The organism is Shewanella sp. ISS20 (assembly GCF_056522965.1).
This window is the reverse complement of the sequence record NZ_JAWRZK010000001.1, coordinates 922,236-1,152,921: the sequence shown is the minus strand read 5'-3', so window position 1 is coordinate 1,152,921 and position 230,686 is coordinate 922,236. Positions and strand designations below refer to the sequence as shown.

General features: G+C 44.2%; 181 protein-coding genes, 20 tRNA genes and 4 pseudogenes (2 of these 205 only partly in view). 129 read left to right on the top strand and 76 right to left on the bottom strand.

Annotated elements, in window-relative coordinates:
- The 7 genes in view from dcd to AC1HDP_RS05205 are tightly spaced (at most 46 nt apart) and all read left to right on the top strand, a layout consistent with a single transcriptional unit that may run on beyond the window.
- Positions 1–514: the 3' portion of a dCTP deaminase gene (gene dcd, locus AC1HDP_RS05235; RefSeq protein WP_140934097.1), read on the top strand. The gene continues 68 nt to the left of window position 1, outside the view; only the last 514 of its 582 coding nucleotides appear in the window; the start codon falls outside the window, past its left edge; its stop codon occupies positions 512–514.
- Positions 515–516: 2 nt separating this feature from the next.
- On the top strand, positions 517–1,308 hold the full coding sequence (gene pabC, locus AC1HDP_RS05230) for an aminodeoxychorismate lyase (protein ID WP_479637928.1): 792 nt from the start codon (positions 517–519) through the stop codon (positions 1,306–1,308).
- Positions 1,302–2,309, top strand: a complete 1,008-nt coding sequence (gene mltG / locus AC1HDP_RS05225; protein ID WP_479637927.1) for an endolytic transglycosylase MltG — start codon at positions 1,302–1,304, stop codon at positions 2,307–2,309. Before pabC ends, mltG begins: the two co-directional genes overlap by 7 nt.
- Positions 2,306–2,935, top strand: a complete 630-nt coding sequence (gene tmk, locus AC1HDP_RS05220) for a dTMP kinase (RefSeq protein ID WP_479637926.1) — start codon at positions 2,306–2,308, stop codon at positions 2,933–2,935. The genes mltG and tmk overlap by 4 nt, the downstream gene beginning before the upstream one ends.
- Positions 2,929–3,852, top strand: coding sequence for a DNA polymerase III subunit delta' (holB, locus tag AC1HDP_RS05215; protein WP_479637925.1), 924 nt, complete (start codon positions 2,929–2,931; stop codon positions 3,850–3,852). The genes tmk and holB overlap by 7 nt, the downstream gene beginning before the upstream one ends.
- A gap of 8 nt (positions 3,853–3,860) precedes the next feature.
- Positions 3,861–4,187 carry a PilZ domain-containing protein gene (locus tag AC1HDP_RS05210; protein ID WP_140932806.1) on the top strand — a complete coding sequence of 109 codons (327 nt, stop codon included), beginning with the start codon at positions 3,861–3,863 and terminating at the stop codon, positions 4,185–4,187.
- A 46-nt stretch (positions 4,188–4,233) separates the two neighbouring features.
- The gene (locus tag AC1HDP_RS05205; protein ID WP_479637924.1) at positions 4,234–5,022 is read left to right on the top strand and encodes a TatD family hydrolase; all 789 of its coding nucleotides are present in this window, start codon (positions 4,234–4,236) and stop codon (positions 5,020–5,022) included.
- A 231-nt stretch (positions 5,023–5,253) separates the two neighbouring features.
- Here AC1HDP_RS05205 and rsmF read toward each other — a convergent pair whose 3' ends face one another.
- Positions 5,254–6,690: a 16S rRNA (cytosine(1407)-C(5))-methyltransferase RsmF gene (gene rsmF / locus AC1HDP_RS05200; RefSeq protein WP_479637923.1), complete on the bottom strand. Its 1,437-nt coding sequence runs from the start codon at positions 6,688–6,690 to the stop codon at positions 5,254–5,256.
- A 68-nt stretch (positions 6,691–6,758) separates the two neighbouring features.
- Between rsmF and AC1HDP_RS05195 the strand changes: the two genes are divergently transcribed.
- Entirely contained in the window at positions 6,759–7,985 is a 1,227-nt protein-coding gene (locus AC1HDP_RS05195) for a nucleoside recognition domain-containing protein (protein WP_479637922.1), read from the top strand.
- A gap of 49 nt (positions 7,986–8,034) precedes the next feature.
- Here the strand turns inward: AC1HDP_RS05195 and AC1HDP_RS05190 are convergent, their stop codons facing one another.
- Positions 8,035–8,868 carry a glycoside hydrolase family 16 protein gene (locus AC1HDP_RS05190; protein ID WP_479637921.1) on the bottom strand — a complete coding sequence of 278 codons (834 nt, stop codon included), beginning with the start codon at positions 8,866–8,868 and terminating at the stop codon, positions 8,035–8,037.
- Between the two features lie 582 nt (positions 8,869–9,450).
- Between AC1HDP_RS05190 and AC1HDP_RS05185 the strand changes: the two are divergent.
- Positions 9,451–10,689: pseudogene (locus AC1HDP_RS05185) on the top strand (transposase domain-containing protein).
- Between the two features lie 42 nt (positions 10,690–10,731).
- Here AC1HDP_RS05185 and AC1HDP_RS05180 read toward each other — a convergent pair.
- From AC1HDP_RS05180 to AC1HDP_RS05170, 3 genes are read right to left on the bottom strand one after another with little or no spacing between them, the layout of a single operon-like run.
- The gene (locus AC1HDP_RS05180) at positions 10,732–13,389 is read right to left on the bottom strand and encodes a PqiB family protein (RefSeq protein WP_479637920.1); all 2,658 of its coding nucleotides are present in this window, start codon (positions 13,387–13,389) and stop codon (positions 10,732–10,734) included.
- Positions 13,358–13,999, bottom strand: a complete 642-nt coding sequence (locus AC1HDP_RS05175; protein ID WP_168195187.1) for a paraquat-inducible protein A — start codon at positions 13,997–13,999, stop codon at positions 13,358–13,360. Before AC1HDP_RS05175 ends, AC1HDP_RS05180 begins: the two co-directional genes overlap by 32 nt.
- Entirely contained in the window at positions 13,992–14,591 is a 600-nt protein-coding gene (locus AC1HDP_RS05170; RefSeq protein ID WP_479639828.1) for a paraquat-inducible protein A, read from the bottom strand. Before AC1HDP_RS05170 ends, AC1HDP_RS05175 begins: the two co-directional genes overlap by 8 nt.
- A gap of 224 nt (positions 14,592–14,815) precedes the next feature.
- On the opposite strand from AC1HDP_RS05170, the gene AC1HDP_RS05165 reads away from it, so the two are divergent.
- The 15 genes from AC1HDP_RS05165 (at position 14,816) to AC1HDP_RS05095 (ending at position 37,180) form a co-directional block, all read left to right on the top strand.
- The gene (locus AC1HDP_RS05165; protein WP_479637919.1) at positions 14,816–15,115 is read left to right on the top strand and encodes a YebG family protein; all 300 of its coding nucleotides are present in this window, start codon (positions 14,816–14,818) and stop codon (positions 15,113–15,115) included.
- A gap of 41 nt (positions 15,116–15,156) precedes the next feature.
- The gene (locus tag AC1HDP_RS05160) at positions 15,157–15,624 is read left to right on the top strand and encodes a GAF domain-containing protein (protein ID WP_479637918.1); all 468 of its coding nucleotides are present in this window, start codon (positions 15,157–15,159) and stop codon (positions 15,622–15,624) included.
- 271 nt (positions 15,625–15,895) lie between these two features.
- The gene (proQ, locus tag AC1HDP_RS05155) at positions 15,896–16,525 is read left to right on the top strand and encodes an RNA chaperone ProQ (RefSeq protein ID WP_140934095.1); all 630 of its coding nucleotides are present in this window, start codon (positions 15,896–15,898) and stop codon (positions 16,523–16,525) included.
- 25 nt (positions 16,526–16,550) lie between these two features.
- Entirely contained in the window at positions 16,551–18,599 is a 2,049-nt protein-coding gene (gene prc / locus AC1HDP_RS05150) for a carboxy terminal-processing peptidase (RefSeq protein WP_168195186.1), read from the top strand.
- Between the two features lie 68 nt (positions 18,600–18,667).
- Complete coding sequence (gene pepN / locus AC1HDP_RS05145) at positions 18,668–21,220, top strand: aminopeptidase N (RefSeq protein ID WP_479637917.1); 2,553 nt, start codon at positions 18,668–18,670, stop codon at positions 21,218–21,220.
- Positions 21,221–21,246: 26 nt separating this feature from the next.
- Positions 21,247–21,462, top strand: a complete 216-nt coding sequence (locus tag AC1HDP_RS05140) for a DUF2835 family protein (protein WP_240778707.1) — start codon at positions 21,247–21,249, stop codon at positions 21,460–21,462.
- Between the two features lie 601 nt (positions 21,463–22,063).
- Complete coding sequence (locus AC1HDP_RS05135; RefSeq protein WP_479637916.1) at positions 22,064–24,103, top strand: DUF1302 domain-containing protein; 2,040 nt, start codon at positions 22,064–22,066, stop codon at positions 24,101–24,103.
- 13 nt (positions 24,104–24,116) lie between these two features.
- Positions 24,117–25,481, top strand: coding sequence for a DUF1329 domain-containing protein (locus tag AC1HDP_RS05130; RefSeq protein WP_479637915.1), 1,365 nt, complete (start codon positions 24,117–24,119; stop codon positions 25,479–25,481).
- 48 nt (positions 25,482–25,529) lie between these two features.
- Positions 25,530–26,567 carry a WD40/YVTN/BNR-like repeat-containing protein gene (locus AC1HDP_RS05125; RefSeq protein WP_479637914.1) on the top strand — a complete coding sequence of 346 codons (1,038 nt, stop codon included), beginning with the start codon at positions 25,530–25,532 and terminating at the stop codon, positions 26,565–26,567.
- A 41-nt stretch (positions 26,568–26,608) separates the two neighbouring features.
- Positions 26,609–28,927 (top strand): efflux RND transporter permease subunit, encoded by a 2,319-nt coding sequence (locus AC1HDP_RS05120; RefSeq protein WP_479637913.1) that lies wholly within the window; start codon positions 26,609–26,611, stop codon positions 28,925–28,927.
- A gap of 259 nt (positions 28,928–29,186) precedes the next feature.
- A complete protein-coding gene (locus AC1HDP_RS05115; protein ID WP_479637912.1) occupies positions 29,187–34,028 on the top strand; it encodes an NAD-glutamate dehydrogenase in 4,842 nt (1,613 codons plus the stop codon).
- Between the two features lie 64 nt (positions 34,029–34,092).
- The gene (pyrD, locus tag AC1HDP_RS05110) at positions 34,093–35,115 is read left to right on the top strand and encodes a quinone-dependent dihydroorotate dehydrogenase (protein WP_479637911.1); all 1,023 of its coding nucleotides are present in this window, start codon (positions 34,093–34,095) and stop codon (positions 35,113–35,115) included.
- A 187-nt stretch (positions 35,116–35,302) separates the two neighbouring features.
- Positions 35,303–35,848, top strand: coding sequence for a cell division protein ZapC domain-containing protein (locus AC1HDP_RS05105; RefSeq protein ID WP_479637910.1), 546 nt, complete (start codon positions 35,303–35,305; stop codon positions 35,846–35,848).
- A gap of 124 nt (positions 35,849–35,972) precedes the next feature.
- Complete coding sequence (locus AC1HDP_RS05100; RefSeq protein ID WP_479637909.1) at positions 35,973–36,422, top strand: YaiI/YqxD family protein; 450 nt, start codon at positions 35,973–35,975, stop codon at positions 36,420–36,422.
- Positions 36,423–36,589: 167 nt separating this feature from the next.
- The gene (locus tag AC1HDP_RS05095) at positions 36,590–37,180 is read left to right on the top strand and encodes a HupE/UreJ family protein (protein WP_479637908.1); all 591 of its coding nucleotides are present in this window, start codon (positions 36,590–36,592) and stop codon (positions 37,178–37,180) included.
- 56 nt (positions 37,181–37,236) lie between these two features.
- On the opposite strand, the gene AC1HDP_RS05090 is transcribed toward AC1HDP_RS05095, so the two are convergent.
- The 6 genes from AC1HDP_RS05090 to AC1HDP_RS05065 form a co-directional block, all read right to left on the bottom strand.
- Positions 37,237–38,232 (bottom strand): sensor histidine kinase, encoded by a 996-nt coding sequence (locus AC1HDP_RS05090; protein ID WP_479637907.1) that lies wholly within the window; start codon positions 38,230–38,232, stop codon positions 37,237–37,239.
- A 239-nt stretch (positions 38,233–38,471) separates the two neighbouring features.
- Entirely contained in the window at positions 38,472–39,365 is an 894-nt protein-coding gene (atcC, locus tag AC1HDP_RS05085) for a cold adaptation protein AtcC (RefSeq protein WP_479637906.1), read from the bottom strand.
- Positions 39,366–39,373: 8 nt separating this feature from the next.
- Entirely contained in the window at positions 39,374–40,129 is a 756-nt protein-coding gene (gene atcB, locus AC1HDP_RS05080; RefSeq protein ID WP_140932782.1) for a cold adaptation protein AtcB, read from the bottom strand.
- Complete coding sequence (gene atcA, locus AC1HDP_RS05075; RefSeq protein ID WP_479637905.1) at positions 40,129–40,632, bottom strand: cold adaptation protein AtcA; 504 nt, start codon at positions 40,630–40,632, stop codon at positions 40,129–40,131. The genes atcB and atcA overlap by 1 nt, the downstream gene beginning before the upstream one ends.
- A gap of 79 nt (positions 40,633–40,711) precedes the next feature.
- Entirely contained in the window at positions 40,712–40,993 is a 282-nt protein-coding gene (gene atcJ / locus AC1HDP_RS05070) for a cold adaptation protein ActJcold adaptation protein ActJ (protein WP_140932780.1), read from the bottom strand.
- Positions 40,994–41,564: 571 nt separating this feature from the next.
- Positions 41,565–42,944: a lytic polysaccharide monooxygenase gene (locus tag AC1HDP_RS05065; RefSeq protein ID WP_479637904.1), complete on the bottom strand. Its 1,380-nt coding sequence runs from the start codon at positions 42,942–42,944 to the stop codon at positions 41,565–41,567.
- A gap of 477 nt (positions 42,945–43,421) precedes the next feature.
- Here AC1HDP_RS05065 and AC1HDP_RS05060 point away from each other — a divergent pair, with 477 nt between their 5' ends.
- From AC1HDP_RS05060 to AC1HDP_RS05030, 7 genes and pseudogenes are all read left to right on the top strand, one after another.
- On the top strand, positions 43,422–44,363 hold the full coding sequence (locus AC1HDP_RS05060) for an IS30 family transposase (RefSeq protein ID WP_479637903.1): 942 nt from the start codon (positions 43,422–43,424) through the stop codon (positions 44,361–44,363).
- A gap of 42 nt (positions 44,364–44,405) precedes the next feature.
- Positions 44,406–44,582 carry a hypothetical protein gene (locus AC1HDP_RS05055; RefSeq protein ID WP_479637902.1) on the top strand — a complete coding sequence of 59 codons (177 nt, stop codon included), beginning with the start codon at positions 44,406–44,408 and terminating at the stop codon, positions 44,580–44,582.
- Positions 44,583–45,140, top strand: a pseudogene (locus AC1HDP_RS05050) (EAL domain-containing protein).
- 59 nt (positions 45,141–45,199) lie between these two features.
- Positions 45,200–45,601, top strand: coding sequence for a DUF4156 domain-containing protein (locus AC1HDP_RS05045; protein ID WP_479637901.1), 402 nt, complete (start codon positions 45,200–45,202; stop codon positions 45,599–45,601).
- A gap of 419 nt (positions 45,602–46,020) precedes the next feature.
- Complete coding sequence (locus tag AC1HDP_RS05040; protein WP_479639827.1) at positions 46,021–48,291, top strand: acyl-CoA dehydrogenase; 2,271 nt, start codon at positions 46,021–46,023, stop codon at positions 48,289–48,291.
- A 39-nt stretch (positions 48,292–48,330) separates the two neighbouring features.
- Positions 48,331–49,188, top strand: coding sequence for a CLCA_X family protein (locus AC1HDP_RS05035; RefSeq protein ID WP_479637900.1), 858 nt, complete (start codon positions 48,331–48,333; stop codon positions 49,186–49,188).
- A gap of 160 nt (positions 49,189–49,348) precedes the next feature.
- Entirely contained in the window at positions 49,349–50,347 is a 999-nt protein-coding gene (locus AC1HDP_RS05030; RefSeq protein WP_479637899.1) for a Tim44 domain-containing protein, read from the top strand.
- Positions 50,348–50,471: 124 nt separating this feature from the next.
- Here AC1HDP_RS05030 and AC1HDP_RS05025 read toward each other — a convergent pair whose 3' ends face one another.
- The 4 genes from AC1HDP_RS05025 to AC1HDP_RS05010 form a co-directional block, all read right to left on the bottom strand.
- Positions 50,472–51,791 (bottom strand): cation:proton antiporter, encoded by a 1,320-nt coding sequence (locus tag AC1HDP_RS05025; protein WP_479637898.1) that lies wholly within the window; start codon positions 51,789–51,791, stop codon positions 50,472–50,474.
- A 110-nt stretch (positions 51,792–51,901) separates the two neighbouring features.
- On the bottom strand, positions 51,902–52,543 hold the full coding sequence (locus AC1HDP_RS05020; protein ID WP_479637897.1) for a response regulator transcription factor: 642 nt from the start codon (positions 52,541–52,543) through the stop codon (positions 51,902–51,904).
- Positions 52,540–54,360 carry a sensor histidine kinase gene (locus AC1HDP_RS05015; RefSeq protein WP_479637896.1) on the bottom strand — a complete coding sequence of 607 codons (1,821 nt, stop codon included), beginning with the start codon at positions 54,358–54,360 and terminating at the stop codon, positions 52,540–52,542. Before AC1HDP_RS05015 ends, AC1HDP_RS05020 begins: the two co-directional genes overlap by 4 nt.
- Positions 54,361–54,509: 149 nt before the next feature.
- Positions 54,510–55,625, bottom strand: a complete 1,116-nt coding sequence (locus AC1HDP_RS05010) for an FAD:protein FMN transferase (RefSeq protein WP_479637895.1) — start codon at positions 55,623–55,625, stop codon at positions 54,510–54,512.
- Positions 55,626–55,817: 192 nt separating this feature from the next.
- Here AC1HDP_RS05010 and AC1HDP_RS05005 point away from each other — a divergent pair, with 192 nt between their 5' ends.
- The 3 genes from AC1HDP_RS05005 to AC1HDP_RS04995 all read left to right on the top strand — a co-directional run bounded on the left by AC1HDP_RS05005 (position 55,818) and on the right by AC1HDP_RS04995 (position 59,047).
- Positions 55,818–57,155 (top strand): FMN-binding protein, encoded by a 1,338-nt coding sequence (locus tag AC1HDP_RS05005; protein WP_479637894.1) that lies wholly within the window; start codon positions 55,818–55,820, stop codon positions 57,153–57,155.
- Positions 57,156–57,197: 42 nt separating this feature from the next.
- On the top strand, positions 57,198–58,232 hold the full coding sequence (locus AC1HDP_RS05000) for a porin (protein WP_479637893.1): 1,035 nt from the start codon (positions 57,198–57,200) through the stop codon (positions 58,230–58,232).
- A gap of 194 nt (positions 58,233–58,426) precedes the next feature.
- Complete coding sequence (locus AC1HDP_RS04995; RefSeq protein WP_479637892.1) at positions 58,427–59,047, top strand: 2OG-Fe(II) oxygenase; 621 nt, start codon at positions 58,427–58,429, stop codon at positions 59,045–59,047.
- A 63-nt stretch (positions 59,048–59,110) separates the two neighbouring features.
- On the opposite strand, the gene AC1HDP_RS04990 is transcribed toward AC1HDP_RS04995, so the two are convergent.
- From AC1HDP_RS04990 to aptA, 3 genes are read right to left on the bottom strand one after another with little or no spacing between them, the layout of a single operon-like run.
- Entirely contained in the window at positions 59,111–59,485 is a 375-nt protein-coding gene (locus tag AC1HDP_RS04990) for a cupin domain-containing protein (RefSeq protein WP_479637891.1), read from the bottom strand.
- Positions 59,486–59,544: 59 nt separating this feature from the next.
- A complete protein-coding gene (locus AC1HDP_RS04985; protein ID WP_479637890.1) occupies positions 59,545–61,026 on the bottom strand; it encodes a CoA-acylating methylmalonate-semialdehyde dehydrogenase in 1,482 nt (493 codons plus the stop codon).
- A gap of 30 nt (positions 61,027–61,056) precedes the next feature.
- The gene (gene aptA / locus AC1HDP_RS04980; protein ID WP_479637889.1) at positions 61,057–62,394 is read right to left on the bottom strand and encodes an omega-aminotransferase AptA; all 1,338 of its coding nucleotides are present in this window, start codon (positions 62,392–62,394) and stop codon (positions 61,057–61,059) included.
- Between the two features lie 216 nt (positions 62,395–62,610).
- On the opposite strand from aptA, the gene AC1HDP_RS04975 reads away from it, so the two are divergent.
- Positions 62,611–64,107, top strand: a complete 1,497-nt coding sequence (locus tag AC1HDP_RS04975) for an aldehyde dehydrogenase (RefSeq protein WP_479637888.1) — start codon at positions 62,611–62,613, stop codon at positions 64,105–64,107.
- Between the two features lie 81 nt (positions 64,108–64,188).
- On the opposite strand, the gene AC1HDP_RS04970 is transcribed toward AC1HDP_RS04975, so the two are convergent.
- Positions 64,189–65,499: an NAD(P)/FAD-dependent oxidoreductase gene (locus AC1HDP_RS04970; RefSeq protein ID WP_479637887.1), complete on the bottom strand. Its 1,311-nt coding sequence runs from the start codon at positions 65,497–65,499 to the stop codon at positions 64,189–64,191.
- Between the two features lie 212 nt (positions 65,500–65,711).
- On the opposite strand from AC1HDP_RS04970, the gene AC1HDP_RS04965 reads away from it, so the two are divergent.
- The 11 genes from AC1HDP_RS04965 (at position 65,712) to AC1HDP_RS04915 (ending at position 78,243) form a co-directional block, all read left to right on the top strand.
- Complete coding sequence (locus AC1HDP_RS04965; RefSeq protein WP_479637886.1) at positions 65,712–66,260, top strand: cupin domain-containing protein; 549 nt, start codon at positions 65,712–65,714, stop codon at positions 66,258–66,260.
- Between the two features lie 410 nt (positions 66,261–66,670).
- Positions 66,671–67,441 (top strand): gamma-glutamyl-gamma-aminobutyrate hydrolase family protein, encoded by a 771-nt coding sequence (locus AC1HDP_RS04960; RefSeq protein WP_479637885.1) that lies wholly within the window; start codon positions 66,671–66,673, stop codon positions 67,439–67,441.
- The gene (locus AC1HDP_RS04955) at positions 67,438–68,793 is read left to right on the top strand and encodes a glutamine synthetase family protein (RefSeq protein WP_140932760.1); all 1,356 of its coding nucleotides are present in this window, start codon (positions 67,438–67,440) and stop codon (positions 68,791–68,793) included. Before AC1HDP_RS04960 ends, AC1HDP_RS04955 begins: the two co-directional genes overlap by 4 nt.
- A gap of 319 nt (positions 68,794–69,112) precedes the next feature.
- Entirely contained in the window at positions 69,113–70,213 is a 1,101-nt protein-coding gene (locus tag AC1HDP_RS04950; protein ID WP_479637884.1) for a polyamine ABC transporter substrate-binding protein, read from the top strand.
- 145 nt (positions 70,214–70,358) lie between these two features.
- Entirely contained in the window at positions 70,359–71,489 is a 1,131-nt protein-coding gene (potA, locus tag AC1HDP_RS04945; protein WP_140932758.1) for a polyamine ABC transporter ATP-binding protein, read from the top strand.
- Positions 71,486–72,382, top strand: coding sequence for an ABC transporter permease subunit (locus AC1HDP_RS04940; RefSeq protein ID WP_479637883.1), 897 nt, complete (start codon positions 71,486–71,488; stop codon positions 72,380–72,382). The genes potA and AC1HDP_RS04940 overlap by 4 nt, the downstream gene beginning before the upstream one ends.
- Positions 72,382–73,194 (top strand): ABC transporter permease subunit, encoded by an 813-nt coding sequence (locus AC1HDP_RS04935; RefSeq protein ID WP_479637882.1) that lies wholly within the window; start codon positions 72,382–72,384, stop codon positions 73,192–73,194. Before AC1HDP_RS04940 ends, AC1HDP_RS04935 begins: the two co-directional genes overlap by 1 nt.
- Before the next feature lie 197 nt (positions 73,195–73,391).
- Complete coding sequence (locus AC1HDP_RS04930) at positions 73,392–74,678, top strand: NAD(P)/FAD-dependent oxidoreductase (protein ID WP_479637881.1); 1,287 nt, start codon at positions 73,392–73,394, stop codon at positions 74,676–74,678.
- A 26-nt stretch (positions 74,679–74,704) separates the two neighbouring features.
- Positions 74,705–76,147, top strand: a complete 1,443-nt coding sequence (gene gabD / locus AC1HDP_RS04925) for an NADP-dependent succinate-semialdehyde dehydrogenase (protein ID WP_479637880.1) — start codon at positions 74,705–74,707, stop codon at positions 76,145–76,147.
- A 21-nt stretch (positions 76,148–76,168) separates the two neighbouring features.
- Positions 76,169–77,440 (top strand): 4-aminobutyrate--2-oxoglutarate transaminase, encoded by a 1,272-nt coding sequence (gene gabT, locus AC1HDP_RS04920; RefSeq protein ID WP_479637879.1) that lies wholly within the window; start codon positions 76,169–76,171, stop codon positions 77,438–77,440.
- Positions 77,441–77,733: 293 nt separating this feature from the next.
- Entirely contained in the window at positions 77,734–78,243 is a 510-nt protein-coding gene (locus tag AC1HDP_RS04915) for a hypothetical protein (RefSeq protein ID WP_479637878.1), read from the top strand.
- A gap of 55 nt (positions 78,244–78,298) precedes the next feature.
- On the opposite strand, the gene AC1HDP_RS04910 is transcribed toward AC1HDP_RS04915, so the two are convergent.
- Entirely contained in the window at positions 78,299–79,900 is a 1,602-nt protein-coding gene (locus AC1HDP_RS04910; RefSeq protein ID WP_479637877.1) for an ABC-F family ATPase, read from the bottom strand.
- Between the two features lie 237 nt (positions 79,901–80,137).
- Between AC1HDP_RS04910 and AC1HDP_RS04905 the strand changes: the two genes are divergently transcribed.
- A complete protein-coding gene (locus AC1HDP_RS04905) occupies positions 80,138–80,707 on the top strand; it encodes a VF530 family protein (protein ID WP_479637876.1) in 570 nt (189 codons plus the stop codon).
- Positions 80,708–81,187: 480 nt separating this feature from the next.
- On the opposite strand, the gene AC1HDP_RS04900 is transcribed toward AC1HDP_RS04905, so the two are convergent.
- From AC1HDP_RS04900 to AC1HDP_RS04860, 9 genes are all read right to left on the bottom strand, one after another.
- Positions 81,188–81,264 (bottom strand) — tRNA-Met (locus tag AC1HDP_RS04900).
- A gap of 39 nt (positions 81,265–81,303) precedes the next feature.
- Positions 81,304–81,380: transfer RNA gene (locus AC1HDP_RS04895), tRNA-Met, on the bottom strand.
- 39 nt (positions 81,381–81,419) lie between these two features.
- Positions 81,420–81,496 (bottom strand) — tRNA-Met (locus AC1HDP_RS04890).
- Positions 81,497–81,535: 39 nt separating this feature from the next.
- A tRNA-Met gene (locus AC1HDP_RS04885) sits at positions 81,536–81,612 on the bottom strand.
- A 39-nt stretch (positions 81,613–81,651) separates the two neighbouring features.
- Positions 81,652–81,728, bottom strand: a tRNA-Met gene (locus AC1HDP_RS04880).
- 39 nt (positions 81,729–81,767) lie between these two features.
- Positions 81,768–81,844, bottom strand: a tRNA-Met gene (locus AC1HDP_RS04875).
- Positions 81,845–81,882: 38 nt separating this feature from the next.
- Positions 81,883–81,959: transfer RNA gene (locus AC1HDP_RS04870), tRNA-Met, on the bottom strand.
- 38 nt (positions 81,960–81,997) lie between these two features.
- Positions 81,998–82,074: transfer RNA gene (locus AC1HDP_RS04865), tRNA-Met, on the bottom strand.
- Positions 82,075–82,112: 38 nt separating this feature from the next.
- Positions 82,113–82,189, bottom strand: a tRNA-Met gene (locus AC1HDP_RS04860).
- A 410-nt stretch (positions 82,190–82,599) separates the two neighbouring features.
- On the opposite strand from AC1HDP_RS04860, the gene rlmKL reads away from it, so the two are divergent.
- The 5 genes from rlmKL (at position 82,600) to rmf (ending at position 89,253) form a co-directional block, all read left to right on the top strand.
- Positions 82,600–84,732 (top strand): bifunctional 23S rRNA (guanine(2069)-N(7))-methyltransferase RlmK/23S rRNA (guanine(2445)-N(2))-methyltransferase RlmL, encoded by a 2,133-nt coding sequence (gene rlmKL / locus AC1HDP_RS04855; protein ID WP_479639826.1) that lies wholly within the window; start codon positions 82,600–82,602, stop codon positions 84,730–84,732.
- Positions 84,725–84,952, top strand: a complete 228-nt coding sequence (locus AC1HDP_RS04850) for a glutaredoxin family protein (RefSeq protein WP_479637875.1) — start codon at positions 84,725–84,727, stop codon at positions 84,950–84,952. The genes rlmKL and AC1HDP_RS04850 overlap by 8 nt, the downstream gene beginning before the upstream one ends.
- Before the next feature lies 1 nt (position 84,953).
- Entirely contained in the window at positions 84,954–86,891 is a 1,938-nt protein-coding gene (locus AC1HDP_RS04845; RefSeq protein ID WP_479637874.1) for an ABC transporter ATP-binding protein, read from the top strand.
- 29 nt (positions 86,892–86,920) lie between these two features.
- Positions 86,921–88,819 carry a DUF3466 family protein gene (locus tag AC1HDP_RS04840; protein ID WP_479637873.1) on the top strand — a complete coding sequence of 633 codons (1,899 nt, stop codon included), beginning with the start codon at positions 86,921–86,923 and terminating at the stop codon, positions 88,817–88,819.
- 257 nt (positions 88,820–89,076) lie between these two features.
- The gene (gene rmf / locus AC1HDP_RS04835; protein ID WP_140932745.1) at positions 89,077–89,253 is read left to right on the top strand and encodes a ribosome modulation factor; all 177 of its coding nucleotides are present in this window, start codon (positions 89,077–89,079) and stop codon (positions 89,251–89,253) included.
- Between the two features lie 64 nt (positions 89,254–89,317).
- On the opposite strand, the gene fabA is transcribed toward rmf, so the two are convergent.
- Both fabA and AC1HDP_RS04825 read right to left on the bottom strand, forming a co-directional pair.
- On the bottom strand, positions 89,318–89,833 hold the full coding sequence (fabA, locus tag AC1HDP_RS04830) for a bifunctional 3-hydroxydecanoyl-ACP dehydratase/trans-2-decenoyl-ACP isomerase (RefSeq protein ID WP_479637872.1): 516 nt from the start codon (positions 89,831–89,833) through the stop codon (positions 89,318–89,320).
- A gap of 71 nt (positions 89,834–89,904) precedes the next feature.
- A complete protein-coding gene (locus AC1HDP_RS04825) occupies positions 89,905–91,497 on the bottom strand; it encodes a S16 family serine protease (protein WP_479637871.1) in 1,593 nt (530 codons plus the stop codon).
- Positions 91,498–91,715: 218 nt separating this feature from the next.
- Between AC1HDP_RS04825 and AC1HDP_RS04820 the strand changes: the two genes are divergently transcribed.
- The 5 genes from AC1HDP_RS04820 (at position 91,716) to AC1HDP_RS04800 (ending at position 94,170) form a co-directional block, all read left to right on the top strand.
- Positions 91,716–91,806: transfer RNA gene (locus AC1HDP_RS04820), tRNA-Ser, on the top strand.
- Between the two features lie 539 nt (positions 91,807–92,345).
- A tRNA-Ser gene (locus AC1HDP_RS04815) sits at positions 92,346–92,436 on the top strand.
- A 330-nt stretch (positions 92,437–92,766) separates the two neighbouring features.
- Positions 92,767–92,857, top strand: a tRNA-Ser gene (locus AC1HDP_RS04810).
- 333 nt (positions 92,858–93,190) lie between these two features.
- A complete protein-coding gene (locus tag AC1HDP_RS04805; RefSeq protein WP_479637870.1) occupies positions 93,191–93,865 on the top strand; it encodes a hypothetical protein in 675 nt (224 codons plus the stop codon).
- A gap of 35 nt (positions 93,866–93,900) precedes the next feature.
- Positions 93,901–94,170, top strand: a complete 270-nt coding sequence (locus AC1HDP_RS04800; RefSeq protein ID WP_479637869.1) for a helix-hairpin-helix domain-containing protein — start codon at positions 93,901–93,903, stop codon at positions 94,168–94,170.
- A 280-nt stretch (positions 94,171–94,450) separates the two neighbouring features.
- On the opposite strand, the gene AC1HDP_RS04795 is transcribed toward AC1HDP_RS04800, so the two are convergent.
- The 3 genes and pseudogenes from AC1HDP_RS04795 to AC1HDP_RS04785 form a co-directional block, all read right to left on the bottom strand.
- Positions 94,451–95,653: an IS256-like element ISSod4 family transposase gene (locus tag AC1HDP_RS04795; RefSeq protein WP_479637868.1), complete on the bottom strand. Its 1,203-nt coding sequence runs from the start codon at positions 95,651–95,653 to the stop codon at positions 94,451–94,453.
- 52 nt (positions 95,654–95,705) lie between these two features.
- Positions 95,706–96,632 (bottom strand): methyl-accepting chemotaxis protein, encoded by a 927-nt coding sequence (locus AC1HDP_RS04790; RefSeq protein ID WP_479637867.1) that lies wholly within the window; start codon positions 96,630–96,632, stop codon positions 95,706–95,708.
- A 14-nt stretch (positions 96,633–96,646) separates the two neighbouring features.
- Positions 96,647–97,824 (bottom strand): annotated as a pseudogene (locus AC1HDP_RS04785) (IS3 family transposase).
- Positions 97,825–98,119: 295 nt separating this feature from the next.
- Here AC1HDP_RS04785 and AC1HDP_RS04780 point away from each other — a divergent pair.
- The 9 genes from AC1HDP_RS04780 (at position 98,120) to AC1HDP_RS04740 (ending at position 102,591) form a co-directional block, all read left to right on the top strand.
- Positions 98,120–98,210 (top strand) — tRNA-Ser (locus AC1HDP_RS04780).
- Positions 98,211–98,536: 326 nt separating this feature from the next.
- The gene (gene uvrY, locus AC1HDP_RS04775; protein ID WP_140932738.1) at positions 98,537–99,181 is read left to right on the top strand and encodes a UvrY/SirA/GacA family response regulator transcription factor; all 645 of its coding nucleotides are present in this window, start codon (positions 98,537–98,539) and stop codon (positions 99,179–99,181) included.
- 17 nt (positions 99,182–99,198) lie between these two features.
- Positions 99,199–101,031: an excinuclease ABC subunit UvrC gene (gene uvrC, locus AC1HDP_RS04770; RefSeq protein ID WP_479637866.1), complete on the top strand. Its 1,833-nt coding sequence runs from the start codon at positions 99,199–99,201 to the stop codon at positions 101,029–101,031.
- A gap of 46 nt (positions 101,032–101,077) precedes the next feature.
- On the top strand, positions 101,078–101,626 hold the full coding sequence (pgsA, locus tag AC1HDP_RS04765; protein ID WP_140934091.1) for a CDP-diacylglycerol--glycerol-3-phosphate 3-phosphatidyltransferase: 549 nt from the start codon (positions 101,078–101,080) through the stop codon (positions 101,624–101,626).
- A 321-nt stretch (positions 101,627–101,947) separates the two neighbouring features.
- Positions 101,948–102,023 (top strand) — tRNA-Gly (locus AC1HDP_RS04760).
- Between the two features lie 24 nt (positions 102,024–102,047).
- Positions 102,048–102,121 (top strand) — tRNA-Cys (locus tag AC1HDP_RS04755).
- Positions 102,122–102,163: 42 nt separating this feature from the next.
- Positions 102,164–102,249 (top strand) — tRNA-Leu (locus tag AC1HDP_RS04750).
- An 85-nt stretch (positions 102,250–102,334) separates the two neighbouring features.
- A tRNA-Leu gene (locus tag AC1HDP_RS04745) sits at positions 102,335–102,420 on the top strand.
- 85 nt (positions 102,421–102,505) lie between these two features.
- Positions 102,506–102,591: transfer RNA gene (locus AC1HDP_RS04740), tRNA-Leu, on the top strand.
- Positions 102,592–102,874: 283 nt separating this feature from the next.
- Here AC1HDP_RS04740 and AC1HDP_RS04735 read toward each other — a convergent pair.
- A complete protein-coding gene (locus tag AC1HDP_RS04735) occupies positions 102,875–103,150 on the bottom strand; it encodes an HU family DNA-binding protein (protein WP_479639825.1) in 276 nt (91 codons plus the stop codon).
- Between the two features lie 298 nt (positions 103,151–103,448).
- Here AC1HDP_RS04735 and AC1HDP_RS04730 point away from each other — a divergent pair, with 298 nt between their 5' ends.
- The 3 genes from AC1HDP_RS04730 to rplY all read left to right on the top strand — a co-directional run bounded on the left by AC1HDP_RS04730 (position 103,449) and on the right by rplY (position 106,014).
- The gene (locus tag AC1HDP_RS04730; protein ID WP_479637865.1) at positions 103,449–104,870 is read left to right on the top strand and encodes a L,D-transpeptidase family protein; all 1,422 of its coding nucleotides are present in this window, start codon (positions 103,449–103,451) and stop codon (positions 104,868–104,870) included.
- A 190-nt stretch (positions 104,871–105,060) separates the two neighbouring features.
- Positions 105,061–105,609 carry a peptidoglycan L,D-endopeptidase MepK gene (gene mepK / locus AC1HDP_RS04725; protein WP_479637864.1) on the top strand — a complete coding sequence of 183 codons (549 nt, stop codon included), beginning with the start codon at positions 105,061–105,063 and terminating at the stop codon, positions 105,607–105,609.
- A gap of 117 nt (positions 105,610–105,726) precedes the next feature.
- On the top strand, positions 105,727–106,014 hold the full coding sequence (gene rplY / locus AC1HDP_RS04720; protein WP_140932734.1) for a 50S ribosomal protein L25: 288 nt from the start codon (positions 105,727–105,729) through the stop codon (positions 106,012–106,014).
- A gap of 135 nt (positions 106,015–106,149) precedes the next feature.
- Here the strand turns inward: rplY and tamB are convergent, their stop codons facing one another.
- Both tamB and AC1HDP_RS04710 read right to left on the bottom strand, forming a co-directional pair.
- Complete coding sequence (gene tamB, locus AC1HDP_RS04715; protein ID WP_479637863.1) at positions 106,150–110,139, bottom strand: autotransporter assembly complex protein TamB; 3,990 nt, start codon at positions 110,137–110,139, stop codon at positions 106,150–106,152.
- Positions 110,136–111,980 (bottom strand): autotransporter assembly complex protein TamA, encoded by a 1,845-nt coding sequence (locus tag AC1HDP_RS04710; protein WP_479637862.1) that lies wholly within the window; start codon positions 111,978–111,980, stop codon positions 110,136–110,138. Before AC1HDP_RS04710 ends, tamB begins: the two co-directional genes overlap by 4 nt.
- Positions 111,981–112,132: 152 nt before the next feature.
- Here AC1HDP_RS04710 and AC1HDP_RS04705 point away from each other — a divergent pair, with 152 nt between their 5' ends.
- The 11 genes from AC1HDP_RS04705 to AC1HDP_RS04655 all read left to right on the top strand — a co-directional run bounded on the left by AC1HDP_RS04705 (position 112,133) and on the right by AC1HDP_RS04655 (position 124,337).
- Positions 112,133–113,155, top strand: coding sequence for an isoaspartyl peptidase/L-asparaginase family protein (locus AC1HDP_RS04705; RefSeq protein WP_479639824.1), 1,023 nt, complete (start codon positions 112,133–112,135; stop codon positions 113,153–113,155).
- A gap of 193 nt (positions 113,156–113,348) precedes the next feature.
- Positions 113,349–117,221 (top strand): ATP-dependent RNA helicase HrpA, encoded by a 3,873-nt coding sequence (hrpA, locus tag AC1HDP_RS04700; protein ID WP_479637861.1) that lies wholly within the window; start codon positions 113,349–113,351, stop codon positions 117,219–117,221.
- A gap of 806 nt (positions 117,222–118,027) precedes the next feature.
- Positions 118,028–118,351: a c-type cytochrome gene (locus AC1HDP_RS04695; RefSeq protein ID WP_479637860.1), complete on the top strand. Its 324-nt coding sequence runs from the start codon at positions 118,028–118,030 to the stop codon at positions 118,349–118,351.
- Positions 118,352–118,353: 2 nt separating this feature from the next.
- Complete coding sequence (locus AC1HDP_RS04690; protein ID WP_140932730.1) at positions 118,354–119,580, top strand: molybdopterin-dependent oxidoreductase; 1,227 nt, start codon at positions 118,354–118,356, stop codon at positions 119,578–119,580.
- Complete coding sequence (locus AC1HDP_RS04685) at positions 119,580–119,972, top strand: cytochrome C (RefSeq protein WP_479637859.1); 393 nt, start codon at positions 119,580–119,582, stop codon at positions 119,970–119,972. The genes AC1HDP_RS04690 and AC1HDP_RS04685 overlap by 1 nt, the downstream gene beginning before the upstream one ends.
- Positions 119,972–120,481, top strand: coding sequence for a c-type cytochrome (locus AC1HDP_RS04680; RefSeq protein ID WP_479637858.1), 510 nt, complete (start codon positions 119,972–119,974; stop codon positions 120,479–120,481). Before AC1HDP_RS04685 ends, AC1HDP_RS04680 begins: the two co-directional genes overlap by 1 nt.
- Positions 120,482–120,755: 274 nt before the next feature.
- Positions 120,756–121,130 (top strand): MmcQ/YjbR family DNA-binding protein, encoded by a 375-nt coding sequence (locus AC1HDP_RS04675; RefSeq protein ID WP_479637857.1) that lies wholly within the window; start codon positions 120,756–120,758, stop codon positions 121,128–121,130.
- A gap of 205 nt (positions 121,131–121,335) precedes the next feature.
- Complete coding sequence (locus AC1HDP_RS04670) at positions 121,336–122,109, top strand: class I SAM-dependent methyltransferase (RefSeq protein WP_479637856.1); 774 nt, start codon at positions 121,336–121,338, stop codon at positions 122,107–122,109.
- Between the two features lie 511 nt (positions 122,110–122,620).
- Complete coding sequence (ansB, locus tag AC1HDP_RS04665; protein WP_479637855.1) at positions 122,621–123,679, top strand: L-asparaginase 2; 1,059 nt, start codon at positions 122,621–122,623, stop codon at positions 123,677–123,679.
- A gap of 236 nt (positions 123,680–123,915) precedes the next feature.
- Positions 123,916–124,161: a hypothetical protein gene (locus tag AC1HDP_RS04660; RefSeq protein ID WP_479637854.1), complete on the top strand. Its 246-nt coding sequence runs from the start codon at positions 123,916–123,918 to the stop codon at positions 124,159–124,161.
- Positions 124,158–124,337 (top strand): hypothetical protein, encoded by a 180-nt coding sequence (locus tag AC1HDP_RS04655; RefSeq protein WP_479637853.1) that lies wholly within the window; start codon positions 124,158–124,160, stop codon positions 124,335–124,337. Before AC1HDP_RS04660 ends, AC1HDP_RS04655 begins: the two co-directional genes overlap by 4 nt.
- A 225-nt stretch (positions 124,338–124,562) precedes the next feature.
- Here AC1HDP_RS04655 and AC1HDP_RS04650 read toward each other — a convergent pair whose 3' ends face one another.
- The 10 genes from AC1HDP_RS04650 to rmuC form a co-directional block, all read right to left on the bottom strand.
- Positions 124,563–124,811 (bottom strand): DUF3297 family protein, encoded by a 249-nt coding sequence (locus AC1HDP_RS04650; protein ID WP_140932723.1) that lies wholly within the window; start codon positions 124,809–124,811, stop codon positions 124,563–124,565.
- A 299-nt stretch (positions 124,812–125,110) separates the two neighbouring features.
- The gene (locus AC1HDP_RS04645; RefSeq protein WP_140932722.1) at positions 125,111–126,118 is read right to left on the bottom strand and encodes a D-alanine--D-alanine ligase; all 1,008 of its coding nucleotides are present in this window, start codon (positions 126,116–126,118) and stop codon (positions 125,111–125,113) included.
- A gap of 82 nt (positions 126,119–126,200) precedes the next feature.
- A complete protein-coding gene (gene recD, locus AC1HDP_RS04640; RefSeq protein WP_479637852.1) occupies positions 126,201–128,096 on the bottom strand; it encodes an exodeoxyribonuclease V subunit alpha in 1,896 nt (631 codons plus the stop codon).
- Positions 128,093–131,824, bottom strand: coding sequence for an exodeoxyribonuclease V subunit beta (gene recB, locus AC1HDP_RS04635; RefSeq protein ID WP_479637851.1), 3,732 nt, complete (start codon positions 131,822–131,824; stop codon positions 128,093–128,095). The genes recD and recB overlap by 4 nt, the downstream gene beginning before the upstream one ends.
- Complete coding sequence (gene recC, locus AC1HDP_RS04630) at positions 131,821–135,300, bottom strand: exodeoxyribonuclease V subunit gamma (protein WP_479637850.1); 3,480 nt, start codon at positions 135,298–135,300, stop codon at positions 131,821–131,823. The genes recB and recC overlap by 4 nt, the downstream gene beginning before the upstream one ends.
- A 123-nt stretch (positions 135,301–135,423) precedes the next feature.
- Positions 135,424–137,505, bottom strand: a complete 2,082-nt coding sequence (locus AC1HDP_RS04625; protein ID WP_479637849.1) for a transglutaminase TgpA family protein — start codon at positions 137,503–137,505, stop codon at positions 135,424–135,426.
- Entirely contained in the window at positions 137,498–138,523 is a 1,026-nt protein-coding gene (locus tag AC1HDP_RS04620; protein ID WP_479637848.1) for a DUF58 domain-containing protein, read from the bottom strand. The genes AC1HDP_RS04625 and AC1HDP_RS04620 overlap by 8 nt, the downstream gene beginning before the upstream one ends.
- A 92-nt stretch (positions 138,524–138,615) precedes the next feature.
- On the bottom strand, positions 138,616–139,524 hold the full coding sequence (locus AC1HDP_RS04615; RefSeq protein ID WP_479637847.1) for an AAA family ATPase: 909 nt from the start codon (positions 139,522–139,524) through the stop codon (positions 138,616–138,618).
- Between the two features lie 53 nt (positions 139,525–139,577).
- A complete protein-coding gene (locus AC1HDP_RS04610) occupies positions 139,578–141,482 on the bottom strand; it encodes a transglycosylase SLT domain-containing protein (RefSeq protein WP_479637846.1) in 1,905 nt (634 codons plus the stop codon).
- Between the two features lie 24 nt (positions 141,483–141,506).
- On the bottom strand, positions 141,507–142,988 hold the full coding sequence (gene rmuC, locus AC1HDP_RS04605; RefSeq protein ID WP_479637845.1) for a DNA recombination protein RmuC: 1,482 nt from the start codon (positions 142,986–142,988) through the stop codon (positions 141,507–141,509).
- Positions 142,989–143,174: 186 nt separating this feature from the next.
- On the opposite strand from rmuC, the gene msrP reads away from it, so the two are divergent.
- Both msrP and msrQ read left to right on the top strand, forming a co-directional pair.
- On the top strand, positions 143,175–144,203 hold the full coding sequence (gene msrP / locus AC1HDP_RS04600; protein ID WP_479637844.1) for a protein-methionine-sulfoxide reductase catalytic subunit MsrP: 1,029 nt from the start codon (positions 143,175–143,177) through the stop codon (positions 144,201–144,203).
- Positions 144,203–144,811 (top strand): protein-methionine-sulfoxide reductase heme-binding subunit MsrQ, encoded by a 609-nt coding sequence (msrQ, locus tag AC1HDP_RS04595; RefSeq protein WP_479637843.1) that lies wholly within the window; start codon positions 144,203–144,205, stop codon positions 144,809–144,811. Before msrP ends, msrQ begins: the two co-directional genes overlap by 1 nt.
- Before the next feature lie 371 nt (positions 144,812–145,182).
- On the opposite strand, the gene AC1HDP_RS04590 is transcribed toward msrQ, so the two are convergent.
- The gene (locus AC1HDP_RS04590) at positions 145,183–145,497 is read right to left on the bottom strand and encodes a hypothetical protein (protein ID WP_479637842.1); all 315 of its coding nucleotides are present in this window, start codon (positions 145,495–145,497) and stop codon (positions 145,183–145,185) included.
- Positions 145,498–145,732: 235 nt separating this feature from the next.
- Here AC1HDP_RS04590 and AC1HDP_RS04585 point away from each other — a divergent pair, with 235 nt between their 5' ends.
- From AC1HDP_RS04585 to AC1HDP_RS04575, 3 genes are read left to right on the top strand one after another with little or no spacing between them, the layout of a single operon-like run.
- The gene (locus tag AC1HDP_RS04585; RefSeq protein WP_479637841.1) at positions 145,733–146,218 is read left to right on the top strand and encodes a putative 4-hydroxy-4-methyl-2-oxoglutarate aldolase; all 486 of its coding nucleotides are present in this window, start codon (positions 145,733–145,735) and stop codon (positions 146,216–146,218) included.
- Between the two features lie 46 nt (positions 146,219–146,264).
- Positions 146,265–148,142 carry an AsmA family protein gene (locus AC1HDP_RS04580; RefSeq protein ID WP_479637840.1) on the top strand — a complete coding sequence of 626 codons (1,878 nt, stop codon included), beginning with the start codon at positions 146,265–146,267 and terminating at the stop codon, positions 148,140–148,142.
- Complete coding sequence (locus AC1HDP_RS04575) at positions 148,142–148,648, top strand: BsuPI-related putative proteinase inhibitor (protein ID WP_479637839.1); 507 nt, start codon at positions 148,142–148,144, stop codon at positions 148,646–148,648. The genes AC1HDP_RS04580 and AC1HDP_RS04575 overlap by 1 nt, the downstream gene beginning before the upstream one ends.
- A gap of 107 nt (positions 148,649–148,755) precedes the next feature.
- On the opposite strand, the gene AC1HDP_RS04570 is transcribed toward AC1HDP_RS04575, so the two are convergent.
- Positions 148,756–150,312 carry a lytic transglycosylase gene (locus tag AC1HDP_RS04570; RefSeq protein WP_479637838.1) on the bottom strand — a complete coding sequence of 519 codons (1,557 nt, stop codon included), beginning with the start codon at positions 150,310–150,312 and terminating at the stop codon, positions 148,756–148,758.
- Between the two features lie 97 nt (positions 150,313–150,409).
- Positions 150,410–151,174: a hydroxyacylglutathione hydrolase gene (gene gloB, locus AC1HDP_RS04565; protein WP_479637837.1), complete on the bottom strand. Its 765-nt coding sequence runs from the start codon at positions 151,172–151,174 to the stop codon at positions 150,410–150,412.
- Between the two features lie 150 nt (positions 151,175–151,324).
- Between gloB and AC1HDP_RS04560 the strand changes: the two genes are divergently transcribed.
- The 4 genes and pseudogenes from AC1HDP_RS04560 to AC1HDP_RS04545 form a co-directional block, all read left to right on the top strand.
- Positions 151,325–152,044: a methyltransferase domain-containing protein gene (locus tag AC1HDP_RS04560; RefSeq protein WP_479637836.1), complete on the top strand. Its 720-nt coding sequence runs from the start codon at positions 151,325–151,327 to the stop codon at positions 152,042–152,044.
- Between the two features lie 73 nt (positions 152,045–152,117).
- On the top strand, positions 152,118–153,011 hold the full coding sequence (locus tag AC1HDP_RS04555) for a LysR substrate-binding domain-containing protein (protein WP_479637835.1): 894 nt from the start codon (positions 152,118–152,120) through the stop codon (positions 153,009–153,011).
- 132 nt (positions 153,012–153,143) lie between these two features.
- Positions 153,144–153,650: a GNAT family N-acetyltransferase gene (locus tag AC1HDP_RS04550; protein ID WP_479637834.1), complete on the top strand. Its 507-nt coding sequence runs from the start codon at positions 153,144–153,146 to the stop codon at positions 153,648–153,650.
- A 99-nt stretch (positions 153,651–153,749) separates the two neighbouring features.
- Positions 153,750–153,926 (top strand): annotated as a pseudogene (locus AC1HDP_RS04545) (S8 family serine peptidase); the annotation flags it as partial.
- A gap of 86 nt (positions 153,927–154,012) precedes the next feature.
- Here AC1HDP_RS04545 and asnS read toward each other — a convergent pair.
- The 3 genes from asnS to pabB form a co-directional block, all read right to left on the bottom strand.
- A complete protein-coding gene (asnS, locus tag AC1HDP_RS04540; protein WP_479637833.1) occupies positions 154,013–155,413 on the bottom strand; it encodes an asparagine--tRNA ligase in 1,401 nt (466 codons plus the stop codon).
- Positions 155,414–155,692: 279 nt separating this feature from the next.
- Positions 155,693–156,280 carry a CoA pyrophosphatase gene (locus AC1HDP_RS04535; RefSeq protein WP_479637832.1) on the bottom strand — a complete coding sequence of 196 codons (588 nt, stop codon included), beginning with the start codon at positions 156,278–156,280 and terminating at the stop codon, positions 155,693–155,695.
- Between the two features lie 109 nt (positions 156,281–156,389).
- The gene (gene pabB / locus AC1HDP_RS04530; RefSeq protein WP_479637831.1) at positions 156,390–157,859 is read right to left on the bottom strand and encodes an aminodeoxychorismate synthase component I; all 1,470 of its coding nucleotides are present in this window, start codon (positions 157,857–157,859) and stop codon (positions 156,390–156,392) included.
- Positions 157,860–157,966: 107 nt separating this feature from the next.
- Here pabB and AC1HDP_RS04525 point away from each other — a divergent pair, with 107 nt between their 5' ends.
- From AC1HDP_RS04525 to AC1HDP_RS04505, 5 genes are all read left to right on the top strand, one after another.
- Entirely contained in the window at positions 157,967–159,496 is a 1,530-nt protein-coding gene (locus AC1HDP_RS04525) for a fumarate hydratase (RefSeq protein WP_140932697.1), read from the top strand.
- 153 nt (positions 159,497–159,649) lie between these two features.
- Positions 159,650–161,701, top strand: coding sequence for a S9 family peptidase (locus AC1HDP_RS04520; protein WP_479637830.1), 2,052 nt, complete (start codon positions 159,650–159,652; stop codon positions 161,699–161,701).
- A 49-nt stretch (positions 161,702–161,750) separates the two neighbouring features.
- Entirely contained in the window at positions 161,751–162,320 is a 570-nt protein-coding gene (locus tag AC1HDP_RS04515; protein ID WP_479637829.1) for an N-acetyltransferase family protein, read from the top strand.
- A gap of 136 nt (positions 162,321–162,456) precedes the next feature.
- A complete protein-coding gene (locus tag AC1HDP_RS04510; RefSeq protein WP_479637828.1) occupies positions 162,457–163,365 on the top strand; it encodes a GGDEF domain-containing protein in 909 nt (302 codons plus the stop codon).
- A 255-nt stretch (positions 163,366–163,620) separates the two neighbouring features.
- Positions 163,621–164,253 (top strand): YchE family NAAT transporter, encoded by a 633-nt coding sequence (locus AC1HDP_RS04505; protein WP_140932693.1) that lies wholly within the window; start codon positions 163,621–163,623, stop codon positions 164,251–164,253.
- Positions 164,254–164,383: 130 nt separating this feature from the next.
- On the opposite strand, the gene AC1HDP_RS04500 is transcribed toward AC1HDP_RS04505, so the two are convergent.
- The 3 genes from AC1HDP_RS04500 to AC1HDP_RS04490 all read right to left on the bottom strand — a co-directional run bounded on the left by AC1HDP_RS04500 (position 164,384) and on the right by AC1HDP_RS04490 (position 167,597).
- The gene (locus AC1HDP_RS04500) at positions 164,384–165,706 is read right to left on the bottom strand and encodes an anti-phage deoxyguanosine triphosphatase (protein ID WP_479637827.1); all 1,323 of its coding nucleotides are present in this window, start codon (positions 165,704–165,706) and stop codon (positions 164,384–164,386) included.
- A gap of 7 nt (positions 165,707–165,713) precedes the next feature.
- Positions 165,714–166,301 carry a 5'-deoxynucleotidase gene (gene yfbR, locus AC1HDP_RS04495; protein WP_479637826.1) on the bottom strand — a complete coding sequence of 196 codons (588 nt, stop codon included), beginning with the start codon at positions 166,299–166,301 and terminating at the stop codon, positions 165,714–165,716.
- 81 nt (positions 166,302–166,382) lie between these two features.
- Entirely contained in the window at positions 166,383–167,597 is a 1,215-nt protein-coding gene (locus tag AC1HDP_RS04490; RefSeq protein WP_479637825.1) for a pyridoxal phosphate-dependent aminotransferase, read from the bottom strand.
- Positions 167,598–168,195: 598 nt separating this feature from the next.
- On the opposite strand from AC1HDP_RS04490, the gene AC1HDP_RS04485 reads away from it, so the two are divergent.
- On the top strand, positions 168,196–169,578 hold the full coding sequence (locus AC1HDP_RS04485; protein WP_140932689.1) for a Na+/H+ antiporter NhaC family protein: 1,383 nt from the start codon (positions 168,196–168,198) through the stop codon (positions 169,576–169,578).
- Between the two features lie 687 nt (positions 169,579–170,265).
- Here AC1HDP_RS04485 and efp read toward each other — a convergent pair.
- The 6 genes from efp to AC1HDP_RS04455 all read right to left on the bottom strand — a co-directional run bounded on the left by efp (position 170,266) and on the right by AC1HDP_RS04455 (position 174,284).
- The gene (gene efp, locus AC1HDP_RS04480; protein WP_140932688.1) at positions 170,266–170,829 is read right to left on the bottom strand and encodes an elongation factor P; all 564 of its coding nucleotides are present in this window, start codon (positions 170,827–170,829) and stop codon (positions 170,266–170,268) included.
- Between the two features lie 45 nt (positions 170,830–170,874).
- A complete protein-coding gene (gene earP / locus AC1HDP_RS04475) occupies positions 170,875–172,068 on the bottom strand; it encodes an elongation factor P maturation arginine rhamnosyltransferase EarP (protein ID WP_479637824.1) in 1,194 nt (397 codons plus the stop codon).
- A gap of 87 nt (positions 172,069–172,155) precedes the next feature.
- Positions 172,156–172,683: a flavodoxin FldA gene (gene fldA / locus AC1HDP_RS04470; RefSeq protein ID WP_140932686.1), complete on the bottom strand. Its 528-nt coding sequence runs from the start codon at positions 172,681–172,683 to the stop codon at positions 172,156–172,158.
- Between the two features lie 56 nt (positions 172,684–172,739).
- A complete protein-coding gene (ybfE, locus tag AC1HDP_RS04465) occupies positions 172,740–173,012 on the bottom strand; it encodes a LexA regulated protein (RefSeq protein ID WP_479637823.1) in 273 nt (90 codons plus the stop codon).
- Between the two features lie 12 nt (positions 173,013–173,024).
- Positions 173,025–173,246 (bottom strand): DUF2788 domain-containing protein, encoded by a 222-nt coding sequence (locus AC1HDP_RS04460; protein ID WP_140932684.1) that lies wholly within the window; start codon positions 173,244–173,246, stop codon positions 173,025–173,027.
- A 261-nt stretch (positions 173,247–173,507) separates the two neighbouring features.
- The gene (locus AC1HDP_RS04455) at positions 173,508–174,284 is read right to left on the bottom strand and encodes an alpha/beta fold hydrolase (protein ID WP_479637822.1); all 777 of its coding nucleotides are present in this window, start codon (positions 174,282–174,284) and stop codon (positions 173,508–173,510) included.
- Between the two features lie 242 nt (positions 174,285–174,526).
- Here AC1HDP_RS04455 and seqA point away from each other — a divergent pair, with 242 nt between their 5' ends.
- Both seqA and pgm read left to right on the top strand, forming a co-directional pair.
- A complete protein-coding gene (gene seqA, locus AC1HDP_RS04450; RefSeq protein ID WP_479637821.1) occupies positions 174,527–175,093 on the top strand; it encodes a replication initiation negative regulator SeqA in 567 nt (188 codons plus the stop codon).
- Positions 175,094–175,102: 9 nt separating this feature from the next.
- Complete coding sequence (gene pgm, locus AC1HDP_RS04445) at positions 175,103–176,773, top strand: phosphoglucomutase (alpha-D-glucose-1,6-bisphosphate-dependent) (protein WP_479637820.1); 1,671 nt, start codon at positions 175,103–175,105, stop codon at positions 176,771–176,773.
- Positions 176,774–176,934: 161 nt separating this feature from the next.
- On the opposite strand, the gene msrA is transcribed toward pgm, so the two are convergent.
- Positions 176,935–177,417 carry a peptide-methionine (S)-S-oxide reductase MsrA gene (msrA, locus tag AC1HDP_RS04440; RefSeq protein WP_479637819.1) on the bottom strand — a complete coding sequence of 161 codons (483 nt, stop codon included), beginning with the start codon at positions 177,415–177,417 and terminating at the stop codon, positions 176,935–176,937.
- A gap of 234 nt (positions 177,418–177,651) precedes the next feature.
- On the opposite strand from msrA, the gene astE reads away from it, so the two are divergent.
- The 10 genes from astE (at position 177,652) to AC1HDP_RS04390 (ending at position 187,231) form a co-directional block, all read left to right on the top strand.
- Positions 177,652–178,698 carry a succinylglutamate desuccinylase gene (astE, locus tag AC1HDP_RS04435; protein WP_479637818.1) on the top strand — a complete coding sequence of 349 codons (1,047 nt, stop codon included), beginning with the start codon at positions 177,652–177,654 and terminating at the stop codon, positions 178,696–178,698.
- Positions 178,699–178,846: 148 nt separating this feature from the next.
- On the top strand, positions 178,847–180,031 hold the full coding sequence (locus AC1HDP_RS04430; protein WP_479637817.1) for a thiamine pyrophosphate-dependent dehydrogenase E1 component subunit alpha: 1,185 nt from the start codon (positions 178,847–178,849) through the stop codon (positions 180,029–180,031).
- Positions 180,032–180,033: 2 nt separating this feature from the next.
- Positions 180,034–181,011, top strand: coding sequence for an alpha-ketoacid dehydrogenase subunit beta (locus AC1HDP_RS04425; RefSeq protein WP_479637816.1), 978 nt, complete (start codon positions 180,034–180,036; stop codon positions 181,009–181,011).
- Positions 181,012–181,021: 10 nt separating this feature from the next.
- Positions 181,022–182,776, top strand: a complete 1,755-nt coding sequence (locus tag AC1HDP_RS04420) for a dihydrolipoyllysine-residue acetyltransferase (protein ID WP_479637815.1) — start codon at positions 181,022–181,024, stop codon at positions 182,774–182,776.
- Positions 182,777–182,930: 154 nt separating this feature from the next.
- Positions 182,931–183,998, top strand: coding sequence for a quinolinate synthase NadA (nadA, locus tag AC1HDP_RS04415; protein ID WP_479637814.1), 1,068 nt, complete (start codon positions 182,931–182,933; stop codon positions 183,996–183,998).
- A 284-nt stretch (positions 183,999–184,282) separates the two neighbouring features.
- Positions 184,283–184,370: transfer RNA gene (locus AC1HDP_RS04410), tRNA-Ser, on the top strand.
- Positions 184,371–184,480: 110 nt separating this feature from the next.
- A tRNA-Ser gene (locus AC1HDP_RS04405) sits at positions 184,481–184,568 on the top strand.
- A gap of 268 nt (positions 184,569–184,836) precedes the next feature.
- Positions 184,837–185,055 carry a DUF6500 family protein gene (locus AC1HDP_RS04400; protein ID WP_140932675.1) on the top strand — a complete coding sequence of 73 codons (219 nt, stop codon included), beginning with the start codon at positions 184,837–184,839 and terminating at the stop codon, positions 185,053–185,055.
- Between the two features lie 321 nt (positions 185,056–185,376).
- Positions 185,377–186,309 (top strand): glycoside hydrolase family 16 protein, encoded by a 933-nt coding sequence (locus AC1HDP_RS04395; protein ID WP_479637813.1) that lies wholly within the window; start codon positions 185,377–185,379, stop codon positions 186,307–186,309.
- A 280-nt stretch (positions 186,310–186,589) separates the two neighbouring features.
- Entirely contained in the window at positions 186,590–187,231 is a 642-nt protein-coding gene (locus AC1HDP_RS04390) for a type II secretion system protein (RefSeq protein WP_479637812.1), read from the top strand.
- A gap of 83 nt (positions 187,232–187,314) precedes the next feature.
- On the opposite strand, the gene cls is transcribed toward AC1HDP_RS04390, so the two are convergent.
- Complete coding sequence (gene cls / locus AC1HDP_RS04385; RefSeq protein WP_479637811.1) at positions 187,315–188,784, bottom strand: cardiolipin synthase; 1,470 nt, start codon at positions 188,782–188,784, stop codon at positions 187,315–187,317.
- A 394-nt stretch (positions 188,785–189,178) separates the two neighbouring features.
- On the opposite strand from cls, the gene AC1HDP_RS04380 reads away from it, so the two are divergent.
- The 8 genes from AC1HDP_RS04380 to AC1HDP_RS04345 all read left to right on the top strand — a co-directional run bounded on the left by AC1HDP_RS04380 (position 189,179) and on the right by AC1HDP_RS04345 (position 197,355).
- Complete coding sequence (locus tag AC1HDP_RS04380) at positions 189,179–189,715, top strand: RNA methyltransferase (protein WP_479637810.1); 537 nt, start codon at positions 189,179–189,181, stop codon at positions 189,713–189,715.
- Between the two features lie 477 nt (positions 189,716–190,192).
- A complete protein-coding gene (locus tag AC1HDP_RS04375; RefSeq protein ID WP_479637809.1) occupies positions 190,193–191,161 on the top strand; it encodes a tryptophan 2,3-dioxygenase in 969 nt (322 codons plus the stop codon).
- 61 nt (positions 191,162–191,222) lie between these two features.
- On the top strand, positions 191,223–192,542 hold the full coding sequence (locus AC1HDP_RS04370; protein ID WP_479637808.1) for a kynureninase: 1,320 nt from the start codon (positions 191,223–191,225) through the stop codon (positions 192,540–192,542).
- A gap of 90 nt (positions 192,543–192,632) precedes the next feature.
- Entirely contained in the window at positions 192,633–193,520 is an 888-nt protein-coding gene (locus AC1HDP_RS04365; protein ID WP_479637807.1) for an endonuclease/exonuclease/phosphatase family protein, read from the top strand.
- Positions 193,521–193,736: 216 nt separating this feature from the next.
- Positions 193,737–195,536: a DUF885 domain-containing protein gene (locus AC1HDP_RS04360; RefSeq protein WP_479637806.1), complete on the top strand. Its 1,800-nt coding sequence runs from the start codon at positions 193,737–193,739 to the stop codon at positions 195,534–195,536.
- Positions 195,537–195,619: 83 nt separating this feature from the next.
- A complete protein-coding gene (locus AC1HDP_RS04355; RefSeq protein ID WP_479637805.1) occupies positions 195,620–196,747 on the top strand; it encodes a M14 family metallopeptidase in 1,128 nt (375 codons plus the stop codon).
- A gap of 12 nt (positions 196,748–196,759) precedes the next feature.
- Complete coding sequence (locus AC1HDP_RS04350; RefSeq protein WP_479637804.1) at positions 196,760–197,077, top strand: zinc ribbon domain-containing protein; 318 nt, start codon at positions 196,760–196,762, stop codon at positions 197,075–197,077.
- Positions 197,074–197,355, top strand: coding sequence for a YeaC family protein (locus tag AC1HDP_RS04345; RefSeq protein WP_479637803.1), 282 nt, complete (start codon positions 197,074–197,076; stop codon positions 197,353–197,355). The genes AC1HDP_RS04350 and AC1HDP_RS04345 overlap by 4 nt, the downstream gene beginning before the upstream one ends.
- Before the next feature lie 149 nt (positions 197,356–197,504).
- On the opposite strand, the gene ansA is transcribed toward AC1HDP_RS04345, so the two are convergent.
- Positions 197,505–198,515, bottom strand: a complete 1,011-nt coding sequence (ansA, locus tag AC1HDP_RS04340; protein ID WP_479637802.1) for an asparaginase — start codon at positions 198,513–198,515, stop codon at positions 197,505–197,507.
- 305 nt (positions 198,516–198,820) lie between these two features.
- Complete coding sequence (sppA, locus tag AC1HDP_RS04335; protein ID WP_479637801.1) at positions 198,821–200,671, bottom strand: signal peptide peptidase SppA; 1,851 nt, start codon at positions 200,669–200,671, stop codon at positions 198,821–198,823.
- 162 nt (positions 200,672–200,833) lie between these two features.
- Here sppA and AC1HDP_RS04330 point away from each other — a divergent pair, with 162 nt between their 5' ends.
- Together AC1HDP_RS04330 and AC1HDP_RS04325 are read left to right on the top strand one after the other, a co-directional pair.
- Positions 200,834–202,852, top strand: a complete 2,019-nt coding sequence (locus AC1HDP_RS04330) for an oxidoreductase (RefSeq protein ID WP_479637800.1) — start codon at positions 200,834–200,836, stop codon at positions 202,850–202,852.
- Positions 202,853–203,366: 514 nt separating this feature from the next.
- Positions 203,367–204,770 carry an endonuclease/exonuclease/phosphatase family protein gene (locus tag AC1HDP_RS04325; RefSeq protein ID WP_479637799.1) on the top strand — a complete coding sequence of 468 codons (1,404 nt, stop codon included), beginning with the start codon at positions 203,367–203,369 and terminating at the stop codon, positions 204,768–204,770.
- A 131-nt stretch (positions 204,771–204,901) separates the two neighbouring features.
- Here AC1HDP_RS04325 and AC1HDP_RS04320 read toward each other — a convergent pair whose 3' ends face one another.
- The 6 genes from AC1HDP_RS04320 to ubiG all read right to left on the bottom strand — a co-directional run bounded on the left by AC1HDP_RS04320 (position 204,902) and on the right by ubiG (position 210,984).
- Positions 204,902–205,243, bottom strand: coding sequence for a PBPRA1643 family SWIM/SEC-C metal-binding motif protein (locus AC1HDP_RS04320; protein ID WP_479637798.1), 342 nt, complete (start codon positions 205,241–205,243; stop codon positions 204,902–204,904).
- Between the two features lie 106 nt (positions 205,244–205,349).
- On the bottom strand, positions 205,350–205,751 hold the full coding sequence (gene yfaE, locus AC1HDP_RS04315) for a class I ribonucleotide reductase maintenance protein YfaE (protein WP_479637797.1): 402 nt from the start codon (positions 205,749–205,751) through the stop codon (positions 205,350–205,352).
- Positions 205,720–206,850 carry a class Ia ribonucleoside-diphosphate reductase subunit beta gene (gene nrdB / locus AC1HDP_RS04310; protein ID WP_479637796.1) on the bottom strand — a complete coding sequence of 377 codons (1,131 nt, stop codon included), beginning with the start codon at positions 206,848–206,850 and terminating at the stop codon, positions 205,720–205,722. Before nrdB ends, yfaE begins: the two co-directional genes overlap by 32 nt.
- 51 nt (positions 206,851–206,901) lie before the next feature.
- Positions 206,902–209,190, bottom strand: a complete 2,289-nt coding sequence (nrdA, locus tag AC1HDP_RS04305) for a class 1a ribonucleoside-diphosphate reductase subunit alpha (protein ID WP_479637795.1) — start codon at positions 209,188–209,190, stop codon at positions 206,902–206,904.
- A gap of 379 nt (positions 209,191–209,569) precedes the next feature.
- A complete protein-coding gene (locus tag AC1HDP_RS04300; RefSeq protein ID WP_479639823.1) occupies positions 209,570–210,274 on the bottom strand; it encodes an HAD family hydrolase in 705 nt (234 codons plus the stop codon).
- Positions 210,275–210,276: 2 nt separating this feature from the next.
- A complete protein-coding gene (gene ubiG / locus AC1HDP_RS04295) occupies positions 210,277–210,984 on the bottom strand; it encodes a bifunctional 2-polyprenyl-6-hydroxyphenol methylase/3-demethylubiquinol 3-O-methyltransferase UbiG (protein WP_479637794.1) in 708 nt (235 codons plus the stop codon).
- A gap of 321 nt (positions 210,985–211,305) precedes the next feature.
- Here ubiG and gyrA point away from each other — a divergent pair, with 321 nt between their 5' ends.
- A complete protein-coding gene (gyrA, locus tag AC1HDP_RS04290; protein WP_479637793.1) occupies positions 211,306–213,993 on the top strand; it encodes a DNA gyrase subunit A in 2,688 nt (895 codons plus the stop codon).
- 92 nt (positions 213,994–214,085) lie between these two features.
- Positions 214,086–215,177 carry a 3-phosphoserine/phosphohydroxythreonine transaminase gene (gene serC, locus AC1HDP_RS04285; protein WP_479637792.1) on the top strand — a complete coding sequence of 364 codons (1,092 nt, stop codon included), beginning with the start codon at positions 214,086–214,088 and terminating at the stop codon, positions 215,175–215,177.
- Positions 215,178–215,420: 243 nt separating this feature from the next.
- On the opposite strand, the gene AC1HDP_RS04280 is transcribed toward serC, so the two are convergent.
- A complete protein-coding gene (locus AC1HDP_RS04280) occupies positions 215,421–216,611 on the bottom strand; it encodes an amino acid aminotransferase (protein ID WP_479637791.1) in 1,191 nt (396 codons plus the stop codon).
- A 367-nt stretch (positions 216,612–216,978) separates the two neighbouring features.
- Between AC1HDP_RS04280 and aroA the strand changes: the two genes are divergently transcribed.
- The 9 genes from aroA to AC1HDP_RS04235 all read left to right on the top strand — a co-directional run bounded on the left by aroA (position 216,979) and on the right by AC1HDP_RS04235 (position 226,262).
- Positions 216,979–218,262 carry a 3-phosphoshikimate 1-carboxyvinyltransferase gene (aroA, locus tag AC1HDP_RS04275; protein WP_479637790.1) on the top strand — a complete coding sequence of 428 codons (1,284 nt, stop codon included), beginning with the start codon at positions 216,979–216,981 and terminating at the stop codon, positions 218,260–218,262.
- 193 nt (positions 218,263–218,455) lie between these two features.
- A complete protein-coding gene (gene cmk, locus AC1HDP_RS04270) occupies positions 218,456–219,151 on the top strand; it encodes a (d)CMP kinase (protein ID WP_140932651.1) in 696 nt (231 codons plus the stop codon).
- A 100-nt stretch (positions 219,152–219,251) separates the two neighbouring features.
- Positions 219,252–220,919 (top strand): 30S ribosomal protein S1, encoded by a 1,668-nt coding sequence (gene rpsA, locus AC1HDP_RS04265; protein WP_140932650.1) that lies wholly within the window; start codon positions 219,252–219,254, stop codon positions 220,917–220,919.
- Positions 220,920–220,991: 72 nt separating this feature from the next.
- Positions 220,992–221,279: an integration host factor subunit beta gene (ihfB, locus tag AC1HDP_RS04260; protein ID WP_140932649.1), complete on the top strand. Its 288-nt coding sequence runs from the start codon at positions 220,992–220,994 to the stop codon at positions 221,277–221,279.
- Positions 221,280–221,400: 121 nt separating this feature from the next.
- On the top strand, positions 221,401–221,715 hold the full coding sequence (locus AC1HDP_RS04255) for a LapA family protein (RefSeq protein WP_479637789.1): 315 nt from the start codon (positions 221,401–221,403) through the stop codon (positions 221,713–221,715).
- Between the two features lies 1 nt (position 221,716).
- On the top strand, positions 221,717–222,877 hold the full coding sequence (gene lapB / locus AC1HDP_RS04250) for a lipopolysaccharide assembly protein LapB (protein WP_479637788.1): 1,161 nt from the start codon (positions 221,717–221,719) through the stop codon (positions 222,875–222,877).
- A 26-nt stretch (positions 222,878–222,903) separates the two neighbouring features.
- Positions 222,904–223,605 carry an orotidine-5'-phosphate decarboxylase gene (gene pyrF / locus AC1HDP_RS04245; protein ID WP_479637787.1) on the top strand — a complete coding sequence of 234 codons (702 nt, stop codon included), beginning with the start codon at positions 222,904–222,906 and terminating at the stop codon, positions 223,603–223,605.
- Between the two features lie 91 nt (positions 223,606–223,696).
- Positions 223,697–224,242, top strand: coding sequence for a DUF2058 domain-containing protein (locus AC1HDP_RS04240; RefSeq protein ID WP_479637786.1), 546 nt, complete (start codon positions 223,697–223,699; stop codon positions 224,240–224,242).
- A 274-nt stretch (positions 224,243–224,516) separates the two neighbouring features.
- A complete protein-coding gene (locus AC1HDP_RS04235) occupies positions 224,517–226,262 on the top strand; it encodes an acyl-CoA dehydrogenase family protein (RefSeq protein WP_479637785.1) in 1,746 nt (581 codons plus the stop codon).
- A gap of 78 nt (positions 226,263–226,340) precedes the next feature.
- On the opposite strand, the gene dacB is transcribed toward AC1HDP_RS04235, so the two are convergent.
- Positions 226,341–227,855, bottom strand: a complete 1,515-nt coding sequence (gene dacB / locus AC1HDP_RS04230) for a D-alanyl-D-alanine carboxypeptidase/D-alanyl-D-alanine endopeptidase (RefSeq protein ID WP_479637784.1) — start codon at positions 227,853–227,855, stop codon at positions 226,341–226,343.
- Entirely contained in the window at positions 227,852–228,037 is a 186-nt protein-coding gene (locus tag AC1HDP_RS04225) for a hypothetical protein (protein WP_140932642.1), read from the bottom strand. The genes dacB and AC1HDP_RS04225 overlap by 4 nt, the downstream gene beginning before the upstream one ends.
- Positions 228,038–228,329: 292 nt before the next feature.
- On the opposite strand from AC1HDP_RS04225, the gene pssA reads away from it, so the two are divergent.
- Positions 228,330–229,643: a CDP-diacylglycerol--serine O-phosphatidyltransferase gene (gene pssA, locus AC1HDP_RS04220; protein ID WP_479639822.1), complete on the top strand. Its 1,314-nt coding sequence runs from the start codon at positions 228,330–228,332 to the stop codon at positions 229,641–229,643.
- 297 nt (positions 229,644–229,940) lie between these two features.
- Here the strand turns inward: pssA and fadE are convergent, their stop codons facing one another.
- A protein-coding gene (fadE, locus tag AC1HDP_RS04215; protein WP_479637783.1) for an acyl-CoA dehydrogenase FadE crosses the window boundary here: on the bottom strand, positions 229,941–230,686 show its 3' portion. The gene runs 1,702 nt beyond the window's last position; 746 of the gene's 2,448 nt are visible here — the last part of the coding sequence; the start codon falls outside the window, past its right edge; it ends in the stop codon at positions 229,941–229,943.

Here is a 230,686-nt window from a genome sequence, read left to right as displayed (position 1 = left end):
TGCAGCGGATGCAATAAGTGGCGTCAGTGTGGATGTGCGCCTTGGTCATTCGTTTCGAGTATTTAACGCTCATAACGCGCCTTTTATTGATTTAAGTGGTCCGCGCGCTGAGGTTCAGCAAGCTATGGATAGAGTCATGAGCGATCCCATTGATATTGCTCCTGATGCTGCTTTTTTCTTACACCCTGGAGAATTGGCTTTAGCTGTGACTCATGAAAGTGTGACATTGCCTGCGGATATTCTTGGTTGGCTGGATGGTCGTTCATCGTTAGCTCGTTTAGGTTTAATGGTGCATGTGACTGCGCATCGTATTGATCCCGGTTGGTCTGGCAAGATAGTGTTGGAATTCTTTAATTCAGGTAAATTGCCGTTGGCGTTACGCCCTAACATGGTGATAGGTGCGCTTAATTTTGAGCGTTTGAATCATGCTGTGGCTCGTCCTTATAATCAGCGCACCAATGCTAAATATAAAGATCAGCAAGATGCTGTCGCCAGCAGGATCAGTCAGGATTAATCATGCTTGAGGATAAGCCTGTAGAGTCCATCATGGCCGATCGTGCATTGGCCTATGGTGATGGTTTATTTGCAACCATGCGGGTTCTGCACGGGCGAATTTTATGGTTAGCGCAACACTTAGCCCGCTTATCTGATGGGGCTGAACGTTTAGGGTTTACCTTAACCTTTAGTGATGATATTCGTGCGCAGCTTATCCATTTAGCGCAGCAGCCTAGTGGATGCGTAAAGCTACATGTGAGTCGTGGTATCGGTGGGCGCGGTTACCAAGCAAGCGCTCATCCTAATCCCATTATCAGGATGAGTTTTCATCTCCTTCCTGAACATTATGACGCGTGGCAAGCAAACGGCATTCGTCTTAGTACTAGCCGTGTGCGTTTAGGTCGTCAGCCATTGTTAGCAGGCATTAAACACTTAAACCGTTTAGAACAAGTCTTGATCAAGCAAGAGCGACTGCCTGCTAGTGTGGATGATTATTTAGTTTTTGATGACCAAGAGCATTTAATCGAAACCTCCATAGGTAATATTTTCTTAGTGATTAACGGCAAGGTGTGTTGCCCGAGTCACGGTCATGCTGGTGTTGCTGGCGTGGCGCGCAGCCAAGTCATGTTGGCGTTGCTTAATATGGGCTTTGCGCTTGAAACTCGGCCCATCAGGCGTGCAGAGTTACAGTTAGCTGAGCATGTATTTACCACCAATAGTCTTTTCGGTATTGTCGATATTATTCAAATCGATCAACTTAATTTTTGCCGCTTTGAGGCAACTCAACGGCTCAGACAACAGATCTTATGCTAAAAAAAATAATGATAGGTATTTTGGCGGGCACGTTATCGCTGACATTGATAGGGCTTATTGGTAGTTACTGGGCTTATAACCAAGTGCATCAATATTTAGCTCAGACGCTGATAGTTAAGGCCCCGCAAGAGCTAGTGGTTAGCGCTGGCAGTAATTTAACCAGTTTAGATAATGAACTGCGCACTAATGGGTTACTGCGCGGCGCAACGTGGCCGATTAAAGTCGCAGTGAGACTCGATCCCGCGTTAGCTTTAGTAAAATCAGGCGTTTATGAAATCACGCCAGACATGCGTTTAAGTCAACTCATTACTAAATTAAACCGTGGTGAGCAAAAGCGCTTTAGTGTGAGCTTAATTGATGGCCAAGCGTTGAAACAGTGGCAGCAAACTTTAGCTGAGAGTCGCCTAACGGTAGGCGAATCACCATTCCAGGCGGTATTAACTAAGGCCAAGGATACTCGTAGTCCTGAAGGCTTATTTTATCCAGATACTTATCACTACAGTGCTGGCGATAATGCCGAAGTAATTTTGGAGCAAAGTTATCATAAGATGCAGCAAGTGTTAGACAACGCTTGGGCTAATCGTGACGCCGATTTACCGTTAACTTCGCCTTATGAATTGCTGACGTTGGCCTCCATTATCGAAAAAGAAACGGCTAAGGCCAGTGAGCGCGAGTGGATAGCTGCGGTATTTGCTAACCGTTTAAAATTAGGGATGCGTTTACAAACCGATCCTACGGTGATTTATGGCATGGGTGATAACTATCAGGGCAATATTACTCGCAAAGACTTACGAGAAAAAACCGCCTATAACACCTATCGCATTAATGGTTTACCACCAACGCCAATTGCCGCACCGAGTGAAGCGTCCTTATTGGCCGCCGCTAATCCTGCGGATGTCGACTATTTATATTTCGTGTCTCGTAATGATGGCAGTCATGTGTTTTCTAAAACCTTGGCTGAACATAACCGAGCTGTTAACGAATTCCAGAGAAAGAAATGAACCAAACTGCCGCAAAATTTGTCGTGATTGAAGGATTAGAAGGCGCAGGTAAAACCAGCGCCATCGCTTTAGTGAAAGACGTGATTACCCAGATTGCTGGTCAAGAGCCAGTATGTACCCGTGAGCCTGGTGGCACGCCGCTGGCTGAAAAAATGCGCGAGTTGGTGAAAGAGACTCACCCAAACGATCCCTTATGTGATGAAGCCGAATGCTTATTGCTGTATGCTGCGCGCGCGCAATTAATTGCCAATGTCATACGCCCTGCGTTAGCACAAGGTCAATGGGTGCTGGGGGATAGACATAATTTATCATCCCTGGCTTATCAAGGCGGTGGTCGCGGTTTAATGCCGTTAGTTAAGGCCATTAGCGATGTCACTTTAGGTGATTTTCGCCCTGATTTAACCCTATATCTTGATATCGACCCAGAACTCGGTTTAGCGCGTGCCGCTAAACGTGGCGCGTTAGATAGAATCGAGCAGCAGGCCATAGCCTTTTTTCAGCGGGCTCGCGCTACTTATCTTGAATTAGCCGCAGCAGACCCAAGTATAATAGTGATTGATGCCAGTCAAGAGATAGCCTCAGTGCATAAAGATATTCGCTGCGCATTAGAGCAGCATTTATGCTAACGCCAATGTTGCCTTGGTGTCAGCCAGCGTTGGTATCGTTAAGTGCTGCGAAACAACAAGGCAAGTTACCGCATGCGTTGCTGTTAGGACTTGATGCCGGCTTTGGTGCTGAAGAGTTAATGCGTCACATTGCGCAAATGGCGTTGTGCACTAATGTACAAGCGTCAGGGGCCTGCGGACAATGCAAAAGCTGTCAGTTACAACTGGCCGGTAATCATCCTGATTTTTATGAAATTTATGCCGATGGCAATCAGATTAAAGTCGATCAGATTCGAGGATTATGTCAAAGCCTAACGCAAACGGCGCAGCAAGCAGGTTTTCGGGTCGCGATTATTTTTGCTTGCGAGCGTATGAATACCGCGGCTGCCAATGCTTTGCTTAAAACCTTAGAAGAGCCAGGTGCGCAGACATTGTTACTGCTGCAAACCAATCGTATTGGTCAGCTATTGCCAACAATTCGCAGTCGTTGTCAGCTCGTTTTGGTGCAAGAGCCTAATCGTCAGCAAGTGCGTGATTGGTTATCTGAAAATATGACGCTTGATAGCGATCCTTGCTGGTGTTTGCCCATAGTTGGCGGGCCGCTAGCATTAGCACAAGCGCTAACCGATGGTCGTTACCAGCAATTGCTGAGTTTGCGCCAAGGCTGGCAGCAAGCACTGTCACACGGGCATATCAATGCGACTTTGCAAGGCATCATAGATAAGCATATGCTGGATGCTATTGGGGTCTTATATTTGGTGATACGCCAAAGCTTACTTAAAAACCAACAACTGACTCTGGTACAACGCGCAGCGCTTGCTGAACTTGCAGGCCGATTAATGCGCATTAATCAGCAACTATTGTCTATGCCGACCATTAATTCATTCGCCTTATGCCAAGACTTTGTCCTAGAATACAAGAAGGTAATGGATTACTAGGAGCAAGCATGCTCGATTTGTCAGCGAATTTTGAATCGCGAGAACAAGCTTATAAGGCATATATGCCTTTTATTAAACCCATGGGTTTGTTTTTCGAAACAAAAGTGATTTATGGTTTAGGTGATAGGCTGACAGTCAGTTATCGTTTACCAGGCAACCCTCAAATCTACGAAAGCCCTGGCGTGGTGGTATGGATTAATCCGATTGGCGCTTCGGGCGGGCGTCCTACTGGTGTGGGAATTAAACTTCTGCATAATGCCGAAATGCATAAACATAATTTTGATACTTTATTATCAATCGACCTTGGCAGTAGCCAATTGACCTCAACCATGTAGCTCAGTAGACTTGCGGCCGTCCCTTTACGTTATATTAGGTATTGCTGTGCTTATCGATTCCCATTGCCATTTAGATCGCCTGAAAACGGCTCCTGATCAGGCAAGTCTTGCTAAATTACTTAACGATGCCAAAGCCCGTGGCGTTGATTATTTTCTTTGTGTCAATGTTCGCCAACAAGGCTTTGAACAAATGTGTCAACGAGTTCAAGACTTTGACAATGTATTCTTATCTTGTGGTGTCCATCCTTTAGATGTTAAAGATGGATTAGATGTCGCTACTATGATGCCTAATGCACTATTACCTAAAGTTGTGGCCATAGGTGAGACTGGCTTAGATTACTTTTATGCCGATGATACTAAAGCCATACAACAGCAATGTTTTGAGCAACAAGTTGCGTTAGCGGTGGAAGTGAATAAGCCCTTGATTATCCACACTCGTGACGCAAGAGCTGACACTTTAGCGATTTTACGGCAAGGTAATGCTGATAAAGTCGGTGGGGTATTGCATTGCTTCACAGAAGATTGGGACATGGCGAAAGCGGCGTTAGATCTAGGTTTTTATATTTCAGTCTCTGGCATAGTGACATTCAAAAATGCCGGTGATTTACGTACGGTTATTCGTAAAATCCCTAAAGATAGATTGTTGGTTGAAACCGATTCTCCTTATTTAGCCCCAGTGCCACATCGTGGCCAAGAAAATCAGCCTGCCTTTGTGCGTGATGTTGCTGAGTTTGTGGCTGAATTAAGAGGGGAGTCTTATCAAGAGTTGGCGGCAAATACCACCAACAACTTCTTCAATTTATTCTCTCAAGCGGCAAAGTTAGTCGGTCGCTAAAAGCGAAATATCTTTACACACTCCAGATTACCCAAAAAGCACATAAAAAAAGGCCCAAAACTATTCCGGTTGTTTCGGGCCTAGGGGAACGGCTCATTCGGAGCCTTGCGCTATCGGTACTAAACGAATGTCTTCATCAAGAATAACTTGAGTGTAGTCATCAATTTTGATAGTGACAAATATAAGTGGAAAATATCGTCACTAAAATAATTCTCCAATTTATCGACCAATTTAGCTGATTATGTTAGCAAGAATAGTCACCTTATCTTTGACTAATTCTCGCGGCAATTGATTTTTAAGCTTGGTTTTAATCATTTTGCCTAAGCCTAAGGGGCGACTGTCAAAGCATACAATGATTTCACCCTGCGGACCCTTGCTATCAATCACATCAAAATGGACGTCACGACCCATTAAATATTGCTGAGCTTGCTCGGCGTTAATATTAATAATTCGGCTTAAGTCGTTTGCTAAGGTCATCACTGCTTCATATCTTGGCTTATAGCCAGATTTAATGGCATCGGCGAATTTAATACCCATACGCTGAAAACGCATTTTACCAATAAAGTCTTCAGCGCCTTCTGGAAACAACCAAAACTCGTCATCGCGCATCCATAGGCTATCTTGCTTGGATAGTCTAATACCTAATTGTTGGCTAAAGTATTGGCAAAGTGGCTCAAAGGCTTTGGCATTAATAGGCGTAAATGGAAAGTTCTTTTGACGTTTGGGTTCAGGTAATACGCGCTCGACGCTGATTTTTTTACGGATTTTAGCGACAAAAAAACCTTCACTGTCGTAAATTTGCGGCCAAACGTGTAAAAAGCCTTCTTCTGTTAAGGCTTTATCCGCGCCATCAAATAAATCAATTAACGAAACAAACTCAACCGCATCGGGATATTTTTGCTTAAGTAAGTGACAAACATCCTGATTTTCATGGCGATTAAGAGTGCAGGTTGAATATACTAATTCTGCACCGGGTTTTAGGGCCAAAAATGCCGATTCTATTAATGCCAATTGAGTCTCAGCAATCGCCATCACATCTGCTAAATCCCAGTTTTTTAATGCGTCGGGATCTTTGCGAATGGTGCCTTCACCGCCACAAGGCGCATCAATCAATACCGCATCAAAGTGCTCAAATAAATATTCACCAAATACTCGGCCATCAAAGTGAGTAAGTAAGGCATTCGACACGCCCATGCGGGTGATATTGGCTGCTAATACTTTCACGCGGCTAGATGAATACTCGTTGGCTACCAAGATACCCTCATTGGCCATTAACGCGGCTAACTGGGTCGTCTTTGAGCCTGGGGCTGCTGCCATATCTAGTACTTTGGCGTGATTTTCAATAGCTAGTTTGAGCGCCGTCGGTGGCAACATTGAGCTGGCTTCTTGGATATAAAACCAACCCGCCTGATGTTCAATTGAATTGCCTAAGGCATCATCATCTTGGCCAGTTATCCAAAATCCGGTTTCACACCAAGGTATGGGTTCAAATTGCCAGCCTTTTGCCTGCATATGCGTGATAAAATCATCACAGTCTATTTTTAGACTATTGACGCGAATTGCTCGTCTAAGCGGCCGATCACAGTAATCAATAAGCTCATCTAAGGTAAGATGGGGTGGAAGATGAGCCGAAATGTGATTGATAAAATTCTGATTTAATTGAACCATAAGTTAATTTATAAAAAAATGCTGGCGTGATTATATCATGCTCTATTGGCTTTGCTGGGGATTTGATAGTGTTAAACCGATTATGGTTATTTTTCTTTACGGTTTCGGCTATGGCCATTGTGTGGCAGCTTTTTCAAGGTCAATACCAGGTCTTGGCCAATGTCACCGAAGCCATGTTTAAGAGCGCTGAACTCGCCGCCACCATTTGCTTAGGATTAGTGGGCATCTTGTCATTTTGGATGGGCATGATGCGAATAGGCGAGAAAGGGGGCATGACAGCTGCCATTGCCAAAGTCACTGAACCCTTATTAGGGAAATTAATGCCAGAAGTGCCAAAAGGTCATCCTGCCTTTGGCAGTGTGACCATGAATCTGACGGCGAACTTTTTAGGGTTAGACAATGCCGCGACGCCTTTAGGCCTAAAGGCGATGGAAGACTTACAAAGTCTTAATCCAACCAAACATATTGCCACTAATGCGCAAATACTTTTTTTAGTACTAAATACTTCATCCATTACCTTAGTACCAGTAAGCGTATTTTTATATCGCGCTCAACAAGGCGCGGCCAATCCTGCCGATATATTTCTACCCATTTTATTAGCCACGACTTGTTCAACCTTGGTGGGTGTCTTAACGGTGGCAATTGTTCAGCGCTTACCATTATTGACAGGTATGGCATTAATGTACGCTGGACTGTTATTTGCCAGCGGTGGCGCAGCGGTTGCTTATTTGCTCACGTTAAGTGCCGACGCTTTAGGTACTGCGTCGTCTATTTTAGGTAGTGGCGTGTTAGTTGGGCTTATTTTTGCGTTTGTTTTAGTTGGGGCGTGGCGCAAAGTCGCGATTTATGATGAATTTGTTGAAGGTGCCAAATTAGGTTTTAATCAAGCGGTAGCGCTAATTCCTTACTTACTCGCCATGTTATTGGCAATTGCATTGCTACGCGCATCTGGCGTATTAGAGTTATTTCTACAGGGCTTAACTGTGGTCGTGTCTGGGCTTGGTATGGATACGCGTTTTATTGATGCTATGCCAACGGCTATAATGAAACCATTAAGCGGCTCTGGTGCTCGCGCTATGATGCTCGAAACTATGCAGCAATATGGGGTGGATTCTTTTGCTGGGCGGTTGGCGGCAATTATCCAAGGCAGTACAGAAACCACATTTTATGTGTTAGCGGTATATTTTGGTGCTGTCGGGATCCGTAATGGCCGCCACGCATTAAGCTGTGGTTTAATAGCCGATGCTGCAGGCATTACGGCGGCGATAATTGTGTGCTATTGGTTTTATGGCTAGCGAGTTTAATGGGGTTAATTCGGCGGCTATACCGAGTCATCCGTTTGAGTTACAGCGGCATAATTTTGATCCAATCAATGACTAGCACCTGAGGCTTCTGAGGTAAGCTTCCCGTCCACGCCATATGGCGCAGGCCAATGTTAAGTTCGCTTGGGCTCGATGGTATTTGTCCTTCAAAGCCACCTTGGCGTACGCCATCAATGAAGTATTCGATTTTTTCTGGATACCAATCCAGTTGATATTCATGAAACTTTCCATCGCGATGGGAAATGGCTTGGGCTTTACTATTCATGATTGGCTGGTTGATGGCGCGCTGCGCCACGTCAGAAGTGAGTTTGGCGCGATTCCATACATTCATACGTGCATCGGTGACATCCGCAGCAATTGCAGATGACGATTGCAGGTTTTTACCTTGTCTTTGCATGCCATAGACCTCATCAAGACTTGTGATCTCTAAATCAATTTCATCCAATAATTGTCCTTGTTCGGAATAAGTAAAAATAAAGCTGGCAACACCTTCCAGTACCATATTTTTGGCGCGAATGGTTATACGTTGCCCTGGACTTAAGTGGTTAATGATCAACATTTGAAATGGCCAAGTCATATCAGGTTCAGGCAAATTATCGGCGGCATTGACATGCAGGTAGGCATAACCATCACCAGGAATAATATCAGACCACTCATTAACCTCAGCCAATTGCGCTCGATAGCGCCATTCTATGCCTTGATGCTTGGGTTGCCCTACTTGATTAAAATCTTCAAATACTTGCATGCTTGATGACTTATTCACAGGGTCAATATTCTCATTGATGTTGGCGGTTGCACCAACATCACTGTTAAGGCCAGCCATAAGTACTAATCCCGCTAGTGTTGATAAGTGCACGTTACTGCTCCAGCCAAGGTTGATGTTTTCAAAATCTAATCGTTAAGAGTCTGTTTCACTATAGGCGTAACTCATCAACGGTAGGATCTTTCCGCTAAAGGCCGATACCCATATTTGTTCGTGTAAAAAGTTTGTGTCAATTTATTGATGTCGGCGCAACATCTGTGTAACGCGCTTGTGTGGGTGCAACTTGATTTGAAATTATCAGAGCTGGTATGCCTTATGGAACCGTGATTAGGTTTTACATCGGGTCTCGCTACACGCCACACATACCTATAACGGTCAATAAACTATCTATGCGGTGGACTCACAGCATGCCCCTTGGATTAATAATGGCACTGCGGCATGGGCGACTGCGACTTATAATGGCACCATAGTGAATGTACGCGGTGCTCATCGAGTGCAGTATGGAAGTAATCCTTGGGTTGATTGTTCCAACGGTTGCTATTAATAACGGCATTACAATGTAATAGATGACAAAAAAGCCTGCAAATTGCGTAATGCCGATCAGTTAAGACAGATTGCTTGACGATCTCACTGAAAGGATCAAAATCCGATGACCCCATGTCATCGGATTTTTTTATGCAACTTTCAGACGCTTTGGCGCGTACTCATATCAATCGCCATACCGAATTCACCTGTCTGGCCGATGTGCTTGAGCCTGATTTAATTCAGTCGTGCCTTGATTCACATGGTGTTGCCAGTTTACGGCGACGTAAGTTACTTATGGATGCCATGATTTGGGCGGTGATTGGTATGGCTCTGTTCAGAGGCGAGTCCGTCCGCTCTCTCATCAATAAGCTTGCTATCGTCTTACCTCAAGAGGTGGATTACGTGGCTCGCAGTGCTGTCACGCAAGCGGCCGGGCTCTGACGTTGTTCAGGATGTGTTTAAGCGAAGTGCCAAAACCTGGCATGAGAGAGCAGAGCATCCTCATTGGTGTGGACTCAACCTCTACGGTGTCGTGTGGCGAACACCTGATAGTGAGCAAAGCAACCAGGCCTTTGCCAAAACCGCCAACGCTGCTGGTGATGCTGGCTATCCTCAAATTCGTATGGTTTGCATGATGGAATTAAGCAGCCACTTGGTATTGAACAGCGCCTTTGACTCTGTTTGACAGAGGCTTCTATTCCTTGGGGCTTTTGCACGCCTGGCAACAGGCTCAACCTAACAGCCACTGGCTGCTGCTGTTGAAGAAAGGCACACAATATGAAGTGGCACGCTCTTTAGGAAAACACGACCAACTGGTGCAGTTAACCACCACAGCTCAAGCCAGAAAGAAGTGGCCTATTGCCTGACAATATTGAAGCTCGCTTACTGACGAAGACGGTAAAAGGTAAGTTGGTTTCCATTTTGACCTGATTAACTGACCCCTTGCGTTATCCGGGGGCCGAAATAGCGGATTTATATGCCCATCGATGGGAGATAGCAGTGGGCTATCGGGAGATGAAGCAACACCTGCTGGAGAGTCGCTTTACGTTACGCAGTCAATTGCTAGAGCTGGTTATCCAAGAATTGTGGGGGGTACTGTTGGCCTATAACCTCATCAGGTACAAGATGGTGTTGATGGCTAAAAGCTTACCGTCGTTACATCCGAACCAATTAAGCTTTAGAGATGCGTCGAGTTATATCATTTTAAAATTAACTCAGCTGCCATCTCAAACGCCAGGGAATGTTCCGAGAGATGTCTTGGACATAGTGCGTAATGCGATGCAGTTCAAGCTCGATGGGAAACGGGATAGAGCCTATCCATGTGCGTTAAAAATGAGTAAAAACAAGTATCCCATTAAGCCTAAGAAAATTGCCGTTCACACTAAGTGAACGGCATTATGCAAATTGCAGGCTTTTATTTTCGATAATGGCTTAGTGTTGGCTAGGTTGCCAGCTTGACCATTGTGGCTCGGCTTTATCGTACAAAGGTAAACTATCACCGGATTGCAGTTGATTTTGGGTTTGGGTCGATTGTTCAGTCGCCAATGCTATGCCGCCAGCAATGAGCGATTCAAGGGATGATGTGGCAATTTGTGCCCCTGAAAACAAGCCAACATCCATGTTAAAACCTGATATGTCATAAAAGCGACTACTGCGATTAACCATGGAGCGATAGGCTTCATTGATTTCAATAAAGATATTGACGCTTTGACCATTATTGGCCAGTTCAAATCCTGCCACTTTGCCGACAGCAACACCGCGATAAAAAATACCGGTGCCTTGGTTAATGGAACCGAGATGATTACGCACTAAGGTCAGCCTAAGTGAATCTTCTGGGGTATTGCCATAAATTTGGCCTTGTATTTTACCTTTAAAATGCTGGCTGAGCTTAGCATCGTTACCTAGGGTCACGCTGATATAAGCGCCAGTAATTAAGGTTTCTGGCGCTTTAATGCCACGCAGTGAAATTTGCGCATCCACTATGACATATTGGCTATTGTGGCTTTTAAATTGTTTTGCATATTTACCATCAAGATAAACACTTGCCTCAATGGTTTGTAAGTCTTGGCTTAAATTCACTTGGTCGACTGCGCCAATCCGATAACCTTGATAGCGCACCTCCGCACCAGCTTTTAAGCGCACATCGGCAGGGAAGGTGATAGCGATTAACTCTGCTTGCGCTAACGCTAAATCTTGATTTTGATAAAGAGTTAATACTTTATTGAGTCTAGGTTGCTTGAGGCGGCCTAAGGAAAGGCTGCCTTCGACTAACCCGCTTAATGGTGCTACATCGACATTTATGCCTTGTAAATTAGCCGCCACCGCAATGGCGCTATTTTGCCAAAATACACTGCGCTCATCGATAAGATCACTAAACTGCTTATCTATGCCAAGGTTAATAGTAAATGAATCATCCGCTTGCCACGTCACCGCAGTAACCTCACCTATGGTCATTTTTTTATAGAAGACTTTACTACCAGCGCTTAGGCCTGCGGCATTGGTGGCGATTAATTTTACGCTTGTTTGCTGCGCGCTTTGCTTAGCTTTTTCGGCCACGGCAACACTCGGATATAGCTTGATATGGGCGCCAGAGGCTAAAGGCTTAGCCTTGACTGACACCAATTCTAACGCGCCAGTCAGTGCGTTACTCATATCGCCGGTATCAACTTGAATACCACTAAGTGAGGCAGTCACAGCCACTAATGGCCGCGGCACTAAGTAACTCGCTTGAGTAAACAATGCTTGATATTGCGCTTGCACTTGTACGCGGTAATTAACTTGACTAAAGTCGCGACTGAGCTCTACGCCCGTGACAGCACCGATAGTGAAGTTTTTATATTGCAGCGGCGCGCCAATGTTAATATTAAGATTGGACGGACTGGTAGCAGCTAATTCAAACTGCTTATCTTGAGCAAGCTCTGGCGCATTGGCCAATAAGGGAAAATGTAGCTGCGTGTTGTGCTTGGCCGGATTTTTTTGATGTTCAGATTGAGCTACGCTGCCACTGCTTGGAATTAATATAATATTATCGCCAGTAAGCAAACGTGATGCATGTTTAATCCCTGAGAGTGATACTTCGGCGCCCGCTAAATAAAATTGACTGTCTGGCCCTAATAGGTGCTGATAATCAGTAAAAATGCGGGCGTGCAATTTAATGCCATCTTTAACTAACTCACGCCCTGTGATATCACCAACAGCCAGTCCTAAATATTGAATAATTGTGCCGTTATGTACTTGATCTGCTTGGGCTATATCTAAGGTAAACTCTTGACCGCCACGGGCCTTATCTTCATTAGGATAAAGCGTAAAGGTCTGTTTGTCTGAAACTTCATCTAATTCACCAGTGCTGAAACTAATGCCTCCCGCTAAGATTGCGGCAATGCTTTCACTTTGCACCTTAAGTCCTGTGAGTGATGCATCAACACTAATACCTGAGACATTCCAAAAACGTGAGTCGGTTCTTACAAGGTCTGCATATTTTTCTTTGACAAAAATGGTAAATGCTATTTTCTCAGCGTCGACTAAGCGGTAGTTAACCACGCTGCCCACAGGAATTTGGCGATAAAACACTGAAGAACCCACATCAAGGGATCCTAATTTATCGGCCACTAAGTGGATAATTTTGCCTTCTTTACCTGGTAATATCGGCGGCGCTTCGGCCACCGCGGTAAATTCAGTGCTGGCTTTGCCTTTTCCTGGAAGGATGGCAATGTAGTTGCCCGAAAATAAGGTGTCTAAACCTTCGATGCCGGTAATAGAAGCTTTAGGGGTCACTAACCAAAAATCGGTATGTTCAGTTAAAAATGCTTCTGATCGTGAATCCATTAATATCTTTACTTCAACGCCTTGCAGGTTTTTATCTATGGCGATATCAGTTACTTTGCCGACAGTTAGACCTTCATAACGAACTAAAGTTTTACCGACATCTATGCCAGTCGCGTTCGGGAAATGCACCTGAATTTCAATCCCAGATTGACGTATGCTTTGTACGCCAAGCCAAGTGGCTAGCGCTAAGGCCACTAATGGCAATAACCAAATGGGAGAGAACAGCTTCTTTTTAACTATTTTCGGTGGTTGCACTTGCTTCATTGTGTATATCCAGTCGATCCCAGAGTAAACGCGTGTCTAAAACCTTGGCAGAAAGTTGGGTTAGCAAAATAACTAATGCAAACGCAGTCGCCGCAGGGCCAGGTTGCGCATCCAGTAGTTGTCCCATATTGACCAAGGCAACGGTAAGTGAAATAACAAAAAGGTCTAGCATCGACCATCGACCTATCCATTCAATAATATGAAATCCTTTCATCAATAATGTTTTAGGTAACGGTAATCTAAAAGTGATGGCGCTCAGGTAAATAGCAAGACCAATAATCTTGAGCCAAGGAACCGCAATACTGGCTGTGAAAACTATGATGGCAATTGGCCATAAATCTTGATGTACTAAATGACGAATGCCAGTAAAAATGGTGTCGTAGGCTATACGTCCCTGATTAGTCACTATGGTAATAGGGTAGATATTGGCCGGCACTAATAAAATGGCCGCAGTAATCAACAAGGCCCAGCTTTGTTGCAGGCTTGAATAGCGCCTAAAACTAAGTTCAGCACCACAGCGCTGGCAATTACCATTGCTAATACGATTACTTTTCTTACACACAGGGCATAAGCACAGTTCAATATCTTGGCCTTGGAGCTGTTTACTCATCGAGATAACTCCACATATGCTCAAGATCATATTCACGCATCAAAAATAATACTGAAAGAAACAACATGGTAAAACAAAAGGTGCCTAAATCGAAATGAATGTCAGCAAAATCAGACAATTGAAATGCAGTCACTAAAAAGCTGATAACATAAATTTCTAACATGCTTAATTGCGATAGTAAGCTTTGCTGCTGCAATAAGCATTTAAGTAACCATTTACCAATACGGGTATTAAGGGCGAATTTGACAATAAGGATTTGCAATAAAATCGATAAAATTAATAAGCCAGGGCCGACCACTGCGGCCACTAATACGGCCAAGCCTACAATAGGAAATCCTTGGGAAGCGACAGCAAGAGCGCCTTCGATAACAGTCGTAGTACGATAAGATCCTAAAAACTGTAAATCTAATACTGGCAGTATATTAGCAGGAGCAAACAGAATAATCGCCGTCAAGCATAGGGCAAGCATGCCATTAATCGAGCAGTAAGGGGTATGGTACAGCGCTGTGTGACACCGCGGGCATAAAGCTCTCACTCCCGAAGGCAGCGCTCGCTTTTGCACGGCTAAATCACATGAACCACATAACACCATGGCATCAGAGTGACGCCGTATGTAATGACGGCTTCGGTGGTGGTTCGCAGATTCAGGCTTATCCATAGGCTTAAATACTTCATTTCCTGAGATAACAACACAGTTAAGTGGTGAATTATGTCAGGATTTTGGCCATTTGGGTTAAAAAAATTCGGCAGATGATTGAATCATAATCATCACTATGAGAAGCTAATGACTGTATAAATAAACAGTGAGGTTGTTTCATGGCGGTGATTACGCAATTTGTCGTGGTAAGAGAAGGGGTAGAGAAGATGACATTCACATCGAAAAAAGAAGCCGATGCTTTTGATAAGATGCTGGATATCACTGAGCTGCTCAATCGCTTTATCGACAAGGCAGAGCTTGGTTTAAGCGAAGAAGTGACTGAAAAATTATCCTTCTACTTGGCTACCAATAAGGATGAGGTCAATGGCATACTCAAGGGCATTAATCCGGTAGAAACTAAGGTAACACCTAAAACTAAAGCTAAAACGGCGAAGGTGGTTGCTGAGTCTAATTCATAAGAGTTAAGTACATAACTCGTTACATATTTACAAGGCGTACTATGGAATCGATTTGTTATAACCAGTTAAATCGTCAGCTCACAGCGATATTGGATGGCGAGCCCGATGTTATTGCCTGCTTGGCCAATATGTCGGCCTTGTTAAATGAGTCACTGCCTGGAATTAACTGGGTGGGTTTCTATCTGCGCCAAGGGGATGAATTAGTATTAGGTCCATTTCAAGGTAAAGTCGCTTGTACCCGTGTTCCTTGGGGCAAAGGTGTATGCGGCACAGCTGCAGCATTTGATAGTGTGCAACGGGTAGCCAATGTACATGAGTTTAGTGGGCATATTAGCTGCGATAGCGCCAGTAATGCCGAAATTGTGCTGCCAATTCATTATCAACAACAAGTTTTTGCGGTACTTGATATTGATAGCCCTGAGTTTGAGCGATTTAGTGAGCTTGATCAGCTAGGGTTGACATTATTAGTCGAAACTTTGGAGCAACATCTGAATATTTCGCCTATTTGATGAATCTATGACCGCTTTGATGTAAAACAGGGTCGCTTTCGCTGGCATCCGCTTTATAATAGGCAGCAGCAGTAGCGGTAAAAATTGAAAGTTTTAGTTTGTTGCCGCTCAATGAATCATTTGGGCTTGAGTCTTGCCGCTTTTATGGGTTAACTTGAGTTCAAGTAATTGATATTGAATGTATGGCGTTTGGCTTTTAGCCTAACATAAGATGAACAACCCAGTCGCGTTATGCGAATTTGGGGTCCTTAATAAAATCGTGGAAGTAATGATGGAATCAACAGATAAGTTGACCGACACCAATGCCATTTTGGCGTATTTATATGAAACATTTCCTTTGTGCTTTATCGCCGAGGGTGAAGCTAAGCCTCTAAAAATCGGATTGTTTCAAGATTTGGCAGAAAGGTTGGCTGATGATTCTAAAGTCAGTAAAACACAGTTAAGGGCGGCTCTAAGACGCTATACTAGTAGCTGGCGTTACCTGAAAGCAATCAAGTTAGGTGCGGTGCGTGTCGATTTAGATGGCAATGCTTGTGGTGAGTTAGAGCAAGAGCATATTGATCATGCTCAAGCCACTTTAAAAGAAAGCCAAGATCGTGCTAAAGAAAAGCGTTTAGCTCAAGCTAAAGCTAAAAAGGAAGAAGCTAAGCCTGCGCGTAAGCCTCGCCCTAAAACAGTTAAGCCTGTTGTTAGCAAGCCAAAAACTGAGCGTCCAGTGAAGGTTGAAAAGCCATTCGTACCAGCCCAGTTAAGCGAATTAAAGCCAAAACAACGCGTTAATGTCAAATTAGGAATGGTCCCTGTTGCAGGTGTTATCATCGACATTAATAAACAGGATGTACAAGTTCAGCTGGATTCAGGAATGACCATTAAGGTTCGTTCTGAGCACGTCTCGCTGTAACCTATAGCTAAGGAGTAACTTGTTGATGCGAAAAATGTCACTAGCCGTGTCGATAGCCACTGCGTTAATTGGTTTTTCGGCTTGGGCTATTCCCCCAGTAATTCAAGTCAGCGAGTTACCCGAGCTCCAGCAAGAGCCACAACATAAAGTGGCGAGTAAACGAGTTACGGATCTTTACAGTCGCTCTCATTATCACCGTTTTCAACTGGATAATGCTTTTTCTGAGCAAATCTTTAACCGTTACTTAAAGCAACTCGACTTCGGTCAAAATGTGTTGCTACAAAGCGATGTGGACAAGTTTAGTCCTTACGCGCAACAATTCGATGATATGTTAATGTCGGGTGATTTGGCCCCTGCATTCAACATGTACTCAATCACACAGCAACGTCGTTATGAGCGTTTTGTGTATGCCTTATCATTACTCGACACTGAAATGAAATTTGATGTTGCGGGTGATACTTATCTTTACGATCGTGAAGATGCGCCTTGGGCAAAAACTCAAGCAGAGTTAGATGAGCAATGGCGTCAACGCGTTAAATATGACGCGCTCAATCTTAAGCTCACTGGCAAGAATTGGCCTGAAATCGTCGACATTCTGTCGAAGCGTTACAACAATGCCATCAAACGTTTATCACAAACTCAAAGTGAAGATGTCTTCCAAGGGTTAATGAATGCTTTTTCACGTGCTGTAGAACCTCATACTAGCTATTTATCACCTCGCAACGCAGAGCGTTTCCAAATGGAAATGAACTTAAGCCTTGAAGGTATTGGCGCCGTGTTACAAATGACTGATGATTATACTGTGATTAAGTCATTAGTCGCGGGTGGCCCTGCGGCTAGCAGCGCTAAGTTAGCGCCAGAAGATAAAATCGTGGGTGTTGGCCAAGAAGGTGAAGAAATAGTTGATGTTATTGGCTGGCGTTTAGATGATGTAGTTGAACTAATTAAAGGTCCTAAGGGCTCAAAAGTTAAGTTACAAATCCTGCCGCAAAAAGGCGGCTCAAATGCAAAGACCTATGAAATTACCTTAGTTCGTGACAAGGTGCGATTAGAAGATAGAGCCGCATCGTCTGAAGTCATCGTGCCGAAAGATGGCGCTTATGCTAATCGTAAAATTGGTGTCATTGCTATTCCTGGCTTTTACATGAATTTATCGCAAGATGTTGCCAAAGAACTGCAAAAATTAACGGCAGACAAAGTCGAAGGTATCATCATAGATTTGCGTGGTAATGGCGGCGGAGCATTAACCGAAGCAACCTTACTGACTGGGTTATTTATTGATATGGGCCCTGTGGTTCAAATCCGTGATGCCAGTGGTCAAGTCACACCTAACCAAGATACCGATGGTAAGACCTATTATGATGGTCCACTGACAGTCATGGTTGATCGCTATAGTGCCTCTGCTTCTGAGATTTTTGCTGCCGCGTTACAAGATTATGGCCGCGCTTTAATTGTGGGCGAATCCACTTTTGGTAAAGGCACAGTGCAGCAGCATAAGAGCCTAGGCCGAATTTACGATTTGTATGAAAAGCCAGTGGGTCATGTGCAGTACACCATAGCTAAATTTTATCGCATTAATGGCGGTAGTACTCAGCTTAAGGGCGTAACCCCAAACATTGCGTTCCCTTCTGCGTTAGAACCCGGTGAGTTTGGTGAAGCGGAAGAAGATAATGCCTTGCCTTGGGATAGTGTGCCGGTCGCACAATATTCAAGTGTGGATTTAGTGCCACCAACATTGGTGACAGCGTTAGATGTTAAGCATCAACAACGAATTGCCAAAGATCCTGAGTTTGCCTATATCTATGCGGACATTGCTGACTTTAAATTGCATCACAATGAAAAAACTGTATCTTTAGTGGAGAGTGAGCGAATTGCTTCCCGTGAAAAAGACGAGCAAAAAAGCTTAGATAGAACCAATGCTCGCCGCAAGTTACAAGGGCTAGCACCTTTAGCTAGCATGGACGATGACAAAGAGGATGCGGCAGAATTACCCGATCCATTCCTTGATGAAACCGTCTTTATTACCTTAGACATGGTTGATGCCGAGAGCTTAACTAAGCAGGCGAGCAAATAAATATTTTTACAGTCAAAAACGCGCTAAAGGCGCGTTTTTTTATGGTTTAAAAGTTAATAGGGATACTTATGTCTCAAGTACAAGCAAAATACCTCAAAGATTATCAATCACCTGATTTCACCATTTCTCATCTTGAGTTAGATATTAAGCTTGATGGCGCCAATACCTTAGTTACAGCAACGAGTGAGATCACTCGATTGAATCCTCAGGCTAGTGAATTAGTGTTAGAGGGCGAGGGGTTAAGCCTCATTGAAGTGACTTGTAACGGTGACGCCATTGCCTATCAGCAAGACAAAAACCAATTGCGAATTAGTACCAACTTAGCCCAATTTAGCTTATGTGTGGTGACCAAGCTCGATCCCGGTAGCAACTCTAGCCTTGAAGGTTTGTATTTATCCGATGGCGCTTATTGCACTCAGTGTGAAGCCGAAGGTTTTAGACGTATTACTTATTTCCTTGACCGCCCAGATGTCCTAGCTACTTACAATGTCCGCATTGAGGCGGCATTAAGCTTACCTTTCTTGCTCAGTAACGGTAACTTACTCGAAAAAGGCTTAGTGGGGACAGACCGTCACTTTGCTAAATGGCAAGACCCATTTCCTAAACCGAGTTATTTGTTTGCTTTAGTTGCGGGCGATTTCGATCAATTGACTGATAACTTTATTACTCAATCTGGTCGCAATGTTGCATTGCAGGTGTTTGTTGATAAAGGTAATTTAAATAAGGCCCATCATGCGATGGCATCCCTTAAAAAGTCGATGGCTTGGGATGAGAGTCGCTTTAATCTAGAGTATGACCTTGATATTTACATGATAGTTGCCGTTGATTTTTTCAACATGGGCGCGATGGAAAACAAGGGCCTCAATATTTTCAATACCAAGTATGTGTTGGCCGATGAAAGTTCTGCGACCGATGCTGATTATCACGGAATTGAGTCGGTAGTTGGACACGAATACTTCCATAATTGGACGGGTAACCGTGTCACTTGTCGTGATTGGTTCCAATTAAGCCTAAAAGAAGGCTTAACTGTATTTAGGGATCAAGAATTTAGCTCAGATGTTGGCAGTCGTCCGGTTAATCGTATTCAGGCCATCCGCGTTATCAAAAACCAGCAATTTGCAGAAGATGCAGGCCCAATGTCGCACCCTATTCGCCCAGAGTCTGTGATTGAAATGAATAACTTCTACACAGTCACTGTTTATAATAAAGGTGCTGAAGTTATTCGCATGATGCACACCTTGTTAGGTGAAGCGAATTTCCAAGCCGGAATGGCCTTATATTTTAAGCGCCATGATGGCCAAGCAGTAACTTGCGATGATTTTGTCGCGGCTATGAGTGATGCCTCGAACATTGATTTAGGCCAATTTAGTGCCTGGTATCGTCAAGCGGGTACGCCATTACTGCAAGTCACCGATGAGTTTGATGCTAAGCAACAGGAATATCGTTTGACTATCAAACAATCGATTCCTAATCAGCCTAATGCTGAAATACTGCATATCCCATTTTCTCTGGAATTACTTGATGGCGCGGGTCAATCGTTAGTCAATCAAGTATTAGATGTGAAACAATCTCAGCAAACCTTCGTGTTTTCAGGCATAAAATCCTTACCTGTGGCTTCATTACTGCAAGATTTATCGGCGCCTGTACGTCTTGATTATCAGTATACCAATAGCCAACTGGCGCATTTAATGCGCCATGCAAGTAGTCAAGTGGCGCGCTGGGATGCGTCAGTGACTATGTTAAGCCGCACCATTTGGGAAAACGTGGCTTGCCTTGAAAGAGGTGAGAGCATGAATTTGGCATCACAAGTGTGTGATGCCTTTAGAGGTCTTATTTTAGATGACACACTAGATCCCGCACTATTGGCTGAAATCTTAAGTTTTCCATCACTTAACGTCTTAATAGAACAAGTGAATAAGGTGAATTTAGAGCATTTAATTGCTGCTCGTTTTTATGTGTTAGAACAGCTTATTTTAGCTTTAGAAGATGAGTTATTGGCATGCTGGCGTGCCGCAAGTTTTGGCAGTACTGCAGCGATGCGAGCGTTAAAAAATGCCTGTCTAGTAAATTTGGCGCAATTTAGCGAACAAGCGGATGCATGCGTATTGACCCAATACCAACAAGCCAGTTCAATGACAGATGCATTAGGCGCGTTAACGGCGGCAAATCTTGGTGCGCTTGAGTGTCGCCATGAGTTAATGGCTGACTTTGAACATAAATGGTTATCGACACCGTTAGTGATGGATAAGTGGTTTATGCTGCAAGCCACTAACCCAGCTACGACAGTGGTAACTGAGTTACGCGCTTTGCTTAAGCATCCAGCATTTAGCATTAATAACCCTAATCGCGTGCGTTCATTAATAGGGGCTTTTGCCGCTGCTAACACTGAACACTTTCATGCTGCCGATGGCAGCGGTTATCAGTTTTTGACTGAGCAACTAGCGGTACTTGATAAAATTAATCCACAGACGGCGGCGCGCATGATCACACCGTTAATTCAGTTCTCACGTTTCGATGATGAAAGGCAGCAAAGCATTAAGGCCTGTTTAGTGCAATTATCACAATTGCCTGATCTATCCCGTGATTTGTTCGAGAAAATTTCTCGGACGTTAGCCTCTTAACTGAGTAATAGCTAATGGATGAGCGCTTGTTTCGTTTCAGTATGCAATTTAACTATGCTGAGTATTTACCTTTCTATCGCGGCGATATAGATAGAATTGAAGTTCGTAGTTATCAAGGACAGGTACTATGGATTCATCCTCGGCATTTTAGGCGCTTTGTAACGGCTTCTGGCCTTAAAGGCAACTTTGAATTGCAATTGGATCAAGACGGGCGCTTACTGAGCCTAACTAAATTGTCTTAACTAATTGTAACAGTAGCAAATTATGGTAAACGGCAGAGATTATTGACCAAGATCTGCCGCCTTCGCTAAGACTTCCTTTAAGATTATCTTGCTAATCTTCACCAGTGGCTTATGCCAATTTTAAATTGTCACTCCTTGCAAACTCAAATACATTCATGATTTGTTAATAATTATGTACTTATCGGCAAGAATGTAGCCCAAAAGCTGCTTAAGATCTTACACCTAGCACTTAGTTGCGAGTTTTAACAGCTTAGGCTAAACACTTAAAATTATTAATTAATTAGAGTAATTGCTTCAAACGACTGATTTAGTGTTGATTCGCGCTTGAATCTAGTAAGTTTTTCATTAATCCATTATTAATTAATAGGTTAGCTTGTGGTTGTGTCTGGCGTAACAGCCATGCGACTAATTATTCAAATCCTTTTTATAATTTCATCCTCTAAATAGATGATAAGTCCTCAATTCGCTTTGTAATTTTTACTTTAATGACCTTGCTCATATCACAAAAAACCTGTAACAATGATGTTATCTGCAAGCTAGCATAATGTTGGTTTTCAAATTCCTATAACAAAGAGTCGAGCAGGTTATGGAGATACGCGAGATGAGAATAATGAAGGGTGGATTTAGTAAAACTGTGCTGGCATTGGGGATAGCGTCAGCTTTGGCAGCAGGGGTCAGTAGTCAGGCCAATGCTTTTGCTTTTAATTGGGGCGAGGTGGAAGGCACCTTTGACTCAACTTGGACAGTAGGTGCTAGTTGGCGAGTTGAAGACAGAAACTGGGATCTGATTGGTAAGGTCAATCAGCCACAGTTTAAGTGGGATGGCTATTCTGCCTTCGGTAATACCATTTATTCATCTCAGCAAATTTGGGCTCAATCAGGCTCTTACTCCAGTAACAACGATCTCAGTAACCTTCTTTATGCTCAAGGCGATACCACCTCCGAAATTGCTAAAGGCTTGCACGAACTTTCTCTTAAATATAAAAACTACGGATTATTTGTCCGTGGCATGTATTTTTATGATAACAAGACAGAGCAAGGGGATTATGGTTATTCGAATCCATTGACAGGTAAAGAATTTGACCCTTGTGAAGATAAACAAGCGTCAGAAGTAATTTGTCGAGATATTCGTTTACTTGACGCCTTCGTTTATGGTGATTTTGATTTCAATGATGGCCAAAATCCTTTATCAGTGCGAGTCGGTAATCAAGTCGTGTCATGGGGCGAAAGCACGTTAATTGCCCATGGTATCAGTGAAATTAACCCTGTAGATTTAAATATCCTCAACGCGCCAGGCGCTGAACTGAAAGAAGCGTTCCGCCCTCAAGGTATGCTGTGGGCCTCATTAGGCTTGACCGATAATTTATCTGTCGAGGCTTTCTACCAGTATGAGTGGAAACCAATTTGGGTTCCGCCTCCTGGTTCGTTTTTCTCTACCACAGATTTTGCGGGCTTTGGTGGTTATTCACAAAATGCTCAGCTTGGCTTTAATGCCAATCCTGATACCGACCTTGATTTTCTGATTAGCGAATATAATAAACTGGGCGCCATGGTAGCGTCTGGCCAAACTATTCCAACTCAGCAATTGGTGGCCATGGCATTGGCTTATCCAACCAAAGCAACTTTAGTGTATGACGAGCAAGAAGCGTCTGATGATGGACAATTTGGTGTCAAACTTGGCTATTACGCACCGCAGTTAGCTGAAACTGAATTTGGTCTGTATTACATGAATTATCACAGTCGCAGACCACTCATTAGTGGTACAGCGTCTAACTTTACGACAGGTGCTTTACTGCAAGATTTAGCGGTTATTGGACGTGAAGCCGGTAATATCGATCGCAATACGCTGTTAGGATTACAGTCGTTCTCCAAAGCGCAAGTTGTGTATCCAGAAGATATTAAACTTTATGGCCTTAGTTTCAACACATTAGTAGGTGATACTGCGGTGGCGGGTGAAATTGCTCACCGCCAAGATGAGCCACTGCAAATTGATGACGTTGAATTGTTATTCGCCGCTATGCCGCAGCAACTAGCTAATGCAGGTTTACGCCCTGATTTAGATGGTATTTCTCAGTACCGTGTGGTTGACCCTGGTGCCTATGCTGAAGGTTATATTCTGCGTGATACCACGCAAGTGCAGATGACCTTTACCCATTTATTTGGTCCAGCGTTATGGACCGATAACTTAACGGCATTAGCAGAAGTGGGTGGGGTGTGGATCCATGATATGCCTCATCATGATGTGTTACGCCTCAATGGCCCTGGCACCGGTCGCTCAGGTGGTAATCCGAACATGCCTGGCATTATTCAAGCCTTGCATAATGGCCCTGAAACTAACCCATTTCCGACCGCGCATGCGTGGGGATATCGCTTAGTGGGTAAGGCTGACTTCTTTAACGTCTTTTCTGGTGTGAATCTCGCGGCGCGCACCATTTTCTCTCATGATGTCAATGGTATCACTCCCGACCCTATGTTCTTGTTTACTGAAGGTAAAAAGGCGGTTGGTATGGGTCTTAACTTTGATTATCAAAACAAGTGGAGTGCGGATGTTTCGTATAACGCATTCTTTGGTGGCGTTGGTACCACCAACTTGTTAGAAGACAGAGACTATGTCTCGTTTAACGTTAAATACTCTATCTAAAGGGACAATAATAATGAAAAGAGTAACCCTGTTATCTGTTGGGATTTTAGCGGCACTTGGGATGTCTGCAGCTCAAGCTAAAGTGTCAGAAGCGGATGCTGCCAAGTTAAGTAAAGAATTAACACCTATGGGGGCCGAGCGTGCTGGTAATGCTGATGGCTCTATTCCTGCCTGGGATGGCGGTATTAGTAAACCGATTGCGGGTTATAACAAAGGCGATCATCATCCAGACCCTTATGCCAACGATAGCATTCTTTATACCGTGACGAATGCTAATAAAGATCAGTATAAAAATTTACTGACCCCAGGTGAACTCAAGATGCTTGAGCTCTATCCTGACACTTTTAAGATGAATGTATACCCAACACACCGTAGCGCAGCCTATCCACAATATGTGTATGACGCGACTTTAGCCAACGCGGTAGGGGCTGAACTTATCAGTGGTGGCAATGGCCTCAGTGGCGCAGCCATTGGCGTGCCATTTCCAATTCCAGCCAATGGTTTAGAAGTCATTTGGAACCATATTTTGCGCTATCGCGGCGTTGATGCTACTACTGAGCGAAATCAAGCTGCGCCAACTAAGGACGGCGATTTCTCTTTGGTTGAATTAAGTGAAGAGCTGAGTTTCCAATACTCACGCCCAGAAATGACGGCGCAAAAACTAGCTGAAAGCAACACTTTGTTTTACTTCAAACAAGTTGTGACTCAACCTGCGCGCTTAGCAGGTACTGCATTGCTTGTAAAAGAAACCATGGATCAAGAAGCTCTGCCGCGTCAGGCCTGGACTTATAACACAGGTCAGCGCCGCGTTCGTAAAGCACCCAACGTATCGTTTGATACCCCAGGCACAGTGTCTGATGGTTTACGTACCACAGATGATTACGACATGTTTAACGGCTCACCGTCGCGCTATAACTGGGAATTAGTGGGTAAGAAAGAGATTTTAATCCCTTATAACGATTACAAACTGCACTCAGATAAGCTCAAGTACAAGGATATTCTGACTCCAGGTCATATTAATCCTGAGTATGTGAGATGGGAAAAACACCGCGTTTGGGAAGTGAAAGCCACGCTTAAAGACGGCATGCGTCATGTCTATAAGACTCGGGTGTTCTATATCGATGAAGACTCATGGCAAGTATCTGCTACCGATATGTACGATAACCGTGATGAATTATATCGCGTTGCCTTTGCCCATGGTCTGAACTATTACGAAGTGCCTACTCATTGGAGTACCTTAGAAGTCTTCCATGATCTGCAAACTCGTCGTTATCTCGCCATTGGTTTAGATAACGAAGGTGATATGTATGACTTTGGTGTCACTCTTACTGAAGCTAACTTTACTCCAGATGCGTTACGCCGCTCAGGCATCCGTTAATTCTTAATTAGTTGGGGGCATTTGCCCCCATTTTCACAGGAAGTATGTATGTCGTATCACACGCTTCGCACGAGTCTCTCCCTCGGTAGTTTGTTTATCTGGTTATCCACTACAAGTTTGACCAGTGTTGCTCTTGAGAGTGAATTCGGCTCTACACTGCGATCTCAGCTTCAGCCCTTAGCACCCACATCCTTATTACTTGATATCGAAAAAGTTGGAAACTCACTGGTTGCCGTCGGTGAACGCGGCCATGTACTGGTATTTAATGACTCTTGGCAACAAGCCCCCACGCCAACCCAAAGCTTACTGACTAAAGTGTGTTTCATTTCTGACACCCATGGCTGGGCGGTTGGACATGATGCCACCATTATCCATACCCAAGATGGTGGCAAAACTTGGCAAGTCCAGCGCCAATCGCCAAAACAAGAAATACCGTTACTGGATGTGTTATTTTTTAATGAAACGCAAGGTGTTGCTATTGGCGCTTACGGACTGTTTTACCGCACAGAAGATGGGGGTAAAACTTGGGTGAATGAATTTCATCAAGAGTTATTGCTAGTAGAAGACAGAGACTATTTAGCTGAGTTAAAAGCGTCAGATGCTAATGCGTACGATCAAGAAATCATGTTTATGTTGCCTCATTTCAATCGCATTATTCAGTTATCTGATAATCGTTTGCTGCTTGTGGGAGAGCGAGGTTTAGTGGCAGTGAGTTCTGATTTAGGTAAAACCTTTACACCGCTGGAACTTGGCTATGAAGGTTCTATGTTTGCCGTGGTTGAGCATGGCAATCAAATATGGGTAGCCGGACTGCGCGGCAATATGTTCCGAGCAGATATGAGTTTAGCCAATTGGCAAACTGTTGAATTACCAATTACTTCTAGTATTAATGGTCTAATTAGTGATGATAAAGGCGGTTTATATATCATGGCTAATGCGGGTAATAGGGTGTATTTGGACGCAAATTTTAAGCCTCAGTTATTGACTGGTCGCCAAGGCGAAAGCTTAATTGATATGGCAAGTGATCGCCAAGGACAATGGTGGACTGTCGGTAGCGGTGGAGTGGTTAAGACTGCTGCTAATTAGTGTGCGCGCATGGATAAAATAATAATAATAGGGCCTTAACTATGTTAGATAAATTGGTCAATGGCATAGAGTCATTTGTGTTTAGAAATCGGACTGCTGTCATCTTGATGTTTGCTGTGATCACCCTATTTTTAGGCTATCAAGCGACACAACTCAAAATGGACGCGGCATTTGTCAAAAATATCCCGCTAAAACACCCTTATATGCAGACCTATTTGGAACACCAAAAGGATTTTGGTGGTGCCAATGGCATCATGGTCGCCGTGGCGGACCGTAAGGGATCAATCTTTAATCCAGTGTTTTTTGATACCTTAAAACAGGTACATGATCAGCTGTTATTTATACCCGGCGTTGACCGTGCGCAGGTGAAATCTCTATTTTCACCCTCTACACGTTTTACTGAAGTGGTGGAAGATGGGTTTGCTGGAGGGCCGGTTATTCCAGCAGACTATGTCAATGATACTCAAGGACTTGAGATAGTTCGTAACAATATTGAAAAGGCGGGCATTGTTGGTCGCATGATAGCCAAAGATTACAGTGCGGCCATGGTGACGGTGCAATTGATGGAGTTTGACCCTGATACAGGTAAACCCTTAGATACCTTAGCCTTTGCCGCTAAGCTCGAAACTGAGCTCCGAGCCAAGTTTGAAAACCAAGATATTAGTATTCATATCATAGGTTTTTCTAAGATGGCCGGGGATGTAGCCGATGGCGCAAAAGGGGTATTGTTGTTTTTCTTGATAGCCATTGCTATTACAGCCTTGATGGTATGGTTTTTTTGCCGCTCGATGACCTTAACTCTTCTGCCCTTGTTCTGTAGTTTAATTGCCGTGATTTGGCAGTTAGGTTTATTGACTGTGATTGGATTTGGGCTTGATCCCATGTCGATTCTGGTGCCTTTTTTAGTGTTTGCTATTGGCGTGAGTCACGGGGTGCAAATTATTAACGTGGTACGCAGCAAAGTTGATGAAGGCTTTAGTACTAAAATTGCTGCCACCTTAGCTTTTCGTACGTTATTAATCCCTGGCGGCGTGGCGTTGCTGTCTGATACCGTTGGCTTTGTAACCTTATTAGTCATAGATATCGGTATTATCCGTGAATTAGCGATTTCAGCATCTTTAGGTGTTGGCGTGATTATTTTCACTAACTTAATGTTATTGCCATTGCTGATATCCTTGTTTGATTTGTTACCATCGTCTGCCAGCCATAATATTGAAAAAACCGCCAGGTCCCAGGCTCTCTGGTATAAGATGTCAATTTTCGCCACTCCTAAAGTGGGTGTGGCGGTTGTGCTTGCCACCATTGCCTTATTCTGGTTTGGGCTCGATTACTCAAACCGCATGAAAATTGGTGATTTGCACGCTGGTGCGCCGGCGCTGCATCAAGATTCCCGTTATAACCTAGATACCTTGTTTATTACTGATCATTTTAGTGTGACGACTGATGTAATGACTGTGATAGTTGAAGCCTTTCCAGAGGCTTGTACTTACCATGAAGTATTAAATCAAATCGATGAATTTCAGTGGCTTGCTGCCAATACTCCTGGGGTTGATTCCACCGCCTCATTGGCAAGTGTTGCCAAACAAGTCAATGGTGGTTTCAACGAAGGCAATGCTAAATGGCAGGTATTACCGCGCACCACGGCAAGCTTAGTGCAGGCTGTCGGACAAATTCCATCAACCACAGGATTACTTAATAGTGATTGTTCAGTGATGCCTATCTATCTTTTTTTGGATGATCATAAAGCTGAAACTATTGAGGTAGTTGTCGCTAAAGTAAAAGCCCTTGCGGCGCAAATGAATAATGACAAATTGACATTTCGTTTAGCATCAGGCCCTGTGGGCGTGATGGCAGCGACTAACGAAGCCGTGTCTGAAGCGCAAATTCCTATGATGGTTTATGTGTATCTCGCCGTATTCATTTTATGTTTGCTGAGCTTTAAATCATTAAAGGCCACAATAGTGGTGATGTTACCGTTATTTGTCGTATCAACCTTAGCTCAGGCATTGATGACGTTATTAGATATTGGCTTAACGGTCAGTACCTTACCTGTTATTGCGCTAGGTGTTGGTATAGGTGTCGATTATGGCATTTATATTTTATCTACTATGGCATCTAAGTTAAGAGCCGGTATGCCTGTCAGACAAGCTTATTATGAAGCCTTATTAGAGCGGGGCAGTGCAGTCATTTTCACCGGTTTAACCTTAGCCATAGGCGTGAGTACTTGGGTATTTTCAGCGCTCAAGTTCCAGATGGATATGGGGATCATGTTGACCTTCATGTTCGTGTTTAACATGCTCGGTGCCATTATTGTGTTACCGGCGCTAGCCTCATTGTTCTGGCGAAAACAATCATCTTGATGTAAAAAAGGAGCTTCGGCTCCTTTTTTGTTGTTGAATAGTTATTTATTAAATGTGCTAACAATTGCATTCATACATTTTAACCAAGTCCTAAACTAGTAATTGACAGGATCTACCACTAAAATTTACCTCGAAATACAAAGGATTTAGTAATACACTCGAGCGCTGACTCCGGTCACATTTTTTCGTTGCCGGCGCCAAAAACGAAGCATCCATATAATGATAAAGCGCTGCCATAGACGCTTAAGGATTCAGCAACATGGCTCTGAAAGATGCAATGCCTTCAGTACTACTGGAAAATGTAGTCAGTCTTATCCACTCAAAAGTACCTCAAACTCAAGCCAAGCAAGTAGAACAACTGGCTATTTGCTTATATTCAAACATGTCAAAAGATGATTTGAATATGCGAAATGACAGTGACCTGTATGGTGCTGTGCTCAGTTTGTGGAATGCCCTTAATAAAACGACTCTAGGTCAAACACATATAAGAGTGTTTAACCCAAGCCAAGCTAAGCATGGTTGGCAATCAGCTCACTCGATCATTGAAGTGATTACTCCCGATATGCCTTTCTTAATCGATTCTGTGGGGATGATGCTCAATCGTTTAGGAATTACTGCTCATATTATGCTGCATACACCGCTGGCGATAGAACGCGCTAATGATGCGGTTTCTCATATTGGGTTTATCACTGAAAGCCGCCATGACGCAGAAAAAGTGGCAGTATTTACCATAGAAATTGATCGTCAAAATAATGGTAAAGAAATCAAAGCACTGGAACAAGAAATTCATTCAGTGCTTGCTGATGTCGCAGCTTCTGTCAATGATTGGCAAGCGATGTCAGACGTATTGGCTATTACCATCAAGGAATTGCCACAGTTACCTTTCCCTGGCCCACAGCAGGAACTCACTGAAGCAATTAACTTCCTTGAGTACCTCAAAAATCATCACTTCACTTTACTTGGCTATCGCCAATACACCTTAAAACGGGTCAAAGGTGATGTTGAATTAATACCGAATGTGGATACAGGTCTTGGCTTGATGAAAAAGCCTGGTAAAGATCAGCCTGAGCAAGGCTTATTATTATCTACTTTATCAGATACCGCCCGTCGTGAAGCGTTAGATAGCAGCTTACTGATTTTAACTAAGAGCAGCGCTAAGAGTCGAGTTCACCGCCCAGCCTACGTTGATTACGTAGGGGTTAAGCGTTTTGATAAGCAAGGCAATGTGATAGGTGAAGATAGATTCTTAGGTTTATACGCCTCGACCTTATATAACCGAAGCCCTAGGGAAATCCCTATGCTCGCGGATAAAGTGCTGCGAGTGATGAGTAAATCGGGCTTAGCACAACGGTCTCATGATTATAAAGCCTTGTTAAATATCTTAGAAAATTTACCGCGCGATGAGTTAATTCAAGCCAGTGTTGATGAATTATCGCACCTCGCACACGGCGTTCTGCAAATGCAGGACCGCGATAAGCTTAAATTATTTGTGCGTAAAGATGGCTTTGGTCGTTTCTTCTCGTGCATGGTGTATGTCTCGAAAGATAGATATAACACCAAGCTTAGAGAAGATACTCAGCGAATTTTAGCCAAACACTTTACAAGTTCTGACCCGGTAGAATTTACTACCTACTTTTCTGAGTCAACCTTAGCTAGAACGCACTATATCGTTAAAGTTGATAATAACAATGTGGATGTTGATGTGTCAGCGATTGAAAATAATCTCATAGAAGCCGCTAAATCGTGGGAAGATAAACTTTATATCGCGCTGAATACCGCCTTAGGTGATGATGCCGGTAATCGCCTTAATAAAAACTATTTAAATGCTTTTTCACGTTCTTATAAAGAAGATGTATTACCGAGTGCTGCTGTGGTCGATATGCAGCAACTTGAGTTATTAGATGATGGCCATAAACTCGGCATGTTATTTTATCAGCCGCAAGAGTCGGCATTAAATGATAATAAAGTTCGCTTAAAGTTATTCCATAAAGATGAGCCCATTCATTTATCTGACGTTCTACCAATGTTGGAAAACTTTGGCTTGAGAGTCATTAATGAACGCCCTTATGAAGTCAAAACTACTGATGGTCAAACCTTCTGGATTTTAGACTTCTTAATGACTATTCAAAGTGGTCGTACGGATAATTTGGTTGATAGTCAGGATAGATTCCAGCAAGCGTTAAGCTCTGTATGGAATAAAGGGCTTGAAGATGATGGCTTTAACCGTCTGCTATTAGCCTCTGGCTTATCTGGTCGCGAAGTTTCTGTGGTACGCGCCTATGCAAAGTATATGCGCCAAATCGATGCGACTTTCTCGCAGTCTTATATCGAATCAACTTTTAGCCGTTACCCAGATATTGCCGAATTACTGCTAAGCATGTTTGCTCGTAAATTTAATCCTAAACTTAAAACCCGCAGTTTAGACAAGCTATCTGAGCAGATCGAAAAACGTCTTGATGAAGTTTCTAGTCTGGATGATGACCGCATTATTCGTCGTTATTTAGATTTGATTCATGCCACGTTGCGTACCAACTTCTATCAAGTGAAGGACGGTGAGGTTAAGCCATATATTTCATTCAAATTTGCGCCTGAGCAAATTCCTGAAATGCCAAAACCACTGCCAAAATTTGAAATCTTCGTCTATTCACCACGATTTGAAGGGGTGCATTTACGCGGTGGTAAAGTTGCCCGTGGTGGTTTGCGTTGGTCTGATCGCCGTGAAGACTTTAGAACCGAAGTCTTAGGCTTAGTGAAAGCTCAGCAAGTTAAAAATACTGTGATTGTGCCTGTTGGCGCCAAAGGTGGCTTTGTATGTAAACAAATGCCGTTGGATGCTGATAGGGACGTTACGCTGGCTGAAGGTCAAGCCTGTTACCGATTATTTATCCGTGGTTTATTAGATATCACAGATAATATTTTAAACGGTGACATAGTGCCGCCAAAAGATGTGGTGCGTCATGATAGTGACGATGCTTATTTAGTTGTCGCAGCAGATAAAGGCACCGCGACCTTCTCTGATATCGCTAATGCTATTTCGCTGGAATATAACTTCTGGTTAGGCGATGCGTTTGCCTCCGGTGGCTCTAACGGTTATGACCATAAGAAAATGGGCATTACTGCTAAAGGTGGCTGGGAATCGGTTAAACGCCATTTCCGCGAAATTGGTATTGATTGTCAAACCACTGATTTTACCTGTATTGGTATCGGCGATATGGCTGGAGATGTGTTTGGTAACGGCATGCTGTTATCAGAGCATATCTGCCTAGTGGCCGCCTTCAATCATATGCACATCTTTATTGACCCTATGCCTAATACGGCAAAAAGCTTTAAAGAAAGAGAGCGTTTATTCAACTTACCGCGCTCAAGCTGGAGTGATTACAATAGCGAACTGATTTCTAAAGGTGGTGGGATTTTCTTACGAAGCGCCAAAGCGATTAGCTTAACGCCTGAAATTCAGCAGTTGCTGGCTACTCAAAAAACCACTATGACGCCGACTGAGTTAATCAAAGAACTGTTAACCTCTAAAGTTGATTTGATTTGGAATGGTGGTATTGGCACTTATATTAAATCATCGAGTGAAACCAATGCTGATGTTGGCGATCGTGCTAACGATACCTTGCGTATTAATGGTGCTCAGGTCAATGCCAAGATCATTGGTGAGGGTGGTAACTTAGGTTGTACGCAACTGGGCCGTATTGAATACGCGAGCAAGGGCGGACGCCTAAACACTGACTTCGTGGATAACGTGGGTGGTGTTGATTGCTCAGATAATGAAGTTAATATCAAGATCTTACTCAATGCCTTGGTCGCCGATGGTGAGTTAACTCTGAAGCAACGTAACCGCTTGCTTGAAGAGATGACTGAAGAAGTGGGTGAAATTGTATTAAACGATTGTCGCTCACAAACTCGCACTATTTCTGTGACGCAAGTGCATGGTGCTGATCAGCTTAAGGAGCAAATTCGATTCATTCAATATCTTGAGAAAGAAGGCAAGCTCGATAGAGCGTTGGAATTCTTACCGAGTGAAGATGAATTGGCCGAGCGTTTAGCTAAGAATTTGCCTTTGACTCGTCCTGAATTATCAGTGCTCGTAGCGTACGGCAAGATGGTTCTTAAGCAACAATTGGTGACGCCTGAAATTACTGATGACAGTTTCTTGAGTAAGTTATTAATTGCTTATTTCCCGAAAAAGCTGCAACAGACATACAGCGAACGTATGGCGCAGCACCCATTACGCGGGGAAATTATTGCCACAAGTCTTGCTAATGAATTAGTCAATGATATGGGCTTTAATTTTGTGCAACGTATGCAAGATGAGACAGGCGCCTCAGTTGCCGATGCCGCTATTTGTTACACTATTGCCCGTGAAGTCTTTGGTCTTGAAGAACTAACTCAAAACATCGCAGCACTAAATAGTGTCATTCCTGCGATTGTTAAAGGTGAGATGCTGTTCCAATTGCGTCGCAATATGCGCCGAGCGTGTCGTTGGTTCCTACGCCATCGTAACCGCTCTATGAGCATAGAGCAGAATATTGCCTTCTACCGTCCGGTATTTGTTGAGTTGACGAGCAATGTCAATAAATACATGGTGACTGCAGAAATTGAAGCCTTGGAACAAGAAAAGAATGCCTTATTGCGTGAGGGCGTCACTGAGCCAGTGGCAAACCTTATGGCTAAAATGAGTACATTATTTTCGTCACTAGACATTGCTCAAATTGCTCAAAATGAAAATAAGCCAGTGGCATTAGTCTCTGAAACTTACTTCAAACTGGGTGCACAGTTAGAACTGCATTGGTTCTTAGAACAAATCAGTGCTCAACCTGTGGCTAACCATTGGCAAGCATTGGCTAGGGCCTCTTTCCGTGAAGAACTTGATTGGCAGCAAAGATCGTTAGCTTCAGTAGTACTGGGAAGTTGTACTGATGTTTGCGAGGCTGATACGATTATTCGGCAGTGGATTGAACAAAATCAAGGTTTACTGGAGCGTTGGTTCCACATGCTTGCTGATTTTAAAACGACACGAACCCATGAATTCGCGAAGTTTTCAGTGGCATTAAGAGAACTGAACTTACTCATCCTTCATTGTGAAGGGCAAAAGTAAACTCATAATAATCAATCTAAAGCCCTGGCATCCGCCGGGGCTTTTTTTAGGTCTAGGAGAAGTCATGTTTTATAAATTAGCGCAAAAAATCATGTTCCAAATGGATCCGGAACGTGCTCATCATTTGGCGATGACGAGTTTGCGTACTACCGTTAACTCGCCACTCGATGCTTTGTACCGTCAGCACATTGCACCAGCGCCAGTTACCTGTATGGGTATTACTTTTAGCAATCCAGTAGGATTAGCGGCAGGTATGGACAAAGATGGTGAGGCCATCGATGCTTTTGCTGCAATGGGCTTTGGTCATATTGAAGTTGGCACTGTGACTCCACGACCGCAACCAGGTAATGATTTACCGCGATTGTTCCGCTTAAAGCCTGCTAAAGGCATTATTAACCGCATGGGATTTAATAATAAAGGGGTTGATCATCTAGTCGAAAACTTAAAAGCCAAGAAATCTAATATCGTCGTTGGGGTTAATATTGGTAAAAATAAAGATACTCCAGTCGAGCAGGGTAAGGATGATTATCTGATTTGTATGGAAAGAGTGTATCAATACTCTGACTATATTGCGGTCAATATTTCATCTCCTAATACTCCGGGGCTTCGCACTTTACAGTATGGTGAGTTATTAGATGAACTACTCTCAGCTTTAAAAGATAAACAAATAGAATTAAGCAAAAAATTTAATAAATATGTACCAATTGCTTTAAAGATCGCTCCCGATCTATCGGATGAAGAGATCGCGAAGATCGCTGAATCTTTGATCAAAAACAAATTTGATGGCGCGATTGCGACCAATACCACTTTAACTCGTGATGGTGTGAGTGGCTTACTTAATGCCGATGAAACCGGTGGTTTATCGGGCAAACCATTAACGGAATTAGCGACAAAAGTGATTGCCAAATTACATAACCATTTGAGTGGACATATGCCTATCATAGGCGTTGGTGGTATTAACTCAGGCAAAGATGGCATGGATAAAATTAATGCAGGTGCCAGTTTAGTACAAATTTACTCAGGCTTTATCTATCAAGGACCGCAGTTAATTAACGATATTACAGAACAGTATTTAAAGAATAAGTAATATAAGTCTAATTATTGCTCACAGTGATAATGATCCTAACCAGATCGTTGTTATTGCTTGATAAGCTAACAACGATCTTTTTATAAGGTTGATCATCAATAACAGTTTGACAATTTTATTTTGATATTGCTTAAAAAGCATACTATTATTTGTCGAAATATAAACAACATAAGATATAGGTTACGTTATGTTATTCTTGCCGCAACAGGATTGGCTTTGGGGATATAACGATCAATACCAAGTTCTAAGTGCTCATTTAGGTGCCGAAATGGAATTTTTGACACCTTACACTATCAAGCAATTGATCCCTGATGCTAAATACCTGCAGCCATTTACTATGGCGCAAGCCAGATATTACATTGAATTAATCGATAGCATGAAACGTCAGTTATCACTCACTGATGCACTTATTGTGCAAATTTGTTTGAATGGGACTGCCGCTAAATATCTGTTAACTCCGCAAATGCCTAAATCATGGTTTTTTAATGCAAGTCAGCAATGCGTATTTTCTGATGTTGGTAAAGTCGTTGAGTTAGTCACTACAACTAATATACGAGCTAAAGTATTAATCGTGGATACCAGTTTACAGGCCGCCTCTGTCATGCTGCTTGATGAATCTTGTGAATTATCTGAGCAGAAGGTGTTACACCGATTTGATGTTATTAAAGTGATGCATAATCGCCTTCATCCCATGATGGTTGAAATGCGTTATTGTGATATTTATGCCGCTTAAGTTGGCGTAATTATCAGCTTGCTAGTGGTGTTTATTTTGGTGCGTGAACTTAGCTGGTTATCAGGTTTACATAAGCGCATGTATCTTTAATAATAACGGCCTTAACTATGAAAAGGTGGTCGTTATGACAATTTGGGTTGATGCCGATGCTTGCCCGGTAGTGATTAAAGAGATGCTGTACCGCGCTGCTGAACGGTCGCAAATCAATACGTATTTTGTTGCCAACCAAATGCTAAAAATTCCTCCCAGTCGTTTCTTACATACTATCCGTGTCGCCAGTGGGTTTGATGTGGCGGATAATGAAATCGTTAAATTATGTGAACCTCAGGACTTGGTGATTACCAGTGATATCCCACTTGCCGCCGACGTTATTGCCAAACAAGCGCTTGCTTTAAGCCCGCGCGGTGAATTATTTACACCGGACAATATTGGTGAGCGCCTTAATCTGCGCGATTTCTTCGATACTCTGCGCGCTAGTGGCATTCAAAGCGGTGGACCCGATGCCATCAATCAAAAAGACAAGCAAGCTTTTGCCGGCCAGTTAGATAAATATCTTCATCAGCACGCAAATTAACCAGAATCTAATAGCAAGGTGTATTTATGGTTAATGCTGTTAATGCATTGATTTTATATGTGTGTGATTTGTAGAAAACCTTGATGGAGATCAACTTGTTTAAGAGTGAAGGGAGTATGGTGGAGGTATAAACTTTGTTCTTAAATAACAGTGATATGGGGTGAACTATGCTCATAACCTCGACCAAGAAAGTTCTTAGTACTTTATTATTATTGGCGCTGATCCCGCTCACTTATTTAACCGTAGTGACCGATGGTTGGCAATTTGTTGCTCATAGTACGTCCATATCCTCTACTGTTATTGCCACAATATTGATGATGCTAGCTGTGGGAATTTGGTCGGCGCAGCTTGGCGGGCGGGCGCTTTGGTTTGTACCTCTAACCTTTACTGGCCTTATGGTCATAGGCACCTTCCTCTCTTATACCCATTTATCACTGGCGATGGCCAATGCTGGGATCTTGTTATCAGTGGTGGTCATGGGCATTTTAATTTGCGATGGTACGAGGTTTTCTACCTTAGTGGCAGCCGGCATAGTAGGCTTCTTTGCATTGAGTCATGGTTATAGTTATGGCCGGGTCTTGGCTAATAGCGGTGAACTTGAGTTTTACCTTGCAGGCATAGTATTAACGGGTCTTATTCTTAATCTTAGCGGTGAACTATCTGCACAATTCTTTAAGCAAAAGTCGTCCAAGCATATTCGGGTGCGAGTCGGTGGCATTATTTTGCTTGCTGGCATCATCTTAATCATGAGTTATTAATTGAGAGGTTGCCTAGGTTATCACCATCCAAAACTTTGATAGCTTAGTCGGGTGATTTAAGACACTTGCTGTCTAACTAATGTAAAATCGCGCGCATGAGTTTCTAGGCTTGGAATTTTAATAATAAATTTCGAGCCTTGATACGGCTGACTTTCGCAGCGTATGGTGCAGTGAATCGACATGAGTGCACCATGAACTATGGCTAAGCCCAATCCAGACCCTCCTAAACCTTGTTTGGTGGTAAAGAAAGGGGTAAATATTTGCGATTTAATCTCATCTGTCATACCTAAGCCATTATCTTGGCAAATAATAGTTAACTGTTGTTCTTCATCGATACTAACGGCCAGCAAGATATTACCGAGCGTGCCATCATCAAACGCGTGTCTCGACGCATTAAGAAGTAAGTTATTGATGATGTTATACAATATCGTTGGGCTTAAGCTGAACCAAACTTGCTGATCACAATCGACATTAATGCTATGCATACCAATTTGTGGACGCATATCGCTGACAATTTGCTCAATATGACTGGCAATATGAATGCGTTCGGCATGCAGAGTGTCATGATTATGACTGACAGTATGAAAGTTCTTTATCAAATCATTTAACCGCAACAAATTGTTATGCATTAAGGCCAAAGATTGTTTATTTTCACTTATGTAGTCAGTAATTTCATTGAGGTTGTGTTCATTAGTTGTGATGATTTTTTCTAAATGTTCAAGAGCGTCTTGGCAATGAGTCACAGTAATTAGACTTGTCCCTAAAGGAGTATTAATTTCATGTACTGCTTTATCTATGATGCTGATTAATGATGGTTGAGGCAAAGGTGGTTGCTGTATAGGCAATGAATGACTCTTATCCGGCATCAACTGATTAATGTTAGCTGCCTCTTTTTTAGTCGAGCTGCGCATGCATAAGTACTGAATGCTCACAAGTAACAATAAAATAACGACTAAACCGTCTATAGGCCATGCTAACCCAATCCATAACAAGGCTGCAGATATCTCGATGATGAGCAGTAGCGCAAGGCGGTAGAATAAACGGTTAGGCATGCAGACTAATCCTTAGTGTTAATATACACATCCATGAAGTTTGAAATCTTGTTTTATGCTAGGCGAGCAAATACCTATTAAGTTTAGACTAAGGTGATGGTTTAGATGAACAATCCGGCGATTTAGTTGTGGTTGACGGTTTCACCGTAAATAACTGACGCGGGTGAATGCAAAACAGAAAGATAAATGATTAGTGTCTAGAAGCATCAGCCTAGTGCTAACTAGGCTGATGATAAGCGTTAGAATTGCAAATAGACCGGCCAACCTAACAGCCCATGCAATCCTTCTTTATACTCAAACCGCTCGAGTTTTTCTGGACTAGCATCCGCTAATAATAGCGTTCGATAATGCTGTGCAAATTGCAGGGTGCGCAAAATTCCGGCATTGAAATGCTTACCTAAATCAGCCTTGATAATGGCAACCGATTCAGCAGGTAACAAGGCTAAGGCTTTGTCGGTAGCCACTTGAATATAATCTTCAGCAAACCATGCTGGATTAAGTTCAATTTGGCCAATTTTGCGTTTAAGGTCTTCTCTGACTTTGATATCACCAAAGCAAATACGGTATAACACAGCTTCTGCTAATACGCCTTCAAGATTTAAACACTCTAACGGGTCATAGCTGCCAATATGGTAAAAATGCTGACGTAAAACCGCAATGGCTTGCTGCCTTTGATGATCGCTCAGCGCATCTTGATAACTTTGCCAACCTTGCCATTCGTCACTATCGGGTGGGCAAGAAACTTGTTCCATCAGATTTTTGTCGACGTCGCCATAGATGGATTTACTATTTTGTTTAAACTGGCTTACAACCGTTAGCATGCTCCAACCTTTCTGGAAGGATTTCACCACGCCATCATTTTGTTGCAGCAAGTTCAAAGCTCGAGACTCATTGCGCTCGGTCAGCGCTATTAGGCCAAGGCTCACGACGCCAATTACGTCAAATGCTGCTTGTTCTAACAAATGCATTTTGTATTTGTTATAGAACTTGTCGGCCAATTTTAGGCTCATCAACATAGCCTTGGCTTTGATTTTCGCTAACTCTTCATCTGACAGTAATTGTGCGTCTCGGCCGTAGGCGATAACTTTAGATAAAAATGGCCCTTGATTAGGATCGCGTAATACCAGTTGCATACTAATCCTTAATCTAAAAAGCTGAACATATCGTCAACTTCAGCGAATTCGTCGGTCACCTGGTTTTTCTCTTTCGCTTGTAAAACCAATTCACTGACAAATTTGTTGATGATATTTTGCCAGCTAGAACTTTCATTGCGCAGTAAGTTCTTAATGGCTTTTTCAACATCTGGCGCAAGCTCGCGGATAAGTGCGAGTAAGCTGCGCGGATCATCGATGCTTAGGCTAAAAGCTTCTTCGGATTCCGAACGGTCTGAGTAACCTACGGTTTCACCATCATCTTCATCATCAAATACATCAATAATTGGTGCGTCATCATCACTGCTTGGCGCTAAAACCAGCTCAATGAACGGAATCGATAGATAGAATAGCCCCGCAGGATCTTCAGCGATGCACTCTAAAATAGCTGTTTGTTTTTCTTCACTTTCTTGAATGCGGATCAAGTATGTTAAAAAATCAAACGTATGTTGGATCAGTTCTTCAGCATTGGACTTAATTTGCTCTTCCCAATACAAAGGTTGCTGACACACTATGTCACGAATCTGTTCTGGGCTCATCAATTCCGACATGATAGATGGGCATGAAATATCATGATGACTATTGATTTGCGTCAGTGTAACAATATCCATATTTTCAATGACTTCGACTAATTGCTCGTCATTCATGGTATTGGCAATAATCTCAAATCGCTTGCTAGCTTGTCTTGGCTCGACATCAGCAAGTTCTTTGATCTCGGCGACGGTAATTGCAATCAGACTATTCATTAACGCTCCTCATCATCATAGAAATCGTAATAACCTTCTTCATCACGCTCGTTGTAATCGTCATCATCATCATCGTCATGATCATCAGCGACAGGCGCAGGTGCTGCTACTTTTGGTTCATGAGCCAATAAATACAGCACAGCGCAGCTTTCAACTAATAAACTGACGCTATAGTCTTTAACCGCTAACACTAAAGGTAAGTCAACGTTATTAAAGGCAATACTGGTTTTAAACTCATCCCAAGTCGGCAAAATGCTGTGTTCAATCCAGTAAGCCCATTGCAATTTAGCTTCGGCTGGAAATTTCACTTGATTGAACAAGGCGACCGGTAAATATTCTGGTACAGAATCTAACATAGCTGGATCAGCTAATAATATCTGCTTAATTTGCTTCGAAAATTGAGCCAGTGCTTCAGGGGTTTCTGGATCGCTATACGATTCAATGTTGTCGTATGCGTTATCTTTAAGCTCGTTAACACGAGCCATATTTAATGTAGTTGCCATAACAAACTCAGGTGAAGTTATCTAAATGCAAGATGACTTAAATAAGCCAACTTGTGTTAAGCCAAGTGGTCAATCAAGGTTAATAAAAACCGTCCCAGATCTCACGCATGGCCGCGCTTGGGTCAGTGACAATGACGTTATTGAAATCGCGAATAAAGGCGCTGCGTTGCTTAGGATCTGACAGCACATCATAGGCTTTCTGTACGCGGTGCAAAGCCGCTACTGCCAGTTGCTTTTCATCTTCACTGGCACTGATGAGTTTATCTGGATGGTATTTATTGGAGAGCCGTTTATAGGCTTTTTTAATGTCATCGTCTTTGGCAGAGGGTTTGATCCCCAATACGCTAAAGTGGTTGATCATAGTGATACCTGTAGGCAAGTAGTAAAAGTTGCGTTGCTCGTAGTTAGAACGACGGGGTTAACACTTAGATCGGCGATGATTAATCATGCCGATCACTCAAGGTGCTATTGAACGTCATGCTATTGCGAGTATTGGCGTTGCTGCCTGATTGTCTAATCGAGAGTTAACACTCTTATGTGCGACTAGTGTTCAGCGCAGTAAGCAAGGCCACTAGCATGTAACGCAACCGAGTGATAATACCAGATAAGCGCTGATTGCCGCAAACTTAAGCCGGATATGTTTGGCACTAATCCTTGGTGTTAACAACCTATAGATTAAAACGGAACACTTAAAAATGCTGATGTAAAAGAGCCATTTGATGTTGGCGATTATGCGCTTGGTGCGTATGACATGGTGGGTAAAGCTCAGTGATGAATCTGTAGGTGTTCTCATTCGAACTGTGTTGCTAGGCGAGGGGGAATGGGGAGTAAAACGAGTTGCTTGATATAGAACTCGCTGGTTTTGAATAAACTTAGCAGAATACAAGTTAACGCCTGTATTCCTGCTAAGTGCGAGTTAAGTGAGTGGGGGGTTATTTAACCGCGCGCCACACCCCCCATTCGCCGGTAGTGCCAGGCTCTTCGCCTTTAGTCCACCAATGGGCTTGCCACAGTACTTGATTGTGGATCACTTGTTGGCCTTCAGAGTAAGTCGCTTCCACATTCCACTCGTCACTTGTGACTGGAGGAAGTGGTGGCAAAGGCGGAGTAGTTCCGTTGATTTCACGCCATACACCCCATTCACCGGTAGTGCCTGGTTCATCGCCTTTAGTCCACCAATGGGCTTGCCAATGTTTACCTAAATGAATGGCAGTATCACCATCGTTATAGGTGGTATCTTTATTCCAGTTATCACCTGGTTGTGGCGGCGTTGGTGGATCAATTGGCGGCTCAGCATGGACGATACTTAAGGCATAACTTGCTTTGCTGTCGTTATTCCATACCTTGTTAGCATAAGGCTGCTGGCGGTCGTACATATAGTGCTGCATTTCTGCATGCCAAATGCCGATAAACCACTTGTTTTTGTGCTTATCGTTGACTTGTAGGGCTAATAATTCCGGCCAGTTATCTTGATTGTTGGCAGTAATTAATAAGCGCTCTTCTAGTTGCTCTTGGCCATTATTATTAAAGCCACGGAAACTCACATAATCATCAACATTTGGCGTTGGGAAACCTTGTGGCAAGTAATAACCTAGCTCATTGAATGTTGGATCTTCTGGGTCGACAATATCGCCACCGTTACCATCAGTACCATTGGCACTAAAGTTAATATCACTACAATTATAGAAGCCTTCTCCGGCTGGGTCATCACGCTGCCAACGAGTGTATAAAATAGCGTCGCCTTTACGATCTGCAGGTAAAGTCACCTTGATGCGATATTTACGATCATCGCTAACCGCCACATTGCCTTCGGTGTCGACCAGTTCTAAATCATCCCACGTCAATGCTTGGCTTGGGTCGTAATCAGGTTTAGTTAAATAAAATTCCCAAAATGACGGGTTGTGGGGCGCAGAAGCATGGAAGGTCAATAAAATTTGATTATTGCTATCAAGCTTAATCTTAGTTTTTTGCCATTCGCTTGAAGGATTGCTCATACCCAATTTAGCGCTAGCACCAGCAGAGCACAGCTCGCCATTAGGTACTTGACGTTTAACCGCTTCAATATCACGATAATCTTTGGTTAACGCAGCAAATTCATTGATTTGCACAAAAGGGTACGTTCCTGAGATGTCATAAGCCGCTTTACAGGCTTGGTTAGGAATGTCTTGGCCATTATTTGACCAGTGGCCGCCGTTTTCCGAACATATGACTTGGCGCGCCGCAGGAAACTCAACCCAGCCATGGGCTGACACTTGCGAATGAAAAGACGCACTCAGCATTGTTATGCTTGAGATTAATAATAGTTTTTTCAAGAATTTACCTTTAAATATCTTAAATCAAAATTTGAGACTACTAATATAATATTTCATTTTGATGTCATGCAAATTTATTGATTTAAATCAATAAATGATGTTTTTTACTTTGGTATCAGCGTGTTACGCGATTGGCGGTGAATTGCTGATACAAGTTGTCACAGTTTTCGGTGATGCAAGCCGATGCGCTTGTATTTTAACTGGTAACTTGCTAAAAAATAGTGGTTTAAATGCTGAGCAATTGGTTCTAAGGTGTGGTGCGATCCGGGTGGTTTAGCAACTTAATAACTTGAGCGGCATCCCGTTAATTGATGGCATCGCAGTTAAAGGATTGCAGCGATTAGATGAGTCTATCAGTGATAACTCAGAGGTTACTCCAGAATTCAGATAATAACTGCGACACTCTAATTGAGGTGTAGAAGAAGCCAATTGCTGAAAGTGGTACGCTTTATCTCGCCAAAGTAAAAGAGTATCACTATGAATTATCAACAGTTGACTGAAGCAAGACGATACCAGATTTCCGTGCTTTTAGAACAGGGCTTTTCGATAGCACATATAGCTAAATGCATTCATTGCCATCGCTCTAGTGTTTATCGGGAAGTGAAACGATGCCAAGGGCAATCACGCTATCAGCCTGATATTGCACACGAGCAGGCTGTCACAATAAGGCGTCAGTCGAGTAAATATGCGATACCCTCGCAGCGAATAGAGAGCATCATCCTTTTGCTGGAATTGGATTGGAGCCCTGAGCAAATCTCGCAGGTGTTGCGCCTAGTGAAGGAACCCGTCAGTCACGAGTGGATTTATCGCTATATTGCACGCGACAAACGCCGGGGTGGTAAACTTTATCGTCATTTACGCCAAGGACATAAGCGTTATCGGCGCGGTAAAGTAGAGCAAGCTCCTACCATAAAAAACGCCGTATCCATTGACGACAGACCTGCGATTGTCGATAGCCGAGAACGATTCGGAGACTGGGAAATCGATACTGTATTGGGTCTACATGGTACGGGAGCAATTGTGACCCTATTAGAGCGTAAGACTCGGTTTTATTTGATAAAGAAAGTCAATTCGAAGTCAGCGGCAGATGTAACGAAAGCGACGATTGAGTTGCTGATGCCCTATAAGGCGCATGTGCTAACGATAACGGCAGATAATGGACGCGAATTTGCTAACCACCAAGAGATAGCAGAGGCGCTAGATACCCAAGTGTATTTTGCGCACCCTTATCGTTCGTGTGAACGTGGTGCGAATGAAAACGCCAATGGATTACTCCGGCAGTATGTCAAAAAAGGCGTTGATTTGAGGCTAGTGAGTGATGAATTGATCGAATTTGCTCAGAATAGAATTAACTATCGACCCAAAAAGTGTTTGAAGTTTAAGCAGCCTGCGCTGGTGTTTCACCAATTAGCTGCTTAATTGTTGAGTGTCGCACTTCGGAGTTGAATTCGGGCCTTTGCTTTGTTTGATTTTATTAAGTGTCAACAGCAGTGGACACAGCACTTATATCTTGTTTTTCAGCAGCAATGGGATGTGAATTCCGAAGCTATTTGTGTTGAATCGTTACTGCGCTTAGACGGCTTACCGTTTGATCATGTGGCCTTATTAACTGAAATGGAAAATCGAGCTCAAGCTTAATTGCTTGATATCTGGGTACTTGAGCAAGTATTAGAGCAACATAAACTTAGACCTGACATAGAATTTTCGGTTAACGCTTTTCCCTCATCTTTTTGCCAAGTAGAGTATTTACAACGCTTGAGTCAGCTCTCGCCAAGTCAGCGCCGCGGCTTGTTATTTGAAATTACCGAGCAACAAGCTAATTGTTTTACCGCGCAGCAATGCCAAGCGATTTTAGCCACTGGCGTACGTTTATCGATTGATGATTTTGGGGTTGGCTTTACCAATTTAGATTTTATTTTGCGATTGCATCCTGAAGAAGTGAAATAAGATGCAAGTTTTATGAGGAAGCATTATCAGCAGGATGCCTTGATTGGTCTCATCAATGCTTTATTAACCTTGGGGACGAGCTTAGACTTTACCCTCACCGTTGAGGGAATAGAAACCCGTGAAAATTATCAGTGGTTGAAATACATGGGAGTCAGTAAGTTTCAAGGCTATTTGTTCTCTAAACCTAATTGTAATTTAGCTGCAAGCGCCATGGCGTTTGATGATCTTGATCGCTGTTTGAAAGTGTGAGGCTTGGAGTGCTAGGTTTTTTGTTCTACGATGCGCTGGTTTTTTAATCTGAGGCATCTATGAAATATCTAATTGTTGCACTATTGCCGTTAATGCTAACGGGCTGCATAACTTTTCCAACTGAAAACTCTAATAATGTCAAAGTGATATGGGATAATCCCTATGGTATTGCTGAATGTCAGTATCTTGATACTGTGCTTGGCAGTGAAGGTCACTTTTATGACTTCTGGTTACATAGCGATCAAACCATGGTGTGGGGAACACTTAACCAAATGCGCATTAAAACAGCAGCATTAGGTGGCGATACCTTATATCTTTACCAACCGTTAGGTTTCTTAGGGTCAGTGACCATGATGGCTAATGCCTATGACTGTAGTGGCCAAATGGTGCTGATGGAGCAAGAGTCCACTGACGCAGACGTTACCACTCTTGATGAAGAGAAGGTTGCAGACGTTGATTAAATACGTGCAAGCTGCAGCGAACATTTAAGTTTTTGTTACTATGACTTGGCAATATGTCAAGTCAGCCTTTCCCCTTGGTATTCTACAAAGTGATCCATCTGGTGCTAATTCAAGCACAATCCTTAAATCTCAAATAATCATTATCATGTAAATTCATGCCGCAGCCACACCTAAATCTAGCCATACGATATTACCGATTCCACGTGCTTAATCTAAACCAGTATTACTCTGCCCTGTGTTACACCTTGCATTAGGAATGCCTTAATTTTATGTAAATAGTCTTTATATCAATGCATTAGCTTTATTTGATGGCGGTCTTGGTACGCATAGCGCTGCGGGTGAACTTGTAAAGTAAAAAATAAATCAAACGTTTGTTTAAATTTGTTGATCATAATCAGTACTTGTGACGTAATATGAGGATGTGTTCCCTGGTCAGACGAGTAATGGATATGAGTTTACGCACCCAATTAAGGAAAATTTTACCCAGCATTTCTATCACAGAGCAGGAAGCGCTAGATGCTGGTGATGTCTGGCTTGAAGGTTCTATTTATCAAGGTAAACCTGATTTTTCAGCCCTGCGCGCAATTCCTGATGCCAAGTTAAGCATGGCAGAGCAAGCCTTCCTCGATGGCCCTGTGATGGACCTGCTGGCATTAGTGGATGACTTTGCGATTCAAAGTGGTGAACATTTACCTGAGAATGTACTTAATTTTCTCAAAGTTAATAAGTTCTTCTCATTAATCATTCCTAAGCAATATGGCGGTTTAGCATTTAGTCCATATGCTAACTCCACCATAGTGGCAACTATTGCCGCTAAAAGTTCAGCAGTGGCAGTAACCGTTATGGTGCCTAACTCCTTAGGCCCTGGTGAGTTATTAATGCACTACGGCACAGAGGCGCAGCGTAACTACTGGTTACCTAAGCTTGTCATTGGTGATGATATCCCATGTTTTGCGTTAACTAGCCCAGAAGCTGGCTCTGATGCTGGTGGTATCCCTGATATCGGCATAGTGACTTATGGTGAATATAACGGCGAGAAAACCTTAGGCTTATCGGTAACTTGGGATAAGCGCTATATCACTTTAGCCCCGATTGCGACGGTACTGGGGTTAGCTTTTAAGGTACAAGACCCAAGCGGTTTACTAGGCAGTAGTCATGATTTAGGCATTACTTGCGCGCTTATTCCTAAAAGTCATCCAGGCGTGCAATTAGGTAATCGCCATGACCCTATGGGAATACGTTTTTACAACGGTACTACTCGTGGTGATAACGTCTTTATTCCAATGGACTTTATTATTGGTGGCCAGCAGAACATTGGTCGTGGCTGGCAAATGTTAGTGAGTTGCTTAGGGGCTGGTCGCGGAATTTCGTTACCTGCGCTTGGGGTCAGTGTAGCGCAGGCGTCATTTAAGTCCTCCGCTGAATATGCTGCTGTGCGTGAACAATTTGGCTTATCCATTGGTAAGTTTGAAGGTATTCAGCAAAAGTTGGCCGATATTGCCGGTAAAACCTATCTGCAAGAATCTATGCGCGTGCTTACCACGGAAGGCTTGGGTTTAGGGCTGAAGCCTTCAGTCGTTACGGCTATTGCTAAATATCACATGACAGAAATTGGACGTGATGTGCTTAATTCCGCCATGGATATCCAAGCGGGTAAAGCCATACAATGCGGGCCACAAAACACTTTGGCTTCAGGCTATGTAGCGCAGCCCATTGCCATTACCGTGGAAGGCGCCAATATTCTGACCCGTAACTTGATGATTTTTGGTCAAGGCGTGATGCGCTGTCATCCATATCTGCAAAGTATGGTAGAAGCTATTCACAGTGAGGCGTCAGATGCCGACAGCACCTTTAATGGCATATTAACTAAGACTGTCAGTTATAGTGTTCGTAATAGTTTACGCGCCTTTAAACTCGGTTTATTGCCTTTCTTGGCTAAGCAAGATAGCCGCTTAGCTGAAGTGGTTCCTTATGAAAAAGCCGTTAATCAGTTAGCCGCAAAGCTTGCTGTGTATGCCGATTTCTCTTTGCTGGTATTAGGCGGCAAGTTGAAACAAGCTGAAATGCTGTCAGCGCGTCTTGGCGACGTCATGAGCTACTTGTATGCAGCGATGGCCTCCATTCGCTATTACGAAACCAAAGTGCTGGATACTAATCGCACCGAAGCCGCGCCGTATTTTCATTATGCGACGCGTTGGTCTTTAGCGCAGGCAGAAAAGGCCATGTTAGATTTCTTAGATAACTTCCCATCGGCGCCAACCCGCCAATTGATGAAATTTATCACCTTAACTTACTCAGCTAAGATGCCTAAGATTTCTGATGATTTAGTGCGTGAGTTAGCTGAAGCCGCGCAAATGAATACCAAAATTAAAGCGCAGCTTACCGAGCTCATTCGCCCTGTTGCAGGGGATGGTAATGACATCAATGAGCAAGCTTATCTGGCGAAGATGGAATGCTTGGATTTACTGGCGCGGGTTAAGATTGCGCTGCGTAAAAAGACGTTCAGAGCTGGGGTGAGATTCTCTGAAACCTTAGATGCCGCATTAGCTTCTGGGGTGATTAATGCCGCCGAGCATCAACAGCTCATCAGTTATAATCACAAACGTGAACTTGCAATTCGCGTTGATGAATTTGATTTTGATTTAAATTTATTAAGCCCGCATGAGCATAAAGCCTCTGCAGCAGCCTAAATAGCGGCATGGCTTGTGTAGCGTGATATGATGAATATAATGAGCCAACTTTTGTTGGCTCATTTTTTTATGTCTCCTAAAACGCCTCAAGCATTCAGTACCCAAACCTTTTTTAGCCGCTTAGCTTGCAGGCGGCGTGGTCCTGATTTTCGTCAAGGGGAGATAGTCGGGTTTGCCGATATTCAGCAGACGTTTGGTTTCGATAGGCTAAAGCTTGGGCGCTGGGTGACGAAAGATGAGGCTGCGCTAGCCGCGCCAATCATATTTGATGCCTTTGCTGATCTTGCCTACTTACTTAATTTACCGCCCAAGGCCATAGGGCTGCGCCAAAGTTTAAGTTTGGCCTTTGGCAGTGGCGGCCGCCAAGGCGTACAAGCGCATTATAATAGTTTAAGCCGAGAGTTAGCCTTGGCAAAACACGCAGGCGCCGGAGCCTTAGCCCATGAATTTTGGCATGGTTTTGATCATTATATTGCCCCAAAATCCTATGATTTACCGCTGCGTAATCAAGCCGTTCAGCCATTTGCCAGTGATTGCTGGCAGCAAGATTTACTAAGTCTTGAGCATCCGCTGAACGACAGGCTATTAGCCTTATTTGCCATCGTCATGCAAGAGGGCGCAGAGCCATCATGCTTGGTGCTGCGCTCCAAACAATTAGATAAGTGTTTAGGACGCTATTATTTTTCGCAGCCAACGGAATTGATGGCGCGCGCCTTTGAAGCGGCACTCGAGTTTGATAACCGGATCGCCAATCCTTATTTAGTGAACGGTACGCGCAAGGGACAGTTTGTTGATGCCGGGGTTTATCCGGATGATGAGCATTTAGTGGCAATTACTCGCGCACTCCTTGCCTATTTTGAGCCGCTAGGTCGCGCCTTATCTAAACAAGGTATTTAATCATAAGCGTAAACTTAATCACTTAAACCCTGAAAACTCAGGTTAATTTAAGCCTGATTGCGCACACTCATTAATAGTGATCATTGACTTGATCACGCTTAGGCCAATAGTATGCTGGCTTGACTTGCGCAAAGTTATCATTCTGATTTATAGGATAAACATGAAAAAACTTTTAGCCCTAATCCCCTTGATGCTCGCCGTAGTGCTGGTGTCTCCTTATGCCGACGCCAAAAAATTTGGTGGTGGTAAGAAATTTGGTAGCAGTTATAAAACTGCGCCTGCCAAACAGCAACCGCAAAAAACCGATACTGTTAGCCCACAACCAGGCCAAGCGACTCCCGCTGGCCAGCCTGCTGCCGCTAAGCAAAATGCTGCGCAAACTGCAGGTTCTTCTAAGAAGGGCATGTTAGGCGGGTTAATGGGTGGCCTATTAGCCGGTGGTTTATTAGCCGCCTTATTTGCTGGTGGTGCATTTGAAGGCTTACAAATGATGGACATGGCCATCATTGCCTTATTGATCTTTGGCGCCGTGATGTTGTTTAAGATGCTGCGCAAAAGTAAAGCCGCGCCAAGCCAAGGCAGTTATCAGCGTGAAGCTTATGCGGCGTCAACGCCAAATTCAGCGCCAGCGCAAAACAATGCTTATCAACAGCCACAACAGCCACAACAGCCACAACCTCAGCAGCACGCTTACAGCGCGCCTGAAGCTGCGCCTATTCACGGGGCAACTGATGCGCCGCGTCCATGGTTCCGCGCTGAAGTTGATGCTAATGCTGCCGATGTGCCTATGAATCTGCCAGCAGGTTTTGACAGTACCGCTTTCGTTAAAGGCGCTATCAGTCACTATGAAACCTTGCAGCAGGCATGGAATAGCAATGATCTGACTAAAATTGAAGAGTATGTCGCAGCTGACATTTTCTCTGAATTAGTGACAGCTCGAGCGGATGAGCCAACTGAACTTTACACGCAAGTGTTGTCAGTAAATGCTGAGATTGTTCGTGCCGATTATAACAATGAACACGCGCAAATTAGCTTGTATTTCTACGGTCAGTTTAAAGAGTCACCACAAGGTGTAACTCAAGATATCAAGGATATCTGGCACTTACAGCGTGACTTAACTCAAGACGGTCAGCCATGGTTGATTGTGGGTATTGAGTAAACATTCGTAGTGAATCACTCACTTGCAATAAAAAACGCAGCCTAGGCTGCGTTTTTTATTGAGAAAATCATGATTTAAGTAAAGCAGCTACCTAATCTCTTAATGACGAGTCTGGTTTTACTCCTCATTTAACATGCCCACCCGCGTTATCACTTGATGTTGCTTGGTGACTTTCGGCGTCTAAGCGCTTAGCCTTAGTGATCATCGGCGTGATGGTCGAGCCCTGCACTAAGATAGAAAACACCACGACCGCGTAAGTCATCACCAGCATGATCTCACGAACATCAATATTCTTTTCAGGTAACACCATAATGCCAGCAGGCACTGACATAGCCATAGCTATGGCTAAACCGCCGCGTAAACCGCCCCAAGTTAAAATTGAGACCGCCATAGGGTTGTAGCGGCGAAAGCGATTAAAACCTAGGTAAGAAAGACGAACGCTAAGATAGCGCCCAACTAATACTAACGGGATAGCAAAAGCCATTAACAACCAGTCTTCGCGGTGAAACGCAAAGGTCAGCATTAATAACCCTATCAACAGGAATAACAGGCAATTTAAGAATTCTTCTATCAATTCCCAAAAGTGATTTAAGCTATCACTGGTCTTAGGGCTAAAGCCTTGGCTGCGAGTCCAATTACCGATAATGATGCCAGTGACTACCATGGCCAGTGGGCCTGAGACACCCAGCGAGGAGGCGAGGGCATAACCTGCGGAGGGAATGAGTAAGGTTAATAGCTGCTCTAGTGAAGGATCATCATTATGACAAATGAGTTTATGCACTAAAGTGCCTAACACTAGGCCATAAAGAATTCCGCCAAGCGCTTCTTGCAGGAATAACAAGCTGACGCTGCTTACTGTTGGCGTGCTATCACCAAAGGCAATAGTAAATAGGGTCACAAATATGACTAAGCCAAAGCCATCATTGAATAGCGATTCGCCTTCAATTTGGGTTGAGATACGCTCGGGCGCTTGTAACTTTTTGACTATGGCAAGCACAGCGATAGGGTCGGTAGGGCTTATCAGAGCGCCAAACAACAAACAATAGACGAGCGCCAGCGGCAAGCTAATTAACTGACAAAAACCATAGAACACAAAACCAATAACAAAAGTAGAGACTAAGGTGGCGAACAACGCCAGCACAGTAATTTCCCACTTTTGGTCTTTAAGGTTGGTAAGCTTAATGTTAATAGCACCGGCAAATAACAAAAAGCCAAGAATACCTTCGAGTAACAAGTGCTGAAAATCTAGTTCATGAATGACATGGGCGGCGACGGCTTTGAATTCAAAGATATGGAATCGACCAGTGAACACCAACAGTAATGACAACATAATAGCGCCAGTTGTGATGGCGATTGTCGGTTGGAATTTTCCTAATTTACTATTGAGATAAGCCATCAGCACTGCAGCAGCGCCCAAGTAGCACAAAATATGATAGACAGACATGCCGTATCCTTAAGGGTAAGAGTCACGGGCGTAAACAGTGTTACATCTTAATGTAGGCTATAGGCCTCAAACCACTCAAAAATAGTGCAAGTTTGGTTAATTTTTTATCATCATTGGAGTTCTTCCCCAGCTACAAGCAATTGATCTTCTGCCCTTAGTTGGTGCTTAGCTAGCTGCCATGCTAGTTCAGCAGCATTACTTACTTGCATTTTTTGCAGTAATTTTTGCTTATGAAGCTCAACGGTACGCTGGGCTAGTTCAAGTTCGCTAGCAATGACTTTATTCATTTTGCCCGCAAGCACTAAGGTCATCACTTGGTGCTCGCGGGGACTTAGGCTATTGAGTTGCGCGCGCAGTACTTGGTGTTGATTGTGCGCGGCATACGCTTGTTCACTGACTTGCATAGCTTGAAGTAATAGAAGTTTAAGCTTATCGCCGTCCACCGGTTTTTCTAGAAAATCAAGCGCGCCAACACGCATGCTTTGCACTGCCATAGCAATATTACCATGGCCGGTGAGCATAATGATTTGAATCGGACTTTGCAGCTTTACTAAGTGTTGCAATAAGGCCATGCCGTCCATTCCCGGCATATGAATATCAAGCAGCATGACCGCAGGCGCATGAATATCTACAGCAGAAAGCAAGGTTGCGGCGCAGGTAAAACTGTGGCTAGCGAATCCCATGCCTTCAAGCATCCAGCTTAATGAATCTAATACATCTTGATCATCATCAACTAGGTATAAAGGGGTCATAGCGCGGCAGCCTTATGGGGTAAGTGAATGTGGATGACTAAGCCTGGGTTAACTTGATGGGCAATAATTTGGCCGCCATGCTCTTCTATGATGCGTTTACAAATCACCATCCCTAGGCCTAAGCCATGAGCTTTAGAGGTTTCAAATGGCATGAATAGTCGAGCTAAGGCTGCGGATGTCAAGCCTGTACCAACATCGCGGATGCAGAGTTGATATTCATCTGCCAAGCGTTGGCACTCAATAGTTAACTGCCTCGCCTTAAGGCTCTGCATAGCATCCAGTGCATTACGAATGAGGTTAACCAGTACCTGTTGCAATAAACTGGCATCAGCCACTATCGGATAATCCTCGCAAGGGCGCTGCCAGTGTACCTCGCATCCCTTAAGGTCCGGCGCCATGAGTTGCAAGGTATCATCTATGATGTGCACCAGATCACAGACCTGATAATGGCTGCTTTGCTGACAAAACGCTCGCAGTCGATTAATCGTCGTTTGGGCTCTATCGACCTGAGCAATGATTTTAGTTAACGGTTGCTGTAACTCTGGCTGAGAGTCTATTAAGCGATAAACACAGCCTTGGGCTAAATAACGAATGCCAGCTAATGGCTGCTTCAGTTCATGGGCAATGCCTGAGGCCATTTCTCCTGTAAGCAATACGCGCTGGGCACGGTAGAACTGTTGCTGCTGATCTAATAACCGAGCTTGAGTACATTGATGCTCGGCCACTTCATTACTCAGAGCTAAAGTGCGACGCACTACCAAGCGTTTGACCCGTAAGTGATGTAAGTATCCAAGCAATAACACCAGTATGGCAACCAATACCCAAGGGATGGCGCTATACATTAGACGCTGCCAATTGGTAACAAACGGCCATTGGGCTAGTTGCTGACGCAACTGAAAAACTTCACTGTCGTTAACCGGTGCGGCCCAATATTGATATTGGCCGACAATCGCTGCGCTATCTTGTGGCGTTATGGCTAATAATGCCCGTACCACTTGAGTGGCTAGTTGATGACTGGTGCCGCCAAGCTTTGACAGGGCATAATCTGGATATAAAGGTGTTGATACTTGGCAAGCCATATCGGTTTGCTCATTGACCAATTGCACCTTAAGCGCGCCTTGAGGTATTACGCCACGCCTAATCGCAGACTCCAGAATACAAGCTGGTAAAATGGCGACGTCGGCTTGATGTTGCAGTAATTTATCGAGCAGCTTTGTTTGTGGAAAGCCAACAAATTTCAACTGTTTAATGTCGCGATACACATCCATATGGCGACTAGCTAAGGTGGCGGCAAAAATTTGAAAACCGCCAAAGGCGCGCGGGTCGCTCGAAATTACTCGTTGCTGGGTTAGCTCTTTCCAATGAGTAAGCGGGTGATCAGCGCGGGTGATGATAGCTGACCCCATCGCCCTTTCAGGATTATTACTTAAATTATTCACTAAGGTTAATAAATGACTGGTGCCATAGTCTTTTTTATAGGCCACAGTCGTCATGGCATTGCCTATGATAAAGTCAATATTAGCTTTGGTGATGGCGTTATCTAGCTCCATCGGCGTGAGCGCTATAATATCAATGGGTTGGCCTAATTGTTGTTGAAGCCATAAGGCGGTGTCTTGCCAGCGCCGCTCGATTTTACTGGGATCAGCAAAGGCCATCACGCCGATACGGATAGTTGCGTGAGTTTTGGCCCTTGTATCGCGTAGTTTAAGTAACTGGCTCGGACTGTGGATATCATCCGGAGAATAGGAGGCTGCATTGATTGAGCCAGGCCAGAGCAATGCAAGCAGGCTAAAACCTAGGATCAAGGCATTCAACAAGGCAATATCGCTTTAGAAAAGGAAACAGAGGCTATTATCACCGATTAATGTTGCTCAAAGCTCAGTGATATGTGCGTTCAGTGAGTAAGATCACGCTTTACTTATATACTGAGGGTCAGCCTACTGATTAATGCCTATGTGGTATTAGTCTACTGATATGGTGTGCGCAACTTGGCCACGCCCGCGGTTTCATACTTATTGCCATTATCATCAAGATACCATATCGCTTCGACATCCTTATCTAAGCCAATATCGTGTAGCCACACTTGAGCTTCGACCACTGGCATTAAAAACAGACTGGTGGAAATCACATCGGCTAATAACGTATTGCGCTGCATAATCACTGAGACACTAATACCGTCACGCTTAGGATAAAGGGTCGTGGGGTCAATAATATGGTGATAATCTTTGCCATCGACAGTGAAATAGTTTAAATAATTACCACTTGATACCAAGGTAATATCTTGCGCCGTAATATATTCATGGTAAACACTATTGTTGATACCATTCCTATTGTTATATTTTCTGGCGAGCGGATCTTCAATAGCCGTAATAAATTGTCGGCCACTAGGATGTATACCAAAATGACGAATATTACCGCCAGCATTAATGATAAATGATGTGATGCCGTCAGAGCGGAGCCTGTCATAAACTTTTTCTACCATCCATCCTTTCGCTATGCCGCCTAAATCTAACTGCATGCCAGCTTGCATTTGGACTGTGTTATGAGTGGTATCTAAGATTATCTTTGAAATATCAATATTTTTAGCAGCATCCTCAAGCGTTTGCCGCATGGGGAGTTGGCAATCATTTTCTTTCAAGCAAACATTACGCGCTTGGCGCCACACCGCCAATACGGGAGCGATGGCGATATTAAATCGGCCATTGGTGAGTTGATGCCATTCAATGCTGGCATGCAATAACTCGGTTAACCTTGGGTCAATTTGATGCAGTTTATCAGGCGCATTATTAATGGTTTTAATATTGGTAAAATATGGGTAAGTTGAAAAATTAGACCCTAAATAATGATATTGCTGCACTACATGTAAACCATGGCATAAGGCGGATAATGCTTGCTGTTTATCATCATGATAAATATCAATGGTAATGGACGTACCAAAATAATTTAAGGTAGTCATAGACCCTTTACCTTGGTCATAAACAAAACTGGCATTGCCTTCACATTGATAAGGAATAAATTCATCGGCATGAGAATGACTGAAGATACTCATTAGGCTAATGATGATAAATATAAAGTAGGGCATTACATCTCTCTGTGGTCGCGTTATTTATAGCTGTACCATGAATATTAGGTTCTGGCTTGTTAGCTATCCCTAAAGTGTTAGCAGTTTCAAAGAAATGATCATTGCCCCCTAGAACTGCGGTTTTCCGCAATTGTTCAAACGGCTGAGCTGTTTATGCTTGCCCATAAATCTATTATTTAGTGGGCAACATCGATGAACAACACGATTAATTTCAAACAGTGTGGGTTAGTGCTCGCCATGTCATTAACTGGTTTAGCGTTGGCAGGCTGTGCCAGTCAGTTAGTGCAGGGCAAGTATGTTGATGGCGTTTATCAAGTTAGTGGCAAAGGCAAAAAGAGCGAAATCACGCTTGAAGCCACAGTCATTAACGGTAACATTAGCGCGCTCAAAACGTTATCGCATAAAGAAACTGAGTCGTTATACCTCAATGCTGAGCGGATCTTGAAGGAAGTGGTGGCCAACAATGGTCATGAAGGGATAGATGCTATCTCGGGCGCCACCTATTCAGCCAATGGTATTTTAAAGGCGATCAATGATATTCCGCGCGCTGATGGCAGCAAACCTGAATTTCAAAGTGTGGGTGCCCGCGCTAATAAGAGTGCTGAAAAGTTTGATTTAGAGTGGTCGATTCAGCCTCAGCTTGGCATTGTAAAAGGTGACTATTACTACGAAGAAGCGCGTTTCCGCCAAGGGCATATGGGCAGCATGTTAGTGGTGGTTGATAGTGCTAATTCTGCGGATGTGTTGTTGGCTGAATTTCAAGAAAGTGGGCGCCCAAACTATTACACCCGTCTTTATCAAAACGTGCCTAAACGCATGTCTGAATACAATTTTTCTATGGGTAAGCAAAAAGGTACGGCTTGGGTACAGTCAGCCTTAACCATGGAAAAGCTGATGATGGAGAAAAATAAGCTCACTTTTGATAAAAATCCTGAGTTTGATCCAAAGCTTGCCAATAAATTATCCGAGCCTAACCGTTTACAATATCTTGAACTGGATATAGTGGCTGGCGCTTCTAACAGTATTCAGCAATCAATGATCCCCTTGACCGCTAAAATTTACAGCCGCATTCAGCAAGGTGGCAGTGACCAATTATTTTATCAGCAAGCGCAGAAAATTAATGATGCGAAAGGCCGCTGGACTGGGGTAACCGCCATGCTGCGTATCGTAGTCAGTAAGCAAACGGGTAACATTACCGCAGCTCATTACGATGAAATCTTTGCTGATCACCAAAAAGATATTAGAGATGCCTCGCAAAAAGCCTTTTACCGCCAGTCTAAATACGATTCGATTAATTATGTCGAGCCTGCGCGTATTGGTTTTAACGTCATGATTGACGCGTTAGAAGATCATCTGACTCAAGGCGGTTCATTATTTGATATTAATGACTTACCAGCAGCCGGTGATAGCGGCAGTTATGCCCAAACTGGCTTTACTAAGCGCTCTGATGCTTGGGATAATTATCTATTGCTCGCTAATAGCTTATATCAGCAAATGCGCCAAGATGGCGTGATCACCGCGCAGCGATAATATTGTAGGGCGCTTTGGCGCCCATTTTTGGATGTGTTTGTTATGAAAGCTTTATGTTTTAGTGCACTGTCGTTGGCCTTGTGCACTCCCTCGGTACTGGCCAATGATTATCAATTTTATGGGCGTTTTGATTACTCGTTAACCTCTTCTGACAGTGGCAGTGCTACCCATAACAACAAACAGGGACTAGTACTTGAAAATAACTTTAGCCGCTTAGGGGTTAAAGGCCGTACTGAATTATCAGCAACAACCGACATCTTTTATCAAATTGAAGTTGGGGTAAATGGCGGCAGTCAAGATAAAACCAATAACCCATTTTCATCGCGGCCGACGTATTTAGGCATTCGCCATCAAGACTATGGTTCATTAGCGATTGGCCGTATCGATCCGGTATTTAAAATGGCCAAAGGTGGTGTTGACGTCATGGATATCTATGTCATGAAACATGACAGATTATTTGCTGGCGATAAACGCTGGGGCGATTCACTGGCTTATAAGTCACCTGTATGGCAAAACGTACAACTTGGCGTCAGTTATTTACTGGAAGATAATTATTATAAGGTTGGCGAACAGCGGCGTGAGCTTGGTAACTACCAAGTGGCCGTGACCTATGGCGATAAGTCTTTTAACAATAGCGATCTGTATTTAGCTGCTGCCTATAGTGATGGCATGGAAGATATTCGCGCATATCGAGGCGTTGCCCAATATCAATGGGATGCCTTAACCCTTGGTACTATGGTGCAACATTCTGAACTAGTTAATCAAGCGGCAACTCAGTGGCAGCAACGTCATGGTACAGGCTTCATTGTGAGCGCTAAATATGCCCTAGGCCTTTGGTTGCTAAAAGCTGAGGGTGGGTATGATGATTCAGGCACTGGCGCCATTGCTAACCGTTTATATCAGAGTAAAGGCAATAGCGTGAATGAAGCCCCGGTGATTACCCAGTGGGCTCTTGGCGCCGAATATAAAATAAGTCGCGCCGCGCGCATTCATTCAGAGCTTGGCCAATTTCACGTAAAACAGCATCAAGATTTTAGCGACAGCCTAGTCAGCCTAGGTTTTAGGTACGATTTTTAACGCTTTGTCCCCATAGCACAAGGACGTGCTAAATTTTCACATCATTTTTTCCTTTTGTTAGCTAATTCAAAAAATTCGTTTTACACTCCTGCCATCATACCTTTTTGGTATATAGCCATGCTAACCAGGTCGCTCTGCTAGTTTCCTATAGCCTTGATTCGATGTGAGTTGTGCTTATTGATGAGTGTCACGTTATGAGCTTTACGTTTTCAGAAACTGTATTAGATGAATTGGCTGAGCAGTTGAGTGTACGGGGATATCATGTGTTTGACAGTGAAATCCCCCATGATGTTTGCCAGGCGTTATTGACAAAAATGGGCGTTGAGTCCGATGGCTTTAAGCATGCCGCCATAGGTCGGGGTGCGGGGCAGCAACATCAGGCGTTAATTCGCGGTGATAAGATTTTGTGGTTAACGCCAGAATGTGACACAGATAATTTATATTTGGACTTAATGTCGCAGTTAAGATTGGCCATTAATCGCCGCCTGTATTTAGGGCTGAATGAATTTGAAAGTCATTATGCGATTTATCAGCCAGGTCAATACTATCAAAAACATATCGATAGTTTAAAAGGAAGTCAAAATCGTATTTTGACCTCGGTATTGTTTCTTAATCCGAATTGGCAGGCAGCAGATCAAGGCGAATTACTTATCTATGATGAGCAAGATCAATTGATTGAAACTATCAGCCCGACCTTTGGTAAATGGGTGGTGTTTTTAAGTGAAATCTTCCCCCACGAAGTGTCAGCGACCAATGTTGACCGCTTTAGCATTGCCGGCTGGTTTCGTGTCAGTAATAGTCAGCACGGTTATTAGATTGAAATAACCACAGGACGTTAACGTCCTGTGGTTAATAACGCCTTCTTAACCTAGCTTGGGCTAAAGACTAGCGGCAAGCTTAGGTTCGAAAATGACATACACTTTTTTGCAAAAGTCAGTGACTTTCCAACTGCCACTAAAGCCTGCGGGGATGACGAAGCGATCGCCAGCAGTCACAGTTAGACTATTGCCATCTGTATCAATAATTTCACTCATTCCTGCGACTATTTCACAGTATTCATATTCAGTATAATTAACTTGCCAATGGCCTTGGTCACATTGCCAAAAGCCGCACTGAAATTGCTGACATGGGCTGTTATAAAAACTATCTATGGTTTGGATTGGCGCGCCATCTAAGCGCTTTTCGGCCGCGACGGCAGCCGAAAAGCTTTCCTTAGGCGCCCCTGAAAGCAATTGAATATCTTGTATTTTCATCCTTGCATCTCCGCAGTCATCTTAAGCCTTGGCATCCTATCATCCAAGCTTAGAGAGAGTTATTTCATGGTCGGCATAATAAAGTCAGCTTGACTCAGGTGCGGCTTAGGCCAGCGAGCGGTAATGGCTTTCTTGCGAGTATAAAAGCGCACGCCATCGGGGCCATGCATATGTAAAGCGCCAAACAAAGAGCGTTTCCAGCCACCAAAACTGTGAAATGCCATAGGCACAGGAATCGGGACGTTAACCCCAACCATACCGACTTGCACAGCATCGCAAAAATGACGTGCATATTCGCCGTTTTGGGTGAATATGGCTGTGCCATTGCCATATTGATGGGCATTAATTAGCGCGAGTGCACTGTCATAATCGGCCACGCGCACAATGGCGAGCACTGGACCAAAAATTTCTTGCTGATATATAGTCATTTCCGGAGTGACATGGTCAAACAAGCTCGCACCAACAAAATGACCGTCCCCCAGACTCAAGTGCCGACCATCGCGTACTAAGGTTGCGCCTTGCTGCACGCCATTATCGATATAGCCACACACTTTATCGAGATGCTCGCGGCTAATGAGCGGCCCCATTTCCATGCCGTGATGGCTGCCATCTCCGACCTTTAACGCATCGATTTTCGGCACTAATTGCGCCACGAGTTTATCGGCCACATCGCCGACGGCCAGCACGACTGAAATGGCCATGCAGCGCTCACCAGCAGAACCATAAGCCGCGCCCATTAAGGCATTAGCAGCCAAATCAAGGTCAGCATCTGGCATAACTAACATATGGTTTTTGGCGCCGCCTAAGGCTTGTACGCGTTTACCATGGGCTGATGCTGTGCTGTAAATGTATTGGGCAATAGGGGTTGAGCCCACAAAGCTCACGGCTTCAATGTCTGGATGCGTTAATAGCGTGTCGACCGCGGTTTTATCGCCATTAACTACGTTAAATACGCCCGCAGGAAGGCCCGCCTCAGTCAGCAATTGCGCGATACGCAGCACCGGACTTGGGTCTTTTTCTGACGGCTTCATAATAAAAGTATTACCGCAGGCAATGGCGATAGGGAACATCCACATGGGCACCATTACCGGGAAATTAAATGGCGAAATTCCGGCCACTACGCCAAGGGCTTGATTTACCGACCAAGCATCGACGCCAGAACCCACTTGTTGGGTATGCTCACCTTTTAAAAGGTGCGGAATGCCGCAAGCAAATTCCACCACTTCTAAGCCGCGGGTGATTTCGCCCTTGGCATCTTCCAGCACCTTGCCGTGCTCAGTAGTAATTAATTGTGCTAATTCATCAATATGCTGCTCGACTAAGGCTTTAAAGCGAAATAATACCCGCGCGCGATTAAGTGGCGTAGTTTGTGACCAAGCAGGAAAAGCCGCCTTGGCATTGGCGACAGCGGCATTGACTTCCGCTGCACTTGCCAGTGACACTTGACCAATCACTTGGTTCGTCGCTGGGTTGATTACCGCTTGTTGGCGCGCGCTTGGGCCAGTCATTTGGCTATTGATATAATGAGTCATTGGTGTCATTGAACTAATTCCCGAAAGCGTTGAAGTCAATTATTGCTGCGCACGAATAGCGTTCGCTAAGGTGTCTACCAGTTGATCAATTTGCGGTTTTTCAATAATCAGTGGTGGCGATAGCGCGATAATATCGCCAGTTGCGCGCACTAATGCGCCGTGATAAAAGCAATGCTCAAAAATGCCATAACCGCGTTTACCTATGCCGCTACTTGATGGCGCTAGTTGAATTCCTGCCACTAAGCCGGTGTTGCGAATATCAATCACATTAGGTAAGGATTTAAGGCTATGGACAGCATCTTCAAAGTAGCTCGCTAAGGTTTCGGTGCGCTCAAACAATTGTTCATCACGATAAATATCTAAGGTGGCGAGCGCGGCCGCTGCGGCGACAGGGTGACCTGAATAGGTGTAGCCGTGGAAAAACTCAATCACATGTTCAGGCCCTTGCATGCAGACATCATGAATATGGCAACTGGCTAACACGGCCCCCATAGGAATAGTGCCATTATTAATCGCCTTAGCTGTGATTATCATATCTGGTGTGACTTGCCAGTAAGTACTGGCGAAATTACCACCGACACGGCCAAAGCCTGTGATCACTTCATCAAAAATCAATAAGATGCCATGCTTCTTAGTAATCTCCCTTAGACGTTGTAAATAGCCCACAGGCGGTAAAATTACCCCAGCAGAGCCAGACATAGGCTCGACGATAACCGCGGCAATATTTTCAGCCCCATGCAGGGTCACTAGCGCTTCGAGCGCATCAGCCTTGTCGGCGCCGTGCTGTGGTAAGCCGCGGCTAAACGCTTGATGAGTGATATCTAAGGTATGAGGAAGATGATCGACCCCGGTCAGAATTTGTGGGCTAAAACCTTTGCGATTATTGCCTATGCCGCCCACTGAAATGCCGCCAAAGCCAACCCCATGGTAGCCAAGTTCGCGGCCAATAAACTTAGTGCGCGTGGCTTGACCATTGGCTCTGTGATAACACAAGGCCATTTTTAACGCAGTATCAACGGATTCTGAACCTGAGTTGGTAAAAAAGACCTTATCTATGCCTGCTGGCGCCATACTGGCTAGGCGTTCAGCCAGTTCAAAAGCGAGCGGGTGACCCATTTGAAACGACGGCGCGTAATCTAAGGTACTGAGTTGGCGACTAACCGCCTCAGTAATTTGACGGCGACTGTGGCCCGCATTACAACACCATAAGCCTGCTGTCCCATCTAAAACCGAGCGTCCATGAATATCGCTATAAAACATACCTTCAGCTTGTGCTAACAGCCGAGGCTGTTGCTTAAATTGGCGATTGGCGGTAAACGGCATCCAATAATGACTGAGATTGTTTAGCGGCTTAGTGTGTTGCGATTCCACTGACATACACCCACCTGTAACTGTTGTTGAAATGTTAATTGCTGTTTAAAAAGCATGCTATGTCAAAAATATCGAACATGGAAGATCATTGTGTGATTTATTGAGCTATTTTGCCGTGTAATTGTAAAAAATATTGAATTTATGTGTCGACAACGGCTACATTGGCTGCATGACTTGGTCTAGCGGCGCAACCACACGACAACTATTACGACGAGGAATGACATGAGTACTCCGCTTACTATGCAAGATTGGCAAACAAAGGCGCAGCAGCTAGAAATCAATGGTCGCGCTTTCATTGATGGCAAATATCAATGGGCAGCAGAAGGGCAAACCTTTGATTGTATTAGCCCCATTGATGGTCAGGTGTTAGCGAAAGTGGCTAGTTGTACCGACACTGATGCCAGGCATGCGGTGAGTAATTGTCGACAAGCCTTTGAGTCCGGCGTATGGGCTAAGCAATCACCAGTACGCCGTAAACAAGTGATGATCCGCTTTGCCCAGTTATTAGAGCAGCACGCACAGACCTTAGCCTTGCTCGAAACCTTAGACATGGGCAAACCTATTCGTGATTCATTAGCCGTTGATGTGGCAAGTGCGGCGCAGGCACTGCGCTGGTCAGGGGAGGCCATAGATAAAATCTATGATGAAATTGCGCCAACCGCAGATAACGAAATTGGCATGATTACCCGAGAGCCCATAGGTGTTGTCGTGGCTATTGTGCCGTGGAATTTTCCTTTGCTGATGGCCTGTTGGAAACTAGGGCCAGCCTTAGCAGCAGGCAATAGCGTGGTGCTCAAACCTTCTGAAAAATCGCCATTAACGGCAATCTATATGGCGCAACTTGCCATAGAAGCAGGCATTCCCGCAGGCGTTCTTAACGTGTTGCCAGGTTTTGGTCACACAGTAGGTAAAGCCTTGGCGCTGCATATGGACGTGGATACCTTGGTATTTACTGGCTCGACCAAGATTGCTAAGCAGCTGATGATTTATGCCGGCGAATCTAATATGAAGCGGGTGTGGTTAGAGGCTGGCGGCAAGAGCCCGCACATTATTTTTAATGATGCGCCGGATTTAAAAGCCGCCGCGGCGGCCGCAGCCTCAGCTATCGCTTTTAATCAGGGCGAAGTGTGTACCGCAGGTTCCCGTTTGCTGGTGGAATCTGGTGTACGTCATCAAGTGATTGATCTCATTAAGGCTGAGTTTGCGGCGTGGCAACCCGGTCACCCGCTTGATCCTAACACCAGCTGCGGTGCATTAGTTGATAAGCAGCACTTGCAATCGGTACTTAAGTTTATTGAGGTCGGTAAAGAAGAGGGCGCGAGTTTACTTTGTGGCGGCGAGCAGCAATTGGCAGCAACTGGCGGTATGTATGTCGCGCCGACCTTATTTAGTGATGTGAGCAATAAGATGCGCATTGCGCAAGAGGAAATTTTTGGACCAGTCTTATCTGTCATTAGTTTTGATGGTATGGAAGAAGCGATTGCTATCGCCAATGACTCAATTTATGGTCTTGCTGCGGGGGTGTGGACTGCCGATTTATCTAAAGCCCATAAAACCGCTAAACGCTTACGCACCGGCATGGTATGGATTAACCATTATGATGGCGGCGATATGACAGCGCCGTTTGGCGGCTATAAACAATCGGGAAATGGCCGTGATAAATCATTGCATGCTTTTGATAAATACACTGAAATCAAAGCCACTTGGATTGCCTTGTAACTTACAAGCTTGATACCCGCAAACAGCGAGTGCGCCTTATTATCGACTAAGCCAATCAACAGCCAGCAAGTCTGGCTGTTGTTATGACAGCTTATCCAGTAAACGATGATATAGCATACCTGCGGCAAGTAACGGTGAGCGCAGGGCAGGACCACCTGGGAACGTCATGTGTTTAATGCTATCAAAGATATCAAAGCGTTGTGCCTGCATAGTAAGTGCTTCAGCAATGAGCTTGGCGGCCATATGAGTGGCATTAACGCCGTGGCCTGCATAGGCCTGAGCAAAGTAAATATTATTAGTGTCGGGTAAGCGGCCAATTTGTGGTAAGCGGTTAGCCCCTATGCCTATCATACCGCCCCATTCATAATCGATTCTAAGGGGAGGTAACTGCGGAAATACTTTGCGTAAATTAGGCAGTAAGCTGGCGCTAATATCACTAGGATCTTTCCCTGAATAGGTGCAAAGCCCCCCAAAGATCAGGCGGTTATCTGACGATAAGCGGAAGTAATCTAAGGAAATACTCAAATCGGCAAAGGCCATGTTTTGCGGAATTATGTCTGCGCATTGGCTTGACGTTAACGGCTCAGTTGCCATTAAATAACTGCCGGCTGGTAATATTTTACCGCCAATATACGGCTCAAGTTTATGGCCTATATAAGCGTTTCCTGCTAGCACTAAAAACTGACAAGTGACTTGTCCCTGCGCTGTGGTAACCACAGGTTTAGCCCCCTTAGTGATACTCAGCGCGGCGCTGTGTTCATATAACTGCACGCCCAACTTTTTAGCAACAGCCGCCTCGCCTAGGGCAAGATTTAATGGGTGCAAATGACCACTGCCCATATCGCTCATAGCGCCTAGATAATGGCGGGACCCTATCACTTCATGGATGGCACTTTTATCATAAATCTTAAGTTCATGACGGTAGCCCATACGTTTAAGATCGTCATAATCTTCTTGAATGCTATCCATATGCTTAGGTTTAAGCGCGAGATCGCAATAGCCCAAACGTAAATCGCAATCAATATTGTGAGTCGTTATGCGCTCTTTAACAATATCGACAGCTTCAAAGCCCATACGGGTAATGGCATCAATTCCTTCGGAACCAATTTGAGAGCGAAACTGTTCAATATTATGGCCAATGCCGCGGATAAGTTGCCCGCCATTACGCCCTGAGGCTCCCCAACCGATTTGGTGCGCTTCTAATAAGGCAACGCTAAATCCTTGTTGAGCCAATTCAATCGCAGTATTTATGCCGCTAAAGCCGCCGCCAACAATTGCGACATCTACCTCGGTAGCTTCTTGTAATATTGGATAATTTTCGTGTTTATTAACTGTGGCAACATAAAGGGAAGCGGGATAATTATCAGAATGAACAGCGGTTTTGGTTAACATGAGAGCTCCGTAGCATAACTTGTAGCAAGCAATCCAACCTAAGTCTATTGGTGTAACAGTGCTGTTAAAAAATTAAGTGTTCGTTTTTTTTAACACGGATTTAGACTAGAATACAATCCAAATCTGTGTTTAGTTAATGAAAAGAAGCTTGGCATTGGCTGACAGTAAGCTTAGGTTTGCGCTAAGCGCCATTGAAAGGGAGGAGTAGACATTTGGATATTGGACATAATCTTAAGCTAGTTAGAAAGCTAACGGGTTTATCGCAGCGCGAGTTGGCTAAGCGCGCCGGGGTGACAAATAGCACCATTTCAATGATTGAAAAGAATAGTGTTAGCCCATCTGTCAGTTCGTTAAAGAAAGTATTAGCCGGCATTCCTATGTCATTAGTCGAATTCTTCTCAATTGAAGAAGCGCAAACGGCTGACCCTAAAGTGGTATATCGCCAACAAGAATTGTTAGATATAGGCCCTGGCCCGCTGGAATTTAAATTGATTGGCCGTGATTATCCAAATCGCGCTATGTCTATGATGTGGGAGACTTATCCACCAGGCGCTGATACGGGCGAAGAAATGCTTCAGCACCAAGGGGAAGAAGCCGCCTTAGTGATTGCTGGTAAGTTAGAGTTAACTGTTGGCGATGAAGTGTTTATTATTAGCACCGGCGATAGTTACTATTTTAATAGCGAGTTATTGCATCGCTTTCGTAATCCCTTTGATGAGCCTTGTCAGTTAGTTAGCGCCACCACTCCTGCCAATTTCTAACATTGAGGCTATCAATAGCCTCAATGTTACTTCGCTGTTTTGCCACGCTTGCTTACATCCTTATGTGTATCATTTTCCCCAAGCCTGTAGGTTCTGCTGCCAACGTACCTCGCAGTTGTAGTTTAGTTGTAAATAATAAACATCATCAAAGCGCCTTAGCCCAAGCTTTGCCTCCCTATTTTGAATGACAAATTTATTACGGTAATTCAACTATTTAAGCCAAATTTCATTTTGTTAATAGATACCATACAAGCTGTTTTTATGTAAAAACAGTGAGTTAGCTTAAATTCGAAATTGCGAATTTAACCAGTCATTAACCTCTTGCTTACCTAAAATTTTAGGTGTAGTGTTTAAAAAAATGCACACTTATTGTTGTTAGAGATCAACGAATTTAAGGATTATCGGTATTTATGTTTGAAAGAACGATCGCTTTTGTGGGAGTAACAGCATGCAATCAGCCATTAGGTTTGCAAGAGTTTGCGACCACAGGACATAAATATTTGCGCGGCATTATTGATGGAACAGAAGCTTGGCCAATCATAATTCCAAGTTTAGGGGCAGATATGCCCATGGTTGAATTACTCAATCTGGTTGATGGCTTACTGTTTACTGGCTCACCGTCTAACGTTGAGCCACATCATTATCAAGGAATTCCGAGCTCACCTGGCACTTTGCACGACCCATTGCGTGATGCAACAACCTTGCCTCTCTTGAGATTAGCCATAGACATGGGGGTGCCGGTACTGGCTATTTGCCGTGGATTTCAGGAAATGAATGTGGCCTTTGGTGGCAGTTTGCATCAGAAAGTTCATGAAGTGAGCGGCTTACATGATCACCGTGAAGATAAATCCGCGCCTCTAGCGGTGCAATACGGTGTCGCCCATACAGTAACTTTGGAACCTGGAGGATTACTTTTTGAGAGTTTTGGCCGCTCTGAGGCAGAGGTTAATTCGGTCCATACTCAAGGGGTGGACAGATTAGGCCTAGGATTGCGGCCAGAAGCATACGCAGGTGATGGCTTAATCGAAGCCTTTACTGTCAACAATGCCCGTAACTTTGCTTTAGGGGTGCAATTTCACCCTGAATGGCAGATTGCCAATAATCCGTTTTACCAGGCGATTTTCAAGCAATTTAGCGCCGCCTGTATTGCCAGAGTTCAACAAAGGAATCAAATAAAATGAGTAAGTTAGAAACTTTTTTGAGAGAGAAAAAAATTACCGAAGTCGAATGTGTGATAAGCGACATGAGCGGTATTTGCCGTGGAAAAATTGCGCCGGTAGATAAGTTTTTAGATGAAAAGGGCATGCGTTTACCTGAAAGCGTGTTACTGCAAACCGTAACGGGCGATTATGTTGATGATGAAGATTATTACAGTCTGTTAAATCATGCTGATATCGATTTTATTTGTGTTCCTGATGAAGATGCGGTGTTTATGTTGCCGTGGACGCTTGAAGCCACAGCACAAGTTATCCATGATACTTTCGATAAAATGGGTAATCCCATTGAGTTATCCCCGCGCAATGTGCTTAAAAAAGTATTGAAGCTCTATGAAGAAAAAGGCTGGGAGCCTGTCATCGCGCCTGAAATGGAATTTTATTTAACCATGCGCTCAATCGATCCTGATTTACCTTTGCAACCACCTATTGGCCGCAGCGGCCGCGCAGAATCTGGGCGTCAGTCTTATTCCATCGATGCGGCTAACGAATACGACCCACTATTTGAAGACATGTATGATTGGTGTGAAATTCAAGGGTTAGATATAGACACCTTAACCCATGAGGAAGGCACTGCGCAGATGGAAATTAACTTCCGTCATGGCAACCCCCTTAATCTTGCTGACCAAGTATTTGTATTTAAACGCACCTTACGTGAAGCAGCTTTAAAGCATGATGTGTGCGTGACCTTTATGGCTAAACCTCTGACCGATGAGCCTGGTAGTGCCATGCATTTGCATCAGAGCATTATTGATAAAACCACGGGCAAGAATATCTTCACCCGTGAAGATGGCACTATGAGCCCTGAATTTTATAGCTACATAGGCGGCTTACAGCGTTGTATGCCTGAAATTGTGCCGTTATTAGCGCCTAATGTTAACTCTTTCCGCCGCTTTTTACCTGGAACGTCAGCGCCAATTAACTTGGAGTGGGGCGAAGAAAACCGTACTTGTGGTCTGCGAATTCCAGAGTCTTCACCACAAAATCGCCGCATTGAAAACCGTATTCCTGGGGCTGATGCCAACTGTTATCTGGCGTTTGCTGCCAGTTTATTGTGTGGTTATATCGGCATGGTGGAAGAGTTTAAACCGTCACCACCAGTGCAGGGCCGAGCCAATGAAAACCGTAATAGCGCCAGTATGGCGCTGCCATTAACCCTCGAAGAAGCGTTAGCTGTGATGGAGGAAAGTTCTTACTGCCGTAAATATTTAGGCGAAGATTTTACCAAGGGCTTTATTGCGGTTAAACGCGCAGAACTCGAAAACTTTAGACGCGTGGTGAGTGCATGGGAGCGAAATTTCTTGTTATTAACTGTGTGATGCTTACCGATTCAGTTGTCGCTTGTGAAGCATAAACCTTGCAGATAATAGATTGATTTCTCATCAAATTAACATCTTTGGTAGCGAAGTCGTAGGTAATTTGTTAATTTTGGTTGTGTGTAACATTCTTCATGTGCCAGTGGGGTAAGCATTCTTCGCTGGCAAGAATGATGGAGTACAACATTGCGACCTTGTGTCCGCTTAACTTATTGATTACGAGCTTGTGGTGTTAGGCCAACCTAGTTTATTCGTTTGGGATAATCTCATTGGCATTAGCACTACTTTGTGGGGATCCCCCTGAATACGTAAAGGAGAAATCATGAAGCCATTGATGAAAATAACATCGGTAGCACTACTTATCACCGGTATGTTGGCAGGTGCAACAGCGAAAGCCGAGGAAGTGGTCAGAATGTATAACTGGTCAGATTATATGGCCGAAGATACCTTAGCTAATTTTCAAAAAGAAACCGGTATCCGCGTGATATACGATGTGTTTGACAGTAATGAAGTGTTAGAAGCTAAGTTACTTTCAGGCCGTTCGGGTTATGACATAGTCGTGCCGTCTAATCATTTTTTGGCTAAGCAAATTACCGCGGGCGCTTTTATTCCTATCGATAAATCAGCATTGACTAACTATAAGAACTTAGATCCTAAGTTGATGAAGATGTTAGAAAAATCTGATCCAGGCAATAAATTCGGTGTGCCATATTTATGGGGCACCAATGGCATTGGTTACAATGTCGATAAGGTCAAAGCGGCGTTAGGTGAAGATGCTCCGGTGGATTCATTAGCGTTAATTTTTGATCCTAAATACGCTTCAAAACTTGCGAGCTGCGGTGTGGTCATGCTTGATTCAGCAGATGATATTATCCCGCAAGCTTTAGGTTATCTCGGCCTAGATCCCAACAGTAATGATCCTGAAGACTTTAAAAAAGCCGGTGAAGTATTACAAAAAATCCGTCCCTATGTGACGTATTTCCATTCATCGCGCTATATCTCTGATTTGGCCAATGGTGATGTGTGTGTGGCTTATGGTTTCTCTGGCGATGTGTTCCAAGCCGCGGCGCGCGCTGATGAAGCGGGCACAGGTCAGAAAATTGCTTATACCATTCCTAAAGAAGGTGCCAACCTGTGGTTTGATATGTTGGCAATTCCGAGTGATGCCACCAATAAAGACAATGCGCTTAAGCTTATTAATTATTTATTACGTCCAGAAGTGATTGCCGATGTGTCTAATTATGTGGCCTATGCCAATCCAACCCCTAGTAGTAATAACTTATTGAAACCAGAAATTCTTAACGATCCGCAAATATATCCCAACAAAGAACTCCAAGATAAACTCTATATTCAAGACGTGCGAAGCCTTAAAGCGCAGCGTGCAATGACGCGAATTTGGAGCAATGTTAAATCAGGTAAGTAACTGTATGTGGGCAGCCTTGCTGCCCACATCGTTAGGCAAACAGTTAAGTACTTAAGCACTTTGTTTGAAACCAACAGGTTTTTCACTGATTCATTTTACTGACCTTAGCAGCATTATTGCGATACTCAGTGTGCGGAGAATATAAATGGCAACTACTACAGACCAACCGACGAAACCTAAGGCGAATGCCGAGGTGTTATTAAAAATAGATCGGGTCAGTAAGTTATTCGATGATGTTAGGGCCGTTGACGATGTGTCGTTGACTATCAATAAACGTGAAATTTTCGCATTATTAGGCGGTTCAGGTTCAGGCAAGTCGACCTTATTACGCATGCTGGCAGGTTTTGAAAAACCCAGTGCTGGCCGTATCTATCTAGATGGTCAAGATATTACCGATTTACCTCCCTATGAGCGTCCTATCAATATGATGTTTCAGTCATATGCGTTATTTCCGCATATGACGGTGGCGCAAAACATTGCCTTTGGCCTCAAGCAAGATAAATTGCCACAAAAAGAAATTGATGAGCGGGTGTTAGAAATGCTCAAACTTGTGCATATGGAAAAATATGCCAAGCGTAAACCTAATCAGTTATCGGGCGGGCAGCGCCAGCGGGTGGCATTAGCGCGCTCTTTGGCAAAACGGCCCAAATTATTATTACTTGATGAACCTATGGGGGCGCTGGATAAAAAACTGCGCACCCAGATGCAATTAGAAGTGGTCGAAATTCTTGAGCGAGTGGGTGTGACCTGCGTGATGGTGACTCATGATCAAGAAGAAGCTATGACCATGGCAGAGCGCATCGCTGTGATGTCTGATGGTTGGATTGCCCAAATTGGCTCCCCTATGGATATCTATGAAAGTCCGAACAGTCGCATGATTGCTGAATTTATTGGTTCAGTGAATTTATTTGAAGGCGATATTAGTGTGGATGAGGTCGACCACGTAGTGATTGATTCGAGTCTGCTCAATTGCCAGTTTTATGTGGGTTATGGGGTATCAACTAGCGTTAATGACAAACACGTGTGGTTGGCTATTCGCCCTGAGAAAACCTTAATTACCCGTGAGCAGCCGCAAGGCCAATATAACTGGGCCAAAGGGGTGGTACATGATATTGCCTATCTTGGCGGTATATCAGTGTTTTATATCAAGCTTGCTAATCGTCAAATCGTGCAATGCAGTATGACTAACCGTGAGCGGCGCTCAGATAATCCCACTTGGGATGATGAAGTGTATATCAGCTGGGAGGACACCAGTGGCGTGGTGTTACGCTCATGAAGAAGTTATCTCGCTTTTTTAAAGGGCGTTATTTTACCTTAGGCTTGCCCTATGTGTGGTTGCTGCTCTTTTTTGCACTGCCATTTGCCATCGTTTTTAAAATCAGTTTATCGACGGCAGCCATTTCGATCCCGCCGTATGAACCCAGTTTTTATATTAATGATGATGTCTTGCAAATCGTACTGAACTTTAGCAATTACTTACTGTTGCTCGATGATTCCATGTATTACATCTCTTATATTAACTCCTTAAAAATGGCGTCTATTGCCACCATTGGCTGCTTACTATTAGGTTACCCTATGGCCTATGCCATAGCGCGGGCGCCAGCAAAAATGCAAACCGTATTATTGTTGCTGGTGATGCTACCTTCATGGACCTCGTTTCTTATCCGTGTCTATGCTTGGATGGGCTTATTGAGTAATACAGGTGTTATTAATAGTTTCTTATTGTGGCTTGGCGTGATTAACGAGCCGCTGCAAATTCTTAATACCAATATCGCCGTCTATATCGGCATTATTTATGCCTATTTACCCTTTATGATCTTGCCGCTGTACGCGACTTTAGTGAAGCTGGATATGAGTTTGCTGGAGGCTGCGTCAGATCTTGGCTCGCGCTCAATTAATACCTTCTGGAAAATTACTTTGCCTTTATCCAAAGGTGGGGTGATAGCGGGTTCAATGTTGGTATTTATTCCCTCGGTCGGTGAGTTTGTTATTCCAGAATTATTAGGGGGTCCGGATTCCTTAATGATAGGTAAGGTCTTGTGGCAAGAATTCTTCAATAACCGTGACTGGCCAGTGGCGTCATCGCTCGCCATAGTGATGCTGTTACTCTTGATTATTCCTATCACCTTGTTCCATCGTTATCAGTCTAAATCCCTGGAGCAAAATTGATGAAAAAATTGAGCTTTTCTACCATTATGTTGATACTGGGTTTGATATTTTTATACGCGCCCATGCTAATTCTTATCATCTACTCATTTAACGATTCTAAGCTAGTGACTGTGTGGGGCGGATTTTCAACTAAATGGTATTTCGAGTTATTTAAAGATAAGCAAATCTTGGATGCCGTATGGGTCAGTCTCCAAATTGCCTTCTATAGCGCTTCGATGGCAGTGATTATTGGCACTATGGCGGCGTTTGTTATGACTCGTTATCGTCGTTCTTGGACCAAATTAACCTTGTCCAATATGATAACTGCACCCTTGGTTATGCCTGAAGTCATTACGGGTTTGTCGCTAATGCTGCTATTTGTGCATATGGCCGATCTTATCGGTTGGCCGCTTGAGCGTGGACGCATGACTATTTGGCTTGCCCATTCGACCTTTTGCGCCGCTTATGTGGCGGTAGTGGTATCGTCGCGTTTACGTGAGCTGGATATGTCCATTGAAGAAGCGGCGATGGATTTAGGCGCCGGCCCCTTTAAGACCTTTATGCAAATTACTGTGCCTATGATAGCGCCAGCACTCACAGCGGGGTGGATGTTGTCCTTTAGCTTGTCATTGGATGACTTAGTGATTGCAAGTTTCACTTCAGGCCCTGGGGCGACGACTTTGCCTATGGTGGTGTTTTCGTCGGTGCGTCTTGGTGTTTCACCTAAAATCAATGCGTTAGCTACCTTGATTATTTTGGTGGTTGCGTTAATTGCCTTCATTTCTTGGTATATGGCGGTCAGAGCCGATAAAAAACTTAAAATGAACCCCTAAGTCTGCATATCAATGAATCAGTCCTAGAGTACGCTTAAAGGCTCTTGACTCGCTGATTTGATAAACGCCTTAATGTTTAAGATATTTTACATTAAGGCGTTTTTTTAGTGTGCAGGCTAGTTTTTAGCCTTTTTCAGGTGTAATGTGAACTCAGTGTTAAAAATAATATACATATAAAACTGGGGCACAGAGGTATCATGACAGCACTTGCACATACTTCATCTTATTACGCCGCGTCGGCTAATCCTGTGACATTACAACCAAGCTTAACCGAGAGTATCAATGCTGATGTTTGCATTATTGGGGCGGGTTATACCGGATTATCGACGGCCATTCATTTACTCGAATCTGGCTTAAGCGTGGTGGTGCTAGAAGCTGCACGCATCGGCTTTGGCGCATCAGGTCGAAATGGCGGCCAAATTGTTAATAGTTTTAGTCGCGATATTGATAGTTTCGAGCGCAGCTTAGGTAAAGATAAGGCGCGTATTTTTGGACAAATGGCTTTTGAAGGCGGGCGGATTATCCGCCGCTTAGTCAAAGACTATCAAATTAATTGCTCACTTAAAGACGGCGGCGTGTTTGCCGCGTTAAACACTAAACAAATGCATCACTTAGAGCAGCAAAAAGCCTTGTGGGAACGTCATGGCCATGTGGGCTGGTTAGAGTTACTGGATAAAGATGCCATTACTAAAGTGGTGGCGACTGATGTTTATCAAGGCGGTTTACTTGATAAGTCGGGAGGGCATTTTCATCCATTAAACTTGGCTTTAGGGGAAGCGCAAGCCGTACTTAAGCTTGGCGGCCAGATTTATGAAGATTCGGCGGTACTTGATATTAAACAAGGTGAGCCTGCCGTCGTTAACACCGCAAGTGGTCAGGTGACGGCTAAATTTGTGGTGGTGGCGGGTAACGCTTACTTAAGTAATTTACTGCCAGAGTTACAGGCTAAATCTATGCCGTGTGGCACACAGGTCATTACCACTGAACCTTTAGATAGTGATGTAGCTAAGCGCCTGTTACCCCAAGATTACTGCGTTGAAGATTGTAACTACCTGTTGGATTATTTTCGTTTATCAGCCGATAACCGCCTAATTTATGGTGGTGGGGTGGTGTATGGCGCGCGCGATCCCGCCAACATAGAAGCGATTATTCGCCCCAAAATGCTGAAAACCTTCCCTGAGTTAGCCAAGGTGAAAATTGATTATGCCTGGACGGGTAATTTTCTGTTGACCTTATCGCGTTTGCCGCAAATGGGCCGTATTGGCACCAATATTTACTATTCCCAAGGCTGCAGTGGTCATGGCATCACTTATACCCATTTAGCCGGAAAAATATTAAGTGAAGTTATCAATCAACATGCCAGCCGTTTTGATGCCTTCGCGCAACTCCCTCATTATCCATTCCCTGGTGGCCATGTACTGCGTGTACCGTTTTCGGCCATAGGGGCATGGTATTACAGCTTACGAGATAAATTAGGGGTGTAATTTACACCCAATATTTAGGAGTGAACATGAAGCTCAACCATCAAGCGTTATTTCATCAGCAGTGTTATATCAATGGCCAATGGCGTGACAGTGATACTGGCGCCACTATTACCGTGACTAACCCTGCCACCAATGAGGTGCTAGGCACTGTGCCTAATATGGGCCTGTGGGAAACTCGTGCCGCGATTGAATCGGCCAATGCGGCGCTGCCTGCATGGCGAGCTAAAACCGCGAAAGAGCGTAGCGCCATTTTACGGCGTTGGTTTGAGCTTATCATGGCTCATCAAGAAGATTTAGCGCAGCTAATGACAGCTGAGCAAGGCAAACCTTTGAGTGAAGCGCGCGGTGAAATTGCTTACGCCGCCTCTTTTATTGAATGGTTTAGTGAAGAAGCCAAGCGTATCTATGGTGATACTATCGCAGGCCATCAAGCTGACAAGCGTATTTCTGTGATTAAGCAGCCTGTTGGGGTTACCGCAGCAATTACGCCGTGGAACTTTCCTGCCGCCATGATCACTCGCAAAGTAGGGCCCGCGCTCGCCGCCGGTTGCACCATGGTGATAAAGCCTGCGCACCAGACGCCATTTAGTGCCTTTGCCTTAGTGCAACTGGCTCACGAAGCCGGCGTACCAGCGGGGGTGGTGAGCGTATTAACGGGTGATGCTAGAGCCATAGGCGATGAACTCTGTGCGAATCCCTTGGTACGTAAATTATCTTTTACTGGTTCAACCGGGGTGGGCATTAAGCTGATGGCGCAATGCGCGCCAACCATCAAAAAATTATCCCTTGAACTTGGGGGTAACGCACCCTTTATCGTGTTTGACGATGCCGACCTCGATGCCGCGGTTGCTGGCGCCATGATTTCTAAATTTCGCAATGCCGGTCAAACCTGTGTGTGCGCCAATCGGATTTATGTGCAAGCTAAGGTTTATGATGCCTTTGCCACCAAACTTGCCAATGCGGTTGCTGAGCTAAAGCTTGGAAATGGCAAGGATGCTGGCGTCACCACAGGTCCATTAATTGATGATAACGCCGTTAAAAAAGTGCAGCAGCATTTGCAAGATGCTTTGGATAAAGGCGCAGGATTAGTTACCGGTGGCCATAGATTAGAAGGCACCTTCTTTGAGCCCACCATAATCACAGGGGTTACTCGCAATATGCTGGTAGCCAAAGAAGAAACCTTTGGCCCGTTAGCGCCATTATTTAAATTTGATAATGAAGCCGATGTGATTAACCAGGCCAATGACACTGAGTTTGGCTTAGCTGCGTATTTTTATAGTCGGGATATTAGCCGGGTTCAACGAGTGGCAGAGGCCTTAGAGTACGGTATGGTTGGCATTAATACCGGCTTAATTTCTACCGAAGTGGCGCCATTTGGCGGGATTAAATCATCCGGTCTTGGCCGCGAAGGTTCGAAATACGGTATTGAAGAATATCTTGAAATGAAATATCTATGCTTAGCTATCTAAGCCGCTTACAAGGAAAAAGTCATGACAACTAACAATGAATTAATGACAAGACGTCAAGCGGCCGTGGCCCAAGGTGTCGGCCAAATTCACCCTATCTATGTAGATAAAGCGCTTAATGCAAAAGTTTGGGATGTCGAAGGGCGTGAGTATCTGGACTTTGCTGGTGGCATAGCGGTACTTAATACCGGCCATTTACACGCTAAGGTTGTCGCCGCTGTAAAGGCTCAGCTGGATAACTTTTCGCATACCTGTTTTATGGTGCTGGGTTATGAGTCTTATATTGCGGTATGTGAAAAACTCAATAGTAAGGTACCGGGTGATTTCCCTAAGAAATCGGCGCTATTTACCAGCGGCTCAGAAGCCGTGGAAAATGCCATCAAAGTCGCGCGCGCTTACACTAAGCGCGCGGGTGTGATTGCTTTTACCTCTGGCTATCATGGGCGCACTATGGCGACATTAGCGTTGACTGGCAAGGTGGCGCCTTACAGTAAGGGCATGGGGCTGATGCAAGCCAACGTGTTTCGGGCGCAATACCCTTGTACGCTGCACGGGGTGAGTGATGCTGATGCATTGGCATCGATTGAGCGAATTTTTAAAAATGATGCTGAGCCAAGTGACATTGCCGCCATTATTCTTGAGCCAGTCCAAGGCGAGGGCGGTTTTTATGCGGCGTCCCCAAGCTTTATGCGCGCGCTGCGAGACTTGTGTGATCGCGAAGGCATTATGTTAGTGGCTGATGAAGTGCAGACTGGCGCTGGACGTACTGGTACCTTTTTTGCGATGGAACAAATGGGCGTGGCGGCCGATATTACCACTTTTGCTAAATCGATTGCTGGCGGTTTTCCGTTAGCGGGTATTACCGGTAGACAAGAAGTCATGGATGCCATTAGCCCAGGTGGTCTTGGTGGCACTTATGGTGGCAATCCATTAGCCTGCGCTGCGGCCTTGGCTGTGATGGAAACCTTTGAAGATGAAGATTTGCTGAGCCGCGCCAATGCGGTTGGTCAGCAAATCAAGCACAGCTTAAACGCCCTAAAGCCCCAATATCCTATGATTGCCGATGTCCGCGGTTTAGGGGCTATGGTGGCGCTAGAACTGATTGAACAAGGTCAGCCCAAGCCAGAATATTGCGCCAAAATCATCGCTAGCGCCCGCGCTAAAGGATTGATTTTGCTGTCATGTGGTACTTATGGCAACGTATTGCGTATTTTAGTGCCGTTAACGGTCAGTGATTGTGATTTACAGCGTGGCCTTGGGATTATTGCTGAGTGTTTTGCTGAGCTTAACGGCTGATAATTTTGGCTCATGCTCTTGTATTAAGCATGCTTAGCTGTATTTAGTCAGTAAGCTTGACGCCATTAAGCCGTAAACACCACAACCAGCTTCGGCTGGTTGTGGTGTTTTATGCGTATTGACTGACATCATGCCAATTAACTCGCGATTCCTGTTGGATTGGTTGTTGAGTTAAGTGTTGAATTTATGGTTACTATGAACTTTCTGTTCGTGCATTGTTGGAATATAAATACATGGTTTCATTCTTAAGTTGGCAAAAGGTTCGGGCAGCGCTGGCATCTTCAGTCTCTTGCATGCAGACATATCCACAATTCGTCGCGATTAATTATCAGCTGCTGCATCCTGATGGCGAATTTCATTGTTATTTTGTGGCGCGCGGCAATGACGCCAAGAGGATAAATTTGCAGTTTTGTTCGGGGAGCTTGAGTGACGTTTTGTGCGCAGAAGCGTTAATGAATCAATTCTGTGATGAATTATTGACTTGGTACCCAGAGCTTACCCAATTACGCTTTATTGATATTCGAAATGAGATTAGCGCTGATCTTGAAGATACCTTTAATCATGGCTTAAGCGAGGATAGTAAAGTAGTTCATTGGGATTGGCAGGTATTAGAAACTGTGCCTGTCTATGACATTCTTAGGTCGCTGATGCCCATGTTTGAGCAAATGGCTATAATGCAAGGCGTTGAAAAGGTTACACCGTTTACCTCATCGCCATTAAAGCCAACAGTGGCACTCAATAGTGCTGATTATAATCAAGTAGTGGCACTCATTACTCAATGTCAATCAGCGTCATTATTATGATTAGCGAGGTATGACTCGCCAATCATAGGTTTACTTAAGCCATTAACACTCAGGTTTAAGCACAGGCAAGGGCTGCTTGGCTTGCCATATATTCGTCAAAGGTGCCCTGGAAGTTAATTAATTGCTTATCTTTGATATCGATAATGCGTGTCGCCAGTGATGATACGAATTCACGGTCATGGCTCACGAAAATTAAGGTGCCTTCAAAGACTTTCAACGCTTGGTTTAAGGCTTCGATAGCTTCCATGTCCATGTGGTTTGTTGGTTCATCCATGATGAGAACGTTAATGTCCATCATCATTAACTTGCCAAATAACAGACGGTTTTTCTCACCACCTGAACAGTTTTTGGCTTTCTTGTTAGCATCATCTTCAGTAAATAACAGACGACCTAACATGCCGCGCACCATTAAATCATTATGCTTAGGAGTGCGCCATTGGCTCATCCAGTCGAATAAACTCAAGTCATTATCAAAATCTAGGCTGCTATCTTGTGGACAATAACCGATAGCGGCATTTTCTGACCACTTGATAACGCCAGCATTGTGAGTTAATTCGTTCATTAAACAGCGTAATAGGGTAGTTTTACCCACGCCGTTTTCACCTATGATGGCAAGTTTGGCACCGGCTTCTAGAATAAGATCGCCGCCAGTAAACAGCATTTCATTATCAAAACCATGACTAAGATCTTCCAGCACTAAGGCTTGGCGATGCATTTTCTTTGATTCATCAAAACGCAGTGATGGAGTCACGCGGCTAGACGATTTAACTTCATCCAGCTTAATTTTGTCCATGCGCTTAGCGCGCGAACTCGCTTGCTTAGCTTTAGAAGCATTAGCACCGAAACGGTTGACGAAGTCTTGTAATTCATCAATTTCAGCGCTCTTTTTGGCATTGCCCGCCAGTAATTGCTCACGCAATAAGCTTGATTGCGCTAAGAAATACTCGTAGTTACCCGGATAAATACGCAGCTCGCCGTAGTCGATATCAGCCATATGAGTACAAACAGAATTGAGGAAGTGGCGATCATGGGAAATGATGATCATGGTGCACTTACGCTTGTTCAGTTCTGCCGCTAACCATGAAATGGTGTGAATATCCAAGTTGTTAGTCGGTTCATCGAGTAACAAAATATCAGGATTAGCAAACAGGGCTTGAGCCAGAAGGACTCTCAGTTTCCAACCAGGAGCGACTTGCTGCATTAAACCAAAATGCAATTCTTCAGCAATACCTGCCTCAAGTAGGATTTCACCTGCGCGTGATTCAGCGCTATAACCGTCCATTTCAGCAAAGCGTACTTCAAGTTCAGCCACTTCCATGCCATCTTCTTCGGTCATGTCGGCTTTAGCGTAAATGCGCTCACGCTCTTGTTTGACCTTCCATAACTCAGCATCGCCCATGATCACGGCATCAATCACAGAGTATTGTTCAAAGGCGAATTGATCTTGGCTCAAGGTACCGACTTTAAGCCCTGGTGTGACCGACACATTGCCTGAACTTGGAGCAAGTGCACCGCTAAGAATTTTCATGAAAGTGGATTTACCGCAACCATTGGCGCCGATTAAACCATAACGGTTGCCATGACCGAATTTGGCGGAAATGTTTTCAAAAAGCGGCTCAGCGCCGAACTGCATAGTAATGTTAGCGGTTGATATCAAGACAATATTCTCAGGTATAAGGCAGGTATGCGAAAGCGAACTTCCAGCGAAGACATGCAAGGTAGATAAATGCAAAGCGCAGAAGTATACAGAATCTTGGCGGATAATGTAAGCAGACAGGCATTTTGTGGCAAGCATAAATGGGCAAGGAGCTTTAGTATTTGCTATGATACGCCATAATAACTGCGGTAACTCCTAATGAGTGACTGAGTTGATATTACTTTTTTGGACACTTTGATGATCGAACAACAACAAAACAATCCGCTGCACGGCCTCAAGTTAGAGGTATTATTGACTGAAGTGGTAGATTTTTATGGCTGGCCAATTCTCTACGCCGCGGTGAAACTGCAATGTTTTAAAGCCAACCCTAGCATTGAGAGTAGCGTTAAGTTTTTAAAGAAAACAGAATGGGCGCGTGAAAAGCTAGAAAATTTCTATCTATATCGCTTTAGACGTATGCCAAGACCTTCGGCTGCGCAATATGTGTTAAAGCCGCGTGAGCGTGGTTTTGTTGATGGCGTGATCCCAAAGCCAGCATTGCCATTAACCTTCGAGATGATTGCTGAGATGCAGGCTAAGGCTGAGGAAGATTATCAAGCTAATGGCCGCAACAAGGCCTACCCTGGTCGCGGTGCGAATCAATCGCATCGTTCAGGTGCGGGTGCGCCACGTTCGAATGCTCGAGGTGCAGACAGAAGTCGCTCGAGTCATGGTGATACTAAACGTTCTAGCCATAGCGACGATCGCCGTAGTAGCGATAACGTTAGCAGTGGTAGCAATGATAATAATCCTTGGGGTCGCAGCTAAGTATTAAATCATTAAAGAGCGCTTCATGCGTTACGTTTCAATACCGCCAGTGGGCGGTTTTTTTATGGCGGTGATGATGGGATATCACGATTAATTCGATGTTACTGCAATGAGGTTAGTCCGCCGTTCTCGTTTGCCGGTTTATGAGAGTGTTACTGTGACGAGTAGGAAGCATCATCCAAATGCAAGGGCTAGGTTGATCGCGAGCTTGATTAACTCCAGGGGTAAAACATTTCGATGTCCTGCCCTTAATTCGGTTGAGCCGTTATCAAGAATTAAGCGCTAAGATGATGCTGATTAATATGCCAATGAATGAGATGAGTAAAAAGTGATTAAACTGTGATGGAAAATCATGGCAAAAGAGTAGGGATAATTCAAAAAATGATTGTGACTAACGAGAGATATTTAGAAGGTAACATTAAGGGGTAAAAAATAGCAGATTAATTGGGTATTAAGGCAATTTTTACTTCAGTAAAGAAGTGGTTGCGGGAGCAGGATTTGAACCTACGACCTTCGGGTTATGAGCCCGACGAGCTACCATGCTGCTCCATCCCGCGTCCGATTTATATTATTAGTTTTGCTTCTTAATAAGGAAGTGGTTGCGGGAGCAGGATTTGAACCTACGACCTTCGGGTTATGAGCCCGACGAGCTACCATGCTGCTCCATCCCGCGTCCGATTTGTATTATTAGTTTTGCTTCTTAATAAGGAAGTGGTTGCGGGAGCAGGATTTGAACCTACGACCTTCGGGTTATGAGCCCGACGAGCTACCATGCTGCTCCATCCCGCGTCCGATTTGTATTATTAGTTTTGCTTCTTAATAAGGAAGTGGTTGCGGGAGCAGGATTTGAACCTACGACCTTCGGGTTATGAGCCCGACGAGCTACCATGCTGCTCCATCCCGCGTCCGATTTGTATTATTAGTTTTGCTTCTTAATAAGGAAGTGGTTGCGGGAGCAGGATTTGAACCTACGACCTTCGGGTTATGAGCCCGACGAGCTACCATGCTGCTCCATCCCGCGTCCGATTTGTATTATTAGTTTTGCTTCTTAATAAGGAAGTGGTTGCGGGAGCAGGATTTGAACCTACGACCTTCGGGTTATGAGCCCGACGAGCTACCATGCTGCTCCATCCCGCGTCCGATTGTATTATCAGTTTTGCTTCATCATAAGGAAGTGGTTGCGGGAGCAGGATTTGAACCTACGACCTTCGGGTTATGAGCCCGACGAGCTACCATGCTGCTCCATCCCGCGTCCGATTGTATTATCAGTTTTGCTTCATCATAAGGAAGTGGTTGCGGGAGCAGGATTTGAACCTACGACCTTCGGGTTATGAGCCCGACGAGCTACCATGCTGCTCCATCCCGCGTCCGATTGTATTATCAGTTTTGCTTCATCATAAGGAAGTGGTTGCGGGAGCAGGATTTGAACCTACGACCTTCGGGTTATGAGCCCGACGAGCTACCATGCTGCTCCATCCCGCGTCCGATTGGTGCTCTTAAACTTAACGTATTTAGCAGTAAGTAACTGGTTAATTTCGCTGCTGCTTCAGAACGAGGCGAACTATAGCGATGCATCCTATCTAATGCAAGGACTATTCCATTAAGTTGGGTTTACCTGCCTACTCACTAAACGATTTGTTGTTATATCAGGCGATGCGCGTAATTTAACCGCATTTTGGATGATTTTGCGAGGTTAGCATTATGAGTCAACGAGTTGCCGCACGTCATCTATTAGGCTCAACATCACGATTAAACCTAGTGTCTTTGCCATGTAACGGTAGTTGTACTGTCTATATAGAAGAAAAAGCAAGTTAGGATGCAGCAAGGTTTATCATTTATAGCCATGACCATGTATAATGCGCGATTATTTTGGTAGCGTCGTAGTGTATTACATGTATTCATTTTTTGCCGCAGCCCCAAAGGGCTTTGAGTATGCCTTAGCGGGCGAATTAACATCATTAGGTGCTGTTGAAGTTAGAGAGAGTGTCGCGGGTTGTTATTTCTCTGCTTCCATTGAACAAGCCTATCAAATTGTGATGTGGAGCCGTTTGGCCAGTCGCTTAGTCTTGATCATCTATAAAGGTCCATGTGAGACAGCGCAACAACTCTATGATGCTGCCTATTGTATTGACTGGCCGAGCCATTTTGATTATCGCCGTACCTTTAGTATCGATTTCCATGGCACGGGTGGTTTCATTAATAACACTCAGTTCGGCGCCTTAAAGATTAAAGATGCCGTGGTTGACCGTTTCCGTGAAGATTGCGATCGTCGCCCTGATGTTAGCCGCACTGACGCTGATATCCGCCTCGATGCGCATTACCGCAACAATCAAATTACCATAGGTTTGAACTTTTCTGGCCCTGCTATGCATCAACGTGGTTATCGTGACCGTACTGGTGAAGCGCCGTTGAAAGAAAACTTAGCGGTACATATGTTACATCGCAGTGGTTGGGCGCATGATCAGCAGACCTTAATGGACCCATTCTGTGGTAGCGGTACTGTACTGATTGAAGCGGCGTTAATGGCTGCTGATGTGGCCCCGGCGATTAATCGTACCCGTTTTGGTTTTGAACATTGGCGTGCCCATCGTCCTGCTGCATGGCAGTTAGTGAAGGACGAAGCAGAGCAACGCGCTAGCGCGGGCTTAACTGCGTGTAAAATTCAATTCACGGGTTCTGACATTGATGGTCACGTGGTGGCTTTGGCTAAGCGCAATGCTGAGCACGCGGGTGTGTCACATTTAATCGAATTTAACCGTGCCGATGCCTTAACCGTAATGCCAACGGCAGAGACTGGTTATGTTGTCACTAACCCGCCTTATGGTGAGCGTTTAGGCAATATGTCGGGCTTACTGCAACTGTATTATCAGTTGGGTGATAAGTTTAAACGTGATTTTGGTGGCTGGAAAGTTGCCATGTTATGTAGCGATGTTGAACTTGTATCATCGATGAAGCTTAAAGCTGATAAACAGATGAAGATGTTTAACGGCGCGCTCGAGTGTGTATTTAACTTATATACCTTGCATGCTAATAGTACTCGCCGTGAAGTGGTGAGCCAAGATGGGATTGATATCAGCACTGTCGCTCTACCTTTTGCAAACCGCTTAAAGAAGAATATTAAAGCGTTAGAAAAGTGGGCTAAGAAAGAGGGTATTGATAGCTATCGAATTTATGATGCTGACATTCCTGAATACAATGCTGCCATTGATAGATACCTTGATTATGTAGTCGTGCAAGAATATAGCGCACCTGCCAATATTCCAGAAAACATCACTAAGCGCCGCATGACTGACATGCTGTTAGCACTGCCGATGGCCTCTGGCGTGAATACCGACAAAATCATCATTAAGACCCGTGAGCGTCAAAAGGGTGTGAGTCAGTATCAAAAGCTGAATCTTAATAAAGATAAGCTCGAATTAATCACCACTGAATATGGCTGTAAGTTCAAGCTGAACTTGACTGATTATCTTGATACTGGTTTGTTCCTGGATCATAGATTGACCCGTCGTTTAGTGGGGCAAAAAGCTAAAGATCGCGATGTGCTTAACTTGTTCGCCTATACAGGTTCGGCGTCAGTGCATGCGGGTAAGGGCGGCGCCAAGTCGGTCACTACTGTTGATATGTCTAACACTTACTTAAATTGGGCTAAAGATAACTTTGTGCTCAATGGCTTGATGGGTCGTCAGTATAATTTCGAGCAAGCTGATTGTTTGCAGTGGGTTAAAGACTGCCAACAGAGCTATGACTTGATCTTTATTGATCCGCCAACCTTCTCAAACTCTAAGCGTATGGAAGATTCTTGGGATGTGCAGCGCGATCATGTCAATGTATTGGCTGATCTTAAGAAGTTACTGCGTCCAGGCGGCGAGATTATATTCTCAAACAATAAGCGTAAGTTTAAGTTAGATATTGAGACCTTAACCAAAATTGGTTTAGTCGCGACTAACATGGATGAAGCCTTATTGCCTATGGACTATAAGCGTAACGCCCAAATTCACAATGTCTGGTTAATCACTCATGCCTGAGTGGATTTTATATCACACTGATGGCTGTCACTTGTGTGAGCAAGCAGCAGCCTTATTAGCCTGCGCCAACATAAATGCTGATTTGCAAGATATTTGCGATGATGAAGCATTAGTGGCGCGTTATGGCATCAGTATTCCAGTGTTGGCTCGCCGTGATAGTTCACAAGAATTATCGTGGCCATTTGATTTGGCGGCTATCGTCGCCTTTGTAGGAGAGTAGTGTGAGTCTGGTTCGTATTAATAGAGGCTCGTTAGCCTACGGTTACACCCCATTATTGAAAGCGGCTGAATTTACTATTGAGCCGGGTGAACGCGTGTGTATTGTGGGTCGTAATGGCGCCGGTAAATCGACATTATTAAAAGTGCTGTGCGGTGATTTATTGCTGGATGAAGGCGAGTTCAACATAGCTAATGATGTAAAAGTGAGCCGCTTGCAGCAAGATCCGCCGAAGCAAGAGCAAGGCTCTGTATATAGCTATATCGCTGATGGCTTAGAAGAAGTCGGTAAGGTACTTGAGCAGTATCATGATATTTCACATCGCATTGGTTCAGTTGATGCCGATGAAATGGAAAAAATGCTTAAGCAAATGGAGCGTTTACAAGAGCAGCTTGACCATTTAAACGGTTGGCAGTTAGACAGCCGAATTGATAGTCACTGCAAACGTTTAGGCATAGACCCAGACACAGCGCTGTCGGAATTGTCCGGCGGCTGGCAGCGTAAAGTGGCGTTAGCCCGCGCCTTGATCAGTGAGCCAGATTTACTGTTACTCGATGAGCCAACTAACCATTTAGATATTGATACCATTGAATGGTTAGAGCAATTCTTACTTGGCTTTAAAGGCGCCATTGTATTTATCTCGCACGATCGCGGCTTTATTTCGCGGATGGCGACGCGCATCGTTGACTTAGACCGCGGTGTTGTGACCTCATGGCCTGGCAATTACCAAGCATATTTAGACGGTAAGGCTGAATGGCTACGGGTTGAAGCTGAGCATAATGCCAACTTTGATAAGAAGTTAGCTGATGAAGAAGTGTGGATCCGTCAAGGGGTTAAAGCGCGTCGTACCCGCAACGAAGGCCGCGTGCGCGCCTTAAAAGCGCTGCGGATGGAACGTTTAGAGCGGATTAATCGTCAAGGCGGCGTCAATATGGCGGTGTCTGATAATGATCGCAGCGGTAAGCTGGTGTTTGATGTTAAATCATTATGCTACAACCTGCCGGACAAAAACTTGGTTAATAACTTTAGCACGACTGTTATGCGTGGCGACCGTATTGCTTTGATTGGCCCGAATGGTTGCGGTAAGTCGACCTTAATTAAGTTATTGTTGGAACAGTTAGAGCCACAATCTGGCGAGCTTAAGTGTGGTACTAAGCTACAAGTTGCGTATTTCGACCAGTATCGCGAAGCCTTAGATCCAGAGAAAACCGTTGAAGAAAACGTCGGTGAAGGTAAGCAAATGGTTACCGTCAATGGTCAAGACCGCCATATTCTTAGTTACCTGCAAGACTTCTTGTTTTCACCAATGCGTGCCCGTACGCCAGTGAAAGCTTTGTCAGGTGGTGAGAAAAATCGCTTATTATTAGCGAGGTTATTATTACGCCCTGCTAACTTAATCGTACTTGACGAACCAACCAATGATCTAGATATTGAGACACTTGAGCTGTTAGAGTCGATGTTAACTGATTATCAGGGAACCTTGATAATCGTCAGTCATGACAGATCCTTTATCGACAATACAGTGACCAGTAGTTGGTGGTATGCCGGTAACGGTCGTTGGGCGGAGTTTGTGGGTGGTTACCAAGATGCCGTTGAACAAGGCGCGAACTTTTATCGCGATAGCGAAGACTCAAGTGCAAAAGTTTCGGAACTAAAAACAGAATATGTAATCGAAACCAAACCTACCGCAGCAGAACCCGTGAAAGCGGCGGCGCCCGCTAAGAAGTTATCTTACAAACTTCAACGCGAATTGGATGAACTGCCTAAGTTAATGGAAGCGTTGGAAATTAAGATTGAGCAATTGCAACAGCAAATTAGCGAAGCCAATTTCTACAATCAAGCTCAGGATGTCATTAATGACACACTTGCGCGTTTGACTGAACAAGAACAACAACTTGAGATTTGCTTTGAGCGTTGGGAAGCGCTGGAGTCGATGAAGTAAAATCACAATAACGACAGGATAATAAAAACATGAAGTTGAAGTTGGAAGTTGCATTATCTGGAGTAGCGATTGCCGTATTAAGCACAATTGCCAGTGTGAATGCGGCGCCGGTATACGAAATCCAGAACATCATTGATAAAACGGATAAGTATAACCCAGCAGGATATCCTGACATTGATGGTAGCTTAACTGGTACTCGTAACGGTTATGGCACTGGTGTTAATGCCAATTTGGAAATGGTGGGTTTATCACAGGGGCGTAAAAAACTCAGTGATGGCGACATCGAAGATGGCGGCATTCTTGATGAAGACAACGGCATTGCTCCATCAGAGCAAATTCGTTACTCCATTTTGGAGCCAATCTTAGCTAACAACTTCAGCTTCAAGGCCGAAAGTAACTCGAGCCCGGCGCCTTGGACACCTATTTTTTTAAAGATTAATGGCCAGACAGCAAAAACTGACGATGAAAATGCACCTGCACCAGATAATTCTGTGGATGTGTCGTTATTTGCGATTGCTGATGACGGTGTCAAAGTCGGCAGTATGTCAGCAAAGCAAGAGACTAAGCCGTATGTCGGTGATTCTACGACCCAAAAGTTATGGTATTACCGTGCATATGAAGAGCGCGGTGTAGCTGTTAATGCCGCCGGCGCAGAAGTGCCTTTATTACCGCCTTATACCAAGTATGAGAAAGACGGTAAAAGTGCTGAATTAGGTGGTCGGTCTATCGCTGCCGATATTAATGCTACAGGTTTAGTAGCAGGTTATGCCAGTACAGGGATAAGTAAATTTGGCGCTGAGCAAGTGGATTTTTGCTTAAGCACTAATAATACTACTCTGCCAGTGGATATCTGCATTCAGCAAAACCAATTCCCTGATCTTAGCGGCGTGCGTAATATTCAATACCAAATGCGTGCTTCTGTATGGCAGTTAAATGCTGATCGCACTGGGCTTGAATCTCCAATGGTTACTTTACCATTAGGGTTAGATCCTACCGGTTCAGATTATGTGTTTATTGCCCAAGGTTTAGGCATTAATACTGACGGAACCGTGGTTGGTCGCTCCCATGTTTATCGCTATGGCAACGGCAAAAACCTCAGAGATGATGCCGCCTACTGGACTAAAAATACTGACGGGACTTACAAGTACAATTGGGTACCTGTGCGTGATGATGACGTATTTAACTCGATTGCCACAGATATCAATGATGATGGTATTTTAGTGGGCAGTTTTAAGAGTTATATAGAAGGTTATGTTCGCGATAAGTTCTTCTATTTTGACACTAACAACCCAACAACACCGATTGTTATTCCGAATGATTTCCGTCCGTTTACTTCTGATTTATCGAGTAAGCCTAAGAGTATTAACAATAAAGGCGAAGTCGTTGGTTATATTGAAACCACTTATGAAAAAGAGTTACCGCGCCCGAAAGAAGCTTTTTATTATGATATGAAAGCGAATGACGGCAAAGGCGAGTTTGTTAACCTCAATAAGCAATTAACCTGTGAGTCTAAAGGTTATAGCCAGACTGATGGTAAGTGGGCTCGTCATCCGATAGTGGTGAAAGACGGTACGGGTAAAGAGCTGAGTTATAGCGCTGATTTCAAATTAGTGGATGCTGTTAGTATCAATGATGAAGGCGTTATCGTCGGCACAGTGTTTGTGCGTAAGCCTAAGTATCAGTTTGATGCTAAGGGCGAACTCGTATTAGGTAGTAACGGTTTGCCATTATTCGTACTTAACGGTTATGGCGAGCCTGTGACTTCTTATTTACCGCGCTCGGTAGTATTAACTCCAGCGGCTAGCGGTGTAGCTTGTACCGAAGTTGATGATAATGGCACGGATGTACCGTATGAACGCAAAGGTGGTGCGATGATTTGGGCATTGGCATTACTGCCACTTCTGTGGTTACGTCGTAAATTTAGCTAAGCTAAAGCCTTACATTGAGCTTAAGGCAGATTTAACTCTGCTTTAAATAACGCTTAAATGAGGCTTAAATAAATCACAATCGACAGTTTGTATAAAAAATCGACGCCTAGCGTCGATTTTTTTTAGGCAATGATCTCAATACCTTAATATTTCGCGGGTAAAATACCCAAATTTTGCGATTGATCTCGTCTAAAAAAAGTTCTATTCATACTAGTGAAGCGCATGCTTCGTCTGTATATGGAACCGAGGACGCTTACATGAAAAGACAAAAAAGAGATCGATTGGACAGAGCTTTTTCAAAAGGTTTTCAGGCTGGAGTTGGTGGACGTTCAAAAGAAAACTGTCCTTACGCGAATCTTGATTCAAAGTCCCAATGGCTTGGTGGCTGGCGGGAAGGGATTGAAGACCGACATAATGGTCTACTTGTGAAGTAAGCTTACCAGCCCTCTCGACGAGGGCTTTTTTTTACGCTGTAGATGGGTGATTCTTTTAACGCGATTAAAACTGCGAAGTATCGCTAAACACACCCACTTTTAAGTCAGTGGCACTGTAAATTTCACGACCATCCACTTCCATAGTCGCATCAGCAATGCCCATAATCAGCTTACGATACACCTTACGCTTAATGGTAAGCTTGTAGGTGACTTTTTTAGCAGTAGGTAATACTTGACCAGTAAATTTGACTTCGCCTACGCCAAGGGCTCTACCTTTGCCTTTAGCGCCTTCCCATGCGAGGAAGAAACCAACCAGTTGCCACATGGCATCTAAACCTAGGCAGCCAGGCATGACAGGGTCGCCATTAAAATGACAGCCAAAAAACCACAGATCAGGGTTGATATCAAGTTCAGCAATCAGTTCGCCTTTGCCAAATTCACCGCCATCGGCATTGATCTTGATAACTCTGTCGATCATCAACATGTTGTCTATGGGCAGACGCGGGGCATCTGTACCAAAAATGTCACCATAGCCGCAGGCGATAAGTTGTTGTTTGCTGAAACTGCTAGCGTTAGTCATTGAAATGGGTACTCCTATAATTGTTGCGCCCAGATTAGCTAACACGTGTACGCTAAACAACTCCGATCAGATCAATCGTTGCGACTAGCAAACAACAATTTGAACTTTTCACGCCAAGTCAGCGGGTCATCGTCATGGCCTGCTAATTTGTCCAAACGTTGCTGCACTAGGCCATAGAGGGTTTCATCTGGGTAGTTGTCATCCTCATCGGCAACGCCTGCAGGCATGTCCATTAATATTTCTACAGCTTGGTCAATATGTTCAACTTGATAGAGCTGAAACTGACCTTGTTTAATGGCATCAATCACTTCAGGCTTTAAATTTAACTGACACACATTGGCTTTAGGGATCATAACCCCTTGACGGCCAGTCAGTTGACGACTGTTACAGAGGTTAAAGAAACCTTCGATTTTCTCGTTAACGCCACCAATAGCCTGAACATTACCCATTTGATCGAGCGCGCCAGTAACAGCAATGCTTTGGATGATAGGACGCTCGGCAATGGCGGACATCAGCGCGCAATATTCAGCCAAGGAAGCGCTATCACCATCAATCTCTTGATATGATTGTTCAAACACTATGTTAGCGTTGAGGTGGAGCGGGGCGTCACGGCCAAATACGCGATAAAGACAAGCCGATAGGATCATCATACCCTTAGCGTGAATGTTGCCGCCAAGCTCTGATTTACGCTCAATATCGGCGACTTCACCATCACCATAATGAACTGATGCAGTAATTCTGGCGGGTTCGCCATAGCTAAAATCTGGGCTATCTATGACGGTCAAGCCATTAATCTGGCCAACAACTTCGCCATCGGTTTCAAGCACTATAAAAGCATCATCAAAATTTTGGGCTGAATATTGCTCAGAAGAATTATGACGAAAATGCAGCTCGGCCAAAGCTTGATTAATGGCAGCAGCATCTAACTCAGTGGCTTGTACCAATACGCTTGCTTGCAGCATTAATTGCGAGAACTGCACCATATTAAGACTTAATCTATCTTGGTGTTCACATTGACGCGACGAATACTTAAGTAATGGTTGCAGCGCTGATACTTGCAACGTCAGCTTTTTACGCGCGGCGAGGGCTTGCAAGAATCGACAATAATCCGCGGCATTATGTTGATTGAGATCAAGCTCTGAATTAGATTCAGCCAATAACGGGAATAGTTGATTGAACTTAGGGTCAAGATAGGTTAATTCAGCAAATAACTGATTATTACCAATCAGCACTAGCTGACAGTTAACTTGATCATGCTCGCCGTTGTTATAGTCAATCTTATGGTTGATCAGTGCTTGAATTAAGCCATGCCATAAATTTTCAAAACGCAATAAACTTTCAGCGCAAATAAACACTAGCTTATCTGAGTTCAATAGCCCTGGTTGTTGTTTGTTTTTGCCAAATAAACTGCTGCGGCGAATATTACCGTGGAGATACTCAAATTCTAGTTTGCCCTGATGAGCAATGGCCTGAAATACCGCCTGTCTGTCCATACCCACATAATCGGCAATGTACAAGTACTGCTGCTCTAATTGGCTGGCTAAGGTAAAGGTCGACACTAATCGAGTTTGGCCGAGTAAAATATCTGAGAGTTTACTCTTTTCAGACAATGCTGAATGAAAGTGAGGTTCAAGGTTGGTAGCGAGTACAAGTGTTGGATTCATAACTAGTCAACTTAGATGTCATTAACAAATACTACCATAGAGTCAGATTTAATGACGTCACAGATTGAGTTTGGCACTAAAAATCTTAGTCAGAGGATGAAGGTATGAGTTTTTGAGGTGGCAAAATGCGCAATCTGGTTAATATTGGTGCTATCAGTGCTGTTCGTGGCAATAATCGCTTTACAGCCAACGCCTGAGCCCGTAATATTTGCAGCAACGGAGGGGTGGCAGAGTGGTTGAATGCACCGGTCTTGAAAACCGGCATAGGTTTATAGCCTATCCAGGGTTCAAATCCCTGCTCCTCCGCCAAATTTCACGAGAAAGGTCGCTGATTATCAGCGGCCTTTTTTGTTTGTGTATTTTGAGCGTTATGGCCTTGTCTGCTGCACAGTGTTTACTATCCTTCAATTGTGTTCCTATGTCGCTCCCTTGCTAGCAATCCTTAGAGTATTTACCTCTGATTATATCTTGCTTATTAAGTGATACTGTTAATCACATGAGCTGAGCTTTTTTTCGTTGTTTTTGCTGTTAAACCTTATCCCCCAGGCTGTAAAGCTAGAGACTTGGTTGTTAGGTTATGCGCAGCAGTAAGTCGCTAAGGTCAATCACCTAAGCTATTGGTGTCGTCTTACTCATGCAAGCCGATGCATCCCAACAGGCTAAGCCCACAGATTCATTATCACTAAGTTTTCATTGTTGCTATTTGAGTTTGCCACGTTTGATTGTTAACCGTTACGAGGTTTATTTATCCGCAACGAGCAAGAGTTGAATGCAAATTGTTCAATTGACTCGTTATTTTAAAATAAGCGTTTACAGCCTCCGCTGACCTAGGTAATATGCGCACCAACGGAGGGGTGGCAGAGTGGTTGAATGCACCGGTCTTGAAAACCGGCATAGGTTTATAGCCTATCCAGGGTTCAAATCCCTGCTCCTCCGCCAAATTCCATGAGAAAGGCCGCTGATTATCAGCGGCCTTTTTTGTTTCTGTTGTCTATAAGCGTGTGCGCCTTGAAACTTGCCTCTTAAGTTTGCTGTTGTCTTTACATTTTTGTCATTTTTCCCTTTCTAGGTATGCTAAGCCGCCAGAGCGAAACGCTGACTTTTTGGGTGATATTCGGTATACCCACTTAAAGAGGTGCACAATTATTGCTCACAACGCTTATTTTTTAACGACATTTACCAGCACTTGCTTGTAAACTGTTCAATTGCTTCATTATTTTAAAAAAAATATTTACAGCATAAGCCTACCTAGGTAATATGCGCACCAACGGAGGGGTGGCAGAGTGGTTGAATGCACCGGTCTTGAAAACCGGCATAGGTTTATAGCCTATCCAGGGTTCAAATCCCTGCTCCTCCGCCAAATTCCATGAAAAAGGCCGCTGATTATCAGCGGCCTTTTTCGTTTTCAGTGTTTGATAAATCTTTCACTTTGCTGGCGCTAATGACTGCAGTCCTAAAGGCATAGCCACCGCTATATTTATGGCACCTACTCAACTATGCGTACGGCACTTACGAGTAGTAACTTACAAGTAGTCACTTACGCCTACGGCACTTACGAATAGCTACTAACAAATAGCCACTTACAAACAGTTACCAATGACTAGCTCAATTTATCGTTGAGACCTCGTCACAACTGGCATAGCTTGATTTCTTGTATCACTATCTATAAAACATCACAGATGAGTAGCATAGGATGACATTACAGAAAGTGGGCGGCATTGCCGCGCTTATTGAAGCGCTTGCTTACATCATAGGTTTTGTGGTGATGGGGACGATACTAAACCCCGGCAATACTGATGGTTGGAGCCAAGCTCAGAAACTTTCCTTTATTCTCGATAAACACATCATCTTTCAAAGCTGGATCCTATTTATTTATGTCATTTTCGGACTAGTGCTAGTGGTGTTAGCGGTAGCTCTGCATGAACGTTTACAAGGCGATGCTAAAAGTAATGATCGGAGTAATGATAGTGCCTTGATGCCCATAGCAACTGTGTTTGGTGTCATTTGGGCGGGCCTAGTTATTGCTAGCGGTATGATTACCAGTATCGGCTTAGATACAGTCGCTAAACTGTATGTTATGGATGTTGAACAAGCCGTCGCTTTATGGGCCGCCATCGGTGTTGTGCAGAATGGTCTTGGCGGCGGCGTTGAAATTGTTGGTGGCTTGTGGGTACTACTCATTAGTGTCGCGGTGCTGCGTCCTTGCGCGCTACCTAGGTTATTAGGCTACTTAGGCATGGTGGTTGGAGTCGCTGGCATTCTTACTCTTGCGCCGCCTTTAAGTGATTTAGGCGCCATCTTTGGTCTCGGACAAATTGTGTGGTTTAGTTGGATAGGTATATTGATGCTGCGCAGTGCTGGCTTTTAAATACGGCTTAACTTCTAACAATTAGGTGACTTATTATGACCCATAGATATATTGCGCAGTTTGCCGATATTCCCAATGTTGGCCCTGCCACCATTAAGGACTTGCTAACTATTGGCATTCATTCACCTAAGGATTTAATCGGCCAAGATCCTTATCAACTCTATGTTCGTTTGTGTCAGTTAACTAATAGCCGTCATGATCCCTGTACGCTCGACATCTTTATGGCTGCGGTTAGCTATATGGACGGCGGGCCGGCGCAAAAATGGTGGGAGTTTAGTGCTGAGCGTAAAAGGCTATTATCTTAGTAGAATGACACAGCCAAAGAGCACGGCAGGAAAGGGCGTAGATACCGATAGTGACCTAGGTGCTGGGCGATCGATGAGATGTACTAATTATAAAATAATCGCAGCGACAGTTATCAATAAAGTGATGAGCCTCGCCGTGATTGTGGTTAATTAACTTGGCTGTTAAGCAAATTCCTTTTCCCAGTCGTCGCTATTATTATTGTCAAAGAAGTGGTAATCAATCCCATCGGTGTTTGGCTTATACGGGGAGGGCGTTCAAAATTCTGTGTCAGGCTAATTTTTAAATTTCCAGCACGCTATCTAAACGTCCTTCAAAATAAATCGCTAACTGAGATAAACAAAGGCTCCAATTGTGGATTGGCATGGTCCATTTATCTGAGGCGTTTAATATGCCTGCGTAAAGGAGCTTCAACAAGCTATTTTCATTAGGAAAAGCACCTTTGGTTTTGGTGAGCTTTCTAAATTGGCGATGTACAGCCTCAACTGCATTGGTGGTGTAAATCACTTTCCTGATATGTTCTGGGTACTTAATATAATGAGACAAATTATGCCATTTGCGGCGCCAAGAGTTGATTACCAGCGGATAAGCATCACCCCATTTGGCCTCCAGTTCGTCCAATGCCATCTCTGCGGCTTCTTTACTCACGGCTCGATACACAGGCTTTAAATCAGCCATAAACGCTTTCTGATTTTTTGAGGCGACATACTTCATTGAGTTGCGGATCTGGTGGATAACGCATAGCTGTGTTTCCGTATGAGGGAAGATACTGGCTATGGCCTCAGGGAAACCGGTCAAGCCGTCAACACAGGCGATAAGAATATCTTTTACACCACGATTATTAAGATCGGTCAGCACCGATAACCAGTAATTAGCGCCTTCATTTTCGGACAAGTGAAGCCCTAAAATTTCCTTTTTTCCTTTCATATTAAGCGCTAACAATGTGTAAACGGCTTTACTGACGTAACGCCCATCCTCTTTGACTTTATAATGTATCGCATCAAGCCAAACGATAGGATAATGGCTATCTAATGGGCGCTGTTGCCACGCGTTAAGTTCGGGGATGAGTTTGTCGGTGATGGCGCTTACCGTTGCGTTAGACACATTGATCCCATACATATCTTCAACATGTTGATTAATATCGCGATAGCTCATACCTATACTGAACATCGACAACACTTTACGTTCGATTTCATCGGTTAGCGTAGTTTGATTTTTCTTAATCAACTGAGGCTCAAAGGTGCCATTGCGGTCTCTAGGCGCGTCTAACACAAAGTTACCGGACGGATGCTTAATGGTCTTAGGGGTTTTGCCATTTTTACGATTAGGCAGAGGATCATGCGCTAAATGCTGCTCAAGCTCAGCCTGGAGAGCCGCTTCAGTGAGTTGCTTGATCAGTGGGCCAAGAATGCTGTCTTTACCTGTGAGGCTTTTACCTGATTGCAGATCTTTAAGGGCTTGTTCGAAGTTAAAAGGTTGGGTCATGTGTCATTCCTGTTTTTGAATATTTTACTGAAATGACACAGAATTATGAACACTACCTATACGGGGCCGATGGGGGTGTATGGCTGACTCTGTCTTCTAATAATTCAAAGAAAGCGACCATCTCGGTCATTTCTTGCGATAACGCCCACATGCTCTCACTGGCGCTTGACGCTTCTTCAACCAATTCCGCATTTTGCTGAGTCATATCATCCATACGCGCTACGGCGGTGTTCACTTGGTCAATCCCACGGCTTTGCTCTTGGGCAGCATCACTTATGCCTTCCATTTTGTCACCAACCGCTTCAATCATGGTCACGATTTCATTTAAGGTGACACCTGATTCATTCACTAGTGATTCACCAATGGCGACCTTCTTATTACTGGCTTGAATGAGTTGTTTGATTTCTTTGGCGGCGGTTGCTGAGCGTTGAGCAAGATTACGAAGTTCACCCGCCACAACCGCAAAACCGCGTCCTTGATCGCCCGCGCGCACCGCTTCAACTGCCGCATTAAGCGCTAATAAATTTGTTTGGAAGGCAATTTCATCAATAACGCTCACAATTTCAGCGATTTCATTACTTGCATGACTAATTTCTTTCATCGCGCTGATGGTGCGGGTGATGGCGGTACCGCCTTCTCGGGCACGAATACGAGCATCTGTACTTAATGTTTTGGTGGCTAAGGCATTTTCAGCACTGTGCTTCACACTTTTGGTCATATCATCCATGCTCGATGACGTCGTTTTTAGAGATGATGCTTGCAGTTCAGTACGTCGACTTAAATTTTGGTTGCCGGTGACAATTTCTCTCGAGGTATTAGAAATGGTAGCGGCGGTTTCACGAATTTTAAGGATCGCCTCAGTCAGTTTCTCAACGGTTTGGTTGGCATCGCTTTTGAGCTGACCTAGGCGGCCGCCATAATTTTTATCGATTCGTAGGGTTAAATTACCTTTGGCCATGGCCGCTAACATGCTTTGCATATCGACTGTACTGGTCAACCCAAACTGGACACTTTTACTTGAGAATTCTCAAACTCTACAGGTGACAGATCGTCATTAGCAGAATGAAGCCGCTCCAAGTTGTAATATTTCATGTAAGCCGCCACATCTTGCTTCATAAACTCCCTTGTTGGTTGAGCAACTTTGAAAATCCAATCGTGTTTCAAGCTACCAAAGAAACGCTCAACAACGGCATTATCCCAACACGCACCCACATCACCCATGCTGGCTCGGATACCATAACTCGAGAGCAGCCTACCGAATTGCTTACTGGTATATTGCGAGCCTCGGTCACTGTGGAATACTAGCCCTCGCGCTGGTTGTCGCAGGTTGTAGGCTTTTATTAATGCCTTGGATATCAAATCTGTGGTCATACGTTTGTCTATGTGCCATCCCACAATCCGGCGTGAATATAAATCCATCACCACAGCCAAATACATCCAGCCTTCACCTGTCTTTAAATAGGTCACGTCACCCGCCCAGACCTGATTAGCCGATATTGGATTAAAGTTCATGTTTAACAGGTTATCTGCCACTGCATCTGAGTGTTTCCGCTGCGTAGTCACCTTGTAAGCGCGTCGCTGGGTTGCTTTGAGTCGAAGGCGGTGCATAATTTTACGAACGAGATAGCGATCAACCTGGTAGGCTTCCTTGCGCAATTTCTTCACCATTTCACGATCCCCTAAGCTGCCTCGACTTTGCTTAAATAGCTGTCGAACAAGGCGATAAAGCTTCAGTGTTTCAAGTCTTATCACGTTTGCAGGGCGTTTATGCCAATCGTAATAGCCTGACTTACTGACACTCATTACTCGGCATAACAGTGTTATGGGAAACAGGTTAGATTGCTGTTTGATGAAACGAAATCTTACTTCATTTCTCTCGCAAAGAAGGCGCTTGCCTCGGCGTGCCCCTTGGGTATTTTTAGAATTTCTTTCTCCATGCGTAATTCTTTGTTTTCTTTACGTAATCGCTTTAGCTCATCACGCTCAGACTCTTCTAAGGTGATGCCTTGTTACAGGGCTTCGTGTTTTTCCTTCCAGTTGTAAAGCAGGCTCGTGCTAACTCCAAGAGACTTTGCCGCATCGGCAACGCTATAACCTTGCTCTAGCACCATCAAGACGGCTTCATCTTTAAATGCCTGCGGGTAACTCTTATGTGATTTTTTCAGACTCATATAGACCTCTTAATTTATTGACCATACTGTCTCAAAATTAAGTGTCCGATGGGATTAGACCAGAACAATTGTTATGGGCCCTTGCAATAACTGAGCGCGCGACTATTTGGTGTCAATTGCCAATGTATATTCCAGATAGATCTCGTTTTAGAGAACTGCTTATCGGGAGTTGTGAGAGTTATTTGAGCGCTTTGTCTTAATTTTGACGCATCTGCTGGGCTTTTGAGCACTTGAGCTGAGAGTTATTAATTAATGGTTTACAGCCTAATCCCTCCTAGGTAATATGCGCATCAACGGAGGGGTGGCAGAGTGGTTGAATGCACCGGTCTTGAAAACCGGCATAGGTTTATAGCCTATCCAGGGTTCAAATCCCTGCTCCTCCGCCAAATTAAGAAAAGCCCGCTACGAAAGTTGCGGGCTTTTTGCTATGGGAAATTTGCTAACTATTTAGCGAGCGAGTGTTACGCTGGATTGATAGTTGAAACTCTTTATCAGTAATAGTTAATAATGAGCGGCGTGATAACTTAAGCGGATTAATTGCATTTGTAGTCACCAGTGAATTTTCTACCATGCTTTTGAGTGATCCTTAATCGAATTAGATATTTTTATCTAATTCATTAAGTTAAATCGATTGAATTTGCTTTTCATCGCTCGGAGTATGGGCTAAATTAGCCAGCATGCGGAACAACAAAATGTCTGATGGTGCACTCAATTGATCTCTGTATTGCTAGTTGATGATCACGACCTGGTTAGAACGGGTATTCGTAGGATCCTCGAAGACGAAAAAGGTATTAAAGTTGTTGGCGAAGTCGGTACGGGTGAAGCCGCGGTACTTTGGTGTCGAAATAACGAAGCCGATGTGATCCTAATGGACATGAATATGCCGGGTATTGGTGGGCTTGAGGCAACGCGTAAGATTTTACGCCATCAAAGTCATGCCAAAATCATAGTATTGACAGTACACACCGAAGATCCATTCCCAACTAAAGTCATGCAAGCTGGCGCCAGTGGTTATTTAACTAAAGGGGCTAAGCCGCCTGAAGTGCTGCAAGCTATTCGCCAAGTTGCACTGGGTCAACGCTATCTTTCCCCTGAAATTGCCCAACAAATGGCCTTAAGTCAGTTTAATCAGACCGATGAAAACCCGTTTAAGAGTTTATCTGAGCGTGAATTACAAATCATGATGATGATAACCAATGGCGATAAGGTGAGTGATATCTCAGAGCAGCTGAATCTTAGCCCTAAAACGGTTAACAGCTATCGTTATCGCTTGTTTGCCAAGCTTGGTATTAGTGGTGATGTTGAGCTGACTCGTTTGGCGATTCGTTATAAAATGCTCGACACAGGTCAGTTTTAACTCATTGTCGAGGCGTAATGCCCAATTCAATTTTTGATGCTAAGCGTTTTTTAAGTGACGTACCCAGTCAACCGGGTGTGTACCGCATGTATGATGCCAAAGGTATTGTCATCTATGTTGGTAAAGCAAAAGATCTTAAAAAGCGCTTGAGTTCATATTTTCGCCAGCAAGTCGGTCATGTTAAGACGCAAGCGCTAGTCAGTCATATTGCTAATGTTGATGTGACGTTAACCCATAGCGAAACCGATGCCCTCATTCTTGAACACGATTACATTAAGCAATACATGCCTAAATACAATGTATTGCTGCGAGATGATAAATCGTATCCCTATATTTTACTCTCAGGCCATCGCCATCCACGTTTGACCTATCACCGCGGCGCCAAGCGTGAAGCGGGTGAATATTTTGGCCCCTATCCCAATGGTGGGGCGGTTCGTGAAAGCCTAAATTTACTGCAAAAGTTATTTCCAATTCGCCAATGCTCCGATGTCTTTTATCAGTCGCGGTCACGCCCATGTTTACAATATCAAATTGGTCGGTGTAGTGCGCCGTGTGTAGGTAAAATCTCAGATGAGGATTATCAGGCGCAGGTTAGGTTGGCTACCTTATTTTTACGGGGTAAAAATGAGCAAGTAGTGGCCAATTTAGTGGCGCAAATGGAAAGCGCTGCGCAAGAGTTAGCCTTTGAAAAGGCGGCTAGGTTACGTGACCAAATTCAAGCCTTAAGAAAAGTGTCTGAGCAACAAGAAGTGTCTTCGACTCAGGGTGATCTTGATATTATTGGCGTGCAATATGAACATGGCGTCGCTTGCTTTCATTTACTATTTATTCGCGATGGCAAGATTTTAGGTAGCCGCAGTTTCTTTCCTAAGGTACCGGCGCAAACCGAATTGGATGAAGTCCTGAGCGCCTTTATGCTGCAGTTTTATTTAAATACCGATGCGCAGCGCAGTTTTCCCGATGAAGTGATCATAAGTCATGAATTTGAAGAAATTAACGCCCTAGAACAAGCCATTGCCCAAGCGTTAAATAAAAAAATTAGTATTAAGACTCGCGTGCGGGCAGAGCGCGCCAGCTATTTACGCTTGGCTGTGACCAATGCCAGTAATGCGCTGCAAACTAGATTGGCACATCGCAATACCATTGAAAAACGATTTGTTGCCCTAGAAGCTGCTTTGGGCTTAACTCAGCCGTTAGCGCGCCTTGAATGTTACGATATCAGTCATACCATGGGGGAGAGCACAGTCGCCTCTTGCGTAGTGTTTAATCGTGAAGGACCTGAGAGCTCGCAATATCGGCGCTTTAATATTAAAGGAATTACCCCTGGTGATGATTATGCCGCTATGTCGCAAGCCTTATCTCGACGCTTTGATAAACAAACGGCAGAAGCCATAGTCCCTGATATCGTATTTATCGATGGCGGTATTGGGCAACTGCGTCAAGCGCAAGCCATCATAGATGCTAAGTTTGCCAACTTGCCGACTAAACCACTCGTGATGGGGATTGCAAAAGGCGAGAGTCGCAAGCCTGGGCTTGAAACCCTTATTTGGGGACATAACGAGCAAAGCTTTTCACTGGATGGTGATGCTATTGCTTTACACCTTATTCAGCATATTCGTGATGAATCGCACCGCTTTGCGATTACTGGTCACAGGAATAAGCGGCAAAAGACGCGTAATACATCTACCTTAGAAAATATTGCCGGGATTGGCCCTAAACGACGTAAAGCATTACTGCAATTTTTAGGAGGATTACAAGAGGTTAAGAGTGCTAGCGTCGCACAATTAGCTAAAGTTCCTGGGATTAGTATAGAAATGGCACAAACTGTCTATGATTCGTTGCGAGGGTAAGTTTTTTCAGGCAAGATGACGTTGCCTTGGACAAATTGGTTAAATGATGCCGTTTAATATACCTATTGCCCTGACGTGGTTTAGGGTTTTTTTACTTCCAGTTTTTGTTGTTCTTTTCTATCTACCTTTTACATGGGCTGCTTTCGCAACTGCTTTTGTTTTCTGGTTTGCGGCATTAACCGATGCGTTAGATGGCTATGCAGCAAGAAAGCTCAAACAATCAACTCGATTTGGTGCATTTTTAGATCCTGTTGCTGATAAAGTCATGGTTGCCACTGCTTTAGTACTATTAGTGCAAGACTACGATAGTATTTGGTTGACGATTCCTGCGCTACTGATGATTGGTCGAGAAATCGTGATTTCAGCCCTGCGCGAGTGGATGGCAGAAATTGGTAAACGCGGAACAGTGGCTGTTTCTTGGATAGGCAAATATAAAACGGCGGCGCAGATGTTGTCGATTATTGGCTTATTATGGAAACCCAATGACTGGGTTATCTACTTCAGTTATGGCTTACTCTATATTGCGGCAATTCTAACCTTCTGGTCAATGATGACCTATTTACTCGCAGCTTGGAAAGATTTAGTAGCTGAGTAATCAACTAAAGCGACCTTAACGGTCGCTTTTTTGTTATTTGAGGTAGGAAAAAGCTTTTTTGGCAGGTTGGTTGGCTGCCAATCATAGTGGTTTTCAATCTTACCGCTAGTTTTGAGTTAATTATTTGCTTTATTATTCAGCATCATGGTTGATTTCTTAGCAAGTTGATCGCTTAATGCGCAGTCGGTGCAAATATCTAATATTCTTCGTTGACTCTTGCGCGGAAAAAGGTAAAATTCATTTCGTAGTCAGGGGCGGCCTAGCGGAAAATATAATTAAGTCAACGACTTATGAATCGCTAAGGCAGTTAAGGCTCAAAATGCGGCATTAGCTCAGTTGGTAGAGCGATACCTTGCCAAGGTATAGGTCATCGGTTCGAACCCGATATGCCGCTCCAATCTTAGATTGGTGCATAAAAAATGGCGCGATGGCAGAATGGCTATGCTGCGGATTGCAAATCCGTCGATCTCGGTTCGACTCCGGGTCGCGCCTCCACAATATTTGAAAGTGGATGCCAATAGGCGTGCATTTACAAATGCCCGAGTGGTGGAATCGGTAGACACAAGGGATTTAAAATCCCTCGCTGAATAAGCGTGCCAGTTCAAGTCTGGCCTCGGGTACCATATTAAAGCGATGAGTTCGCGAATTAAGTTGAAACACTTAATAACAGTTAAGTTTATTTGCAGTGTAAATTGCAGTTAAACCTAAGCCCGAGTGGTGGAATCGGTAGACACAAGGGATTTAAAATCCCTCGCTGAATAAGCGTGCCAGTTCAAGTCTGGCCTCGGGTACCATATTAAAGCGATGAGTTCGCGAATTAAGTTGAAACACTTAATAACAGTTAAGTTTATTTGCAGTGTAAATTGCAGTTAAACCTAAGCCCGAGTGGTGGAATCGGTAGACACAAGGGATTTAAAATCCCTCGCTGAATAAGCGTGCCAGTTCAAGTCTGGCCTCGGGTACCATCTTTAGATGAAACAAAAGCCTCAACAGTAATGTTGGGGCTTTTGTTTATCTGCATTTTAGCTATCTGTCTTTTAAATAGATGGCTGCATAGGCGGGTACCTGCACCCACCTACGGTCTTGCACTATCAACTCTGCATTAATGATCCCATGACGTCATAGCTCATCATTTCCCCTCAAGTCAGCAGTCATCTTAACTCTCCTTCAATTTTTTATGATTAAGCGCAAAAAAGTGCTTCATTATATGAGCCTCCTTGCTTAGACATGCTGAGGAAAAAACGTGACTTAGCTGTTAACTAACGTTTTTAATGCGGGAGAGGGCTTAAAACTGGGGTAATTAGCGCCAGCAATGTCAATCTTAGCGCCGGTTTGTGGGTTACGGCCTTGTTTCGCTAAGAAGTATCTCAGCTCAAAAGTGCCGAAGTGCGGGATATAAACTTTTTCGCCTTCCATTAGTGCTTGTTGTATAGTGGCTAAAATATGAGTTAGTTGCTGTTTTGCGGCGGCTTGACTGCAGTCTTGTTTGCTGGCCATGTGCTTGATCAATTGACTTCTGTTCATCATAAATCAGATAAAGAAATTTGTTACTTATATACCAGTCACTAGCAACACTCTCCAGCATAAGCTCACGTTAATACAGGTAAATGCGGTATATTTCAGCGGTTGTAAATTTTCTTGTGGCTTGCCGTTATATTTGTGTTGTCGTGTTTTACTTCAGTGGCTGTGTTGTCATACTAGTAGCGACTAAAATTCGCAGTAATTATTGGAGTGTTGAATGCTTGGTGACAAGTATGTTTACTCGCTGTTTAACCTGATGAGAGTACGGCGGACGCTTGGATTATTGGCGGCGTTAATCACAATGATAAGCCTGTGGCCAGCCATAGTTTACGCTGAGCAAGCACTTGATGCTAAAGACCTTAATGCGGTTGCTCTCGATGGTAGTAACAACCATATTGAACTGGTACGCAATACCTTGCTGCAGCATGTGACTTTAGTGGCCCTGACGGATAACACTAAGGATTGGCAAGCAGAACTGATACTCCTCAATGGCCAAGATCTCAAGGCCATCGAGCAACAGGCCAGTCAGATATTAAAGCGCTTATATGATTTTTGGCAACTGACAGAAAGCATGCCAAGCCAAGCTTCTTTATTAGCGCAAACGATTGCTATTGAACCACGTGCCAAAGATTACTTATGGGTTACTAATCGTATTCGTTTTCTACTGTGGCTACATAGCCAAGACCCTTGGCCCACGATTGACTATGAGCATGTGATCCGTCCTGGCGATCAGCATGCGAGCTTAATTCCGATAGCTAAACGGCTCAAGCAACTAGGAGATGATCAAGGCGAGGGTATTATTGTTGATGAAGTCAATCCACAATTAACACCAGAATTGGTCGATGTGCTTAAAGCGTTTCAAGCGCGCCATGGATTAAGTAGTGATGGTGTGATTGGGCCGCAAACTCTGTATTGGATTAATCAAACGCCTTATCAGCGTGCTCGGTTACTGGCGTATAACTTTGTGATGAAAACTCAGTATTTACGCAACCTAGAACCGACATATTTGCTTGTTAATATTCCAGCCTTTGAATTGGTGTTAGTGGATAAAGGTGAAGCAATCTTGACCTCTAAGGTTATCGTTGGCCGCAGTGACAGACAAACCCCTGTACTCTCTAGTCTAGTATCTAACATAGTCGTGAACCCTGCATGGCGAGTGCCTCGCAGCATAGTACGCAATGACTTGTTGCCAAAAATTCGCAAGGATGGCAGTTACCTGGCACAACGACATTTTGATGTGTTTGATTTTAATGGTAACCCCATGAATTTTGGCGCACAAATGTTGCAAGCTGAAGCGAATGGTAACTTTCCTTATTCGCTGATCCAGCAACCTGGTAGTAGTAATGCACTAGGTAAATATAAGCTGCACTTTAATAATGGCTTTAATGTTTATTTACACGATACTCCGGACAAACATTTATTTAAGCAATCCATGCGGGCGTTATCGTCAGGTTGTATTCGGGTCGATAAAATTGATGAGTTGGCGCAGTGGATTGCTAACGAGCAAATGTTCAATTCGCGTCAATGGCAGTCATTAACCCAAAGAGACGCCACTAAGACTCAGTGGTTTAGTTTGAAGAATAATGTACCTGTGCATCTAGTGTATTGGACTGCATGGATGACCGGCCCTAGTTTGCCCCAATTTAGAACCGATATCTACGACATGCAGTCGTTTACCAACGACACGCGCTTGTCCGATGTTGCCGCTAAGGTCAACTTATAGCTCTTTTCTTTAACGCTTATTTACCACAATGCTTGTCAGTAATGCGCGCAGGTAAAAACTAAGGGCTTAAGTAAGCCTTTGATTGATTTGATTTTGCTAAATTTGCACAGATTTTATCCAGTCTAGAACTTGATATTAGTCGCAATAGTCGATAGCTTCTTTCTCCATGTTGACTTAGTGGAGTAACGCATTGTCTAATTTTTGCAATATAAGAAGAAAATTTTTGTTAGGTCTTGGGGGCGCTGCGTTGGCGTGTGCTTTGCCGACACCTGTGTTGGCAAGTCGCTCAACCACAGATGTTCGTAAACTGAGTCTTTATAATCTTCATACTGGCGAACGCGATGTTGGTACTTATTGGGTCAATGGAGATTATCAGTCGCAAGTCATGGACGGTTTTAACCATTTATTAAGGGATCATCGTACCAATGATGTGTTTGCCATGGATCAGCGTCTTTATGACATTTTGTTTAAGCTACATATGAGCTTAAACACCAATAAAGAAATTCAAGTTATTTCTGGTTATCGTTCGCTGAAAACCAATGCCATGCTGGCTTCCAAAAGCAAAGGGGTGGCTAAACACAGTTACCATACGCGCGGAATGGCGATTGATCTGGCCATCCCAGGTACTTCATTAGGTGATATTCGCGATGCCGCCAAAGCGTTGAAGCTTGGCGGGGTAGGTTTTTATCCGCGATCTGGTTTTGTGCATGTCGACTGCGGGCCGGTGCGTTCGTGGTGATGCCTGATTACGCTTGTGTTCTGGCGCGTTGGCATGGTAATATCCGCGCGCTTTATTTGGGTCAGTATTGGTCGAAAATACTGACACGTAATTTATTTTTATTTAAGTGAGAAACTTATGTCTTACACTATTCAAGCACAAACCCGTACTGAAACAGGGAAAGGTTCGAGCCGCCGCCTGCGTCACGCTGGTTTGGTTCCTGCCGTAATTTATGGCGTTGGTTATGAAGCAATTTCTATCGTTTTTGCTCATAAAGACATCATCAATGCGCAAGCTAGCGAAGGTTTCTACACTTCAGAGCTGACTATCGTTCTGGAAGGTAAAGAAGTTAAAGTACGTGTACAAGATATCCAACGTCACGTATATAAGCCTCTGATCGAGCACGTTGACTTCAAATTTGCTTAATAGCAACTTTGGATAGACATAAAAAAAGCGCCTAAGGCGCTTTTTTTATGTCTGCAATATAGCCAGGTTAGCTTTAAGGCGTTAATCGCGCCTATCCAAACCTAGGCAGCAGGCGAGAGCTCTGTCAAAATACAGTTAAAAATCAAAACTGTAATAGATATCTAACGACTGCCCAAGCGTACCTGATACCGTTTCGAGGTAAAGTCGGCTTAATAGGTAATACCTGACTGTGAGTTCATAGCCTGGGTTAAACACACCGACACCGTATTTGACCATGAGCTTTTCACCAATATAGCCACTGATGGCAACTTGACCATCATCATTGGTATCTAGCTGCACATTATTAAAACCAAACTTTTCAATCAGGTTAGTGGCTGTGTTACCAATTTCTGAAATGGCGCCCCCGCCGAGTTGATTACCCAGGGCTAATGCTGCGCCCATCATCAAGGCATCATTGCTATCGTCACCATTACTAAAGCCGCTGCCTTTGATGATGTAGGATAATATTTCAGCCTGTTCTTTTGGTGGGTTAGAAAATAGCGTGACCACAGGTTTTTTGGCCGTACCGGTAATGCGCACGCCCGCTGTCACGTTTTCTTCTTTAATGGCACGGATCGCTTCAATGTTTAGGTTGGGCACATCTGCGGGGCCTGTAAATTGCAATTCCCCCACGTTAATTTGCAGTGTTTGCCCAAGGAAGCGATAACTACCGTTGACAACTTTAACGTCACCAAATAAAAACGGTGGCCGATTAACTTGTTGCTGCAAATTAAGGTTACCACTGAGATTGCCTTTTAAGCCTAAGCCTTGAATGGCAACATTGGGCTCTACTTGGATATTAAGATCGGTACTAAAGGGGAAAGGTGCACTTTGCTGCTGTTCGGCAGACGTTGAGTCATTAAATACCACGTCACTTGATAGCGCTACGCCGCCAGGGGCTAATTGCACTATGGTAATGGCGCCCGATGGAATCGCGACCTTGCCTTTGAGATGCAGATTAGTTGGTTTCATTTCTAGCACTAACTGAGGTGACACTTGTAAAATCGCCAAAGGCGGCGCAATCACATCAAGTTTTTCACCATGAATATTGATAGTGCCAAGCGGTTCACCTGTGGTCCAATCGACATCACCATCTAGCCTGCCAGCGCCATGCCCCATCTTCCAAGTGGCAAACGTCGATGCTTGTTGGCGCTCAAAATTGACTCTAAAATTCACGTCTTCAATTAACGTCGGGTTAGCATTACTTGCAATCGCGCCGCCATTAATAGTCACGTTACCTGTGAGTTGCGGTTGCGCTAAGCTGCCACCAATGGCAATTTTGGTCGTCACTTCGCCCTTTAATATGGCCAATTGTGGAATAAAGGGCAGCCAAGTGGATAAATCACCGTGCTCGATAGTTAAATGGCCGGTCAAGATCCTATCTGGGGTAACTGCAATATCAATAGCGCTGTCTATGCTCATCTGCTGACCTGCGCTGGCTTGCAATCTGGTGGTTAATTGTTGCTGATTAAGCTCGGCCGCTATTTCTACCTTTTGATAGGGCACATCCACATTTTGCTCATTTTGACGTGAGACAATTAAATGGCCTTCAGGTAACTGTAGTACTAATTGTGCCTTAGGTTTAGTATTGGGTGACCACGCGGCGTTGGCGACTAATCGCGCGAGTCCTTGCCATTCAAGGCCTGGAGGCAACAAAGGTTTAAGTACTTCACCTGGGGCGCCGCTAAAGCTTAACTGAGTATCACCGCGCGCACCCACCCCTGACTCAGTACTTAAACACACTTGGTTATTGGCTTGCTTAAGACACAAAGGGCTAAATTGACCGAGCATTTTTGTTTGCGACCAATTGAGATTGACGGGATCATCTAAAATCCACCGACCAAGCGGGGTAGTGGCATTGAACACCGTCATTTGCCCCGTTAAATATTGCTTGGCCTCGTTGAAGTTGGTGAGGATTTTAGTGTCAACATCGACAGTGCCTTTAACATCAAGTTCAGTCTGTTGGTCTTTACTATTGCCTTGGCTATTAAGATTTAGCTCGCTTATTTCCATGGCGTCGGCTTTGGCCGCTTGCCCCTTGATAGCTAAGGTATATTGCCGCTGCTGTTTAAGTTCAGCGTTAAAATCGAGCGTTAACTTAGCCAAACTATTACTTAAGTAGTTGGCATTTAATAAGTCAGCGCTGGCCACTAGCTTTGGCGCCGCCTCGGTGCCGGTTAAATCAACTTTGGCATGCAGTTTACCATCGGCATCATTAGACCACTTTGACATGTCTGGGACGTCTAGTTCGGCATTTAGGCGCCACTCTTTAGCTAACTGACCATTAAGCGATAAGTGCGAGCCTAAGGCATCGATTGTAAAATTATCGGCGATGATAAATAAGTTGTTATCTATGCTGATATTACCCATAGCACTGACTTGTTCTTGCTTGAGGGTGCCACTCACTTCGGTATTAGTAACACTGGCTTGCCATTTATCGCCATCCACTAACCCTTGAGTATCTAAGTTCAGGGCCAATAGACCTTCTGGCAGTGGCTGAGATAAAGGCAAGGTCATAGACGCTGGGTTAAAACCTGCAATCGCGAGGTTGGCTTTCCAAGTTAACTCTTGTTGATAATTAAGCTCGCCCTTAAGGTGAACGCTGGTGAGTTCCTGCAACATGCTCAACTGCTTAATCGTCAGTTGCTCATTTTCATGCAGCATATCGGCCGCAAGCACTAAGGTTGGGCTAAAAGGACTATCAACAAAGCCTGATACTGCGGCTAATTGTGAGTTTAAGTTGCCACTGACTAAGATAGCACCCGACTTAATTTGATAATCGGGTGTTACTAAAGGCCAATGTAAATCTATCTTTTGACCATGCAGACTAAAAGGCAGTTCTGGCTGTTGTAAGTTAATTTGTCCCCGCAAATTCGCCGCAAGTTCACCTGTGACGTTAACATCAGTATTAAGCTCGCTAAAGTCTCCCTTAACGGCAACATCAGCACTTAATGGCGGCATGTCGACTAAAAAACTGCCTTGATTGAGCGTTAAGAGTGCTTGGTAATTTAGTGGCCAAGTGTGAGTAAAGCTCATGTGGCCGTTTACGCTTAATTTGCCATAACTGTGCTCGGCATCAAGTTTATCGACGCTAAGCTCAGTGCCGCGAAGGCTTGCTATCAGTTCAATAACGCTAAATACATCTTGGCGGTCGCCAATGCGTAAGGCTGAATTATCTAAACGTAAATCTTGCACATCCACAGCGACTGGAATAAATAAGTGCGGCATGTGGGCAAGAGCCCAAGGGCTATCATCTTTCTGTAGATGTTGTTTGTCAGTGCTAGTTTCAGGCTGCTTAGCTTCAGGTTTCGCTTGTGCCGCGGTCTTGCTCTCTTGCTTAGCCTCTGTGCTAGTTGCTGTCTCTGTTGCTGTTGAGTCGGCTAAGTCTGCCGCCAACGGGATAATAACTTCTAGGCCATCGCTATAAAGATGGTTCACTTCAATCACAGCATCAGGCCATAAGGCCGAAAGCTCAAGGCGATGACTATTAAACTGCATGTCATTGACTCGAATCTTAATATCATTAAGCTCACTGCGATTTAGATTAATGCTAATAGGCAAAGTGAGTAAGGTATCTGGCTCATCACTAGCGTTAGTCTCAGTGGCATCACCCGTGGGAATGGCATCGGTATCAATGGCGACAGTGACTTTAGCGACATCAAGGGAGTTGACGCATACTTGGCGGTTAAATAAACATAAAGGGTCCCAGTTAAGGCTGATCCTCTGCGTCTTGACATCAATCCCTGGCATTTGCCAATAGACATGCTCAAAGCTAATTTCCTGGTTAAGCGTGCCGCTGTGATACCTGATATCAAGCCCTGGCACAAATTTGTCTGCAAGCATTACACTCACCCGGCTACCAAAAGTGGTGCCGATAAGTAGCGCCGCGAGTACTAATAGCAATAACGGTATATAAATGACCAGTCTTAAGCTGTTGCGTACCCATAACCAAAACCGACTGGAGCGCGATCGTTTTGGCTTAGTTGCCTGAGCTTGGGCGTCTTTGGCGCCATTGGTTGGTAGAGCCGTTTGCGTCTCAGTTTTATCAGTTTGGACGGTATTAGGTTCATCAGGGACTTGACTCATAGCACTGTCCCCATAGTTAAGTGAATTCGCCAAGGTTGGTCTTGAGTTTCACTTTCTTTAAGACCAAAACCTATATCTAATTTGATAGGACCCACTGGTGATATCCAGTGAATCCCCGGGCCTACAGAAATTACTGGGGTAAATTGGTCCTTATCAAAGGAATTACCCGCATCGATAAAGGCTGCTAATCGCCACGTTGGCGTCAAATAGTATTGGTACTCAAGGCTACCGACCATCAAATATCGGCCACCGAAGACTTCACGATTAAGGACGCCATTACTGCCTGTATATTCCAAATAGGGCCCCAGTTCTTGATAGCTATAACCACGAATACTCTGATCGCCGCCCGCAAAAAAGCGTAATGATGGCGGGATCATGGCTAGATCGTCATCACTGGCTAAATCGACCCCTAAATCAATGCGACTGACAAATCTATGCTTTTCAAAAAAGGTATGCACCAAAATACCGCTAGCCTGCAGGCGCAGTAAGCGAATCGCTGAGCCTAATGACGGATCGGCATATTGAATCGAATAGGTCTGACGATAACCATTTTTAGGATCTAGGCTGTTATCACTGCGCACGGTTTGCTGGGCACCTATACCGAACATCACGAAGGTTGGGTCGTACTCAATGCCCGCTTGATCGTAAAATTCTCTTATCCCTTCAACGGAATAACCTAGCAGCCAGTTGTTATCTAACTTTTGCTGACGCAATAAACCAAATTGGTATTTGGTGGATTCCAACTGCCCAGTATTCACAAAGTCAGACTTATCTTGGTCAAATTCTTGAGTCACGCCGTACTTATCACGGGTAATGCCAAATTTGATTTGCAGTTTGTCGTTCACGGGATGACTCAAGGGAATGCTATAGGTGGTTAAAAATTTGGGGCGATCAGGAGACCACTCTAAAGTGGTGGTTTGTGAATGGCCTAAGCGGTTAATTTGCGGCGTGGTCCAGGTGGCACTCACGCGTGGGTCAAACTTGTTATCCGCGGCATTACCTATATCCCCCCCTAAACCTAGATTTAAGGTGTTGTTAGGTTTTGGGGTGAGTTCGACCCGAATAGGAATAACGCCATCTTTGGTATTTTCAAGTTCAGGAACGACTTGAATACCCGAGAAATAATTACTGTCTAATAAATCACGATTGAGCTGACCCATGCGCGCGGTGGAATAGGGGGAGTCTTTCGGAAATGGGATCATTTTATCGAGTAACTTTGGCCGCAAATCACTACCGACAAAACGAATATCGCCAATGAGGTAGCGATCACCTGAGTCCATAGCCAAGGTAATAGTGGCAGTATTTAAATCGCGATTTACAGTAATTTTTGATTGCAAATAGCGGGCGTCAAAATAGCCGCGTGATAGGGCTAAGCCAAGTAATTGTGACTTAACATTTTCATAGTTGCCTTGATTAAGGCGATCGCCAGGCAGAATGCTGATTTTATCTAACCACTGGGAAAAGGCTGGATCCTTGAGCATCTCGCCTTCCATCTGCACATCCACCCATAATATTTTGGTAGCAACACCTGGGGTGATGTTTAACACTAAGTGCCAAGCGCCTTTAGGCGGTTGCGCCATCTCTTGCTTTATCTGTCCATGATAAAACCCCATAGACTCAAGCGCAGCTTTAATATTGTCTTCAAGGTTGAAGATCAATGCGCGGCGCTGCACCGCTGAGGTCGGCAGTTCACCAATATGGGCTTCAATGTTGCTGCGTAGCGCTTTATTTACGCCATTAACCTCAATGGTTAGCCACTTGTTTTTCTTGGTATCGTCGGCATGACTGGCGGCTGAGTAGCCACAAATAAAAACGAAAAGACACAGTGCTAAGACTCTCATACTGAGGTACGTCATCCTAAGGCGAATCCTGAGTTGTATTGTCGCCATAATCCTTTGAGCAAGCAAGCATAGAGGTTGGCTAAATGGTTAAATTATGTCATAAAACCTTGGGGATCTAAAGATAAGGATAAAGCTCAATGAAGTATGGATGTATGAGATTTACCACGCTGGCCATGGCTGCAAGCTTGTTATCAGGCTCGGTGATGGCCGAAGACAAACCCTTTGCCATTGCCATTCATGGCGGCGCTGGCACTATCGTTGCTGACAAATTAACCGCAGAACAAAAACAAGCTTATCGAACCGCGTTAAAAGAAGCGGTCGATGCTGGCCACGATGTGTTAGCCACAGGTGGCGATAGTTTAGCTGCGGTCACTGCGGCGATTATTATTCTTGAAAATAATCCACTATTTAATGCCGGTAAAGGCGCTGTGTATAACTTTGCAGGTGGTCACGAACTGGACGCGGCCATTATGGATGGCAAAACCATGAATGCTGGCGCAGTGGCAGGCGTTACTAATATTGCAAACCCGATCAAATTAGCGAGCGCGGTAATGCTGCACTCACCCCATGTGATGCTAGCAGGTCAAGGCGCCGAGGCATTTGCACTTGAACAAGGCTTTAGCACAGTCACATCCAATTATTTTGATACCGATGCTCGCAAGCTGCAATGGCAAAATGCTATAAAAAAAATTAAGCAAGATCAGCAGCACAATAAGGATTATCAGGCCAGTATCCATCAATTCACCTTAGAAGATAAATTTGGCACGGTTGGCGCAGTAGCACTGGATAAACAAGGTAATTTGGCCGCCGGCACCTCAACCGGTGGTATGACAGCCAAACGTTTTGGCCGCATTGGTGATTCACCTGTGATTGGCGCTGGTACTTATGCTGAAAATGGCGTCTGCGCTGTGTCTGCTACTGGTCACGGTGAGTATTTTATTCGTTATCAAGTCGCAGGTGATATTTGCGCGCGGGTAAAGTATCAAGATATCTCGATTGTGCAAGCCGCTGATCAAGTGATAAATAAACGCCTGATTAAAGCCGGTGGCACGGGTGGCGTGATAGCTATTGATCACCGCGGCAATATTGGCACACCATTTAATACTGATGGTATGTACCGTGCAACGCGTAAAAACAATGAAGATGCGCAAGTGCTGATTTGGCAGCAAGAATAAGCGCTACGGGCGTAAATGCAGGCTTATGGCTTTGGGAACCGTATCAACTCGCCCTTTGCTGTAAAAGTCAGCAAGATTAACGGGGCGGATGGGGAGAAGCGCTAGCTAATGCATTGATCTCATGACAAACCATACCAATTAGCCTGATTCCCTGCTAGGATCGACTGATTTTTCCTAGCAATGGAATTAGGTTTTGACTTCCGATAACCACCCACTATCCAACGCTTTCCTAAACCAGTGTTTTCAGACCGATGTTGCGCGTATTCGCCGGCGTCTAAGTCGGCTTAATAAGCAGCGAACCGCAGCATCTGATGACGTGATGACGGCGTTAGCATTAGAGGCCGAAGCTTCGTTTGAGAAAGTGCAGCAACGTTTAGCTAATCGACCTAAGATTGATTTTCCTGAAAATTTACCTGTGTCACTCAAACGTGATGAAATCGCAGCGGCTATTAGTGCCCATCAAGTAGTGATTATCGCGGGTGAAACTGGTTCAGGTAAAACCACTCAGTTACCAAAAATCTGTCTAGAACTAGGACGCGGCACCCGTGGCTTGATTGGTCATACTCAGCCGCGGCGATTAGCGGCGCGAAGTGTGGCGACCCGGGTGGCAGAAGAGCTGAATAGTCCACTTGGTAATGTGGTGGGCTTTAAGGTACGTTTTGCTGATGCTATTCAGTCAGATTCTTATATTAAGCTGATGACCGACGGTATCCTGCTCGCGGAACTCACCAGTGATAAGTTCCTCAATCAATACGATACCCTCATCATAGATGAAGCCCATGAGCGCAGTCTTAACATCGACTTTATTTTAGGTTTATTAAAGAAAATATTACCTAAGCGCCCAGATCTTAAAGTGATCATTACCTCGGCAACTATCGATGTTGATAAATTCTCGGCCCATTTTAACCATGCGCCTATCATCGAAGTCTCGGGCCGGACTTATCCAGTAGAAACTCGCTATCGCCCGTTAGTGCAAGACACAGATGCTGATCTTGATTTACTCGATGGCATCTTTGCAGCTGTGGATGAATTGGTGGCCGAAGGTCTTGGCGACATCTTAATCTTTATGAACGGTGAACGTGAAATTCGTGACACGGCCGCCGAATTATTAAAGCGCAAATACCGTGATACTGAAGTGCTGCCTTTGTACGCGCGTCTTTCTTATGGCGAGCAATCTAAGGTATTTCAATCACATCGTGGGCGGCGCATAGTGCTGGCCACCAACGTGGCCGAAACCTCGTTAACAGTACCAGGTATTCGCTATGTGATTGACCCAGGTACGGCGCGCATCAGCCGTTATAGTTATCGCACTAAAGTGCAGCGCTTGCCGATTGAACCTATCTCTCAAGCGAGCGCCAATCAAAGACAAGGTCGCTGTGGTCGTGTGGGCCCAGGTATTTGTATTCGTCTATATGCCGAGCAAGATTTCTTAGGCCGACCAGAATTTACTGATCCTGAAATTCTGCGCACCAATTTAGCGTCAGTCATTTTACAGATGCTTGCTATCGGTTTGGGCGATATTAGTGCATTCCCGTTTATTCAGCCGCCAGATCAACGCTTTATTAAAGATGGTTTGTTATTACTGCAAGAATTACAGGCGGTAAATGACCATCAAGGGCAGTTATCTTTAACCCCACTTGGGCGGCAACTGGCGCATATTCCTCTCGACCCCCGTTTAGCGCGTATGGTGATAGAAGCCAATAAACTGGGGTGTTTGCATGAAGTGCTGGTGATTACCTCAGGCTTGTCGATTCAAGATCCCCGAGAGCGGCCGATTGACAAAAAACAGGCCAGTGATGAAGCCCATAAACGCTTTGTCGATAAAGATTCTGACTTCGTGGCATGGGTAAATATGTGGCAACACTTAAGTACCCATAGAAGCGAGTTATCGGCCAGTCAATTTAGAAAACAATGTAAGCAAGAATACTTAGCCTATTTGCGGGTGCGCGAATGGCAAGACTTATACGCGCAGTTAAAGCAAAGCGTGCATGAGCTTAAATGGCGTTTAAATACCGAGCCGGCTAATTATGACAATCTGCATCAAGCTATTTTAAGCGGTCTGTTGAGTCATATAGGTTTTAAAGATGACAACAATGAATACTTAGGCGCTCGTAATCGCCGCTTCTTTGTATTCCCTGGCTCGCCTTTAGCAAAAAAGGGCCCGAAATGGATAATGGCGGCAGAGCTTACTGAAACTTCACGCTTATTTGCCCGTTATTGCGCCAAAATCGACCCGTTATGGTTAGAGTCTTTGGCTGGCCATTTGATTAAAAATAATTATCTTGAGCCGCATTTTGAAGCTAAACAGGGCAGTGTTATCGCCCTTGAAAATCAAGTGCTGTATGGCTTAACCATAGTCAATCGTCGCCGCGTGCAATATGGCCCCATTGACCCAGTCGAAGCGCGACAAATCTTTATTCGCAGCGCCTTGGCCGAAGGACAATTGCAAACCAAAGAAGCCTTCTTCCGCCATAACCGTGCTTTGGTTGATGATATTGAAGATCTTGAACATAAATCGCGCCGCCGAGACATCTTAGTGGATGAAGACGTGCTGGTGGGCTTTTATGACGAGCGCATTCCAGAGGGCATTTATAATGCGCCTAAGTTATATAGCTGGTGGAAAAAGCAAAAAGCCATTCAAGCGGATTACTTAAACTTTAATCCCGATATGCTGATGCAAAAAGGAGAGCATCAAGTCTCGGCCTTGGATTTCCCGGATTTTTGGTATCAGGGCAATTTACGTTTACCTTTGAGCTATCAATTTGAGCCCAGTGCGGCAGATGATGGTGTGTCTGTGCATATTCCGGTGGCATTACTGAATCAGATTGATGATGTGGGCTTTGATTGGTTAGTGCCTGGCCTGCGCCATGAAAAGTGCATGGCCTTGATTAAATCCTTGCCTAAAACCTTGCGTCGCAACTTTGTACCCGCGCCAGATTATGCCAAAGCGGCAGTGCAGGCCATGACGGATACTACTCTCAGTTTGCTTGATGCGTTATGCAAGCAATTGCTTCGCATGACCGGGGTTAAAATCAGTGGTGATGACTTTGATGTTTCAAGTTTAACCAAGCACTTGCACATGAACTTTGTGATTGAAGATGATAATGGCAAGGTAGTCGCTAACGGGCGTGAATTTGATACCCTTAAAGCCAATTTGCAAGGGGTGGTGGCTAAAGCTATTCGCGCAGTCGCCGATGTGGGTATTGAGCAAACTGAGCTCACCAGTTGGACCTTCAATGATTTACCACAGCAATATCAGCGCCGCCGTGGTCAGTATGAAGTTAAGGCCTTTCCTGCATTAGTGGATAATAAAACGAGTGTTGCCATCAAATTATTTGATGATGAACACGAAGCGCTGCGCCAGCATAGTCAGGGACAACGACGCTTACTGCTACTTAATATGCCATCGCCAGTGAAACACTTGCAGCAAGCCTTACCCAACAAGGCCAAGCTTGCTATGTACTTTAATCCTTTTGGCCAAGTGCAATTGTTGATTGATGACATTATTGATGCGGCGGTGCAGCAGTTGTTAGATGAGCAAGGTTTAACCATTCGCACCGCGGCCGAATTTGAACAAGCTCGTGAATTAGTGCGCGCCGATTTAAATCCGACGGCGGAAGCCATAGCGCTCAAAGTTGAGCAAGTGCTCACCGCATACAATGGCATTAAGAAGCGTTTAAAAGGCAAAATAAGTTTAGATATCGCCTTTGCTATGAGTGACATTCAACAGCAATTAGACAGTTTAGTGTATCGCGGTTTTGTGGCCGATACTGGTTGGCAGCGCCTTGGGGATATAGTGCGTTACTTACAAGCCATAGATTATCGCTTGCAGAAATTGCCTGTGGATCCTAATCGTGACCGCTTGCATATGCACGTAGTTAATCGAGTGACTGACGCTTATCAAGCTGCTTTGGCCAAGCTACCTAAATCGCTACCTGTGCCAGAAGCTATGCTAGATGTGCGCTGGATGATTGAGGAGTTGCGAGTGTCTTGCTTTGCGCAGGTGCTCGGCACTAGCATGCCAATTTCTGAAAAACGGATTTTGAACCAATTAGCCAGTTTGTAATTCATGGTTAGGCTCGATGTAGCTCAGTGTCAATGAGCTACATCGAGCCGCTGTTTTTCGTTCATAAGTAATATAAGGTTAGGCGCGCGCTATTGATAAGCAGAGGTTATTGATAACCAGAGCTTATTGATAACTACAGCCTTATGTTGTCTATCTATAGCCGCATGATTAGCTGGCAAGCCTAGCTAATCATGTGTCTCCTATACGTTTAAGCCCATTTCTCTTAAGCCAATCTCAATTGATTTTACTTTGAGAGTTGTCCATCCACGTGTTTATAAGCTTGCACGCTTTCCCATATCAAGAGCTTGATTTGGCTCACAAGTGCTCAGGTAACCTTAGTTAATATGATAAAGCGACTCGCCGCACTCGTCATGAAAATCGGGGGTTGGCGCACTTTCGCCTGCAGCGGGCTTGCTGCCTTGTTCGCACTTTCTTATTTTTCGTGACCGCACTCAACAGATACATTTTGATGCAAATCCGCATCTGTGGTTGTGTTTGTTGTGAGCTTTTGATTGACGTGTTTGTTTTTATAAATTTTTTGATTTTTTCACACTTAAGTGTGTGATTTATAGCCTATTTTGGCTTGTTTTGTGCTTTTCATCAGGTGGCTAGGTGTTTAGTATACGACCTGCTGAAAGATCGAATCTAGCTAGCATTCGATGCTTAACAATGACTTCATTATTTTGCCGATTGATTTGCGCTAACGCTGGTTGATGGCAAGTTCAGTGAAGCGATGGAGTTGTAGCTGATAGGCCGATCTTAGTCGGACTGATTATCAATATTTTATCAGGCTTTAAGGTGTCAATATGACGATCACCCGCAACATTCCCATGATATTGGCCGCAATCAGCTGTTTATGGCTGAGCGTAAGCGCCAATGTTCAAGCAGAGGATGGCAAGTATCAACATCTGCTCAATATGTGCGTTGCCTGCCATGGCATCAATGGGGCAAGTGAATTCACTTCTATCCCTAATCTTAAATGGCAGAATCGCCAATATATAGTGGCGCAGTTACAAGCATTTAAATCAGATCAACGCAGTGACAGCACTATGTCAAAAGTGGCCAAATTATTATCAGAACAAGACATGCAAAAAATGGCCAACTATTTTAATCAAGGCAAGGGACAATAAACATGGCAATCGATAGACGTACATTCCTTAAAGGCGCATTAGCCACTTCCGTTGGCGCTATGTTGCCGATTAATTGGGTTTATGCCGCCAATCGTCCTTTGGGCTTAGTGCCGTTAGATATCGCCTCATTAACTTGGAGCCGGGCTGATCAGCTGCCAAGTTATTTCAAGTTATTAAACACCAATCCAGTCAATGCTTATCCACCAGAATTTATGCTCGACCCAGTCAACACGCCTGCCGATGTTGCCTTTATTCGCTGGAATGGCCAATTACCTGATTTTGCGAAAATCAATCCTAAGACTTGGACGTTTAGCGTTGATGGCGAGTCCTGTGAAACCCCAAAGACCTATACCATTGATGAGCTGAAGTCTAAGTTCAAAGCCCATACCTTAAAATTGACCTTGGAATGCGGTGGCAATAGCCGTTCAGAATTTTTCCCCAATACCAAAGGTAATCAGTGGAATAACTCAGCGGTATTCTGCTCTGAGTGGACTGGGGTGTTAGTGCGCGATGTGCTAAATGATTGCGGCGTTAAGCCTGATGCCGTGTATACCGGCCATCATAGCGCTGACTTACATTTAAGTGGCAAAGGCGAGGCCATTTCACGCGGCGTGCCGATTGCGGCTGCGCTGAATGATGATGCCCTGATTGCTTGGTCAATGAATGGCGCTGATATTCCTTACATGCATGGCTATCCACTGCGCATAGTGTTTGGCGGGCGTCCAGCATCAGTTTCTAATAAAGCCGCCACCGGCATTAGCATTCGTAACAAGGTGCATGACGGCTCAAAAATGAAAACCCCAGCTTACAGCGTGCCTAAATACCCGATTGCACCAGGCGAAGAAGTGGCTGATAAAGATTTTAACGTCATTCAAGAAATGATTGTTAAATCCATCATCACCCATCCGCAAACCGGCACTGAAGCTAAGTTAGGCAAACGCTTACAAGTACGCGGCCATGCGTGGGCAGGTATGCAAGAAGTGGTTGATATGCAAGTGAGTTACGATTACGGCGCCACTTGGAAGAAAGCCAATTTAACTAAGCCTGCTAACCATACCGCATGGCAGCAGTGGGATATCGATTTAGACTTGCCACAAGCGGGCTACTATGAAATTTGGGCACGCGCCACAGATTCTAATGGTGTATCACAGCCAGTAGTGCAGCCACAGTGGAACCCTAAAGGTTATATGTTCAATGGTTGTCATCGCATAGCAGTAAGGGTGGTTTAATGACAATTAATGCATGCACAGTGGCCATTGGCGCTGCGTGTTTACTGCTGGCGCCTGTATTGGCGCAAGCACAAACACCCACTGAATATGGCATAGACCCCGTCTCGGGATTAATCATGGCGCCGGGTTGGGAAATGGTGAATTATCAATGTAATGCATGCCATACCAGCCTTATCATCCCGCAAAACTCAGGCAGTAAAGATACCTGGCGTAAAACCATTCAGTGGATGGTTGATACCCAAGGCTTGTGGGATTTATCTGATACTTGGGAGCCAGTATTGGATTATTTAGCGACTCATTATGGTGAGACTGAAATGGACATGACTAAGTTTCGCCGCTTGCCTTTGATTGCCGAGCAGCAACCAGCCATGCCCACTAAGGAGAGCCAATAATGATGCGCTTTAGTGTTAATCGCAAAAGTAGCAGCCGCGTGATGAGTGATGTAATGCGCCAATGTCTGGGCTTAGCCTTAATCTGCTTACCGTTAACTGTGTTAGCGCAAGAGGCAATGCCTAAGAGTGATAGCCAAGCAGTACAGGCTCAAGCCGCGCCTGGCTTTCAAAGCTATAGCCATGACAGTTATAACCAAGCCTTAGCTAAGTTATCTATTAGTGTGCCTGCTGCCATCATTGAACATCAAGCGGATGCTGAGCAGGGCGCTCATATCGCTATGCGTCAATGCATTGCTTGTCACAACCAAAGCATGTTGACTATGGCGACTAGCTACCCAAGTTTGTACGGCCAGCAGCCTGCCTATTTAGTGAAACAATTGCTGGAATTCAAATCAGGCCAGCGCGCTAACGCTATCATGCAAGCTCAAGTCATGGCGATAACCGATGCTGATATTAAAAATATCGCCTTATGGTATAGCCAGCAGTCGATATTGCATTTGAGCAACTAAACATATTCGCTGGCTGAACATGTTTGCTCATTATTAGTCCCCAAAAGCCACTCATTGAGTGGTTTTTTTATGCTGGTAACTTATCCTGAGATAAAGTGATAAACGAAAACTCCCCATCGCTGCTAGGTAAAGAAGAATATTAGAGACTATCAGTTCTGGGCTATTAACAGCTAAAGTTAACCATCAAGATTCACAGAAACAATATTTACTGAATTAAAATCCAGACTACTAGTTTTCTAGTAATCACTTAAAGGTATATACAGTAGGAATTGTTATGAATTACCAAGAATTTAATCAGTTTTGTGGCTCCTTGCCGGCAACAACTTATGTGATGCAGTGGGGCAATTCACATGTGTGGAAAGTCGGTGCTAAAGTCTTTGCTATTGGCGGCTGGAGTAAAGATAAACATCCTGCATATACGTTTAAAACCTCAGAGCAAAATTTTTATTTTTTAAGTGAGTGCCAAGGTTACATTCCGGCGCCATATTTCGCCAGTCGCGGCATGAAATGGATACAGCAGTTAGATATTGCAGCGGATAAAGATCAAGACTTACGTTATTACCTAACTGAGTCCCATCGCTTAGTGTCACTGGGATTAACTAAAGCCAAGCAGCAAGAGCTTGGTTTACATCAAGCATTGAAGGGCTAGCTAAAGTCGTAAAGGTTAACTCTGTGATTGCGTTAACTCTTTAAGCACTTGCTTGCTGGTATTTATCCCTACCTAAAAGACTCATATTAATTACTTGTTCCAGACGTCAGCCAATATGTTTGGCAACTCAAGCGGCGATTCACTGCAATTTTGCTAAATAGCTGCTAGATTTTCTAGCAACTTGGCCAAGCATAGCGGAGTAACCATGGATTATTTGAGTATAAATAAACAAGCGTGGGATAAACGAACCAAATTGCACCTGAAATCTGAGTTTTATGATGTCGAATCGTTCAAAAATGGTCGCTGCTCGCTTAACCCAGTAGAGCTAAAACAACTGGGCAATGTTCAAGGCAAATCATTACTGCATTTACAATGTCATTTTGGTCAAGATAGCTTGTCCTGGGCTCGTTTAGGTGCCAAAGTCACAGGTGTTGACTTATCTGCGGTGGCTATCTCTCATGCCAAAGAGTTAACACAGGCTCTGAGACTCACGGCCAATTTTATTGATAGTGATTTAGTGCAATTTGGCCGAGACAATGTCAATCAATTCGACATAGTTTTTACGTCATACGGTGTTTTATGCTGGCTGCCAAACTTAAATGATTGGGCTCACACCATAGCCAACGCACTTGCCATTGGCGGTGAGTTTCATTTAGTGGAATTTCATACCTTTCATAATTTACTATCGGGATATTCCTATTTCCCAAGCAGTGAGCCTGACGTTGAGCAAGAAGGTACTTATACCGAAAACTGCGATGGCATTAAATCGACTGTGATCACTTGGTCGCATTCTATTAGTGAAGTGCTTAATGCCTTAATTGCCGCAGGCCTAACGATTGAATCGCTCGCTGAGCATGCTTATAGCCCCTATCCTTGCTTTGAAGGGCTAGAATCTGTGCCTGAGTTAGGATACCAGTTGTTATATAAAGGGCAGCAGGTGCCTTTACTCTATTCCATTAAAGCGCGAAAGTTGGCGTAAATTTAGACCGTTTAATTTACGATAAGTCGATAGAGTAAAAAGTTCATCAGACTAAACCTTTTATCTCAATGATAGCGGTAAGCTAGTCATTACTTAATATTATATAAAGCTAAGTAATGACAAAGAGTGTTTCAGGTCGGTTATTAACAAGATAGATAAATTATAATTGCAATTCTTGTTGTTATATTTATTTAGATGCCATTCCTGGTGTTTTTTTAAAACAATTTAAATAAATAATCCAGACGCTAATTATTTATATGTGGGCATGTTTTGAACTGGCGCCTCACTTTTGATATTTGTTAGAAATTGACGTCGATATCGGTAATGGTGTGATTTAAATAATGCCGCTATTGCAGTGGTTGCTATTAAAGCTTGGCCTATTGTAGATAATGCTGTTTAAATAATAATATGGAAAGTGATAGTTAGTATCTTATATTGGTGAGAATAGTCACGGTTTTTATTCGTTAATAGTTCACACTAACAGCAACTCATATAAAAAAAGGATGTAAGTATGAATTTTCCAATGCGTAAGCTCTTGCTCTCGGTAGCCTTAGGGTTATGTATTTCATCGACGGCGCAGGCGCTTCCACAGGTAAGGATTATTGCGACAGGAGGCACGATTGCAGGGATCGGGCAATCAGCCACAGAGTCTAACTACCAAGCGGGTGAAGTCGGCATAAGTAGCTTAATTGCGGCTGTGCCTGAGATGAAACAGTTGGCGGATATTCAAGGTGAGCAGTTAGTCAAAATTGGCTCACAAGACATGAATGATAAAGTTTGGCTTGATTTAGCTAAGCGCATTAATGTGTTACTGGCGGATAAAAACGTGGATGGCATAGTGATCACCCATGGCACAGATACCTTAGAAGAAACCGCCTACTTTTTAAATCTAACGGTTAAGAGCGATAAACCCGTAGTGCTGGTTGGCGCTATGCGTCCTTCTACGGCCATGAGTGCTGATGGGCCAATGAATCTCTATAACGCAGTGGCTACGGCTGCTAATCTTGATTCTAAAGGCCGCGGCGTGCTGGTGGTAATGAATGATACTGTGCTTAACGCCCGCGATGTCACTAAGACCAATACCACAGGCGTGCATACCTTTGCGGCGTCAAACTTAGGCGCATTGGGTGTTGTTCATAACAGCAAGATTGAGTATATGGGCAAGACAGAGCGCCTACATACCACGCAAACACCGTTTGATGTGAGCAAGCTTGATAAGTTGCCTCAGGTCGGCATAGTGTATAACTACGCCAATGCGACTGATTTACCTGTGAAAGCTATGATTGAGGCTGGTTTTGATGGGATAGTGAGTGCCGGTGTCGGTAACGGTAATATCTACCATTCTATTTTTGATACCTTAGCCACAGCCAGTGAGAAAGGTACCTTAGTGGTGCGCTCAAGCCGAGTTCCAACGGGCGCTACTACCTTAGATGCTGAAATTGATGACGCTAAATATGGATTTATTGCCGCGGGTAATCTTAACCCGCAAAAAGCGCGCATTTTATTAATGCTGTCATTAACTCAAACTAAAGATCCACAGCAAATTCAGCGTTGGTTCCAACAGTTTTAACTGCTAATGGAATGATTGCTTAAGCCCCGCCAAATCGCGGGGCTTTTTTATGTTTAATTTTAGGTGGGTAATTATAGGTCTAGCTTGTTAATGGGATTTGGTATCAATTAATTAAGCCTAACATTATTATTTTCAGGCTTGGCGTTAGCCTTATTAAACGCTCAAATTAAATAACAAGGCTTTATGTTGATGATTTAAAATTAAAAAATAAATATTGAGATAAAGGTGAGGGTAATGTGGCGGAATTAATAACCCAGAAGTCAGATGTCAGTGTGCTGGAATTGATAAATCAATTAACAAATCCACAGCGCCAGCAAGTTAGCCTTGAGCTAGTCGCATTGTTTGAACGAGTCACGGTTTTTGCGCCTGTGGTATGGGGGAGCAATATAATAGGTTTTGGTGAGTATCATTATCAACGCAAGCGTAGTAGCCAACATGGCGATTGCCGCTTATCGCATTTTCTCCACGAAAGCAGAATATGACCATTTATATCATGTCAGGCTTTAGTGAATATCTGTCTTTGCTAGACAAGCTCGGTAAGCATAAAACCAGTGTGTCATGTTTATATTTCAATACATTGGCGCAGTTAAATATTGAGGTGTTAGAGCAGTTAATTCGTGAGTCGGTGGCTTATATGCAGGCCAAGTATTCAGTCTAAGTCTTCAGTCTAAGTCTTCAGCCTAATTGACACATTAGTGGCAGTAACCGATGCGATTGTATTTTAACCCTGATGTTTTATCGCTTTGAGGATAATACTCAGGCGGCGAGATTATAAATTAATTGAGTTTAATTGAGAGAGAAAATAATGTTTAGCAGTAATGGCGAGCGTAGCGACATAACACTGTGGTCAAAAGCTTAAGCCTTTGACCACAGTTAAGCTGTTTTAGCGATAGAAAGCTTCAACAGGACCTTTAATGGTCATCAACAGTGGTTGTCCACGGCGATCTAAGGCTTTAGTGCTTGGAACTTTAACCCAAGCTTCGCTGATGCAATATTCTTCAACATCAAAACGCTCTTTACCGTTAACACGAATACCAATGTCGAATTCAAAAATAGCTTCAACAAAGTGTGGGCTACGTGGATTAACTGACAATCTGTCTGGTAACGTTGGGCGAGCTGTAGTGTCGTTCATAATGGCTTCTTTGATAAAAAATTTTCGCTATTGTAGGCAAAGCGGGCGCGATGCTCAAGCATGTCGGTGATAAATGTGCGTTTAGCCACTAAGGCTGATAGCTATAGCAATCTCTGGTGTGAAATATGACTGAGTTATGGCGCTTTAGTGGCCTAGTGCAGTGGCGCGGCATGTTACTTGGCTCTAGATAGAAGCTAACACTCAGCTAGATACTGCTAGATAAAGCATCGAGCTTAAGCCAATAAACAAGAGCGGCGCTAATGAGCACCACTCTTGATGTTATGGGTTAATGGCAATCATTAACCCGGTAATTGGCTACGAATATTACCTTCGAGCATGGCCGCAAAATCATGGCCATTATTGATAAGCATCTTAGGGAACATAGAAATCGGGGTCATACCTGGGAAGGTATTAATTTCATTGAGTAAGATTTCATTATCCGCGGTTAAGAAGAAGTCGATGCGTGATAAATGACGTAATTTCATGCCTTTAAACGCTTTAATGGCATATTGACGAATTAACTCACTAGTTTCAGCCGACAAATTAGGCGCAACCACATGGGTCACAGCTTGGCTTTTGCTGTCGTACTTTTCTTCAAAGCTATAGAAAGTGTTAGACGCGCATACAATTTCGCCCGGTACACTTGCCACTACTTCGCCGTTATATTCATACACAGCGACTTCAAGCTCTCTCGCTACTATGGTTTTTTCCACAATAACATAAGGGCTAAAGCTAAAAGCCTTAGCTAAAACATCAGCGACTTGGCTAGCATCTTCAACTTTATAGCAACCGACTGATGAGCCTTGGCTTGCGGCTTTAACAAACACTGAGCCCCAATTGGCAAGTGCCGCTTGAGTTTTTTCAATGGCGTCTTGATTGAGCTCATCTAAAAATAGCCACGGGGTATTTGGAATATTTAAGGCCGTAAACCACATTTTAGCGGTCACTTTATTAAAGCAATTAATGCTGGCTTCGCCTTGGCAACCAAAGTAGGGCAGTTTAATTAAATCAAACCATGATTGAATATCGCCGGTTTCGCCGGGATAGCCGTGAATACAAGGAATGGCATAATCTATGTGCCAGTTTGGTCTATCTTGCTCGGTAAACACGACTTGGTGATCTGCGGTTAATTGCGCTGGCAGACCATCTAAGGTGTGAAATTTACCATCACTCGCAAGTTCAAGTTGCAGCACATTGGCGCCTGCAATGGATTCAAGCGTGGCTTTAACGTAAGCCGCAGACATCAGAGAAATGGCATGTTCACTGCCACCGCCACCACATAATAATAATAGATTCATTGAGCTCATCGTTTCTCCACTGCCTAAATGCACATTAACGCCACAGTTTAATGGCAAGTGCGCACTAGGCAAGCGTTTCTGGTGTGACTGGTTAAAAACTAGGCCACAAGCGTGCCGCTAAGCCCGAAGCTCTGGCGGTTTTTTGCATACTTGCCATTTCAAACACTCTTTGGGTGCCTAAGCAAGTAAAAGCTGATTTAGCGCGAGTGATGGCGGTGTAAATTAACTCCTTGGTCAATAATTGTTTTTGAGCCGGGCTTGGATTGGGCGGCAGCACGAATGCCACATGGGCAAATTCACTGCCTTGGCTTTTATGCACTGTCATGGCAAAACAAGTTTCATGATTAGGCAAGCGCGCCGGTAAGACCTTAAGTATGCTGCCATCGGCTTGAACAAAGTGCGCCATTAAGCGCATTGAACCTTGACTGTTATCGGGTAAAATCAAGCCAATATCGCCGTTAAATAGGCCTAAGTTGTAATCATTGCTTTGAATAATGACGGGGCGGCCCGCATAAAACTCATTCTCGGGGCGAATTAAGCCCGCTTGCTTTAATGCTAGAGTCACATGCAAGTTAATGCCCTCGACCCCATAGTCGCCGGCGCGGGTGGCACATAAAATCCGAAATTGGTTATAGCGCTCAATCATATCTTCTGGGCTAACGTCGGCGCGGTTAATCACAGTTAAATAGTCGCGATATTGCTCAACCGCTAACTCTTTTAGCGGCTCAAGTCCTTGCTGCTGATCATCAAGCCAAGTGAGCTCGCTGTAGTTATGTGCCCAAGCGCGCCGTATCGCTTGTTTATCACATTCATTGACAGCTTTGGCTAAGACGCCAATGCCAGCATCACCCACGAATCTATGGCTATGGCGCAGCATACATAAGTTATCACCTAGGCCAGAATTGTGGCTCACTAAGCCACTCATATCATGGCCTGTCATGGCACTTAAATTTGCTGCAAATGCTGGGCTGTAGCGCATTTGCCAGCCGTGATTGACGGCAAGGCCAGCGCAGATATCAGCCAGCACAGCGCCGGCTTCTACTGAGGCTAACTGATCTTGATCCCCAAGTAATATTAAGCGCGCATGGCTTGGTAGAGCGCTCAGTAATCTTTGCATCATAGGTAAATCCACCATAGAGGCTTCATCCACCACTAACACATCAAGGTGCAAGGGGTTAGCTTGATGATGTCGAAACTGATGTGAATTTGGTAATACCCCAAGTAAGCGGTGCAGGGTTGAAGCCTCTTCTGGAATACGCTCTAACGCATTGATATCAATGCCATCAAGTGCGCTTAATTCAGAGGCTAAGCGCCGTTTTGACGCCTTGATGGATTCAGTGAGTCGCGCCGCCGCTTTACCCGTAGGTGCCACTAGCTTAATGGTTAACTCATCTTGCGCGCACAGCAGCAGTAATAACTTAGTAACTGTGGTGGTTTTACCTGTGCCAGGGCCACCAGTAATGATGGCTAGTTGCTGGCTAAAGGCGGTTGCTGTAGCGATTTTTTGCCAGTCAAGCTCATTGCCACTTGGATAAAGTGCATTTAAGGCTTGAATGCTCGCATCATTGCTTGGGTAATGCTGGCTTGATAGCGCCAGTAATTTTTCGGCCACTTGGCACTCAAAATCATAATAGCGTTTTAAATAGAGCTTATTGCCATCGAGAATTAATGGTTTGTCATCACCAGGCAGACCTACGGGGGCAAAGCTTAATAAGCGCTGCTGACATTCGTCAATACTGACTGTTATCTGGCAGCTAGGTTGGCGCTCAGCGAGTGGATTAGTAAAGTCCAATTCATCAAGCTTTAAACACGGGTGCTGCGCAGATAACTGACGGCTTAATAAGGCGCAAAACAGCAATAATTCATCGCTATGGCTGTGATGGATTTGCGTCATTTGCAGCGCAAAGTGGCGATCGAGCGCGGTTAACAGCCGCAGTCGTTGCCACTCTTTAAGTAAGGCGCTAATGGGCAGGCAAGATTCAATCATACATTTATCTCCTGTGAATTCGTGCTGGCGCTATTGGTCGCACTGGCTTGTTGAGGCTGCGCGCGCAGGAGCGCATCTAATTCATCAATCAAGATAAATGGCGGTTTATCGAAAAATACCCCAGCGCCAGGACGCTCGGCAGTCATGCCGCGTAAGAATAAGTAAAAGCAGCCGCCCATATGGGTTTCATAGTCATAATCCTTAAGCCTTAGCTTTAGGTATCTGTGCAGGGCTAAGGTGTAAATTAAGTACTGCAAATCATATCTATGGCTTTGAATGGCGCTGGCCATGGCGGGGTGTAAGTAATGTTCGCTACTGTCCCCCAAATGATTAGATTTATAATCGGCAATGAAATATTTACCCTGATATTCAAAGGTTAAATCGATAAAACCTTTGAGCATGCCTTGGAAGCTATCAAACCTGAGTTCGCCGCCATAACCATGGCGTTTAAGTAAACTTGCCAGTGTTCTATCGTTAATAGCAACCGTTGGCAGGTAAAACTCCATTTCTACTAGCTTGTGTTTAGGCGTTAATTCGCTTAATTGCAGACTGGTGCCATCACTTAGTGCTAATGGGCTGCGCAAAATATCTAGATACCAGTGATAAAGCACGTCTTGCCAGCGCTTATCAATTTGATATTGCTTCATAGCTTCTGGTAAGTGCTTGCTAAGATCGCGTTCTGCGTGAATAAAATCGATTAATTCCAATACCGAGTGCATGAATGAACCTGCATTGGCGCCGCGCTCAAAACTAAAGCGATTATCTTGGGTGATAACATCAGGCTCTAAAATCGCTATGCTGTTATCGGCTTCATCATCGGCGCCCGGTTGCACTTTTTCATGGGGCAAGTGTTTGACTAAGCCTGAATAGCTGCCTACTCGCCATGAAATGCTAAATCTGGCTTTTGGCGTTCTGGCGGCCAAGGTTTGCATGTCTGTGCTGGCTGTTGTTTGCAGCTTAATCTCTGCCTGCAGCGGATTAATCTCGTGCTTAGCTATGAGGTCAATTGGCTGATTAGTATCTGAATCAGTTGCGTCACTGTGCACTAATGCGTTGACGCTATTAGCAATATCAATATAACGACAATCCTTAGCCCTAATGCCAAGTAAGTAACCTATGGCGGTATCTTTTAAGAAACTGGTGACATCACCTTTTTTACTGATGCGACAATGGTTAGCCACATACAAGTAACAGCGATACACAGGGCGGGTGAGCGCCACATACAAGAGGCGTAAATCTTCCGCTAAGGTTTCTTGTTTGGCTAGCTCCCAGCCGTCATCGCTACCATCGATATCCCAGATAAGGTGTTGCGCTTGATGGTAGAGCATAGGCGCCGGGCGGCGCGATTGATCTCGCGCCAGACTCACAAATGGCAAGAAACACACTGGGTATTCCAGCCCTTTACTCTTATGGATAGTGACAATTTGTACTAAGTTTTGCTCGCTTTCTAACCTTAACTGCTGCTCTTCACCACCTTGATGCAAGGAAATTTCTTGCTCAAACCAGTTAAGTAGGGCGCTCATGCCATCAAGCTCAGCAGCTTTTTGCTGTAATAATTCGGCTAAATGCCTAAAGTCCGTGAGCTGTCTATCGGCATCTTTTGCTTGCTGCAGCCGGGTAAGTAAATTCAATGAGTCGGCTAAATTCAGTAACGCTGGCATCACGCCGCGGCGCAGCCACAATTGATGCAAAGTTAAAAACTGCTCTAAAATCTGCGCGCGCATGTTTTCAGACTGATTAAATTCATGAATATTGTCAGCGCTAAAACCTAACAGCGGGCAGGCCAGGGCGGCGCGAATAGCGCGCTCATCACGCGGGTCAACTAAGGCGCGCAAAATTAGCACCATTTGCCGAGCTTCATCGGTATCAAAGACGCTATCTCGGCTTAAAAAGACCGCGCCAATGCCGCGCTGCGTGAGGGCATCACGCATGACGTTCGCTTCATTTCTGTCTCGCACTAATACCGCAATATCTTTAGCTTTGAGTGGGCTTGATTTATCTGTCTTCGCCACCAAAGTCGCCGCGCCACTTGAGGCTAAATTAAGTAGCCTAGCTATCTCATTACTGGCATCGGCCGCTAATTGTTTTCTGGCCGTGGTTTTATTAAGACCTTTGTCGGCATCTTCAGCCAGTAAGCGCAGTTGCAAGGCAGCGCAGGATTCTGGCTCAATCAGGGCTTTACTGCCCTTATCGGCGGCCTTGACCTCATCAAAGCTGATGGTGTCACTGATAAATGGGTCATCCACTTGGGTAAATAACTGATTAACCGCGTTTACCATAGCAAGGCTCGAGCGATAATTAGTATCGAGATGATAATGATGGGCGGTTTGTTGGCGTGCGCTGATATAGGTATAAATATCGGCGCCGCGAAAGGCGTAAATGGCTTGCTTAGGATCGCCAATCATCAATAAGGTATGCTGCTGCGCCTCACTGGCAACTGCTGGGTAAATGCCCGAAAAAATAGCAAATTGCAGCGGATCTGTGTCTTGAAACTCATCGATTAACGCTACCGGAAAACGCTTAGCTATGCTGGTGGTGAGCTGCTGACTAATTGCTTGCTGTGCCAACAGACTAGCGGCTATGTGGGCATTTTCATCACTGGATTCATCGGCATTAGCGCTCTGACACATAGCCAAGTCTAACCCTATGATGGCATTGGCTAAGGTCAGCAGTAAGTCATCAGGGCTTAATAAGTTACGCTCTTGCTTTAATTCCTGGGTGCGCGCACTAATTTGAGCGCGCGCTTTGACTAAGAATGCGGGAATTAAGCCATGGATAGTTTCATTCAAACGCTCAATTTGACCTAAGATGGGCAGCTCACTATCGAGTGGAATACTGCCGCCTTTTTTAAGTTTAAGATTTGATAATGACAGGCTATCTAATAACTTAGGTGCTGGTAAGCCTGCGCCATACAAGCACCAGTTATCCATGCTGGCTAGCATGGCGGCCAGTTTTGGGAAACCATCATCGGCTTTACCGTAACTTACGCCATTGAGTGGTAAGCTATGCAGTAGTTCTTCGGTTTGGGGGCGCACTCGTGGCCATTCTAGGCGCAAGCGACTTACTTGTTGAGTTAATGCCTGGCAAACCTCATCAAAGGGCTTTACTTGGCGATTAAGCTTGGCTTGGCTGGCACCAATAAGTGGCCGCAGTTGCTTTAATAAATCATTAGGTTGGCTAAATTTACCCTCTATGGCGCTTGCCAGTAATTCCGGTAATTGATAACAAGCATGGCGCCAAAAATCACGCACACTGTGCTGCAAATATTGGCTGTCATCTAAGGTGAACTCAGATTCAAATAGCAGCGCCGATTCAAATGCCATGTCGGATAAAATGCGCTGACAAAAACCATGAATAGTAAAAATGGCGGCTTCATCTAAGCTCTTAAGCGCAAGATCGAGTCTGCGCAGCGCCAAAGTAATATCAGCGCTTGGGTAACTGTGGTACAAGCGATTAATAAAATCATCATCGACATCTAGCCCAATAAAGCGCTGATAACAAAGCTTGATTCGATTTCTAATCCTGTCTCTAAGCTCTGCCGTGGCGGCATTGGTAAAAGTTACCACCAAAATTTGTTCGCAGCTTAAGGGCTCGCGGCCATTATCGCCCAGCAATAATCTTAGGTATAAACCTGAAATTGTGTAGGTTTTACCTGTACCCGCACTGGCTTCAATTAAGCGTCTATCGGATAACGGCAGGGTGAGTGCATCTAATGCTGTGACTGTCATGCGTTATCTCCCACAAAAGCGTCGAGTTTGGCTAAGGTGTCGGTGTGATAGAGGCTCAACATAGGGGCATATATCCTGTGGGCCACTTGGGCAAAGCTCCAAGGGGCGTCTTTAGTATTGATAGAGCCATCAGTAAAATCATCGGGGAATGTAAATACCCGAGCATTATGTGGGTCGGCGCCATCACCAAAGCCGGAATCATTGAGCCACACAGCTTCAATTTCATCGAGTTTCTCTTGATGGCTCAGTGCATTATCACACTCTTGATAGGCAAGGGAGGTTTGTGCCATAAAAGCTAATGGCAAACGCAGACCCTGATGAAAAGCCTCAATTAACTCATTTAAGCAATTTAATGCTTGCAGAGCGGTTAACGGCGCTAAGTGATGGAAATGACCAACATCTAACAGGTAAGCATCGGTATTATAGCCACTGGCATTAAGGCATAAGTGACGCAAATATAAGCGTAATAAGTCTTTAGGTTTAGTGGTGCCAGGGCGCACATTAATAAGCCCTTTGGGGTAAACATCATCAATTCGCCCCTCAAGAATAACCTTGTCACAATGAAGCTCAATATCTATCGGGGTTGGCGTCGGCAAGAGCGCGCGCATAAACAGACTGCGTTCAATGAGGGCGCCAATATCCTTTTGGTATTGAGTTAAGGTTAATTGATCGAACGGCGCCATAGGTAATTGGCCAGCCGCTTTTAACTCATCAATGAGACAGGCATCAATTTCACCTTGAGGATTGGCTAAGGCGCTATCAAGCAAGCTTTGCTGCACCTGATAGCGCTGTAAAGGATTCAATTCAAAAGGTTCATCATTGCTTTGGCTATCTATGTCTAATCGCAAATCCACCTTCAGGGTGTGCTGGAAAAAGTACTGGCACGGGTTTCTAAAGAAACGAATTAAGGTGGCAAGTTCAAGCTGACTGGCTTGTGCTTGTGCTTGCTCGATGGCGGCATTGATAAAATGCTGCGGCTCATTAAGCTCTCTTGGCGCTGGGCACCACTGCGCCGCATAACTTTGCGAGAGGCCATGGCTGCTGCCATTATTTGAATCGGTTAAATCGCTGGCGCTGCGAGTTGCTGGCACTTGATACAACTTAGGATCAAAAGGTTGCAGCGGTTGCTCGCGCAATATGCGGTTAAGGAGTTTTTTAGCGGCATGGTTGCCTTCATGCACTAAAGTGGCAGTATCTTGCTTGCCACTCGGAATGCAGTCACTTGGGCGATAGCATAACTGGCAATATTCAATCAGCTCAGACACTAACATGGATGGAATGCGCTCACTGTTATCGCGCTCACTGTGACCGACATAACTGATATACAGTTGCTCACGCGCCGATAACAAGGCTTCTAAGAATAAATAGCGATCGTCAAGGCGGCGCGAGCGATCGCCGCGCTTGGCCCCTAAATGCGCCATTAAATCAAAGCCTACAGGATGCTGGACCCGCGGATACACGCCATCATTCATGCCCAACATACATACCCGTTTAAATGGGATGGAGCGCATAGGCATTAAGGTGCAAAAGTTAACGCTGCCAGCAAGATAACGTTGCCCTACGCGTGATTCACTTAACACGCTATTAAACCATTGATGAATCACGGCTAAGGGCAAGTCGCCGTCAAAGCCTGAAGGTAATACTTGTTGGCTAAATTGATCTAGCGCCGTTTGAATCTGCTTTGAATCAGCATCGTCATCATCACTGGCAAGGTATAAATCTAGGGGCAGTTGCTGCAAACATTGGATGCGACTAATGGCATCGCCGTTTTGATTCATTTGCTGGCGAAAGCCATCGAGTACTTCAATAAAATCTAAGAGTTTACCCAGCGACTGCGCATTTTGACCTTCAATGCCAGCCACAGGTAAATCGCCAAGATAAATATTGGCATCATCGCCCAAAGCGTAGCCCAAGATAAGGCGGCGAATACCAAAGGCCCATGAATGTTTGTCAAAGGCCGGCAAGCCAAGCTCAGCGCGATTGTCGGCATCGCGTCCCCACCGAATACCGGCTTGTTGCAGCCACAAGGTTAAGCGCTCTAACTCATCACTATGAATATCAAAGCGCGCCATCACGGCTGGCACTTCTAAAATGCTGATAATGTCAGTGAGACCAAAACGGCTGGTATCAAGCTGTAATAAATTTAAAAAACTATTAATCAGCGGTGATTCTTGCGCGGCGCCGCGATCACTAATGGCATAAGGAATAAAGTGATGGCCTTGTTTAGCCCCAAAAACAGCATCGATATAAGGGGCGTAAGCGGCCACATCGGGCAGCATGACTACTATATCCCGCGGGTACAGACTTGGGTCAGCATCGAGTTCACTTAATAGATGATCATGCAAGGTCTCGATTTCACGCAGTGGGCTGTGACAACTGCGCAGCACTAACGAATGATCGTTAGGTGCTAATTCTCGGCGCCTCTGTATATTGATGTATTGCTCAACCTCAGGGCACAAGGAGGTGCCTAAGGTCGACATTTCCAAAATATCGTTTTGAAGCCCGGACAACATATTGTTGTGAGGAGATGGTTTAAAGGCTTCATGCCAAGCAATATGCGTGGGCTCAAGTTCAAGGAGCATGTCGAGCATCTCGCGACCCATCTTGCCATTGTTGGCGAGTAACGGATTGCCGACTTCTAAGCTGTTTTGCCATAAGGCGGGAAGCTGCTTTTTATTAGCATAGGTGAGTGCCATGCGCGCCCGCGCTTTCGGGTCGACAATATCGCCCCAATAATGCTCACACGGGCTTAGATTAAGCATAAATACATCGCTGTGACTGGCGAGGGCGTAAATCACATCTAAGGTTTGCGGCGCCATGGACGATATGCCAAATACAAAAAAGCGCGGCGGCAATTTAGCCTTATGAGTGCCTGCGTTTAAGCGGGAGATCAGCGCTTGATGCAAGTTTGCTCTGTGGTAATCACTTTGACCTAAGGTATCGCGGTTATAAGCCACTAATGCGCGCCACAGCAAAGGTTGCCATGCATGCTCAGCGCTAATGTTAGGGGCTGCTAAGGGATCGTTTTCTTCCCAGGCTAAAATCCACTCGGGGCGATAAACTAAATATTGATCGAAAATATCGGCGATTTTAGCGCTAAGTTGATACAGCTTTAAGGGCTTGCCATCACCAAGGTAATGGCGCAGCGGCGCAAATTCATCCTGATCTAAATAACTTGGCAATAGCGCCATTAGCTTCCAGGTCATGGCCGCTTTAGTAAAAGGGTTTTCTTCTGGCACATCTTCAAGCAGTAAATAGCACAATTGCCAAATAAAGCTTGAAGGTAAGGGGAACTCTTGCGCTGCGGCTATGCCATTATGACTGGCAATTTGTAATCTCAACCAAGTCGACATGCCTGGGCTTTGCACTAAGATTTGCTCTTGGCTTAATGCCGAGGCGCCACTGTCGAGTGTCAATAAATTCGCTAATTGTTCAGCGAGCAATTCCATTTGATTCGACTGGATAAGATGCAGCATAAGGTGCTCACGCTAGAATAAAAAAGTCATTCTATGCCTTTGATAATCCCCATTCAACTGAATGACTTAACTATGCTGGCTTATTGAGCTAAGGCCTGAATATTTTAGCTCTTCGCTTGATGGTTAACGGATGACGCTTAATAGATGCTGGCGTAAGCGATAAAAAACTAATCGCCAATAAAGCTTACGGATCAAGCGATGGCAATTGCGCTCTAGCGCTTTACGAGTGTTAGTTTCTGCCTTAGGCGCGGCCTCTTGATAACGCACATAAATAAAATCTTGGTAAAGACTGAGGCTTAAATCATTAAGATGGGGATGATGCGCGCTAATACTTTGATGAACTTCTCTGGGCGTGGCCACGGCCGATAAGCCGTAATGGCTATGTAGATAGGCACTTAAGCGGCGATAGTGACGCGCTAAGGCATCGTGGCGGCGGTTATTAACACTCAAACTTGGCACCAACAGCAATAAAGTTAAGCTTATAGCTAAACTTGCCAGCAGTAAGGCGCTAATTTTCAGCGCAGATACTGTGCCAAACAGTTGGTTTAGTATCTTTAGCTGCTTGTCATTGTCAAAGCCCAGCACCCATTGGCTCCAGTAATAATCGGCCATGTGAAATTGTGATTGCAGCGCGATAAACCATGGATGTAATTGCAGTTTTTGGCTAAATTGATGGCTTTGCGCTAAATAGGATTGCTGTGGAGTAAACAGTGCATCAAAACCATCAAGCACGCGCCCAGGCGCTATCATAGCCGTAGGGTCGGCGCGCACCCAACCTTGACCTTGAATCCACACTTCAACCCAGGCATGAGCCATGTATTGATAGACACTGACAAAGTCTTTATCAGGGCTCACTATCCCGCCTTGATAACCACTGACTACCCGAGCCGGCATGCCTGAGGCGCGGGCAAGATACACGAGCGCTGAGGCGTAATGGCCGCAAAATCCTTGTTTACTGGTAAACAAAAAGTCATCGATTTGTGCGGCGCCAAGGCGCGGAGGGGTTAAGGTATAAAAAAATGGCTGCTGCTGAAAGTATTGCAGCATGGCTTTAAGGCGTTGATTAGGATCGGGGAAACGTCGGCCAAACTCTTGCCCTAAGCTCACGGTTTGTGGATTTAGTATGTTTTGCTCTAATGCCTTGTGCTCAGTGGGGAGCAATAAGTTGGCTTGATAGTCAGAGGCTATGAATTCAAGCCCCATTGGGCTGTTACTCACGCTTGAGACTCGATAGCGCATGGTTTGATTCACGGCTTGTTTAGCCAAGAGGCGATATTGATAGGTATTAACCACATGGTCTGACTGACTAAAGGCGGTATCTAAACCCACTAACCAAGTTTGTTGGCTTGGCTCCATGATGATGTCATAGCTTATGATTTGGCGCTCTGGCAGAGTTAAATCAGGCCTTCTTGCGGGTAAGTCTGTCGCCACTTGCGCTTCGGCTTGTTGAATGTGCTCTTGTTGGCGCCAGCGCTCACCATCAAAATCTTCTAACACCAGCGCGCGCCAGTAAAGCGTTGCGACTGCTGGGATCTGTGCATCAAAACTCACCCTAAAAGCGAGCTCATTGGAGCGGGTGAGTTCAGTAATATCGCCAAGGGCCATTTCATTGGATAGACCCGTCACCGTCGTATTTAGCTGCGGACTTAACCATAACGGCGGTAAGCGCGGCAGTATTAAAAATAAACATAAGGCGAGCGGCGCACTTAGTAATAACCAGCGGCCGATAAAGCCAAAAGCATGGATAAAGCTAATGTGAGTGATATAGAGACTCATGAGCGCCGCTAAATTTAGCATCACAATAATCAGCATAATGAACGCTGCGCCCATGGACTGATTATCAATAAAACTTAAGGCCACTAAAAAGAAGCCTGCTAACACTATGGTGTGAATATCGCGCTGCTGGCGAATTTCAATGTATTTAAGGGCATAGCCCAAGATCAATAAGTTAATTAAGGCATTGAGCGCGCCAATATCTTTAGCAACTAAGGCTAAGGTTGCGGCGGCGCCAAGGGCTAGGCCTGACACTAAAATGCGCGGCGGTTTAGCCACCTTGCCAAAATAAATGCCAAGGCGCCACAACCAGCAAATGGCGCAAATCCCCAAACTCCAAGAAGTTGCATGAGGGCTTAAGGGCAATAACACGGCAATATTAACAATCAGCAGCCAAAGCTGACTGCGCCGCGGGATCAATTGCTCACTCATGGCGGCCATTGTCCTTCAGGCGAGTCGCTGCTCCTGCATTAGTCTCTGTTGGCAGCGGCAAAGCGGCAAGGGCTTGTAAGCAGCGGAGTCTATGAGCCTCACTATCATCGGGGGGAAAGCGTTGGCTTGGCAGTGCTAGACCAACGCTAATGCCTTGCGCTATGAGTTCATTGACTTTAAAGGTGAGCTGGGAAATGGCAAGTTCCCGCGCCGCGCCATAAACCTCAGGTAAGATTAACCATTGAGGCAAGCCTTGGGGCAGATGAAACTGCTTAACTTGCATGGTATTTTTTTGCGCCCATTGTTTCCATGCCACGCGGTTAAGTGCATCGCCCACCACATAGTTTTTAAGGCCAATAAATTCATCGGCACCAGTTTGCGGCGCCCCTTTGCCCGTTTGATTGTCCGGTGTGAATTGAGCCGATAACAGAGTGCTTGCAATAGGCGCAGCAAATACCCACAAGGGATTGGCTAAATTCACATAAGTCCAAGCGCGGCATAGGCCTAAGGGAAAGGCGCTTGCCAAGGTTAAATGCGGCGGCTCAATAAACCCGCGGCGCACAGCATTAAAGGGGACATACACATCTTGGCTATCTGTAGTTAACTGAGCTAAGGTAACTGATTGTTTATTATGGTAACTAAGCTGCAAATGGTAGGCGGTTTGGCGCGCGCTTAAGCCTATGGCAATACCTAAGGTATTGCCTTGATAAACTTCGCCTATGGGTCTGGCACTTAAATCTATTCCTGCCAGATTGCGATAACACAATAAAACGGAGGTGACAAATAGCCCGAGCATTAAAATACCAAGACCAATGATCAAATTATTCTGATAGTTAGTGCCAAACAAATACAGTAATAACACCATAATCACCCACAACAAGCCTTGAAACGTGGGCATAATAAAAATGCTGTGATGATTTAAGGTGATATGGTTTGCCACCGGCAAGCGCTTATTAAGCCAACGCTGGAGTAATTGCTGGCGCGCCTGTGTGCTGAAAAATCTACCACCGCTCATCATTTACCTATCCTTAAATGGCCAAAGACTATTGGCGACTATTCATAGCCCATCTATTCTGCACCACGGCTTGTATTGATTGTGTCAACAATCCATTAGCGGATGGGATTGACTTGATTAAGTATTTGCAGGCAGTGACTGTCGCCTTGTAAATCACTGCGGCTGCGCATTCTATGCTGGGCCACGGCCACAAACACGGCTTGCACATCATCTGGCAGCACATAATCGCGGTTCTCTAACATCGCCCAAGCTTTGGAGGCTTGTAATAACGCCTTAGTTGCGCGCGGCGATAATCCGGTTGCATCAGAACTGTGGCGACTGGCATGCACTAAGGCTAGTAAGTAGCGCAGCACAGCATCTGAGGCGGTAATATTATCAACCCGTTGCTGTAGTTCCACTAACTGGGTCGGGCTTAAGCATTGAGCAAGTTCGGTTTGATGGGCATTACTCGCCATGGCTTGCAGCATTTGCATTTCGGCGTGATTATCTGGATATCCTAAAGAAATGCGCATCATAAAACGGTCTAACTGGGATTCTGGCAACATAAAGGTGCCGGCTTGTTCACTGGGGTTTTGAGTGGCTATCACAAAAAAAGGCGAGGGCAGGCGGTGAGTTTTGCCATCTAAGGTCACTTGATGTTCAGCCATGGCCTCTAACAAGGCACTTTGGGTTTTAGGGCTGGCGCGGTTGATTTCATCGGCCAAGATCATTTGCTGGAAAATCGGGCCAGGATGGAAGATAAACTGACTATCTTGTCTATCAAAAATAGTCACACCTAAGATATCAGCAGGCAGCATGTCACTGGTAAATTGAATGCGTTGATAACTGAGTCCAAGGCTTAACGCAATCCCTTGCGCCAGACTCGTTTTTCCCATGCCGGGCAAGTCTTCGATTAATAAATGGCCTCGCGCTAAAATACACGCTAAGGCCAATTTTATCGGCTGCGGTTTCCCTAATAACACTTGCTGTAATTGGTTAATTAAGCCATTAAGCAAATTACTCACAGTGACTCCTTGTCTTAGTTGAGGTTATTAGTGAGCCTTTACGTTAGGTAAGATTAATAGGCAAATTGCATCTCACTGTCGCTAAATAATGGCGCCACCTTGCCATTAGAGTGTAACGCTTCATAAATAATTCGATAAGAAATCACGGCTTGCACGTATTCGCGGGTTTCTTTAAACGGAATACTTTCGATAAATGCCATGGTATCTAATTGACCGTCAGCGCGGGCTAACCAGCTAGCAATGCGACTAGGACCGGCGTTATAGGCACCAATGGCTAGAACGCGATTGCCATTATACTTCTCTAACAGATACTTATAATATCCAGCACCTATGTTAGCGTTGTACTTGGGCTCAAGTAACTGCACGTCTTTGCTGTAGGGTAAGCTATAGCGCTTAGCCGTTTGCTTGGCTGTTGCTGGCATGACTTGCATTAACCCCATGGCGCCGGCGCTACTGCGCGCTAATGGGAACATGGCACTTTCGCGCCGCGCAATGGCTAAAATCTCATACAAATTCACTTGATGACGGCGAGCGGCAGCTTGCATGCTGTCTTTAAAGGCGATGGGGAAACGCAGCGCCAGATGATCCCAATGCTTACCGGCAATGGTTGCTTGAATCGCAAGCTCTGGCCAACCTTTGATGATGGCCAATTGGCCAAAGGCTGGACCGTTATCAGAGTTTTGGATTAAATAGTCCCATTCGATGCGTGCCGACCCCTTTTTATCTAAGGCTTTAAACTCCAGCATTCTTAAAAAGCCTGGGGTTTGCTGCAGTTCTCTTTGCTGCTGCTGGCTAAGTGCTGGCAACTGGTTATGAGCCAATTGATAATCTTGCTGCAACTGCTCTGCGGCATGAAAACCGTAGAAATTACGCTGGGCGCTGAGTTTTTTTAATAGCTCAATATCGTTACGGCTGCGCGCCGTCCAATATTGCCAGCGGCTCTCTTGCAGCGCTTCTGGGCTCAGTAAGGGAAGAAATTGAGTCAGAGACTTAAGGTCGTTATTTCTAATGGCCCAGCGCAGGCGCATTTCAGTGACATCATCGCTGTTTATCATGGGCAGCAGTGAATCTATGCGGCTTAGGTATTCAATATCTTGATTAATGAGCGCGCGGCGCACTAATGCGTGAGCTGCCAGTTGTGATTGTTCTTTGGAAAATAGCCCCGTTTGTTGATAGCTCTGATATAAGCTAAAGGCTTTAGATAAATTAGTTTGCGCTAGTTTTCGTAAGCCAATAGTGACGACATCAGCCACTAAAGGGTCTGACTTTTTAAATTTTTGAGTATGACGGAGCTGCTTAGGGTCGCCATAGACATCAATGAGTAACTGCGCCTGCGCTTTATGGGACTTCATGGATTTAGCTAAGTGGCTCATTAAGCCTAATTGCTTGGCATCAAAGGCGAGCAGCATGCGTTGCCAGATTAACGCTTCGCTAAGCTCGCCAGCGTTACTCCATTTGCTAAATAATTCATCACAAGTTTTAGGCTGCGACGCACCATAAAGCCATAGAGTTTTGGCGCCGTCAAAGGCTGCTTGCTTATCGCCCTTAGCAAACTGAGCTTGATAGTAATAACATTGCAGTTCAATGCTATTGGGCGCACTTGGGCTAATGCTTAAAAAGTCTTGCCAGTGCTCTTGTTTTCCGGCGGACATTAAAAAACGATGCCTTGCCCCTTGATATAAGGGCGAATCCTTAAATTGAGCTGACCACTTCGCAAATTGTGACGCGCTTAGGCCATCTAAGTGATCAATTTTTTCATGATAATTAAGGTAAAGCACCAACGGGTAATCAGCTAAACGGCGTTTAAGCCGTTGATAGCTGTAGTCATCGCCACTTTTAAGGGCCGCTCTTGCGGCCACATAATTTTTTTGCGATTCAGTGAGGGCAGCACTTACTGGTTGCACGATACAGGCATATAAGCCTATCGAGACTAAATAAACTAAGGATTTTTTTATCATAGTGTCACCTCCCTGTGTGGCTGATTATGATTCATTGGCCTGTTGTAATGCTTTTTCAAGCAAGTGACGGTCGAGCTGTTTACTGGTATCTACCCCTAATTGCTGCATTTGGTGAGCTTGGCGAATTAAGTTGCCTTTACCTGTCGATAATTTGCTCATGGCATTTTGATAACTTTTTTGGGCCGTGTCTAAGGTACGCCCCAATTTATCCATTTCTTCTACATACCCACATAATTTATCGTGGATTCGCCCAGCTTGTTTGGCAATTTGCTGCGCATGTTGATTTTGGTATTCATAGCGCCAAATATTTTGAATCGTGCGCAGCGCCACTAATAAGTTGGTGGGACTGACTAACATAATATTATGATCTAATGCGAAATTGATAATACTCGGATCTTTATCCAGTGCTAATAAAAACGCAGGTTCCACCGGAATAAACATCAACACATAATCTAAGGTTTTGATGCCATGCAGCAACTGATAGTCTTTTTGACTTAAGCCGCGAATATGTTGGCGCATTGACAATAAATGCTCTTTTAGCGCCTGTTGCTGCACTAACTCATCATCACTATTAAAGTAACGCTCATAGGCCACCAGTGACATTTTTGCGTCAATAACAATATCTTTTTGCTGGGGCAAATGCACTATCACGTCAGGCTTGAATCTTTGGCCTTGATCGTTTTTTAAATCGGTTTGGGTGTCGTATTCATGGCCTTCACGCAAACCGCTTTCAGACAAGACCCGCTCTAAAATCACTTCGCCCCAATTGCCTTGCTGCTTATTATCGCCTTTAAGCGCGCGGGTTAAGTTAATCGCATCTTGGCTCATCTTAAGATTCAGCTGCGCCAATTGGTTAAGCTCATGTTTTAGGGCTGAGCGCTCACTTTGTTCATGCTGGTAGGATTCATTAATTTGTTGCCTAAAGCCTTCTAACTGTTGCTTTAATGGCGCCAATATATGCCCCATATGACTGGCATTTTGTTCGGTTAATTTATCACTGCGTTCTTCAAAGATGCGATGAGCGAGTTGCTCAAATTGCTCTTTTAATCGCAGTTCGGCGCTTTCAAGTAAGGCGATTTTGTCATTAAGCGCTTGTTTTTCGGCAGTAGACTGCGCCATTAAACGCTGATTTTCAGCGTATTGCTTAGATAAGGCTAAGCGAATCTCATCGAGCTTATAATCTTTGTCACTCAAGCTTTGTTGTAATTGCGGCACTTGGTCGGCTTTGGCACGCTGATTGCCCAATTCCCCCAATAATTGATCTAATTGCAGCCTTTGTTGCATTGCTTGCTGCTGCAGTGAATCAACTTGAATATCTGCTTGATCTAATTCTTGTTGTAGCTGCTGATTGGCCTGTTGTTGCTCAAGGGTTAATTGATCTGTCATGGCTTGCCAATGGCTGCGAGTTTTCTTTTGATTAAACAAAGCGCCTAACATCAGGCTGAGCAAGCTTAAGGCGCAGATAACAATCCATTGCGGTAAGCTAAAAAAAGACAAAAAATCCATGAAAAAGACCAAAGAGGTTAAAAATGTGTCTAGAGTGTCATTTCATGAGCTTAGCGGCAAGTAGCGCAGGTGTGGTTGCCATTTATTTAAGCAGGAAATTTTGTCATGCGTTTGCCTGTCTACTCGCTAGGTGCAGTTAATCGTGATAACTGTGGTTGCTAATGGCGCCACTAAACAGGATGTTTTATGACAACAACTCGATTTATACCGGGCATAGTTAAACGCAATAGTTGGCAAATATCAGAAAATGAAGTGACACCCGAAGCTGTATTTAATCAAAGACGTAGCATAATTAAAGCCTTAGGCTTTGGCGCGCTTGCCAGCAGCGTTTCTCCCTCTGTGCATGCTGGACTATTTGATGCGTTTACAGATAAAGACATAATGCCGCCTGCGAAACTTATGCCGCTGCAATACGTCAAAAGTGCTGAGTCCAATGAAATTCTGACGCCCTTTGATAAAGTGATTTCCCACAATAACTTTTATGAATTTGGCACCAATAAAACTGACCCGCAGCAAAATAGCCAAGGGCTTATTACTACCCCTTGGCAAATAGTGATTGAAGGGGAGGTGGATAAGCCCCTGACATTTGATATTGATGAGCTCATTAAACGTTTTGGTCTAGAAGAGCGAATTTATCGATTGCGCTGCGTAGAAGCTTGGTCCATGGTCATTCCTTGGATTGGTGTTCCACTTGCGGATGTGCTTGCCGCGGCTGCGCCAAATGCCAAGGCCAAATATGTGGCGTTTGAAACCTTGTATGATCCCAAGCAAATGCCGGGTCAACAAGATAGGGCTCTGGGCGGCGGCATAGATTATCCCTATGTTGAAGGGCTAACCCTCGCTGAAGCCATGAATCCATTAACCTTATTATCGTTAGGCTTATATGGTAATACTTTAGCTCCACAAAATGGCGCGCCTATTCGCTTAATCGTGCCGTGGAAGTATGGCTTTAAGAGTATTAAATCTATTGTGAAAATTCGGGTGGCTTCAAGTCAACCACCAACCACGTGGAGCCAGTTAGCACCTGATGAATATGGTTTTTATGCTAATGTGAATCCTAATGTCGATCATCCGCGCTGGTCTCAAGGCAGTGAAAGACGTATTACTGAAGGTGGAATATTTGGTGCTAAGCGCATTACGACCCAGATGTTTAATGGCTATCAAGAACAAGTGGCTGATATTTATGCCAACATGGATTTAACGAGGTTTTATTGATGGCGGTGAGATTGTCTTATCAGCAGTTGCTCTGCTTAAAAATTACATTGCACCTTATTGCTATTATTCCTATCGCGTTATTAATGCTGCAAGTCGCGACTAATAATGCCGGCGGCGATCCAGTGGAATATATTATCCACTTTACTGGTATTGGCGCGCTTAACTGTTTAATTGTTACCTTATTGATTAGTCCGTTGGCGAAGCGATTAAAGTTTGCGGCATTAATGAATGTTAGGCGTTTGCTTGGTTTATATGTGTTTTTTTATGCGAGTTTGCATGTATTAGCCTTCATTAGTCTTGATTTATTATTTGATTGGCGCCTATTTTTTGATGAAGTACTTTCAAGACCTTACATCTTATTAGGTATGGTTAACTGGTTATTGTTATTGGCATTAGCCATAACTTCAGTGAGCGCTCTTAAGACAAAAATGGGGCGGCGTTGGCAGTCGTTACATAACAGTATTTATTTAGTGGCCTTACTGGCTGTGTGGCATTTCTATTGGTCGCTTAAATCGGGCTGGCAAGAGCCCTTGTGGTACTTACTTGCCATACTCTTGCTGCTCGCCATTAGAACCAAACTTAGGATTGCGATATTCAGCAAGGTTTAAGCAAAGTCTACTCAAGTAATAAGTTACGCAAGGCGAATGATAAGGCACTAACAATCAGGGCAACCGCATGAGTAGATTATTTGTAAACTGAAACCACTACCTTTGTTAACCCACTAAGAATTAAGCTGCTTAAGTCCAGATTTATGCGGTCAAGAAACAAACAGGGATAAAAGAAAAGCACCTTAAAACAACTATCTCACGGTTAACGGCTTGTGAAAGTTAACATTAATTCAACTCATGCGTTCGCCCTGCACTAACAATAGCCTTAAAATAGAGATAAAAAATCACGCAGATATTAGCTGCGTGATTTTTTTTGTTACACTTGAATGATTGCGGATTAATTTATTACCGTTAAATCATTGACGCTATAATTACTTACTGCGGGTCGCTAAGAGTGCAAGCACATCTTGATATGACATATTCCATTCACGCGATAGATTAATTATTTTAGTTTTAAAGGTTTGTACTTGCTCGATTTGCTTCTGGGCATTAATTTTATTGTCGACGGCTTCATTAACGACTTGCTGGAGTAACTGCAGGCGTTTAAGACTGTAGTCTAGATTGTTAATGTATTTTTCCATTTGAGGCTTAGTGCGCGCTTGCTCAAGATCCGTTGAGTGTTTTTTTTCATAGCCATATTCATCAAGTGCATCTAAGGCACGCTGTAAATCAAATTCGTTAGACATACAATTCCAATAATGCGGGTACTGTTGAACAGAGTATCTAGTTACCTATTTATTAGAAGTAAGAATATTAACTTAGGCAAAAAATAGGTATTAAGAGCTTATTTCAATTTCATTATAAACGTAATTCTTCGATGCTCAAGAATTTTATTGGTATTAACGACTTATTCCTTGCCCCTCATGTTTTGCTTTTGTTACATTGGTTGCATCTTGTTTGTTAATTTGTGTGAGGGCGACCATGTACGATCTTCTGCCAGATCTTTGCGATAAGTATCCAAATTCAGTGACTGTTTTGCCGCCTATATTTCAGCATTTCGGTGGTAGCAAAAATTTCAGCGGTGAAATAGTCACAGTGAAATGCTTTGAAGATAATTCTATGGTTAAACAATTATTGGCAACCCCAGGTCTTGGCCGCGTATTAGTGGTTGATGGTCAAGGTTCGCTGCGTCGAGCGTTATTGGGTGACATGATAGCGGCTAATGCGACGGAGCAAGGCTGGGCCGGGATTGTGATTTATGGTGCTGTGCGTGATGTGGTGGCGATTTCAGGGTTAACCTTAGGGGTGTGCGCGCTAGCAGTATGCCCTATAAAAACCGAGAAATTAGGCAAGGGTGAAATCAATGTTGATGTCACGATTGAGAATATTCTTATTCGCCCAGGTATGTATTTATACGCAGATCCTAATGGAATATTAATCTGCAACCAACCGCTTAGCTTGAGTTAATTCAGCTAAACTCAAGCGTTATTCTTTTTTTGTCATGGAGTGAGTTATGAAACTGCTTAAATGGTTGTTGGTCATAGTCGCCATCATCATATTGGTGCCTGTGATTTATCTGAGTGTTTTCTTCAATATTAATGATTACAAGGGGCAGTTAACCGCCGAAGTTGAAAAGGCTACCGGTCGACAATTAACAATTGCGGATGATTTACGTTGGAGTTTTTATCCTGATGTCGGCATTCGCTTAGGTGGGGTAAGTTTTGCTAACCCTAAAGGTTTATCCAGTGAGCCTATGGTGCAAATTCAGGAAGCAACCGTTGCAGTAGCGCTTATGCCGCTATTTAGTAAAAGTATTCAAATTGCTGAAATTCGTGTTGATGGTTTAACCGCTAACCTAGTGACGGCTAAAAATGGCCAAACTAGTTTTAGTGGTTTAGGCGATGGCGCGACTGACACCAGCACTGTCAACACTGCTACCGAAAAAGCAGCCACCGAAAAAGCCGATGTAGAAAATGCTGGACCAACATCGGGTATTTCCATGGCGAGTCTTGAAATTGGTGGCATTAGTATCGCCAATACCAAGATTAATATGATTAATCAAAAAGATAATAGCCAGCAAGTGTTTGGCTTAGATAACTTTACCTTGGGGCATTTTATTCCTGAAGTAGCTACGCCTATCAGCTTAGCCTTTAGTGCTGATATGCCAGACATGAAAGTCACCTCAAACGCTAATGGTAAAGTGTGGGTCAACAAAGATTACAGCCTAGCGCGAATTAGTGAGCTTGATATTCAAACTGTGCTGGTGGGCGCAGGCATACCTAATGGCGAAATTAAGACTAATTTAGTAACAGATATAGCAGTCGATTTAAACGCTAAGCAGTTAGATATGGTGTTAACCAAGCTGGTGGCCAACAATATTAATGGTCAGGGTAAAGTCGCCGTTAACTTCGCCAAGGCCGTGCCTAAAATTGTATCTAGTTTCAAGTTTGATGCGATTAATCTCACCCCTTGGGTACCTGTAACCGACGGCGCGACTAATGACGCAACGGGTGCTGCGAATAGTGACAATGCTAGCGCTAGGTCTAAGGTTGTGACCGAGCCAGATTTAAGTGGTCTTAACAATATCGATGTTAAAACCAGTGTCAGTATCGCGGGCTTAACCTTAGATAAGTTCACGACTGGTGCATGGCAGTTAGAGGCACATATTAATAAGGGCGTGGCGGATTTAACGTCGCTTACCGCGCAATTATATCAAGGTCAATTTAGTATGAATGCTAGTATTGATGGCCGAGAGTCTGTGCCAAGTTATCGCTTTTCTCAGCAATTAACTGGCGTACAAATTCGGCCGTTATTAACCGAGTTGGCTGATATTGATTTATTAGCGGGCGCGACAGCCTTTGAAGTATCTGGCCATGGCCGCAGTTTAATTCCAGATAATTTAAAGAAAAATCTGCAAGCTAAAGGTAAGTTTGAATTTACTGATGGCTCACTTTATGGCGTTAACATTCCGCACATGATCCGTGAAGCGCAGGCGGCACTTAAAGGCGATTTGCAAACCCAAGAGGCTGAAAAGAAAACCGACTTTTCGAGCTTAGCGGGCAGCTTTACCTTAGCTAATGGCATAGCCAATAATCCAGATTTACTGTTGCAGTCGCCACTTATTCGCGTAAGCGGCCAAGGCGATGCCAATATCATTAATGAAAGTTTGCATTATCAGTTAACCACTAAAGTGGTTAGCAGCCTCAAAGGACAGGGCAGCAATGATGAGCTCTCGGGTATCAGTATTCCATTACTTATTACCGGCACCTTTACTGAGCCTAAATTTGCTTTAGATACTAAGGCGTTATTAAACAATAAAGTGAAAGATGAAGTAAAAAAGGTTGAAGATAAGCTTAAAAATAAGTTACTCGATAAACTTGGAGTCTTTTAATGAAAACTGGGTTAGCGGTAATGATTAACGTAGCTGGAGTCGCCGCGATAGCTATGAGCATCAATGCGTGTGCTGGCATCCATCCTGCCTCTTCTGAGCATCACTTGGGGGGGCATCAAGGCAGTCGCTTACAAGATGAGGCAAGTATGAACTTAGGTGTTTTGCAGGGGGCGTTAACTCAAGAGGCAGATACTTGGGTGCTGACAGTCACGAATCCTACCGCAAGCCCAGTGTATTTGAGTTTTAATTCGGGGCAAAATGGTGATTTGGCCTTAGTGGCGGCCAATAGCCAAGTGCTGTGGCGCTGGTCAGAAAGCTATATGTTTACCCAAGCGATGCGTGAATCAACGGTTGCCGCAGGTGGTGTGCGCGAAGTTAAGTTTACTGTGCCCGCTGAGGTGTTAGCTAAGGCAAAACCTGGAATGCAGTGGCAAGCAAGTTTTAATGGCCGCTTAGTCACGACAGGTGATGCTGCTATGACGGTGACTCGGGTAAAGATTGAATAGTTGCAGTCAGTAATCAATTACACGGTTTAAAAAGATTAACAACACCAACAAAAACGGGGCCAGAGGCCCCGTTTTTTTAGTACTGTATCTGTGACATCCCAATAGGATTAGACACTCATCTTAGTCACATCAACATGTAGCTTTAGCATTTGACCAGGTTGCAGATACTTCTTATTCTGCAAATTATTCCAACGAGTCAGCTCGCTCACAGTAACGTTGAATTTACTGGCAATTTTAGCCAGTGAATCACCGCTTTTTACTTTGTAATTTACTGTGCGCATCACAGCGCTATCGCTTTGCTGCTGGCTTACCTTGTTGGTCCAAATCACTAACTTTTTACCTGGACGTAAGGCATCTTTCGGTGCCATGCCATTCCAACTTGCCAGTTTAGCGACGCTAGTGTTGTGCTTGTTGGCGATTTTCCAAAAAGAATCACCGGCTTTGACTGTATATTCTTGCTTATAGTTCGCGCGTTTTGTCGATTGCTTCGACTTTAACCGCTGATCGGCTGAGAATGAATACAGTTCAGGCGATTTAGCCGCCACAGGTAACAACAAATGGCGACCATCGACTATGCTGTTGCCTTTGATATTGTTTACTGAGCGAATAACATCAACGCTAGTGTGATACTTTTTGGCAATCATGCCTAAACTATCACCGGCCTTAATTTTATAACGTAACCAATTTAGGCGTTCAGTCGACTCAGTGTCATTTAATGCCAGTTTAAAGGCATCAGACTTTTCCACTGGGATCACTAAAGTATGTGGACCATCGGGCGCCGTTGCCCAGCGGTTATAGCCAGGGTTTAACTTGTGCAGCTCGCTAATTGACATATCGGCCAAGTCGGCGGCAAACGCTAAATCAATTTGACTACCTACATCAATCACTTCAAGCACAGGTTCATTAGCAATCGGTGTTAATTTAATGCCATATTTGTCAGCATTTTTAATCACATCGGCTAATGCGAGTAACTGCGGCACATAACGCTCAGTTTCTCGCGGTAAACTCAGCGAGAAAAAGTCAGTCGATTGGCCTTTAGCGCGATTACGCTTAACGGCATTGAGTACGCGACCTTCACCTGTGTTGTATGCAGCAATGGCATATAACCAGTTGTTATGAGTCTTACCATGAAGATACTCAAGCATATCTAAGGCTGCGGTAGTGGCCGCTGGCACGTCACGACGACCGTCATACCACCAATTCATTGACAAGCCAAAATGCTTAGCCATAGGTGAGGTAAACTGCCACAAACCTGAGGCTGCGCCATGGGAGTAGGCGAAAGGATCAAATGCACTTTCGACAATTGGCAGTAACGCCAATTCCATGGGTAAATTTCTTTGTTCTAATTGTTCAACAATCATGAACATAAATGGACTGGCACGCTCTGAGATTGTAGCTAAATGCTCAGGATGTTTGATATACCAATCGCGATATTGATTCACCAGTTTTTCATCTGGGATCGGAAAGTCAAGTTGCTCACGCACTCGTTGCCATACATCCGTTATAACAACCGGTTCTGGCGTGGTTTCTTCGATAATTTCTTCTGGCGTAACTGGTGCTCTAGTGACTTTCGCCTGTGGCAGCTCAGCTTCTGTGTTGTCGAATGATTGACAGCCAGTGAGCAGGGCAATTCCCACTACTAACATAATTTTTGATAGGCGCATGTACAGGAGCTTTCCTCTAATCTACTACTTTTCAATAAGTTAAGTGTTTCTTCTGTGTTTCCTTGTTACTGAAGAGGGGGGCATAGTATAGTAATTTTTAGAACTTGTCTTTCCATTGGCGTAAAAGGGCAAAGTAGCTCACATTTTCACCAGATACTTGTGTTTGGTATGTGAGAATTGTTTGTTGAATGTTGGTTTTGTGACAGCGCAAAAATGGATTGATAGCCTTCTCTCTGGCTATCGTGCTGGGTAAAGTAATGCGTCCTGCGTCTCTTTGAGCAATAACCCATTGCTGATAATCAATTAATTCTTGGTTATCAGGCTCAACCGCCATAGCAAATTTAAGATTAGCTAAGGTATATTCATGGGCGCAGCACACTAAGGTATCATCAGGTAAGGCCTGAAGTTGGCTAAGAGATTGCACCATTTGCTCGGCGGTGCCTTCAAATAAACGTCCACAGCCACCGCTAAAAAGTGTGTCACCACAAAATAGAAATGGCGCAAAATAGTAGGCTAGGTGGTCTAAGGTGTGACCCGGAATGGCAAAAACTGTCACATCACCAAGCCCAGCTAATGCATAAATACCTGCTGTGATGGGATGCGTCACACTGGCAACACTAGGGCTTGGGCCATAAACAGGAATATCGCCATAATATTCCAGTAAGGCGTCAATACCGCCGGTATGATCCCAATGATGATGAGTGATTAAAATGCCGTGCAGCACTTGGCCAGCTTGTGAGAGTTGCTCAATGACTTCAGTGGCTGTGCTTGGGTCAACCACATAATTGAGTTGTTCACTTGAGTTATGTAGCCACCAAATGTAATTATCTGAGAGTGCAGCAATGGGGGTAAGCGTTAGCATAATGGGTATTCCTCAAAAAAGGTGTCGCCAATATGCCACAACTAACGGCTTAACAGCAAAGTACAGCAACCACGGCAAGCACGGATTAAGGTACTTACCAATAAGACAACAAGGATAAGGTTAGTATTATGATTTTTAAGAGGTCTACCTGTGACAGCTGATAATCATCATCCCTTTAGTTGGCGCGATTTCAGCCATGGTGACGTGTTGGCGCAGCACATTAATAGTGCGCTTAGCCCTTGGTGGCCAAAAGTATTTGGTTATCACTTGCTCAAACTTGGTCATTTAGCGCGAGACTTAGATAGCTCAAGCTGTCGCATCAATCATCAAATTACCTTAGCTGGCGAACCTGGTTGCGGCGTGATTGCCAGTTGCAGTGACTTACCCTTTAAAGCTGCTACTATTGATGCTGCAATTTTGCCGTGTTTACTTGAGTTTGAAACTAATCCATACCGCATTTTGCGTGAAGTCGATAGGGTACTCATCAGTGGCGGCTATTTATTCATCATAGGGTTTAACCCTTTAAGCCCCTTGTTTTTAGGTAAAATGCTGCCTAAATATCAAAGAGATTTCCCTTGGTGCGGCCATTTTTATTTACCGTCGCGGGTAAAAGACTGGCTGCATTTATTAGGCTATCAATTAGTCGCCGATGAAAGGCGTTTATATCACCCATTAATCGGTCCACTAAAAGAGTATTCCTTCTGGCAAGACTCTCTTAAATCATGGTTACCTGGCGCTGGCAGTATTTATGTATTAGTGGCGCGTAAAATCGACTCACCGTTAACGCCCATTCGTAACAAACAAAAAGTAAAACGCCGCCAATGGAGCGCCGCGACCACAGCTAGCCGTTTGCCGCGGCAAAAAGAATAAAAAAGTAATAACAACATAGCCAAAACTGCGCGATATCAATGAGGATATAAAGCAGTAATCCCAAGGAGCTTGAGTGAAAATTAGTTTGAAACAGTTGGCCGTTTTTGTGGCTGTCGCGCGCAGTGGTCAAGTGGCTCGCGCCGCGCAGCAACTATGCTTATCGGCGCCTGCGACGTCTATGTCATTGGCCGAGCTTGAACGTCAATTAACTTGCCAACTGTTTATCCGTAAAGGCAACCGTTTACAGCTCAATGCCAGAGGCGAGCAATTATTACCCCAAGCCATAGATATTTTAGATAGAGTTGATGAAATCGAGCAAAGCTTTGATCCTGATGCAAATTTGCTCTCGGGTAACCTTAGACTGAGTGCCAGTTCCACCTTAGGTAATTACTTATTGGCGGGAGCCAGCGTAAAGTTTCAATTGCAGCATCCGCAAGTGCATTGCCAATTACACATAGGTAACACCCAACAAGTGATCGATGCCGTTTTGGAAGGTCACAGCGAAATGGGGTTTATCGAAGGGCATTGCCCAGATAGACGCTTACATGTGAGTCAATGGCAGCAAGATGAGTTAGTGGTATTTTGCGCGCCTAATCATCCTTTTGCTAATACTGACGTCAGCGCTGCGTCATTAGCCGCAGAAGTGTGGGTGCTGCGCGAATCAGGCTCAGGTACGCGCGAAGTGTTTGTCAATAACATGCTGGAAAAGGGCGTGCAGCCGCAATTATCATTTAGCTTTAATACCGCAGATGCCATTAAACAAGCCGTAAAACAAGGCGGTGGCCTTGGGGTGTTATCAGGCTTAATCGTTAATGATGATATTAATGCTGGTCTATTAGCGCGGGTGCGTATTAGCGATATGAACCTTAAACGCTCTTTTTATCGGATTCATCATAAAAGCCGTAAAATGACCGGCCTTGCCAGCCAATTCGACGCTTTTTGCCAGCAGCAGTGGCAAATACACTAAATAGTCATTATTCACGCTGACGGCGCCGCGGGTTTTAGCGGGTTGTATTAGTTCAGCTCTGAGCGCTGCAAATAATCATCAAGGTTTTTGGGTTGACTAAGCGTCAGTATTTTTAAGATAGGAAATATTCATATGAAAGTGGTATGTGAAACCGAGCGGTTGATTATTAGACAGTTTGAATTGAGTGATACAGAGTTTATTATTCAATTACTCAATGAAGAGTCCTTTATTCGTTTTATTGCGGACAAAAAAGTACGTACTGCGGATGATGCCATTAACTATCTAAAACATGGCCCGATGGCGAGTTATGATAAACATGGGTTTGGGCTTAATTTAGTTACTCTAAGCAGTGATAACACTCCCATAGGTATGTGCGGGGTATTAAAAAGAGACGAACTAGCATATCCAGATTTAGGTTATGCGTTTTTGACACAATTTTGTGGTAACGGTTATGCGAGTGAAGCTGCTGAAAAAACCTTAACCGTCACTATGAAAACTTGCGCATTAGCGACAGTTTTAGCTGTCACCCTTCCAGATAATATCCGCTCTAACCATCTGCTCAAAAAAATAGGTTTCGGTTTTAAACACACAATGGAACTCTATGGGGCGCAAAACAACCTTTACCAATATCTCGCTTGATTAGCCAAAGGTTCGAAAGGGCTTAACTCGTGATTTTTCAGTTTCATTGAGCCTTACTTCTTACGCTTTGTACTGGTCAATTAAAACTGACCAGTACATGCCGCACTGGTATGGTCTAACCATTCAGAATGTACAGGTACACAAATACGAAACGCGTTAAAAGCAACGGCAATGGATGCCGGAGCCATCGGCAAAGATAACTATTTTGGATACGGTATTGTCAACGCGCAGCTAGCAGATGTTTACCTCACCACTAATGGGTGCTCAGGTAAATAATCATTTAAAGACTCAAACGTTAGATAACAAAAAAGGAGCCTTAGGGCTCCTTTTTATTGTACTTTCTTAATGGCTAGTAATAGCGCTTAGAAAGTGGCGCTGCGCGGCGCACGTGGGAATGGGATAACATCACGGATGTTAGATACGCCAGTCACGTAAGACACTAAACGCTCAAAGCCTAAACCGAAACCTGCGTGTGGCACTGTGCCATAACGACGCAGGTCACGATACCACCAGTAATCTTCTTGTGATAAATCCATTTCGGCTAAACGCATGTCCAGCACGTCAAGACGCTCTTCACGCTGTGAACCACCGATGATTTCACCGATACCAGGGGCTAATACGTCCATAGCGGCAACGGTTTTACCGTCATCGTTTAAGCGCATGTAGAAGGCTTTAATGTCTTTTGGATAGTTTTTCACTACCACAGGGGCTTTAAAGTGTTCTTCAGCTAAGTAACGCTCATGCTCAGACTGTAAATCGATACCCCAAGTCACTGGATAATCGAACTTCTTACCACAGTTCTCAAGAATGGTTACCGCATCGGTATAGTCAACTTGTGCAAAGTCGCTGCTCACGAAAGACTCTAAACGCTCAATCACTGTCTTGTCGACACGTTGGGCGAAGAACTCTAAATCGTCACGTCGCTCAGCTAATACGGCATTGAATGCGTACTTAAGCATAGCTTCAGCAAGACCGGCAACATCATCTAAGGTCGCGAAAGCAACTTCAGGTTCAACCATCCAGAACTCAGCCAAGTGACGGCTAGTGTTAGAGTTTTCTGCGCGGAAAGTCGGGCCAAAGGTGTAAACCTTAGATAAGGCACACGCATAAGTTTCAGCGTTCAACTGGCCAGAAACAGTTAAGAAAGCTTCTTTACCGAAGAAATCTTGGTCATAATCTACTTTACCCGCATCAGTGCGAGGTAAGTTTTCCATATCTAAGGTCGATACGCGGAACATCTCACCAGCACCTTCACAATCAGAGGCAGTAATCAGCGGGGTAGATACCCAAATGAAGCCTTGCTCGTGATAGAAACGGTGAATGGCTTGAGATAAGCAGTTACGAACGCGCGCAACAGCACCAATTAAGTTAGTGCGTGGGCGTAAATGGGCTAATTCACGTAAGTACTCGATTGAGTGACGCTTTGCTGCCATTGGGTAAGTATCTGGATCATCTACCCAACCAGTGACATTAACGTCAGTCACTTGCAATTCATAAGCTTGGCCAGCGCCTGGAGATTCAACCACTTCGCCTGTCATTACTACAGAACAACCTGCAGTCAATTTCAGCACTTGGTCTTGATAATTCTCTAAGCTATTTGGCACTACACCTTGAATGGCATCAAAACAGGAACCGTCATAGACGGCCAGAAAAGAAATTCCGGCTTTGGAATCACGGCGAGTACGCACCCAGCCACGAACTGTGACTTGCGAACCGACAGCAAATTCCCCTTTAAATACAGAAGCGACAGATGCAATGCTCATTGTTGCTTAGTTCTCCAACGAAAAGACGTTATTAACAATTTTGGACGCTTATATTACCTTGATACAGGGTTTTCTCAAGGGTAAAAAGCCCTGCAGCCGACAAATAGCGTGATATTGGTAGAAATTTAGACGCTTAGTCACTGCGCTGGCAAATTTTAGGGATGGCTTAACGTAACGTATACTGACGACCCCTAATTTTGACTCGCGGTAACGACGCCTTGATAAGGCACTTTTAGCTAATCAAGGTTACTTAACCAATAGAGCTAGTTAGAAATAGAGTTACTGCGCCGCATCAGCTAACTGTAGGGCCAATTGATCTATCATGGCGGCGGTCGCGCCCCAAATAAATTTATCTTGATAGGGGATAAACCCCACAGTCATGTCTTGGCCTTGGCGGCGAAACTTGGCAGTATGCCTGTGCTGGGCTTGCATTAAATGCTGCCATGGCACAGAGAAGCATTCAGCCACTTCATTGTTATCAAGTGTTGGCGTAAAAGCGCCATGAATAATGGCAACCACAGGGGTGATACTAAAACCACTTAAGGTATGGTTGCTGTGCAAGCAGCCTAATACTTCAATTTGCTCGGTGTGGATGCCAATTTCTTCTTGGGTTTCGCGCAGCGCCGTCGTAATTAAATCGGCGTCGCGCCCTTCATGTTTGCCCCCTGGAAAGCTAATTTGGCCTGGGTGAGCATTAAGATGGGCTGCGCGGCGGGTTAACAGTAACTGCGTGCCGGATCTCGTTTGAAAAAAGGGCATTAATACCGCCGCTTGCACTAATTTTTTGGGCGGGGCAAGCATAGGCAACACGCGTGCAGCAGTCACTGATTGCAGTAAAAAGCGCATTTTTAGTTCAGCTAGCTGCATGTATCATCCTTTATTGTCAGTTACTTCAATGCCATAGATTGAGGCCATAATTCAGAGCCATTGCTTGCTGTAAGCGCTTGGCCGCGTGAGTCCGTTGCCTTTCACGAGCTCAGCAAGGCCAGGCCTTAGGCATATCGCCAAGTAATGGCAATATTTTACTTACCTTATCAAAGCTTTCTTGATACTCGTTAGCCGCTTTTGAGTCTGCCACTATGCCGCCGCCCGCCCAGCAATATAACTGACTATTTTCGGCGAGCAAGGTGCGAATACAAATGCTGCTATCCATCTTGTTATCTTGGCTGATATAGACAATCGATCCGCAATAAATGCTGCGCCGCGAAGGCTCGAGTTGCTCAATAATGGCCATAGCGCGAATTTTGGGGGCGCCAGTAATCGAGCCACCAGGAAAACATGCTTTTAATAAATCTGCGGCCAGATAATTAGGGGCTAATTCACCGGTCACTGTGCTCACTAAATGATGCACGGCTGGAAAGCTTTCAATATCAAACAGTTTTGGCACTCGCACGCTACCTGCGCTGGCAACTTTTCCTATGTCATTACGCAGTAAGTCGACAATCATTAAGTTTTCAGCGCGATCTTTTTCTGAATTGGCTAAACGGGTAGCGTTGGCGCTATCTTGCTGCGGGTCGCTATGGCGCGGCAAGGTGCCTTTAATCGGCTTAGTTTCCACTAATCCGTGTTGCAAACGAATAAAACGCTCAGGGGATATGGATAAAATGGCTTGCTCAGGTAAGCGGATAAAGGCCGAAAACGGCGCTTGGTTAGCAGCGCGCAGGCGTAAATAAGCACTCCACTCATCGCCTTGATACGGGGCACTAAAGCGCTGAGTTAAGTTAATCTGATAACAATCGCCGCTATGTAAATAGGCTTGAATTTGCTCGAATTTAGCCGTGTATTCGCTTAGTGTCATTTGCGCTGCCCAAGGCGCCGTGAGCTTGAAAGGCGCTGCGAGCGCATCAGTCGAACAATCGCTTGTTAAACGCGCTTGCAGCCAAGTCAGTGTGGCTTGTAAGGCATCATGACCAAAGGCATGCACTAAGCTCCAGCGTGAATTTTGATTATCAAAAACAAGTGCCGCGGGATACACGCCTATGGCCATAGTCGGTAAGTGAATATCAGCAGCAGCAATGCAAGGGATAGTCTCAACTTCGCGGCCTAAATCATAACTTAAGGTGCCCATTAAGCCGCCACTAAAAGGTAAGTGCGATGGCTGCGCTTCTTGGAAAAAGCGCGCTTGCACGATCTTTAACGCTGCAAACGGATCTTGGCTAATAAACTCAGGCTCGCTAATGGGAGTATTACACTTGGAATTTGGTTGCGAACTATTAACTGCCAGCGGTGAATTATGTTCACGTAAATAACAGCCATCCGCTTGCTGCTGCAAAGTGGCAATAGGCTCGAAGCAGATAATGTCGAAGCGTGCATCTATGTGTTTGGCGTTAGCGCTATCAAGCAATATGGCCCAAGGTAAGTGCTGCAACTGTGAAAATATTTCAGCACTGGTCAATTGCCAGTCTAATGCGAGTGTTGCTGGCGATACTTGACGGTTAGCAAACATGTAAACACCTTATGTATATTGTGATCTAGTCGTGAAACCTAACTGCGGGTATTATAAGCCGAGGAATAATTATAATGACATAGTTAACCTGTGACGGGTTAACCTAGATGGAGCGCGAGATGACCCTAATAAAGCAAGCAGACTTTATCGATAGCATTGCTGATGCCCTGCAATACATTTCTTATTACCATCCGAAAGATTTTATCGATGCTATGAACTTGGCTTATGAGCGCGAGCAAAGCGCTGCCGCTAAGGATGCCATGGCGCAAATTCTCATTAACTCCCGCATGTCTGCCGAAGGTAAACGCCCCTTATGCCAAGACACTGGCATAGTCACGACTTTTGTTAAAATCGGTATGGACGTCAAATGGGACAAGACGGATATGACGGTGCAGCAAATGGTCGACGAAGGCGTGCGCCGCGCTTATAACAATCTTGATAATCCACTGCGGGCATCGATAGTGTCAGATCCTGCCGGCGCGCGGGTCAATACCAAAGACAATACCCCATCAGTGGTGCATCTTGAATCTGTCCTTGGTCATCATATTGAAGTCATGATTGCTGCTAAAGGCGGCGGCAGTGAAAACAAAGCTAAGATGGCCATGCTTAATCCCTCCGATGATATCGCTGCTTGGGTTGAAAAAACGCTGCCAACTATGGGCGCTGGTTGGTGTCCGCCAGGTATGCTTGGCATAGGTATAGGTGGCACGGCAGAGAAAGCTGCGGTACTAGCCAAAGAAGCATTAATGGAAAGCGTGGATATTCATGAGTTACAAGCGCGCGGCGCCGTGACGACCGAAGAAAAACTGCGCCTAGATATTTTTACCCGTGCCAATAACTTAGGCATAGGCGCGCAGGGCCTTGGCGGCTTAACTACTGTGCTTGATGTCAAAATTAAATCGGCGCCAACCCATGCCGCATCAAAACCTGTGGTAATGATCCCCAATTGCGCCGCCACAAGGCATGTGCATTTTCATCTTGATGGCTCAGGACCTGCCACGCTAACGCCGCCATCATTAGCTGATTGGCCGCAAATTACTTGGGAAGTCGGGGAAAATGTTCGCCGCGTCAATCTTAATAGTTTGACTCAAGCCGAGATGGAGCAGTGGCGCAGCGGCGATACCTTATTGCTAAGCGGTAAAATGCTAACCGGACGAGACGCTGCCCATAAACGTATTCAAGGGTTAATTGAATCTGGCCAAGCTTTGCCTGATGGCGTTGATTTTCATGGTAAGTTTATTTATTACGTTGGCCCAGTTGATCCTGTGCGTGATGAGGTGGTGGGACCTGCTGGCCCAACAACTGCGACGCGCATGGATAAATTTACCGACATGATGTTAGATAAAACCGGTTTGATGGGCATGATAGGTAAGGCTGAGCGCGGACCTGCGACTGTGGCTTCCATTAAAGCTCATAAAGCCGTGTATTTAATGGCTGTGGGAGGCGCCGCATATTTAGTTTCTAAAGCGATTAAACATGCGCGCGTGGTGGCCTTTGCCGATCTCGGCATGGAAGCTATCTATGAGTTTGATGTCACCGATATGCCAGTCACAGTCGCTGTAGATTCGTTAGGGGTGAATGTTCATGACACAGGGCCTGCCCAGTGGAAAGTGAACCTTGGCGCTAATAAGTCTTAATGCCAATTAATTTATTCAATTGGTTAGCTATTTGAACTTGAGCAATCTTAGTCACGCGCTTAGCTAACTTTGCGACGTACAAGCAAGTAACAACTGTGCTTGCTTGTACGCAGTAAAGCTTAAGCGCGGTAATCACTTAAATAAGAAGAACAAATGAAATATTCGAAATTATTATTGGCCTTAACCTTGGCCAGTAGTGCGCAGCTGGCTCACAGTAGCAGTTTGAAGCCATTTAGTGTGCAAGACTTAGTTAAGTTGAATAAACAGCATTCAGTGGCGGTGGCAAGTGATGGTAGTCGCTTGGTGTATGGCTTAAATGTGATGGATGCTAACGGTGACCGAGAGTCTGATTTGTATTTGGTGGACGTCACTAAACCTGATGCGCCAGCCATTCAATTAACCGCCACTAAAGGCACAGAACATTCAGTGGCATTCGCCCCAGATAATCAATCAATTTACTTCTTGGCCAATCGCAATGGCACCAGTCAGTTATTTAGGCTGTCACTGCAAGGCGGTGAAGCTCAGCCTGTGTCACAACTGCCGTTAGATATTGATGGTTTTCAATTAGATAACTCTGGCAATCAAGTGGCCCTGCAAATTCGGGTTTTTCCTGAGTGTAAGACCTTAACCTGCTCGAAAGACAAGTTTACGGCTCAGGCTGATAAGCCAAACGCGGGGCGAGAATACACTCAGCTAATGGTGCGCCATTGGGATACTTGGCATGATCATGCCCGTAACCATTTGTTTGTGGCGCCATTAACGGCTGCAGGTCTTGGTGAATTAGTGGATGTGACGGCAGGGCTTGATACTGAAGCGCCGCCAAAGCCATTTTCAGGCATGGAAGAAGTGACCTTTACGCCCGACGATAAATCCTTAGTGTATACCGCTAAAGCGCCAAGTAAAGATCAAGCGTGGACGACAAATTATGATTTATGGCAAGTGCCTGTGACTGGTGGCACAGCTAAAAACCTCACCGCTGATAATATGGCTTGGGATGCCCATGCAACTTATTCCCCTGACGGCCGTTATCTTGCTTATTTAGCCATGAGTAAACCGGGTTTTGAAGCGGACCGTTATCGCATTATGTTGCTTGATTCAGTGACAGGTGAGAAAAAAGAAGTGGCGCCGCTGTGGGATAGAAGCCCTGATTCGTTAATGTTTTCTAAAGACGGTAAAAGCTTATATGTAACGGCGCAAGATTTAGGTCAGGTCGGCATTTTTGAAGTGAATACCCAATTTGGGGATGTTAAACCTTTGCATAGTGAAGGGAGCAGTAGCCTAGTGGCACTAACCCCAGAAACTATAGTGTTTAGTCGCAGTAGCTTAGTTGAACCGGGCGACATTTATTCATTAGATTTAGGCACTAATCAAGTGTCACGCATTACCGCTGTGAATAAAGATAAGCTTGCCAGCCTCAAATTTGGTGAATTTGAGCAGTTCAATTTTAAAGGTTGGAATAACGAAATTGTTTATGGTTACTGGTTAAAACCTGCCAGTTTTGAGGCAGGAAAACAGTATCCCATCGCTTATTTAGTCCATGGCGGCCCACAAGGCTCCTTTGGTAATAGCTTTAGCCATCGCTGGAACCCACAAGTATGGGCGGGTGCCGGTTATGGCGTAGTGATGGTCGATTTTCATGGTTCAACCGGTTATGGCCAAGCGTTTACCGATTCCATTAGTCAAGATTGGGGCGGTAAGCCACTGGAAGATTTGCAAAAAGGTCTAGAGAGCGTCGCCCAGCAGCAATCTTGGTTAGACAAAAATAATGCCTGCGCTTTAGGTGGCAGTTATGGCGGCTATATGATGAACTGGATCCAAGGTAACTGGCCTAATGGCTTTAAGTGTTTAGTGAATCACGCTGGCTTATTTGACATGCGCTCTATGTATCATGTTACTGAAGAATTATGGTTTCCTGAGTATGAATTTGGTGGCCCTTACGAGCAAAACAAGGCGCTGTATGAGAAGTTTAACCCAGTCAATCATCTCAAAAATTGGAAAACCCCTATGCTGGTTATCCATGGTGAGAAAGACTTCAGGGTACCTTATGATCAAGGCTTAGCGGCGTTTACTTATATGCAGCGCAATAATATTCCATCCAAATTACTCATGTATCCAAGCGAAAATCATTGGATTTTATCGCCGGAAAATCTGGAACAATGGTATGGCAATGTGCTTGGCTGGTTAAATACCTACACAGCTAAATAATCCTAAAGGCCTGCATTAGCAGGCCTTTTTATCTATGGGAGAGTTCTCTATGTATTTTCCTTTTAAGGGCGCAGTGACTACGGAAATCTTAATGCCATCAACAACAATTACCTTGGCTTATGCTAATGAAGCGCGTGATGGTGCGGCAATTTTAGCGCTGATGAATCACGCCATTATTAATACCACAGCGCTCTATGACTTAGCGCCAAGAGATGATGCTTGGTTAAGTGCTTGGTTTATTACTAAACGTAGCCAGCAGCAACCCATAGTCGTCGCCTTGGCAGCATCGCAGCTCCTAGGTTTTGGCTCTTATGGCCATTTTCGTGCCTATGCCGCCAATCGCTTTACCGTGGAGCATAGCTTGTATGTTGATGCGGAACATCAAGGACAGGGCGTTGGCCGTTTATTGCTGCAAGCCTTAATTACTGAAGCTAAAACCGCGGGCATGCATACCATGATAGCGGCTATTGATAGCGACAATCTTGCTAGTATCGGTTTACATCAAGGGCAAGGGTTTAGCTCGGCGGGTGAGCTTAACCAAGTGGCTTTTAAGTTTGATCGATGGCTTAACTTAAGCTTGCTGCAAAAAATGCTAAAAGAGGATGTGCCTCGTGAGTAATGATTTAAATGATAAGAGCGCAAGCATTCATTAAAGCCCTTGTTATATAAGTGATGTTTCATCGGCATTGTCATCAGCAAATGCAATGGGTTGGCTATACTAATCATATTAATAAAATAATCAGGTTAGAGTACCAATGAAATTGTCCACGGATGAGCAGTTAATAGATATCAACCAAGCATTACTTACGCTGGTGGCTGATAATTCCGACATGATTATTTTTGTTAAAGATATGGCGCGGCGCTATGTCTATATCAATCGTCTTGGCCGCGAGTATCTTAAGATTGCAGCGGATGCGCAGTTAGGCTTTGGCGATGAAGATATTATCCACTCAAGCTGCCTTAAAACTATCTCGGCTCATGATGACCGCGTGCTAGCACTCGGTGAAGATCTTGAGCAAATGGAAAGCATTCAAAGTCTTAATGATCATGTGACCCATCATTTTTCCGTAAAAAAGAAAGCCATTATTAATAATCACAATGTGGTGATTGGCATTATGGGCTTTGCTACCGATGTTACTGATATGCAAACCCATCAATTAGAACTGCAGCACATGGTGATGACAGACTCACTCACAGGCTTAGTCAATCGGCGTTACTTTATGAATGCCTTAGAGCGGGAATGCGCGCGCAGTAAACGCCAAGCTATGCCCTTTGTCTTGTGCGTATTGGACGTTGATAACTTTAAGAGGATTAATGATATCTATGGTCATGCGGCCGGTGACAAGGTGTTAGTGGTGTTATCTGAGTTATTAAAGTCGGCGCTTAGGCAAGAAGATACCATCGCAAGGCTGGGCGGGGAGGAGTTTGGTTTGTTGCTGCCTAATACTAAGGTGTTGTTAGCCAGTCAATTAATTAAACGCTTACTGGCGGAGCTGCGAAAATTTAGAATTCAGATAAGCGATTCTGTGGATATAGGTATTACGGTAAGCGTTGGTATTACTCAATGGGAAGATACCGACGTCCATTTTGAATCTTGCTTACATAAGGCCGATCAGCTTATGTATGAAGCTAAAGAGCACGGCAAGAATCGTTTTAGAAGCTAGTTGGCTCGATGGCAAGTTGCTCAGAACTCGTTTATCAGCCTAATTAAGCGCTATGATTAATCTCTCTAGTTAATGGTGAGGTATCACTGTTAATCACTAGATGAAGGCACGTGCTTAAGCATCAACAATTGATATTTTTACAAAGTGTGAGCTATCACAATAAATCGCTATTCAGTGTCTAACCTCATTAAGGTAGAGTAGCCGCCTTATTAGCCATCGCCAATTGACGGCTGCCTATCGTCAAAGGAAACACTCGTGGATATCACTCTTTATGTTAAATTTTTTCTTGGCTTAGTGGCCATTATTAACCCTGTGGGGTTATTACCTGTCTTTGTGAGTTTAACAAGTCATCAGAACAATGTGGATCGCAAGCATACGGCTAAAGTTGCTAACTTTGCGGTGGTCGTGATTCTGCTAGTGACCATAGTGGCTGGCCAACATATTTTGAACATGTTTAGTATCAGTTTATCGGCATTTAGAATTGCAGGTGGCAGCCTGATTGCCATCATAGCTATGTCTATGCTTCAAGGTAAGCTTGGTGAAGTTAAACGCAACCAAGAAGAAGATAGAGAATCTTCGGCGATGGAATCCGTTGCGGTTGTGCCTTTAGCCTTGCCATTAATGGCAGGCCCTGGCGCCATTAGTTCTGTGATAGTGTTTGCCGCTGAGCACAATACTTTAATGAATGTACTCGGCATGTTTGTGACTGTGATTATCTTTGGCTTACTGAGCTATTTACTCTTTAGCTTGGCCTCGATTATTTATCGGATTTTGGGTAAAACCGGTATTAACGTCATCACCCGTTTAATGGGTCTATTAATGCTATCTATTGGCATTGAAGTGATCGCGGCAGGCTTTAAGGGCATGTTCCCAAGTTTGTTAGGTTAACAAGCTAAGCAAGCCACTATGCAAAAAAACACAAAAAACGCGCAAGAGGCGCGTTTTTTTATGGGTACCATTTATGCTAATGCATTAATAAAAATTCGAATTATTAATGCATTCACTGTTTCCGTCAGCGTTACTCTGGGCCAAAATCTAGAATATTGCCGGCATACGGGCTAAACAGTTGTTGATAAAGACGTGTGGCAAAATCATCTGTCATGCCGCCAATATAATCGGCAATGACGCGCGTCGAGTTACCATGGTTGGCATCCATTTGCTGATAACGCGCGCGGGTATTGGTAGGTAACAGCCGCATGGGGTCTGATTGAAAGGCTTCAAACAGTTTCATGATCATTTGTTGGCCTTTGTATTCCAGCATTTGCACTTCAGGCTTATGCACCACATTGACAGATACAAAGGTTTTTAAGCAATTAAGTAACAACTCAAACGGTGCCGATAGACAAGCGTTATAGCGTAATAATTCGCACGAAAGCTCTGGGTTGTCATTAATATCAATGGCAGTCACTAAGGCGTTAATTAGTATGCCAATGGCGTTTTTGCGTAAGTGATGAGTATTAGAAAATAAGGCTTTGGTGACACCACTTAACTGTTCACGAATATACTCATCCAGGCTTGAGGCAATCACAGGTTGCACTTGCTCTTGCCACTGCGCTTGATTCACTATCCCCATCACAATGGCATCTTCTAAATCATGGACCGCATAAGCGATATCATCGGCCAGTTCCATAATGCTGCAATCTAAGGATTTATGAACGCTGCGCAGTTGCCCATTAGCTTTAGGACGTAGGGTTTGCAGTAGCTCAATATCTTTACTGGCTAGGGGGGATAGGATCCACTCAAGGATATCAGCATCATCATCATAGAGCGCCTTGTTGGGTAACCAATCGCTGGCTTTAACTTGAGCAAAGGGTTTGATTGACGATGGCTGGGTTAGGCTTGGAATAGCGCTGTTAAGTACTGGGTATTTAAGTACCCCCAGTAAGGTGCGGCGGCACAGATTCATACCATCATCTAAGGTATAAGGCTCAAGCTTAGTTAAAATCCTTAAGGTTTGACCGTTACCTTCAAAACCGCCAAAATCACGCATCATAAAGTTCAGCGCAATTTCGCCGCCATGGCCAAACGGTGGATGGCCAATATCATGGGCCAAACACAGCGCATCAATTAGCGCATCATCCCCTAATAAATGCACTAAATCAGGGCGCTTAGTTCGCAGTAGCGCCGCAATGCCTGTGCCTATTTGTGATACTTCTAACGAGTGGGTCAGGCGAGTGCGGTAAAAGTCATTCATGCCAACCCCCAAAACTTGGGTTTTGGCCTGTAGGCGCCTAAAGGCGGCGCTGTGCAAAATGCGCGCGCGGTCACGCTGATAGGGGCTGCGTTGATCAAAACGTCTTTGTTTATCTTCAACCAAACGCCTTTGTTGCCAGATTTCCATACGCTTCCTATAACATCTGATTAATTTGATCGAGATTGAGCCTAAAGCTTGGAATAAATAACTGAATGAAGTCTTGCACCGCAGGTAAAGCATCTTGAGTCAATCTTTCTTCAAGGCGGCGTTTGGCAGTAAAAAACTCATCATTACCGGCGCGGCTTTCTTCTAAACACTTAAGGTAGGCGCATAAGGTATCTGCTGATTTTACTAAAGCCTTGTATTCAGGCGGTATGTGGCTAGTGACTAATAAAGATTCGAAATCTGGGCGGAGTAACTCCGGCAGCATATTGACTAAATGGGTTTCGGCGATGGCCTCAATCTTTTTATATTCAGCTTCAATATCTTTGTTGAAATACTTAACCGGTGTCGGCAAGTCGCCCGTGAGTACTTCACTGGCATCATGGTAAATGGCGATAGTGGCGGCGCGGTAGGGGTCAAATTGCGCTTGATGGTATTGATTGCTGATCACGGCTAACGCGTGGGCCACCATAGCAACTTGAAGTGAATGCTCTTGCACGTTTTCGGTGCGGACATTGTGCATTAATGGCCAACGCTGAATTAACTTCATTCTGGCCATGTGGGCAAAAAAATGGCTCATAGGTATCCTTATCTAGTCTGTTAACTGCAGAGTATCGCAGCGAGCAGCCAATAGCAAAACAGCGACCGAAGTCGCTGTTTGTTATTGTCGATAATTACCTAAGAAACTACCGAATTCCGTTAGAGCTTTTTGCAAGTCTTCTTTCCAAGGTAAGAAGACTACGCGTAAGTGATCAGGTTCTGGCCAGTTAAATGCTGAGCCATGCACTAAGAGGATTTTGCGATCGCGCAGTAAATCCAACACCAGTTTCTCATCATCCCTGATATTAAACTTTTTAATATCAAGTTTAGGGAAGGCGTATAGGGCGCCTTTAGGCTTTTTACAGCTAACGCCAGGAATGCTGTTGAGTAAATCAATACACACATCGCGCTGCACGGTTAAGCGGCCACTTGGCAAAATCAGTTCATTGATACTTTGATAGCCACCTAATGCGGTCTGAATGGCGTGCTGATTAGGCACGTTGGCACATAAACGCATGGAGGCAAGCATATCTAAGCCATCAATATAGCTTTGAGCAGCCTTTAAGTTACCAGTTAACATCATCCAACCAATCCGGAAACCGGCGGCGCGATAAGACTTAGATAAGCCATTAAAGGTGACGGTTAAAATATCATCGGACAAACTGGCGGCCGGAATGTGCTTAGCACCGTCATACAAAATTTTGTCGTAAATTTCATCGGCAAATAAAATTAGCTGATGCTGGCGACAAATCTCAATCAATTCCAAAATCATGGCTTCGCTATACACGGCGCCAGTTGGGTTATTGGGATTAATCATGACTAAGGCGCGGGTGCGCGGGCTAATTTTGGCCTTTATATCGTCTAAACAAGGAAACCAATCGGCTTCTTCGTCACAGCGATAATGCACGGCTTTACCGCCAGCTAAATTGGCCGCCGCTGTCCATAACGGATAATCAGGCGCTGGAATTAATACTTCATCATCGGTATTCAGCAGGCCTTGCATGGCCATGACGATAAGTTCCGACACGCCATTACCAATATAGATATCTTCGATATCGACCCCACGAATACCTTGAGCTTGATAATGCTGCACAATCGCTTTACGGGCGCTAAATAATCCTTTTGACTCACAATAGCCTTGGGCGCTCGGTAAGTTTAAGATCACGTCACGGACGATTTCTTCTGGCGCCTCAAATCCGAACGGGGCAGGGTTACCAATATTGAGTTTTAGAATGCGATGGCCTTCTTCTTCAAGCCGTCTTGCTTCTTTATGAACTGGGCCACGAATATCGTAGCAAACCGTATCTAATTTGTTGGATTTGATGATTGGACGCATGGTTACCTCGCCGCATGCCAGATTTAATTATAATTTCAGCACATTAACTAAATTCTTAGGCTGTTGAAAGTGTTTTTTGATTATTTATGCGGTTTTATGTGGTGCTGTTAGTAAAATATTCTGCTGCCAGCCATTCGTGCTTAAGGCAAACATTATTATCGACAAAATGTAAAGTAGTTGTTGGTAATGATGGACGAAATACAAAGATATATTATTAAGTCGCTGACCAATTAATAAGCAGCTTTGCCGTTGGTTGAGTTGACTGAATCATATTTGGCCGAATATAAATTAACCTCTGTGGAGTTGTTTATAAATAGCACAGCGTTAAAGTGCGATCTATCTCACAATCAGCTAGTGGCGCTTTATATTCAGCAGGCATTATATTTAAAATATTATCAGCAATTATTAATTAAATATTGACTCAATCGTCAATGCGTTTTATTTTCTGCGCGATGTTTTATAAGGCTGACAATTGCAGCATCGGATAATTCTGATCTGAATTAAGCTACGCCCCACTGAAAGCAGAAATAACAGCGATATTACGCTGTATTTTACTCACCTTAGCCTATTTCAGGCGTTTATTTGAGGACCTAAGTGCATGTCTGAAGTGACAGCGTTAAGTCTTATTCCACCCGCGGTGGTTTTAGTGTTAGCCATTTGGCTACGTCGTCCAATTTTAGCTTTAGTTATTGGTACCTTAGTTGGTTTGTCATTAATTGACCCTGCACAGATATTGCCAAGTTTTGCTAAAATTTCACTGAACGTGATGGGCGATGAAACCATAGGTTGGTTAATTTTAGTGTGTGGCGGTTTTGGCGCGCTTATTTCGTTATTGGTGAGAACTGGGGGGGCCATGGCATTTGGCCGAGCAACGCTTAAATTTGCTAAAGGCCCGAAATCCTCATTACTGATGACCTTCGTATTAGGATTAATTATCTTTATTGATGATTATCTCAATGCCTTGACTGTTGGTTCTACCATGAAACGCGTGACTGATAAGTTTAAAATCTCACGCGAGATGTTAGCTTATGTCGTGGATTCAACCGCTGCGCCAATTTGCGTATTAGTGCCGTTATCAACGTGGGCGGTATTCTTTGGTGGTTTACTCGTCGACAATGGTATTGCACCTGAAGGTCAGGCCATTAGTGTCTATATGCAAGCCATCCCTTATATGCTGTATGCCTGGTTTGCTGTGGCTATGGTGTTGCTCGTTATCTTAGGGATAGTACCAGCCTTTGGACCAATGAAAAAAGCCCAACTGGCAGCTGCTCAAGGGCACCCAGCGCTTGCGCAAATGGATCTTGATTCAGTACAAACCTCTGATGAATATGCCATCAAGGCCATGGAAGAAGAGTTTGAAAATGCCGATGCCAAAGGGCAACTGCATAACTTCTTCGTTCCTATTTTGTTGCTGGTGGGCTTTACCGTTTATTTCGGCATTGACGTCTGGATGGGGCTATTAGCCACTTTAGCTGTGACTTTGCCTTATTATGCAGTGCAGCGCCTGATGACGTTAGCTGAAATGATGGAGCAGATGATTGATGGTTTCAAGAGCATGCTGCCAGCCATAAGCACAGTAATTGCTGCATTCATCTTTAAAGATGTCTGCGATCAATTAATGCTGCCGCAATACGTGATTGAAAGCTTAAGCCCGTTTATGACTCCACAATTATTACCGGCCGTAGTATTTATTGCTATGGCGTTATTAGCCTTTGCGACTGGCTCAAGCTGGGGTATTTTTGCGGTATCAATTCCAATCGTGATGCCTTTAGCTCAAGCGGTAGATGCCAATATTCCCTTAGTGATAGGTGCATTATTATCAGCATCATCATTTGGCTCGCAAGCGTGTTTCTATTCAGATTCAACGGTATTAGCCGCTCAAGGTTCAGGTTGTAACCTGGTTAGCCATGGGGTAACTCAATTACCTTATACGCTAATATGTGCCGCATTTGCTTGTATTGGCTTCTTACTATTAGCCTAATACAGATAAGCCCTGCTTAATATAACGGCTCCTAGCGAGCCGTTTTTTTGCTTAAATTTTGTGGTGCTGATTTTTGTATTGGTTGCAATTTGTACAACAATTTTTTTACGATACTAAATTGTACAAAACCAATTGGCTTGAAATTTATGTCAGTGACACTGATGTGACTAAACGGCAAGGTATTAAATTAACCTACTATTTGTATATCTTGAATATAAATTTATATTAATAATTTAACCATGTTTGAATTATCTATCGCTTATTTTTTTATCGCTAAAATAGTGTTCAAGTGAGGAAATGCTATGCGAGGCCTATCTCTGAAGTGCTAATTTAAGGCGCGCAGATTAATATCAGAAGTCTACATGCTGGGTAGCGAGTATTGGAAAATAAGTTCATTGTTTTTGAATACAGCGAGTTAGGGCAATAGTGAATGATGGCAGTTTATATCTCATTCACATTAAGCCATTCAGATTAATTCATTCAGATTAAGCCATTTGAATCTAGCAATTCAAATCTAGCCCCCCAAACTTAGCCATACGAGTGCCATTAGCCTAATGAGATTGCTGAGGTAACGGTATGCGTAGCACGAGGTGGGAATAGGGCGTGATGGCACGAAAAATACAGCCGTCGACAAAAAATTTATAATAAAAAAGCCAGCATAAGCTGGCTTTTAACGATTGACTCGAATTATACGCGTTTTTTGAATTCGCTAGTACGAGTGTCAATTTCAATCATGTCGCCAGTCTTAACGAAATCAGCAACCATGATTTCTAAGTCAGAACCGATGATCTTAGCAGGCTTCATTACCTTGCCAGAAGTATCGCCACGGGCAGAAGGTTCGGTATAACCTACTTCACGGATGATAGTTGTTGGCATTTCAACCGAAATTGCTTTGCCTTCGTAGAAGGTTACAGAGCAAGTTTCTTCCATGCCGTCAACGATGAACTTGGCAGCGTCGCCCATGTTATCAGCTTCAACGTCATACTGGTTGTATTCAGAATCCATGAATACATACATAGGGTCAGCATAGTAAGAGTAAGTACAATCCAGACGTTCTAATACGATAACGTCCATCTTGTCTTCACCTTTGAAGGTGGTCTCGGTGCCTGAATCGATCAGCACGTGCTTTAACTTCATCTTTACGATAGCAGCGTTACGGCCTGAGCGAGTTGTTTCAGTTTTCTGTACAACCCATGGGCTGCCATCTAACATGATCACGTTACCTGGACGGATTTCATGAGCAGTTTTCATTACTAAATTTCCTATATTTTGGCTTTGGTATTACAGCGCTGTATCTTAACGACTTTCGACAAAATTCACTAGTCTAGATGCAAGGTCTGCTGTGTTTATTGCATCAATTGGCCATTGTTTAGCATGCTGTAACAAGGGCAAATTGACCTGATTAAGTTGTTGCCAGTGGTAAGTTACCGCTGATTGCTGTTCTTGATTAAAGGCAAGCGTTAGATCTTGCCAAGAACCCGCAATTTCTGGGGGCAGATTATCGCAGTAAAGTTGCATAAAAGCTTCTAATTTTACCAGATGATAGTCATCTTCTTGCGGATAAATATGCCAAATAAAGGGTTTTGCTGCCCATTGCGCCCGTAAAAATGAATCTTCACCACGAACTATATTAAAGTCGCAGCTCCATAATAGGCGGTCATAGCCTTGCTGATCTGTCATTGGCAAGATATGGACGCTTAATTGGCCGCGTTCAATATGCTCGCCAGGGCCTAAGTCATCAATGGCAGTGTCTAACCATGCACTTAAGCTGTTTAAGCTGCGTCCTTTGGGGATGAGTAGGTGAACCTTGTTTGCGCTGTCTTGCCACAGTTGGCAAAGGGCAGGCAGCGCCTGAGTTTCATAACTAAACACGCTGATAATGAAATCATCCGCATGGATACCGCTCAAACCAAGTTCACTAAATAACGCCATTTTATTATGGCTATCAGCTTGCCAACGCTCGCGCTCATTAAGTAAATAGTGCTCACAAATTAGCCCACCAGTTTTATCGGTAAAGCCTGGGAAGTAAAAGTACTTCTTTAAACCGCTGGCTTGCATCGATGGTAATGCATGACAACCTTCGACCCAAGATTCAGCACTTAAGTATTCAAGATTAAGCCACAATGGCGGTGGTTGCGAGAGTGGGTTAGCCAGATGCGTTTGTTTAAGGGCTAATAGCTGCGCTTTAACACTTTCTGGCAGTTCGCAGGCAAAGGCTTCAATCAGCACGTCTCCCGCAACATAGGGCAAATCTAATGGCTGATTCCATTGATTAATAGTGACATTATTAAATACTTGTGTAGCCGCTTGCGGGGTTAATGTCGGTAAAATGTGGGAGAAACTATGCAAGTCATCCACCCAAAGGGTAATGTCTAGTTGGTATTCATGGGCAAGTTGCTTAGCTAAGCGCCAAGTCACACCAATATCACCGTAGTTATCGACCACAGCGCAAAAAATATCCCAATGCTTGGGGCTAGGTGTTAAGAACATGTTGGATTCATCGACTAAGGCAATGGCTGCAAATCGCAGTAAAACAAAAAAGCGGCCATCTAAGCCGCTTTCAAGAGGGAAGTATGATTAGTCTTCCAATTCGGCTAAGCACATTTCTTCATAAATTTGCTTAACCCAAGCATCTACTCGGCTTTCAGTCAGTTCAGGTTGACGGTCTTCATCAATACCCAGACCAATAAAGTGCTTGTCATCCACTTGAGCTTTAGAGGCTTCAAAATCATAGCCTTCAGTTGGCCAATGACCAATGATAATACCGCCGCGTGCTTGGACGATATCACCTACCATGCCCATGGCGTCTAAGAAGTATTCAGCATAGTCTTCTTGGTCACCGCAACCAAAAATGGCTACTAGCTTGTCATTGAAGTCTACTTGCTCAAGTTCGGGGAAAAAATCATCCCAATCACATTGAGCTTCACCGTAATACCAAGTTGGGATGCCAAATAACAGTAAATCGAATTCAGCGATTTCTTCTTTGGTGCTCTTAGCGATGTCTTTGACATCAACCATGCTCTTACCCAGTTTTTTCTGGATCATCTTGGCTACGGCTTCGGTATTTCCTGTGTCACTACCGAAAAAAAGACCTACAGTTGCCATTGTCTTTCCTTTAATTGTTCAGTTCGCGATGTCACTATATCGTGGTGCTAAAAATGTCAGCAGTCGATTTGCTCAAGCAAGATTAACTCGATTAACTGGCTGCGGCTGATATTACTGGCCAAAGCCTGTTCGTTCAAGGCGTCATACAAATCTTGTGACACCTTTAACTCAATTCGTTTTACTCCGTTGGCTTTATCCCGCTGGATTTGATTTCGTTTATTGACCTTAAGCTGCTGCTCGCGGGGCAGGGGATTCGTTCTCGGCCTTCCGCGACGTTTTTCATTGGCAAACAGGTCAATGGTCGTTCTATCTAATGCTTCTTTTGCCATTTTGCTTTTAAATTAACCTATTCCCGAGCCTTCCCAGCTAATCTGGATAATACCTTTGACAATAAAGCCAGCACAGCCAAGGAACAATACCAACCAAACGATATATTGACCAAATTTAGGGACTTGGCCTTGCTTCAGCACGTCCCTAATCGCCATACCGATAAAGAAGAATAATGCTGCGAAACAGAGGTTTAATCCTAACGTTTCGAATTGTTCCATATATTGAGCAAGCATATCAATCCTTGTTAACCACACCCTTGGTCAAAAGAGGGCGGGAATATACCATATTTATCTCAGCGAGCTCAAGGAACTGGCATGCGCTTAAGAGCTGCTTTGTGGTTATTATTCTAACTCCAACCGGTGATTAAACCTGACGAGCAATAAATGCGCTCAATTATCGAGCAAGACCACTCGTTAATGGCATGTGACCTGCGCCTACATACTCAGGTCATCTTCAGCAATAGCGCCAAGTCTGGGCAATCTTTGTGGCTGTAGTTAGAGGTCAGCTATAGTGCCCTTGTCACTTAAAAAACGCTGCACTAAACGATTAAAAGCCTCAGGTTTTTGCGCATGCAGCCAGTGGCCTGTGGCCATAATGGTTTTAGCTTGCATGGTGGGAAATTGGCTAATAATCGCATCGCGATATTCTGGTACTACATAATCAGAATCGCCGCCGCGTATCAATAAACTGGGACCTGTATATTGCTGCTCGTGATATGGCCAAGTGATGATTTCTGCATAATGATTTTTGATATTGGCTAAATCCATTTTCCAGCAAAAGCCAACGTCAGCACGGCGCAAATTCTTCAGTAAAAATTGAATGACACCTTCATCAATACCAGCGGCTTGCAGATGCGCTATGGCCTGCTGGCGACTGGTGATGTGACTGACATCTAAACTCGATAACGCCGCAATAATTTCATTATGCCTCGGGGGATAAGCCACAGGAGCAATATCGGCGACGACTAATGAGCTTACGCGCTCGGGCGCGGTTAGCGCTGTCGCCATGGCGATTTTTCCACCCATAGAGTGACCAATTAAGCCCGCACTTTGGATATTATGGCTATCCATAAAACTAAGTAGTTGCGCTGCGAGCGCCGGGTAATTCATCGGCGCTAAACTTGGACTGTCACCATGATTGGCGACATCAACGCGAAAGACGCGATAATCCTGAGTTAAATTCTTACCTAAATTGGCGAGATTATCTAAACTGCCGAACAAGCCGTGGATCAAGATAAGGTCTTGACCTTCACCAGCAACCTGAAAATGCATAATAAAAATTCCATTGTGACTGCCGTCGCATTTTGACTAGCTAAGGGACATTTGACAAGTTTTGTCAGCAGAACCGAGCTTAGGTGGCGCAGTAATTCGCCAGCTAATGCAATTGACCGCATATTTTGCTCACTTAGGTCTTATCATTTGCTAATAAGTCACTTAGACTGAGCCACTTACTATTTTTTGCGATCGCAAGCTGCGCTTACGCGATTGTTGTTGTACCAAGGAACCGATTAAAGATGAAATATATCGAGGTAGATGAAGATTTATACCGCTTTATTGCCAGCAAAACGGAACGCATTGGCGAAAGTGCCTCCGATATATTGCGACGTTTATTGCAAATCACCTCTACGGTTGCTGAATCATCACCATTAATTGAGCCACAAACTATCAGTGAGCCAAGTTTAGAAGTTCCTGTTAAGGAAAAGGTAGAAATCAAACTGCCGACTCCAAGCCCTAAGCTTGGTAAAATTAGTGCTGAAAACGTAGTGGATGCCAATGCATTAGCCACCCAAAAAGGGGCCGTGGGTCGTTTCTTATATGTGCTTGAGCAATTAGCCAGCCTGTATCCTGCGCATTTCTCACAAGTGTTACAAGTGCAAGGCCGTGGCCGCTTGTATTTTGCGGTCAGTAAAGAAGCCTTGTTAGATGCCAGTAAAACTGCCAACCCTAAAGAAATTGGCCAGAGTGGTTATTGGGTTACTACCAACAATAATACCGCGAAGAAGCAAAATATTTTGCTAGAAGTGTTACTGCATTTAGGCTGCGATGAAGAGCAAGCGCAGCAGATTTCTGCATTGATTTAAGGAGTCCCCGTGGCATTACATCCAAGAGCCGGTCAGCTCGCACAAGCGCAAGACTTAATTGATTTACCAAGCTTAATGGCTGATTACTACACGCGCGTGCCAAGTGTGGATGACGCGAGTCAACGTGTCGCCTTTGGCACTTCGGGGCACAGAGGCTGCGCAGCGCATTCAAGCTTTAATCAATTGCATATTTGGGCTATCACCCAGGCCGTGGTGGATTATCGCCGTGAACAGGGGCTGCTAGGACCTATGTTAGTGGGTATAGATACACACGCCTTATCGCGCGCCGCCTTTCGTTCTGTGGTTGAAGTATTAGTGGCTAACCAAGTGGTGGTGATTGCTCAACAAGATGATGGTTTTACGCCAACGCCCGTGGTGTCGCGCTATTTAGTTGCCCATAACCACAATGTAAAAGCACTTGGCAATAGCGATTTGATGGATGGCTTGATAATCACGCCATCGCACAATCCACCTTCTGATGGCGGCATTAAATATAACCCGCCCCATGGTGGACCTGCTGATAGCCATGCTACCGCTTGGATTGAAGCTAAAGCTAACTTGTATTTGCAGCAGCAAATGCAAGGAGTTAAACGGGTAAACTATCACTTAGCCATCAGTGCTGGCGGCGTTGAATATCGTGACTTGTACACGCCGTATATCAGTCAGTTACAAGATGTGATTGATATGCAAGCTATTGCTAAAGGCAAGGTACGTATTGGCGTTGATCCACTCGGTGGTTCAGGCATACATTATTGGTCAAAGATTGCCAAGCATTACGGCTTAGATATTACAGTTATTAATGACAAGCTAGATCCGACCTTTAGCTTTATGCCGTTAGATAAAGACGGCAAAGTGCGCATGGACTGCTCTTCAAACATGGCTATGGCAGGCGTAGTGCCTGCACGTAACCAATTTGATGTATGTATTGCCAACGATCCTGATTTTGATCGCCACGGCATAGTGTGTCCAGATAGCGCTAGTGTTACTGGCGGTTTGATGGATCCTAATCACTTTTTAGCGGTTGCCATCGACTATTTACTGAGTCATAGACCTGATTGGCCAAGTACTGCGGCTGTGGGCAAGACCTTAGTGTCTAGCGCTATGATCGACAGAATTTGCGCCTCGCATGGCCGGCAATTACTGGAAGTGCCAGTGGGCTTTAAATGGTTTGTTGATGGTTTAGCCAATAGCAGTATCTTGTTTGGTGGTGAAGAAAGCGCGGGCGCCAGTATGTTGCAGCGCGATGGCCAAACGTGGTGCACCGATAAAGATGGTTTCATTTTAGGGCTGTTAGCCGCTGAAATCATAGCTGTTACCGGTAAAACGCCGGCTGAGCGTTACCATGAATTGTGTCAAGCGTTAGGGACTAGCGTTTATCAGCGTATCGATAGCCCAATTAATGCTAAGAAGAAGGCGCGTTTTAGTCAGGTAAGCCGTGATTGCGTGACTGTGAGCCAACTCGCAGGCGATGACATCACAGCTGTGCTAACCCATGCGCCAGGCAATAATGCAGCCATCGGCGGACTTAAAGTGACCACGGCCAATGGTTGGTTTGCCGCCAGACCATCGGGTACCGAGCCACTATTTAAACTTTATGCTGAAAGTTTTGTGAGCGCTGAGCATTTAAGTCAACTGCAACAAGAAGCTAAAATCATCATGGATAATGCGCTTAAAGGTTAATTGAGCCATTGTTTGGATGGATAATTATGATTGGCGCCATCGTTGAGATGGCGCCAATTTTTTTTGCGCTGTATTTAAACTAACTTAAGTTAATTAACTTGGGCGCTGTGCAAGCCACTCACCATTGGTAATCAGGCATGAGTTAGAGGCATTAGCCCAAATTAACCATAATAAATGTGGCAACTAGGTAGTTCATTTTTTTCAAGATAGTTTTGATGATAATCTTCAGCTGGGTAAAAATGGCACACAGGCACCACTTCGGTGACTATCTGGCGGCTTCCCCAACGGCCACTTTTCATTAGCTGCAACTTAGCGCTTTCAGCTTGTTGTTTCTGTTGTTTATCGTGAAAAAACACCACACTGCGATACTGACTGCCCATATCTCCACCTTGTTGATTGAGTGTGGTGGGGTTATGGTTGGCCCAAAAAATCGCGAGTAACTGCTCAAAACTTACTAGCTGTGGATCAAATTCGACTTCTACCACTTCGGCGTGGCCGCTAGTTCCTGTCTTAACTTGTTGATACTCTGGATTTTCTATCTTGCCACCCATGTAACCGCAACGAGTTTGATTAACGCCATCGATTTGCTTGAAAAAATATTCCACGCCCCAAAAACATCCTGCTCCAAAGGTTGCACGCGCCATACTCGGCTCCTTGTTAATTAATTATGGTGATGTGTGGTGAGTTTACCATCCAGATGGCTAGATAGTGCGCAAGCGTTAGATGAATTGCAATACATCTACCTGAGAAAAATTTCAACTAGGTCCTAGGTTTATCACGCGTTTTTGCGTGATGGCTCCCGAAAGTCATTAAGTTTGTGTTAGTATTCTCGCAGTAAAATTAAATCAACAAGTTAATAATTATATAAGGGATGTAACATGTTAAAGACCTTACGGACCTTTCATGATTTTTTAGCCATTACCTTAGCTAACCCGTATTATCTGGGCGCTGAAGGCCCGGTGACGTTAGAAAATGGAACTCGCATCAGTATTTGGGATACTGGAGTATTGCTGGTTGAGCCAGCGATCACTTGCAAAACTCACACGGATCTAGTGCTTTCAAGCGGCGTGCATGGTAACGAAACTGCGCCAATTGAGTTATGTAATAAAATGATTGCCGATATTGTGAATGGCACATTAGCCGTTGCGCAGCGGGTGTTATTTATTTTTGGTAATCCGCAGGCGATTCACCACAGCACTCGAATTGTTGAAGAGAATCTAAACCGTTTATTTAGTGGCGAGCATTCGCGTCAACCGGGTCTTGTCAATAAAGAGCGTCACCGCGCCAAAGCGCTCGAAGGTTATGTTCGTCGTTTTTACGCTAAAGCCCCCAGTGGTGAGCGTAACCGTCTGCATTATGATCTTCACACAGCTATTCGCGGTTCAGTTCATCCACAATTTGCCATTTATCCTTATCCAGATAGCAAACCTTATTATCAAGCGCAGCTGCAGTTTTTGCAGCAAGCAGGTATAGATACTGTGCTGCTGCATAATGGCCCAACCACCACCTTTAGTTATTTCTCTGCCCATGAATTTGACGCGCACGCTTTTACCATAGAGCTTGGCAAGGTGCTGCCTATGGGGCAGAACGATTTACGTCAGTTTGCTGAATTTGACTGTGCGACCCGCGCCATTATTAGTGAGTCAGTCGCTAGCACTCATCATGAGTTTGATTTAGCCAAAATAAATATTTATCAGGTCAGTCGCAGCATAGTGAAGCAGCATGATGAATTTCGCTTAAATTTTGCCAAAGACTTATGTAATTTCAGCCGGTTTGAGCAAGGCGCAACCTTAGCGTTTGATAATGAGCAAGCGGTAGTCGTTGAAGCTGAATTTGAAGTGATAGTGTTCCCCAATGCGGATGTTCCTAAAGGCCAGCGTGCCTTGATTTGCTTGCAACCCGCGCAGGATGTGCAGTGGCTGTAAACTATTTTAGACACATCAAGCTGTTAACAATTAAGTGACTCAGGTGTGAATGGATTGATCCGTAGTTTACGTTAACGTAATGTTTTGGTTGTGCGTTAACTTTATCATTCAAGCGATTGATTTCGCCGACCAAAGAGCAGCAAATAATATGGTAACACGGAAGAAAGAAGCCGCCAGAGCGGTAACTCATAAAGTGAATTTTTTTGATGAAAGCACTGTCACTTATCCCATCTTAAAATTACTGCAAGCTGACGGTATTTTATATGATGGCGCTACGCCGCCTGTGATAGAAAAATCGCTTGCGATGAAAATTTATGATACCTGCGTATTTACTCGGGTATTAGATGAGCGGATGCTGGCTGCCCAGCGTCAAGGTCGTATCAGTTTTTACATGACCTGCACTGGCGAAGAAGCGGCGGTTGTTGGCAGTGTTGCGGCGTTAGCGGATGATGATGTCATCTTGGCGCAATATCGTGAGCACGCAGCGATTCGCTTCCGTGGCTTTACCATTGAACAATTTATGAATCAGATGTTTAGCAATGAAAAAGATCTGGGCAAAGGTCGGCAAATGCCAATTCATTACGGCAGTGCGGCGTTGCATTACCAGACCATTTCTTCCCCCCTTGGCACGCAAATTCCGCAAGCAAGCGGTGTGGCTTATGGCCTTAAAATGCAAGGCAAGCACAACGTGGCTATTTGCTACTTTGGTGAGGGCGCAGCCTCTGAAGGCGATTTTCACGCCGGCTTGAACTTAGCGGCTGTGCATCAAGCGCCAGTGATTTTCTTTTGTCGTAATAATGGTTACGCCATTTCGACCCCTACCTCTGAGCAGTATGCTGGTGACGGTATTGCTAGTCGCGGCTTAGGCTATGGTATTCGCACTATACGTGTGGATGGTAATGATATGTTAGCGGTACTCGCCGCCACTCAAGAAGCGCGGGCTTATGCCTTAAAACATAATGCGCCGGTATTGATTGAAGCTATGACTTACCGTTTAGGCGCGCATTCGTCATCCGATGATCCTAGCGGTTATCGTTCACGGGAAGAAGAGGCTAAGTGGCGCGAGCATGACCCAGTGCAGCGGTTTAAATTATGGTTATTGAGTAAAGGGTGGTTGAGTGAAGAGCAAGATCAAGCCATGACTCAATCCTATCGCGAGCAAGTACTTGCCGCGGTGAAAGTGGCAGAGAAAATCCCCGCCCCAGTAATCGATGAATTAATTAATGATGTCTACGACACGCCAAGTGCTAACTTGCAGCAACAGCTCGATAGTCTCAAGCAACATATCGCTAAGTATCCAAAATCGTATCCAAAAACGGCAGGGAGGCTGTAACTGTGGCGCAAATTAATATGTTACAGGCCATTAATCAGGCCTTAATGACAGCGATGACGGCTGACGCCAGGATGGTGGTGTTTGGTGAAGATGTGGGGCATTTTGGTGGGGTTTTTAGAGCTACTTCTGGCTTGCAAGATAGCTTTGGTAAGGCGCGCTGCTTTAACACGCCGCTCACCGAGCAAGGTATTGCCGGTTTTGCCAATGGCTTAGCCTCAGTCGGTATGACAGCTGTGGCTGAAATTCAGTTCGCTGATTACATTTTCCCAGCTTTCGATCAAATAGTGAATGAATCGGCCAAGTTTAGGTATCGCAGTGGCAATGAGTTTAATGTTGGTGGTTTAACCTTTAGAACGCCATACGGCGGCGGCATTGCTGGCGGTCATTATCACTCGCAATCACCCGAAGCTTATTTTATCCATACCCCAGGTTTAAAAGTGGTCGTGCCGCGCAATGCTTATGAGGCCAAAGGCTTGCTGTTAGCAGCCATTGCCGATCCTAATCCTGTTATCTTCTTTGAACCTAAGCGTTTATATCGCGCGTCGGTGAGTGACGTGCCCGAGCATGCATATACCATAGCGCTAGGACAAGCTGAAGTTGTGACACCAGGCACTGATATCACGGTACTGGCTTGGGGTGCACAAATGGAAATTGTTGAGCAAGCAGCGGCCATGGCCGCTGACATAGGCATTTCTTGTGAAGTCATTGATTTAAAAACTCTGGCGCCTTGGGACGTTAATACCGTCGCGGATTCTGTGCGTAAAACAGGGCGCTTATTAATCAATCACGAAGCGCCATTAACCGGCGGTTTTGCCGGCGAGATAGCTGCCACTATTCAACAAGAATGTTTCTTGTCGTTAGAGTCACCCATAGCGCGTGTGTGCGGCTTAGATACGCCATATCCGTTATGCCATGAAAAAGAATATATGCCAGATAGCTTAAAGACCTTTGAAGCTATCAAGGCCAGCTTGGCTTATTAGGGAAATCAAGATGACAGATTTTATTTTGCCTGACATAGGCGAAGGCGTGGTTGAATGTGAACTCGTCGAATGGCTAGTGGCTGTGGGTGATAAGGTGGCTGAAGATCAGCCTATTTGTGATGTCATGACAGATAAGGCCTTAGTGCAAATTCCAGCGCCACTCGCAGGCGTTATTTCTAAGCTTTATTACGCTAAAGGTGAACTCGCTAAGGTGCATCAGCCCTTGTATGCCATTAATGTTGAAGGCCAGACTGTGATTAACCCCCAAGCCGCGGTTAACACCGAAGCAGGGTTTGAACAACAAGCTGAGATTGCTGGCAATAATGCTGCTTGTAGTCGCACGGTCAATACAAATCAAATTGCCGCGAGCCAAAGCGCACACGTTAGTAGTGAGCCATCTATCACGCTGGAAGATTTTTTATTGCCAGATATAGGCGAAGGCATAGTCGAGTGCGAATTGGTGGAATGGTTAGTCAGTGAAGGCGATTGGGTTAAAGAAGATGAGCCTATTTGTGATGTCATGACAGATAAAGCCTTAGTACAAATTCCTGCGCTAAGTGACGGTCAAATCCGCCATTTTTATTATCGTAAAGGGCAATTAGCTAAAGTGCATTCGCCTTTATATGCCATTGCCGTTGCCAAAAAAGTAGCGCCTGCACAAATTCAACCTCAATCTGAACCTGAACCATATGCGTTATCGCAAGCGGCTAATGTCACTCAACAAGCGCCAAGTGCACCGTCTGTAATAGCTATGCAGGGCACAGCACAGCAACAAATAGAACTACAGACAACGCAACATATAGCGCTAGGTAAAGTATTAGCAAGCCCAGCTGTAAGGCGCTTAGCCCGCAGTTTAGATATTAATTTAGCGGCAGTCACAGGCTCAGGGAAACACGGGCGCGTGTATAAAGAGGATGTTGAAAAGTATCATCAAGCGCCATATTCACCGAGCCAAACGGCACCGCTTGCTATGGTTAACGAAGTTACTAGTGGTGCTAACGCTGCGCTAGCTTCAACCACGCCTGAAACCGCGTTAAGTGTTAATGAGCTGACAACGAATAGTAATCGCACTGAAGCCATTAAAGGGGTTAAGGCTGTGATGGCACGCTTAATGGCTGAATCTGTCGCGACTATCCCGCACTTTACTTATTGTGAAGAGCTTGATTTAACTGAACTCATAGCACTGCGTCAAGCAATGAAGCAGCAATACCAAACCGCAGATTATAAGCTCACTATGATGCCGTTTTTTATGAAGGCAATGTCGCTTGCTCTTACACAATTTCCGCTCATGAATAGCCGAGTAAATAATGATTGCACTGAGCTTACCTATTTAAGTGACCATAATATTGGCATGGCGGTGGATTCCAAAATTGGCTTGTTGGTACCCAATGTTAAGCAAGTACAAACTAAATCGATTATTGATATCGCCCGTGACATTACCCGCTTAACCGATGACGCCAGAAGCGGCCGAGTAAGCCCTAATGATTTAAAACAAGGCACTATCACCATTTCTAATATTGGTGCCATTGGTGGCACTGTGGCTACGCCTATTATCAATAAGCCAGAAGTGGCGATTGTCGCCTTAGGGCGGGTACAAGCCTTGCCGCGCTTTAATGCTAAGGGCGAGGTAGAGGCAAGGCAAATAATGCAGATTAGCTGGTCTGGCGATCATAGAGTGATTGATGGCGGCACAGTGGCGCGTTTTTGTAACTTGTGGAAGTCGTATCTTGAGCAACCGCAAACCATGTTGATGGCAATGCGCTAATCGCTCGGTCGGAAGTTAACAGCATTACTGTTTATCTGAGTTCAATTGAAGGCGCTACGGCGCCTTTTTTTGATGCCTAAGTCGCAGCAGAAAGGTTTGTTTCATATATCGCATTTCTTTATAATCAGGACACTTGTTTGACGTTGGAATTTTTATGGAACACTCAGCTTTTACTCTTTCTAGCATAGATTTTCGTTTTCCGCCCAAGCCTGCGCCCTTGGATGATAGCCAACGAGCAGCCTATAAAGCTGAGATCAAATCCTTACTTGCCCAGCATAATGCGGTACTGGTTGCCCATTATTATACTGACCCAGAAATCCAAGCCTTAGCCGAAGAAACCGGTGGCTGTGTTTCTGATTCGTTAGAAATGGCACGCTTTGGCCGCGATCATCCAGCGCAAACCCTGATTGTGGCAGGGGTTAAGTTTATGGGCGAAACAGCTAAGATTTTAAGCCCAGAAAAAACTGTATTAATGCCAACCTTAGAAGCTACTTGCTCGCTAGATTTGGGCTGTCCGATAGAAAGCTTCAGTGCGTTTTGCGACGCCCACCCAGATCATACCGTTGTTGTGTATGCCAATACCTCTGCGGCAGTAAAAGCCCGCGCTGATTGGGTAGTGACTTCAAGTATTGCCCTTGAAATTGTTGAGCATTTAGATAGCGAAGGCAAAAAAATTCTGTGGGGTCCAGATAGACACTTAGGCAGCTATATTGCCAAGCAAACTGGCGCCGATATGCTGTTATGGCAGGGCGAATGTATTGTTCATGATGAATTTAAAGCCCAAGCCTTGGCTCGGTTAAAAATGCAGTATCCTAATGCTGCCGTGTTGGTGCACCCTGAGTCGCCAGCCAGTGTGGTGGAAATGGCCGATGCTGTGGGCTCTACCAGCCAATTGATCAATGCGGCTAAAACCATGAGCAATGATACTTTTATTGTGGCTACCGATAAGGGCATTTTCTATAAGATGCAGCAAGCCGCGCCGGGTAAAACCTTAATTGAAGCGCCTACGGGCGGTGAGGGCGCTACGTGCCGCAGCTGCGCCCATTGCCCATGGATGGCCATGAATGGTTTGCAAGCCATTAAATCAGCGCTGGCTGATACTGATAAGTCATCTCATGAAATTGTTGTAGATGAAAGTTTACGTGAGCGCGCCAAATTGCCACTCGATCGTATGCTTAATTTTGCCGCGGAGCTTAATGTCAAAGTTAAAGGTAACGCGTAACTGGGTTTAGGGAGTTGAGAAGCTGTGTCGCGTGACTGCGGATCTGCTTCTAACACTCCATTATAACACTAATCCAAAACCCGCCATTGGCGGGTTTTTCGTATTAAAAAAGCGCAGATAATTCAGCATGCTGCCTCTTTTGTCTTAGATTGTTCATTCTGCGGGCAAACGTGCGCGTTAGCGGTTTTTTCCCTTGATAACCACAGCACTTTTGCGTAAAGTACCGCTCCGTTGCCTTAGTGAAGTTGTAGATATGCATTGCAACTTATTCTGAGACCAATACTGGTGAGGTGTCCGAGTGGCCGAAGGAGCACGCCTGGAAAGTGTGTATACGGTAACGTATCGAGGGTTCGACTCCCTCCCTCACCGCCATATTTTAACTAGTTGCACTGTGTTTGCGGCTAGTACCGAAAGGTAATCAGTTAAAAAACTAAAAGTTTAAATACAACTGATAAAAGAAAGACAGTAAGAACAAACAATTTGGTGAGGTGTCCGAGTGGCCGAAGGAGCACGCCTGGAAAGTGTGTATACGGTAACGTATCGAGGGTTCGACTCCCTCCCTCACCGCCATATTGAAACAAAAAAGCCGCTGACTATCAGCGGCTTTTTTGTTGTCTGCTTTTAGGTTCTTATGACTAAGCAACTATCATTTTGCAACTACATATTGTATGCCGTGGCCTTAATTCATTGGCCATCTTATCAAATCCCTTTTTGTTACTTTTCATCAATCACTTGCAAGCATTAGCTATAAAAATACAGCGATATAATTCATTGGTGATACAGTAGAAATCTGATAGTTACAGCGCTTAGTGACTAATTTTTGGTTGGCGAGGTCGATTTGAGAAAAGAACTAAGACAAAAAATCATCCAAGTTTGTGATCAAAAGATAGCGATGAAAGGTCTGGATGTTGGCGTCTCTTTTTATGCATTTTTTAAAAATAAAAATGATGAACCAGAAGTTTTAATGGAAGTTGCTAGATGGTGGATTGAAACTCATAGGTTAGATCACTTTGAAAAAGCCTCTAAAATTAAAAGCTTGGTTCAATCTGACGTTTAACTTACCAGCGGCAAATACAACACCTTAGTGCAAATATGTTATTTAATCTGCAAATAGATTAAGTGGCACAGTTGCTTGATAGTGAAAGCTAGGACACTACAGTAAAGTCAGCTTTGATCTTAGTGACTTACTAATCTCGTCATTTCAAAATCTTAGTTTAATCTCCTTCCTTGTCATTCATAAGGTTATTGCTAACGCCCGCAGAGGCTTAACGTTAATCGCTTGAACATTATGCTGTTTGCTTCGCTTTGCTCGCGCTAAGATGATTGAAATATTTCTTAGCGGCTAGGGTATGCGATGTGCTTAGGTAGAGTTCGATATTTGTGGTTGATTCATATCGGTTTAAGTTCGGTATTAAGCTTAAGCGTGCAAGCGCAAACAGCACCTGAAATTGGTGAATTACTGTTTGAAGAAAACTTTAATCACCTTGATACCACTCTTTGGCAAGTGAGTGAAGGTAATGGTTGTCATCAAGGGCAAGACTTATGTGGCTGGGGCAATCAAGAATTGCAATACTATCGTCAAGATAATGTCGGCATTGAAGATATTGCCAATGAGCCAGGTAATCGCGCCTTAGTATTAAAGGCTGAGCGCGGACCTAGTGGTAAGTTACCAGCCTTTTATTCTGGAAAAGTTGATAGCAAACAAGGCCTTCACTTGCAGTTTGGCATGGTGGAAATTCGAATGCAAAGCCCCGCTGTGAAAGACGGTTTATGGCCTGCAGCTTGGATGCTTGGCGCGAATAATAAGTCATGGCCTAAGAATGGTGAAATCGACATCATGGAAATGGGGCAGCATCAACAAGCTAAAGCCATGGCGCAGCACCCTAATGCTGATAGTAATCATTATGTGGGCAGTAATGTCATTTTTCATGCTGATGCTGCGTGTGCCAGTGATAATCCCACCTGCGCGGCCATGACAGCTTGGCAAAACGATAATGCTTATGTGGCTAAACATTCGCTGGCAGAGCGATTTGTGGTGTACCGCTTATATTGGGGTGCTAGCCATATTCGCTTTACTATTGTCGACGATGGCCAAGAGCATGATATGTATGCCAGTCCCATAGCAATCCCAGCTGATGCCAGTGAGTTACTAGAACCTTTCTACCTTATTTTTAATCTCGCCGTGGGCGGCACTTTTACCGAAGCGCAAACGGCTCAGCAGGTGAGCGCGCCGCTACCCGCTAAGTTACTGATTGATTATGTGCGGGTTTATCATTTAAACGGTGTGGGCAAGGTTACGCGTTTGCCTTAAGTGAATGATGACATTGAGCTAGCTAACATGCTGAAGTATTTACACTAAGCAGGCGTTGAACTCTCCCAATTTATTTGGTTTCTCTATAGCTATATTCCCGCGCTTCCCGACATATTTTTGCTAAATAACTGTGATGCAGGTTGTATATACAGTTAATTGGCTTTGGCTAGGTTTGTGGTTTTGCGGTTAACTTTTATTTGCTGAATAGTATCAATAGTTTGCATTGTGTAAATTCTGGTTTTTGCTGAAAATAATTTAGATTAATTATTGGATATAATTAATGAATAATTTAGTCTTCTATGGTCGTGACGTTATTTTTGGAAATGTAACGGAGTATAATCGCGGCTCAAAAACGAGCGTTGTAGATAGGACTCATAGTATGCGTCGGCGGTTATCTGGTTTTACTCTAATTGAATTAGTGGTAGTAATTATTATTCTTGGGATCTTGGCTGTGGTTGCCATTCCTAAATTTATCGATTTGAAAGATGATGCGATTAAGTCAGCGCTGATGGGGCAATTTACGGCCTTTGAAAGTGGTGTAAAGATGTATCATTCTGGTTGGTTAACGGGCGGTAATAGTGGTCCAATTGCAGCCTTACCTAATTTTGGAGATGGCAATGTATCTTCTACCGAAACTGGGTATCCCTATTCCACTTCTAACACAACAACCCACCAATTTACTGCTTGTGAAGAAGTGTGGTTTGGGCTGACACAAACCGATGTATCAATAGCCTATGTGGAAGATAATAATTTAGCGACGGCTGACGTTGATGTTGGTTATACCTACGATGATAATACTTGCATTTATCGTGGCGTTAAGCTCATTCAGCAGGATAAAGAAACTATCGAAATGATTTACAATAACTTAACGGGTGACGTAACTATCAGTTCAAGCCGTTATAATCCTAATCCGGAAGCTTAGCCTGTGTTAAGATTTAAACGCTAATAAAAAGCCTGCAATTGCAGGCTTTGTTGTTGGTAGAGATCTAGGTCTTAAATCAAGGGTTATAACAAGGGGCTAAACCAGTAGAAAAATTGCTCCATAAAGCGCTTGTGAATACGTCGATTTTTCCACTCTTTACGATTAACCTTAATGCAGTGGTCGAGATAACCATCATGCAGTGCTACCAAGGATTGAGTAAATTCAAGATTATCTACGGCTAAAGTCACTTCAAAGTTAAGCCAAAGGCTGCGCATATCTAAGTTAACCGTGCCTATCAGGCTAAATTGTTCATCAAATACGACAGATTTTGTGTGCAGCAAACCGCCTTGAAACCTATGAATGTGCACGCCGGCATCAAGTAACTCACTAAAGAATGAGCGGCTAGCCCATTCAACCATCATAGAATCGTTTTTATCGGGAATAATCAAGGTGACTTTTAATCCACGCTGCGCCGCAGAGCACAGGGCAAATAATAAGACTTCGCTCGGCACAAAGTAGGGGGTGGTGATAGAAATGCTGCTAGTTGCTTGATAAATACTTTGTAGCAATACTTGCTGAATAATAGCTTCAGGCATGCCAGGCCCGGAGGGGATCACTTGCACCATGTCTTTAATGGCATCGTCATGATGGGCATTGAGTTCAGGTATGGCAGGCAAATCCCGCTCGCCAGTTTCACTTTCCCAGTCCCAAGCATGAATAGAGTGCAGCACTGGCACATTACTGCCCGTTACCCGCACCATCACATCTATCCATTGGCCAACGCCAGCATTTTGCTTGAAAAAAGCAGGATCGACTAAATTCATCGAACCTGTATAGGCAATGCGATTATCTATGACCACAATTTTGCGATGCATACGTAAATCAATACGTTGAAAGAACATGCGAAATGGCGATACCGGCAGGGCAGCGTTAACCCGTATACCGGCATTTCTCATCATTTGTGGCCAGTGACTCTTGAAAAACGCACCACTGCCGGCAGCATCCAACAGCACTTTTACGGTTACGCCGCGCTGATGCGCCTGAATTAAGGCGTTGGCCACTTCATCGGCAAGGCCGCCTGGGTGCCAGATGTAGAACTCCATGGAAATGCTGCTGTTTGCTTGATGAATATCTATGATTAATTGCTTTAAAATAGCATCGGTCGTGCTTATCAGTTGTAACTGATTGTCAGCCAGCGCCGGTATGCCTAAGCGGCGTTCACACAAATGGCTAATTTCGCGACTAAAGGCGCTTAAGGTTTGCGGTTGATATAAACGCCATTTATGTAAGCTTGCAAACCATTGACCATAAGGGGGGAACATGGCGCGAGCGCGTTGTGCGCGTTTGCGGCCTAAGTTCAATTCACCAAACAGTAAGTAGGCGATAATGCCGCCAACGGGCACCACGAAAATAATCAGCATCCATGCGAGTGCAACGCCAATGGCGCGGCGTTTGGTGACAATTCGCACTGTGACACCTGCGGTCACCAGCCAATACAGCATAATGCCGGCTATGGTTAGCAAGCGATATAGTTCTTCTAATCTCATTTCCATGGTGACACTCATCAACTTAGTTACACTCACTCTAGGTAAATAACGCCTTGTTCATCATCAGGCCGCTTGAATATATGGCTAGTGTACCTTGCAATGAAAATACTTCATGTTAAAAAATGATTATAAATAACGACTTATGATAATTGTTCTCAAATGCTTCAGGAGTCGTAATCAAATAAAATCATTATTGCTTCAAGCTCATCATTGCTTCAAGCGGAATGATGATCATTAACCCTGTGGCTACAAGGCTAAGCAACTAAGGTTACTACTACCCATTTAGCATTACAGCTTGTTAGTGTACAGGATAAATTATGGCGGTAATGCTTGTTTTATTGGCCTTAGTTAGTAAGAATGACCGCTTTTTTGTGGGCTGCGTAGCAGAAGAAACGTCAATATGGCTAATACACATATCATCATAGGTCTAACCAACCCTAAAAGCCCTACCAATGTGGGCGGAGTCATGCGTGCAGCTGGCTGTTATAGTGCGCAAGAGGTACGTTATACCGGTATGCGCTATCAGTATGCTGCGGCTCATTACACTCAATATGATACTGACACCCAAGGTGCCCGCGAAAATATTCCGTTAATGGCTGTGACCGATTTATTGGACGGTCTTGCTGATGACGTTAAGATTATTTGTGTCGATTTAGTCGTGGGCGCGCAAGCATTGCCGGATTTTGAGCATCCAGCCAAAGCCATTTATATCTTTGGTCCCGAAGATGGCACCATTAGCCAAGCGGTTATCGATAAGGCTGATGCTGTAGTGTATGTACCGACAGAAGGCTGCATGAATTTGGCGGCTTCGGTTAATGTTTTGCTTTATGACCGTATGGCTAAGGCCAATAAGCAAGGCAGTGATGAGCTCATTAAACGGAGCCGTGATACCAATAACCGCGTAAAAGTAAAATCCACCACGAACTCTGCTAAGTAAATGGCGGCGTTTAGCATCCTTTTGCCTAAGATCAGTAAGCATTAACGCTAACTGATCTTAATGCTTGTATGGTTTTAATCTCTGTATGCTCTTAATGCCAGTATGATGTTACTCCCCAAAGTAGACCGGCAGCCTTGGCACGTTAGCCGTCAACATCTCCCTATATCCTAAGCGGTTACTTAAACTTGCTATCCAAGCTATCCAAGCTATCCAAGCTATCCAAGCTATTTAACTAAGTTAACTAGGGCTACTTAGCTTTATATCCTTTGTAGCTATCCCTTTTTACCTCGCCATCATTCGTGCCAATGTTAGTGATGGTTATTGTTGTTAGCATAGCTTTACAGCCATGAGGTTATTAGCTCTGCGCTAAGGATTGCTGTTAGCCTGTGGGCTGATTAGTATGAAGACAGGAGTTAACAGCATGCTTTGGCTTATAGTGTTGATTTATCAGTGCTAGCGTTAGCCAAAGCATCAATTATGAGGGAACAGCCAGTGCCTTGCCCATATAGCCATTCCAATAGCGATGCTAACCACCAGTCAGTATCTGATTCATTATCTGAGTCATTATCTGAGACATCCACAGAACCCGTGAGTGCTAAGGTTGACTCACCACTAACGAATAATCGTGAGCTTGAAACTAATATCCATACGGATTTTAAGAATGAGATGTCATATGGTGATTATCTTCATCTTGAACAAGTGCTAGGTGCGCAGCACCCCTTAAGCGCAGAGCATGATGAGATGCTGTTTATTATTATTCATCAAACCAGTGAGTTGTGGCTTAAACTGGCTGGGCATGAAGTCAGCTGCGCGATTGCTAATATTCAAGCGGGTAACGCAGGCCATGCATTTAAGGTGATAGCGCGAGTTAAGCATATCTTTAATCAGTTAACTCAATCTTGGTCGATTTTATCCACCTTAACCCCTGTGGATTATCTTAAGTTTCGTGATGCCTTAGGGCATTCATCGGGATTTCAGTCATGTGGCTATCGAAAGCTTGAATTCTTACTGGGTAATAAAAATGCAGCCCTGCTGGCAGTGCATCAAGACCGGCCAGAGATTTATCAAGAATTAACTACCATTTTGCATAGCCCAAGCTTGTATGACGTGACTTTACAATCACTTAATCGTCATGGATTGTTAGACGATGCCAGCGTACTAACGCGCGATGTGAGTTTGGCTTATCAAGCCCATGATAGTGTGTTGCAAGCATGGCTTAGGGTTTACCGCGAACCTGAACGCTATTTTGAATGTTATGAATTGGCAGAAAAGCTTATCGACATTGAAGATAGTTTTCAGCAATGGCGCTTTAAACATATGTACACAGTGCAGCGTATTATTGGCAATAAAAGCGGTACTGGCGGCTCATCTGGGGTTGGGTTTTTAAAGAAAGCTTTAGATATCAGTTTTTTCCCTGAACTATTTGCATTAAGAACCCATTTGTAAGCTCGGCTCTTTAAAGAATCATATGAGTTACATGAAAATCCTCATTGCCAAGGAAGTACCCATGGATAAACCAGTGCCTAAACAAATGCCTATGCCAATAACTAAGTCAATAGCTAAGTCAGTAGCTAAGGCAGTAGCTAAGGCAGATGGTGTGCCTACAAGTGTAAACGTAGCAGAATCATTTAATGAGTTAGCTTGTCAGCTGACGCCTCATTATGCTGCATTTAAAGTGTCAGAGCGGATATTGCTCACAGGTCACTCCCATCAAGCTTGGCCAGATATTGCCAAATATGGCATGTTGCAGTGTTTTGAGGATGCAGCTTGTCATATTGATGATAAATGGGGCTTGGCTTTTACACAGGCCGAGCGGATGCGTGAGTTTTATCGAGGCTTATTAGGTGAGGCGCATGGGCAAATTGCCTTAGGGGCTTCGACCCATGAACTCATGTTACGTTTTCTATCGGATTTGAACTGGAACAAAGCTGCCAAACAGTCAGCATCAAAGCCAATCAATATAGTCACCACTGATGGCGAATTTCATTCACTTCGGCGGCAATTGCACAGCTTAAAGTCATTGAATATCAATATTATCAGTGTGCCTGTGGCGCCACTTGAAACCTTAGCGAGCCGCATTATAGATGAGCTTAATGCTGCTACCGCTGCAGTGATGGTTTCCGCTGTGTTTTTTGAAACCAGCGTCATCTTTAGTGATGTTGGGCTAGTGGCCTTAGCTGCTAAAAGCCTTGGAATTGCTTGTCTTGTGGATGCTTATCATGCGCTTAACGTAGTGCCCTTTAATCTGGAATTATGGCAGTTAGAGTCAGCCTTTATTGTGGCGGGCGGCTACAAGTATTGTCAGGCAGGGGAAGGTAACTGCATGCTGCGCATTCCGCCAGATTATCATGGTCGGCCACTCATTACCGGCTGGTTTGCTGAATTTGATGTGTTAAATCAAGCGATCGGTGAGGTTAATTACGGCCGCGGGCAAGCGGCATTTGCCGGTTCGACCTATGATCCTTGCAGTCACTACCGCGCAGCTGTTGTGTTTGATTTTTTTAAGCAGCAACAACTAAGTGACATTAGGCTGCGCCATATCAATCAGCAGCAGATCAAGTTGTTATGGCAAGGTATTGACTCTATGGCGTTGGCGCCGGAAGTATTGCGTTTACCAACGCACTCAATCAGTGGTAATGGCGGTTTTATATCACTCGTTACCCCTAAGGCTGATGCTTGGGTTGAGGCCCTTAAACAGCGCGGTATAAGCTCAGATAGTCGCGGGCAGTATTTACGCTTAGGCCCCGCGCCTTATGTGATTAAAAACCAGCTTGAACAGGCACTTAATGTGATTGAAGATGTCGCCAAGCAAGTTAGTGAAGGTTAATGGCTTTATGGCGCTATTGTTCATGAATATTTATTAAGTCGAGCTTTGGCTGTTGGCAGTTATACTCAAGAAAAATCTTGGTTTTCAATCATGAAGAAAGTATGGCGCAGGCTTATTGTATTAACAGCGGTAGTCAGTATTGCTGGGGTTACTGCCTTTAGTTATGTGTTTGAGCAATTTGCGACAACGGCCGCGGCTCGTATTGACGGTCAGCAAGCCAATTTTGTTAATCAGTGTGTGGTGAATAATATGGTGACGCCGCTGGATGAGCAGGGCAAGTTAAGCATTGGGGTGTGGAATATTTATAAACAGCAGAAACCGCAATGGGAGGGACAACTCACCAAAATGGTGACTGCCAATCAATTACTGTTATTGCAAGAAGCCAGTTTAACGCCAACGCTCAAATCATTTTTAGCTAAAACTCATAGTGAAGTTGTGATGGCGCGAGCATTCAGCGGCTTTAATGTCATTAATGGCGTGATGAATATAGCTAAAGCCTCAGCACTAGAATCTTGTGCTTGGCTCGCTAAAGAGCCGTGGATCCGCTTACCTAAATCAGCACTGGTCACTCATTATGCCTTGTCTAATGGCCAGACCTTGCTGGTGGTCAATATTCATTCCATCAATTTTGAATGGGGCAATAAACGCTTTCATTCACAATTAATGGCCTTAACCGATGCCATTGAAACCCATACTGGACCATTAATTATTGCTGGTGATTTCAATACTTGGCGCCAAGCTAGGCAAACTATGGTGCTGAAATTTATTGAAAAGTTTAATCTGAGTGAAGCCGTGCCGCTGGATGATCATAGAACGCGCGTCTTTGGCCTTACCTTAGATCATCTCTATTATCGTGGTTTAACCTTAACGTCAGTTTCGGTTGAAAACATTCTTAGCTCAGATCACAACCCGATTTCAGCAAGCTTTACGCTTGATAAGCTTACAAACAGCCAGGAGCTTGATGCCAACATTAACTAATAGGTAGCTAGTTTTGAGTAAATGTAACAAATAATGATGTTCAACTGACACTTTTTGGGGATTGTGGTTTACTTGTGAGCACAAATGACAGCATCTGACTTCTTTCAATGTGCGTGAGCTTTTTGGCGAGGGATACCATTAAGGCTGCAGCAATCAAAGATAGGCCGGCAAACGGCAGTCGCTGTTTCCCCACAAAGCGTTTAGCAAGGAATAATAATGAAAAAATCTGCACTCATACTCGCTATGTCACTAGGGCTAGTGGCTTGTCAATCCGCTGAAAATAATGGACTGGCATCCAATCATTCTGCAGAGTCACAAGCTGCGAAGTTATCAAACTTAGGCGCTGAGCAGCAGGGGTTTACTGCCTTTAGCCAATCGTTTATTGAGCAACTGTGGCAACAAGCGCCAACGTGGGCCTTGTACGCTGGCTTTCATCAATACGATGGCAAGCTTGAAGTGCCAAGTGCTAACAGCCGCGCACAACATTCGGCATTTGTTAACGCTAAACTACTAGAATTGCAGCGATTTAATCCCACCTTATTGTCAGCCAACGAGCGCACGGATTACTTGTTGATAGAAAATTTGCTTAAACAATGGCAATGGGAAATCAATGAGTTTAAATCTTGGCAGTGGGATCCTTCGCAATATAACGTCGCTGGTGGTTTTGCGCAGATAATTAATGAGAATTTTGCGCCGCTAGAGCAGCGTCTAGTGAGCGTACTTGAGCGTTTGCAAAGTGTGCCCGCTTACTACGCAGCGGCGCGAGACAACATTAAAGATCCGACCTTAGAGCATACACAATTAGCCATTTTGCAAAATCAGGGCGTATTTTCAGTCTTCTCCGATGATTTACTGGCCAAAGTTGAAGCTTGCGCGTTAACTAATGCGCAAAAGGCATTGTTTAAAGTGAGATTGCAAGCTGCCAACTTGGCGGTGCAGCAACATATTGATTGGTTAAAGACGCTTGAGACCGAGTTAACGCAACAGGGGGCTCGCGACTTTAGAATTGGCGCCGATTTTTACGAGCAAAAGTTTGCCTTTGATATTCAATCGGGCATGACTGCGGCGCAGCTATATCAAAAGGCGGTGTCCGAAAAAGCACAAATTCAGCAGCAGATGGTAAAAATCACCACGGACTTATGGCCTAAATATTTTAAAGGGGCAATCCCGAGTGATAAGCAATTAGCTGTGCGTCAATTGATTGATCACTTGTCGGTTAAGCATGTTAAGGCGGAAGATTTTGTTACTGAAGTCGAGCGACAAATACCTGAGTTAGTGGCCTTTGTTAACAGCAAAGAGTTAATCAGCTTAGATCCTTCTAAACCTTTGTTAGTGCGTAAAACCCCAGAATACATGGACGGGTTTGCGGGTGCATCCATTAGTGCCCCAGGCCCTTATGAGCAACGCGGCAACACTTATTATAATGTGACGCCACTGACTGCCATGGACGCAGAATCCGCCGAGAGTTATTTACGGGAATACAATCACTGGATTTTGCAAATTCTTAATATCCACGAGGCCATTCCTGGGCATTATGCGCAGTTAGTGTATTCAAATCAGTCACCGTCATTAGTTAAAAGTCTGTTTGGTAACGGCGCTATGGTGGAAGGTTGGGCGGTATACACCGAGCGCATGATGCTTGAAGAAGGCTATGGTAACTTTGAGCCTGAAATGTGGTTAATGTATTACAAGTGGAATTTACGGGTTATTTGTAACACTATTCTGGACTACAGTATTCAAGTGCTGGGAATGGAGCGCCAAGCGGCACTGGATTTGCTGATGAATGAAGCTTATCAGCAACGCGCCGAAGCCGAATCAAAATGGCGCAGAGCGACCTTAAGTCAAGTTCAATTAACCAGTTACTATGCAGGTTATCGTGAGATTTATGATTTCCGTGAGGAAATGAAGCTGCAACAAGGCGAGGCTTTCAAGCTTAAAGAGTGGCACGAAAACTTGTTAAGTTATGGCAGCGCGCCAGTGAAATATATTCGTGAGCTAATGATAAATAAGCAGTAATTTCCTAACTGTCATTAGTGAGTCATCAGAGTAGACCTAGAGCTTTGGCTGTTAGGTCTGAATTATTTGTTGAAGGAAACCCTATGCGTATTAGTGCAAATTTTGATTCAGGTAATATTGAGGTCATTAAACTCGATGATGCCGATGATATTCAGTTAGCCATTCGCCACGATGTTGGCGGCGAGTTTTATCAGTGGTTTAATTTCCGTTTTGAAGGTCAGGTTGGCCATAGATATGATTTGAAAATCATTAACGCTGGTCAATCATCTTATCCTAAGGGCTGGGAGAACTATCAAGCCGTGGCGAGTTATGACCGCCAAACTTGGTTTAGACTGCCATGCCAATATAAAGATGGCGTGCTGCATTTAGAAGTTGAGCTTGATTGCGATGCCATTCAAATTGCTTACTTTGCTCCTTATAGCTACGAGCGTCATTTAGATTTACTGAGCCAAGTGCAGTTGCATCCAGAAGTGAATTTGGAGCATTTAGGCTTAACCTTAGATGGTCGCGATATGACCTTAGTAAAGATTGGTGATGAGGATGAAAGCAAAGCCAATATTTGGATCACGGCGCGTCAGCACCCGGGGGAAACTATGGCTGAGTGGCTGGTGGAAGGCTTGCTCAATCGCTTGTTAGATCAAGATTGCCCAGTAGCTAAGACACTAAAAGATAAAGCTAACTTTTATATTGTGCCCAATATGAACCCAGATGGTAGCGTGCGCGGTCATTTACGTACCAATGCCAAGGGCATTAATCTTAACCGTGAGTGGGCTAACCCTAGCCTTGATTCCAGCCCAGAAGTTTATTACGTCGTTAATAAGATGAAAGAGACGGGCGTTGACTTGTTTTATGATGTCCACGGTGATGAAGGCCTGCCGTATGTGTTCTTAGCGGGCTGTGAGGGTGTTCCGGCGTGGGATAGTCGTTTAGATGAGTTGCAACAAGCCTTTACTTCGGCGTTATTAATGGCCAGTCCAGATTTTCAAACGGAATTTGGTTATGCCAAGGATGAGCCGGGTCTGGCGAATTTAACCATAGGTTCAAATTGGGTCGCGCAAACCTTTAATTGCTTATCTAACACCTTAGAAATGCCGTTTAAAGATAATGATAACCTTGCCGATCCTTTTGTGGGGTGGTCACCTGAGCGCTGCGTTCATTTAGGTGAAGCGTCGTTATTAGCTATGTTGGCTGTGGTAGATAAGTTACGTTAATCGAGGCAGCGTATGGCACTCATCCTATGTCCAAATTGCAAGCAGCGAATTTCAGATAAAGCCAAGCAATGTTCCCATTGTCAGGTTAATTTGCAAGCGGATCTCGGTTCGTTGCAACGAGTCAAACATATCAAACAGTCTCAGCGCTTAATGACGCAAGGCTTTATAGCTATGACTTTGTTTATCTTAGGCATGGTGTTATGGTTTTGGAATGGTGAAGTAGCCACAGGTTGGCGCGCTAATGTGGCGCTGGCTTGCTTTGTCTTTGGCTTTGTTGGCTATTTATTCGTGCGGATTCGTTTGGTAATTCATAAGCGGAATAGTATATGAAAGATGTAGAAACCTTGATTGAACAGATGCCTAACGAAGTGTATCAGCGATTGCTGACGGCAACAGAGATAGGTAAATGGGAAGATGGCTCGCTATTAACCGAAGCGCAGCGTGAGTACAGTTTGCAGTTGGTATTATTGTACCAAGCGCGTCATTTACAACAGACAGATCATCTGACGATTAATGAACATGGGCAGCTCAATGAATTGTCCAAATCTGAGCTTAAAAAGCAGTTTCGCGGTGACAGCATTGCCGAATTTAGTCATAACGATATTTAATGGCTAAGCTTGAGCTGTATCAGTCAGCATGCTTAGCAATAAAAATAAGTGATAGGCAATAAGAGTTAGGCAAGTTACCTAAAATAAGGCCAGTCAGTAGATTACTGACTGGCCTTATTATTTTGAGTGTAAGAATTATCTAGCTGCTTTTACTCAGTTAATTCACCGACTAAATTTTGCATCATCCGCCGTTTAATCTCATTAGCACTTAAGTTTAACGATAATAGATAATGCAATTTGGCTAATGCAGCTTCAATGGTCATATCGGCACCACTGATGACGCCTGCGCGCGCTAAGGCATTGCCTGTGGCATAGCCCGACATATTGACGCGGCCTTGAAAACACTGAGTCAGATTGACTAGTACTATGCCTTGCTTATCTGCCTCGGTTAACACATCAAGAAATGCTTTATCTTCAGGCGCATTTCCCACACCGAAGGTCAACATGATGAGTGCCTTAACGGGCTGCTGGATCATATTGTTGATGATTTCTTTTGGCATGCCAGGGTATAAGGTGACTACGCCAATGGCTTGGGTATCGATTTGCGCCACATCTAATACATTGCTGGGCTCAGCTCCCAATTTACCGGCTTTGAGTTCAATCTTAATGCCAGCTTCCATTAGCAAGGGGAAGTTAGGGGACGCAAAGGCATCAAAGCCATCCGCATGGGCCTTAGTGCTGCGATTACCACGAAATAATTTGTTATTAAAAAATAACGATACTTCTGGAATAGGAAAGTTCGCGGCTATGTATAAGGCATTAAGGAAATTGATTTGGCCGTCAGAGCGCAGTTGCACCAAAGGAATTTGTGAGCCAGTCACAATCACAGGCTTACCTAAGCCTTGGAGCATGAAGGATAAGGCCGAGGCGGTATAAGCCATAGTGTCTGTGCCATGCAAGATAACAAAGCCATCAAATTGATCGTAATGAGCTTTAATGTCGTTGGCAATGCGTTGCCAGTGACTTGGCGACATGTTGGCAGAATCTATCAAGGGCGCATATTCACTGATAGTGAATTCCGGCATTTCATCATGAAAGAACTCGGGCATAGTTTGGATATGCTGGGTGAAAAAACCGGATTGCGGAACGAAACCATGTTCGGTTTTCTGCATCCCTATAGTGCCGCCCGTATATGCAACATAAATGGATTTTTTAGGCATAGGATAATTATTAAAAGAGGTGTGCGGGGATTATACAAAATTCCCGGCCGTTAAGGAAAACATTGATTGCTAGGTAGATCTTCGTGGCGATTTTGCAGCAATCTATCTGGACGATAGTGAGTTAGTGACAATATTTTCGGCTCAAAGGCTTGGGGTTAGTTCACCGTGCTCCAGATAATATGGCTGCTTTGTATGACAACGAATGATTCATCACAATAAAAAAGCCTGCATTTGCAGGCTTTTGGTGACACTCGTCTGATAAGCACTCAGACACTCAGACACTTAGTGCCAGTGCGCCGAGATAGTTAGTTAATCTGGCACATTTCACACAGTAAATATTGACCTTGAGGGTCATTAAAATTGCGCAATTGAGTCATGGTTTGCTCCAGTGGTGCTAATAACTGCATCATCTGGGTTGACTGGCTTTGCATTGGTGGCAGCCAGACTGAAACTGTACCAAATAATTGTTGCAGCATTTGTTGCTCGGTGGATAAGCTTTGCTCAATTAACTGGGTGTCATATTGCTTAAGTTTGGCAATTTCAGCGGCTTTATGGATAGCATTATCCATGTCCCCTAATTTATCGACTAGCCCTAAACCTACGGCTTCTTCACCTGTCCATACTCGGCCTTGAGCTATGGCGTCAACGGCTTCTATGCTCATTTTGCGGCCGGTAGCAACGATGGATAAAAACTCTTGATAACCTTTATCTATGCTGCGCTGAATAACAGCAGCAACCGCGGGAGATAAAGGTCTGGTGAGACTTAACCCAGCCCAATCATTAGTCGCGACGCCGTCTGTATATACGCCAAGGCTTGCAAGAGAATCCTGGAAGGTAGTGAATAGCCCAAAGATACCAATCGAGCCTGTGATTGTACTTGGGCTGGCAAAGATATAATCAGCGTCTGCCGATATCCAATAGCCACCCGATGCGGCGTAGGAACCCATACTGACTACCACAGGTTTGCCGGCAGCTTTAAAGGATAATAGCTCTTGTCTAATTTGCTCGGAGGCGAATGCGCTGCCGCCTGGGCTATCAACTCGTAACACTAAGGCTTTGATTTGGTCATCATACTTAGCTTTACGGATAAGCTTGGCTGTACTCTCACCACCAATGTCACCCGCTTCTTGATTGCCATTAATAATTTGACCTTTGGCAACGATAATAGCAACTTGATCTTGGCTAGAGGGAATAGGCAGAGGTTTGACTAGCTGATAGTAGTCCTCCAAACTGATTTGTTTGAAGGTATGGCTATCGCTGCTTTTATCTTGGCCAACCTTAGCAATCAGCCCTTTGCGGAATTGATCTAAAGTTTGCAGTTTATCAACCCAGCCTAACGCCAGTGCCACTTTAGCGCTGTCGCCATCAGTTTTATTCAGTTGTGCTAAATAGTCCTCAGCGCTCAGGGCTAATTGATTTGACTCAATCTTGCGATTTTCCGCTACAACTTTGGCATAGGTTTGCCAAAGATTATTGAGTAGCGACTGATTGGCTTCTTTAGCTTCTTCTGACATGTTATCGCGAATAAAAGGCTCAATCGCAGACTTATAAGTACCAACTCGGAACACATGGGTCTGGACTTTAAGTTTGTCTAGTGCACTTTTATAAAACAAGCTATACAAGCTAAAACCTTCAATGGCTACAGCGCCTTGGGGGTTGAGTACTATTTCATCAGCAAAGCTTGCCAGAAAATATTGCTGCTGACTGAAATAGTTACCTATCACAGTGACAAACTTACCTTCAGCCTTAAAGCGGTTAATGGCATCACCCACGGCATGTAATTTACTGATCCCTGTATTGTTAAGATCTGATAAATCCATCACTAAGGTTGAGATTTTCTTATCTGTGGCCGCGGTATCTATGGCGTAAATAACATCGGCTAAGATGATTTCTTGATGACTCTTATCTTTATTTCCTTCTTGTAATAAGGCGCTAAACGGGTCGATATAGCGCTTTTGATCAACGATAGAACCTTCGATTTTGAGTACTAAGGCGGTGTTATCTTCTAATTGAATAGTACTGTCAGAGCTCAGCAAAGCCCACACTAATACTAATGCTCCAAAGAACACGAGATTTAAAATAATTTTACGAATTGCATTAATACTTATCCAAATTGCTCTGAAAAAACGCCTGATAAATGAAGGTTGTGCAGACATTTGCCGCTCCTCTAATAACCGATAGTCTAATGCTAACTTAAATTGCGATTTTTGGTTAATTTCAATTGTAAATAGGTTTATACCAGAATGTGTCAAACTGTTGAGCTTACCGCTGACACAAGGTATGCTCAGTTAAATCATGTGTTTTAAAAGGGTGTTTGAATGGCGCATTTCCCACATTTACTAGCCCCGTTAGATCTCGGTTTTACCCAGCTCAAAAATCGAGTATTAATGGGTTCAATGCATACTGGATTAGAAGAAGAAAAAGGTGGTTTTGAAAAACTGGCGGCATTTTACCGTGAACGGGCGTTAGGTGGTGTCGGTCTCATAGTCACTGGGGGAATAGCGCCAAGTTTAAGAGGGCGTTTAGCCCCACACGCCTCGCAGTTAAGTTTTGGCTGGCAAGTCAGTAAACATCAGCTAGTCACGGATGCAGTGCATAGCGCAGGCAGTAAAATCTGTATGCAAATTCTGCATGCTGGGCGCTACGCTTATCATCCTTTTAGTCAAGCGCCGAGCCGTATTCAAGCGCCGATAAATCCGTTTAAACCTTGGGGCATGTCACCTCGGCAAGTGAGATGCACTATTAAGGATTATGCCAATAGCGCCAAACTTGCGCGCGCCGCCGGTTACGATGGCGTTGAGGTCATGGGCTCTGAAGGCTATTTAATCAATCAATTCATTTGTGCTCGCACTAATAAGCGCACAGATGAATGGGGCGGCAGTTTTGAAAATCGTTGCCGCTTAGCACTTGAAATCGTTCGCGCGATCCGCGCCAAAGTCGGCCAAGATTTTATTATCATCTTTAGATTGTCCATGCTTGATTTAGTCGATAACGGCTCGCGTTGGGATGAAGTAGTGCAATTAGCCCAATGGCTTGAGCAAGCTGGCGTTACCATTATAAATACCGGGATCGGTTGGCATGAAGCGCGTATTCCGACAATTGTCACCAGCGTGCCTCGCGGAGCGTTTGCTTGGGTGACTGAAAAACTCAAGCAACATGTCAGTGTGCCATTAATTGCGACCAATCGAATAAATACCCCCGAAATTGCAGAAGGCATTTTAGCGTCTGGTCAGGCGGACATGGTATCGATGGCAAGACCTATGTTGGCGGACCCTGAATTTGTCAATAAGGCTGCTGCTGGTAAAAGTGAGCTTATTAATACCTGTATCGGGTGTAATCAAGCTTGTCTTGACCATACCTTTGCCTTAAAACGCGCTACTTGCTTAGTTAATCCTCGCGCTTGCTATGAGACCGAGCTTAATTTTACTCCGGCAACTCAGCCTAAAAAAATTGCCGTCATGGGCGCAGGGCCTGCTGGCATGGCCTTTGCTGTTTATGCCGCTATGCGCGGCCATAAAGTGGTGTTGTTTGAAGCCAGTTCAACAGTCGGTGGGCAATTTAATCTTGCGCGTAAAATTCCAGGCAAAGAAGAATTTAACGAGACTATCCGCTACTTCTTAAAGCAAATTGAATTATGGCAAGTTGAGTTACGACTTAATACGCCATTAACCGTGGCGACATTTGAATCCGAAAGCTTTGATGAAATCGTTATTGCCGCTGGGGTTCGCCCAAGAAAACTCACACTACCAGGGTTTGATGCTAAAGCTGTGGTGACTTATCAAGAGTTATTAAATGGCAATGTTGAACCTGGTAATAAAGTCGCACTGATAGGTGCTGGTGGCATTGGTTTTGATATTGCCCATTTCTTGGGTGAACCCCACTCATCGACGTTAACCCCAAAACGTTGGTATCAAGAATGGGGCATAGATGTTGATTATCAACATCCTGGCGGCATTATGACGCCCATAGTAGAAGCGCCCGCAAGGAAAATCACCTTAATGCAGCGTAAGACCACTAAAATGGGCGAGGGCTTAGGTAAAACCTCTGGTTGGGTGCACCGCGCCGTGTTAAAGCAGCATGGGGTTAAGATGCTTACAGGGGTTAATTACCTTAAGTTTGATGCAGAGGGCCTGCATATTGAGATTGATGGTAAAGCGCAAGTGCTAGATGTCGACCAAGTTGTGCTCTGCGCAGGGCAAGAATCCAATCGTGATTTAGTCGAAAGCATGCAGCAAACTGGCTTACCTGTGCATCTTATTGGTGGGGTAGATGTTGCTGCTGAACTCGATGCCAAGCGGGCTATTAGGCAAGGAGCAGAACTTGCTATCGCACTCTAGATAAGAGTTAACATTGTCTTAACGATTGAGCATATGTTAGTAAATGAAGCCCAGTCATTATTCTGGGCTTTTAGTTAATTATTTTTCAGTTAGTTACTTTTTTTGTTAAGCAATATAATTTTGTGTTTTTTAGTGAACAATGATTGATGGTTAAGCCTTGTAATAAATTATTTTTTGGATATTTATTTTGTAATTAATTTATCTCTTGGTGAACACCCTTAATATTCAATGAGCTACAAGTTGATGTTATTTTACTTCATTATCAACATGGCTCGCTTGCTGTTCTTGTAGTAAAACAGTTGTCGCCATGCCAGGCCATTACAGATTGAGATGAATGTTGAGATATATTTAATCGTGTAACCGAGTTATTTTATTTGATTAATTTAGCTTATTTAATATTCGCTTGGTTGGATTTGTGTTGATTATCATGGTGCGTGGTTTTTAGAATGTTTATTATAGCGTTGATATTTATCGTAAATATTACCATATAAAAAATATAAATCAGGTTGATAACATGACATTCTTAAAATCTACTGCTGCGGCAGCCATCACTATTGCACTTCTTGCGGGTTGTAACGACGAAACAAACAATTACTACCCGACAACACCAGACACTGAATCACAAACCCTCAGAATTGGTGCATTTAATCTATCTTTCGATCGTGCGAGTTATCAAGAGTTAGCTGCAGAAATGGCCATAGCTCCAGCCAAACAACAGCAGTTGGTCGAAGGTTACTTAAAAAAGAACCTAACTGAAGCGGAGATGGCTGTTGCTGCGAAAGTTATTCAAATACGAAACGTGGCAGCGATTATTCAAACTCAACGACCGGCTGTATTAATGGCGGCTGAGTTTAATAACGATGGTTCTGGCAAAGATTTGAAAGCGTTAAATGGCTTTCGTATAAATTATTTAGCGGTACCACAAAGTAGCATTGGCGCTGGTGGAAAAGCTGATTTATTGCCAATTAATTATCCATATACTGGAAACTATGCCACCAATACGGGTTTAGCTTCTGGTTTAGATTTAGATAATGATGGCAAAACTACGAGCCCAGGTGACGGTTGGGGCTTTGGTTTTTACCACGGTCAATATGCTTTCGGTTTGTTATCGCAATATCCGATTGAGCATGATAGGGTTCGAACTTTCCAAGAATTTAAATGGAAGGATATGACTGGCGCTAAGAACATTGCTGTTAATTGTAAGCCTGATAATACTGCCACTTGGTGTGCTGATGATTTTTGGTATAGCAAGGATGAATGGGAACAGATCCCATTATCGTCTAAAAACCATGTTGATGCTCCTGTAACGATTAAAACTGCTAGTGGTGATAAAACCATTCATTTATTGATGTCTCATCCAACGCCACCTGTGTTTGATAAAGGAGTTGAAGCGCCTTATAACGTCGTTAAAAATGCTGATGAGGTCCGTTTTTGGGTGGATTATGTGGCAGGTGGCGAACAGGGCGCTTATATCTATGATGATAAAGGCTTAGTTGGTGGTTTAGCTAATGGCGAATCGTTTGTCGTCCTGGGTGATTTAAACGCTGACCCAGAAAATGGTGATGGCGATTTAACGGCTATTCGCGCCTTATTAAATCACGCTAAAGTTAATCACTACGCTAGCACTGGCATTTATGCTCCTAAGAGCTTTGGCGGCCCAGAATGTTTATCAAGCGGTGAATGTCGCAAAGATATTGCATCGTCCCCGTATCCTGAGACGATCACCAGTACCTTCGGCTTACGAGTCGATCATGTGACGCCATCGGCGGATCTTAATGTCACTGATTCTGGCATCTTTTGGCCAATCAGTTCTGATGACAATTACAAGTTAGTCAATGATGAACGCATTGGGAAATATGGCAACGGCAAGGATATATCATCGGATCATCGTTTAGTGTGGATTGATATCGAACTTTAATGCAATAGCTATTTGGAAATGAGCCCAGCCGTTGCTGGGCTTTTTATTGTTGTCTACTTTGGAGGGCTTATAGATAAATTCACTTTTAAAGGATGCCAATAAAAAAGCATTGCCGAGGCAATGCTTTTTTATTAGTTAGCGCCGCAGCACTTTTTGTATTTTTGCTCACTGCCACATGGGCAAGGCTCATTACGGTTAGGCTTGGCATCAACTGTTTGCGTGGTAGGCTTGTTGATAATCACATCTAACTGACGGATATCTTCAGCTTGAGTTGCATCAATAGTAATTAAACCTATTAATTTATGCTCATCCAACAGTTGTTGAACTTGTTGTTGTCTTGCTTCATCAGCAACCACTAACACTAATGGATTGACGTCAGTGCCAGGTTTTAAGGTGCGCTTGGTGTTATAACCGCTTTCGCCATATTGAGGCTTAGGCGTTTTACGGCCTTTAAAAAAGAATTTATCAGACATGGTGGTTCCACTCGAACAATAATGAGGATGCTTATACTATAAAAAGGTCATTTGGGGAATGTAAATCGCGGTTTATCAGTTAACTTGCTGCAATAATCGACATTTATTAAGTCTTGTCGATACCTTCTGACACCATTTTTTTGCGCTTGTCAGTACTGGACAGTTTGCATAAATCAAGCCCTGGGTAATGGCGTTTACGAATAACTTTGACGCCGACACTGGATAAATCCAGATTGACATTCGTGAGCGGTCGACAGCAACAAGGCAAGCATTCATCGGGGCGTAATTGCGCCAATGGCGGGGCAATATAGTCTACCTGACCACTTAACACCCGCGTCTTACACGCACCACAATAGCCGCTGCGACACTCAGAAAAAATTGCCACTTGCTTAGCTTCTAGCGCAGCCAACAAGGTCTGATGCGCCGAGGTAAATAATAACGTCGGCTGACCTTGAAGGCTGATAATAGGATCTTTGTTAAAGATCGAAGTCGAGGAAGTCTTTGTCATCGAGGGCTGCATCGATTTGTCCTACTAAGTAGGATGATACTTCAACTTCTTGTGGGGCAACTTGCACCGCATCGCTTTCTAACCAGTTTTTCATCCACGGCAGTGGATTTGACTGTTCAGCATAAGGCTGCGGTAAGTTCACTGAACGCATCCGTTCGTTAGTGATGAATTCCACATATTGACAAAGAATTTGCTCATTAAGACCAATCATAGAGCCATCTTTAAACAGATACTTAGCCCATTCTTTTTCTTGTTCAGCGGCGCGCAGGAAGATGTCATAGCATTCAGACATAGATTCAATGGCAATTTCACCCATTTCAGGGTCATCTTTACCCGCTTGCATCAGTTTAATAATATGCTGGGTACCATTTAAGTGCAGCGCTTCATCACGAGCAATTAAGCGAATGATTTTAGCGTTGCCTTCCATTAAGCGGCGTTCAGCAAAGGCAAATGAGCAAGCAAAGCTGACATAAAAACGAATAGCTTCAAGGGCGTTCACCGCCATCATGCATAAATACAGTGATTTTTTGAGTGCACGTCTGCTGATGGTGACTTCTTTTCCATCGATCAGATGAGTACCTTCACCATGCAATTCATAGGCTTGAGTTTGATGAATTAAGGTATCGTAAAAATCAGAGATATCGCCAGCGCGCTTTAAAATCTCTTTATTTACCAAAATATCATCAAAGATCTTGGCTGGATCATTGGTGATGTTACGAATGATATGAGTGTATGAACGTGAATGAATGGTTTCAGAGAATGACCAAGTTTCAATCCAAGTTTCTAACTCTGGCAGTGATACCAAGGGTAAAAATGCCACGTTTGGCGAACGGCCTTGAATCGAGTCTAATAAGGTTTGGTACTTAAGGTTAGACAAGAAGATATGTTGTTCGTGATCCGGCAATTTACCAAAATCTATGTTGTCACGGCTAACGTCGACTTCTTCAGGACGCCAGAAAAACGATAACTGCTTTTCAATCAGGCGTTCAAAAACTTCATATTTTTGAATGTCGTAACGGGCAACGTTGACAGGTTGGCCAAAGAACATAGGTTCTTTAGTCGCATCATTCGGAGTTTGACAAAAAGTGCTGTAAGCCATTATAGGGATCCCAATCAAAGGGGCCGTTAAGGCCCCATCTAGCAAATAAAGTTAAATTTTACACGCGCCACCGGCACAACCATCATCTTCAGCTTCAACGCTAGAGATGTCGTCGTATTTATCAGAAGCACCATCACGAGTGTTATGATAATACAGGGTTTTAATACCGAGTTTATAGGTAGTGAGCAAATCCTTTAACAGCAATTTCATCGGTACCTTGTGACTGTCAAATTTAGCTGGGTCATAGTTTGTGTTGGCTGAAATCGCTTGGTCAACAAACTTTTGCATAATGCCGACTAATTGCAGATAACCTTCGTTCGATGGCATTTGCCATAACAACTCATACTTATCACGTAATTGGTCAAAATCAGGCACTACTTGCTTCAGCTGTCCATCTTTACTGGCTTTAACGCTGATAAGGCCTCGTGGAGGTTCAATACCATTCGTCGCGTTAGAAATTTGCGATGAAGTTTCTGATGGCATTAACGCTGATAAAGTCGAGTTACGTAAGCCATGCTTAACTATGTTTTGGCGTAAGCTTTCCCAATCAAGGTGTAATGGTTCGCTGCAAATAGCGTCTAAATCACGCTTGTAGGTATCGATTGGCAAAATACCTTGAGAGTAAGTAGTCTCATGGAATAATGGACAAGCGCCTTTTTCTTTAGCCAATAACATAGATGCTTTAAGCAAATAAAACTGAATAGCTTCAAAAGTTCTGTGGGTGAGGGCATTAGCGCTACCATCAGAGTACTTTAAGTTATTCTTGGCTAAATAATTGGCAAAGTTAATGACGCCTATACCTAAGGTGCGGCGATTCATTGACGCCAATTCAGCGGCCTTAATTGGATAATCTTGATAATCAAGCAAGTTATCTAATGCACGAACGGCTAAATCAGCTAAGCCTTCTAACTCATCCAGACTTTCAATCGCGCCTAAATTTAATGCCGATAAGGTACACAGGGCGATTTCGCCATTGGTATCATCGATATTGGTCATTGGCTTAGTTGGCAGCGCAATTTCCAAACATAAGTTTGATTGGCGAATTGGCGCTACTTTTGAGTCGAATGGGCTGTGGGTATTACAATGATCGACGTTTTGAATGTAAATACGACCAGTAGACGCACGTTCTTGCATCATCAATGAAAACAAGTCAGCAGCACGAATTTGGCGCTTACGGATAGCAGCGTCTTGCTCATACTTAAGATATAAACGCTCAAACTCGTCTTGATCTTCGAAGAAAGCGTCGTATAAGCCAGGCACATCCGATGGGCTAAATAGGCTAATGTGCTCACCTTTAACTAAACGGGTATACATCAGCTTGTTAATTTGTACGCCGTAGTCTAAGTGACGAACACGGTTTTCTTCAACGCCGCGGTTGTTTTTAAGTACCAGCAGGGATTCCACTTCTAAGTGCCACATAGGGTAGAAGAGGGTCGCTGCGCCGCCGCGAACGCCACCTTGTGAACATGACTTAACCGCAGTTTGAAAATACTTATAAAAAGGTAAGCAACCGGTATGGAAAGCTTCACCGCCACGAATTGAACTGCCTAAGGCGCGAATACGGCCGGCGTTAATGCCAATACCTGCGCGCTGACTAACATACTTAACAATGGATGACGCAGTGGCGTTAATTGAATCTAAGCTATCACCACACTCAATCAGTACACATGAGCTGAACTGACGGGTAGGAGTGCGCACGCCTGACATGATTGGCGTTGGCAGTGAAATCTTAAAAGTCGATACCGCATCATAAAAATTCTTGATGTAAGTTAAGCGAGACTCTTTTGGATATTCAGCGAATAAACAGGCGGCAACCAGTATGTATAAAAACTGAGTGCTTTCATAAACTTCGCCCGTTACACGGTTCTGAACTAAATACTTGCCTTCCAGCTGCTTAACCGCAGCATAGGAGAAGTTCATGTCACGCCAGTGATCCACATAGCCATCGAGGATAGCAATTTCTTCACGGCTATAGTCATTTAAGATGTGAGCGTCATATTTACCGAGCTCAACCAGCTTAACGATATGGTTATAAAGCTTAGGTGGCTCAAATTGACCATAAGCTTTTTTGCGCAAATGGAAAATGGCCAAACGCGCTGCCAAAAACTGGTAATCAGGCGATTCTGGAGAGATTAAATCTGCGGCGGCCTTGATAATGGTTTCATGAATGGCTTCCGTTGGAATGCCGTCAAAAAACTGAAGGTGAGAACGTAATTCCACCTCCGATACCGAGACATTGTGAAGTCCTTTTGCTGCCCAGGTGATCACTCTGTGGATCTTGTCGAGATCTATGTTCTCACGTTCACCACTGCGTTTTGTGACTGTCATATTGCTGTTCATTAACGATTAGCCTTGAAAATTTTGATTAATAAAATACATATATTGTTGCGAGGTAAACAAGTCCATTTGCCGTTCAGAACCGAGGAGAAAACTACTACAGGACAAAAAAATCCAGTATTTATCTTGTGGTGTCTTTTTAACTGAACACACAACATATGGGTGTATTTTGGAACTTGAGGTACAAGATAGTGAGGTTAATGGCTATTTGCAAGCACTATAAGCTGGGGGTTTCTTGTGGATAAGGTGGGGGTATAATTTGGGGTTAGTGGTGACTAACCCTAAACCTGAATTATTGCTGAACTGTGCGGTGAATAACTTTAAAACCCCGAAAAAAAGCCGAAAATTTAAAGCGAATTAACCGCCACTAAAATGACCAATCCTAGCGCTTGATCTGATCTAAACATGATCGATATAGGCTAAGGTTTAGTTGTAAAAAATGCTCGAGTTCTTGAGGGTGATTAAACTGTAATCGGCTCGGCCACGAGTGATGATCCTCATCATCACCTAAATAGCCCCACAAGGCGAGCGCCGGGATCATGCCAGCATTAACTGCAGCTTCCATATCCCGCGCGGCATCGCCAAGATAAAGAATGTGTTCGGGTCGGCATCCAAGTTGTGATGCTGCCAGTAGCATAGGCGCTGGATGCGGTTTAGGCTGCAGGCAGGAATCACCACTGACAATAGCTTGCATAGTTACGGTCAGATTTAAGTGCTGACATAAGGGACGACTAAAGCGCGCATGTTTATTAGTGACTATGCCTTGTGGTATCCCAAGCGTGGTTAAAGCGTGGATTAAGTGCTCAATACCCTCGAACAACTCACTGTATTGGCCATTAATGCGCTGGTAGTGCTGTAATAAATCGTGCTGAATAGCAAGTTTTTCACCTTGCTGAAGATGGGGCGCCGCCGCATTCACTAATGCCATTGACCCATGTGACGCAGCGCTTTTTACTTGCTGATAGGGTGCCGGCGCTAAACCTGCATCGTTTAATGCTAAGTTTAAAGCCGCGACCAGATCGGGCGCGGTATCAACAATGGTGCCATCTAAATCAAACAGCACTGCTTTTATCTGAGGACAATTCACCATTAAGCCTTATGGCATACCAGCATATAGTTAACTTCTAAGCTGTCGGTATAGCGGAAAATTCCCGTCACTGGATTGTAAGTCACACCGCTACTGCCTTCACAAATCAAATCGGTATTGTCTATCATGGCAATTAATTCAGACGGACGAATGAACTTACTGTGTTCATGGGTGCCTTTAGGCAGCATTTTTAACACATATTCAGCACCAACTATGGTTTCTATATAGGATCGCACATTGCGATTAATGGTTGAAAAGAACACATAACCATTAGGTTTAACCATGTCGCAGCACGCTTTAATCACAGATTGCGGATCTGGCACATGTTCAAGCATTTCCATGCAAGTGATGACATCATAATGTTGCTGATGATTAAGGCTATGTTGCTCGGCTGTCATGCGTTGATAATCAACGCTAACGCCCATTTCCAGCGCATGTAACTTAGCAATCTCAAGTGGCTCTTCGCCCATATCAATGCCAGTCACTTTAGCGCCAAGGCGCGCCATACTTTCAGACAAAATGCCGCCACCACAGCCCACATCTAATACTTGCTTGCCAAATAAGCCGTGACTATTGAGATCGATGTAATTTAAACGCAATGGGTTGAGTTGGTGTAATGGCTTGAAATCACCCGTTGGGTCCCACCAATTAGCCGCCATACGTTCAAACTTGGCAATTTCATTAAGATCTACATTTTGATTGGTTTCCATGGACTTCCCATCCGAATAAAAGTGACGCGCCATTATACTCAGCTTTTGTGACGCGAAAATACTAAAGCATAAAGGCATTGTGACAGATTTCATCATTATCCATAAAAGCCCCCCGTTGATGACTGACTAAAAATAACGCCTAAGGTATTGCTTTTATTCGATTGCAGCCTTTTTGAGCACTTTCGCTGTGATATCCCATTTGATTGCAAGCTAGGTCTGGCGGCAATAAATAACTGTGTTAGAATGCCAAATCATGTTTAAAGCTGCGCCATTTTGGGTGTCAACTCGGGCCAGCATTATTTTCAGGGGAACGAGCAGTTTATGACTGATCTGGCTTCATCTATTTCGCCAATTAATATTGAAGACGAATTAAAAACATCGTACCTGGATTACGCCATGAGCGTCATCGTAGGCCGGGCATTGCCAGACGTGCGTGACGGGTTAAAACCTGTTCACCGTCGCGTATTGTTTGCCATGAGTGAACTGAAAAACGACTGGAACAAACCTTATAAAAAATCTGCTCGTGTAGTTGGTGACGTGATCGGTAAATATCACCCTCATGGTGATAGCGCTGTTTACGACACTATTGTACGTATGGCCCAAAACTTCTCCATGCGTTACACCTTAGTTGATGGTCAAGGTAACTTTGGTTCTGTTGATGGCGACGCCGCAGCAGCAATGCGTTATACCGAAATCCGTATGGATAAGTTAGCGCATCAATTACTGGCCGATCTTGAGAAAGAAACTGTCGATTTTGTGCCTAACTATGATGGCACTGAATTTATTCCTGAAGTGATGCCAACCCGCATTCCTAACCTATTAATCAATGGTTCATCAGGCATTGCGGTAGGTATGGCCACTAACATTCCGCCACATAACCTCAATGAAGTTGTGAGTGCTTGTCTTGCGTTAATCGAAGAGCCTGAATTGCCAATTGAGCAAATCATGGAATATATTCCAGGCCCAGATTTCCCAACTGCTGCCATCATTAACGGTCGTCGAGGCATTGAAGAAGCCTATCGTACTGGCCGCGGCAAAGTTATCATGCGTTCACGCGCTGAAGTGGAAACCGATGAAAACGGTCGCGAGCGTATCATAGTTCACGAAATTCCGTATCAAGTGAACAAAGCCCGTTTGATTGAAAAAATCGCCGAGCTAGTAAAAGATAAAAAGATTGAAGGCATCAGCGGCTTACGTGACGAGTCTGATAAAGACGGTATGCGTATTGTGGTTGAAATTAAGCGCGGTGAAGTGGGCGAGGTTGTATTAAACAACCTGTACTCACAGACTCAAATGCAAACGTCTTTCGGTATTAACATGGTGGCCTTGATCAACGGTCAGCCGAAGTTATTCAACCTGAAAGAAATGCTAGAAGCCTTTATCCTGCATCGCCGTGAAGTGGTGACACGCCGCACTGTGTTTGAATTACGCAAAGCCCGTGATCGCGCTCATATCTTGGAAGCGCTGGCCATTGCCTTAGCTAACATAGATCCAATCATTGCCCTGATCAAAGCCTCGCCAACCTCAGCAGACGCTAAAGCTAAGTTAATTAGCCAAGGTTGGGAACTGGGTAATGTGCAAGGCATGTTAGAAAAGGCTGGTGATGACGCTGCCCGTCCAGAATGGTTAGAGCCTGAATACGGTATTCGTGATGGCTTATATTATCTGACTGAACAGCAAGCCCAAGCGATTCTTGAGTTACGCCTGCACCGCTTAACGGGTCTTGAACACGAAAAGATTTTAAGTGAATACGAAGAGCTGTTAGACATCATAGCTGCGTTATTACTTATTTTGCGCAGCCCAGAGCGTTTGATGGAAGTGATTAAAGAAGAACTGCTAGAAGTTAAAGAGCAGTTTGGTGATGCGCGCCGCTCAGAAATCAACGCTTCTGCTATCGATATTAGCCTTGAAGATTTGATCAACGAAGAAGACGTAGTCGTTACCTTATCGCACTTAGGTTATGCCAAGTATCAACCACTGACTGACTATCAAGCTCAGCGCCGTGGTGGTAAAGGTAAAGCCGCGACTAAAGTGAAAGATGAAGATTTCGTTGAAAAGCTATTAGTGGCCAACACCCACGATACCATTTTATGCTTCTCTGACTTTGGTAAGATGTATTGGTTGAAGGTATATCAATTACCACTGGCTAGCCGTACTGCTCGTGGCAAGCCAATTATCAATATTCTGCCGCTGCAAGATGGCGAACGTATTACTGCTATTCTGCCAGTACGTGAATACGCACAAGACAAGTACATCATCATGGCAACCGCCCACGGTACTGTGAAGAAGACAGCGTTAACTGAATACAGCCGTCCACGTGCTAACGGTATTATTGCCGTTAATCTTAAAGATGGTGATCAGTTAATTGGTGTCGACATTACAGATGGCAGTAACGACATTATGTTGTTCTCTGATGAAGGTAAGGTAGTACGCTTTAACGAGAAAGCCCGCGACTCTGAAACTGGCGAAGTGAAGATTGACCCAGAAACCGGCGAAGAAATGCTGTCGATTCGTCCTATGGGTCGTACCGCTACTGGTGTTCGTGGTATCCGTCTTGAAGAAGGTCAAAAAGTAGTATCTCTGATTGTGCCTAAGGCCGATGGCGATATTTTAACTGTGACCGAGAATGGTTTTGGTAAGCGTACCGCATTGAGCGAATACCCTGCTAAGAGCCGTGCGACTAAAGGCGTGGTCTCGATTAAGGTGAGCGAGCGTAATGGCGCTGTTGTTGGTGCTGTTCAAGTCGGTGATAACGATGAAATCATGTTGATCAGCAACAAGGGGACTTTAGTACGTACTCCTGCTTCTGGTGTATCTGTGATTGGTCGTAACACTCAAGGTGTACGCATTATCCGTGTCGCCGATGAAGAGCAAGTCGTTGGCTTACAACGTATTGATGAAATCCCGCAATCAGAATTCGATGAAGAAGATGTGATTGAGGATGTGGATGGCGAAGAAGTACAAACGCCAGATACCGACGCTGAAGTCGATATCAGCCACGAAGAGTAATAGTTAGGCGTCCCATGGGACGCCTTTTTTATCATAAAATTTGTTGTTCATTAATAAAATAATCATTGCTATCAATAACAAGGAGAGCTGAGTTGGATCCCATCTATAACTTTTGTGCAGGGCCAGCCATGTTGCCCGCAGCTGTGATGCAAAAGGCGCAAGCTGAGATGTGTAATTGGCAGGCACTGGGTGTGTCTGTCATGGAAATCAGCCATCGCAGCCCTGAGTTTATTGCCATGGCAAAACAGACGGAAGCGGATTTACGCCAGTTACTCACTATTCCAGATAACTATCTTGTGTTGTTTATGCATGGTGGTGGTCGTGGTCAATTTTCAGCTGTTGTGAATAATTTTCTTGGCAATAATGGCCGCGCTTGTTATCTGGTCTCAGGTCAGTGGTCAGATGCTGCCGCTACAGAAGCTGTAACCCTAGCAGGGGCTGATGCCATAGATATTATCCCTGTAGTTGAAGAAGTAAATGGCCGTAAACAAGTCATTATTCCAAGCTTTGATACGAGCAATGAGTATCGCTATTTACATTATTGCCCTAATGAAACCGTTGATGGTATCGAAATTTTTGATGAAATAAACAGCCCATGGCCTGTGGTGGCTGATATGTCATCGTGTTTATTGTCACGCAGTATTGATGTCAGTCACTATGGCTTGATCTACGCTGGCGCGCAAAAGAATATTGGTCCATCTGGCCTTGCCATTGTGATTGTTCGCAGTGATTTATTAGCCTTACCTGCGCTGGCACAACCTGCCATTATGGATTATCGCTTAGCCCGTGATTATGACTCCATGTATAACACGCCGCCGACTTATGCCTGGTATTTAGCTGGCGAAGTATTTAAGTGGCTGTTAGCGCAAGGTGGTGTTGCCGCCATTGAGGCTGTCAATGAAGCCAAAGCTCAGTGCCTTTACGCGGGTATCGACAATTCTGACTTGTACATTAACCGTGTCGCTCCTGCTAATCGCTCGCGCATGAACGTGACCTTTGCATTGAATGATGAATCACTCAATGCCGCGTTTTTACAACAAGCGCAAGCTCAGGGCTTGTTAGCACTTAAAGGTCATAGAATCGTAGGTGGGATGCGTGCGAGTATTTACAATGCTATGCCGCTTGCTGGGGTAGAGGCTTTGGTTGAATTTATGACGCACTTTGCAAGCGATAATAAGGCTTAAAACTACATCAACAGCTAGCGTCAATATCAGTTGCAGCCGTTAATATAAGCGGCTACGACATTTATGACATTAATTTAAAGCCATAAAAAAGCGAATGTTATCATTCGCTTTTTTGTTGTAATTTTTATGGATTAGCTGTTTCGTATTGAACTTCAAACTTCAAACTTCAAACTTCAAACTTCAAACTTCAAACTTCAAACTTCAAACTTCAAACTTCAAACTTCAAACCTAGTTAATTATTCACTACAACACAGCGGTAATAGATTTAGCCAGATAATCAATGTTGCTTTGGTTGATACCTGCAATGCTAATGCGGCTAGAGTCGACCATATAGATGCTATAGTCTGCAGTTAATTGCTTCACTTGCACAGACGTTAACCCCAAAAAGCTAAACATACCTTTTTCATTTGCGATGAAACTGAAATCTTTTGCGGTTTGAAGCTGGTGCAATTTTGCTACCAGTAACTCACGGTTGCCATTAATTCGCTCGCGCATCACAGCGACTTCTTGCTGCCACTGCACTGATAATGCTTGCGATCCTAAAATAGTCTCAACTAGCGCCGCGCCATGAGCCGGTGGCATAGAGTAAATACAGCGGATCACATACAGCATGATAGATAAGGCCGTATCGGCAGCTTGTGACGTTTTAGCCATAATACTGCAGCTACCAATCCGCTCGCGATAGAGGCCAAAATTTTTTGAGCATGAAGTGCACAACAGCATTTCATCAACCGCCGCGGCCATTTTACGCACGCCATAAGCATCTTCATCAAGACCGCTACCAAAGCCTTGATAAGCTAAATCGATTAATGGCAGAAAGCCACGGCGACGGGCAACGTCAACCACTTTGTCCCATTGCTCGTTGGTTAAATCGGCGCCGCTGGGGTTATGGCAGCAACCATGCAGTAATACCACATCTTGCTCGCCTACAAGCTCTAACGCAGCCAACATGTCTTCAAAACGTATGCCTTTATTGGCAAAATCATAATAGGGGTAGGTGCGAACCGTTAAGCCAGCAGTAGCAAATAAACCTGTATGATTAGCCCAAGTGGGATCACTAACATAGATTGTTGCGCCTGGGCGTAAACGCTCAATTAAATCGGCAGCGACTTTTAACGCCCCAGTCCCCCCAGGGGTTGACACGGTACGAATGCGATTAGCCATGAGAGCACTATGATCATTTCCCAAGGCTAACTCAGTCATTAATTGATTAAATGGCGCTGAGCCTGTTGGGCCGATATAGACCTTACTTTGTTCATTATCAGTGCGCCATTGCTCTGCAATTTTGACCGTAGCCAAAATAGGGGTGTTACCAGCCTCATCCTTATAAACTCCAACGCCTAAATCTACCTTAAGCGGATTGGGATCTTGGCGATATTGAGTTAAGAGGCCAAGTATGGGATCGGCGGGCATTGGTGTAAGGGCGTTAAACATAGTTCCATCTACCTTATTTGAATGATGATATTTTGCTGGGCTCACAGTGTTTGTGCTTATCCTAAGTGACTCAAGAGTAACAAACAACCAGACGTTGGCTGTTTATTTGTGTTGCTTGTAACAAGCAAAGTGCCATCAAAATCATTAGTAGAGCTGCTTTTATCGACGCGCAACCATGGCTTTAGCCATAAAAATGGGAGGCCTTGGTGAAATCCGCGCCAAAATGGCGAACAAGATAAAAAATCACTTGAATGATCAAACTAGTTAAGTAACTTAAGCATAGGCTGAGTACTCTTGATTAGGACTTTGTCATTAACTCTGTTCGCTAAGGACAATTTTTTAACCCGTACCAGTAGATGAGAGTTCTATGAATCAACTTTTTTTAGCCCCAGTTCAAAACATTACCGGTGAAATCAATATTCCAGGCTCAAAAAGTATTTCCAATCGGGCATTGCTGCTAGCAACGTTAGCTAGTGGTACCACACGACTTACAAACTTGCTTGATTCAGATGATATTCGTCATATGCAAAATGCGTTACGCCAGTTAGGCGTACCTTTTACGCTTAGCAATAATAATACCGTATGCGAGATTAAGGGCTTAAGCGGGAGTATTAATAGTCAGCAAGCGCAAGAATTGTTCTTAGGCAATGCTGGTACCGCCATGCGGCCATTATGTGCGGCATTAACCTTGGGCGCAGGGCAATTTACTTTAGTGGGCGAGCCGCGCATGGAAGAGCGTCCTATAGGCGATTTAGTGGACGCTTTGCGGGCGTTAGGCGCTGATATTGAATATCTCAAACGTCCAGGTTATCCACCACTAAAAATTACAGCAACAGGCCTAAATGGTGGAAACGTGGCCATTGACGGCAGTTTGTCAAGCCAATATTTAACTGCCTTACTAATGGTTGCGCCCCTTGCCAAAGAGACAGTTATCATCAATATATTTGGCGATTTAGTCTCTAAACCTTATATAGATATCACCTTGGATTTAATGAAAAAATTTGGGGTAACTGTCACTAATGATAACTATCAGCGTTTTACTGTGTTATCTGGGCAAACCTATGTGTCACCAGGGCAAGTGCTAGTTGAGGGTGATGCCTCTTCCGCGTCTTATTTTTTGGCCGCGGGCGCGATTGCAGGACGTGAGGTTAAAGTCACTGGAGTCGGGCGTTTATCGATTCAAGGCGATATAAAGTTTGCTGATGCCTTAGCTGCCATGGGCGCAGATATAGAGTGGGGGGATGATTTTATTATTGCAAAACGCTCGAACCTACATGCTATTGATATGGATATGAATCATATTCCTGATGCTGCCATGACCATAGCAACCACAGCCTTATTTGCGAAAGGAACCACCTGTCTTCGCAATATTTATAATTGGCGCATAAAAGAAACTGACAGATTAGCGGCAATGGCGTGTGAATTAAGAAAAGTTGGCGCGCTGATTGAAGAGGGCGAAGACTATATTTGCATCACGCCGCCTGCAAAAATAACTACTGCGAATATAGATACTTATAATGATCATCGCATGGCAATGTGCTTCTCGTTGCTGAGTTTTGCCAACGAAGGTATCACCATTAACGATCCAGAATGTACCTCCAAGACATTTCCTGAGTTTTTTAACGAGTTTGCACGTTTAACCAGCAGTTAATCACAGCTATTTGTGCCTAAAATACAAGGGTTTTAGGCATAATCTGCAAGTTTTATGATCATTTGACGGTGCATTTTGAAATTTACCCAAGCTTTTGCGGTCAACTGGTATATAATGCTGCGCGCTCATTTCAGGGAATATCTCTAGTGGTGTGAGTAAACCAGGGAAGGGGTGGATAATTTTGGAGGATTATATGTCAGAACAAGCGCCTGTAGTTACAGTCGACGGGCCAAGTGGTGCTGGTAAAGGTACTATTTGTCACTTATTAGCACAACGATTAGGTTGGCACTTACTGGATAGTGGGGCAATTTATCGAGTATTAGCACTGGCTGCTATGCATCATAATGTTGAACTTGATAATGAAGAAGCCATCACATTATTGGCCGCTCATCTTGATGTGCAATTTCAAACCGGGCATGGAAGCAACGGCATTAAAGTCGTTCTCGAAGGTGAAGATGTCACCAATGACATTAGAACCCAAGAGTGCTCCAATGCAGCCTCAAAAGTGGCCGCATTTCCTCGCGTACGTGAAGCATTATTGCGTCGCCAACGCGCTTTTAGAACCTCACCAGGTCTAGTGGCAGACGGTCGAGATATGGGCACAGTTGTTTTCCCCGAATCTCCCGCAAAAATTTATTTAACTGCATCTGCACAAGAGCGTGCTCGAAGACGCTATAATCAGTTGCAGGACAAAGGCTTCGATGGTAATATCGATCGCCTTTTGGCAGAAATCATAGAGCGCGATGAGCGTGACATGAATCGAGCTGTCGCACCGTTAGTACCCGCAGAAGATGCGTTGGTTATTGATACTACCGGTTTAGGTATCGAACAAGTGTTAGATATTGCTATCAAACATATTGTTGAAAAATTATCTGATACGCGCCTTTAACGCGGGTATCGGAGGTATTCATCATAAGGATGTGATGGATTATATTACTGACTCCACGTTCATGGTTGACTCGTGGTTTATTACTTAAAGTTAATTAAACATGACTGAATCTTTTGCTGATCTGTTTGAACAATCCCTTCAACAACTGGAATTCCGTCCAGGCTCTATCGTTCGTGGTACTGTAGTATCGATCAAGAACGGCATGGTACTGGTTGACGCGGGCCTGAAATCTGAAAGCCCAATCCCAGCTGAGCAATTCAAAAACGCACAGGGTGAACTGGAAATCGCTGTAGGCGACGAAGTTGATGTAGCTCTGGACAGCGTTGAAGATGGCTTTGGTGAGACTCAACTGTCTCGCGAAAAAGCTAAGCGCCATGAAGCTTGGATCGTTCTGGAAAAAGCCTATGAAGATGCTGAAACTGTTATTGGTATCATCAATGGTAAAGTTAAAGGCGGTTTCACCGTTGAATTAAACGGTATCCGTGCGTTCCTGCCTGGTTCTCTGGTTGACGTCCGTCCTGTACGTGACACTGCTCACCTGGAAAACAAAGAGCTGGAATTCAAGGTAATCAAGCTGGATCAGAAGCGTAACAACGTTGTTGTTTCTCGTCGTGCAGTTATCGAATCTGAAAGCAGCGCTGAGCGTGATGCTCTGCTTGAAAACCTGCAAGAAGGTCAAGCTGTTAAAGGTATCGTTAAGAACCTGACTGACTACGGTGCATTCGTAGACTTAGGCGGTGTAGACGGTCTGTTGCACATCACCGATATGGCTTGGAAGCGTGTTAAGCACCCATCTGAGATCGTAAACGTTGGTGATGAAATCAATGTTAAAGTACTGAAGTACGATCGTGAGCGCACTCGTGTTTCTCTGGGTCTGAAGCAACTGGGTGAAGATCCATGGTTGGAAATCAGCAAGCGTTACCCAGAAAGCACTAAGCTGAAAGGCCGTGTGACTAACCTGACTGACTATGGCTGCTTCGTAGAAATCGAAGAAGGCGTTGAAGGTCTGGTACACGTTTCTGAAATGGATTGGACTAACAAGAACATTCACCCATCTAAAGTTGTTAACTTAGGTGATGAAGTTGAAGTTCTGGTTCTGGACATCGATGAAGAGCGTCGTCGTATTTCTCTGGGTCTGAAGCAGTGTAAGACTAACCCATGGGATGATTTCGCAAACCGTTTCGCTAAAGGCGATAAAGTAACTGGTAAGATCAAGTCAATCACTGACTTCGGTATCTTCATCGGTCTTGACGGTGGTATCGATGGTCTGGTTCACCTGTCTGACATTACCTGGAACGGTACTGGCGAAGACGCAGTAAGCGAATACAAGAAAGGCGACGAAATCACTGCCGTGGTTCTGTCTGTTGATCCTGAGCGCGAGCGTATCAGCCTGGGTGTTAAGCAGACTGAAGACGATCCATTCAATGCATACTTAGCTGACAAGAAGAAAGGCGTTATCGTTCACGGTACCGTTACTGTTGTTGACGCTAAAGGTGTGACTGTTGAATTGGCTGATTCTGTTGAAGGTTACATCCGTGTAGCTGATATTTCTCGTGAACGTATCGAAGATGCTTCTGAGGAATTCACAGTAGGTCAAGCTGTTGAAGCCAAGTTCATGGGCGTGGATCGTAAGAACCGCACCATCAGCCTGTCTATCAAAGCGAAAGACGAAGCTGAAGAGAAAGAAGTAATGGCTAACTTGAACAAACAAGATGACGCTGTTATTAGTAATGCAATGGCTGAAGCTTTCAAAGCAGCTCGTAAATAATCGCCTGTGGTTCGGGAGCACTACGCTCCCGTTGGGCGACTGTAATTTGGCTTGATAATAGGGGTAGCTAGGATGACTAAATCCGAACTGATCGAAAAACTTGCCAGCAGGCAGTCGCAACTGTCGGCTAAAGAAGTTGAAAGTGCTATTAAAGAAATGTTGGAGCAAATGGCTTCCACACTTGAAAGCGGTGATCGTATAGAAATCCGTGGTTTTGGTAGTTTTTCGCTTCATTATCGTGCGCCACGTGTTGGTCGTAATCCTAAGACAGGAACATCTGTTGAATTGGAAGGCAAATATGTACCGCACTTTAAGCCTGGCAAAGAGTTGCGTGAACGTGTTGATGCACCTAACTCATAATCACTGATTATTTAAAAAGCCTCCTTATGGAGGCTTTTTTATATCTATTGCACAGCATTACTGGTCAGGGCCGTCAATTTCTTGGATAATCAAGTTATTGAAACACGTTAAGGAGTCTAGCGTGAGATCATTTGTGGTTGCTGTTTTTATTGTGGTTCTTTTTACCTTAGGGTTACTGTTTGGGGCGAGTAATGACCAGATGGTAACTATTAGCTATTTTGTCGCTCGGGGAGAGTTTCATCTTCCTGTGGTATTGGCTTGTGTATTTTTAATGGGTTTTTTGATCAGTTGGTTAGTCGCATTTTATCATTTGACTAAGCACAAGTTAGCTAACCGTCGCTTGAGTAAGCAAGTCACTCAGTTAGAAGTTCAATTGAAATTAGGAACGTCTGCTGTTGGCACCGAGAACGCTGTTATCTCGGACAAACAGGTTTGATATGTTAGAGCTATTATTTTTACTTTTGCCAATTGCTGCCGCCTATGGCTGGTACATGGGACAACGTAACCTGCGGCAAAAAGAGCAGCAGCAGAACAAAAAATTAAGCCATGATTATTTTACTGGGTTAAATTTTCTGCTTTCTAACGAATCGGATAAAGCCGTCGATCTGTTTATCAGTATGTTAGATGTTGATGACGACACTATCGATACTCATCTATCTCTGGGGTCTTTGTTTCGTAAACGTGGCGAAGTCGACCGCGCTATTCGCATCCATCAAAATCTTATTGCTCGACCTCATTTACCCCAAGATCAGCAAGATTTAGCCATGATGGAATTGGGCAAAGATTATCATGCGGCCGGATTTTACGATCGGGCTGAAGAGATTTTCCTTAAGTTAGTGAGTCAGGACGATCATAGTGAAGAAGCTGAAACCTTACTGATTGAAATTTACCAAATCACTAAAGAATGGCAAAAAGCCATTGATGTTACACGGAAATTATCACGTAAACGTCAGCAAACTCTTAAACCTGTGATTGCGCATTTTTATTGTGAATTAGCGCAAGAACAAGTTGATAACGACAAAAAGATAAAGTATTTACTGCAAGCCGTTAAACAAGACTCTGCGTGTGGTCGCGCTTTCATCACCTTAGCTCGTCTGTATCAGCAAGAAGGCCAATTGCGCCAGTGTAAGCAGGTATTATTGCAATTGCTTAATGCTGATGTGATGTTATTTACCGATGCCTTAGCACTGGCTCGCGAAGTGTATATTGCTGAGCAAGATAGCGAAGGCTTTCATGACTTATTACTGCAAGCTATTGAGAAAGGCGCGGGCGCGAGTGCTGTCATTGCTTTAGCGCAGTGGTTGGAGGAACAAGGGGATATACAACATGCTGAAAAGTTAGTGTTAGATACTCTTTATCACCATCCCACCATGAAAGGATTCCAACACTTGATGCAAATTCATTTGCAGCAAGCAGAACATGGCCAAGCTAAACAAAGTTTGAGCCTACTTGCTCAATTAGTTGAGCAGCAAATAAAAACCCGACCATCCTTTCGTTGTAAAGAATGTGGCTTTCCTTCCCACGCGCTCTATTGGCACTGTCCTTCATGTAAGCACTGGGGCAGCATTAGCCGCATTAAAGGATTGGATGGTGAATAATAAAATCGCTTTAGTTTGGAGTTAGAATGACCGCGAAGCCTATTGTAGTAGCATTAGATTATGACAATAAACATGCTGCATTGAGTTTAATTGATAAACTTGACCCTGAAATGTGCCGTTTAAAAGTAGGTAAAGAGATGTTTACCTTATTTGGACCGCAGTTGGTTAAAGATATCCATAGTCGTGGCTTCGATTTGTTTTTGGATCTTAAATTTCATGATATTCCTAATACAGTCGCTAAGGCAGTTGCTGCTACCGCAGACTTAGGTGTGTGGATGACCAATGTGCATGCCAGTGGCGGTTTAGCTATGATGCAAGCAGCTAGACAAGCCTTATTACCTTTTGGTGATAATGCGCCAATCTTGATTGCAGTTACGGTATTAACCTCTACTAGTCAGCAAGATTTAGCCTTATTAGGCATTAATACGCCAATTCAAGAGCATGTATTGCGCTTAGCTAAATTGACGCAAGAAGCAGGACTTAAAGGTGTCGTATGTTCTGCGCAAGAGGCCACTGTGTTACGCCAGCAATTAGGTGATCATTTCAAATTAATCACTCCAGGCATACGCCCTGAGGGCAGTGATAAGGGCGATCAACATCGCATCATGACCCCGGCACAAGCCATCGCTGCCGGTTCGGATTATTTAGTGATTGGCAGACCTATTACTCAGGCAGCCGATCCTTTGCAAATGCTGCATAGTATTCATCACTCTTTGTATAAAGGCTAAACTTGACCGATATCTCGAACTTATGAGGTGTCTGTTGATGTATGAGTTCTAGCATTTTTGAACAAAGTTTAAATTCAAATAAGGTCTTAATATGGCAAATGCATTACAAGAACAGCTGTTAAAGGCAGGTCTTGCCAGTAAACAAAAAGCGCGTGATGTTAAAACGCAGCAAAGACGGCAAAAGAAAGCCAGAGTTGACGATGGCAGTTCCGAGTTTAAACAACAAGTGGCTGAACAAAAGTTAGCGCAAGCGGCGAAAGATAAAGCTTTAAATGAAGAGCGTTTTGCTAAGGCGCAGGCTCAAGGTCAGGTAAGAAGTTTAATTACTGAATTTACGCGCTCAGCGTTAACTATTCCTACGAGCGGTGACGTTAAATTTAACTTTACCTTAGGCACAAAAATTTACTCGATTTATCTGACCGAAGCCTTACAACAGTCGTTGTTAAGAGGGCAGTTAGGTATTGTGCGCTATGAAGACAAAAGTTACTTAGTACCGCATAAATTGGCTGAAAGAGTGCAGTTATTAGTGCCTGAATGGTGCGGTTATTTGTGGACTAAAGAGAACAATACTCAAGAGATTATCGAACAAGATGATCCATATGCCGATTATGTTATCCCTGACGATTTAATCTGGTAATCATAGTTGCGATAGTGGCCTTGTTAATTGACTCGGTCACTATCGATATCCTTCTAATTAATCACCCAGTTCACTATTACCGTCATAGCATTATCCAGTCTTTCTTAGATAAATTGGCCCTTAGCCAGTCTTGGCTCATAAAGTAAAAAGCCTGCCGAATAAATTTAGCTAACAACAATCACAAACTCTTATTTAAGTAGCGCCAAGGCTTTATTTGTCTGTTAATAGCAGGTAAATTAAACAAGTGTTTAAAATTATCTTTTGAGAATCAGTCATGTATCCATATGAAGCTCCGCTTGATGAAATGCGTTTTCTGTTAGACAAGGTTTTTGATGCTCGCCAAATGTGGGCGAGGATTGCGCCGTTAGCAGAACATATCGATATGGATACAGCGTTAGCTATCCTAGATGAGTCTGCCAACTTAAGTAAAAATTTACTTTATCCATTAAATCGTAGTGGCGATGAACAAGGTGTCAGCTTTGCTGACGGCCAAGTAATCACTCCTGAGGGGTATCAACAGGCTTATCAAGAATTTGTTGAGGGCGGCTGGATAGGATTATGTGGTGAACTGGATTTTGGCGGTATGGGAATGCCAAAAATGTTGGGCTTACTTGTGGATGAGATGGGTTACGGTGCCTGTAACGCCTTTACCTTATATAACTCATTAACGGCTGGCGCGGCATTATGCATTCATGCCCATGGCACTGATGAATTGAAACAGACGTTTTTACCTAAGTTATATTCAGGCGAGTGGTCAGGCGCTATGGATATGACAGAGCCGCAAGCGGGTTCTGATTTAAGAAACATTCGAACTAAAGCTGAGCCGCAGGATGATGATAGTTATTTGATCACCGGCAGTAAGATTTTTATCACTGGTGGCGATCACGATTTAACTGAAAACGTCATTCACTTAGTGTTAGCTAAGTTACCAGATTCTAATGGCTTATCTTTGTTTTTAGTGCCTAAGTTTACTGTTAATTCCGACCAATCGATAGCGGGTCTCAATGGTGTTACCGTAGGTTCAATCGAACACAAAATGGGGCTTAAAGGTTCGGCCACTTGTGTGATGAATTATGACAATGCTCGCGGATTTTTGATTGGTAAAGCCAATCGCGGCCTAGTGTGTATGTTTACTATGATGAACTATGAGCGTCTGGCCATAGGCATTCAAGGATTAGGCTGCTCGCAGGCGGCTTATCAAATGGCGGGCACTTATGCCAAAGAGCGTTTACAAGGCCAAGCAGTAGGGGGGGGCGATCAACAAGCGCCGCTTATTGTTCATGGTGATGTGCGCCGCATGCTGCTTACCATAGCAAGTTTAACCGAAGCCGGGCGCGCATTAGCCCTGCATACTGGTCAACAGCTTGATTTAGCAAAATTTAGCCAAGATGATGCCATTAAAGCAAAAGCATCACGCTATGTAGGTCTATTAACGCCGGTAGCTAAAGCCTTCCTCACGGATAGAGGCTTAGATGTGACTATTATGGCGCAGCAAGTCTTTGGTGGGCATGGTTATATTCGTGAGTCTGGTATTGAGCAACTGGTGCGAGACACCCGAATTGCCCAAATCTATGAAGGTACCAATGGTATCCAGGCCCTGGATTTCCTAGGACGGAAAGTTCTGGGTGATAATCTTGAAACTTTGCAGCAATTTATTGATGAAGTTATACAAGAAATTGATGAGCTCGATGTTAATGCAACTCATGCATTAGCGGTAAAAGAGCGACTGCAGGCACTGATTAAAAGTGGCACAGTGATTAATCAGCAAAAACTTGAGTCACCGCATTTAGTTAATGCCGTGGCGGTTGATTATCTCGATGCTTTTGGTTATGCAATTTACGGCTACTACTGGTTGAAAATGAGCGCGTTAGCGACCAGTGAAACCTTATCGTTTAAACAAAGAAAGCTGGCGATCGCCGATTTTTACATCAATAAGTTACTGGCTAAATCTGATTACCATCTAGCGCAAGTCAATAGTGGTGAGCACACCATTATGGCGCCTTTGGCTGAATGGTTTTAAGTAGTTAATTCAATCATCAAAAAATTTGATGCTTGTTAAGCTCATAATGCAATGCGGACTATCGAGTCCGCATTGTCGTTAATGGCTCTGTTGCAGTACTTGCTTTAAAATTATCGGTGCCAAGGGCAAGTATGCTGCGGGGGGATTAACTTGTTCCTTAACTTGTGGCTTAACTTGTTCCTTACGCGTATTTGGGAATGATTGTGATTTAATGGCGTTGGTACCAGGTACACCATTTTCTAGAATGACAAAACTTACCTCACCTTGTGGGGTTGTTAAGTATCCTGCTAAATTATTCACACCCGCCATACCACCGGTTTTGGCCGCTACCACGCCCGCTAAAGGCTCCTTGGTGAATCCAGATTTATATCTCAGGGTTCCTGACTTACCCGCTATGGGTAAGCTGCGTTTAATCACCGCAAGTTTGGGGTCGCTATTAATTAATTGCAGCACTTGTCCAAGCTGCGCGGCTGTCATTTGGTTATAGCGCGATAAGCCTGAGCCATCTTCAAAGCTAGCGCCATCAAGGGTGATTCCTGCGTCTTGTAAAATACTCACCATGGCCCTAACGCCAGCGGCGAAACTCCATTCTTGATATGTTTTCTGGCCTAATTGTTTGAGTAGTGAATCCGCAATTAAATTGTTTGAATCCAGTAAGCATTGTTGTATCAGCTCTTGTAGGCTGTGCGATGGCATGATTTTTTTAGCAGTTGGGCTAGTGTTGCCAGTCGTGAGCTCGAGTGATGTAGCCTGACTCTCTTCGTGTTGTTGCCGCGCCCTAATATCACCGTTTAAGGTAATATTCTGCGCAATTAACCATTGGCGAATAAGTGCTTGATTGGCCACTTGTGGCGAATCAATGGCAAGGCGCAAGTTAACGGTGGAGCTTGTGTTTATGCAGCCGCTAAGTTGAGTTTTATTAACGCCGATTTGGCTTGCTCTCAGCACACACTCAGCGTTATCGCTAAATTGCGCCGTGCTGGTGAGTTCAAGGATGTTAGGGGCTATGGCTGTAATGCTGCTTGATAATCCTGCCGCGCTTAAGCTTGCCTGTTGGCAATTGCCATTGATGTTGAAGGCACTGACGGGGGCTGCGTAACAAATAGATAATTCATCCCACAACCAGCCTGACGCTCGCTCATCAGGATAGCTAGGTAAGTGCAGTTGTTGGTGGGATAAAATAATATCGCCAGCAATGTGCATAATGCCTAAGCGCGAGAGCTCAGATAATAATTGATGGAGCTTATCAAGGGAAAAGCTAGGATCGCCGCTATAGTTGATATGAATATTGCCGTTTAGCACATGGTTTTCTAGTGAGCCTGTGACGGTGAGCTCAGTATCAAAGCTTACATTTGGCGCTAGAGCGAGCACTGCCGCGGTGGTCACTAGTAGTTTTTGGGTGCTCGCCGGAATTAATAGTTGATTAGCATTTACGGTTTGTATTTGTTTGTCAGGCCATAACAGCCACAGCGCGTTATGAGTCGTGAGGGACTTATGTTGAGTGACAGCATCCCCTAAAGACGGTAAGTCACTCGCATAAGAGTGACTACTAAAGGCTAACGCGCTGAGTACTGCTAAGGTAATGATTTTCATACATCTTGCGGCATTTTTGATTCAAGCAAACGATGCAAGGTAAAAGTCACCATAAAGACTAATAACATAAATATAGGAACAATAAACAAGCCGAGCTGGCTCTTAAAATGGAACAGTCCATAAGCGGCCACTAAGGTCAGCACTAAGGTTAATAATGCCGATAACAATGCAGATTTAGTCATAAAACAGTCTCAAAAACGTGATGTTTGATTGTAACAAGTGTGCTGGTCACAGCCTAGGGGCAAGGTTTATTAAATGTGGTTAACCAACATAAGCATGATTTTCTATGAACGTTTTAACTGCTATGATGCACAGCTTTAGGCATTTATCTGAGTTTAGGGCGAAAACGCTTGCCCATTGTTAACTAAGTCGGTAATTTCTCACCTTATTGTTTATATTGGCAATTTGATGAAATTCTCCACAATCGATACCGACACGATAAGTTTGCCATTTATTTTGTTTAAGGAGGAAGCCTTGCTGAGTAAGCTTGGTGGGATAAGACTAGAACCAGAATCTTTGCATTGGTTATTAGAACCAAAGCTATTTAAGAATGAGTTGCTCCAGCGTATCGCAAGTGCAAAGCATGCCATTTATTTGGCCGCCTTGTATCTTGAAGACGACGAAGCTGGGCGTGAGGTTCTTGATGCGCTGATGGCGGCTAAACAACAAAACCCGGCGTTAGACGTTAAGGTGTTTGTTGATTTTCATCGTGCTCGTCGTGGTTTGATTGGTCATAATGGCGATAGTGGTAACTATTTACGTTACCGTCAAGTCAACCAGTTGGCAGAGCATCCAATTGATATCTTAGGTGTTCCGGTTAAAACCCGTGAACTCATGGGCGTATTACACCTTAAAGGTTTTGTGATTGACGATACCGTACTGTATAGCGGTGCGAGTCTCAATAATATCTACCTGCAACAATTCGATCGCTATCGTTTTGACCGCTACTATGTGATTGAATCGCCTGAACTTGCTACTAGCATGCGCGAATTGATGTTATCAAGCCTAGTCAATGATCCTGCCGTAACAAGTTTGACGCAGCAGCCAAGTGATGAAGTCTTGCCAGCTAAAGTTGACATCCGCAATTTTAAAAAGCGTTTAGGGGCGGCTCGTTATCAATTCACACCACAAAAATTTGGGACTCGGGTTACGCCACTCATTGGTCTAGGTCGCAAAAACAATCAGCTTAACCGCGCCATCTTAGCGATGATAGATCAAAGTGAGCAGTCAGCTTTTATTTGTACGCCTTACTTTAATCCACCTTTGGCCTTAGTGCGGGCGCTGAATAAGCATTTACGCAATGGCAAGCGCCTCGACATAGTCGTGGGTGATAAAACGGCTAATGATTTTTATATCTCACCAGATAAGCCGTTTAACACTATTGGCGGCGTCCCTTATCTGTACGAGCAATCACTGCGAAAGTTTGTCACTAAGCAGCAATGGGCCATAGATAATGGTTTGCTTAATATTCATATCTGGAAGCATGAGAACAACAGCTTTCATTTAAAAGGCTTAAGTGTCGATAATAAGCGCCACTTGCTGACAGGCTCTAACCTGAACCCAAGAGCGTGGGCACTGGATCTCGAAAACGGCTTATTGCTGAGTGACGAGCAAGGAGTATGGGCTGATATGTTTAAAGCTGAGCAAGAGTTCATTTTGACTCACACTGAGCGCTTATATCACTACAGCCAGATTGATACTATTGATGAGTATCCTGCGCCAGTAAAAACCTTGATGACTCGCATTAACCGTATTAAAGCTGGTTTCTTGCTGAAACGCATTCTGTAATCAGCTTACGCTTAACTTAATCAGTTACTTAAGTTACTTAAGTTACTTGAACTGCTTTAGTTGGCTTGTTTTGTCGCAAGCGGCTTTAGGTAAATCATTGCCTTACCATCATAGAAATAGCCCTCAGATGAGGGCTGTTTTTTAATGGTTAAGTGTGAGGCCAAGCTTACAAGCAAACAGTGATAACTAACCACTTACCAACAGTTTGCATGAATTTGGCTCATAAAAAATGCCGGTGTTAACCGGCATTTTAAATGCGTGTAACTGGCGCTGAATTCGCCAATGACCCGCTATTGACTAGGCTGCCTGGTGGGCGCGCTCATTGCTGAGGTTGTTGGCCATTAATTCCAACGGGTCAAAATCATCGACATTAATCGATGCCATTCGGCCAATTTCTGCTTGAACTAACAGTTCCACTTCCTCGTCTTTCAATATGCCTAACGCTTTACCCTCTGCGGCAATTTTATCTAGCCACATGAAGGGCAGTTTTTCGCCTTTAGCTTGGCAGACTTTCTCATACAAGGGCTCAGCTTTCAGAATATCTCTCAAGGTTTGCTCTTGAATGCCAACGGCATTGTTCGGGCAGTTTTGCCAGAATTGACCAGCGCCTAAACGCTCGCGACTGGCGCTTGGGGTTTGCATAATGACGGCGACTTTATGATCAAGCACATCGCTTGGGCGCTTAAATGGGCGACCAAAAGGCAGGATTAAAGGACGCAGCACTAAGCCCAACTTAGTAGGGAAGTTATCTAACAACTCATCTAATGCCGTTTGCGCTTTAAATAACGCATCTTCCACGCCCCATTGCAGCAAGGGTAAATCAGCCTTCTGACGGCCTTCATCTTGATAGCGCTTAAGGGCAGCGCTTGCCAAATACATTTGACTTAGAATGTCACCAAGGCGTGCTGAAATCCGCTCTTTGCGTTTTAAATTGCCGCCTAGGGTTGCCATGGCTAAATCGCTTAACAAAGCCATATTGGCGCTGAGGCGATTAAGGTGCTGATAATACCGCTTAGTTTGATCGCTATAAGGACTATTGCTGA

Excerpts from the sequence above, each read along its gene's own strand:
- rsmF (WP_479637923.1), bottom strand. The coding sequence starts at position 6,690 with ATGGTTCAATTAAATCAGAATTTTATCAATCACATTTCGGCTCATCTT.
- yfbR (WP_479637826.1), bottom strand. The coding sequence starts at position 166,301 with ATGAGCCATTTTTTTGCCCACATGGCCAGAATGAAGTTAATTCAGCGT.
- AC1HDP_RS04535 (WP_479637832.1), bottom strand. The coding sequence starts at position 156,280 with ATGCAGCTAGCTGAACTAAAAATGCGCTTTTTACTGCAATCAGTGACT.
- AC1HDP_RS04510 (WP_479637828.1), top strand. The coding sequence starts at position 162,457 with ATGAAATTGTCCACGGATGAGCAGTTAATAGATATCAACCAAGCATTA.
- sppA (WP_479637801.1), bottom strand. The coding sequence starts at position 200,671 with ATGTCTGCACAACCTTCATTTATCAGGCGTTTTTTCAGAGCAATTTGG.
- AC1HDP_RS05040 (WP_479639827.1), top strand. The coding sequence starts at position 46,021 with ATGTGTTCCCTGGTCAGACGAGTAATGGATATGAGTTTACGCACCCAA.
- AC1HDP_RS04955 (WP_140932760.1), top strand. The coding sequence starts at position 67,438 with ATGAGTAAGTTAGAAACTTTTTTGAGAGAGAAAAAAATTACCGAAGTC.
- AC1HDP_RS04625 (WP_479637849.1), bottom strand. The coding sequence starts at position 137,505 with ATGAGTGAGCAATTGATCCCGCGGCGCAGTCAGCTTTGGCTGCTGATT.
- AC1HDP_RS04695 (WP_479637860.1), top strand. The coding sequence starts at position 118,028 with ATGACGATCACCCGCAACATTCCCATGATATTGGCCGCAATCAGCTGT.
- AC1HDP_RS04330 (WP_479637800.1), top strand. The coding sequence starts at position 200,834 with ATGGCGCATTTCCCACATTTACTAGCCCCGTTAGATCTCGGTTTTACC.
- AC1HDP_RS04675 (WP_479637857.1), top strand. The coding sequence starts at position 120,756 with ATGAATTACCAAGAATTTAATCAGTTTTGTGGCTCCTTGCCGGCAACA.
- AC1HDP_RS04970 (WP_479637887.1), bottom strand. The coding sequence starts at position 65,499 with ATGTTAACCAAAACCGCTGTTCATTCTGATAATTATCCCGCTTCCCTT.
- ansB (WP_479637855.1), top strand. The coding sequence starts at position 122,621 with ATGAATTTTCCAATGCGTAAGCTCTTGCTCTCGGTAGCCTTAGGGTTA.
- AC1HDP_RS04950 (WP_479637884.1), top strand. The coding sequence starts at position 69,113 with ATGAAGCCATTGATGAAAATAACATCGGTAGCACTACTTATCACCGGT.
- pyrD (WP_479637911.1), top strand. The coding sequence starts at position 34,093 with ATGTTTTATAAATTAGCGCAAAAAATCATGTTCCAAATGGATCCGGAA.
- atcA (WP_479637905.1), bottom strand. The coding sequence starts at position 40,632 with ATGGCAACTACATTAAATATGGCTCGTGTTAACGAGCTTAAAGATAAC.
- tmk (WP_479637926.1), top strand. The coding sequence starts at position 2,306 with ATGAACCAAACTGCCGCAAAATTTGTCGTGATTGAAGGATTAGAAGGC.
- AC1HDP_RS05100 (WP_479637909.1), top strand. The coding sequence starts at position 35,973 with ATGACAATTTGGGTTGATGCCGATGCTTGCCCGGTAGTGATTAAAGAG.
- lapB (WP_479637788.1), top strand. The coding sequence starts at position 221,717 with ATGTTAGAGCTATTATTTTTACTTTTGCCAATTGCTGCCGCCTATGGC.
- pepN (WP_479637917.1), top strand. The coding sequence starts at position 18,668 with ATGTCTCAAGTACAAGCAAAATACCTCAAAGATTATCAATCACCTGAT.
- AC1HDP_RS04235 (WP_479637785.1), top strand. The coding sequence starts at position 224,517 with ATGTATCCATATGAAGCTCCGCTTGATGAAATGCGTTTTCTGTTAGAC.
- AC1HDP_RS04905 (WP_479637876.1), top strand. The coding sequence starts at position 80,138 with ATGATCGAACAACAACAAAACAATCCGCTGCACGGCCTCAAGTTAGAG.
- AC1HDP_RS05180 (WP_479637920.1), bottom strand. The coding sequence starts at position 13,389 with ATGAAGCAAGTGCAACCACCGAAAATAGTTAAAAAGAAGCTGTTCTCT.
- AC1HDP_RS04575 (WP_479637839.1), top strand. The coding sequence starts at position 148,142 with ATGAAAACTGGGTTAGCGGTAATGATTAACGTAGCTGGAGTCGCCGCG.
- AC1HDP_RS05020 (WP_479637897.1), bottom strand. The coding sequence starts at position 52,543 with ATGACCCCTTTATACCTAGTTGATGATGATCAAGATGTATTAGATTCA.
- ansA (WP_479637802.1), bottom strand. The coding sequence starts at position 198,515 with ATGCCTAAAAAATCCATTTATGTTGCATATACGGGCGGCACTATAGGG.
- tamB (WP_479637863.1), bottom strand. The coding sequence starts at position 110,139 with ATGAGTCAAGTCCCTGATGAACCTAATACCGTCCAAACTGATAAAACT.
- AC1HDP_RS04705 (WP_479639824.1), top strand. The coding sequence starts at position 112,133 with ATGAGATTTACCACGCTGGCCATGGCTGCAAGCTTGTTATCAGGCTCG.
- gabD (WP_479637880.1), top strand. The coding sequence starts at position 74,705 with ATGAAGCTCAACCATCAAGCGTTATTTCATCAGCAGTGTTATATCAAT.
- rmf (WP_140932745.1), top strand. The coding sequence starts at position 89,077 with ATGAAAAGACAAAAAAGAGATCGATTGGACAGAGCTTTTTCAAAAGGT.
- AC1HDP_RS04345 (WP_479637803.1), top strand. The coding sequence starts at position 197,074 with ATGAAAGATGTAGAAACCTTGATTGAACAGATGCCTAACGAAGTGTAT.
- cmk (WP_140932651.1), top strand. The coding sequence starts at position 218,456 with ATGTCAGAACAAGCGCCTGTAGTTACAGTCGACGGGCCAAGTGGTGCT.
- cls (WP_479637811.1), bottom strand. The coding sequence starts at position 188,784 with ATGGAAATGAGATTAGAAGAACTATATCGCTTGCTAACCATAGCCGGC.
- atcC (WP_479637906.1), bottom strand. The coding sequence starts at position 39,365 with ATGCAACTGGTATTACGCGATCCTAATCAAGGGCCATTTTTATCTAAA.
- AC1HDP_RS05045 (WP_479637901.1), top strand. The coding sequence starts at position 45,200 with ATGAAATATCTAATTGTTGCACTATTGCCGTTAATGCTAACGGGCTGC.
- earP (WP_479637824.1), bottom strand. The coding sequence starts at position 172,068 with ATGTTCTTAACACCTAGCCCCAAGCATTGGGATATTTTTTGCGCTGTG.
- rmuC (WP_479637845.1), bottom strand. The coding sequence starts at position 142,988 with ATGGATTTTTTGTCTTTTTTTAGCTTACCGCAATGGATTGTTATCTGC.
- rplY (WP_140932734.1), top strand. The coding sequence starts at position 105,727 with ATGTCTTACACTATTCAAGCACAAACCCGTACTGAAACAGGGAAAGGT.
- AC1HDP_RS04795 (WP_479637868.1), bottom strand. The coding sequence starts at position 95,653 with ATGACCCAACCTTTTAACTTCGAACAAGCCCTTAAAGATCTGCAATCA.
- uvrC (WP_479637866.1), top strand. The coding sequence starts at position 99,199 with ATGCCCAATTCAATTTTTGATGCTAAGCGTTTTTTAAGTGACGTACCC.
- AC1HDP_RS04650 (WP_140932723.1), bottom strand. The coding sequence starts at position 124,811 with ATGAACGACACTACAGCTCGCCCAACGTTACCAGACAGATTGTCAGTT.
- pabC (WP_479637928.1), top strand. The coding sequence starts at position 517 with ATGCTTGAGGATAAGCCTGTAGAGTCCATCATGGCCGATCGTGCATTG.
- AC1HDP_RS04500 (WP_479637827.1), bottom strand. The coding sequence starts at position 165,706 with ATGGAAATCTGGCAACAAAGGCGTTTGGTTGAAGATAAACAAAGACGT.
- potA (WP_140932758.1), top strand. The coding sequence starts at position 70,359 with ATGGCAACTACTACAGACCAACCGACGAAACCTAAGGCGAATGCCGAG.
- AC1HDP_RS05170 (WP_479639828.1), bottom strand. The coding sequence starts at position 14,591 with ATGGTGTTATGTGGTTCATGTGATTTAGCCGTGCAAAAGCGAGCGCTG.
- AC1HDP_RS05060 (WP_479637903.1), top strand. The coding sequence starts at position 43,422 with ATGAATTATCAACAGTTGACTGAAGCAAGACGATACCAGATTTCCGTG.
- AC1HDP_RS04930 (WP_479637881.1), top strand. The coding sequence starts at position 73,392 with ATGACAGCACTTGCACATACTTCATCTTATTACGCCGCGTCGGCTAAT.
- AC1HDP_RS04515 (WP_479637829.1), top strand. The coding sequence starts at position 161,751 with ATGTATTTTCCTTTTAAGGGCGCAGTGACTACGGAAATCTTAATGCCA.
- AC1HDP_RS04685 (WP_479637859.1), top strand. The coding sequence starts at position 119,580 with ATGACAATTAATGCATGCACAGTGGCCATTGGCGCTGCGTGTTTACTG.
- recC (WP_479637850.1), bottom strand. The coding sequence starts at position 135,300 with ATGCTGCATCTTATCCAGTCGAATCAAATGGAATTGCTCGCTGAACAA.
- AC1HDP_RS05095 (WP_479637908.1), top strand. The coding sequence starts at position 36,590 with ATGCTCATAACCTCGACCAAGAAAGTTCTTAGTACTTTATTATTATTG.
- atcB (WP_140932782.1), bottom strand. The coding sequence starts at position 40,129 with ATGAATAGTCTGATTGCAATTACCGTCGCCGAGATCAAAGAACTTGCT.
- AC1HDP_RS04460 (WP_140932684.1), bottom strand. The coding sequence starts at position 173,246 with ATGCTTGCTCAATATATGGAACAATTCGAAACGTTAGGATTAAACCTC.
- AC1HDP_RS05090 (WP_479637907.1), bottom strand. The coding sequence starts at position 38,232 with ATGCCTAACCGTTTATTCTACCGCCTTGCGCTACTGCTCATCATCGAG.
- AC1HDP_RS04915 (WP_479637878.1), top strand. The coding sequence starts at position 77,734 with ATGCAGACATATCCACAATTCGTCGCGATTAATTATCAGCTGCTGCAT.
- AC1HDP_RS04590 (WP_479637842.1), bottom strand. The coding sequence starts at position 145,497 with ATGTCTAACGAATTTGATTTACAGCGTGCCTTAGATGCACTTGATGAA.
- AC1HDP_RS04430 (WP_479637817.1), top strand. The coding sequence starts at position 178,847 with ATGGTAACACGGAAGAAAGAAGCCGCCAGAGCGGTAACTCATAAAGTG.
- AC1HDP_RS05125 (WP_479637914.1), top strand. The coding sequence starts at position 25,530 with ATGTCGTATCACACGCTTCGCACGAGTCTCTCCCTCGGTAGTTTGTTT.
- AC1HDP_RS04735 (WP_479639825.1), bottom strand. The coding sequence starts at position 103,150 with ATGAACAGAAGTCAATTGATCAAGCACATGGCCAGCAAACAAGACTGC.
- mltG (WP_479637927.1), top strand. The coding sequence starts at position 1,302 with ATGCTAAAAAAAATAATGATAGGTATTTTGGCGGGCACGTTATCGCTG.
- recB (WP_479637851.1), bottom strand. The coding sequence starts at position 131,824 with ATGACAGTCACAGCATTAGATGCACTCACCCTGCCGTTATCCGATAGA.
- prc (WP_168195186.1), top strand. The coding sequence starts at position 16,551 with ATGCGAAAAATGTCACTAGCCGTGTCGATAGCCACTGCGTTAATTGGT.
- efp (WP_140932688.1), bottom strand. The coding sequence starts at position 170,829 with ATGAAAACTGCTCATGAAATCCGTCCAGGTAACGTGATCATGTTAGAT.
- AC1HDP_RS04350 (WP_479637804.1), top strand. The coding sequence starts at position 196,760 with ATGGCACTCATCCTATGTCCAAATTGCAAGCAGCGAATTTCAGATAAA.
- AC1HDP_RS04390 (WP_479637812.1), top strand. The coding sequence starts at position 186,590 with ATGAATAATTTAGTCTTCTATGGTCGTGACGTTATTTTTGGAAATGTA.
- ybfE (WP_479637823.1), bottom strand. The coding sequence starts at position 173,012 with ATGGCAAAAGAAGCATTAGATAGAACGACCATTGACCTGTTTGCCAAT.
- AC1HDP_RS04420 (WP_479637815.1), top strand. The coding sequence starts at position 181,022 with ATGACAGATTTTATTTTGCCTGACATAGGCGAAGGCGTGGTTGAATGT.
- AC1HDP_RS04670 (WP_479637856.1), top strand. The coding sequence starts at position 121,336 with ATGGATTATTTGAGTATAAATAAACAAGCGTGGGATAAACGAACCAAA.
- AC1HDP_RS04800 (WP_479637869.1), top strand. The coding sequence starts at position 93,901 with ATGACCCATAGATATATTGCGCAGTTTGCCGATATTCCCAATGTTGGC.
- AC1HDP_RS04620 (WP_479637848.1), bottom strand. The coding sequence starts at position 138,523 with ATGATGAGCGGTGGTAGATTTTTCAGCACACAGGCGCGCCAGCAATTA.
- aptA (WP_479637889.1), bottom strand. The coding sequence starts at position 62,394 with ATGTCAGTGGAATCGCAACACACTAAGCCGCTAAACAATCTCAGTCAT.
- AC1HDP_RS04355 (WP_479637805.1), top strand. The coding sequence starts at position 195,620 with ATGCGTATTAGTGCAAATTTTGATTCAGGTAATATTGAGGTCATTAAA.
- nrdA (WP_479637795.1), bottom strand. The coding sequence starts at position 209,190 with ATGAACAGCAATATGACAGTCACAAAACGCAGTGGTGAACGTGAGAAC.
- AC1HDP_RS05005 (WP_479637894.1), top strand. The coding sequence starts at position 55,818 with ATGAACAACACGATTAATTTCAAACAGTGTGGGTTAGTGCTCGCCATG.
- AC1HDP_RS05105 (WP_479637910.1), top strand. The coding sequence starts at position 35,303 with ATGTTATTCTTGCCGCAACAGGATTGGCTTTGGGGATATAACGATCAA.
- AC1HDP_RS05135 (WP_479637916.1), top strand. The coding sequence starts at position 22,064 with ATGAGAATAATGAAGGGTGGATTTAGTAAAACTGTGCTGGCATTGGGG.
- AC1HDP_RS05000 (WP_479637893.1), top strand. The coding sequence starts at position 57,198 with ATGAAAGCTTTATGTTTTAGTGCACTGTCGTTGGCCTTGTGCACTCCC.
- fabA (WP_479637872.1), bottom strand. The coding sequence starts at position 89,833 with ATGACTAACGCTAGCAGTTTCAGCAAACAACAACTTATCGCCTGCGGC.
- AC1HDP_RS04840 (WP_479637873.1), top strand. The coding sequence starts at position 86,921 with ATGAAGTTGAAGTTGGAAGTTGCATTATCTGGAGTAGCGATTGCCGTA.
- AC1HDP_RS04645 (WP_140932722.1), bottom strand. The coding sequence starts at position 126,118 with ATGAGCTCAATGAATCTATTATTATTATGTGGTGGCGGTGGCAGTGAA.
- AC1HDP_RS04240 (WP_479637786.1), top strand. The coding sequence starts at position 223,697 with ATGGCAAATGCATTACAAGAACAGCTGTTAAAGGCAGGTCTTGCCAGT.
- AC1HDP_RS04655 (WP_479637853.1), top strand. The coding sequence starts at position 124,158 with ATGACCATTTATATCATGTCAGGCTTTAGTGAATATCTGTCTTTGCTA.
- AC1HDP_RS04365 (WP_479637807.1), top strand. The coding sequence starts at position 192,633 with ATGAAGAAAGTATGGCGCAGGCTTATTGTATTAACAGCGGTAGTCAGT.
- AC1HDP_RS04610 (WP_479637846.1), bottom strand. The coding sequence starts at position 141,482 with ATGATAAAAAAATCCTTAGTTTATTTAGTCTCGATAGGCTTATATGCC.
- astE (WP_479637818.1), top strand. The coding sequence starts at position 177,652 with ATGTTAAAGACCTTACGGACCTTTCATGATTTTTTAGCCATTACCTTA.
- AC1HDP_RS04805 (WP_479637870.1), top strand. The coding sequence starts at position 93,191 with ATGACATTACAGAAAGTGGGCGGCATTGCCGCGCTTATTGAAGCGCTT.
- AC1HDP_RS04225 (WP_140932642.1), bottom strand. The coding sequence starts at position 228,037 with ATGACTAAATCTGCATTGTTATCGGCATTATTAACCTTAGTGCTGACC.
- AC1HDP_RS05010 (WP_479637895.1), bottom strand. The coding sequence starts at position 55,625 with ATGCCCTACTTTATATTTATCATCATTAGCCTAATGAGTATCTTCAGT.
- AC1HDP_RS04455 (WP_479637822.1), bottom strand. The coding sequence starts at position 174,284 with ATGCATTTTCAGGTTGCTGGTGAAGGTCAAGACCTTATCTTGATCCAC.
- AC1HDP_RS04360 (WP_479637806.1), top strand. The coding sequence starts at position 193,737 with ATGAAAAAATCTGCACTCATACTCGCTATGTCACTAGGGCTAGTGGCT.
- AC1HDP_RS04525 (WP_140932697.1), top strand. The coding sequence starts at position 157,967 with ATGGAGCGCGAGATGACCCTAATAAAGCAAGCAGACTTTATCGATAGC.
- AC1HDP_RS05035 (WP_479637900.1), top strand. The coding sequence starts at position 48,331 with ATGAGCCAACTTTTGTTGGCTCATTTTTTTATGTCTCCTAAAACGCCT.
- holB (WP_479637925.1), top strand. The coding sequence starts at position 2,929 with ATGCTAACGCCAATGTTGCCTTGGTGTCAGCCAGCGTTGGTATCGTTA.
- ubiG (WP_479637794.1), bottom strand. The coding sequence starts at position 210,984 with ATGGAAACCAATCAAAATGTAGATCTTAATGAAATTGCCAAGTTTGAA.
- aroA (WP_479637790.1), top strand. The coding sequence starts at position 216,979 with ATGAATCAACTTTTTTTAGCCCCAGTTCAAAACATTACCGGTGAAATC.
- AC1HDP_RS05160 (WP_479637918.1), top strand. The coding sequence starts at position 15,157 with ATGGAATCGATTTGTTATAACCAGTTAAATCGTCAGCTCACAGCGATA.
- AC1HDP_RS04825 (WP_479637871.1), bottom strand. The coding sequence starts at position 91,497 with ATGAATCCAACACTTGTACTCGCTACCAACCTTGAACCTCACTTTCAT.
- pgsA (WP_140934091.1), top strand. The coding sequence starts at position 101,078 with ATGCCGTTTAATATACCTATTGCCCTGACGTGGTTTAGGGTTTTTTTA.
- pabB (WP_479637831.1), bottom strand. The coding sequence starts at position 157,859 with ATGTTTGCTAACCGTCAAGTATCGCCAGCAACACTCGCATTAGACTGG.
- AC1HDP_RS05030 (WP_479637899.1), top strand. The coding sequence starts at position 49,349 with ATGAAAAAACTTTTAGCCCTAATCCCCTTGATGCTCGCCGTAGTGCTG.
- gyrA (WP_479637793.1), top strand. The coding sequence starts at position 211,306 with ATGACTGATCTGGCTTCATCTATTTCGCCAATTAATATTGAAGACGAA.
- AC1HDP_RS05025 (WP_479637898.1), bottom strand. The coding sequence starts at position 51,791 with ATGTCTGTCTATCATATTTTGTGCTACTTGGGCGCTGCTGCAGTGCTG.
- msrA (WP_479637819.1), bottom strand. The coding sequence starts at position 177,417 with ATGGCGCGTGCAACCTTTGGAGCAGGATGTTTTTGGGGCGTGGAATAT.
- recD (WP_479637852.1), bottom strand. The coding sequence starts at position 128,096 with ATGATTGAATCTTGCCTGCCCATTAGCGCCTTACTTAAAGAGTGGCAA.
- dacB (WP_479637784.1), bottom strand. The coding sequence starts at position 227,855 with ATGAAAATCATTACCTTAGCAGTACTCAGCGCGTTAGCCTTTAGTAGT.
- rpsA (WP_140932650.1), top strand. The coding sequence starts at position 219,252 with ATGACTGAATCTTTTGCTGATCTGTTTGAACAATCCCTTCAACAACTG.
- AC1HDP_RS04550 (WP_479637834.1), top strand. The coding sequence starts at position 153,144 with ATGAAAGTGGTATGTGAAACCGAGCGGTTGATTATTAGACAGTTTGAA.
- AC1HDP_RS04690 (WP_140932730.1), top strand. The coding sequence starts at position 118,354 with ATGGCAATCGATAGACGTACATTCCTTAAAGGCGCATTAGCCACTTCC.
- AC1HDP_RS04490 (WP_479637825.1), bottom strand. The coding sequence starts at position 167,597 with ATGCGTCCAATCATCAAATCCAACAAATTAGATACGGTTTGCTACGAT.
- pyrF (WP_479637787.1), top strand. The coding sequence starts at position 222,904 with ATGACCGCGAAGCCTATTGTAGTAGCATTAGATTATGACAATAAACAT.
- msrP (WP_479637844.1), top strand. The coding sequence starts at position 143,175 with ATGACAACAACTCGATTTATACCGGGCATAGTTAAACGCAATAGTTGG.
- AC1HDP_RS05115 (WP_479637912.1), top strand. The coding sequence starts at position 29,187 with ATGGCTCTGAAAGATGCAATGCCTTCAGTACTACTGGAAAATGTAGTC.
- AC1HDP_RS05130 (WP_479637915.1), top strand. The coding sequence starts at position 24,117 with ATGAAAAGAGTAACCCTGTTATCTGTTGGGATTTTAGCGGCACTTGGG.
- AC1HDP_RS04570 (WP_479637838.1), bottom strand. The coding sequence starts at position 150,312 with ATGCGCCTATCAAAAATTATGTTAGTAGTGGGAATTGCCCTGCTCACT.
- gloB (WP_479637837.1), bottom strand. The coding sequence starts at position 151,174 with ATGCTAACGCTTACCCCCATTGCTGCACTCTCAGATAATTACATTTGG.
- seqA (WP_479637821.1), top strand. The coding sequence starts at position 174,527 with ATGAAATATATCGAGGTAGATGAAGATTTATACCGCTTTATTGCCAGC.
- AC1HDP_RS04370 (WP_479637808.1), top strand. The coding sequence starts at position 191,223 with ATGGATAAACCAGTGCCTAAACAAATGCCTATGCCAATAACTAAGTCA.
- AC1HDP_RS04990 (WP_479637891.1), bottom strand. The coding sequence starts at position 59,485 with ATGAAAATACAAGATATTCAATTGCTTTCAGGGGCGCCTAAGGAAAGC.
- AC1HDP_RS04320 (WP_479637798.1), bottom strand. The coding sequence starts at position 205,243 with ATGTCTGATAAATTCTTTTTTAAAGGCCGTAAAACGCCTAAGCCTCAA.
- nadA (WP_479637814.1), top strand. The coding sequence starts at position 182,931 with ATGGAACACTCAGCTTTTACTCTTTCTAGCATAGATTTTCGTTTTCCG.
- AC1HDP_RS04325 (WP_479637799.1), top strand. The coding sequence starts at position 203,367 with ATGACATTCTTAAAATCTACTGCTGCGGCAGCCATCACTATTGCACTT.
- yfaE (WP_479637797.1), bottom strand. The coding sequence starts at position 205,751 with ATGACAAAGACTTCCTCGACTTCGATCTTTAACAAAGATCCTATTATC.
- asnS (WP_479637833.1), bottom strand. The coding sequence starts at position 155,413 with ATGAGCATTGCATCTGTCGCTTCTGTATTTAAAGGGGAATTTGCTGTC.
- AC1HDP_RS04680 (WP_479637858.1), top strand. The coding sequence starts at position 119,972 with ATGATGCGCTTTAGTGTTAATCGCAAAAGTAGCAGCCGCGTGATGAGT.
- AC1HDP_RS04985 (WP_479637890.1), bottom strand. The coding sequence starts at position 61,026 with ATGACACCAATGACTCATTATATCAATAGCCAAATGACTGGCCCAAGC.
- AC1HDP_RS04960 (WP_479637885.1), top strand. The coding sequence starts at position 66,671 with ATGTTTGAAAGAACGATCGCTTTTGTGGGAGTAACAGCATGCAATCAG.
- AC1HDP_RS04280 (WP_479637791.1), bottom strand. The coding sequence starts at position 216,611 with ATGTTTAACGCCCTTACACCAATGCCCGCCGATCCCATACTTGGCCTC.
- rlmKL (WP_479639826.1), top strand. The coding sequence starts at position 82,600 with ATGTATTCATTTTTTGCCGCAGCCCCAAAGGGCTTTGAGTATGCCTTA.
- AC1HDP_RS04850 (WP_479637875.1), top strand. The coding sequence starts at position 84,725 with ATGCCTGAGTGGATTTTATATCACACTGATGGCTGTCACTTGTGTGAG.
- AC1HDP_RS05175 (WP_168195187.1), bottom strand. The coding sequence starts at position 13,999 with ATGAGTAAACAGCTCCAAGGCCAAGATATTGAACTGTGCTTATGCCCT.
- AC1HDP_RS04995 (WP_479637892.1), top strand. The coding sequence starts at position 58,427 with ATGAGCTTTACGTTTTCAGAAACTGTATTAGATGAATTGGCTGAGCAG.
- AC1HDP_RS04730 (WP_479637865.1), top strand. The coding sequence starts at position 103,449 with ATGATAAGCCTGTGGCCAGCCATAGTTTACGCTGAGCAAGCACTTGAT.
- AC1HDP_RS04940 (WP_479637883.1), top strand. The coding sequence starts at position 71,486 with ATGAAGAAGTTATCTCGCTTTTTTAAAGGGCGTTATTTTACCTTAGGC.
- proQ (WP_140934095.1), top strand. The coding sequence starts at position 15,896 with ATGGAATCAACAGATAAGTTGACCGACACCAATGCCATTTTGGCGTAT.
- AC1HDP_RS05165 (WP_479637919.1), top strand. The coding sequence starts at position 14,816 with ATGGCGGTGATTACGCAATTTGTCGTGGTAAGAGAAGGGGTAGAGAAG.
- fldA (WP_140932686.1), bottom strand. The coding sequence starts at position 172,683 with ATGGCAACTGTAGGTCTTTTTTTCGGTAGTGACACAGGAAATACCGAA.
- AC1HDP_RS04375 (WP_479637809.1), top strand. The coding sequence starts at position 190,193 with ATGAGGGAACAGCCAGTGCCTTGCCCATATAGCCATTCCAATAGCGAT.
- AC1HDP_RS05210 (WP_140932806.1), top strand. The coding sequence starts at position 3,861 with ATGCTCGATTTGTCAGCGAATTTTGAATCGCGAGAACAAGCTTATAAG.
- AC1HDP_RS04585 (WP_479637841.1), top strand. The coding sequence starts at position 145,733 with ATGTACGATCTTCTGCCAGATCTTTGCGATAAGTATCCAAATTCAGTG.
- AC1HDP_RS04975 (WP_479637888.1), top strand. The coding sequence starts at position 62,611 with ATGAGTACTCCGCTTACTATGCAAGATTGGCAAACAAAGGCGCAGCAG.
- atcJ (WP_140932780.1), bottom strand. The coding sequence starts at position 40,993 with ATGATCAACCACTTTAGCGTATTGGGGATCAAACCCTCTGCCAAAGAC.
- ihfB (WP_140932649.1), top strand. The coding sequence starts at position 220,992 with ATGACTAAATCCGAACTGATCGAAAAACTTGCCAGCAGGCAGTCGCAA.
- AC1HDP_RS04580 (WP_479637840.1), top strand. The coding sequence starts at position 146,265 with ATGAAACTGCTTAAATGGTTGTTGGTCATAGTCGCCATCATCATATTG.
- msrQ (WP_479637843.1), top strand. The coding sequence starts at position 144,203 with ATGGCGGTGAGATTGTCTTATCAGCAGTTGCTCTGCTTAAAAATTACA.
- AC1HDP_RS04935 (WP_479637882.1), top strand. The coding sequence starts at position 72,382 with ATGAAAAAATTGAGCTTTTCTACCATTATGTTGATACTGGGTTTGATA.
- AC1HDP_RS04485 (WP_140932689.1), top strand. The coding sequence starts at position 168,196 with ATGTCTGAAGTGACAGCGTTAAGTCTTATTCCACCCGCGGTGGTTTTA.
- nrdB (WP_479637796.1), bottom strand. The coding sequence starts at position 206,850 with ATGGCTTACAGCACTTTTTGTCAAACTCCGAATGATGCGACTAAAGAA.
- AC1HDP_RS04790 (WP_479637867.1), bottom strand. The coding sequence starts at position 96,632 with ATGCAAAGCATGTTAGCGGCCATGGCCAAAGGTAATTTAACCCTACGA.
- AC1HDP_RS04520 (WP_479637830.1), top strand. The coding sequence starts at position 159,650 with ATGAAATATTCGAAATTATTATTGGCCTTAACCTTGGCCAGTAGTGCG.
- AC1HDP_RS05120 (WP_479637913.1), top strand. The coding sequence starts at position 26,609 with ATGTTAGATAAATTGGTCAATGGCATAGAGTCATTTGTGTTTAGAAAT.
- AC1HDP_RS04710 (WP_479637862.1), bottom strand. The coding sequence starts at position 111,980 with ATGAGAGTCTTAGCACTGTGTCTTTTCGTTTTTATTTGTGGCTACTCA.
- gabT (WP_479637879.1), top strand. The coding sequence starts at position 76,169 with ATGACAACTAACAATGAATTAATGACAAGACGTCAAGCGGCCGTGGCC.
- AC1HDP_RS04380 (WP_479637810.1), top strand. The coding sequence starts at position 189,179 with ATGGCTAATACACATATCATCATAGGTCTAACCAACCCTAAAAGCCCT.